Here is a 230,686-nt window from a genome sequence, read left to right on the forward strand (position 1 = left end):
AAGATTTGCTTCGTTCCAACAATGTCACTCAACTAATCCTGAGTATTCAGAATATTTCTACTTTACGTAAGCAGCAGATTATCGAAAAATGTTTGCCTTACGATGTAAATATTCTGAATGTACCACCGGTGAACAGCTGGATCAACGGAGAACTGAGTTTTAAGCAAATCAAAAATATCAAGATCGAAGACCTGCTGGAGCGTGATCCGATCCGACTCGATCTGGATTCGATCCGAAATCAGTTATCAGGAAAGACAGTGCTCATTACAGGAGGAGCCGGTTCAATAGGAAGTGAAATTGTCAGACAAATACTTCCATTTAAACCAAAATACCTCGTCGTTCTCGATCAGGCGGAATCCCCGCTGTATGAACTCGAACTGGAGATCCGTGAGAAATTTAACTGGACCGATTTCGAAACGGTCATCGCCGATATTCGTCAGAGCGATCGCATGCGAAGGGTTTTCGATGTATTCAAACCTCAGGTTGTTTTCCACGCTGCCGCTTATAAACATGTTCCGATCATGGAGCACAATCCATCCGAAGCAATCCTCACCAATGTGAATGGTACTAGCATTCTCGCGGATATGGCGAATGAATTCGGGGTGGAAAAATTCGTGATGGTAAGCACCGACAAAGCCGTGAACCCAACAAATATCATGGGCGCGACGAAACGAATCGCGGAGATTTATTGTCAGTCGCTGAGTAAAGTTAGCAAGACAAAATTCATCACCACCCGTTTCGGAAATGTACTTGATTCCAACGGCTCGGTCATTCCCCGATTTAAAAAGCAAATCGAAGAAGGGGGACCGATCACTGTCACCCATCCCGATGTTACCCGTTACTTCATGACCATCCCGGAGGCTTGTCAATTGGTACTCGAAGCCGGAGCCATGGGAAATGGTGGTGAAATTTTCATCTTCGACATGGGACAAAGCATCCGCATCATTGACCTGGCGAGAAAGATGGTGAAACTTTCAGGGCTAACACTCGGAAAAGACATTCAGGTTGTATTTACAGGTTTGCGTCCGGGTGAAAAGATTTTCGAAGAACTTCTTGCCGATAAAGAAACGACCCTTCCCACCCATCACGAAAAGATCATGATCGCGAGAGTTCGAGAGTATGACTTTGAAGTGATCAGCAAGGAAATCAACAGTCTCATCACACTATTTAAATCACAGGACAACGAATCCATCGTAAGAAAAATGAAGGAAATTGTTCCGGAGTTTGTTTCGGCGAATTCGGTTTTTTCGGAGCTTGACAGGAAGTAGTTGTTAGTGGTTAGTGGTTAGTGGTTAGTGGTTAGTGGTTGGTGCTTAGTGGTTAGTGGTTGGTGGTTATTTTTTTGAGAATTTTTTGTTTTAAATACGTTTTCCAGTTGTTTGCCTAAGGTTTTGTAGTACTGACAAAAATCATGAATAATTTATTGGAGAATAAAGGGTAATTTAACTTCAAAATTTTGTTGGATTAAATGCACAGATTTCATCTTTGAATATCAATCATACTTAAATTCATTCAATGCAAAACAGCCAATGAACTAAAAATTGATATATACAGAAATCAATTGTAAAAATAAATTGATGGCTTTGTTGACATACAAAAAATAACTGAAATGAAAAATCATCTATTTGCAATCATCTTATTGTTTGCATTTAACTCTGGCTACTGCCAGGCAACATACTTAAAAAGACTAAATTTTAATTCCGAATCAAGTTCATACTATGTAGCTCCCGAAGATTCAAACTTAAAATTCATTGATGCTTCAATTAGCCCAGATGGAAATACATTTTTCCATTGTGGTTTGCAAAGAGGCACAACATCTATTTTCAAAGTAGACTTACAGGGAAATATATTATCCGGAGCTGGTGGAGGTTATATTTCACATTTGAGTCAATCGACAACAACTGCCTTACACGCTACTCCGGATGGAGGATGTATTTATGCCAATAATTCTGAAGCCTGGTCAATGTACTACTTTTCATATTCTGAAATAACTAAAATTGATGGCTCCGGTCACTTGAGTTGGAACATCCTACTTCCGTGTGATTCAACATCTTCAATTTCACCTGTTCAAGAAGTTTATGACATTGCAATACTTCCGAATGGAAATTATGCATGTCTGGCTTTAGATTCAACATATATTCTTGATTCACTTGGCAATTTGATCAGGACATTGAATTTTCAAGGTCCGGGAAAAATCTTAGGCTTCTCTAATGGTGATATGTATCTGGAATGTTCTTCTTTTAGAGGCAGGATGGACACCAATGGAAATCCAATTTGGAACAATAACAGTTCATTGCTTCATCATGATACAACATTGTATAAATTATCCGGAACTACCATGAATAAACTTGATGGTATGACAGGGGCCATCATCTCCTCTGCTCCTTATACACCCTCAAGTCTGGGCAATATATTGATGATGTCAGATGGTGGTTGGTGCAACTATAATTCTACTTCTATCAAGCGATTTGATTCAAACGGCGTATTAAAATGGCATTCGGTAATAACTTTACCAAGATTTGGAATGAATTACATAGCTGAGCAATCAGATCATACGATAATTACCGGAGGAACTTATTTGAGTAAAAGGGTTACTGCAAATGAATATGATTTTTCAGCCTTCATTGCAACTATTGACTCTACCGGTCATAGTGTAATGGACAGCACTACTCAAACCTGGCCAGGAGATGCTAATGATGATGGGATCGTTGAATTTTCCGATGTGATTTATATTGCCCTAGCACAAGGCGCCACCGGTCCAAACAGAGTGGATTCTTCATTATATAATTTTAACGACTTGCAATATCATGGAGGTTTTGAAATCGGAGATATTGCAATAGATTTCCCGGGTCATTTTCAAAATGGTGTGAATCTTAAGCAATGTGATGTTTATGCAGATGGAAAAATTGACTCCCTTGATATTAATGATTTAGCAAGTAATATAAGTATCTATACTTACTATCCATTTTGGAGAAGAAAGTCGCCATCGTCGGAAAATTCATCTTTACCATATTTCAGCGTTGTACCAGATCGGGATTCAGCATTTTCAGGTGATACTGTCAGAATTTACTTCATCCTGGGTGATAATGGCATTTCAGTGGACTCTATTTTTGGATTAGCATTTACCCTTCATTCGTCCCCCTCTCAATTTTGGAGGCAAGGTATAGTAGTCAACAGCAATGTACTGAACAGTGATCTTGGCACCATAAGTGAATTGAGATTTGGAGGTTATTCACAAGTTGGCTTGTATTTTGCAAGGCGTGATTTACAAAATGCATACAATGTTCAGGATACGATTGGTTATATTGATTATAAAATCTTTGATACTTTAAGTTATCATAGCATAATCAATTTTCCCGTTGGCTCTTTCCAGGCTATCACAGCAAGTGGTTTTCCAGTTGACTTCCAATACAATTCTATTCCAATATGTGCACGTTCTATTATTGCTTCTTCTCCGGAAGTTCAGCTGAATAAGATCTCCCTTTCTCCTAACCCGGCATCCGATCAACTTACTTTGGATCATTTGCCTGAAGGCGATCTGTCAATACAAATCTTCAATACCGAAGGAAAACTCTGTTATTCTGAAAAAATTTCGGATACCCCTTCATACCAAATCAACCTGAGTAATTTCATTCCGGGATTGTACCAGCTACTACTGAGAAATGGAAACAGTTTGAGTGTAAGTAGGAAATTTGTGAAAGAGTAATTGGTTTATGGTTCCGAGTTCCGGGTTCCGAGTTCCGAGTTTTCTAACAACTAACAACTAACAACTACTGCACCAGCACATCCGCTCCCTCATACGCCTTTAATGCTTCACGCCAGGCGTCGGGGACTTCGATTGATTTTTTTGTGGTGTAATCAAAAGCGACCATGACCGTAACTGCGTCGGCCATGATGATTTCTTTGCCTTCCCAGAAACGTGTCAGCTGATATTCCAGGTCGAAACTTTTATTACCGATGCGGGAACATCGTGTGTACACATACAATTCATCCTTGAAATGAATCGGCAGAATAAAATCTATTTCCGCTTTCGCCAGGATAATGCCTTTTGTTGACCAGTCGTAAGACCAGTCCACCACCTCATCAAAATATTTGACTCTTGCTTCTTCGATGTAAGTAAGATAACAGGCATTGTTCACATGTCCGAATGCATCTACATCAGAAAAACGGATGTGCAGAGGAGATTTGTGTTTGAACATGACGATCGGAGATTAGCAGGAATGAATATGTAACAAGATATAACAAGGTACTAAATATTCACCACATAAACAAATTCAAAAGTCAAAAGTCAAAATTCAGAAGTCAAAAAAAATCACCAACCTCGAACCATGGACATCGAACCCCTAACTTCAAACCCGGAACCCGGAACCAAAAAAAACTATCCATGAATCGTCTCTTTCTTCCCGTACTTTGCAATAATCCCTGCCTCGTATTCTAGATATTCTTTCCAGCGCTGATCTACATCTACTCCATCGGCATATTTTTTCGCGAAGCCAAGAAAAAGGGTGTAATGATTCGCTTCACTGATCATCAAGTCGCGGTAAAATTCTTTCAGGTCAGGATCGTTGATATTGTCGCTAAGAACCTTGAAACGCTCACAACTCCTCGCTTCTACAAGTGCAGAAAAAAGAAGCTTGTCAACAAGAACAATATTTTTTGTATGTCCTTTCCGGATGAAATTATTCAACTCAAATACATATTCATCCCTGCGCTCTTTGCCTAAAGAATAGCCTCTTTCGATGATCTTTTTATGTACCTGCTGAAAATGTTGCAGCTCCTCCCGGGCAAGCTCAAGCAGTGCGTCCACCAGGTCAGGATACTCCGGAAACTGAATGACAATATTGATCGCATTGGTCGCAGCCTTCTGCTCACAATAAGCATGATCCGTAAGAATTTCGCTGATATTTGTTTCCACAATATTCACCCAACGTGGATCTGTGGGCAATTTTAATCCTAGCATGTCCGTTTTATTAAAAATCGAGCCCTCTAAAATAGAGAGAAAATGTAAGATTAAGAATGACGAATAAATAATATTGGGTTTGTTCCGGGTAACAAATTGATCGTATTTTTGTATACCTCTGCAATTCCGGTTCCTAAAAAGAATACATTACAACCGGATATGGATTTTGATCTTCTGCAGTTCAATTTCCTATCCTGTCCAAAAGCTAAGATTTTAAAGAATTATGCCTCCCATCGTTTTATATGGAGATAAAGTAAGTGTGAAAATCACACGGGAATTCAAGCAGCTGGTAAACATCTCCATTGCGGCCGGGAAATTCATTTTGCTTCACCCTGATTATGACCTGATTCGGGAAGCGATGCGTTTGGAAATGTTCGAAGACGAACGACTCGAAGATTTTGAAGTCCATAACTGGCAATTTGAAGTAGACGAGATTATAACATACGATCAGGACGAAATCCTCTTTTTTTATGCACTCCTTGAACTAAGCTGCCGGATTTTTCTTTGTGAAATTGGTGACGATCTTAAAAAAATGGCCATCGACAGCGGTGAAACAGATGCGGAAGAATTCGTTCGCGTCAGAAGCTTTTTCCTTCGCCAGGCCCAGGATTTTCTCCAGAATATTCGCGGCTGCTATGAAAATGATGAAGAATTTCAATCTCTTCTTGCGAAGATCGGACAGTTGAATTCGCTGGCGTAGGCGGTGGTTGGTGCTTAGTGGTTGGTGCTTAGTGGTTGGTGCTTAGTGGTTGGTGCTTAGTGGTTAGTGCTTAGAGGTTAGTGCTTAGAGGTTAGTGCTTAGTTTTTTGTGCTATTTTCCAATCAACAATCAGCAATCCAAAATCAGCAATCCAAAATCAGCAATCCAAAGTCCCAACGTCCCTCGTCCCTTGTATTCAGTTTTCCACTTCATCCGTATCCGTCGGAATCGTATCCGTCGGAACAACCATTTCTCTCGCAGGCCCTTTGAGTTCTACCAATGGAACCAAAGCATCGTGTTCTTCCTGGGTGATTAAATTTTTTCGCAAAAGAAAATTTGAAACTACACGATAGTAATCAGCAAAGTATGGCTTGAGTTGTCCTGTGCTGTCAAAGCTATAGCGAAACCATTTCGGATGCGGCAGCAGACTGGCAAGAAAAATACTTTCCTGTAAAGTAAGTTCCGCCGGTCTTTTCGAAAAATAAAATGGAGCCGCTTCTCCGATACCATAAATTCCCGGTCCAAGTTCGATGATGTTGAGGTATACTTCATACATCCGGTCTTTGGAGCATAAACGATTGTTCTCAATCAACCAGACAATCAATGCTTCTTCCGCTTTTCTGGCAATTGTTTTCTTTCGTGTGAGGTAAATATTTTTTACCAATTGCATGCTGATCGTGCTTCCACCACGTACAAATTTTCCCGCTTTAAAATTTGTCGCGATTGATTTTCTGAAAGCATCTTCATTAAATCCATTGTGATAAAAGAAACTGCCGTCTTCCGAAGTAAGTACCGCATTTCTGAAATTGATGGAGATCTGATCCAAAGGTGTGAAGGCCGGATTGGAAGGTCCTACCGGAAAGGATCTCACAAAACGATCGTGTTCGTATACCGAGTGAATAAACTCTCCGTTTATCTTCAATAAATTGCTGTCGCCAAATTTACGGATCCGGAATTTTTCCTTTTTCAATGAAGATTCAAAAATAACACTATCCGGTTCCGCGGAATCCAGTTCAAACTGAAGTGAATATTGCAGACTGCCTTCCGCTTCAATGCTCCGCACTACATCAAACATTCCTTCGGGTAAAGAGCGAAAGAAATCCGTTGCCGTTGTTTTCTCGGTTCGTACCTGAATTGTATATTTTTTAGAGTGCTCATTTTTCAATCTTGCATAAGGCACAATGGTCATCTTGTCAAGCTCAACTCTGGAAGTGCTATCCAAAGAAAGAGAATTCTTATCTACAGTTACATGGTAATTGAAAACAGCATGGGGAATCCTTACCGTATCATCCGCTATTTTTTTGTGTTGCAGACAAAAATTCTCCATTGAAAAATGTCCTGCTATTTCCAGCAATCCATTTCCATAATGCATATCGTACAAAGCAAGATGCAGCGTATCGAAACTACAGGAAGCTCCTGCCAATGGCAACAGAAAAGGTAATGACTGTGTTTGTTCCGAAAGCGGAAATACAGCCAGATCAAATGTTTCATTTCTCTGAGAAAAATGTCCGGTGCATTTCCATTCAAAATGCGTCGAATCATCGATGATTGTTCCATCCAATTGCTTGGTGGACGAAATAAAGGAAGGAACGCTCACAGATTGTTGTATGGTATCATTTTGGAATGACAAACGAATGTTTTTCAATTCAGCTTGCTGTGGAGCAAGATTGAATGCCTGTCGAAGCATGCGATTCAAAAAGGAGGAATAATTTGTCTCGGTATGCAGTGTATCTGTTTCCTCTTTTTTGTGCTTTAAAAAATTGGAATAATTACAGGTTCCATCCTGGCAATGTATTCTCAATTCGGCATTCTGTGCATAAATGGATTTGATCCTGACGTTTCCGGTGATGAGTGAAGAAAAGGATGGTTCCGCCCATACTGAATCAAGATGCAAGAGTGTATCCCCGCCTTCCGGGACAATGTTCACACCGCGCATCATAACACCTGTAAATCCCCTGAAACCGGATTCATCCACAGTAAGTGCAACTTTGTAATCATTCTTGAGCTTCAGTGAAATTTTCGAGAGCAACTGATGCAAAACCAAATTGCGGGCCGCAAAATAGCCAATCAGCAGTACCAGCAGGATACCGGAAAGAACATAAGCTGCTTTTATCAGGAATTTACGGTTCATGAGATCAATCTGGCGCCTAAAATGAGGAAAGTTTATTAACTATTCAAGAGAATCTTCATACACATACCTTCGTTAATAATTATTTCTTCCCTAAGATGAAGTAAAAGACTCACTTCCTAATTTGTAACACTCTTTGAATGTCACTATGCAATTCCTAAATACTCTCCGACCCCGTAATTTCCGGGTTTGGGTTTTTCTGCTACTTCTCGTGCCAGTGCTGGTTTGCAGCCAGACACCGGAGCCTTCATCTCCTGTATTGAGTGATCCTCAGGATCAGGCGGAACTGGATGCCTATCGCCAGAAAGCTGAGTCCTATGTGTTAAAAAACCTCAACCGTTTTGGTCTCGATCAACTCCAGTATTACGACCGTACCCTGGATACACTTTTTGAACGGGAGAAAAGGGACACTCTGTACAAAATGGAATTGAATTTCCAGAAAGAATCCGCAGAACGTAAAAATATTCTTGCCGCCGAGAAAAAACACATCACTGAACTCACGGAAAGCAAGCAAATTTCTCTTGACCGTTATCATGGTCTTCTGCGCAAAGCAGCCATCGCCTTTTCAACGTGGATTGTTCTGGTGTTGATTTTACTTCAGTTCAGAAAAAGAAAACTTGGTAACGCGAATTCCAAATTACAGGATACACTGGTTCAATTGCAAAATAGTGAGAAAAGAGCCCAGGCAGGAACTGCCATGATTAAATGGGCTCAACAGCGTGAAGAAAAAGTAAAGGGACTGGAATCACTAGGAACAGATTTATTATCCGCAATGAAACAAGCGGATGATCAGCTTCCGGCCGGACATCCATTTGTTGAACACATGACCTCCTGGGTAAAACGTACGGACGGCTTTCAATCTCTGACAACAAAAGAATCGCGTTTCAACCAGGCTATTTTGAGCCAGGAAAATAAAACAGGCGAAGAAAAAGTTGCGACCAATATCAATCAGCTGTGTGAACAATATCTGGAACTAGCGGCACGTGGATATCAGCCTGCGGATGGCTCCTACTCCATTCAGGTGACAAAAGATCTTGAAAAAAATCTTCCTTCCATCAAAGTAATTCCCGAAGCTGTTGGAAGCTTGCTCTTAAACGCACTGAACAACGCATTCCAGGCTGTTGTTGAAAAACAGGAAAAAGGAATTAAAGGATATCAACCCAAAGTTTCCATCAGTACCAGGATTCTTCCTCGTTTTCTGCAGATACGAGTTAAAGACAATGGTGAAGGGATGAATGATGTCACACTCAATCAGGCGACAGAAGAATATTTCAGCATGAAACCGCTGGAACAGGGCGTTGGACTCGGATTGAGTGAAAGTCAACACATCATGACCACTCTGCACAAAGGGGAATTGAAACTGGAAAGTCAGACAGGTAACGGTACGGATGTTTACATTAAATTTTATCTCTCCTGAACTAATGAATAACCGACTCCACATATTTTTTTCTTTCTTGCTTTTGCTCATCATCAACCCGGTTGCCGGTCAAAGCGCTGATGAACTGCAGCAAATCAATACCGCGGCTAAAGTTATTTATGTGAAAGCTGAAACGCTTGATCAATTGATGATTCGTTTGCGTCCATTGGAAGCTAACCTTCCTGCCGGACAGGAAATGCTGATGATGGATACCTATCGTACTATTGCATCCGGTTATGCATCCAACAATCATTTCAAACAGGCTTACCAGGTTTACAACAGATATATTGCTTTCAAAGAAAATTTTTATACAAAAGAAAAAGCAAATACACTACAGGCCGCTAACAATTCTATTCAACAGAGAAAAAGCGCCGATGAATCCTCTGTTATGGAATTGCAAAACCAGGTTTCCCAATTGCAAATTGAAAATGACCAGTTGATCAGCCGACGTTCGAATTTCAAAAAATATTTCTCGGCGGCATTGATTGCATTAACCGCATTATTCGCTTCCCTTCTCGTTGGCTCCGGTATAAAGTTGAATAACATCCGTGTGAAACTCAAACAAAGCCGTGAACGCATGAAGGAAATTCATCGCATTGCCACAGTCGGTGCCTTTTCTAAAAATATCTATCCCGGAACAGAAAATGTCCTGAATCAAATGGACAAAGATGTTGAGGACATCCGGACGGCTGTAAAAGACCTTCAACCAGCAGGAACCGGCATCGGTACTATTGCCAAAAAGGTCAAAGATGCAATTGATCAAATTCGTAAATCCGACAAACAGTCTTAGTTTTGTCGCATGAAGGATTCCGAAACCGGAAAAATCGATGTCGTTTGTGTAGGCGCTTCCCTTGTCGACCTGACTTTTCACTGCAAAGCGAACCCTATTCAGCATACTTCCAATCCTGCCCGACTAAGTCGTAGTCCGGGCGGCGTGATGCGAAATATCGCGCACCATCTCGCATTACTCAATTGTTCGGTTGAATTAATTACTGTCGTAGGAAAAGATCCTGATGGAGAATGGCTGGAACAGGTTTCAAAGCAAGCCGGCATTCAACTGAACCACATCCACCGTACTGATACTGCGACTGGAACGTATGCCTCCGTTGTCAATCCCGATGGCGATCTTTTTGTTGGAGTTGCCGCTTCCGATACAGAAGATCTGCTCAACATTGAGATTCTCGCGAAACGTATTCCTGTCCTCAAACAGGCAAGGTTGTTAATCGCTGATTGCAACCTCAGCTCTGAAACTTTACGCTGGCTTCTCTCCTTTTGCGAGACAGAATCTATACCGGTGATTATCGAAACCGTTTCCGTACCAAAAGCAATTCGCCTCGACAAAGCATTGCCCGGAAAAGTTCTGATGATGAAACCCAACAAGGAAGAACTGGAAGTATTCGGCGGAGAGAGCAATGCATATTATTCATCTGAAGAAAGAATCACCTGGTTACATTCAAAAGGCGTAAAGTATGTTTGGATGAGTGCGTTTGATGAAGGATCTGTACTTTCAGACGGAAATAAACAGGTTCAGATTCCCGCGTCAAAAGTAACAGTGAAAGATTCAACCGGAGCAGGCGATGCCGCGATCGCCGGATGGGTCTGGGCCTATTTGCAACAATTACCACCATTGATTTGTGTACAATACGGACATGCAGCTGCAGCAGCAATCCTCGAAAGTGAAGGAGCCATTCGCAATGACCTGAGTATTTCACTTCTGAAAAAATATCTTGTTCCATGAAATTGAATTACCCGCTTCTATTCTCCTCCGAAGTAAAACATGCTTTGGAAAATAATTTACCTATTGTCGCTTTGGAATCCACGATCATCGCTCATGGAATGCCTTTCCCGAAAAATGTTGAAACAGCAAAAGAAGTGGAAGCAATTATTCGCAACGAAGGAGCAGTTCCAGCGACCATTGCAATCCTCGACGGAAATTTGTGCGTAGGCCTGAACGAAAATCAACTGAACGATCTCGGAAGTAAATCCGGAATATGGAAAGTCAGTTTGCGTGACATGCCTTATGTTGTTTCTAAAAAATTAGACGGCGCTACGACTGTCGCTTCTACAATGCGAATTGCAGCCATGGCCGGAATCAAAATTTTTGTCACCGGAGGAATCGGTGGAGTTCATCGCGGAGCGGAAAACACATTTGACATATCCGCTGACCTGACCGAGATGGCACAAACCAATGTTGCCGTCATCAGTGCAGGAGTAAAATCCATTTTGGACATCGCGTTGACACTGGAAAAACTGGAAACGCTGGGTGTACCTGTTCTCACTTATGGCAGTGATGATTTTCCGAGTTTTTATTCGCGCGCTAGTGGACACAAGACACCATTGCGATTGGATACGCCGGAAGAAATTGCAACAATGCTCAACAGTAAATGGCAAATGGGTATTCAGGGATCAGTACTCATCGCGAATCCTATTCCGGCTGATCAGGAAGTTCCGTTTCATGTAATGGAAAAATACATTCTTGATGCTCTTGACAAAGCTTCTCAAAAAGGAATCAGTGGAAAAGACACTACTCCTTTTCTGCTGAAAAGTATCGCGGAAGCCACCGGCGGTGAAAGCCTCGCGGCCAACATCAGCCTGGTAAAAAATAACGCGAAGTTGGGAGCAAAAATTTCAAAGGCGCTTTCTAATTACTCCCATTAGAATTTTTCAATTGTTGATTTGATAATATCAACACACTCCCTCAATTGCTTTTCATTAATAATCAAAGGTGGAGCAAAACGGATGATGTCACCGTGTGTTGGCTTGGCAAGCAGTCCATTCTCTTTTAACGCGAGGCAAACATCCCAGGCATCTTTTCCCTTGTATGGTTTAATCACCATGGCACAAAATAAACCTTTGCCTCTTACCAGTTGTATCATTTCATGACGAATTGATTTCAATTCATCCAACAAAATTTTTCCGAGTCGGTTTGCATTCTCCGCGAGCTTTTCATCGCGCAATACTTCAAGAGAGGCAATGGCAACTTTTGCAGCTAGCGGATTTCCGCCATAGGTGCTGCCATGTTGTCCGGGCTTAATGCAAAGCATAATATCATCATTGGCGAGAATGGCTGAAACAGGAAGCAAACCACCAGACAATGCTTTTCCAAGAATTAGAATATCCGGGTGAACACCTTCGTGATCACAGGCGAGCATTTTTCCGGTACGACACAATCCCGTTTGAATTTCATCCGCAATAAACAGCACATTGTTTTGTTTACAAGCTTCGTAAGCTTGTCGGATATAACCTTCATTTGGAATTACAACTCCGGCTTCGCCCTGAATAGGCTCTACCAGGAATCCAGCGACATCGGGATCTTTAAGTGCATCCTGTAATGCTTTGATATCGTTATAAGGAATTTTAATAAAGCCGGGAGTAAAAGGTCCAAATTTTCCATAAGAATCAGGATCCGTTGAAGCGGAAATAATACTGATTGTTCTTCCATGAAAATTTCCTTCGCAAACGATAATTTTTGCTCTGTTCTCCGCAAGACCTTTCTTCTCATATGCCCAGCGACGAGCCAGCTTAATGGCCGTTTCAACTCCTTCTGCTCCGGTATTCATCGGGAGCACTTTATCAAAACCGAAAAAACGTGTGATGAATTCCTCGTATTCTCCAAGTACATTGTTGTAAAAAGCACGGGAGGTCAGGCTCAACGTTTGCACCTGGTCGATCAATGCTTTTACAATTTTTGGATGATTGTGACCCTGGTTCAGGGCAGAATAAGCACTTAGAAAATCAAAATACTGCCGTCCTTCCACATCCCATACATGCACACCTTCTCCCCGTTCCAAAACAACAGGCAAAGGATGATAATTGTGTGCTCCAAACTGATCTTCACGTTCCATCGCCTGTTCACTCAGGCTCTTTGTGGCAAGTACTGTTTTCATAAAAACTGATTAGAATGCAAATGTAATGAATTGGCCTGCTGAAAGCCAGTGAAATGGGGTTAAAACTTGCGATTTTAGCCTTATAAATCAATTTTCAATGTTAATTTCGCAGCCATATGGATGAACCTATAAATAAAGGCAGCAGACTTGAAAATCTTCGTGTAATCGATGCTTCTTCCGATGGACAATCGGTAGCACGAATGGACAATGCAGTGGTATTCATTGAAGGCGGAGTTCCTGGGGATCTTGTAGATGTTGAAGTCTACAGAAAAAAGAAGAAGTTTTTTGAAGCCAGAATTGTAGCCTTTAAAGAAACCTCACCTGACCGACGGGATCCTATATGCACACATTTTGGAATTTGTGGTGGTTGCAAATGGCAACACATGAGTTATGAAAAGCAATTGTTCTTTAAACAAGAACAGGTGGAACAGGCGCTTGTCAGAATTGGTAAAATAGAAATACCGGAGATTCGTCCGATTTTGGGTTCAAAGAAAACGGAGTTTTACAGAAACCGACTCGAATTTACCTTTTCCAACAAACGCTGGCTGACAAGGGAAGAAATTGGAACAGATGCTTCCGCTACTCAGGATGTTTTGGGATTCCATGTACCCGGACGATTTGATAAAATTCTTGATGTGCAAAAATGTTATCTGCAGGATGATTTATCCAATCAGATTCGAAATGCCGTGAAACAATTTTGTATTGATCATCAATTTGAATTCTTTGACGTGATCAATCTCCATGGCTTCATGCGCAACCTGATCATCCGCTCTACTTCTACCGGGGAATGGATGGTGAATGTCGTATTTCATGAAGACAAAAAGGAAGAGAGAAATTTGTTAATGAATTTTCTGAAAGATAAATTTCCTCAAATAACTTCCCTTCAATACATCATCAATCCTAAAAGAAACGATACCGTATTCGATTTACCTGTGCACCTATTTTCAGGAAGGGATTATATTCTGGAAGAAATGGAAGGATTGAAATTTAAAATAAGTGCCAAGTCCTTTTACCAGACGAATTCTGAACAAGCATACGAATTGTATAAAATAACCAGGGATTTTGCGGGATTAAACGGTAAGGAATTGGTTTATGATTTATACACAGGTACCGGAACAATCGCTAATTTTATAGCCAGAAATGCCCGGCATGTGGTCGGTATTGAAAATGTTCCCGTTGCCATTGAAGACGCTAAGGAAAACGCGAAAGAAAACGGATTGTCCAATACAACATTCATTGCCGGGGATATAAAAGATACACTCACCTCCGCATTCGTTCTGGAACACGGACGACCGGACGTGATCATTACTGATCCTCCACGGGCCGGTATGCACCCGGATGTTGTTCGAAAAATGCTCGAATTATTTCCGGAAAAAATCGTTTATGTAAGTTGTAATCCGGGTACACAGGCAAGAGATCTGGCCATGCTGGATGAAAAATACAAAGTAGAAGCAATTCAACCGGTAGACATGTTTCCGCACACGACACATGTTGAAAATGTGGTCTTGCTCAAAAGAAAAGAAATAGCTGATCAATCGATTTAAATGAAAACATTGCGATTGTTATTTTTCTTTTTTCTGATTTCCAGTCTTGCCGGCGCGCAGGATGGACATCCTATGGAAATGGAAGACAGTCAGGACAGGGAGCAACAACAGCTCGAATGGTGTTTCGTTTATTCCAACATGTTTGGCTACGAAATTGAATACATCAACAACCCGCGACTATTTCAATCGATCGGAGAATGGATGGGAACTCCGTATAAATATTCCGGCGAGTCAGAAAAGGGAATCGACTGTTCAGGTTTTGTATGCCGGATGATGCAAGACTCTTATCACATTCTTCTCACAGGCAGCGCGCGGGATATTTATAAAAAAGTTAATCCAATAAAAAAAGGAGAGCTGCGTGAAGGCGACCTTGTTTTTTTTAAAATTAAAAAAGGCAGGATCTCCCATGTTGGAATTTATCTCGGTCAGAATAAATTCGCGCATGCCAGCACTCAACTCGGAGTGACCATCAGTGATTTAACCGAACCCTATTATCAGAAATATTTCTATCAGGCCGGACGTATTAAGTCCTGAAATATAATCCCACGCAACCATGGAAAGTACAAACACCATTCTTCTCAGTTCAAAACAGATTCAACAGCGCATTGACCGAATTGCTTATCAGGTGTATGAAGACAATACCGAAGAAAAAGAAATCATAGTTGCCGGGATTCGTTCTACCGGATACCAGGTTGCAGAAATGCTCTCCGCCGTTTTGAAAAAAATAGCGCCTTTTAATATTCAGCTTATCGATGTTCAGCTCGACAAGCATTCTCAGACCATGAGTGAAATCCGAATACCATTAACGGGTGCACAATTGCAGGGTAAAGTGATTATACTTGTAGATGATGTTCTGAACTCAGGTAAAACGATGATGTACGCTTTAAAACCTTTCCTGGCCGCGGATATCAAAAAAATAAGAACAGCAGTTTTGGTTGACCGGAACCACCGTCGTTACCCGATCGCTGCAGATTATGTCGGGCATTCATTGGCCACAACATTACAGGAACATGTAACGGTGGAAATCGAAAATGGTAAAGCCTCCGCGATTTTAAGTTGATTCCTTTTCCAGAATTTTCTGGACTTCACTTGTCAGCATTTTTACATCCAGACTGGCAGCGCTGACTTTCAGCTGTGCCTGATCATATACAGGAACCCGATCAATCAGGTGATTCTGGATTTGTTCCATGAGATCAACATCTGAAATATTTTCGATCAAAGGTCTCCCCTTTCTGTTTCTCACAAGGCGGTGAAAAAGTAATCCTGCATTGGCTTCCAGATAAATGGTCAATCCATGATCATTCATCCATTCCATGTTGTCAAAATAACACGGCAAACCTCCACCTGTAGAAATCACCTGATTTGTTTCTTCTGACAAATTCCGGATGAGTTTTTTTTCCATCAGACGAAATTCTTCCGGTCCGGGTGCAAAGAAAAGTTCCGCGATGGTTTTCCCGGTTTGTTTTTCGATCAATTGATCGGTATCCACAAAAGAATAGTTCAGTGTTTTAGCAAGCGCGTCACCGGTTTTGGATTTGCCACTGCCCATGTAACCTATCAGAAAGATATTCATACAGAATTGATCAGCGTGCTAAGATGCGACGAATGGAAGGACCACTCGCAAGACTGGTTACAAGTGCCATGACCACCAATGCGACAAACAATTCTACCTGGATAATTCCTGCCCTGAATGCCAGCGTTCCGAGGATGATTTCCATGGCACCACGTGCGTTCATGCCCATTCCTACCGCGGCGGAATCGCGGAAATTCAATCCTCCGGCCATAGCACCACCAGTGGCACCAACAATTTTTCCCAAACAGGCAAGGAATAGAACCATGAGAATTAATCCCAGATTAAAATGTTCAATAAAGTTTACATACAATCCAATGCTCACCATAAACAACGGAGCGAAGATGTTCGTGACGAACTGGTGGATAATTTCCCTTGCTCTTTCATGAAGATGAACACTGTCACCCAATGCAATGCCCATGATAAAGGCGCCCAGAATGGCATGAATCCCGATACTTTCCGTGAAGGAAGCCGCGAGAAAACACAAACCCAATCCAATCGACAACACACCACCCGGCCAGCTGAATTTCTGTTGTATGAACGGAAGAATACGGTTTAATATTTTCCTCCCGATCGTTAACATGAAAATTCCGAAAATACAGATGTAAAGTATCGTCAACCCGATATCGGTTCCGACACCTTTATTCTCAACAAGAGCGAGTACTACCGAAAAGATGAGCCAGCCAAGAAGATCATTAAACATGGCGGATGCCATGATGAGCATTCCGATTTTGGTTTTGTACATATTCAGATCCATCAGAATCCTTGCAATTACCGGCAATGCTGTGATGGATAATGCTGTTCCAAAAAACAAAGAAAAAACAAGAGGAGAAACATGGGGATCACGGAGAAAAAATTCCGGCCATTGCCAGGAAATCCAAAAACCAAGACTGAATGGAACAATCATGCTTGTCAGGCTTGTGGAAAGGGCCAGTCTGCCTTGTTTCAGCATAACAGGGAGCTGCACTTCCATTCCCGCGACAAAGAGCAGCATCACCACGCTAAGCTTTACAATCGCTTTCAGTGATATTGCAACCGGTCCGGTGGATGGGAACAATTCACTATAAGCTTCCGGAAAAAATGTCCCGAATAATGTTGGTCCAAGAAGGATGCCTACAATCATTTCACCCATGACCACCGGTAAACCAAAACGGCGTCCCAGTTCAGCGAGCAAACGCGAAGACAATAATAATATACCAATGGAAAGGAAAAGCACCACCACTTCATGGTGCGAAAGATCATTCATATTACTCAACGTTCCGTGTATGCACAATCAACATATTGCAAGGCATATCGGCCAGCATGTATTCAATATCGTGTGTAAAAATGCGGTCGAAAATACTGAGCGAATGATCGGGAGAATTTACAACAAGCAAATCCGCCTCTTGTTCGGATGCAAATTTTGAAATGGTATGCCCCGCTCTACCGCTGATAATTTTATGATGCACACGTATTGACCCTGGGGATATTTTGCTCAACATTCCTGACATCCTTGAGTTTTCTTCGCTGATCACTTCGTTTCGGATCTGGTTGCCTTCAGGTTCTGTACTGTCTTCCGCCATACTCATTGACATGGCAGGAATATCCACTTCATCAACAATCGTCATTTCGCTGGCTCCTTCCCTGTTTGCGAAGTAGATTGCTGTATTCAGAGTATTTAAAGTTTTTTGATGTTCGTGTCCGTTGACCACAATTTTTCTGAAAGGACGAGGTTGCACGGAAGGCCTGATGAGCATTAATACACAACATTTCGCCTTTCTGCTGATCTCGCGTGAAATGGAGCCCATGTAGTATTTAAGTACATTTTCCTTTTCGAGAGCACCGATAATCAGGAGGTCTACTATCTCACGTTTGCAAACAGTAAGAATGGAATCAACAGGATTTCCCTGTTCCCAGGCGATCAAAGAATTGGTATCATTAAAACCATATTGATTGAGCAAACCCGTCAGCTGACGCTGCTTATCCGAAGTTTTCTTCCCTACATGAATGAACACAGCCCTTGCCTGATGCGTCTCAGTAAGCCTTTTGGTCTCTGCTATCAATTGCTCCAGCCTTGGTGAAAAAGCAATCGCGAGTGCAATCGTATCAAACGGGTATGAAGGTCTTCCTTTGATCATAGAATGCAGGATTAAGTACTCCTACAAATCTAACTTTATTCGGTTAAATACCAAATAAAAAAAGGGAGAATCTTGATGAAAAATGAGGCCAAAATTACATTTTCAAAAGGCAATGGATCAGATCTTCAATCTTCTCCAAACTTTGAACATCGAACTTTGAACATTGAACAAATTCTACAAGGATTGATGATTCAATCTCCTCATCCGGATATTTAACAACTCAACGATGAGCGAGAATGCCATGGCAACATACATGTAACTCTTGTCGACATGAACATGCACTCCTTCAAGAATCAGCAGTACACCAATGCAAACAAGAAACACAAGTGCCAGCATCTTTAAAGTTGGAAACTTGTTGATGAAATTGCTCACATACGGAGCAAAGAGAAGCATCACAAACATAGAAATGACAACGGCTGTAATCATTACTACAATATCCCTGCTCAATCCAACTGCTGTAAGGATACTGTCGAAGGAGAAAATGATATCAATAATTGTAATCTGAAGAATCGCCTGGCTTACGGTCATCTTTCGCTCCTTCTCTGCTTCAGGACCATGATCCTTTCCTTTGAGTTTGTGATAGATTTCCTTAACTGTTTTATAAACAAGGAATACACCCCCGCTAAACAAAATCAGATCACGACCACTCGGACCAAAGCTACCGATGTAAAATAAAGGATCAACAAGATGAACCAACCAGGAAATTCCCAACAAAAGCAAGACACGAAAAACCATGGCCAGCATCAATCCGATGGTCCGGGCTTTCTGCTGATCTTTTTTAGGGAGGTAACTACAAAGTATCGCGATGAAAATAATATTGTCGATACCAAGTATGATTTCCAGTAAAACCAGAGTTACCAGGCCAATCATTCCATCCACCGAAAACAAGGTAAGCAGCATAGGAGCTTTTTAATCGTTTGAGAATTTCTTTTTAATAAAAATCAAAGGTTTGAGCATGGATGGAATTCGTTTGAAAATAAGCCATGCAAGCGTACACAACAAACAATTACACCGAAACTCAAACCTTCCTGTAGTCGGGGTGGCGGGATTCGAACCCACGGCCTCCAGCACCCCATGCTGGCGCGCTACCAGGCTACGCTACACCCCGATTCAACCGAAATTTTAATCAAAATTCCGTGTCTGTTAAACCAGTTTTTCCTGAATAAACCAATTCCGTTAAAACTCCCCGGATCGCGTTTATTTCAAAATTTCGAGGTGCAAATGTATCAAATTATTGAACTAAAAATGGAATGGCAAAGTGTAATTAAATCACTTAATGCAGGTTCCAGAAAAGGATTCTATTGTCCCTGAAAAATAAGCGGGTTTTTCTTACAAGTATTTTTTACTCAAAGACGATCCATTTTTTTCCGCTGTCCGCATTCCTGAATTGATTTCAAACATTGGATATGCAGGAATTAATTCAATTCACCAAATTCTTACAAGAGGCTGTTGATGAGGCCATTCGATTACTTCTCCTAAAGCATTAGGGTAGTTTTAGTGTGTAGAAAAAGTGGTGTGTCGACGTGCCGTGCTCCCAGGCATTTTTCCACCACATAATTCGAAGAGCATGAAACGAAATTTACACAGAAAATTCCTGGTAATCATCGTACTGGTACTTGGCCTGATTTCTTCAATTAATGTTCGCGCAAGTCATACGATGGGCGCCGACCTTACTTATGAATGTCTGGGCGGCAACACCTACAAGATCACCTTGTCATTTTACCGGGATTGCATCGGTATCGCGGCACCCGCGAATCCGTTTGTAACAATAAATTCCGCTACATGCGGTCAAAGCCTCGGCGTGACTTGTTACCCTCGCCCTGGTACCGGTCAGGAAGTAACTCCCGCATGTTCAAGTTCGGTTACTACCTGCAATGGCGGATCATTTACGGGAATCCAGGAATGGGTATATGACGGAATCATCACCCTTCCTATGCAATGCTCCGATTGGATCTTCTCTTATTCCCTGTGTTGCAGAAATGCGGCGATTACCACGATTACAACTCCGGGTTCCAGCACATTCTATATATATGCTACCCTGAACAACCTGATCACCCCTTGCAACAGTTCCCCTACATTTTCCAATAAACCTGTTCCTTTCATTTGTCGTGGTCAGCAATATTGTTTTAACCATGGAGCTTACGATACAGATGGTGACTCCCTGGTTTACCAATTGATTACTCCGAAACAAACTGCAGGTACCAATGTGAATTACATTGCTCCTTACAACGCCAGCAACCCATTAAATTCGCTTCCTGCCACAAGTTTCAATGCTGCGACAGGAGATATCTGCATGACACCGCAAGCGTTGGAAGTAACTGTGATGGCAGTAAATGTCCTTGAATACAGAAATGGTGTTTTAATCGGTAGTGTTGAACGTGACCTTCAGATTACAGTGATGAACTGTATGAATACACTTCCGACACTTACCGGTATTAACGGTACCAATAATTTCTCTATCACTATATGCGCGAATCAGCAGACCTGCTTCAACATCTTTTCCAATGATGTGGATCCGGGTCAGCAACTTTCTGTTACCTGGGACTATGGTATCCCGGGAGCGACTTTCTCTACCGATACCACTCTTCATCCAACAGGAACATTCTGCTGGACACCAACTTCTGCGGACATCGGAAACTCTTATTCATTTACAGTTCGGGTTGCTGACGATGCCTGTCCTTATATTGGTAGTCAGATCTATTCTTATACAGTTAATGTTGTCGGAATCCAGGTCAACGCCGGACCCGATCAGCAAATTGCTTGTAGTGACCTTGCCACACTAACGGCCAATGCGACCGGTGGTAGTGGTACATATACTTATTTATGGAACAACGGATCAACAATGCAATCCATCACAGTCGGTTCAGGAACCTGGGTTGTAACAGCAAGCGACGGTAGTTGTACAGCAACTGATACAGTTGTGGTAACCATGCCATTTATCCCTACTGCTGCATTCACCTACACTCCTACTTCCTGTGTGAACAGTCCGATCCATTTTACTGATCAGTCCACTACTCCCGGAGGTATCATCTGGTCATGGCATTGGGACTTTGGCGATGGTTTCACTTCAACCATCCAAAACCCAATCCACCAATACGGTTCTCCGGGTACTTATGATGTAGCCTTGATTATAGAAAATACACTCGGCTGTCTGGATACACTTGTTCAGCAAGTTGTAATTGTAGCCCCTCCTGTCGCGGATTTTGCAGCTTCCAATTCTTGTATCAATACAGCTGTCGCGTTTACTGATCAAACCAGTCCCGCATCCAATACATGGAACTGGGATTTTGGTGATGGTAACACTTCGACTTTACAGAATCCAAGCAATGTATATGATACTGCAGGTACATATATAGTAACGCTTATCTCCGGTGATGCAGCAGGTTGTATGGATACAGTTCAACATCCGGTTACAATTTATCCATTACCGGTAGCAAATGCAGGTGCCGATCAAACAATCTGTGCCGGAACTTCCGCTACTTTGAATGCAACAGGTGGTGGTACTTACACATGGCAACCTGGTGGTGGCAGCGGTTCAACTGTTGTTGTCAATCCGGGAGGTTCTGGTTCATACGTAGTCACAGTTACTGATGCAAATGGTTGTCAGGCTCGTGATACAGTGAATGTAAATGTGAACCCTGTCCCTTCTGTTTCTGCAGGTGCCGACCGATTCCTTTGCGCAGGTGGAACTGTGAATCTCTCAGCCAGTGGTGCACTCAATTACACCTGGATGCCAGGCGGATATACTACTCAGACAATCACCGTTGACCCGGCAGTTACTACACAATATACAGTAGTAGGAACTGATGGCAACGGATGTACTTACTCAGATATAGTTGCAGTAAACGTTGGCCAGCTTCCTACAGTCAGCATCGGTCCTGATGTTGACATCTGTAGCGGGGCGAGCGCGACACTGAATGCAAGTGGTGGTGTAACATATACATGGAGCCCTTCCGGTGATACCAGTTCTGTCATAACCGTGAATCCTTCCGGATCTGCTACTTATACTGTTACCGCATCCGATGCAGCCGGCTGTACCGCTTCTGCAACAGTAAACGTGAATGTGCATACTCCTCCTCCTGTAAATCTGCAATCCTTCTTCCTTTGCGCGGGTTCCGTTGCAACATTGGATGCAGGTCCTGGCGGAGTTTCATATCAATGGACACCCAATGGTCAAACCACACAGGTCATTAATATTTCAGGTGGCGGAACTTACGGTGTTGTTGTTACAGACGCCTTTGGTTGCAGTGCAAGTGCTTCCTGTAATGTAAATACAGGCTCCTCCATTTCCATCAATCTGGGAAATGTGGCCTTCTGTCAGGGCGACAGTGCAACACTTGATGCAGGTTATTCGGGTATGACTTATTCCTGGACTAACGGTGCAACTACTCAAACAATCGTTGTAAATACGGCCGGTACATATGGTGTTACAGTAACGGACACATCAGGTTGTAGCGGAGCGATTACTGTGACAGCTCAGGTAAATCAATTACCGGTTGTAAACTTCAGTTCAACCTCCGTTTGTATTGGTGGTACAACGCAATTTACGGATGCATCTTCAGTGGCTGGTGGTTCAATTACATCATGGAATTGGGATTTCGGTGATACCACCGGATCCAATCAACAAAACCCTTCACATGCATATTCAGCAGCCGGAAGTTATACGGCTACACTCACCACAACCAGCTCCAATGGTTGTTCAAATTCAATCAGTCAGCTTGTCAATGTAAATCCATTGCCGGTTGCTGATTTCAGTGCTGGTAATGCGTGCGCAAATTCGGCGATCGCGTTTACAGACCTTTCATCTGTAAGCACAGGAAATATTACCGTTTTCAATTGGGATTTTGGAGATGGAAATTCCTCTACTCTCCAAAATCCGGCACATGCATATTCAACAGCCGGCAACTATACTGTTTCTTTACAGGTAACTACAGCAGGAGGATGCAGTGGTACAATCTCACATCCGGTGACAATACACCCATCACCTGTAGCTGCCTTCACTACTACCCCAGTTTGTCTTGGAAGTCCAACCAGCTTCCTAAACAATTCAACCATTTCAACCGGTTCAATTGCATCTTACTTCTGGGATTTTAGCGATACCTATACTTCAACACAATCTTCTCCGTCTCACAGTTTTGCTGCGGCAGGATCATATAATGTTAACCTGATCATTTCATCAAATCATGGTTGTACGGATACGGTAACACAGGCGGTGACTGTCAACGCGCTTCCAGTCGCGAATGCAGGAACAGATCAATCTATTTGTACAGGTTCTTCAGCAACGCTGACTGCAAATGGAGGCTCCTCTTATGTATGGACACCGGGTGGACAAAACAACAGTTCAATCACCGTTTCTCCGGTTACGAATTCATCTTATACTGTAACAGTGACAGACGCAAATGGATGTACTTCCAGCGATGCCGTCAATGTTCAAGTGAATACTCTTCCATCAGTAGTTGCAAATCCGGATCCGAGTATTTGCCAGGGTGGTTCGACTACTCTTATAGCTGCCAGTACCGCAACTTGTGTATGGACACCCGGCAATTTTACCGGTTTGTCTTATAGCGTAAATCCGACTGCAAGTACAAATTATATCGTCACCGGTACAGATGCAAATGGCTGTGTCAGCCGCGACACTGTGCACGTGAATGTAAATCCATTGCCTACAGTTTCAGCAGGACCTGATCTCAGCATTTGTATTGGTTCAACAATATCATTTACCGCAACAGGCGCATCCGGCTACCAATGGAATCCAATTGGAAATAATACAGCAACAGTATTGATTACACCATCAGCCAACAGTACTTACACAGTAATCGGTACTGATGCAAATGGTTGTGTAAGCAGAGATACAGTTTCTGTGGTGGTCAATCCAATTCCTGTAGTGAATTTATACCCAGCCTTTATTTGCCCCGGCTTCAGTACTACACTTGATGCAGGAAACCCGGGATCAACTTTCGCCTGGTCAACAGGAGAGTTTACTCAATCCATCTCTGTTTCTGACTCAGGAAGTTATACTGTAGTTGTAACAAGTGCGAATGGTTGTTCTGCCCTTGGTTCCACAAACGTGAGTGTGGGTGGATCCCTGAATGCGGTTCCAACACAAACTGCGGTTTGTGCGGGACAATCAGCTACATTGAATGCCGGAAATCCGGGTTGTACATATCTCTGGTCAACCAATGAAACCACTCAATCAATTACAACAACAATCGGTGGAACATATTTCGTCACCATCACGGATCCTAACGGTTGCAGCGGATCGGTTGTACACAATGTCACGATCAATCCGCTTCCGGTTGCTGCATTTACTGCTACAGCAGGATGTCTTGGAACTGGTACATTGTTTACAAACCAGTCATCTATCACTTCCGGTTCGATTGCAAATTACAACTGGACATTTGGTGATGGAAATTCATCCGCTTCTTCAAATACAACACATAGCTATGGATCCGATGGATCTTACACAGCCACTCTGAATATTACCTCAGCTGCGGGTTGTTCTGCAAGCATCTCTCAGGCGGTTCAGGTGTATCCTTTACCTGTTGCGAATTTCAGTGCTCCAACTGTTTGTCGTACCAATGCAACAGCATTTACCAATTTGTCCAATATTTCTTCCGGTTCAATCACCGGATGGTCCTGGAACTTTGGTGACAACGGAACATCATTGGCTGCATCTCCTTCGCATACATACATCATTACAGGAGCTTACAATACTACCCTGGTGGTAACATCGGATCATGGTTGCAGAGATACAATCACACAAACTGTCGCGATCAACGGATTGCCTACAGCTTCCTTCTCAGCTCCTGCAGTTTGTGCTCAATCCGCGACACAATTTGTCAACGCTTCTTATTCATCCACAGCTGGTATTGCTTCTTACCAATGGAATTTTGGTGATGGTAACACTTCTGTACTGAATAACCCTTCACACAGTTATCCGTCTGAAGGACAATATACCGTTGAATTAATCGCGACTACAACCCAGGGTTGTACAGACACAGCTACCGGAACAGTTACCATTCATCCATTACCGGAGGCAAGTTTCGTAACAACTCCGGCTTGTGCGAATACTCCAATCGGAATTACGAATACAAGCACAGTGGTGAGTGGGACAATAACAAATACTTACTGGTCATTTGGTGACAACTCCACTTCCAGTCAATTGACACCATCACATGCATATGCCAATGATGGTAATTACATCATTACCATGATCAGCACAACCAATTTCGGTTGCAGAGATACCGTTCAGGATGCAGTAGATGTTTATCCGCTTCCTGTAGCGAACTTCGTAGCACAGAGTGTTTGTGAAGGTATTGAAGTGGAATTCCTTGACGGTTCAACAGTATCTTCAGGTAGCATCGCGAGCTGGAATTGGGACTTCGCTGACCAAACAGCATCCAACCTCGACGAGCCTGTACATATTTATACCAATTCAGGAACCTATCCGGTTCAGTTGACAGTTACTACAAACAATGGATGTACAAGTGTATATTCTAACAATGTCAATATCTTCCCGAATCCTGTTGCCGCATTTGCAACAAACAACGTTTGTTTTGGAAATGCGAATCAATTCGTGAATCAAAGTTCAGTCAGCGGTGGTATCGCTTATACCAGCTACTGGGATTTCAGTGATGGCGTTACTTCCGCACTTGCGAATCCTTCCCACAGCTTTGGTAACCCCGGTAATTTTAATATAGACCTGGTTGTTACAACAGCAAATGGTTGTACCGATCAGATCACTCAGAGCATTGCTGTGTATATCGGACCAACAGCTTACTGGACAGCTAACGATGTGTGTATAGGATTACCTACACATTTTACAGATCAGACTGTTTCTCAGGACGGATCAATTGCTTCCTGGAACTGGAATTTTGGTGATGGATCAACTTCAACTGAAAGAGAACCGGATCACCAGTATGCAGCGGCAGGTAATTATTCTGTAATGCTCACAACAACCACTACATATGGATGTTATGATGATCTCCAGGGAGATGTGGAAATATTCCGAAACAGTGCCCCTGCAATTCAAACATCCAATGCCTGTGAAGGTGCTCCCGTTCAGTTTGTGAACGCCAGCCAGAATACAACAGGTGAAACAGTGTCTTATCTCTGGGATTTGGGCAATGGAACAAGTTCTACTGACTCAACATTTAGCTATGTCTTCAATACTCCGGGTACTTATGATGTAACTCTTGTGTCCACAACCGGACACGGTTGTTCATCCAGCGACTTGCGCAGATTGACAATCTATGAAAAACCGGATGTTGATCTTGCAGGTGAAGATGTTTGTCAGGGTACTGCTACATCATTCCAAAACCTCACTACAATAAATTCCGGTAATATCAGCAGCTATGCCTGGAATTTTGGTGACGCACAAGCCTCAGCACAAGCTCGCCCGACACATACGTATGCGGCACCCGGACAATACTATGTTTATCTCACAGCAGTATCGAATCAGGGTTGTACAAATACAGATTCTACTCTCGTGAAAGTCAATCCGAATCCTTCAGTAACATTTGCAGGTGGGTTCCAGGGTTGTGCACCATTGAATGCAATCTTTCATGATAATTCAGTTATCACAACAGGAAACATCGCAGGATGGCTTTGGAACTTTGGTGATGGCGCAGTTTCTACTGATCAACATCCTACACATGTCTTCGAAGACGGCGGTCAGTATGATGTTTCTCTCACAGTTGTTTCCGATTTAGGTTGTCAGTCTTCTTACACACAACCGGCTGCAATCCGCGTGTTCGGTAGTCCGCTTGCTGATTTCACAGCAGATCCAATTGTAGCTGACATACTTTCTCCTACAGTTCATTTCACGAATTTGTCACAGGGATTTACTTCTTACCAGTGGCAGTTCGGCGACGGAAGCTTCACAAGCACCACTCTGAACCCTGTACATACATTCCAGGATACAGGTGTTTATTCAGCTTTATTAATTACGGTAAACTCTTATGGTTGTCGTGATACTATCCTCAAAACAATTGAAGTACGTCCGCATTCTACATTGTATGTACCGAATTGTTTTACACCAAACGGTGATGGAAAAAATGACGACTTCCGTCCATACCATACCCAAATGAAAGACATCCAGGTCTGGATCTTCGACCGTTGGGGATTACTCCTCACCAGTTGGGAAGGTCTCAACGGATCCTGGGATGGTTATTACCAGGGTAAAAAATGTCAGTCCGACACTTATGTATACAAAATCAAAGGTTGGGGAGTTGACGGAAAATACTCAGAATGGGTTGGTCATGTTAGCATCGTATATTAAAAGATAGTGCGTTTGGTTTTTCATGGTGTGTTTGAAAGGCCCTCGGCATCGCAACCGGGGGTCCTTTCTTTTTCCCCCATTCCCGGAGCATCAACTCAATTTGATTGAGCTAATCACCGGAGCGATTTCTTTCCACCCTTCCCCGGTTTCGCAGGAACCGGAGAAGGGTTTTTATTTTACCGGTATTGCCATCCCGGAGGATACACGGTGCGGGTAAACTTCCTTGTTCGCGCAAGTGAACGCAGATAGGCAAATTTATGTGGTGTCCCAAAAATGCTTCGCAGTCGTTTGAAGTCTTCGAATAAGCTGATTTGCTTTTCGTCCTTAGGCAAAAATCCCTGTGTGTAAAATTCGTTGTATCCCATTCTGTTTTTATTGTGTAAACAAAACTAAGCCTGAAGCAAGCCGAACTCAATTTAATTTGGCTTTTTGGTTAGTATATCGGGTGAATCCAAATAGATTCAGGGTGAATGAAGAGGGTCACACAATTTCATTCTGAGTGTGAGTGTGAGTGTGAGTGTGAAATGACACCCCCTGTAAGCCCAAAACCCTCCCGCAAGCGGAAGGGTCGTGGACATATTCACCTAAACAAAACTAACATTTCATAAAGGCAGGTTTGGGGTAACGATTGATGAAAAGACAAGTTGGAAACACGAGGACTTGTGCATCAACCGTTACCAAAAAACTCCCCGGGTCGAATTAAGGGATGAGGGATCAAATTCACCCGGGAAAAATTCCTGCATTATTATCGGCAGAATTAAAACGTTTAAGACTGCTTCAATGAACGATATTGATGGCTCAAAAGTACAGTGATACAGACATGCGAAAGGGTGTTTTTTTGTCAATATGGGCTTTTACAAGGTAAATGGAAGATTTTTGAAGGTGAACATGTTAAGAATTGCCCCGAAAAGAGGGAATTTCCTAATTTCGGCCATCCTTATCCAAAAAATCGCATTCAAGATTCTTAATCGAACATTCCATTGTGGAATAATTACGATCTCTATGAAGAAACAATTTATCATTACCGCTCTTTTGCTGACTTCCATTCAGTGGGCCAATAGTCAGTCATTAAACTATCCTGCAACGCGTAAAACAGATCAGACCGATGATTACTTCGGAACAAAAGTAGCGGACCCATATCGCTGGCTTGAAGATGACAAGTCTGCGGAAACAGCTGAATGGGTAAAAAAACAAAATGCCGTGACTTTTGATTATCTGGAAAAGATTCCTTTCCGTCCAAAACTAAAACAACGCCTTACCCAGCTCTGGAATTATCCAAAACAGGCTGCACCATTTAAAGGTGGAAATAATTATTTCATGTACATGAATGATGGGCTCCAGAATCAATACGTGCTGAATATTCTGAAAGGAAAATGGAGCGCGAAACCGGAACCATTTCTTGATCCAAACAGCATGAGTGCTGATGGAACAGTGAATATCGGAAGTGTTTCCGTCAGCAAGGATGGAAAATGGGTAGCTTATGAAATATCCAAAGGAGGATCAGACTGGAGCGAAATTCTGATCCGCAATACCTGGGTAAACAAAGATGCACCGGAAAAACTTGAATGGGTAAAATTCTCAGGAATCGCATGGGAAGGAAATGGTTTCTACTATTCCCGCTATGACGCTCCGGATTCAGCAAACGTTCTGAAAGGTAAAAATGAACATCACAAAGTTTATTATCACTCCATGAATTCTCCTCAGAAAGCTGATCGTTTGGTGTATGAAGATAAAGCCCATCCGCTCAGAAATTTTGGAGCCGGTACTACTGAAGATGAACGCTATTTAATTCTTGCAGCATCAGAAGGAACAAGCGGCAACAGCCTCATGATAAAAAATCTGAAAAAGCCCAAAGCAGAATGGAAAACAATTGTTGCTGATTTTACAAACGACTACAACGTGGTGGATAACGACAGCAATACTATCTACATTCTCACCAACAAAGGCGCGTCGAATTACAAGCTGGTTGCAGTGAATGCTGAAAATCCGACTTTGCCCTGGAAAGATATTCTTCCTGAAACAACTGAAGTACTGGAAGAAGTTGCTGTTGGTAACAATATGTTCATTGCAAAATACATGAAAGACGCGCACAGTCTTTTAAAGATTTATGATAAAAAAAGGAAAATTCCTTTACGATATTCCCATGGAGACTGTGGGTACTGTCGATCAACTCAGCGCTTCCAGAAAAGACGAAACATTTTTCTATTCCCTGAATACTTTCACCGCCCCGTCAACCATCTATCGGTTTAATCTGAAGACAAAAGAAAACGCGATTTTCTTCAGACCAAGACTGGGTTATAATCCTTCTGATTACGAGACCAAACAAATTTTCTATACCAGTAAAGACGGCACCAAAGTACCAATGTTTATTGTCCACAAGAAAGGAGTTGTCCTCAATGGCGCTAACCCTACTCTATTATTTGGTTACGGCGGATTCAGTCTCCCGCAAACACCGATTTTCAAACTGGAGAGACTTGTCTTCATGGAAAATGGCGGAGTATTCGCTCTGGCTAATATCCGAGGAGGAAGTGAATATGGAGAAAACTGGCATGAAGCCGGAACGAAATTGAAAAAGCAAAATGTTTTTGATGACTTTATCGCCGCAGCGGAATATCTCATCAAAGAAAAATACACCAATCCGGAGAAACTCGGAATCAATGGACGTTCTAATGGTGGTTTGCTGGTTGGAGCAGTCATGACCCAAAGACCAGAACTTTTCAAAGTAGCGATTCCGACAGTGGGCGTTATGGACATGCTTCGTTACCATACCTTCACCATTGGTTGGGCCTGGAAAGGCGATTATGGCTCCAGTGAAGACGAAAGCAATTTCAAAAACCTGCTCTCCTATTCCCCACTCCACAATATCCGTGAAAATGTCAACTATCCGGCTACTTTGGTAACCACCGGCGACCACGACGACCGTGTGGTTCCGGCGCATTCCTTTAAATTTATTTCTACCCTCCAGGAAAAATATAAAGGCAGCAACCCCGTTCTAATTCGTATTGATGTAAACGCGGGACATGCAGGAACAACTGTGCTGGGATCCAGCAAACCCATCTCCAAACAAATCGAGGAACAAACCGATATATTCTCCTTCCTCATGTACAATCTGGGCATGACTGTCAACTGATACTTTTGAACACGTGAACGTGAAAAGTCGGGGTGTCGGTGAAAACCTTCACCCCGACTTTTATTAACTTTGTCAACCCGGAGCATAGACCGGGATCATTCATGAAATTAAAAGTCGGAATTGTATTTGGAGGCTTCTCAAGAGAACGTGAAATTTCTTTTGCCGGTGGCCGCACAGTATATGACAACCTCAACAAATCCCTTTTTGAGGCTGTACCTCTCTTTGTCGATAGTTTCGGGAATTTCATCCAGCTCAACTGGGAGTATATTTACAAAGGAAGTATTCGCGACTTCTATCCTCCAGTGGATCATCTGCCTGCGTCTGCTCACGACTTCCAGGTATACGCTGAAAGTCTTGGCAATCTGAATTCCGCGGAACAGGAAAAATTAACATCCCTTCTCGGCAAACGAATCGCAGCCGACAAACTTTCTGAAATTATCGACTTCGCGTTTCTTTGTTTGCATGGACCCTACGGTGAGGACGGCAGAATCCAGGGTTTACTGGAATACTTCGGTATACCTTATTCCGGATCCGGAATATTTTCATCTTCCATCGGCATCAATAAAGCCACACAAAAACACCTGATGAAAGAGGCGGGCTTCAACAGTCCTGCTTTTTTCACCCTCAACCGATCCGAATGGACCGGCAAGAAAATCAAGGATGTCATTTACCAAAAAGTCAGGGCAGAAATAGGCTTTCCCTGCGTAGTAAAATCCGCAAACCAGGGCTCTTCAATTGGCGTAAGCATCCTCATGGATGACAATGCGGAAAAATTAGCACAAGCCATCGACCAGTCTTTTTTCATCCGAAAAATATCTCTTACTGACTGGAAGAAATTAAACAATGTAAAACAGGTTGATTTCATTCGCACACTAACAGATATCCGTGAAGGAATCGGAATTCCTGTACTCGTCACGACTCCATCCGGCAGGGATGTTATTTATCATCCCGAACATTTACTCGAAAAAATAAATTCACTTTTCGGGAACGGAATAAACGAGCTCGAAATCCAAAGTCTGGATGCGGAAAGCGAAATCATCATTGAAGGATTTATCGAAGGAAAAGAATTTTCCTGCATCGTCATCCGCAATGAAGACGGATTGCCTGTTGCCTTACCTCCTACCGAAATCCGCAAAGGAAAAGAACTGTTCGACTACCGCTCAAAATATCTACCCGGACTTTCGCGCAAAATTACTCCCATCAATCTTCCTTACGAACACATTCAGAATATCCGTAAAGATTGTGAACGATTATTCCTCTCTCTTGGCTTCAATGTGTATGCACGTATCGATGGTTTTATCAACGATGAAGGAAAAGTATTCCTGAATGACCCCAATACCACTTCCGGGATGATGCCTTCTTCATTCTTTTTCCATCAGGCCGCGGAAATCGGACTTAACCCTTCGCAGTTTCTCACTTATATCCTGCGTACTTCACTCTGGGAACGTCAGAAGGATATGAAAAACATTCATTCCTTACCTGCTGTTCTAGATCGTCTGGATCAGGATATCCTCACTCTAAAATCCGCAGGAAAAAATAAAGTCCGTGCTGCAGTCATCATGGGTGGTTTCTCATCGGAACGACACATTTCTGTTGAAAGCGGAAGAAATATTTACGAGAAGTTATCTTCTTCCGAAAAATACGAAGCGATTCCGGTATTCCTTACCGGCAACAGCGAAGATCACCAGTTGTTCCAGATTCCGGTGAACCTGATGTTGAAAGACAACGCTGATGATATCCGAGAAAAGATCATGCATTTCAATGTGCATGAAGTGATCCGCGAAATCATGGATGTCTGCGAACCGATTACCAACAAATACACCGATGATGACAATGTTCTTCAGCCCAGAAGGATCAGCTATTCCGAATTGTCAGGCTTGTGTGATGTTGTTTTTATCGCGCTGCATGGAAGACCGGGAGAAGACGGAGAAGTACAACGTCACCTGGAATCAGTCGGGCTTCCTTACAATGGATCCGGGGTGAATTCCTCCAAGGTGACCATCAACAAATACGAGACCAACGAAATCCTTCACAAACATGGATTCTCCATCGCCAGACATGCATTGGTGAATATCGGTGACTGGAATCTCGATAAAAAAGCATTTGTAAAAAATATTCTCGAACGCTTCAGTTTCCCATTCATCGCAAAACCGGTGGATGACGGTTGCAGCAGCGCGGTGAAAAAAATCCGGAACGAAGAAGAACTTCTCGCCTTTTCAGATCTCATTTTCCGTCAGCAGGAAGAACTGATTGCAGCTGACGCGAAAGTACTTGCTTTGAAAATGAAAGAAGAATTTCCGAGAAAACAACAGTTCCTCATCGAAGAACTGATCGAACGAAAAGACGCTGTACATTTTCTCGAAATCACCGGTGGTATGCTCACCCACCTCACCAATTCCGGTGAACTTGTGTATGAAGTCTTCGAAGCATCGGAAGCATTATCAGAAGGTGATGTACTTTCATTGGAAGAAAAATTTCTTGCCGGTGAAGGTCAGAACATCACTCCTGCTCGTTATGCAAAAGATCCGAAAGAACGTGCTCGCATTTCCGCCATTGTTTGTGATGAACTGAAGCGTGCCGCTGAAATTCTCAATATCGAAGGCTATGCACGCATCGATGCCTTTGTACGTATATTTGCTGACGGAAAAGTGGAAGTGATTTTCATCGAAGTAAATTCACTTCCGGGAATGACTCCTGCGACCTGTATCTTCCACCAAAGCGCCATTGCCGGATATAAGCCTTATGAATTCATTGATGGTATCCTGGAATATGGATTGAAAAAGAAAAATCTCCCCGTCCGTATCGCCTGATCATAAAAATATGCTTTCCAATCTCTTTAAATTTCTCCGTAGCAGAACGTTCTTCGTGAATCTCATCGCGGCTTTTTCGGTGATGGGAATTATGTTCCTGGGACTTTACTTCTGGCTTGGGAATTTCACCCATCATGGTGAAAGTATTACGGTGCCCGATCTCCGTGGGTTGAAAATGGGAAAACTGGAAAGTTTCCTTGCTGACAAACACCTTCGCTTTAAAGTTGTGGATTCTCTTTTTGAAGTAGGAAAAACACCCGGCACGATACTCGAACAGGATCCTGCTCCCGAGTCAAAAGTAAAAGAAGACCGGACGATTTATCTCACGGTAAATTCTTCTCAGCCGCCAAAAGTAAAAATGCCCAACCTGATCGATGTATCCTACCGGCAGGCAGAAGCTATTCTTGAATCGTTTGGATTGAAAGTAGGACAATTGATTTACAGACCGGATCTGGCACGAAATGCAGTGCTTGATCAAATCTATAAAGGTTCTTCCATTCATCCCGGAAAGGAAATATTCAAAGGCTCGGTCATCGACCTGGTGCTTGGTGATGGAATGGGAAATACGGAAGTTCCTGTTCCGGATCTGAACGGACTCACCCGTGGTGAGGCCTTGTTTGTGCTCAAAGGTTCATCACTTACAATCGGAACAGTACACGTGGATCCTGGAGTGAAGGATTCCACTACTGCAAAGGTTTATAAACAAATTCCCGAAGCATCCGAAAATTCAATGATCAACCAGGGCGAAGCGGTGGACATTTTTATCAGGTAAAAGCCCCTTTCAGGTCAATTTTAAGGATTCCTAAACCCATTCTTTATTCGTATTTTCGTGACCAGTTTTCCTGCCTAAAACAGGAACATAATTCGATCCTATGCCGATTCCAAAATACCTGAAATTTTCCCTATCGCGTTTCTGCCTTGTATTGCTCTTTCCATTCTCCTGCTTTGCTCAGGAAGTATTTGTTCCATTGGGTTCCAACCCGGCAATCAACGCATACCGACTCCAACACAATGAATCCATCAACCGCTTGTCGGCAATAGATGATACTTTACTGCTTCCTTTTGTCGATGATTTTTCCAGACAGGGTATTTATCCTTTTGACAGTCTCTGGTTAGATCAGGACGCATTCATCAATACTTCTTTCGCTGTCAATCCACCAACAATTGGTGTCGCGACTCTCGATGGACTGGATGCTTTGGGAAGACCACACGATAGTCTTAGCGGATCCGAAGCGATTGCTGATCATCTGACCTCACGCCCGATTGACCTTGGAAATCTTGGGCCGGATACGGGTACAGTTTGGTTAAGCTTCTTTTACCAGCCACAAGGTTTGGGCGACATTCCTGAAACGGATGATTCTCTGGTCGTACAATTTAGAAAGAGAAACAATGATTGGGTGAATGTCTGGTCTGTTGCCGGACAAAGCGATACAGCATTTCAACGCGCCAACATTCACATCAATGATACAGCATATCATTACAAAGGATTCCAGTTGCGCTTTTACAACATCGCGACAGTGAATGGAAACAGAGATCACTGGAACCTCGACTATGTAATTCTTGCCAAGCAAACTGTGGCGAATGATTCTATTCGTGACAATGCACTGGTTACACCACATGTTTCCCTGCTTTCGGAATTTTCCGCGATGCCGTATACACATTACAAATCCCTGTCGACACCACTCAATGCGATGGTGACCGACATCCTCGATACGATTCATGATCTCAATTACGGACAGACATCTTTTATTCCATCTGTGTCCGTGTTCAATAGCGGAGGCCTGCAAATTTTCACCAACAACAGCGGATCCATTTCTTCTCCTTCATCGAACAGTTATATTCCATTCGCTGTACCTTTGAATAGTTTTGCTTTCCCGATTGTACCTCAGGACAGCACGGATTTCACGATGAAAGTTTACTTTACACAAACCGGTGGTATTACTAATGCGCACAACGATACCAGCTATTTAAAGCAAAAGTTTTACAATTACTACGCATATGATGATGGCAGCGCTGAAATCGGTTACGGACTTTCCGGTAATACCGATCTCAAACTCGCTTATCAGTTCAATGTAAAAAAACAGGATACGCTACGTGGTGTTCAGATTTATTTCAATCCGGTTGGACTCAACGTACACAACAAATTGTTCCAGCTCGCTTATTGGAGCGATGTGAATGTCGGAGCGAATTCAGATCAACTGGTGTATAAAATGATCAACCAGAAACCGGCAAACGTGGATGCGATTAACGGTTTCGCGACTTATCTGTTCGACACTCTGCTGATTGCTCCCGCGGGAAATATTTATGTGGGTGTGATTCAGAATGAGCCACAGACCTTGTATGGCTTTGGTCTGGACAGAAACACCGATGCTCACACAAAGATGTTCTATCATTTGGACGGATACTGGTACAATTCACAAGTGAAAGGATCTCTGATGATCCGCCCTTTGTTTGGAGACACAATTACACGCGGAAATTTGATTTCCGTGACTGAACTGGAAACTCCTGAGCTTCCATTTACACTCTATCCGAATCCGGTAGAAAATGATTTTGTTCTCGATTTCAAACAGGAGCCGGGAGAAAAATACAGCTATACCATTTGTGACCTTACAGGCAAACAAATTCAAACCGCGGAAGCAATTCCCGGAAATCAAATACATACGGCACATCTTTCTTCCGGATTTTATTTTCTGCGTCTGACCGCGAAAAAAGCCGCTGTTTCTTCCACAATGAAATTTATGGTGTACTGATTCATTCAATATCCTGAATTTCATCCAAATTTTTATCGCTCATCACATCACGACATGCAAAACGAAGAGGCCGAGGCCATTGAACAGGATGAATTGTATGAGCATTACCGCTTCACGGTTGACAAAGGACAGTCGCTGCTGCGTATCGACAAATTTCTGATGAATCGCCTGGAACATAGTTCCAGAAATAAAATTCAGCAAGCCTGTGATGCCGATTGCATCCTGGTAAATGGCAAGCCGGTCAAATCAAGTTACAAAGTAAAACCACAGGATGATATCCAGGTAGTACTTCCGGAACCGGTTCGTGAAATCGAACTTATTCCGCAGGACATTCCTATTGATATCGTGTACGAAGATGCCGATCTGGTAGTTATTAATAAACCTGCAGGCATGGTTGTTCATCCCGCATACGGAAACTATACCGGAACCCTGATGAACGCGCTGGTATTTCATTTTCAGAATCTACCTCAGAATGAAAACAACCGGAGTCGTCCGGGGCTTGTGCATCGTATTGATAAAAACACATCCGGTTTACTCGTGATCGCGAAAAGCGAAATCGCGATGGCCGCGCTCGCAAAAGAGTTTTTTGAACGCACCATCGACAGAAAATATCTGGCGCTTGTCTGGGGTGATTTTAAAGAAGACGAAGGAACAATCACCGGTCATGTAGGCAGAAGTCTGAAAGACCGCAAGATCATGGATGTGTTTCCATCCGGCGAACATGGAAAACATGCTGTGACTCATTTCAAAGTTGTGGAACGTTTTGGTTATGTAACTTTGGTAGAATGTAAACTGGAAACCGGTCGTACGCACCAGATCCGTGTACACATGAAATTTGCCGGACATCCACTCTTCAATGATGAAACCTACGGTGGTAACAGAATTTTAAAAGGAACAACTTTTACCCGCTACAAACAATTCATCGACAATTGTTTTGAGTTGATCCCACGACAAGCGCTTCACGCGCAGACCTTGGGTTTCATCCACCCTACTACAAAAGAGAAATTGTTTTTCGAATGTCCCCTGCCCAATGATTTTTCATCTGTGCTTGACAAATGGAGACATTATGTGAAGTATGTGAAAGAGTAGATATTTTTGCAACTTGTTTAATTATTTACGGAAAAGGAATTGCCGAACCTTCTTCAATTTATTTTGACCAATTGCTGAACAGGATAATGCACCGACCCTTCGACCCGAAGAAAATAAACACCATTTTCAATTTTCGAAAGATCAAGGTCATTATCCATAGAATTTGTTTCTACCTGTAAGATCAGGCTACCGCGCAAATCCAAAAGTTTTATAAAAACTTTTCCTTTTAATGGTGATGAAAATTTTACAGAAACCTTGTTGTATGCAGGGTTTGGATATAGAGTAATGAATTTTTCAGCAAATTGTTCATCAATTTGTACAGATAAAGAATCACATATACTTCCAGACACAGGCCCCAGATCATAATTCGGGTTATTTGGCAAGCCCCAATAAGTTCGTTTACCACCGAGATAAAAACTGTACGGCCTGAAGTCGCAGGCAATTGCACCACCTCTTCGATTGGGCTCGTGGATGACGGACAAATGCATGGTCTCGACCGAATAATTAGAGCTATCATATGGGTAGCCGCCGGGACCACTTGCAATATAAATTTTATTATCTGGTGCTAATCGAATACCTAAAATGTAATTTGGTGCTGTTTGATTCCAAATCAAAGTTTTGGAAGCATAAGGATTAAATGAAGTAAGAGGAATCTGATATAAAAAAATGTGAGTTGTATCAAAATCACTTATGTAAGGAGCACAACTTAAATATAAAAGAGAGTCGTTGGGTGAAAAACAGCAATCAAAAAAATAGGGGTAATTACCATTAGGATCTTCCGCTCTGATCGTCTTATTCAAAGCAATTGTACCGGTACAACGGTCAAAATTATAAAGCGTTAACAAGCCTTTCAAATTGCAAAAAGCAAATTGGGAGCCGTTGGAATTAAATCTTAAATCACCACCATTGGAATCTCCGTTGAGCCCGACCGAGTCAACATGATCCAAAGCAACACCATTGGTTGTAACAGAATACAGATAAAATTTATTGTTGGGTGTTTGATCCTGCTTAAAAATTACCCACGAATCTCTTCCATTAACGTTTTTTACCGCCTGAATACAATCTACAGCAAACTCTGTTCGCAATTGGTTGTTTTTAGAGACTACTGCGCCCTTGCCGCTGTCTAGTGTCATATCAATTATTGAATAATATAAGCCAGATAATGAAGTAACTCCTGTATGAAATATGTAATAAAAATTGGTATCCCCAGGACTTGGCACTATTACCATTTCGTGATACCAACCCCTGCTAACTAAAGAATCCGAATTTTGCATTTTTTGGTGAAAGCGATTATAAACAATTCCAGTGGGAAGTATACCATTCCTATAGGCGTCTACGTCCGGTGCCGCACAATAAAATTTCAAATTTCCCCCTGCATCCGAAATACTTGCACAGGTGCCCCTTGAATTCACACTTGAAATGATCGGAACCGGATTTAAGAGGTCATTAAAATTGATACCGGCTTCATCTCCAAAGCACCAAATAGCATTACGATTCTGACAATAAATGCAACAAGGAAATAAAAAAATCAAAAGGAAGACGTGAATTAACTTCATTCGAAGACATCGTTAAAAAAACATCACAAGCAGAGCATTATCTTAAATATTAATCATTGTTAAAAATAACATTTTATTCAATGCAAAAAAACTTCCTGACAAATCCAGGAAGTAAAACACTAAATCCAAATACTAAAATTCAATTCATCATCATCCCACTCTCCGTCGCGAAATCAAAATCGGTATAATCACGCACGACATTGTAAAGTGTATCGCGTTCAACCGGAGTTCTTGAACTCTGACGAATGAGATCTACAAGCTGGCCTGTACTGAGTGAAGGATTCTGTTCTTCCGCTCCGGCCATGGAATAAATACGGGTTGTGTCATCGATGGTTCCGTCGAGATCATCCACTCCAAAAGCCTGTGACAATTGCGCTGTATTTCTTCCAATCATCGGCCAGTAGGCTTTGATGTGTTTGAAATTATCCATGAAAATCCGGGAGACAGCGTAGTTCTTCAAATCTTCGACAACACTTACTTCGGGAACCGCTGACATATCGTTGTCTTTGTTTCTGAACTTAAGCGGAATAAATGTATTGAAACCTCCCGTACGATCCTGCAACTGACGAAGACGATCCATGTGATCCACACGATGACGATAGGTTTCGATATGTCCGTACAACATAGTCGCATTACTGTGCATGCCGAGACGATGCGCGGTTTCATGAATGTTCAGCCATTCTTCGGAAGTACATTTATCGCCACAGATTTCAGCACGTACTTTTTCGTCAAAAATTTCCGCTCCGCCACCGGGAATGGAATCGAGTCCGGCTTCTTTCATTTTCTTCAAGCCTTCTTCCACACTTACTTTTGCTTTACGGAACATGTAATCCAGTTCTACTGCCGTAAATCCTTTGATGTGTAAATCCGGACGATGTTGTTTTATTTGTCTGAGCAGATCATTGAAAAAATCAAGATTCATTTTCGGATGCACACCACCAACGATGTGAACTTCTGTGACCGCTTGTCCGTCATATTTTCTGACAATGTCCATCATCTGCTCCATGCTCAGCTCCCATCCTTCTTCCTTCTCCTTAAGCAGACGTGAATAGGAACAGAAATTACAGGCGAAGACACAAATATTCGTGGGTTCAATGTGAAAATTGCGATTGAAAAATGTGGCGTTGCCGTTTTTCTCTTCTCGCACATAATTTGCCAGCGCACCCAGAAAACCGAGCTCACCATGCTCATACAAATAAACGCCTTCATCAACAGAAATTCGTTGTTGATTCAATACCTTTTTCGCGATGGCTTTTAATTCATCCGACAATGCCTGATTGTCGAGATAAGACAGGATACTTTTGTTTTGCATAAACAGAATAAAGGTCAAAAATACACATTTGATCTTTGAACCCTCTTATTTTCATCATAGAATGAACTGATAAAAATCACAGTATATTTCTAACAAACACTCATACAAATGGTTCAGGCTATTCCAATCATTCCGGATTTATACGTGCAATATTCTTTGATATGCACTTCCATTTAGTGGTGCCCTTTAGTCGTACAGAGATATCTCTTTGAAAATCTTGCGAAAATCTGACAATTACAAAATACTATTCATGTAGTTTGGACATAATTTGACGGATTCCTGACAGGCTGCAGGACCATTGAGTTAAGCTCACCTTTAGTATATTTAACATCTAAATCCTGAACATATGATTCGTATACTTTTAGTGGAAGATGAAGAACACCTCCAGGAAGCCATCAAGCTGAATCTTGAACTGGAAGGATATAAAGTAGTTGCAGCCGGTACAGGAACCGAAGCTGTCAAGATTTTTAAAGCGGAGCGTTTTAATCTGGTTGTTCTGGATGTCATGCTCCCTGAAATGGATGGATTTGCCGTCTGCGAAGCCATTCGTTTGCACAACGGTACCGTTCCCATTCTCTTCCTTTCTGCCAAGAATGCCAGTGAGGATAAGATCCTGGGGCTTAAAAGAGGTGCGGATGATTACATGACCAAGCCATTTAACCTGGAGGAGTTCCTCTTACGTGTGAATGTGCTTGTGAAACGCAGTCTGAGTCAGGAAGAAAAGAAAGAAATGAGCGACATCTATCGCTTTGACGGGAACGAAGTCAATTTCAAGACCTATGAAATCAGTGGTAAGGGAAGTGAAAAGATTCGTCTGACCAAAAAAGAAATTGCCCTCCTGAAACTATTGATCGAACGTAGAAATGAAGTTGTATCAAGAGAGCAAATACTGGAAACAGTGTGGGGCTATGACATTTACCCTTCAACCCGTACGGTCGATAATTTCATTTTAGCCTTCCGGAAATACTTCGAAAAAGACCCCAAAGAACCACGGTATTTTCACTCTGTTCGGGGCGTTGGCTACAAATTCGTTACAGAATGAAGGATAATCGGTGAAATTCAACAATCTTCAGGTGAATTTCGCCATATTTTCGTGAAAATTCATCTTCAGTACCCACATCAGCCCCTATAATTGGGCCTTCTTAACTAAAACTCTAAAGATCGAATGAAAAAACAACTATTAACCTTGTTTTCGGCTATTCTATTGGCCGTTTCAACGTTTGCCGGCACACCCGGACATCGTAACTGCGCGACGATGGAAAATCTGGACCGACTGAAAATGGAAGATCCGGCGTTGGAAAGCAGAATGCAACAAATTGAGCAACAAAGTGCCGCATATGTACAAGCACGTAAAAATGCAGGTCAAAATGCAACAGACATGGTGATTACTATCCCTGTTGTGTTCCACATTGTTTACAGCTCCGCTACTTATAATATTTCCGATGCACAATGTCTTGCTCAGCTGGATCAGCTGAATAAAGACTATGCACGTTTGAATACTGACGCAGGCAATACTCCTTCTGTATGGCAAGGTATTTCTGCCAATACAAACATTCAGTTCTGTCTGGCTTCACGCACTCCTGCAGGAGCAGCAACAACAGGTATTGAGCGTCGTCAAACTACTGTAACTTCATTCAGCACCAATGACAACGTGAAGCGTTACGCAAATGGAGGATTGGATGCATGGTCTTCTTCCAGCTACCTCAACATCTGGGTTTGTAACCTGAGTGGTGGTGTATTGGGTTATGCACAATTTCCGGGCGGCGCAGCTGCAACTGATGGTGTTGTATTGACATACTATTCCGTTGGAAGTATGCTCTCTCCTACTTCAAGCGCTCCATACAATCTGGGGCGTACTGCCACTCACGAAGTCGGTCACTGGCTAAACCTTAGACATATCTGGGGTGATGATGGTACTGCATGCTCCGGTACTGACAATGTTTCTGATACTCCAAACCAGGCTGGTGAAAATTATGGTGCTCCGGCATTCCCACGTACAGATGGTTGTTCTACAACTTCACCTGGTGTAATGTTCATGAACTATATGGATTACACTGATGACAACGCGATGAACATGTTCACCAATGGACAGTCTACACGAATGGCTGCTTTGTTCGCTACAGGGGGTTCCCGTGCGGCGATGCTTTCATCTACCGGTTGCCAGTCAGGTAGTACAACTTGTAATGTTCCAACAGGAATGTCAACATCAGGTGTCACTTCTACAACTGCAACTTTAAACTGGACTGCAGTTTCAGGTGCTACCTCTTATAATGTTCAATACCGAATCGTAGGAGCCGCTACATGGACTTCAACAACATCTGCCACCAATTCTAAAGCAATCAGCAGTTTGGTTGCTTCTTCAAATTACGAATGGCAAGTGGCAACTGTTTGTGCTTCTGGTACCAGTGCATTTACAGCATCAACTAACTTCAGTACTCCTGCGGTGGCAACTTGTGGTGTTCCAACAGGAATGTCAACCACCAACATTACTTCTACCAGCGCTACTTTGAACTGGACAGCGGTTTCAGGTGCGACCTCCTATAATGTTCAGTATCGAATCATTGGTTCTCCTTCATGGATTGCTACAACTTCCGCTACAAATACACTGGCACTTTCCGTTCTGGTATCTTTTTCAAATTACGAATGGCAAGTTGCTACTGTTTGTTCAGGTGGAAGCAGCGCATTTACAAGCTCAACAAATTTCAGTACTACAGTAGCAGCTTGCGGAGTTGCAACAGGTATGGCAACTTCAACCATCACCAGCTCAGGAGCAACACTTAGCTGGACCGCAGTAAGCGGTGCAACAAGTTACAATGTTCAATACCGTATTGTTGGTGCTGCTTCATGGACGTCTACTACCAGTGCTACAAATTCAAAGGCAATTGCCGGTCTGGTTGCATCATCCAATTACGAGTGGCAGGTGCAGACAGTTTGTTCAGGTGGTTCAAGTGGATTTACTGCTTCTACAAACTTCACTACAACTGCCGCTTCTGCTTGTTCTGATGTTTACGAATCAAACAATACTTCCGGAACAGCAAAAACAATCACTACAAATACTGATATCACAGCGATGATCGGTACTTCTACGGATGCTGATTGGTTTAAATTTACAACCACTTCTCCAAACACTTATATCAAAATCAATTTGACAAATCTGCCATTTGATTACGATATCCGTTTGTACAATTCATCTGTTTCTCAGCTTGCAATTTCACAGGCTGGAGGAACTACGAGTGAGCAAATCATTCGTAATACTACAACTGCTGCGATTTACTATATCAAAGTTTATGGATACAACAGTGCTTACAGCGCGACTTCATGTTATAAACTGCGGGTAAGCGTAGGTTCTACCGCCTTCCGTACAGTACAAGACATCGTTGCTGAGCCTGTTGATGAACCCGCAATTAACGACTTCAACCTGTTCCCGAATCCTGCGAAGGAAGAAGTGAATGTAGCATTCTCAGCTTCTCAAAATGAATCCATCCAGGTACGTGTATTTGACATGGTTGGAAAAACAATCCTGAATCAGAATTTCAATGTTGAATCAGGTTACAATAAATTGAGCCTTGATCTCACGTTGATGAACAAAGGAATCTACTTTGTAGAATTAACGAATTCATCCGAAAGAATCGTTAAGAAACTGATTCTTGAAAAATAATCTGTGATGATTGAAATAAAAAATCCGGTAATGAAAATTACCGGATTTTTTATTTTATAAAGGATTGTTGTTGTTTTTTTCAGAGAGAAGATTGTCTATCCTGTACCCTGGCAGGAACTTCCAGATTTAATTCTGCGTTTTAGGCAGCATGAAATCAATCGGAAGGATATATTGAACATCTACCGCGGCCCCTCCGGCACTGCCCGGTTTCCAGTCAGGCATCATACCCATCACACGCAGCGCTTCATTATCCAGTTCTTCGTTCACACCACTGAGAATTTTTACGTCTTTGATTTTCCCTGATCTATCAACCATAAAACCGATATACACTCTCCCCTGCAAATGATTCAGTTTTGCCTGAGCAGGATAAGTCAGATTCGTTTTTAGAAAACTTTGGAGACTATCCGGTCCTCCGGGAAACTCCGGTTGCACCTGTACAACACTAACACCAAATCCTGATTTTACTTTTTCGCTTTCCTTCACAGTCGGTTTCTGTGACATTGCCAATAAAGGAAACAACAACAGAATCGGAATTACAATTTTTTTCATTTTGTCGAAATTTATCCCTTTCCGGATACCCGGAAAATCCAATCAAACCTAAGATATTCAAAACAAAATACCAAAAGTATACCTGATGTATAGTCTTCTCTTTTTGCTTCCTTCAGAAAACTGTATCTTGTTTTTTTATTTATAAAACTGCGAAAATCAATGAAAAAAAGAAGTTTGTTACTATTTCTTTTAACAATCCCCGGGATCCTTGCCCTGATCTATTTGTTAAAAACACCTGCGGAGGGAATTTCTGAGCAACGCAAAGAATCCGACGGAACACATGCAGCCTGGGATGCCCTACAGTTTCTAAGCATAAGTCAGGCCTACCCTTTTTCGGATATTCCGGCTGATGCCTATCAAAAAGCAAATGAATTTTACCGGACTCATTTTGGAAATCATTCCGCTTCACAAGCAAGACTTGCTGTTTCTCCATGGGTAAATATTGGTCCTAATAATATCGGGGGCAGAACTCTTGGAATGGCAATTAATCCGAATGATACAGCTATCATCTGGCTGGGCTCCGCTTCCGGAGGACTCTGGAAATCTACCACAGGTGGAATTGGAACAAATGCATGGACCTATGTACCCACCGGATTCCCGGTACGTGGCGTTAGCTCCATTCTCATCAATCCGGTCAATCCAGATATCATGTACATAGGAACAGGTGAATCCTACAGCCATGGCAGTACTGTGAATGGATTGATCACAAGACCTACCAGAGGTTCTGTTGGTATTGGCATTCTGAAGTCGATGGATGGTGGTTTGACATGGCAACCCAGTCTTGACTGGCAATACAATCAGGCCAGAGGAATCTGGGATTTGCAATTCAATCCACAAAATCCGGATGTCATTTACGCTGCAACAACGGAAGGAATTTACAAAACAACAGATGCTGGTTCTACCTGGAATCTTGTGTTGAACCAACTCATGGTGATGGATCTTTTAGTGGATCCTGTGGATACAAATACCATCTATGCCGGTATCGGAAATGTAGATTCAACCGGAAGCGGAATTTATCGCTCCACCAATAGCGGAGCTCAGTGGTCGAGACTTACAACAGGACTTCCAGGCCCAATGACCGGAAGAATTACTTTGGCCATGAATCCGCAAAACCATCGCTCCGTACTTGCATTGATCGCTGATCTTTATAGCACTACCGGTATTTACCGAACATTTGACAAAGGAAATACATGGAACTCCATCACCGGCTTGATGGAAATTGTTTCTTATCAGGGTTGGTATGCGAAAGGACTTTGTTTTAAAAATGATGATAGTACAAAAGTAATGTTAGGTGGTGTCGATGTTTTCAGATCTGATCAAAGCGGTGATTTTCCTTACCAATTACCAAATTACTTTATGGTCCATCCGGATGTTCACGATATCGTTTGTAGTAATGTTGATCCCAATAAAACATATATCCTGACAGATGGAGGCTTGTATCGGACGGATGACTTCGGCGATAATTTTTATGAATGTACAGATGGATATGTCACTTCACAGGCCTACATCGGTTCTGTCTCCGCACAAAACGGAGATTTGATGCTGACCGGCTTGCAGGACAATAATACACTTCGGTATGATGGAAGTGTTTACTGGACACCTGTAGTTGGCGGCGATGGATCTTTCAATGCAATTGATCCGATTACCGATCAGTTCCAATATGCTTCGTTACAATATCTCAACGTAGCCAAATCTATAGACGGAGGAATGTCGTTCAACACTTTTATTCTTCAGAATTCATCGAGTCCCTTTGGAGGAAATTCATCCGCGTTCATAGCTCCTTTTGTGCTGGCTGCCTCCAACTCCAGTGTCATCTATGCCGGAGGTGATTCCTTGTACAGAAGTGACGATGCCGGGAATTCGTTCTACACAACCAGCTCACAACAAATCGATAGCGGAAATTTTGCGTTGAGTATTGCTACTTCCGCACTGAATGAAGATTCTGTTTACGTGTGTACGGCTCCCGGCGATACTCGCCCGATGCATATCCTGCTCAGCACTGACGGAGGCCAATCTTTCCTCGACAGATCATCAGGATTGCCCAACCGATATCCGCGTGACCTTGCCGTAGATCCACTGGATAGCAGAAAAGTTTATGTAGCATTTTCAGGCTTCGGTGCCGGACATTTATTCAAATCAACAGATGCAGGAGTTTCATGGACAGATATCAGCTCTTCCCTACCAGATGTTCCCTTTCATTGTATCACGATTGACACCGATCATCCTGACACACTTTACGCCGGTGGGGATCTGGGAGTTTTTGTTTCCGTTGATGGAGGAAATTCCTGGGATGCTTTCAATAACGGAATGCCGGATGGTGTGATGGTTTTTGATATTCAGTTATCAAAAGCGGATAATTCCATCGTTGCATTTACACATGGAAATGGTACTTACAAAGCGGAACTTACAAGTTTGCCTGTAGGTATAAGCACTGCTGCTTCAGCAATTTCAGATTTCACCATCCTTGGAAATCCGGTGAAGGACCAATTACGATTCAGGATAAAAGCGAGCAATGCTGAAAACGGATCGCTGAAAATTTATTCTTCAGATGGGAAATTAGTGAAGAGTAATACTAACTCTCAAATCAAAAGTGGAACCTCAACCCTGGAAATGAATACCTCTGATTTTCTTCCGGGAATATATTTCCTGACACTGGAAATTAAAGGCAACCGTTATACAAGGAAATTTCTGAAAACAGAATAAACTGAATTTAAAAAAATGATGAAGAAATTGTAGGAAAGATCTCTTTCCTACAATTTCGCATCCTGAGCCGAAACGGTACGTTTCTTCCCTTTATCAAGAAGAATCTGATGCATCCGCTCCACCACATACAATGTGGCCGGACAATATTCAATATTCTGTTTGTGCGTGCCGGCAACGAATAATTTGAAATCGTTGTTTTGTGTATGAGGAAAACCACTGCAATCCTTCGGGCGAACTGAGTATATAGAACACTTGTTATCTTTTTTCAAAAACTGGCAGGGAACACTTTTGTTCATGATGTCGCCTGTCTCATCAAAATAAAGGTATTTGTCAAAATACTCCTGATAACTCATTTTCAGGTGCTTCGAAATCCGCTGTACATCAGCCTTTTTATAGGTCGGTGACATCGTTTTACAACAATTGGCGCAATCCAGACAATCAATCTTCTGAAAGGCCTGTTTGTGCAAAGCTTTAGCCAGACTATCCAATCCGCGAACTTTACGATGTGTTACGCCCCGAAGAAAGGTGATATAGGTTTTCTTCTTCTTCTTCAGAGTAGTCTTCATGTACTCAATGGGTCGGCGAATGGGCTCTATTTTGGCCATATAATTTGATGGATGTTTGTTTTAAATGGAATGAATCGACGGGATTCTTAAGGCTTTGTTTTATCAGGTGGCAAAAATATCATTTCCCTCCTTATGGCAATCAGATATTTCTTTTAATTCCTAACAGGAACCCGATATTCCCTCGGTGTCCCTGAGCTATGGAAGTGAACATTTCAGCTCTGAATGAACCGAATTTTTCGATTCCGAAAGAGAGTTCAAAGTAGTTCTTCAGGACATTGGTATTTAAATAGTGAATTCCGGCAACTTCAGTCAGTTTAAGCTTACGGACAAGAGGAATTTTATTCAGAATAAAACCGCCCATATTCAAATCACCATGTGCTTCAAGAGATGCTTCTGTGGTGCTATAGGCGTAATAATCCAGATTCCGGAATTCATTCAATCCAAATCCGGATAAAAATGTTTTGTTACCCAGGAAATGCCTGTAGTCCATGAAATATAATTTGCCTTTCGTAAGGAAGTCTCCTCCTGTAACCTGATATTTCAATTTGCCCAAAAGACCCAGCCGCATTTCATCTTCAATACCAATCGATACAAAATCGAAATCGACATCCGAACCCATGAGGGGAATTCCCTTTTTATAATTTATTCGTAAGGCGGGATATTTGGATCCGATAATAAATTTACCCTCGGGCCTGTCTACATATTTTTGTCCAAATCTTATCCTGAAACCAAGCTCAGCGATGAAGGACTGGTTTTTCTCAAAATGCAAACTATCAGAAACCGGATACAGCGGATCATTGGAGGTATACTCCCTCCTACTACCTTTGTATATGGAAAAATCTTCTGAGTTCTGCAAAGGCAATCGGTTTGCATACTCCAACTGTATTGAGTTTGATAATCCGTTCACGATTTCAAAACGATGTGATGCACGGATAAATTGTTGTTCATAAACTTTGAGAAAGTTTTTTCTCGCAGCTAAAGAATAGATCGAATTAATAAATGGAGTGATCGGTTTGCCTGAATTAAATTGAACCACATCTGTACCAATACTTCCGGAAACTGTGGACAGCCGGAACATATTGTACCGATACGTTGCTTCCACATTTCCATTCCAGTGATGATTGGAGAAACCGTATCGAACCTCCGGACGGATTGAATATTCCCGCCTGTCTTCATCTCCAAAGCCTTTTTTATAGTTTACAGACATTTGTCCAACCCAACCTTCTACTGTATTGAACTGAACAGCTTCAGGCAAAGAAGAAAATCCATAACTTCTGTGGAAATAACTTTGTTCATGCGAATATCCACTGATCAGGTTTCCCAATTTGAATTTATTATCGACCCTGTCGATTGAATCGCGGTATGGTTTAGACTCGTACACGATCCGTGTACTATCTTTACGATGATAATCTGTTTCTTCCGTTTTTGTGAGTGGAACAGGTCGGACAGATTCCCAATACGAGGAATCCTTTTTATTCGCTTCCTTCTCCACCTTCATCACTTGTCCGCTGAAAAACCCATCCGTAAATTCAGGATTCACATTGTATTTTGAATATACACCCAATACCGAACCGGTTCCATGAAAACCCAACGCTCTGAATTCAAAAGCATATTCGGTACTGAATGGCATCCAGGTCTCCGGATTCACAGAGACAAAATTTTGTCGAATACGAAATGTATCTATAAACTGGACTTGCTGGTTTTTTGTTATGTATAAATCAGCACTGTGTATCCGCCACGAATCTTCAAGAATATAAATATCTCCTGTAAAAACAGGATCATTTTTCCGCTTTGGAATGACATTGATTTTGTTGACCAGTTGATTGTTTTCAACAAAGCTTCCTTCGAGTTTATAGTTGTAATAAAACAATGCATTGGCAGAAATTGGAGATACAAATCCGCGTGGTGCCAGGTTTTCAATTTCTACAAGGTTTTTGTAAAAACTAACCATGAGATCTGAAGCCTGGTTAAAACTGTATGTCCGTGGATTGCCACTAACCTTTGAAGAAATCATTTCCTCTCTGATTTTCTCCGGCCTCCGGATAGACAGATTGGAAACTGATTCACTCAGGTAAAAGATCTTGGTGCTTGTGTCCATGATCTCTTCAATTTGCACATCCTGTCCAAGAAATTTCTTTGGATAGGATAATAACTTTTGTGTTGATTTAACATAGGCCTGACATTGGTATGCAGTAACCTGATCATCGTAATAATTTCTTTTCTTTTGCGCCTTACGAATAATTGCGTAAGCCGGATCTTCCGCGTCGGCTTTGATTTTGATTTCTTTCAACTGGTAAGATTCAGCCTGCAAGTGAATATTTTTTACAATCGGTCCGGAAACAATCTGAATGCGTTCTTTCACTTGCTTGTATCCGATCATCCTGTAGATGACAGAATATTCACCGGGATTCAATTCCAGGAAATAAGCTCCTTCCGCATTTGAAGTCGTACCGTTTGTTGTTCCTTCGATAAAGATGGTCACATACGGAAGAGGTTGCTGGTGCTCGTCATAAACAATTCCGCTGACTCTATATAAGGTAGCATAAGTACTTTCTGAAAATGAAAGCAGGACCGTAATAAGAATTATTAAATGAAAGAAAAGTCTATTTAATTTTTTCATAAAGTTGAAGAATTCCCTTTACAAATGAGGGCCAGGAAAATTTACTTTTTTCAATCTTTACATTGTTGACAAATTCTAATTCACGATTTCCAGAATAAAAATCCAACAACGCATCCGCGATTGCACCTGCCGAAATATCGGTAACATAGCCGACTTTTCCATTCGGAACAATTTCTGACAGTCCACCAACATTGGTCACCAGCATTGGTCTGTCAAAATGATAAGCGATCTGCGTAATCCCGCTTTGAGTCGCGCTTTTGTATGGTTGAACGACAATATCCGCGGCACAGAAATAATTTTTCACCTGATCCTTGGAAATAAAGGAAGTATGCAACAAGACATCCTTTTTGATACCAAGCTTGTCTATCATGGATGAATAATTTTTTTCATCTTCATAAAATTCACCGGCAACAAGCAATTTCAAACCAAGATTCTTAATTCGTGGATCTGACATCGCTTCAAAAAGAAGGTCGAGTCCTTTGTATGGACGAATAAAACCAAAAAATAAAATTATTTTATCAGAAGCATTTAATTTCAATGCAGTTCTGGCTGCGTCCTTACTGACCGCATTTCCAAATATGGAATAAATCGGATGCGGAAGAAAGGATTTATTTGGATTGGAAGTGAATGAAGACAAATCATCCAGTACCGATCTTGAAAGGGTAATAAATCCATCACAGCTTTTCACAAAATATTTTGTCAGGGACTTGTCTCCGATGCGATGTTCATGCGGAATAACATTATCCGTGATCGCGATCACCGGTATTGATTTCTTTCGAAGTCGTCTCGCTATAGTACCGAGAGAAGGTGCCATAAAAGGCAACCAATAACGGATCAATACAAGATCAGGTTTTTGTGAAATGATTTGTTTAGCCGTCTTGAACCAGGACAAAGGATTAATCGAACTGATCGTAGAAGATATTTTCAAACCTGCGGGAGCAGGACCATCCGAAAACTGGGATGTACCCGGAAAAAGAATTCCGGGATATTGATAGTAATATGAAAATAATTCACAATCCATCCCTTCATCGATGAAGGCTTTTGCAAGCGCTTCATTCAAATCAGCAATTCCACCGCGCAATGGGTAGGCCGGACCAATGATGATTATTTTCAACGGATTCAGATTATTCAGGAGAACTCAAAGATTACAGGTCTTCTCCACAAGATATGAATTTCTGTCGCTCGAACTTCGTGAGATCAGTTCACCGAGGAATCCTGCGAGGAACATCTGTGTACCCAGAATCATGGACGTAAGTGCTATATAAAAAGAAGGTCTTTCAGTAAGCAGACGCGCCGGGAGATTGTAATAAACATTGTACAATTTACTCAATCCAAGATACAAGGCGGTGATGAACCCGATAGCGAACATGATCGAACCCAGCAAACCGAAAATATGCATCGGACGTTTGCCGAATCTTGAAACAAAAGTGATCGACAATAAATCCAGAAATCCGTTTACAAATCTTTCAAGACCAAATTTTGTCACACCATATTTACGAGCTCTGTGTTCAACAACCTTCTCTCCTATTTTGCGAAAACCCGCCCACTTGGCAAGGACTGGAATATAGCGGTGCATTTCCCCGTATACTTCAATACTCTTGACCACATCTTTGCGATATGATTTTAGTCCGCAATTAAAATCATGCAGGTTATTGATACCGGACATTTTTCGAGTCGCCCAGTTAAAAAATTTACTTGGAATTGTTTTTGAAATCGGATCGTACCTTTTTTTCTTCCATCCTGAAATCAAATCGAATCCTCCGTGTTTGATCAGACGGAACAGTTCCGGAATTTCATCCGGGCTATCCTGCAAATCAGCATCCATGGTGATCACCACGTCACCCATTGTTGCAGCGAAACCCTGATTCAGAGCGGCCGATTTGCCATAATTACGACGGAAACGAATGCCTTTTACAGCAGGGTTATCTTTGCCTAGTTCTTCGATCAGGCTCCAGGAATTGTCCTTGCTACCATCGTCTACAAAAATAATTTCATAGGTATACGCATTAGCTTGCATGACCCTGACAATCCAATCGTGCAGTTCACGAAGCGATTCGTCTTCGTTGAATAAAGGAATAACAACAGAAATATCCACCGTATCTTATTTATCCGAGATTGTTACTGGTAAATGGATTTTCCTCTTTCTTCAAAAAGATAGAAATCAACAGAGAAAATACAAATCCCATGAAAGTGATCCCAAGCACTGAGAAGATAAACAACCAGGTTGGTGTCATAAATCTTTTGGTGTAATCCATGGCAATGGCAATCTGTTCCTCGCTCATTCCCTGCTCCGTAAGTTGCTGTTGTGACATGTCCATGATTTTCTGGATCATCTCAGGAGCAATTACAGTGAAGAATAATAATGTGAAGATCCCGGAAATGATTCCTCCAAAAATGGAAATAAGCGTGCCCGTTCCCAGAGCCTTTCCATAACCAATCTGACCGGCTAAATCCTGATCACGATGACTCTTGATACCCAGAACGATGAACAATATCAATAAAACCCAACCCACATATTGAGGAGCTTTGGATTTAACATCAGTTCCGAGAAAATAAAAAATCAGCATAACAGCGGCACTCGCCAGGCCATACATTACACCATAGGTGATCGCGACTGTCGTTTGAGAACGGGGATTTTCCATTTGAATAAAATTGAGATGCTTGCAAACCTACGTGAAATCCGCTAATAGGCAAAAGAAAATACACCTTCTCCGCTCCTACTTTTTAACAGCAATTCCCTGCATTTCACAGCCTTGACTTCGATCAAAAAAAATGCAGAAAAGATGCAAAGGAATCTCTAAAAATTGCTTTTTATTCTCGCTGATTGTTTACTTTTGCGTACGGGTAAGTCCTATACGACCAGCTCCTGCTAACCTCCCCAGGCCGGGAACGGAGCAAGGATACGCGGTTGAGCGGTGCGATATAGTCAGCTTACCCGTTTTTTATTTTCTTTACTTTTTATTTTTCATATATTTACCTTATAATCAATTAGTTACGATTAGCATTTCAGGCAATTATATTCCCTTTTTTTATACTCTTTAGGAATCAAACTTAAATGATCTGCATTCATTCAAGCATTGGAATTTCCCTGAATCAGCTAAAATTTATTCCAAAAAAATCAGAAACATTTCCCTGCTCTGGAAGAAAATAAACTAATTTTAGGTGCTCATAAAAGCAGCATTAAAAACCACTCACATGAAATTCTTTATTGATACAGCCAATCTTTCTCAAATAAAAGAAGCCCAGGATTTGGGTGTATTGGATGGCGTTACTACCAATCCTTCTCTGATGGCAAAAGAAGGAATTACCGGACAGGATAATATCCTGAAACATTATGTAGATATCTGCAAAATTGTAACCGGTGATGTCAGCGCTGAAGTTATATCAACGGATTTCAAAGGTATTGTGGAAGAAGGTGAAATGCTTGCTTCCCTGCACAAACAAATTGTAGTGAAAGTACCGATGATCAAAGACGGCGTAAAAGCCCTCAGATATTTTTCAAATAAAGGAATCAAAACCAATTGCACACTGGTATTTTCTGCCGGTCAGGCATTGCTGGCTGCCAAAGCAGGAGCTACTTATGTTTCTCCATTTCTTGGTCGCCTTGACGATATCAATCTCGACGGTATGGATCTCATTCACCAGATCGTTCATATTTACCGTACCTACGATTTCGGAACACAGGTATTAGCCGCATCAATCCGCAGCCCATTGCACATTGTAAAATGCGCTGAAGCTGGCGCGGATGTCGCTACCTGCCCTCTCTCCGCGATTCTTGATCTCCTGAAACATCCACTGACTGATATTGGACTGGCAAAATTCCTTGCCGATGCCAAAAAGTTCAGCGATGTAGCGGTGAAATAATTTCTGAATTGAGATTCTATCGGTTTGTTTTTAAACTGACAACAACACAAAAATGCTGCTCAAGATCTTTCCTGATAATATGAATGATCGCTACATCGACAGAGCTGTAAAGCTGCTTCGTGACGGCGGAGTTGTGGTTGTTCCCACCGATACAATTTATGCCCTTGCCTGTGATATCAAAAGAAGTGATGCCTTTGAACGGATTTGTCAGATCAAGCAGGTAAAAATTGACAAAGCCAATTTTTCATTTATCTGTTATGACCTGAGCAATATCTCGGATTTTACCAAACCTTTCAGTACTACCGTTTTTCGTTTGATGAAGAATTCTCTACCCGGTCCATTCACGTTTATCCTGAATGCGAACAGTAATGTGCCGACCATTTTCAAATCGAATAAAAAAACTATCGGGATCCGGGTACCGGATAACAATATCACACGTCGCCTCGTGAAAGAGCTTGGCAATCCGATTATGGTTACTACTGTGCCCGGCGGAAATGATATCGAAGGATATTCATCCGACCCTCTCGAAATCGATGCAAGAATCGGCGAACAGGTTGACCTGGTTATTGATGGCGGTTACAGTGAACTTGAGCCTTCTACTATCATCGATTGTACTGACAATGATCCTGTGATCATTCGTCAGGGTAAGGGGATTGTTGAATTGATGTAAGTTTTTTTGTTCCTGTCACCCTTGAATTTGTCGGAAAGCAATGGGAAGATATTTGATCAGATCCGTGGGCAACATTCCGATTTCCGTTTTAATTTTTGCTGCGGCATCTCCTGCCAACCCATGAATATAAACTCCTAATCTTGTTGCGTCATGGGATGAATAACCCTGTGCCAGCAAGGAAAGAATAATACCTGTCAATACATCTCCGCTTCCACCCCTTGCCATTCCGGGATTGCCTGTTGAATTAAACCATGCATTGCCATCAGGCCCAACTGTGCAGGTGTGCGCTCCTTTGAGCACAACAAAAACTTTATATTTTTTAGCGAACTCCATTTGTATTTCCATGCGCTCAAAATCATTTTTGGTCTCCTTCGTGAGCCTCGAAAACTCTTTGATATGAGGTGTCAGAATTGAATTCTCAGGAATGTATTCCATCCAGTCAGGATGTTGTGATAAAATATTGATTGCATCTGCATCTAACAAAACCGGTTTCCTGAAGCTGTAAAGCAAATGTCGCAAGGTTTCCCAGGTTAGTGGATCAGTTCCAATACCCGGACCAATTCCAACAGCTGAAAAATTGGAAAAATCAGGTAAGTCCGAAATGCAATTTTCATTCATATCAATGCGCAACATCGCCTCAGGAACAGTTGTTTGCAAAATACTTGTACCGCATCCAGGGACATGCACAGTCAGCAACCCAACTCCGGTTCTTAAACATCCCTTTGACGCAAGTACAGCAGCTCCCATTTTCCCCTTACTTCCACTGATAAGTAAGGCATGACCATAATTTCCTTTGTGGGAAAATTTTAATCGCTTGCTTAATAATGGAACTGCGTCCTGATGCGTAAAGTAATTCCATTTTGTCTCCAGCTGACGAATAAATTGTGGATGTAATCGAATATCCAAAACCTCAAACTTTCCACAAAATTTTCCGCCTGATGGGAACATGAACGAAAGTTTCGGAAATTGAAAAGTAAGTGTAACACTTGCCTGCACAACAACAGCTTTATCCACAACAGGATTCTCGGCATGTAACCCTGAAGGAATATCTATAGAAATCACAAATGCATTTGAACCATTCATTTCTTCAATCACTTTTGCAACAATTCCATTGACAGGTCGATTCAATCCACTCCCGAAAATTGTATCCACCACAAGCTCGTCACCGGAAATAAATGGAATATCTTTCTCCACTTTAATTTCCCGAATAACATTGGTATCCATTCCCAGCAATCGCTGTTCATTTTCCTTAAAGTCTTCGGAAGTCTTTTGCCCGGTCCGAATCGTATAAACTTCGACATTATAACCGGAATGAATCAACATACGACCAATAGCCAAACCATCTCCACCATTATTTCCGGGTCCGCAGAAAATTTTGATGCTTCTGTCCTTCGCAAAGTGATTTTCAATCCAACGGCAACAGGCACTTGCAGCTCTTTCCATCAAATCAATGGACAAAACCGGTTCATGCGCAATCGTGTATTGATCTGCTTCACGAATCTGTTGAAGGTTCAGAATTTTCATACAAGGGCGGTTTTATTTTCCAAATAAAAACTCATGATTAACATCAAAAACCAGATAATAAGCTACTCAGTAAAAAAGTCAGTCTAGTTCAGCAATGTTACTTCAATTCCAATCGAATTCAAATGACCTTTGAGGTGTGTTCCATCCCCATGCAAAGTATAAACCTTTTTCGCGCCGGATTTTCGAACCAAAGTCAAAACATCGTCCCAGTCAGCATGATCACTAATCGATAAAATCCGGTCACAACGGTGAAAAGACCGTTTCCAGCCTGTAGCAAAATACCGGATGACGGATTTATTTCTGGAATATCTGGAAAACTGGTTGGGAGGCAATATACAGACACCATTCTTTTGCTTCATAAACTCCTGCTTTGAATAAGGTTGCCAGGATCCAAGCGATTTACCATATCGTTCATAAATCTGGTGATAGGAATTCAGATCCGGATGAACATAAATTTTCTTCTCGGGACAATGATTAGAAATAAGTCGTGTTAGTCGTTGTGCTTTCCCGATCGCATAAGCGCCCAGAAGAATGTTCTCCGTAGTTTCACACAAACTTCTCACCTCTTCAACCGGATCAGGATGAATGTAATTGGGATCCGCAAACGTAGTTTCTGTAATGAGATGATCACATTCTACAAACTCGAATGGCTCACAACTGTCGTCTGCCTGCAGTTTAAAATCTCCTGTATACAAATACTTCTCCCCCGCATATTCCAATAAAATTTGCGCGCTGCCAAGCATGTGGCCTGCGGGATAAAAAGTGACTCTGACTTTATTGATTTCAAATGTTTCACCATAAGCTACATCAACAAATTGTGACTTCAGTGCTTTTTGAAAACGCCTCAACATCAGGGAGCATGTTGCTGAAGTGGTATAAATAGTTCCACTGTTGGGAACTGCATGATCGCCGTGCGCGTGAGAAATCAATGCTCTGTAAACGGGTCGTTTTGGATCAAGGTAAAAATCCCCTGCCGGACAATACAATCCATTCGAAGTTACCTGTATAAATTCGTTTACAGAAATCATTCTAAAACCTTAAGCTAATAAAATATCATCCGGTTTACTTCCCCGGCTTTTCGTCTTTGATTAAAGATTCATGAATAGCCAAAACCTGAGGAAGGATTAACTCCTTTTCATCATTCTGAATCACGAAATCACTTCGTTTTATTTTTTCTTCATCACCCGACTGTCTGTCCATAATTGCTTCAATCTCTGCTTTTGTCTTTCTGTCGCGTTCACGAACTCTCTGCACCCGCAAGTCTCGGGGAGCAACTACAGTAATTACTTTATCACAATCAGAATATGCTCCACTCTCGAATAAAATAGCTGCTTCCTTTACAAGGTATGCTGCTTCCTGGTTCTTTTGCACCCAATCCTGAAAATCCTTTTTGACCAGTGGATGAACCAACTGATTCAGGATTTCCAGCTTTTCCGGAAATTGAAAAACAATTTCCGCGAGTTTCTTTCGATCCAATTTTCCGTTGGCATCAAATGCATCCTCCGAGATCTGTGCCCGAACAGCGTTTCTTAATTCCGGAAATTTATCGTAAAGAAGTTTTGCTTCGGCATCAGAATCATAAACAGGAATTCCAAGCTGACGAAAAATCATGGAAACAACACTCTTTCCACTTCCTATACCACCGGTTATCCCAACAACTTTCATTTTTTCCGAAGGATATAATCCACTTTTTCAGGCTCTATAAATATTGCTCTTACAAATGGTGGAACGGTGATCAACTGAACCGGTAATTTGTCAAGTGTTTGCTCCTCCAGTTTACCTGCATCAACAACCGCGTCAAACTGTCCGGGATGTACATCATTATAACGGCTCAAGGCAACCTGATACCGTATGGTGATTTTGTCTGGAAATGTTTTAAGTGAAAAACCATTAGCCACATTCATCGGGTGAATCATCACTTCGGTTCTTCCTTCCGTGAATTTTTCAACCGGAATTTTAACAGTGACACTTTCCGCACTAAAAGTTAAGAGCTTGCTGGAAGGTATTTTTACAGATTGCTGTATGGTACTCTTTAAACTTTCAATCCTCACTTTTTCAGTTTGAACATAATCCATTTTCCCCAGCACAGAAGGAGGACCTGATACAATGATACTATCCGGAATGATTGTCACGCTCGCAGAGGTATCATATTGTTTTTCAAAAGATATGTTCGCATCAAGTTTAACAGGAAGCTTCTTCTGAATCCGGTCACTGAAATTAAATACAATGGAATCTGGTTCATACGAAAGAATATCAATCTCATTGCCTAACTGACGGGCAAAATCCGGTGTGAATGAAGACATGGGAATTGCCAATACATCACCGAGAAATTGTTCATTTAATTTCAATTTACCCGCGACATCAACTTCAATGGCTTTTTTCTGTTTCTGAAAATCATAGGACAGAATTTTAAATCCGGAAGTTTTCACCTGCACAGTGATGGTTTCAGGAAGATCATTCACGACAACTTTCTTCCCGGGCAAATTCCGGTAAGTAATCGGGAATGTCAATGCTGTAGGATAATCGTGAGACAGAGAAATCAATAACCAAAATACCGTCGCGATAAAAAAACAAATCATGATCACCGTCAGGCGCCTTTTTAATTTCAGGCGTCCTGCAGGATCATGATGTATCGGATTTTGCGGAGATTCGATCACGAATTCAGTCTTTGAATGTCAAGTATACAAAAAAGATTGCCCCGCTCGGATCCTGACTGAAAATCAAGATTGTTTCGCCGGAGTACCGGCATCCAATGCGCGGGTAGCGTCAGCGGATACAGCGGATTTTTCAACTCTGACTTTTACATTGTTGTCGATTTCGACCATGAATGTTTTGTCGTTTACTTCGACAATTCTGCCGTGGATTCCGCCAATAGTAACAACCTTTGCACCTTTGGTAAGTGTTTCACGAAATTCCTTTTCTGCCTTTTGCTTTTTCACCTGAGGGCGAATCATGAAAAGATAGAATACAACGATAATCGAAACCAGGAATACAATTTGCATAATGCCACCGCCCTGACCGCTAGCCTGTAGAAGTATTGAAAGCATGTTCGTTTGTTTGTTTAGTTTTGGTTAGAATATATTATATTACTGATTACCCTCCGGTTTGACAACTTCACCGGTAATGGTTAACATGTAGGTATTCGGCATCGTATTTCCAATGAGTGTTATTGTCTTGTGTTGCATTCCTTCCCTGCCCTCACTGTTAAAGGTGACATTGATAATTCCACTTCCGCCGGGTTTGATTGGATCCTTCGGCCATTCCGGAACTGTACAACCACAACTTCCTTGCGCAGCACGGATGACAAGATCACCTGTACCCGAATTTTTAAAGCGGAAAGCAAATGAAACCTTCTCTCCCTGTACAATTTTTCCGAAATCGTGAATAGTGTCGGCAAATTCATAAGCCGGGACAAGACCTTTCTGATTTCCGGACGCGGAAACCGGATTTTGTACAACATCCGGATTAATAGTCTGCTCCTGTGAAGACGCATCACCTGAATTTCCCGACTGACATCCAGTGTTTATCCATGCAAGACATGAGATATACAGGGAGATTATCAATGATTTCATTTTCATTTTGCAAAAATACTTTTTTGAGTGATTTATTTTAGCCTGATTTTATAAATTTTAATTGAGGTCATTCAATCAATGAACAGAGACAAAATGTCAACAACCTTTACCCTATCAATCCTCTGCCGGTTTTGACAATTTTTCCTTGCTCCTTATAATCAAGTGCCAGTTTATCGATTACTCCATTGACAAATTGCTTACTCTTTGGTGTACTGTATTCTTTTGAGATATCGATGTATTCATTAATGGATACTTTAACCGGAATGCCGGGAAAGTTCACGAGCTCCGACAAGGCCATTTTCAAAATAAGGATGTCCATCAGGGCGATACGGTCAACTTCCCAGTTTTTGGTTCGTTCACTGATTGCCTGCTCATATTCCTGATTATTCAGAATAGTTTTGGTAAAGAGTGTTCTCACAAACAAACGATCGTCTTCTTCGTCTTTGTACAAAGGAGTGAGCTCCATTTTTCCCGTATCATAAAATGAACGGATGTTCCGAATGATGATGTGACAGATAAAATCAAAATCATCCAGCCAGAAGATGTTTTCCTCCTCTATTTCATGTTGCAAAGCTTCAGATGAAAGAATAAATTTCTTGATCACCTCGCAGAGAAAGTCTTTTTCGCTGGAATCAGCGATAGTCAGTAACCCTCTGTATTCTTCTGATTTTTTAATTTCAAGATAAAGTTTACGGACAAGGTCCTGCTTGTTCTGCCATGACAATTTACTTTTGGTCAGAGCATTATTAAAAAATTTATCCTCGTTAAGCTCCTGAACAAACTTCAATTCATGCAATCGGATAATGGCGTTTAATTCTTCCTCTTTCGGGAAAAATTTCAGATGCAAATCATCCGCGTCGGTCTGATCAACAAACGCAAGCTCCTTTAATAAAAGTAAAATGTAAATATACAATTCGTGTACCTTGTCAATGGAACGAAACAATTCCCGTTCCGCCATTGCCAAATCGGTTTTCTCCGCCTGGAAAAATGCATAAAGAGCCTGAAGCACTTTGATTCGTAATTGTCTTCTGCTTAGCATAATGAATTCCTGGTTTAATTTCCGGTGAAGGGTAAGAACGTAAAATAAAAACCGGCCAGGCATAACCCGACCGGTTTCGTGATATCAAAGATTTATACTGAGCGTGCAATCGCGATGCGCTCTTCTGCAATTTTCTTTGCTGCAGCAATAGTTGTAATATTCTCAGCTTTCGCTTTCTTGAAGATCTCAAGTGTTGTATGGTAGATTTGCTCGGTATGCTCCATTGCTGATTTGCGGTCATAGCCTTTCAGCTCAGAGTATACATTGATCAAACCACCTGCATTGATCAGGAAATCCGGTGCATACAGAATTCCTTTTTCAGAAAGCATCTTTCCATGGATGTTTTCATCTGCCAGCTGATTGTTAGCTGCACCTGCAACGACTGCGCATTTCAAACGATTGATGTTCTCGGTATTCAAGGTCGCTCCTAAAGCGCATGGAGAATAAATATCTACATCCATGTCGTAAACCGCATCCGAGGATACAATTTCAGAGCCGTATTTTTTAGCAGTCGCGTTAAGTTGCTCCTGGTTGATGTCAGTAATAAAGACCTTTGCGCCCTGTTCTGTTACATGCTTCACGAGGTTCTCCCCTACGTGTCCAACACCCTGAACCATCACTCGTTTACCTTTCAGATCATCACTACCAAAGCTTTCTTTCACGGCTGCTTTCAACCCCATGAAAACACCATAAGCAGTAACCGGTGAAGGATCTCCACCACCACCCATGTTTTCAGGCAAGCCGGTAACGTGTTTGGTCATCTCACGGATGTATACCATATCGGAAGTATTCGTACCAACATCTTCAGCGGTTATGTACCTTCCATTCAATGACTCTATAAACTTTCCGTATTTACGGAACATATCAGGAGTTTTATCCTTTTTTGAATCTCCAAAAATGACAGCTTTTCCACCGCCAAGTCCAAGTCCGCTGATTGCAGCTTTGTAAGTCATCCCACGCGAAAGGCGCAATACATCATTCAAAGCTTCCGCTTCCGATTTGTAATCCCACATACGGGTCCCTCCTAAGGCCGGCCCTAATGTTGTATCGTGGATAGCAATGATTGCTTTTAATCCGGTAGCTTTGTCGTAACAGAATAGGATCTGCTCGTGATCTGCAAAAGAAGGGTTACCAAAAACGAAATCGGTCCCTGCTTTTGTTTCCTTTGCGTCTTTCACTTCAATCATGAGATAGTACAGGTTGGATGATTAATTTTGTGCCAGCTTTGAATCGGCGCGGCAAAGGTAGGTTTATTTTTTGAGGCGACAAACGATTCCTTTAATATTCAAAATGAAGTCATTACGACATTTAAACAAGTACTTCCTGAAGTACAAATGGCACCTCTTCCTGGGCATCCTTTTTGTCATCGCTCAGAATTTTGGAGCAATTTACCCCGCCCAGGTCGTCCGAAAGTCTCTGGATGAGGTCATTAGCACCATGAAGCAGATGGATCAGGGGACTTCCCTGCTTACAAAAAACGATCTGGTCTCTGCGATTACACAACAGGTATTTCTCTTTCTCATGATCATGATTGGTGTGGCTCTGTTACGCGGAATACTCATGTTCCTGATGCGTCAGACCCTTATTGTCATGTCCAGAAAAATTGAATTTGATTTGAAAAATGAAATTTACGCGCATTATCAGAAACTCAACCTTTCATTTTACAGAAGAAATAATACAGGAGATCTGATGAACCGGATCAGCGAAGATGTAAGCCGTGTGCGAATGTATATTGGCCCGGCGGTGATGTACACCATTAACCTCGCTGTATTGTTTATCCTGATTGTAATAATTATGATGAAGGTGAATGCGCATCTGACATTGTATGTGCTCGCCCCGCTCCCGCTGCTTTCTGTTTCGATATATTATGTGAGTGATTTAATGAACAGAAAAAGTGAAGAAGTCCAGGAACAACAGAGCGCCCTTTCTACTTACGTACAGGAAGCCTTTTCAGGTATCCGCATATTGAAATCATTTGTTCGTGAAGAAGCTTCCACAAAAGAATTCGCGAAAGAAAGTGTCGACTATCAGAATAAAAACATGAGCCTGGTAAAAGTCAATGCATTCTTTTACCCCTTGATGCTGCTCCTTGTCGGACTGAGCACTTTACTCACCGTCTATATAGGAGGAAAAGAAGTGATCGCCGGAAGAGCAACAACTGGAAATATCGCCGAGTTCATCATTTATGTAAACATTCTTACCTGGCCTGTAGCATCCCTGGGCTGGGTCACATCAATCATCCAGCGTGCAGCCGCATCTCAGGAACGTATCAATGAATTTTTACAAATCGTTCCGGAAATTTTATCTGAAGAACAAAAGGAAACAGAAATCTCAGGTAGAATTGAATTCACAGATGTTAGTTTCATTTATCCCGATTCCGGTATCAAGGCACTTGACAAAGTTTCCTTTACAGTCGAACCGGGAAAATCTCTTGCAGTACTTGGGAAAACCGGTTCCGGGAAATCAACCATTGCCAATTTGATTTGCAGAATGTACGATGCTTCTTCAGGAACAATTCGAATTGATGACACTGACATACAAAAACAATCCTTGTCTTCACTGCGAAAACAAATAGGCTATGTACCCCAGGATGTATTCCTTTTCAGTGATACTATCGCCAACAACATTGCATTTGGACTGACGGATAACATACCAGATACAGAACGTAAATCTCTTATCACGAAAGCAGCTGAAGACGCGGTCATTCATCAAAATATTTCATCCTTCCCGAAAGGATATGAAACATTTATCGGCGAACGTGGGATCACATTGTCAGGCGGACAAAAACAAAGAGTTTCGATAGCAAGAGCCATTATCAAACGTCCAAAAATTCTCCTGTTTGATGATTGCCTGAGTGCTGTGGATACGCACACAGAAGAAGAAATCCTGAACAACCTGAAAAAAATTATGTTTGGCAGATCATCCGTGATCATCTCACATCGTGTATCGAGTGTAAGGCATGCCGATCAAATCATCGTACTGGATAATGGACGTGTCATTGAGAACGGCGATCACCAGAGTCTTTTGGATAAAAAAGGTGTGTATGCAGAAATGTACGAGAAACAATTACTCGAAGAAGAAGAAAGTCGCTTTTGAATTATGTGCGTACTTTATATTTTAACTTATATAGCAAAGCTAAAATAACAACATGCTGCGGACCAGAAAAATTGGAATCATCGGCGCGATGCCGGAAGAAATAAATGGCATCATCGATTTGTTATCTGACCGCACTGAAGAAACTATTGGATTAAGAAAATATTATTCCGGTACAATCGGAAGCATACCGACAGTCGTCGCATTTTCCAGGTGGGGAAAAGTTGCAGCTTCGACTACAGCAACTACTCTGGTCCTCAAATATGGGATCACAGAATTGTTATTTACCGGGGTAGCCGGTGGAATTAGTCCTGAATTAAAAATTGGCGATATTGTTATTGCGAAACGTTTGATTCAGCACGATATGGATGCCAGGCCATTGATGCAACAGTATGAAATCCCATTACTTGGAAAAACATTTATTGAATGCAACACAGATTTGGTAAAGATTGCAGAAAAATCGATTCTTCAACTTTTGGGAAATAAGTTGTTACAGAAAAATATCGGATCTGAAATCTTGAATTTATTCAATATCTCTGATCCACATTTTTTCAAAGGAGACATTGCAAGCGGCGACTGCTTTTTTTCAAACAATAACCAAAAGGAAAAACTTCGAGTGAATCTCCCTTCCGTTCTTAGTGTTGAAATGGAAGGTGCAGCCGTTGCTCAGGTATGCTTCGAGTATGAAATTCCTTTCCTGATCCTTCGAACCATATCCGACTCTGCAAATGAAAATTCATTGATCGATTTTCCTTTATTTATTAAAGATATAGCAAGCAAGTACTCAAAAGAAATTATAAAGGCTATTTACGCTAACATTAACATTACCTGATTTCTTTCGTCGAAAACAGAAGATCAATTCAACCAATCCCTGATCTCTTCAACCTTTAAAAATAATGTATTAAAAGGGAGTATCCTCAGGCATGTCATTCATCCTGGATCCGACAATAATTCTGTTGTTCGGATAATCCGTTACACTTCCACCCGGAGCTGAATCAAAATCATTTGATTCCAGATCGGTGAATTTCGCGAGGTGATTGATGAATTTCAGTTTCACTGTGTCCAGAGCTCCGTTACGGTGTTTCGCGATGATGATCTCAGCTGTTCCTTTGGTAGGATTGTTATCTTCATCGTATTCGATACCGTAATATTCCGGACGATAGATAAAAGTAACCATATCCGCATCCTGCTCAATCGCTCCGGATTCACGAAGATCGCTCAACTGAGGACGCTTGCTTCCTCCCCTGTTTTCCACCATACGACTCAACTGAGACAAGGCGATGATCGGTACATTCAATTCCTTTGCAATCGCTTTCAGAGACCGGGAGATCGTACTGATTTCCTGTTCACGGTTTCCGCTCTTGGTATCCACTTCAGCGCGCATCAATTGAAGGTAATCGACAATGATCAGATCAATATTGTGCATCGCTTTTAAACGACGGCATTTTGAACGAAGATCAAATACAGAAAGTGCCGGTGTATCATCAATGTAAATCGGAGATTCGGACAATTTACCCGTCATACTCACGAGCTTCTGCCATTCAGTATTGTCAAGTGATCCTTTTCGCAATTTGTCGGAAGCAATACCTGTTTCTGAAGAAATCATACGCTGTACCAATTGTACAGAGGACATTTCAAGGGAAAATACTGCTACAGGACGATTGAATGATATAGCCGCGTTTCTCGCCAGTGATAATACGAATGCGGTTTTACCCATACCCGGACGGGCAGCGACAATGATCAGGTCACTTCTTTGCCAGCCTGAAGTAATTCGATCCAGATCCGTAAACCCGGATTGCACACCGGTAACACCGGTACCATGCATCCGTGCAGCTTCTATCTGCTTGTAGGCTTCGCTGACCATCGTACTCATGTCCTGGAAATTCCTTCGGATATTTCCCTGAGCGATATCAAACAAGTTCTTTTCCGCACGATCCAATAATTGGAATACATCACTGGAATCTTCAAAAGCATCTTTGATCGTTTCCGAGGAAATACGAATCAATTCGCGTTGAATGTGTTTCTGAAGAATGATCCGTGAATGGAATTCAATATTCGCAGCGGAAGCAACACGATTGGTTAATTGAGTGATGTAAAAAGGTCCGCCTACCAGATCCAGTTCCCCGGTCTTTTTCAGGTCATTGGTTACGGTCAGAATATCAATCGGCTCCGAACGTTCAAACAAACGACGGATGGCCTGGAATATCAAACGATGGGCATCCTTGTAGAACGACTCCGGATTGAGAATATCAATCACAGATGTAAGAGCATCCTTTTCGAGCATGAGAGCCCCAAGAACAGCTTCTTCCAGATCCACCGCCTGCGGTGGCATCTTTCCAAAATGCTGTGCCTGGAATGTAGCGTAAGCCGATTTGTTCCCCTGCGCGGTTCGTTTCCGTGCCGTGGATTCACCGGTATTTACTGTTTCTCCAAATTCTGCCATGACTAATCAAATATACTGAATCGAATGCTCCCCTATTCTGAAGACTAAAAATTTTCCCAAAAGGGTTGCGAAGCTAATTAAAACGCAACCTTTGAAAAACATTGTTGATAACTAAATATCTTTGAAAATATTTTAACCGATGTTCGATTAACAATGTTTTGGTTTTCAAGCAAAAAAAATTTTTTTTCGAAATAATTTCAGCATCCTTATTTCTCCCTATATTCTTCGTCAAATAATCAATAGCCCTCAATTTTCATCCTAAAGAAACTCCTGAAAAAAATGCGAATTGGTACTGAACACTTTAGGAAAATGTCGCTGATTTGTCTGACTGTTCTGTTAGCCGGAGTTTTCATGTTCGGAATTTCTTGCAAAAAAGAGGATGAAGTCTACCCGGTTATTATTCTGGAAAATCCTGCTTCACAAATTACAATAGGTCCAACGGATACAGTGCTGGTTGAAGCCAGGATTACCGACAACAATACCGTTGAAAAAGTGACTGTCCAGTTACTCACTATCAATTTCGCACCGGTGAGCAGTGCTCTAATCCTTGAACCCAATTCATCCGAATACCACCTTTCAGTTAATTATATCCTTCAAAATCCACAACTCAGTTCCGGCACCTATCTCATTGCAGTAACTGCATCGGATGGAAAAAATACAGCTTATGCTTATAGGGAAGTATATGTTCTCGCTTTGCCACAATTGAGAAAAGCCGTGTTTGTACTCAGTAAGAACAATACAGGAATCGTGAACATCAGCCGGGCTGATACATTACATCAGTTGCAATCCTTCCTGAACCTGCCTTCCGATTATCTGGGAAGTAGTGTAGATTCAAAAAATCAGGTACTCTATGTGCTTGGACAAACTACCGGAGGACTAACTTTTATTGACGCGAATTCAGCGGCCCTGATTAATTCAATTCCTCCCAATACTCCTATGGGCCCGCCTACTTTTCAATTCCTGCATTTCAAAGACAACCTCAATTTTATTTCATTTTACGACGGAAATGTCCGCGCATATGATCAGAATGGAACACGGAATTTTGAAGCCATTCAGTCAGGATATGCAAGACCAAATGCGATACTTAAAACGGAAGACTATGTTTATGTTGAGAATTTTTACCTGAATGCTCAACAAAACAAACTGGAACAATATTTTTATCCAAGCGGAATATCGAACCAGATTATTTTCCTGGATATGGATATCGTCAGTTTGTATGAAAAATCATCCGATGAATTATTCCTTTTCGGAGATAAAAACGGGCAAGCGGTTCTTGAAAAATATGACCGCTTGAACAACAGCATTCAACTCATCAGAACATTTGGAAATTATACTATTCATGATGTTTTTCAATATAGAAACACTCAATACTACCTGGCAACATCCAACGGACTTTTTCGATACGATTATGACATGAATTCACTTTCTCCATTGACTTCCATTGCTTCCCAGGGAATCAAATACGATCCTCTGATGAATGAATTTTTCCTCAGTGAAAACTCCGTCGTCCATGTCATTGACGGTGCATCCTTTACAGAAAAGTACACCCTCAGCTGCCCCGATTCCGTCCTCAACGTATTGTTTCTTTACGATCGGTAAACTACGATTACATATTGATAATAAACTGTTTATGAATTTAAAGATAAACTGAATTTATTAGCCCTGAAATTTCAATACTCATCCAAGTGTTTTCATTGTCAACATCTTGTTTGTTCCCCTGATCCGAACCCGCTTGAATTTTGACCAGCTTTACTATCTTGCAGCCAATCCACAAAAAGAATCGAAATGAATTTTCTAGACTTTGAAAAACCGGTTGCCGATTTGATCGATCAGATCGAAAAACAAAAGCAGATCGGCGAAAAAAGCAAAGTTGATGTGAGTGTTGCCGTCCGCCAGTTGGAAATTAAGCTCGAGGAGACACGCAAAACGCTCTACTCGGATCTTACGCCATGGCAGAGAGTACAACTATCCAGACATCCCGACCGTCCATATACTCTGGCCTATATTGACGCTATCACTGATAAAAATTTCGTGGAACTCTTTGGCGACAGAACAGTCAAAGACGACAAAGCGATTATTGGTGGTTTTGGTTTTATTGATGATCAGTCGGTGATGATTATTGGTCAGCAAAAAGGATCAACCACCAAGCAACGACAGTACAGAAATTTTGGCATGGCTAATCCGGAAGGCTATAGAAAAGCCCTTCGTCTCATGAAACTTGCCGAAAAATTCAATAAACCGGTCGTTACACTTATCGATACTCCCGGAGCATATCCCGGACTGGAAGCTGAAGAACGCGGGCAAGGTGAAGCTATCGCCAGGAATTTATTTGAAATGTCAAAACTAAAAGTCCCTGTTATTTGCATCATCATCGGTGAAGGTGCATCGGGCGGAGCACTTGGAATTGGTATCGGTGACCGTGTGCTGATGCTGGAAAATACCTGGTACTCGGTCATTTCTCCTGAATCCTGCTCTTCCATTCTTTGGAGAAGCTGGGACTTCAAAGAAAAAGCCGCTGAGGTATTAAAACTAACTGCTGAAGATATGCTCAGTCAGAAATTAATTGATGGCATCATCCGTGAACCCATTGGAGCGGCACATACCCAACCCGAGAAAATGTTCGCGATTGTAAAATCTGAAATCAAAAAACACCTCGCGCAATTACTCAAAGAAGACAGAACAGAACTCGTAAAAAAACGTATTGAAAAATTCTGTTCCATGGGTGTTGTTGTGGAGAAATAAAAAATCTGTCCTGATCCAAATCAGCGGCAGAATACACTCGTACGAACTTCATATTCTTATGCCCTGGAAACAATACATTCAATACCATCTTAAATGGCAATCAGGTTTTTTTATCACCTGGCCTGTACTCATGATTTGTACAAATTACTTTCACCTTCCTTTGTGGACCAGTACTATTATATTCCAGTTTGTTGGAGCAATCGTATTCTGGTATGTCGACAAATGGATTTTCCGTCAGAAGAACAATAAAGCCAAAGCCGCCTGAGATAAATTCCGGGTCTAACCACTAGCCTAGCATCCTTTGCATGATCTCCTTTCCAAATTGCAAAATCAATGTAGGACTTCACATTGTAGGAAAGCGATCTGATGGTTTCCACGATATTGAAACCATTTTTTATCCCGTTCAATGGACCGATATCCTTGAAATTGTCAGGAACGAGGAAATTAACCCATCTGTAGAATTCAAATCAACAGGCATTCGTGTTTACGGTCCGCGTGAGAAAAATCTTTGTCTCAAAGCATACCAGCTTCTGGCCGAAAAATACAGCCTGCCACCTGTAAAAATGCATTTGCATAAAATCATTCCCATCGGAGCAGGATTGGGCGGAGGATCCTCTGACGCGGCCAATACACTGATATCTTTAAATAAATTATTTCGCCTGAATCTCAGCGATCAGGAACTGGAAAGCTTTGCCATTGAACTCGGAAGTGACTGTCCATTCTTTATTCGCAACAAAGCTATGTATGCGACTGAAAAAGGAAACATCATGGAGCCAATCAGTCTGAAATTAAAAAATTTTTACATAGTCATTGTAAAGCCGCGTGTACACGTCAGTACAGCGGAAGCGTATGCAGGAGTTAGTCCGCAAAAAAAATCAACCAGCCTCAAAGAACTTGTCCGGCTTCCGATAGAGAGTTGGAAAGATTGCATTGAAAATGATTTCGAAAAAAGTATTTTCGAAAATTACCAGGGAATACGAAATATCAAAAACAAACTCTACAAGTTTGGCGCTGTTTATGCATCCATGAGCGGCAGCGGGTCAGCTGTGTATGGACTTTTCAAAGAAGAAAAAAATCTCCGCGCCTATTTTCGCAGTTGTACAGTCTGGCAAGGCAAACTTTCTTAGTGGTTCGAGGTTCGAAGTTCAAGCTTCGAAGTTTGAAGTTCAACACTTAGTAATAGCAACCACCTACCAAGCACTAAGCACCACGCACTAAGCACTAAGCACCAACAACCAACAACCATCAACCATCAACCAAAGGTTACTCCTCCCCCTGCCTGAACACAGAACTGAAAAGATCCTTAAACTTAAGTCCCTTAGTGAGATTGTTTTTGCTCAGTAAAGAAAATTCAGCAAGACCATGTAGCAGGAATTCCATAAAAAGAAGTTTCTCTTCTCCTTTGATTTTCGGATGATACTTTTTTACCGTTTCATCCAGACCCGGGACAGAGAATAAAAGTTCCTTGTAATTCTTTTCGCTGAGATCATTCAGCAAATCTATTTCATTACCGGCAGCAAACCAGTCGATGATTTCCTGGTAAGGGTTGGCTTCCTTTTTCTTTTTTAATTTCTCGGGATTCGGAAAATAATGTGTGAATTGCGCGCGGACTGCTTTGCCAATGAGATTCTGAGCAACAATCATTGTTCCCTCCTGTTCTCCTTCGTATACCAACTCAATTTTACCTGTGATGGATGGAATGACACCCCAGAAATCCGATATCCTGATCCCGGCCTTTTCTTCTCCATTGATAAACATTCTGCGCTCCGCGGAACTAAACAGATTTTCATAACCCGAAATCGTCAGTCGCGCGGAAACACCACTTTTAGGATCCACAAATTCACTTTGTCTGGCTTCAAAAGCGATTTGTTCCAGCAGATTTTCCGCCAGTTCAGAAGAAGAAATATTTTGCTTCTGATTAGTTGTGATCGATGCCTCCTGCAGAGTGATCTGGCGGGATGTCTGAATATCTTTTGGATAATGTGTCAGGATCTGACTTTCAATTCTGTCCTTTAATGGTGTTACAATGGAACCACGGTTCGTGTAATCTTCCGGATTCGCTGTAAACACAAACTGAATATCCAATGGCAAACGCAATTTAAAACCACGGATCTGAATATCTCCTTCCTGGAGAATATTAAACAAAGCAACCTGGATTCTTGCCTGCAAATCCGGCAATTCATTAATCACAAAAATTCCACGATGTGATCGCGGAATCAAACCGAAATGAATGACACGTTCATCAGAATATGGTAACTTTAAATTAGCGGCTTTGATCGGATCAACATCACCTATCAAATCAGCAACAGATACATCCGGTGTCGCCAGTTTCTCTGTATAACGCTCATCGCGATGCAACCATCCGATCTCCAGATAATCGCCATGCACAGCGATCAGATCCTTTGAAACCCTGCTGATCGGATGAAAAGGATCATCATTAATCTCAGAGCCTTTGATGTATGGAATATACTCATCCATCAATCCTGTCATGAGTCGGGCGATTTTCGTTTTCGCCTGACCACGCAATCCCAGAAGCAATATATTATGACGGGAAAGAATCGCACGTTCTATATCGGGTATGACTGTTTCATCGTAAGATTGGATGCTATCAAAGATCTTCTCACGCTTCTTCAGCTTTAAAATCAGGTTATCCCTCAACTCTTCATGTATCGGCTTGCTTACATAACCCGAAGCCTTTAATTCACCCAATGTTTTAATTTTCAATAATGGATTTGTCATATGTCCTTTTATAAATAAATATTTTTAACAATCCTCTTTTCAGTGCAGTTTATTTTATCCCATCAAAATCAAAACAATCAATTTTCACCATCTCATTAATCATTTTAATCAGAGTCTCTTTTTCCTGTTCTTCTCAAAATCCTCAAGCACAAATTCACCAAGTCCTTTTAATGAAGTATAATACGCTTTCCCGCCATTGGCTTCTGAAAATTCATGGATGAAGGTCCGCAAGTAAGGATCCTCGGCCACCATGAAAGTGGTAATGGGAATTTTTAGCTTTCTGCAGGAACTGGCAAGATTCAGACAACGATTCACAATTCTGCGGTCCAAACCAAAACTGTTTTTATACAATTGTCCGCGTTCCAGCATGCAACTCGGTTTACCATCCGTAATCATAAAAATCTGTTTGTTCGGATTTTTACGACGACGGAGTAAATTCATCGCGAGTTCAATACCTGCAGGTGTATTGGTATGATAAGGTCCTACCTGTAAATACGGAAGGTCTTTCACTTCAATTTGCCAGGCATCATCACCAAATACCAAAACATCCAGTGTGTCTTTGGGGTAACGGGTTTTGATGAGTTCGGCCAATGCCATAGCCACTTTTTTAGCCGGTGTAATTCGGTCTTCACCGTACAAAATCATGGAATGCGAAATGTCAATCATCAAAACGGTGGAGGTTTGAGCTTTATGCTCTTTTTCCATCACTTCAAGATCATCTTCCCTCAGCGTAAATTCTGAGATACCATGATTGATCTGCGCATTACGAATGGAATCCGTCATGGAGATCTGGTCCGGAGAATCTCCGAAACGAAACTCCCGATGATCACTGGTGAGCTCATCGCCTACTCCGGTAAATCGTGTAGTATGATTTCCGGCCCGGGATTTCTTCATCTTCCCGAAAATCTCATCCAAAGCACTCTTTCGAATAGCCTGTTCGGTCTTTGGTGTAATGTGAAATTGTCCTGAGTTTTCATCCTCCCGGATAAATCCACGATCTTTCAGATCCTTGATGAAATCTGCCATCGTGTATTTGTCATTGGTTAGCTTGTACTCCCTGTCAAGTTCATTGAGCCAATTCAAAGCCTCAGGGACATCACCAGCAGTATAATTTAACAACTGCATGAAAATCTCGAACAAGCGCTCAAAAGGAGTCTTTTCTTCCCCGCTTTCAGTAAACTGTGTAAATCGATATCCTAACATGTTTCGCGCTTATTCAAAGATACAAAATATCATCCCCCATTCAGTAAAAATCAATTCTCTTCATCGAATGCTCAAGAATTAATTAGCGGGCAAATTCTCTGCGCTTTCATTCTTTGTATATTCGTACAAATTCTTGCTTTGATTACACAACAATTCTCCTACTCAAAAAGTTCCCCTTCCGACCTTGAATTCTTTAAAAATATATAAATCTTCAGCCGGCTCCGGGAAAACCTTCACACTCGTGAAAGAATACCTTCGTTTGGTACTGCAGAATCCTGATGAATTCAGGCATATTCTTGCTATTACCTTCACCAACAAGGCGGCAGGAGAAATGAAAGAAAGAATCATTTCGTCCCTTGTCGAATTAAGCCAGGGCAAAGGCGGTAACATGCGCGAACTCATGGAGGATGAATTGCCTGGCAGAAATCTTTCTGCACAGGCAGATAAGGCCCTGAAAAATATCCTCCACGATTACAGCTCATTTGCTGTCAGTACCATCGACAGCTTTTTCCAACGATTGCTTCGTTCACTTGCAAGAGAAATGCACCTGCCACTTCGGCTCGAAGTTGAAATCAACCTCGATGACGCGATCGCTGAAGTTACGGATCGGTTATTAAAAGATGTCGGTACCGACAAGGATCTTAAGGAATGGCTCAGCGATTTGCTGATTCAGAAAATGGATGAAGCGAAAGGCTGGAATATTGAAAACGATATCGCCCAGGTAGCAAAAGAACTTTTCAGAGATCGTCAGGAAGAATCAAAGGTCCTTACACGTGAAGAGATCAGGAAAATTTATAAAGAACTGGTGCTGATTCGAACATCCTTCGAATCGAAAATGAGTGCTCTGGGAACCCAGGCAGCACAGCACATCCGGAATGCGGGTCTGGAAATCGCCGATTTCGCTTATGGCAAAAGTGGCGTTATTTCCTATTTCGAAAAACTGAAAGCAAAAAACAGTCCGGATGACTATGTAATGAAACAACGTGCTCTGGACGCGTTGGAATCATCCGAGAAATGGGTAACGAAAAAATCAGCCCGACGGGATGAGGTTCTTTCTGTTGTTGAAAATCATCTGCTTTCCCTGCTCCATTCAGCTGCTTCTCTTGTTGAACAGGAATACAAAATATATCTGAGTGCATTTGAGGCTTTGCGAAGAATCTATGTGTTCGGAATCTACAACGATCTTTTGAAAAAATTCAGCGAATACAGGAATGAAAACAATGTAATTCTTCTCGCTGACACTACACGACTGCTTTCAGAGGTTATCACCGGACAGGATGCGCCATTCATCTATGAAAAAATTGGTAACCGTTACAAACATTTGCTGATCGATGAATTCCAGGATACATCTGTTCTGCAATGGAAAAACCTCCTGCCCTTGGTGATTAATTCACTGGGAAGCGGAAACATGGCTTTGGTTGTAGGCGATGCGAAACAATCCATTTATCGGTGGCGCGGTGGAAATATGCAATTGCTTGTAAAAAATATTTTCGAAGACCTCAAACAGTTCAAATCAATTTTTAAAGAGGAAGTACTTGCGACCAATTTCAGAAGTAAAAAAAATATAGTTGAGTTCAATAATAAGCTCTTTCTTTCAGCTCCCGACATTCTTGGGAAAAATCTGGGTATGGATTCCCATCCATTGCTCAAAATGGCCTATGCCGAAGATCTTGCACAGCATGTCGCGTATAAAAACAACTCGGGAGGTTACGTTAGTATCAAATTTATAGATAATGAGGAAGAAAGTTCCTTTTCAGAAGAAGTAAGTACACGTAAATGGAAAGAAATAGCCCGGGACCTAACTCGTGATAAAATCCGGGAACTCCTGGATTCAGGCTATCGATTCAGGGATATTGCTATTCTGGTACGTGGTAACCAGGACGGAAATGAAATGGCCAATTATCTTTTTGATAACGATATTAAAAATGTCATTTCCCCTGACTCTCTACTCATTCAGAAAGCTCCTCAAATCCGCTTTATCATCAGTATCTTCCGTTTCCTTGCCGATCCGACAGATGCAGTTTCGAGAAGCGAAATTCTGTTCTATTACCTCCAAAGACAAAAGGATAAATCAGGAATTCATCTGCACACAATTTTTGCCGATCATTTTAGTTCAGGGACAAAGAAGAAACAGAGCGCGACAGGTCTGTTTGACACACTCGCTTTTACCGATAACCTTTTCAATAAAACTCTTCCCGCGGATTTTATTGATCATGTACTTTTTCTCAGTAAACTTCCGGTTTATGAACTTTCCGAACAACTGATCCGGATTTTTGAATTGAATAAATCTCCGGACGCATACATCCAGCGTTTCCAGGATCTGATTCTTGAATACAATACGAAATTCATCACCAGTTTACACGGGTTCCTTGAGTGGTGGAATGAAAGTCCTTCCGTGAAAAATTGCTCCGTAATTATTCCTGAAAATGAAAATGCCATTCGCATCATGACCATTCATGGATCTAAAGGATTGCAATTCCCTGTAGTATTGATGCCTTTCTGTGAATGGAAATTGACTCCCAAAAGCAATGAACTCCTTTGGGCTGAATCGGATGTCCAACCTTACGCTGAAATGGGACACGTCGCTGTACTCACTTCCAATCGCTTGAAAGAAACTGTTTTCAAAGACTCTTACGAAGAGGAACTGAATCAAACCATTATCGATAATTTGAATCTTCTCTATGTCGCATTCACACGCGCTGAAGAACAATTGCTTGTTTATCTTCCGGAAACCGGCGAAGGAGAAATGAACAGCGTCTCACGTTTGATTAAACAACTCATCCCTGTTCTTGACCTTGAGCAGGGTGAAACAAACCATTACCAAACAAAAGATTCCCAAACTATTCTCAAGACTACCCGGAAAAAGGAATCCGAATCCGGTAAGGTAATTTCAGAAAAATTAAAACATTACCCATCCAACCGCTGGCAGGAAAAAATATCCGTTTCCTCCAAAGCTAAAAATCTCAGCGATATCACTGAAGACAAGCAATTAAAAAAGAAGAACTATGGTATTCTGGTACATGACATCCTGAGTAGAATTCGTAAACCAGAGGAAGTAGAGAAAGCTGTGCAAGCAGTAATCTACGAAGGCATCATTTCAGAAAAAGAAAAGGAAATCCTTGTAAAGCAAATTGAAGAATTACTGGAGATGAAAGAAATTGCGGGATTCTTTGACTCCTCATGGGAATTCATGAATGAACGGGAAATCATTCTCCCCGATGGTCGTTTGCTGCGACCTGACCGGGTAATCTATAACAAGACAGAAACGAAAATTATTGATTTCAAAACCGGTAAAAAACAAAAATCCCATGCGGATCAGGTAAACGAATACGGTAACACCTTGTCGCAAATGTCTTATCCCGGAATTCGTAAGTTCCTTGTATATATCGCCGAAAAAGAAGTAGTTGAAGTAACATAATCAGCCAGGTGATTCATTGAAGCATTTGCAGATTCCCGCCTAAACATGTAAGTTTGAATTCTCATCCTTCCGGAAATGCTTAATTCCAATAAACTGAAACTGACACTCGTCGACGACGACGCCCAAATGAGTGAAATGCTGAAAGATTTCTTTTCCGGCAGATTTCCTGCTTCTGTCATTTCAAGCTATCCTACCGGTGAACTGGCCTTACAAGGCATGTTCGAAGCACCGGACCTTATTGTACTCGATTATCATCTTGATTCAGCCGACCCTACTGCCATGAATGGCCTGCAGGTTTTGAAAAAAATAAAAGAACAGTTTCCGGATGTTCCCGTGATTTTTCTTTCGGGTCAGGAAAAAGCCGAGATCGCTGCGAATACCATGAAATATGGAGCCTATGACTATGTGGTGAAAAATGAAAGTGCTTTTCACCGACTTGAAATTCTGACCAATAACATTCTTGGACATGCGCACCTCAAAAAAAATCTGGGTGCACAAAAATTTTTCAATCGATTACTTGCTTTGTTAGTATTGGCCCTGATAGTCGGAATGATTGTCAATAAATTTTTGGGCTGATCCATATTCCCAAAATTTCACTTTAAACATTCTGCTGTTTCTAAGAGTTCGTATTCCACGAAAACTTAAAATTATAGCAATAAAAAAACCGGCAAGAATAATTCATCTTGCCGGTTAATTCCAATCTGTCTTCGGGCGATCGAGGTTACCCTTTTTCATTAAATTAACGCTGCGACCCGTTAATTTAACTATGACATTCCGTCCGTTGTGTTCACGAGAAAAGTTTTATATTGGATGACGATGATGATTGGTGAACCAAAGTAACATCGACTTTTCCCGCTTTAGTATATGAAATTTGCAACTGGCAGATTATATGGATAACTGGAAGGAATGGGTTTACAGGTGGCAGGATTTTCCTCAGGCTTTTGCCAGCTGCTCAAGGAAATCATCCTTTTTGCGACGGGAAACGTCTACTGTACTGCCGTCAATCATTACAACATAACCACCCTCACCTTTAACATATCTCACAATGTGATTTATATTAATCATGTGGCTGTGATGAATGCGAACAAATCCATAAGGACCGAGCAAGGATTCGTATTCTTTCAGTGATTTCGTGACCAGAATTTTACGTTTAGTGGTGAGATGGAAATCCGTGTAATTCCGGTCACTCTGAATCCGGATTATTTCTTCAATAGGTATAAAAGACAAACCATCAGAAGTTGGGACTGCAAGTTTATTGAGCAGTTTCGCTTCCCTCTTGTCTTCATTTTTATAACCCTTTCTCTCAAGACGTTTTTCAACTTTCTTAAGAGAAGATTTTAAATCAGAAAGGCGAATAGGTTTTACCAGGTAATCCAGTGCACTGTGACGGATTGCCTCTAAAGCATATTTGTCGTGGGATGTGATAAAAATAACTTCAAATTCTATTGTTCCAAGCTTCTTAAGCAAATCAAATCCACTGCCATCTGGCAATTCGACATCAAGGAAAACAAGATCGGGATCTAATTTGCTGATCTTTTTAAGCGCCTGCTTGACGGTTCCACAACTATCAGAGATCTTAACAGATGAATTACATTCCAGAACAAGATCTTTCAGAATTTCTTCGCTGATCGGGTCATCTTCAACAATCAGAGTTTTTATCATACCCTGCTAATATAAACTTTTTCTTATAATTCAATGTAATATTCCGATTTTCGAAATTGTCTATGACCAAGATCATTTAGTCAATTAATTCAATTTTATTTAGTTAACTATAGATCTATGAAGAAGAATATTCCTGTCTTCAGATACAGGAACCAGATTGCTTTTTCACTAATTTGATCCCGGATACTAATCCTATACAACTTTAAAAAAAATTGAATGAATCAGGATCGCCTCCATTTCCTTGATAGCTCGAGAGGACTAGCGGCTCTGGTAGTTTTTATTTCTCACTTCATCCTGTTTTTTTACCCCGGGTTAAATTCGACCTGGCTGGCATCTACCCCGTTTCATATTTTTTGGGATGGATCCACAGCGGTAATCTACTTCTTTATTCATAGTGGTTTCATACTCACTTATCGACTTCAACAACGCAATTTTAATCTCACATCAAGTTCCTATCTGGCATTTGTATGGAGAAGGATTTTCAGGATTTATCCGGTTTTCCTTTTCGTATTATCCGGCATGTTTCTGCTTTTAAAATCAGGCTATTTCTCATTCAATCCGGCTGGGTCAGCTTCTACCCCACTAAACCTTTATTGGAAATTCGAATCCGGAATTATGGATGTTCTGAAGCAGGCATTATTGGTTATTCGAATTCCAAATGATCCGGTTATGAGATTACTTCCTCAGGACTGGAGCTTATCAATAGAAATTGCAGTTTCGCTCCTGCTGCCTGCGCTTTTCGTGTTGCATTCAAAGCATTCTGCAATGCTATTGTGTTTGATCTACATTTCAGTTCAACTATTATCACTTGATCCATTTGTCTTTGACTTTGCACTCGGTATAAGTATCGTAAAATTCTATCCCTTCTTCCGTTCCTGGTGGCAAAATCAAAAAACAATTTTTACAAAATCATTGGTGCTCATTTCAGCCATATTACTTTGTACCTCATCGCATTTTCTGAATCCAACAATTTCCAATTTCCTTGATCTGATCCTGATTCATACAAATGCCTGGGGTTGCTCTTTCTTTCTTCTGATGTTGCTCTCATCCTCCCGAATTCAAAAGTTGCTCAATATCCGCTTACTTGTCCTGCAAGGGAAAAGCTCTTACAGTATTTACCTTGTCCACCTGACATTACTTTTTCTTTGTTACCCGATCTCCACAAGTAATTTTATGTCACTTCCTGTTTTAGGTGTTCTCATTTATTTCCTTGTATTAGCCATTTCCATTCTCCTTTATTTTGGAATTGAATTACCGGCCATACGCCTTGGCAGAAAATGGGAGCAAAAAATCTTTAAAAATTAATCAAAAAAGGCTATTTTTATTAGAAATGGAACATCCCTCACAGAAGATGAGGAAGGGAATTTTGTACCTTTGCTGCAAATCACAAAAGCTATGTCAAATTCAATATATAATGTTCCGGCTGCTGTAAATGAACCGGTTCTGAATTACGCTCCCGGAAGTCCCGAACGTGAAACCCTTAAAGCCGCAATCCTCAAAATGCGTAGTGAAGTACGTGATGTCCCGATGTACATCAACGGAAAAGAAGTGAGAAGCGAAAAGAAAGTTGCCATTACCCCTCCTCACGATAACAAGACTGTTGTTGCGCATTTTCATCAGGGTGATAAAACCCATATTAAACTTGCCATTGATGCAGCTTTACAGGCTCGTTCAGCTTGGGCGGCACTGGATTGGGAACAACGTGCCTCAATCTTTTTGAAAGCCGCCGATCTGCTTGCCGGTCCCTACCGGGCTATCATCAATGCTGCAACTATGATTGGGCAAAGCAAAAGCGTTTACCAGGCTGAAATTGATGCTGCATGCGAACTGATCGACTTCCTCCGTTTCAATGTTCAGTACATGCGGGAGATCTATACCCAGCAACCGATTTCATCAAAAGGTGTATACAACCGTGTGGAACAAAGACCACTCGAGGGTTTTGTCTTCGCATTGACTCCGTTCAACTTCACGGCAATCGCGGGAAATCTTCCTACATCAGCAGCTCTGATGGGAAATGTGGTTGTCTGGAAACCGGCAAACACCCAGATCTATTCCGCCAGTATCCTGATGAAAATTTTCCTCGAAGCCGGTGTTCCTCCGGGAGTTATTAACCTGGTCTATGTTTCAGGACCGGATGCAGGGGAAGTGATCTTTAATCATCCTGATTTCGCCGGCATTCATTTTACAGGTTCTACAGGTGTATTCCAGGATATCTGGAAAACAATCGGTAACAATATCCACAAGTATAAATCCTATCCACGGATTGTAGGTGAAACCGGTGGTAAAGATTTCATCATGGCTCATTCCTCTTCTGATCCTGTCGCATTATCGACAGCACTTTCAAGAGGAGCTTTTGAATATCAGGGACAAAAATGTTCTGCAGCTTCCAGAGCTTATATTCCCAAAAGTCTTTGGCCAAAAGTAAAAGAAGGTCTGATTGCCGATTTGAAATCATTTAAAATGGGTCCGACAGAAGATATGAGTAATTTCATCAATGCTGTTATTGATGAGAAGTCCTTTGATAAACTCGCCAAGTATATCGATGCAGCCAAAAATGATCCTTCTGTAGAAGTCATTGCCGGTGGTACCTATGATAAATCCAAAGGATATTTTATCGCGCCAACCGTCCTGCTTGCAAAAGATCCGAAATACACCACCATGTGCGAAGAGCTCTTCGGTCCGGTGCTCACAATTTATGTTTATGAAGATGAAAAATTCGAAGAAACACTTGACCTGGTAGATACAACCGGCGTCTATGCTTTAACAGGTTCCATCTTCGCTCAGGATCGTTATGCTGTCAACACAGCCACAAAAAAACTGGTGAACGCGGCCGGAAATTTTTACATCAATGATAAATGCACCGGCGCCGTCGTCGGACAACAACCTTTCGGTGGCGGACGGGCTTCAGGAACCAATGACAAAGCCGGATCCATGCTCAATCTCCTGCGCTGGGTTTCTCCGCGTACTATTAAAGAAACGTTTGTTCCCGCTACAGATTATCGCTATCCTTTCCTGAATGAAGAAAATCAAAACGGAACCTCTCAGAAGGAAAGTGTTAAAGGGAAAATGAACGTCAATTAATCTTCCCAAAAACATAAAAAGCCCCTCGAAAAGGGGCTTTTTTCTTTTATATCGATTCCATTTCGTATTAACATCGTTTTGTTATAATCTGACAACATTTCCGGGTGCTATTGCGTTAGAATACCTATACTTTTAGAACATGAAAAAGAAACAGAGCTGGTTCATGGAAGACCTTTTTCCATACCTCAGAAATAAATACACGCTTACATTTCTGGGCTTTTTGATCTGGCTTAGTTTTTTTGACCGGAATGATTTTATTACTACTTCTTCCTACCGACAAAAACTGAATGAGCTAAAAACTCAAAAGGAATACTTTGAAGAAGAAATTGAAAAAAACAAAGCCTATCTCCTCGATCTTCAAACCAATCGCGAAAATCTCGAAAAGTACGGTCGCGAAAAGTATTTCATGAAAAGAGATAACGAGGATGTTTTTGTGATCGTAGACAAACGAAAAAAGAAATGAACTTAGGTGTTAGATGTTAGGTGTTAGATGAAATCAACGGAATAAATCGTATTCAACATAAACCTAAAACTTTTTCCCAAAAACAACCCGGAACCCGAAACCCGGAACCCGGAACTCTGAACCCTACTCATAAACCCCAAACACCCTCCTCATCGCGTCCGAGATTTCTCCGAGGGTGGCCAGATTTTCAACAGCATCAATAATAACAGGCATCAGATTGGTTCCGTCTTTTGCGGCACTTTCAACAGCGGCAATACACTGATTTACTTTCAAGGAATCTCTTTCAGATTTTAATTGATTGATTTTCTTTATCTGAACTTCCCGGATTGAGTCATCAATTGAAAAGTGTTTATCAAATGGCGGTTCCTGCATTTCAAACTGATTCACTCCAACAATAATTCTCTCCTTACTTTCTATTGACTGTTGATATTCATAAGAAGCATTCGCGATTTCGTTTTGAATATATCCGGCTTCAATAGCGTTCACTGCCCCACCCATCGCGTCAATTTTACGGATATACTCCCAGGCAAGCCTCTCTACCTCATCAGTCATGGTTTCAACAAAATAAGATCCGGCCAATGGATCCACAGTTTCTGTGGAACCACTTTCGAAAGCTATAATTTGCTGTGTCCTTAACGCGATTCTGGCAGCTTCTTCAGTCGGAAGACTTAATGCCTCGTCATAACCATTGGTATGAAGAGATTGTGTTCCTCCAAGTACAGCAGACAAAGCCTGCAAGGTTACCCGGATAATATTGTTCATGGGTTGCTGCGCGGTAAGTGTGGAGCCACCGGTTTGCGTATGAAACCTCAGCATCATCGCACGCGGATCTTTCGCGCCCATTTCTTTCATGATACTAGCCCACATTCTTCTGGCAGCCCGAAACTTCGCGACTTCCTGGAAGACATTGTTATGAGCATTAAAAAAGAAAGACAAGCGCTTGCCGAAAACATCGATGTCCAGCCCTTTTTCAAGAGCTGCTTTCACATAGGCTTTACCATTTGATAAAGTAAAGGCCAATTCCTGAACAGCGGTAGATCCGGCTTCCCGAATATGATATCCTGATATCGAAATCGTATTCCACTTGGGAACCTCTTTACTGCAGTATTCAAAAATATCCGTGATGATCCGCATCGATGGCTTCGGAGGATAAATATAAGTTCCTCTGGCAGCATATTCTTTCAGCAAATCATTCTGAATCGTTCCGGATATTTTTTTCAAATCCGCACCTTGCTTTTTTGCCAACGCGATATAAAATGCAAGCAAAATGGAGGCAGTAGAATTAATTGTCATGGAAGTGGTAATACCTTCCAGACGAATTTTATCAAACAGTATTTCGAGATCACGAATTGAATCAATGGCAACACCGGCTTTACCAACTTCACCTTCCGACAAGGCATGATCTGAATCGTATCCGATTTGCGTTGGTAAGTCAAAGGCGACAGACAAACCTGTAGTCCCCTGCCCTAACAAATAATGATAGCGTTTATTACTTTCTTCAGCCGTAGAAAATCCGGCGTACTGACGCATGGTCCAAAGCTTACTGCGATACATGTCGGCCTGAACTCCGCGGGTAAAAGGAAACTCTCCGGGCTTTTCCGCCTTTGTATCATGATTGGAATAAACCTGTTTAATTTCTATTCCGCTTTCAGTAACAAATTTCTTTCCGGCAACTTCTTCAGTTTTCATGGTCTTCAAATTAATGCTCAATAAAATTCAGCGCAGCAATCTTAATTACCCAGCAATTTCCGGGCTTCCGACTTTAAGAAATCAATCGCCTTTTGTGTGGGAAGCATTTCGGTCTTTAAGACCTGCTCGAAAATCTGTGTACTCATTTGAATACCCGTACCATTCATCCCCACCTGGTTGAATGCATTATTGACAATACGAATCATGTCTTCTTTCGCGCTCTTCACTTCCTCCCAGCTTTGTTCTGAAACATAAATCTGTTGAGATAAATTATGTTCGAATTCCGCTCGTATCGTGGCTACCAGATCCGATTGCAATTGTCCTGCCGTCATGCCACCACGATGAACACGAACGAGAATGCTGTTCGGATTGATTCTTTCCAGAAAAAGCACAAGTCTTTCATAAGCCTGTAACTTCAGAGGAGTCCCGTCTTTCTGGCGAACAGCCTTTTCATCCATAGACCGGATTTGCATGTCCCTGTCAAGAAATTTTCTGACGGTCAGCAAATAAGTGTCAAGAGATCTTTTTACAACAAGAAACATGGCCATCAGTACCAGGAAAGCCGGTACAAAATACAGGAGAATGTCGGTGTAATCTTTGGTTTGATTCATGGATAGTTTATTTACCAGGCTCGGTATTTTGTTGTGAAATCAAATAAGTGTTTCAGTATTTTTTGTTCAGCAGCGTTGAATTCCATCTTTCTTCTTTCATACACTCGTTGCGCTACTTCTACGGCTTCTTCTATTCTGTAGGTTTTAAATCCTTCCGAACCGCCCCAGGAAAAGGAAGGTACAAATTTTGGCGGAAATCCATTGCCATAAATATTGGCACTTACTCCAACGACAGTTCCGGTATTGAACATGGTATTGATACTGCATTTCGAATGATCTCCCATGATCAGCCCACAGAACTGCAAACCGGTATTTATAAATTGCTCTTCTTTGTAACTCCAGACTTTTACTTTCGAATAATTATTTTTCAGATTTGAATTATTGCTATCAGCTCCAAGATTGCACCACTCACCCAATACTGAATTTCCAAGGAAGCCGTCATGTCCTTTGTTGGAATAACCAAGAATCACAGAATTACTAATTTCTCCACCAACTCTGCATTCAGGTCCGATGGTGGTGGCACCATAAATTTTAGCACCCATTTTCACCTGCGCGTGTTCTCCAAGGGAGAATGGCCCCCGAATCATGGCGCCTTCCATCACTTCAGAATCTTTTGCGAGATAGATCGGTCCTGTAGAGGCATTCAATATCGCGCATTCCACTTTAACGCCTTCTTCCAGGAAAATATTTTCCGGCTGAATGCACTTGTTCGAAACCGGAATAGGTTGTGATTTACGGCCGGCCGTAAGAAATGCGAAATCATCAGCAATAGCTTGCTCATTCCGTGCAAACAAATCCCAGCTGTATTCAATTTTATTGACCTTCTCAGGATAATTGATTGTCTCAGCTGCGGGAAGCTTAGCGCTCTTTTCAAATCCTTCCAATGCAGTTCCAGCAACCCTTTGTGCAAGGATAATTTCCCCCGACATGAGCCTGCTGCCTGTTTTCAGGTCGCGTATGCCGGCCACCAAATTTTTATCCGGTAGTATAGAGCCGTTGATAAAGAGATTATCCTCTCCAAGATTCATTGGAAACTTTTCACGGAGATAATCTTGGGTTACAAAAGAACCTTTCAGGTTCAATTGCTTTTCCCATTTATCCCGAATAGTCAGAATTCCAACACGCAGTTCGCAAACCGGTCTTGTATAGGTTAATGGTAATAAATTTTCTCTGGTCTGGTCGTCAAAAAAGATAAGGTTCATTCCGTCTGGCTTGATTGAGCGATCAAAATTAAAAATAAGCAGGGTATGAAAAAGAAAAAGTCCTCCGGGTTTTGGAGGACTTTTCAATCTTTATCAAGGTTCTTTATTTCGTTACTTCTTTCTTCTTAGCGTAACGTGTACGGAACTTATCTACACGACCGGCAGTATCCAGAAGTTTCATCTTGCCTGTATAGAAAGGATGAGACATATGGCTGATTTCGAGCTTCACAAGTGGATATTCTTTGCCATCGGTCCATTTTACTGTATCTTTCGTTTCGATGGTTGAACGGGTCATAAAGGAATAATCGCAGGAGATATCCTTAAATACGACCATTCTATAGTTCTGGGGATGAATGTCTTTCTTCATTATCTTCAAAATTGAGGCTGCAAATTTAAGCTTTTTCTATAAATAATCAAATCTTCTGTGAAAAAAATTGGAAAAACTTGTTAAAAAGAGAAAAATATGAGCTTTTTCTCTATTTCGATCAATCCATATGTGGATCCGATTCCAATGGGACTCCGGATTGCTCCCGCTACCATGTTTTTAGGCACAATCACCATTTAGAGTCAACTGCCTGCTTCCAGTGCTTGACAACCATCAAATATGGAACTATCTTGTCGGCTCATCAGAAACGTTATTAAGGGCTGCAAAGGTTCTCCCCCTGAAAAACATTTCTTAAATTTGGGATTCAAAGCGAATTCTATTTGGTACTTCTCCTAACCACATCGGTTTGGTTGTGCTGATGTATTTTGCCAGAACAGGCCTCACCTGAAGACCAACCTCTAATCTGAAAAAGAAGAAGTAAAAATTAGCTCAGACTATTACTGAATTGAAATCCTAAACTCTCACCTACCCTCCTGTTCACCGGAGGTGTTTATTATGCATCCTGTATCCATGAAGGAAGAATTGATTATCAAGCTGGAAGAACTCACCAAAGAAACAGTTTCGGAAGAAACTTTTTCAAAGGCAGAGGAAATTAAAAATGATTATTTGCGCGAATGCGATCGCTTACACCAGGAACTGCAACAGCAATTCATCGCGGATGGCGGACTGGCAGATGATTTCGAACCGCCAAAAGACCCACTTGATAATCGCTTCAGTGAGTTGATGCATATTTTGAGCGACCGCCAATCCAAATTCAGAAAAATGAAAGCGGATGAGGTGGATTCAAAATACAAAGAAAAAGAAGCTGTGATTGCCGAACTGGAAAAACTGATTTCCGAAGAAACCAATATCGGCAAAGCTTTCAATACATTCAAGGATCTGCAGAACCGCTGGAACGAAATTGGCAATGTCCCTACCCGGGATTACAAAAATCTGCAGAGCATTTATCATCGTCACGTGCACAACTTCTATTACAACATGAAGTTGAGCAAGGATCTGCGCGAACTTGATTTCAAAAGAAACTTCGAACACCGCACACAACTGCTATCAAAAATTGAGTCTCTCCTGCCGATGGATTCCATCAAAGGAATAGAACGAATGATTAACCTCTACCGGATGGAATGGTCAGAACTCGGGCCTACTTCTCCGGAAACAATTGAACCTCTCAGAAATAAATACCGTGAGCTCATTGGCCAGGTGTTTCAAAAAATCAGAGACTTCTACCAGGAACGCCAAAAAGAAGAACTCACCAATATTGAAGCGAAAAAAGCGCTGCTGATCAGAGCCCAGGGAATTGCCGAGGAGAATTTCGATACTCCAAAACAATGGCAAACCATGACCGATACCTTCAATGGTATTTTTGAAGAATGGAAAAAACTTGGTTATGGTCCAAAAAAAGAAAACGAACAGGTCTGGAACGAATTTCGCGCCGCTCTCAATAAGTTCTATGGAAAGAAACGTGAATTCTTTGGCGACCTGAAGAAAACTCACAAAACAAATAAAGACAAAAAAGTTGCTATCATCGAAAAAGCTGAAGCGATCGCGAATGGTACACATGAAAGCTGGGATGAAGTGACAAAACAAGTCCTGCAACTTCAAAAAGACTGGAAAGAAGCTGGTCATATCGAACAATGGGAAGAAAATAAACTCTGGAAAAAGTTCAGGGAAGCCTGCGATAAATTCTTCAATAATAAAAGAGAACATTTCAGTTCAAGGGATACTGAACAGGCAGAAAATCTTGCCAAAAAAGAGGATCTGATCAAACGTATCGAAGCCTTCACTCCATCCGGAAAAACAGATGAGGATCTTCGACAGTTGCGTGACTTCGCCGCTGAATTCAAAAGTATCGAACATGTTCCAATCCGTGATAAAAACCGGATCTGGGACCGTTATAAAAAAGCTCTGGATTCAAAATACGACGCGATGAAACTGGAATCCTCCAATTTGCATCTGGAAAAATTCAGAAGCAATGTGGAAATGCTTTCTCAGTCAGAAGAAGCCGGAAATCTCCTGCGCAAAGAAAAGAGTATGATCAAAGAAAAGATCAACAAACTCCAGGCAACCATCAGTCAATACGAAAACAATCTTGGCTTCTTCCGCAATTCGAAAAATATGGGTGGACTACTCCAGGAAGTAGAACAAAATCTGACCCGCGCGAAAGAAGAAATAGAAATGCTCAAGAAAAAATTAAAATTATTTTCAGACGCTAACCAGGGATAAACTTCCTTGTTTGCCGATGAATACTTACGGGTTGAATGAAAAAATACCCCGGGGAAATTTCCCGGGGTATTTTTTTTATTGGAAAACAAACACAACTATGGGAGGAAAAATATTTTCTGAGTTTTGACAAAACCATTTACGTCCAGACGAACAAAATAGATTCCGGGTGAAAGTGTTCTTGATCCTACTGTGTACGCATGATCACCGCTTTGCAAACTGCCCTTGTAAACTTTCTCAACAATATTTCCAAGAAGATCAACAACACTTAGATCCACTTCAGCCTGTTGAGAAATATCAAATTTAACCTGGGTATTTTCCTGGAACGGATTTGGAGAAGCTGTCATACTTCTGACTGGTGAATTGAGTTCTCCGATTCCATTGCTCAAACGATACGCATAAACCGGTTCGCAATTACAGAATGTATCGATGCCGATTACTATGCAGGCACATACATTGTATGTTCCTGTATCTGCATATTGATGGATCGGGTTTAACGCACCCGTTGAATCATACGTACCATCACCAAAATCCCAGAAGATCGCGGAAGGGTTGCCACAATTGGATTGCACCCAGAAATTCATATTCACACCAGTCTGATTCAACGAATCCGGATATGCACCGAATGAAGGGGCACATGGTGAAAGAGCAGTCACATTGTTGCAATAGGTACTGGTACATTGGTTAACAGAATCAACAATGGTCAGACATACACGGTAAGTTCCGGGAGCAGCATAAGTATAAACAGGATATTGAACATTAGAAGTACCGCCATCACCGAAATCCCAGAACCATGCGTTTACATTTCCCGGAGATTGATCAAAGAAGTATACGGTCTGGAAATTAATTGAATCAGTGATGCTGGTAAATTGTGCTGAACAACCCGCCTGAGTAACAACCACTGTATCACAAACTGAACTGGTACACATAGAATCTGTGATGGAAAGACATACTAAATACATACCTGGAACCGTATACTGATGCATAACTGACTGGCCAGGATAACTGGTTGTAGTATTTCCATCACCGAAATCCCATGATCCGATATGGTTATACGGAATACTGTTGTCCTGGAAGTAAACATCTGCTCCTACAATCTGAGCGGTAAAGGATGCCTGGCAACTGGTAGTATTACCAACATAAACAGAATCGCAATAAGTAGCATTACAACCGGAAGAAGTTGAAATAGTCAGACAAATTGCATACACACCCACATTCGCGTAGGTATGTGTCGGATTTTGAAGGTTGGATGTTCCTCCGTCTCCAAAATCCCATGCCCAGGCGGTAATGGTGTTTGAAGAAGATGAATTATCCACAAAAATCATCTGCAATGGATTTCCGGTACTTGCATAGAAATCTGCAGAACAGAAAGGACTGCGGATATCCACGCTGTAACAATATGTGTCAGTACATCCTGTTGAACTGGTAATGGTCAGACAAACCTGGTAAATTCCAACTCCCGGGAATGTATGATTCGGGTTCTGCAAAGTGGATGTTGTACTGTCTCCAAAATCCCAGAACCAGGAAGTGATGTTTCCGGAACTTGTATAAGAAGAATCAGAAAAAACTGCATTCAACTGCCCTGGTATGTTATTGAAACCAAATCCTGCAATACAGAACTGTCCGGTTTGTACCTGAACATAGGTACAAGTGGTATTAGAACACATTCCTCCGGTAGTAGTAATGTTCAGACACACGTAATAAGTGCCCGTATTTGAATAGGTATGTGAAGGGTTCTGTGAAGTTGAAGACCCACCATCACCAAAATCCCAGGCCCATGAAGCAATTGCTGCGCTCCCGCCATTACTCAGATCCGTGAAATTAACCGTTCCACCACTAACTGAATAAGTAAAATTGGCTGAACATGGAACAACCGGCGGTCCGGCATAAACAGAATCACAATATGTTGCCGTGCAAGCAGGATTAAATGTTACTGTAAGACAAACCAGATAGTAGCCTGTGGCAGTATAGGAATGCGATGGCGCTTGCAAATTCGAAGTTCCACCATCACCAAAATCCCAGGCCCAGCTCACCGCAGTTCCGCCGGAACTTGAATCAAAAAACTGAATAGAGTACCCGCTTGAATCAGGAAATCCAAAAAATGTTGTTCTGCATTGCGCATTAACCTTACTGAGATTACCAGCAAGAGTCAACAGCAGTAACAAAAGCCCAAAGTAAAGAACCCTTGGTCTGCTCGCTGTTGTGGGAGGTTGAATTGTTTTCATAGAAATTGGTTTTAATGATTATTTGATACCAAAAGTATGGTCAAGGTTAATTCTCTGAAACACCAAATACAGGATTTCTTACGTATATAAACGGTCATATAATTGTAATTTTGGTCATTTTTTAAGCAATTAATATGAATTTAGCATTACTTTTCTTACCTAAATTAATTGAATTCAAATAAGACTACAAATAGCTCGTTTCAAACGAAAATCTATCTTTGTGACCCTATGAAAATTATCCTGCGACAAGTCCTCCATTTTGCATTAATACCCATCGCTGTATTTTTTATCCTCACTATGGATTCTTGCAAAAAAGAAGAATTCAGCACTGACTCATCAGCCAAACTGGAATTTTCACAGGATACCGTAATCTTTGATACCGTATTCACACAGGTTGGCAGCGCAACTGAAGTCTTCACTGTCTACAATAGAAAAAATTCGCCGCTCAAAATCTCTTCCATCCGACTGGCGACCGGAATGAACTCTCCATACAGATTGAATGTGGATGGAGTTCCCGGCAAGTCATTTTCTGATGTTGAAATTGGCGCTGAAGACAGTCTGTTTATTTTTGTAGAAGTAACAATCGATCCAAATAATCAGAACACTCCACTGATTGTTACTGACTCAATCCTTTTTGAAACCAATGGGAATCTACAAGATATTGATCTTGTCGCATGGGGACAAGACGCCTACTTTCATCGCTCTCCCTCGAATAGTGGTTCATTATTTTTTCTTCCCTGCAATGATGTCTGGAATAACGACAAGCCTCATGTAATCTATGGATATGCCCTTGTTGATTCAGGCTGTGCGCTTACGATTAATGCCGGCACCAGAGTACACAGCCATCCCGGCTCAGGGATTATCGTGCTATCGGCAGGCACACTTAAGGTAAACGGTACACTCACTGATCCTGTTACTTTTCAGGGCGACAGGCTTGGTGAAGAATTCAAAGATGTCCCCGGACAATGGGACCGGATTTATTTATCCAACATCACACGTTCCAATCTTTTAAATGGCACTTCAGAAATTGGACCCGGAAGCAGAAATTCTGAGATCAAATACGCCATCATCAAGAATGGAAACATCGGTTTGCATGTTGATACTGTCTTCGCCTCAACAGGCGAAACGACCTTGCGTATAGAAAATACAATTGTGAAAAATATGGCCGGAAACGGTTTGTATTTCCGTGGCGCCGTGATCAAAGCATTCAATTGTGTGTTCGCGAACTGTGGTTATCAGACTGCGGCGATTTTGTATGGAGGAAATTATGATTTCTACCATTGCACATTCGCAAATTTCTGGACAGGCAGCAATCGTCAGGATCCGGCCGTTTTGCTCAACAATTATTTCGGAGTGAATGTGCGTCAACTGAATGCGACATTTTACAATTCGATTATCTATGGAAATCTCGACAATGAAATCGGGCTTGACTCCTTTCCGAACGCTGCTCCGGGCCGATTCAACTTTCGCTTTGATCATGTTATGTTGAAAGTTGAAAATAGTTTCCCGATCGGAAACCCCGCGAATTACAATGCAATCCTCGCAGGATCTTCAATAGATCCAAAATTCAAAGACATCGATAACAATATCTATGAAATCGATTCAACATCTGTCGCTGTTGACGCCGGTAATGCGGCTTTTGTGAATGCTGATCCGGTACTGAATTTTGATCTCAAAGGAAATCCAAGACCGGTAAGCATCATTCCTCCCCCACTTCCTGACCTGGGAGCATACGAGAGAAGATAAAATTTCATGTCCGCACGTTCTGTTTTTTCCACCGCCTACTTCCCTCCTGTTTCTTATGTATTGCAATGCATTTCTGCAGGAGAGATACGGATTGATCACAATGAACATTTCATAAAACAAACGTACAGGAACCGTTGTCATATTTACAATTCGAACGGATTGCTGCCCCTCATCATTCCTGTTGAACATGCCGATCTTCACAAGAAACCTATCCGGGATGTGAAAATTTCATTCGGGGCCGACTGGAAAAAAAATCATTGGAGAGCGATTTGCTCAGCATATCGAAATGCGCCATTTTTCGAATTCCTGGAAGATGAATTTTCAAATGCATTTCATGCCGAAAAAACTTTTCTTGTCGACTTTAATACACATCTGCTCGAAAAATTATTTTCTATTTCCAAATTGCAATTGAAAATTGAATTCAGTGATTTCTATGAGAAAAAAATAACTGACTGTCAGGATCTGAGAAACACTTTTCATCCTAAAAAACATAGTCAATTTTCAACACCCGTTTACCACCAGGTCTTTGCCGACAAACACGGCTTCCTTCCTGACCTTAGTTGCATTGACTTTCTTGCTAACGAAGGTTCATTCAGAATCTAGTACTTTTTTTGTTTTCATTCACAGCACCCGGCTCTGTCAATGTGTGAAGGAACAATCTTTTGACACAAAGGTTAAAAGATTGTTTATGCAAAATTCAGGAAAATTCTTTTTGAGCAATTTCTGCTACTCACAATGAAAGTATCTCAGCAATCCGCATCAGATCCATCGGGAATTCTTTTTTGGAATTGACAACCACCGGAAAAGGAGTATGTACCAACTGGTTGTTTACAATCCCAACCATTTCGTTACTTCTTCCTTCGATCAATGCTTCTACCGCCGCAACCCCAAGTCTGCTTGCCAATACTCTGTCGGCACAACTGGGACTACCACCTCTTTGCATATGACCGAGCACACTCACACGAGTATCAAAATGCTGGAACCGCAGCTTCACTTCCTGTGCGATTTTGTAGGCACCGCCTGCATCATCACCTTCCGCGACGATCACAATCATAGAAGTTTTTTTCCGGTTCCATCCGCGTTTTAAAATCTGAATGATTTGCTCCATTCGTGTTTTTGTCTCCGGAATTAAAATCGCTTCCGCTCCGGAACCTATACCTGAGAGCAATGCAATCATCCCTGCATCCCTGCCCATCACTTCCACGAAAAACAAACGATCATGCGAATCAGCAGTATCCCGGATTTTATCGATGGCCTGAACGACTGTGTTTAATGCAGTATCATAACCAATCGCAGTATCCGTTCCGAAAATATCGTTATCAATCGTTTTTGGAATACCGACGACAGGAATCGGATGCTCCCGTGTGAAAGTCTCAATACCTCTGAAGGAACCATCACCACCAATTACCACCAACGCATCCAAAGTATGTGCTTTCAAATTATCCGCGGCCATTTGACGGCCCTCAACAGTTTTAAAACGCTCGCTTCTGGCTGTTTTGAGAATCGTTCCACCCCGTTGCAGAATATTACTGACAGAATGTGAATTCATCAGTATGAACTGATTTTCAATTAGTCCTTCATAACCCCGTAAAAAACCAATGACTTCATGTCCATAATAAATGCTTGTGCGTGTTACAGCACGGATGGCTGCATTCAAACCCGGACAATCACCTCCGGTCGTAAGCAAACCAATTCGCAATTTCTTTTTTGGCTTTGTCATTGTGCTCAATTTTCTTTTGCCTGTTCAGTTTGAATTCCTGTTTTTTTACTTCCGGAATACATTACATATCTCAAAAAGCGACATTCTATCGCGCCATTGTACAAGGGAATCCTTCTTGTAGGATGCAAACCGATTTTATGAGATGCTTCCTTGTTGGCTGTTAAAACCCATGCAGTACATCCCGGATATTTTTTCTTAAAGGTATCGCCAAGATTTTTGTAGAGAAGAAATAAATCATCGTCCGTAATCCTGCCACCATATGGAGGATTAGTAACAATCATGGAAGGCACCACCTCCGGAGTATAATCTTCAAATGGAATTGCATATAAATCAATGTCCTTTTCCAAACCTGCAAACCGTATATTTTCTTTTGCAAACCCTACCACCTGAAAAGATTTTTCGACTCCGGAAATCCTGAAGTCAAGCGATGGCAATTGATTGCTTTTAGCATCGGCTACCAGACCATCCCAAAGATCCTGGTCAAAATCATTCCAGCGTTCGAATCCGAATTCTGTACGAAAAATTCCCGGTGCAATATTTCTCGCCATCAAGGCCGCTTCAATTGGAATCGTAGCGCTACCACACATCAGATCGAGAAATCCTGAACGTTTGTCCCATCCACTCAACAATATCATTCCTGCAGCAAGGGTTTCATTCAGCGGTGCATCGCCCTGCTGCTGTCGGTATCCTCGTTTGTGAAGAGATTCTCCAGAACTATCAAGTGAAACTGAAGCGACATCCTGGTTCAGATGAATGTGTATTCTGAGCTTGGGCCGTGACAATTCCACATTGGGTCTTTGTCCGGCGCGATTGCGGAACTGATCCACAATTCCATCCTTGGCTTTTTGAGAAACATACAGCGAGTGTGTCAACTTTGATTTTGTGACTACAGAATCAACAGCAAGCGTCTCGTCTGCTTCCAGATAATTGTTCCATTGTATTGTACGTATTCCGTCATACAATTCCTGTTCGCTTCCACAAGGAAATGAACCGATAGGCTTGAGAATTCTCAAAGCTGTGCGACACCATAAATTAGCTTTGTACATAATCTGCTGGTCCCCTTCAAACAAAACAGCACGAGTAGCTTTGCGAATGTTCCTTGCTCCCAACTGACTCAATTCCTCTGATAATATATCTTCGAATCCAAAAGAAGTCTTTGCAATTAATTCAAAGGAATCGGTATTTTTTTTTGACACGATATTCAGATTTACACTATTAAATATTCAATTAACCTTTGGTCAGCCAGCCCTTTTTGTAAAAGAAATAAATCTGGCCGATAACAATCACCACCATCAAGAGACATACTGTCAAATAGCCGTAAGGAGAATACAATTCAGGCATATTTAAAGGCATGGCTTCTCCTGTCTTTGGATTGGTATGGGCAAAATTCATCCCGTATAATCCTACAATAAATGTCAACGGAATGAAAATGGTGGATATGATGGTGAGCACTTTCATCACCTGGTTCAGCCGGTTGCTTACGGATGAATGATAAACATCCATCAGTGACGCGGTGACCTCCTTATAACTCTCTACCAGGTCCAGAATCTGGATGCAATGATCATAAGAATCACGGAAAAACACTTTCGTTGTATCTGTTACATTGGGAAATGTACTTCGCAATACATCATTGATTTTATCTCTTTCACTCCAGATGGAACGACGAAGCAAAATGAGTTCACGTTTGATCTGAAGTACTCTGTTCAGCAGATCTCTGGTTGGGTTAATAATGAGCTGATCCTGCAACTCATCCATTCTTTCGCCTATTTGTTCGAGAATTGGATAATAATTATCAAGAACAACATCCATCAATGCATAGCCGAGATAATCTGATCCGTACCTTCTGACGAATCCTTTTCCATGTCGAATACGGTCGCGGACAGGATCCAATTGATCCTCATATTTATCCTGGATGGTTATCACAAAATTCTTTCCCACAAAAAGGCTGAGCTGATCATTCAGTAACTGTCCTTCTTTCTCCCACATCACCCTGGAAATAAGAAACAAATGATCCTTATAATCCTCGACTTTAGGACGTTGATAAACATTCACAACATCCTCCATTTGAAGCCGGTGAATGTTAAAACAATCAGCCAGTTGTTCCAGAAAATGCCGGTCACCAATTCCTTTGATGTCTATCCAGTGGATTTTGTCCGGGAAAGAAGCCAACTGTCCCCTGATTTCAGATATAGAATGCAGGTCGGTTTCGGTAAAATCATCCAGATTGTAAATGAAGGACTTAATGGTTGGTTTCAAAGCATCTTCAGGCACGTTGATTGCCCCGGGAGCTGTCCCTGGAGGAGAATGCTTATACCTTCTTGCTTTTTGCGGATTCCTGGAAGTATTTTTACTCATGACTATGTTCAGGTAAATCAGCCTATCCAATTGACACCCTGATTTCGTGTTAAAAATAAAGACAATTCCCGGATTTTTAGTCAATCATTGAAATTGTTTGGCATTTGAAAAATATCACCAAATCACCTTACCCTCAGGAATAATATGAAAAAACAGAAAAGAACTTAACTTCGCAGAGATTATGGAGCAGAGACAGGAAAATTGTACACCCCTATCACAACAAGGGAAAGAATGGTTTGAGACCTGGTTTGATTCACCGTATTACCATATTCTGTATCAACACCGTGATGACAAGGAAGCGGAACATTTCCTGGACAGTCTGAATGAAAAGCTGGATATCCCGATCCATTCGAGGGTACTTGATGTAGCTTGTGGAAAGGGACGGCACAGTATTTACCTGAATAAAAAAGGACTGGATGTTACCGGCTTCGATTTATCAGCAGAGAGCATTGCGCACAACAAGCAATTTGAAAACGACAGTCTGGAGTTTTACCGGCATGACATGCGCCATGTTTTCAGAGTCAATTATTTCGATTATGTATTGAATCTCTTCAGCAGCTTTGGTTATTTTGATTCGGAACATGATAACCTGAGATGTATGCAGGCCAATGCTACTGCCTTGAAAAAGAATGGCATTTTCGTAATGGATTATTTCAATGCAGCAAAAATCAGATTAATCGGAAATCAACAACATCAGGTCCTTGTGAATGGAATCACATTCCTGATTACCAAAACAATTATTGGCTCACAGGTGATTAAAAAAATATCCTTTGAAGATAAAGGAAAAAAATTCCAATTCGAAGAACATGTCTGGCTGTTTAGCGCACAAACATTTCAGGAATATTTCAGAAAAGCCGGATTAAAAGTTAGAGGAATGTATGGAAACTATTCACTTGATCCCTATGATGAAAATACATCTGACCGACTGATACTTATTGGCACCAAACTATAAACAACTGAAAATTCTATTCAATATTGAACGAATCATTTAAGGTTTGAACTATTCGGACGTATGAAATGAGCAGTATGTTCTCTGTGAACGGACACCAATTTCAAAACAATAAATAATAACTCAGGAAAAGTACAGAAATTGTAATTTTATAAATACGAATCAGGAATGCCATTGCTCTATTACTTTCTTCTTTTCATTACCATCGTCCTGAGCGGGATATCAATTTTTGCATTCAAGAAAATTCAACCACGTGCCTTAAAACTGATGCTTTCATTCAGCGGAGCATACTTATTCGCTCTTACTGTATTGCATCTAATTCCCGAAGTTTACACAGCAGGAAAAGGTACTGCAGGTGCCTTTATACTTCTTGGTTTTTTTATTCAGATCCTTTTGGAAATATTTTCTGAAGGAATTGAACACGGACACATTCATATCCATAAAAAACAAAATGCGGCCTTTCCATATGGAATGATCATGGGTCTTTGTTTGCATAGCTTTCTGGAAGGAATGCCATTGGTACAACGTTTTGGAGAAAGTAGTACGCAAAATTCTTTGCTTACCGGAATAATCCTTCACCACATCCCTGTTGCGGTTGCTTTGATGAGCATGTTGCTCGATTCCGGAATTAAAAAATCTTCTGCGATCTTCTTCCTGGTGATGTTCGCCATCATGGCTCCTCTGGGAGCATTTACCAGCAGCATCTTTGGAGAATCGGGCAATGATCTTTCTGTTTACTTTAACGCGATGATGGCCATTGTGATTGGAATTTTCCTACACATATCAACCACCATTCTTTTTGAATCCTCCGAACATCATCGTTTCAATTACCTGAAGTTTTTTATCATCCTGCTTGGTGCAGGACTGGCAATGCTTTCATGATCCGGAGCATTTTGCAGAATTTACAGACTCGTAATTATTTATAAAATACGCTTTTAAAGTCTGATACCATTGCAGGATAAAACATGCAAGGATATAAGCATATGCTTGTTTTTCAATCTTTTACATACATCAAAAAAAGCAATATTTACATGATAAAGATCAAGTAGAATCAAATAAAATTTTCCCTTTTCAAGCGTTTCGATTTTGTATTTTTGCACCCGAATTAACATTGATAATTAACTAAAAAAACAAACAAAATGTCATTAGTAGGAAAGAAAGCCCCATTGTTCAAAGCAAAAGCAGTGGTCATGGGAGAACAAATTGTCGACGATTTTAGTCTGGAGCAATTTATCGGAAAAAAGGAAGTAGTTTTTTTCTTTTATCCAAAAGATTTCACATTCGTATGCCCTACGGAATTACACGCATTCCAGGACAAGCTGAATGAATTTGAAAAACGCAAAGTAGCCCTGATAGCCTGTTCAACCGATACTGAACAGTCACATTGGGGATGGTTACAAATGGAGAAAAAATTAGGAGGTATTAAAGGAATCACTTATCCGATCGTTGCCGATACGAGCAAAACAATCGCGATGAATTTTGGTGTTTTAGCCGGTGAATACGACACGAATGAAAACGGAGAAGTCTTCGCAACGGGTCAAATGGTTGCATACCGTGGGTTGTTCCTTATTGATAAAAAAGGAAATGTTCGCCACGAGCTCATTAACGATCTGCCATTGGGTAGAAATGTAGATGAAGCACTTCGTATGGTGGATGCTCTTCAATTCAATGAACAAAATGGAGAAGTTTGTCCTGCCAACTGGTCAAAAGGTAATGAAGGACTGAAAGCTACTCATGAAGGCGTGGCTACTTACCTCGCAAAAGCGTAATTTTTTATTAGTCAAGAGTGAATGGTGAAAAGATTAATATTTTTTTAAAAATTTATTTCACCATTCACTCTTTATTCTTCACTTTTTTTTGCCTGATTCCAATACACATCCATTTCTTCAAGAGTCATACTGGTCAGCTCTCTTCCGCTTTTCTTCGCTCCTTCTTCAATGAATTGAAAGCGCTTGAAGAATTTTTTATTGGTACGTTCAAGAGCTTCTTCCGGGTTTATATTTTTAAATCTGGCATAGTTAACAAGGGCAAATAAAAGATCCCCAAATTCCGCTTCCGCTTTTTTCATATTGCCGGCTTCCGCTTCGTGTAAAAATTCTTTCATCTCTTCTTCCACTTTCTCCCAGACCTGTTCCGGTTTGTCCCAGTCAAATCCAACTCCCCTAGCCTTCTCCTGCATGCGCATGGCCTTGATCATGGCAGGTAATCCTTTAGGTACGCCACTAAGAACAGAACTGTTTCCTTCTTTGAGCTTCAACATCTCCCAGTTCTGCTTGACCTCTTCTTCATTCTGAACTTTTACATCACCATATACATGCGGGTGCCGACTAATTAGTTTTTCGCATTGCGCGTGAATCACATCAGAAATATTAAATTGATTTTGTTCTTCCGCGATCTTCGCATAAAAGACAATATGAAGCATGATGTCCCCTAGTTCTTTCTTGATAGAATTCAGATCATTTTCGATGATGGAATCCGCAAGCTCATAGGTTTCTTCAATGGTGAGGTGACGAAGTGATTCCATAGTTTGCTTATTATCCCATGGACATTTCAGACGTAATTCATCCATAATTGTCGCCAATCGTTCAAATGCTTCAGCTCTTGGGGTCATAAAGTGGTTTTGTTTGTAAAAATACACATAATACCTCCTTAGACGGATTGAATCACACAGAGGTTTCAACATTCCAAATACCTTAAAAAACCTATCTGTTTATGGTTTTCCCGAAAATGAATAAAGTCGGCCTTTTTTCTATCCATTGAATCCATTTTCTCACCCATGATTTTCCTGCACTGGCCAAATCAATGCATACATTCGAATTAATCCGGATTTCTCTATAAAAATTATCGCTAGCTTTAAAGATCAATATTTTCTATACCCATAAAAATTATGCGGGTCCTTGCTTATTTCTTCTTTACATGGATTATTTCTATCACTCTCAATGTGTTCAATTGTGGTGGTCAGCCGACAACATTTATAAAATCCTTCAATACAGGAAACAGCGGCTATGCCGTTAGAGAAACAAGAAGCAGTAATTACATTGTAGCTGGTGGCACCGATTTCTATTACAATTTCCACTGGTTCACCATGTCTGGTATTCCTTCAACAAACATTCATTTACTAAAAACAAACCAGGATGGATCCTTGATTTGGGAAAAAGTTTTTGGAAAACCCGGAGCACGTACTATTGGGATGTGGATGGAAATTACAAATGATAGCGGTACGATCATCACAGGTCATATGAACAGGGATCTTGTTTGGCCACCAGATAGCAACGATATAGTATTGATGAAAACAGATGAAAACGGGAATCTGTCCTGGGCAAAACAATTTGATACAGGGAAGGATGAACTTGGTTTTTGTGTAAGGCAGACCTTTGACAGTGGATATATTCTAGCTGGATTCCATGACGACCTTCCCATGAGCCTTGTTGGAAATACATATGCGCTGCTGATTAAAACAGATGCCATCGGAAATATTCAATGGGAGAAAAAATACCAGCTTGCCGTGCGTGATCTGGATACTGGTGAAGGACTACCATGGTATGTGCGACAAACTTCCGACAGTGGTTATGTACTCGTTGGAACTACCGCTGATCTGCATGCCGCGGATGTGTATGTCATTCGAACGAATTCAAGTGGAGATGTGCTTTGGGCGAATTCTTATGATCATGACAATAGCGCTTTACGTTTTTCACTTGGCTTGGACATTATTGAAAGCTTATCAGGTGACTTGATCATTGCCGGATCTATGGATAAGGACCAGACACTAAATCAATACAACTACCCCTACATTCTCAAACTGAATTCTTCCGGTCAAATACTGGATTACAGATTCTATGATTCCGCTCCTGCACAAATGTTTCAGAGCGGATTTTCTTCTGTTGAACAAACTCCGGATGGTGGATTCTTTTTTACAGGAATGGGAGGCTATGGTGGATTCGGAATGCAGGCTCAGCTCTTAAAGACAGACCAGAATTTCAATATGCAGTGGTCAAGAGCATATACCAATGACATCAACGCGACGGTTGGTTCCAGAAGCGGAAGAATGACAAATGATGGCTGTTATATTTTTACAGGTAAAAAACTTAACCAGGGTACTATACTTTGGAAAGCGGACATGTTTGGTCTTGTTCCTTGCAAAAATCCTGGTATCCTGGTAGAAATGTCGCCCTCTGTCATTCGGCATAACCTGTCCCCGCTTGCTTTTACAGGAATCAACTCTTCCAATCTTGCTTTTTCAGTATTACCAACACTTTCTGATACTGAAACTGTATGCCCGGTTACAACAGCTGTGTTACCTGTTGAATTACTCTCATTTACTGCTGAATTAATACCAGAGAACAAAATCAGAATTGATTGGCAAACTGCGTCCGAAATAGATTGTGACTATTTTATTGTATATAGAAGTACGGATGGAATTGAATTTAGTGAACTCCAAAAAATACAAGGAGCAGGAAATTCAACTAAACTCTCCTCCTATTCCATTGTAGATGAAAACATATACAATTCCAAAATTATTTATTACCGCTTGGATCAGGTAGATTACAATGGTAATAATCATTCTTCCAAGGTAATCCCGGTTGCCCTAAAGCCTGAAGATCTATCCATTATTTCGGTCTATGCTGATTACAATTTGGATCAGATTAAAATATTACTCCAATCAAATTGCCGGAATATGTTGCATTTCACGATCACTGACGCGGTAGGGAAAGTGATCCTTCGGCAAAACAATCCTTCCGGAATTGGTTTTAATGCAACATGTCTTTCTTCTTACGGCTTGTCAAAAGGTATTTATTTTCTGGAGGTAAATGATGGAGAGAAATCTCAGATCAGAAAATTCATTTACTAAGGCCACAATTTCCCGTTTAAGCAGGTTTATAATCAATGTTAATTGATTTTAAACAATTTTTATTGTCAGCTGTTAAGACTTCAGAATAATCTGAAAAATGGGAATTCATCAACTGTACTTTTCCTGCAAACTACCCATTGATCAAAAAAGTGCCTGGAAATTCTTCTCTGATCCGAAAAATCTATCCAAAATTACTCCGCCGGGAATGAATTTCAGAATTCGTTCAAAGATTGAAAAGGAAGAAACTTACGAGGGCCAGATGATCGCCTATACAGTTTCGCCTGTTTTTGGAATTCCCATGACCTGGCTAACGGAAATAACCCATGTGAAGGCTCCTAATTATTTTGTAGATGAACAGCGAAAAGGTCCATACCGGATCTGGCATCATGAGCATGAATTCATTTCCATTCCCGGTGGAGTTGAAATGCACGACAGACTTACTTATGAGATACCCTTTGGTCCATTCGGAGAAATTCTCAATTCACTATTTATTGAAAATAAAATACAGGAAATTTTTACATATAGAAAAGTAGTATTAGAAAAGATGTTTGGCACATTTAAATAAATGACATTAAGATTTATCTTCTGATGATAAATTTCTCTTTACTCAAACGATCATTTTGCCGAATCATCAAATAGTAATTTCCCGCCGGGTAAGCGGAAATATCAATTTCATGAATTCCTTTCCCCGAAAATAATTTCTTTCCGCTTGAATCGAAGATTTCCATTTGCTGAATGGTATTCGATCCCGAATTCAATAAGGTAATGAAATCAGATGCAGGATTCGGATAAATTTTTATCTCAGAATTCTCATTCCTGTCATTTTTCACTATTGTAGGAAGTAAACTGGCAACTTTTATTCCATTTCCAAAACTAGTGACCCACATTTCATCCTGCTGATATGGATTGAAAATTACTTTCCATGGGAAATAAAAAGGATAATTCAGTACCGGTTGAAAGGTAGGCGTTGTAGCGTGTATATCTGTACTTGTCCACAATCCATCTCCTTCTGTACAAATAAAAACCTGATCCGGATTGTTTGGATTAAAAGTACATGAAGCGACACGATCAAGATTGGAGATCTTAGTCCAGGTATTCCCGCGATCGGTAGTTCTGTACAAACCACCCTTTCCATTAGGTGCGCCTCCCCAACCGCTGAAAACACTGACCAGCCAGGTATTTTGATTCGGGTCGGTCGGATCAATCGTTAAATCTCTTGTCCAGTAAAACATCCCAACATCAGATTTATCACTCCAGACCTGTAAACCCGGATTGTAAATGAAAACGCCGGAGCTTTGTGTGAAAGCCCCGGATGAATTTCTTCTACCGGTATAGGTACACACCAATGTTCCGTCATTCAGAATAAAAATACTATGCGGGTGTCCTTCAGTTCTACCCGGAGCTGATAGTTGAGTCCAGGTTGATCCTGCACCCAGATTTATATTCTGACTCACCCATATTCCTCCTGCATTCTGACTATGATTGACTACTGCAGCATACAAACGGTTTACATTGTTGGGATCTATTGTGACCGTAAATACCGGATGAGCAAAATCATGAAGGGTTTGCCAGGTGGCACCCTCATCATTAGAATAAATTACTTTTCCACCTGCATTGCTTGCATCCAATGTCGCATCTTGCAAATGAGTGCTTTGGTAAATATCATGTACTGTTGATGTCGCAGCATACAGGGTTGGCCCGGCGATGTTCTTCACGATTTTATACATCGAATTTTGAGAATGTCCGGTATAATTGAAGGACCATGAATTTCCCCCATCAACACTTTTGACACCACGAATATCCGAGTACCCGGCAAACAAATGATTCGCACTGGTCCATCGAATATCCCAACAGGAAGTATTTTCAATACCACAGCTGTGATAGGATTGGTTTGCAGGTGTATTTGCACCTGCAGCATGTTGATCAGCTGAAGAGACATAAGCTTGTATCCAATTGTTCCCCGCATCTGATGATTTGTGTACAAATCCGTAATCCGTCATCAGGATGCGCTTTGCATCATTGGGAGCAACGGTAAACCCGAATGGACATTCCGCGTAACCCCAGCCCCTGTCTCCACCCGATCCACACCATCCGGTGGCAATATTTTGATTGGAAGATGTGAGAAAAACATGTTGCCAGGTTTGGCCGCCATTCGTTGTGCGCATCACATTGGGTTCAGAAAGATATGTGCTTCCGGCAAGGTAGGCTGTATCAACGTTGTTGAGTGCAGTACCAACAAACATCAGCCAATCCTGTGAAGGAACAATACCTGACATGCTGCTGATCCATGAAGACCCACTGGCGGAATAATCCATCCTGTAAACACCACGAATAAAACTCCAGTAATCACTACCGGCAAGTCCTACATAGATATTGAGAGAGTCACCTGTAAGCGCGAAAAAACGAATCGTTGAACCACTCTTTGCTCCTCCGAAAGAATAAATCGATTGTCCTGCAGGTATACCGGGTGAAGAATCTCTGGTAAAACTTGAACCGGAATTGTGAGAAACAAGCAATCCTTCATTCGTCCCGATGAAAATATCTGACCCGTCAAAAAACACACCACCTACAAGCACGCCTGCCGACATGTTCAACGTGGAATAAACATTTGTAAATGAATTTCCACCATCCTGTGAATACCAGATTGAACCATAATAAGACAGCACAATTCTTCCTGTGCTTTGATGATCTGTCCATATCCCAAACGCTTCCTCCGATGGATCAGGATTTCCCGGAAGAATATTCCAGGTACTTCCTCCATCAGTAGTTTTCATGGGAACAACTGCATTGTTAGCATAGCTTATACAATAACGAATCTGAGGATTGGATGTAAATGCTACTTTGGAATTATGACCACCCTGCACTTGTCTGAAATCTGTCTCAGAATAATTCATACCGAAATCTGTTGAGTGAAAAAGTTCACCCATATCACAGGAGATATAACAGTTATCGGATTGATGCGGATCTATAGACGGCGAAAACAATGCACCACCACCTCCAGGTCCTCTGGACTGAAAAGATGCGGGCACTTGTGCATCCATCCATTTCATCATGAAAATGCAGACAAGAAACAGAAATGTACCTTTCATTTGCTTTCCAGATAAGCAATGAAATTACGATAAAAAACAAAGTGATGTGGTTAAATCAAAAGCAATCCTTACAGATCAGGATTACGTACGTATTATTCTTGTATAATTTACAATACAGAATACATTGATTAATGCCGCTACTGCGCTATTAACATATTTCGGACCTGTTGAACAGATCCGTTCTGCAGCCTTGCGTAATAAATTCCCGGAGCATAATTTTCATTCTCAAACCAGATTTTATATTCACCTGCCGCATATTCGCTATCCACCGGTGTATTAATCAGATGACCTTCACCGTCAAATATCTGAATGAGTGTATGTCCCCCTCCTGTTTTAAAGGAAATATAGGTACTGTCTGTAAATGGATTCGGATAGTTGGAAATTAAATTTTCACCTGCTGATTGGTTCAATTCATGCACTCCAATTCCTGAACAAGCTGATTGCTGAACAATTGGCAACACCTGGTAATTGTTAAGGAGTATTGAATTCAGATCAGCCGGAGGTACGCATAACCAGTCCTGCAAGAGAGACGCATAAACTGAACGATAATCGTACTGCATGGCTACATTATCATTCACACTGATGGAAGAAGGAATGACAGGATTCGATCCAATAATTCCACCCTGCGCTGCTTTTCCAAAAACAAACATCGGTGCAGCTGCTCCATGATCTGTTCCATCACTTGAATTGGATTTAATCCTTCTGCCGAATTCTGAGAATGTCATGCCCACTACCCTGTCTTCTACATTTAAAAATGACAAATCATCCATGAAGGCTGAAATCGCTGTCGACAATTTATCCAATAAATCAGCATGTGTACCTGTCAGCGGATTTCCTGAATCAACCTGTGAAGAATGCGTATCAAAGCCAAGCAGGTTCACCATGTAAATTTTTGTTTTCAATCCACCTGCAATGAGTCGGGCAACAATCTTCAGCTGATCGGCAAGGGAATTGGTGCCTGCAGTCGGATAGGAAGAGGATTGCTGGGTAATATTACCGGCAGCGGTCATTATCACGCTGGAATATTGTTGAGACAATTGGGCTACACTGCGAATGTAAGTCAGCTCATGACCAGCAGGTGTGTTGGGTGCCGGATCCTGAATGCCGGAAATCAAATTGTAAAATGATGTTGGATCAGATATAGCCATACCCAAACTGCCTCCGGGCCCCTGTAGCGCAAGAGAAACTGTAGAACCTACCTGAATGGCCAGCGGATCAGGCATAGTAGCATTCGGATATCCGACAGGAAAATTTGGATACTCATAATTCAAATACCTCCCTGCCCATCCTGAAGATAAAACCTGATTTGCATCGGAACCTGTTAACCAGATATCGGTTGCCCGGAAGTGAGAAAAATTAGGTGACGGATATCCTACCCCCTGAATGATCGATAGTTTTCCATTATCAAACAGGTTTCGCATTCCATTCATGGAAGGATGCAATCCGGTTCCGCTGTACCCACTCAAAGGCAGAACCTGAGTATCCGGAATAAGGATATTCGGTCTCGCATTTGACAAATTGGAATATTGATCCAGAGGAATTAAAGTATTTATTCCATCATTCCCTCCATTCAATTGAATCAGGACTAATACATGATCCGTCATGGTAGAAGCAGTCAATGCCTGCATCAAAGGCGAACCGGCATAGGCTTTGAAAGAAAACCCGTTCAACAATCCGGGAAGGAATGCAGCGGGAATTGCTCTTTGTATAAATTTTCTTCTTTTCATCACTGCCGGATTAGCTTAGTTGATATTCTGAAAGATCCATCAGATAGGTATAAAATTGTTGCAGTCTTGATTTAACAATATTGTAATAACCAGTATTTGTAGGATCACCAATATAATCATCCCAGGCATTCGTCCAATAAGCATTTGTGGCTTGTCCTGACAGCAGTATTGACAACAAGTAATTCCTGACATTCTGAGAAACATCTATGCAATAGTGCAATGCAAGAACTTCCTCAATGAGCGTCAGAGGATCCGAAGGATTTGTCAGAGTTTCTGTATAGCCCACAACATCCATTGATATACTGCCACCATAGCTTGTGTATCCATTGGATGCCATACGATCAGAAAATTGATTTCGTTTTGGAAGGCTGTCAGAATTTATCCACATCTCATGATAAGAGGGTTCCTGATAATAGGAAGCCCAACCTGCGACATTCGGAGGATCACCGAGATCCTGTTGCATCGCTGAACTTGAAGTTCTGACTTTATCCCAACAACCATATTGCCCGGAAAGATTGGAAGCATCCGGGAAAACTACTCCAAACTCCCTGCAAAATCCAACGGAAAAATCCAGTGGATTTTTTATGAGACAACCCTGATTCAATACATCAAAAAAATGTTCACTACTGAACAAAGCCTGCAGTACAGGAACAATTTCAAAGTTGTTCGACCGGAATATTGCTGCCAGTGGAACAATCACATTTTGTTCAGTACTTGCATCAATTTCATAATAGATAAAATATCGATAGAGTTTTCTGCAAATGAATAATGATAATTCATCTTTTGAGAAAATCATATCTAACAAGTCATCCAATTCAGATATCGCACCGGCACCGGATTGTCCGGTGATAACAGTATTATTATAAAAAGACGAGAATTGTTTGTCAATAATATCGTGGCGGCTGGGATCAAAATAGGAATTGAAACCATTTGCAGATGTTGTACCGCTAACCAAATCATTTCTCCATCCGGTCAGTACTCTGGCCGCGGCTTTGACATCATCCTCGGTGTAAAAAGGGTTTCCGTTGGCATCTTTACCAATGGTAAAAAGTTCCTGCAATTCTCTCCCATAATTTTCATTAGGAGCTGTCGCTGTATTTTTTTCACCATTCAGATATTTCAGCATCGCGCTGTTAATCGTAATCTGCTTTACAAATTCTTTGAAATTCCCCAAAGCGTATTCTCTGAGTAATTCATTGTATTTATAGACATAAGTGGATACAGTAACGGAATCGAATTCAATCACAAAATGATTACTCCAGAAAAGCACCATTTTCTCGCGGATACTTCTTGGTTGATTGAGCATTTGAGAAACCCACCAGGATTTCATACTCCTTTTTCTCGAGCTGTACGTATATACACTTGTATTGCTTGTGTCGGCTGTACCCGGCCAGGGCTGACCCGCGCTGCAATTCGGATCTGTGATGAGGTTGCTATAATTGTTTACAGGTGGTGCCGGAGCAGTGTATACAGGATGATTGATCAATTCAAGTAATTCCGAAACGGAATTTTGCATTCCCTGATTGAGAAAATAATTGACGTCCGCACGGGTTGCACCAAACATAGTTCTCTTTAACAAATGCCTTGTTTCTGCATTCGTCCAGGGTCCTGAATAGGGATTGAGTCCTGATTGGGTTCTTTCAACATGGCTGAAATCCTGCTTAAGTTTTGCAGGTGGCATTTCCAGGGATAAAAACTGGCGACGATCCATAGGAGGAATTTTGGAATAAAAACACTCTGACAAGGAATTCTACTCAGGGTTTAATCATGTGGATAAACCCCGCTTTATTAAATTTTTAAAGGATGAAAGTGCATAAAGAATACTGGAACATTCATGAAAATTGTAATTACTGTCAGAAATTTATAAACAATCATGTAATTCAGGCGCGTAGATCATTTTGAAAATATTCAAGATCATTCATTCCGATAAAGAAAAAAATCACAGACTTGCATTATATAAAAGAAAAAGCCCCTGTACTATGGCAGACAGGGGCTTTCATTTATGAATTGTTGAAGTTAGTTCAGTTTGTAGGGAACGATCAGTTGAAATTCAGGAATCCTAACATAGAATTGCTTTTTATCAATCAATCGTTCCATGAGGTAGGTACCATACATTTTACCTACTTCCGAATCCAGGTTACAGCCCGACACATACTGGTAGCTTTCCCCTGTTCCAATGATCGGAGATTCACCGATAACTCCTTCTCCTTCTACTTCACGATTGGTAGCGGATGAATCAATGATAAACCAATGTCGTCTTTTTAATTGTACCGAATAATCACTGTTGTTGGTAATGGTGATTCGATAAGCAAAAACATGTTGGCCCATCACAGGGTTGCTTTGATCGGGACGATAGAAGGTCTCTACGCTTACTTTGACTCCGGAGGTTACTTGTGTGATCATTGTTAAGTCTTTCTGCTTTTTATATACCAAATGTATTAAAGCAGTCAGTAAATCAAAAAATATTTTGACGAAACAAATCGATCAGAAGGCGAACGTATGGAATCAGGGGTTAAGTGGTGCTTAAGCCTTCAAAAAATTCAGAAAAACAGGTTTTTTAGTGCGAAATAAGCCTCTAAAATCGATTCCCAATCAAATAAAGCGGGTACAAACAAAAACCAGTACGATGAAAAAAATGAGAAGCTCCAAAAAGGCTGCCCATCGTGTGTTCCTCAAAACTCTCTTTTTATGAGAATTTTGAGCTATTAAGCTATCTGAAGGGCGACCGGTGAGCACCATGGACTGGCAAGGTAGAAATTATTCCATCGCAGACAATTCTTCGAAAGATTTCTCCCATTCTGAATTGACGAGCTTCATCTTCTCTTCCAATTCATTGAATTTTTGGAGATTCTCCTGGAATGTCTTTGGATCACCGTATACTTCCGGTTTTGATAAATGTTTCTCCAAAGCCTCTCTTTCCTTCTTCAATTTACTCAACTCATCTTCGAGTTGCTGAACCCTGTTGCTCAGTTTTTTCTTTTTCTTTTTTTCTTCTTCCGAAGGATCCTTTTGTTTTTGATCAACTGCTTCCGCCTTTTTCGCTTTTGCCTTTGCTACCGCGGCTTTCTGAACTGCCTGATCAGCCGCTTTCTGCTGACTTCTGGAATATTCATATTCTTCGTAGTCACCGGGATATTCCTTGACTTGCAGGTCCTCAATCCACCATATTTTATTCGCTACCTGGGAAAGAAAATAACGATCGTGAGAAACGATGATAAAACTTCCTTCATACTCCTGCAGCACATTGATCAGAATGGCGACAGATTGCATATCGAGGTGATTCGTAGGTTCGTCAAGAATCAGGAAATTCGCTTTGCTCAACATCGTTTTTGCTAAAGCAACCCTTGATTTTTCTCCTCCGGAAAGCACTTTAATTTTTTTGAATACATCATCTCCTGTAAAAAGAAATGCACCCAATACGGTTCGAAGTTCAACATCCTTTTTATCGGGAGCGAATTCCGCCAGTTCAGTAATGAGATCGTTGTTCAGATTCAATGCTTCCAGTTGGTGCTGGGCGTAAAAAGCAGTAACAACCTGATGAACATTTTCTGATTTTCCTTCATAGGGCTCACTCCCATTGATCATTCTCAGCAGGGTGGATTTACCCCGACCATTGGCGCCAATGAGCGCGATTTTATCTCCACGGTTGATTTTGATCTCTGTGTTTTCAAGAATCTTAAGGTCACCGTACGCTTTCTTTTTTATTTGCAAATGAGAAATGACCTTTCCCGGTTGCCGGTCGATTACAAAACGGATATTAATATCGGGAGTTCCGCTTTCTACATCTTCTATCTTATCCATCTTATCGAGCATTTTCATTCTCGATTGAGCCATTTTAGCTTTGGAAGCTTTAGCACGAAAACGGTCGATCAACTTTTCCTGCTCTTTTATATACTGTTGCTGGTTTTTGAATTGGGATCGCTGCAACTCTTCTCTGCCTTGTTTTTCTTCAAGATAAAAGGAATAATTTCCGTTGTACAAGGTGATTTTTTGATTCGCGATTTCAGCAGTTTTTGTAACCACCTTATCAAGAAAATATCTGTCGTGAGACACCACCACAACTGCTCCACGGTAATCCTGAAGATATTTTTCAACCCACTGAATGGAAGGCAAATCAAGGTGGTTGGTAGGTTCATCCAACAGAAGTAAATCAGGTTGTTGCAACATCATTTTAGCCAACATCACCCGCATACGCCAGCCACCGGAAAACTGATTTAGCGAACGATTGAGATCATCGGTAGAAAAACCCAGACCTTCCAGCAAGGCTTCCGCTTTGTGTTGAATATTATATCCGTCAGCCGCTTCGTAGGCAACCTGCTTGTCATGAAGTTCATGTAGAATAGCCTCGGAATGATCATGTTCCATTCTCTCAAGCAAAGCATGGATTTCCTTTTCAAGACGTAAAGGTTCTCCAAAAGCCTGCATAGCCACTTCCAGAATTGTATCACTACTGGAATAACTGAGCAAATCCTGGTTGAGGAAACCAAGAGTCATATTCCTCAATTTGGAAACTTCCCCTTTTTCAAGTTGATACTCACCGTTAATAATCCTCAGGAGGGTGGATTTACCGGTTCCATTGAGGCCAACCAGGCCTATTTTCTCACCCGGATTAATCTGCCAGGTAGCGTCGCGGTACAAATACCGGCCACCAAATTCGAAACTTATATTGTTTAATGATAACACGGCGCGAAAGTCGGAATTTTTTACCGCTTTGCCGCATTTTAACGCACACAAATGCGAATTCCTGATCTAATAGAATGAGAGGCTCAAAATAAAGTTCAGCTCATTTTTTACTATGAAAAGTTGAAACGGTATTCCACATAATTCACTGATTCTCTATGATCAGGAATTCAATATCTCCGGAATCCTGAAATAAAAAAAACAAAATTATACCCGCTTATCAGGATGTATTTATCTGAATTTATCACTAAAAATTAGCTATCTTTGTCAAAAATTAACAAAAATCATGGGACTCACTTCAGAATTTAAAGATTTCATCAACAAGGGAAATGTTGTTGACCTGGCAGTAGGTGTTGTAATTGGAGGGGCATTTGGAAAAATCGTAAACTCTGTTGTGAACGATATCATTATGCCACCGATTGGAATGCTCATCAGTGGTGTAAATTTCACGGATATTAAAATCAAAATAAAAGATGCTGCATTGGATGCCGCCGGAAAACAAATTCCCGCAGTAACATTAAACATCGGCAGCTTTCTTCAGATTTTATTAGAGTTCATGATTGTTGCATTTGCCATCTTCATGGTAGTCAAAGCAGTGAACAGGATGAGGGCCAAAGAGGAAGCAGCGCCTTCAGCACCACCGGCTCCGACTAAAGAAGAATTATTACTTAGAGAAATCAGGGATCTTCTCAAAAAATAAAATTCAAGACCTATATATTAATCAATTAATCCATTAACGACCAAAACCAGAAAAATGAAAAGAATTATTACTCTGCTTCTCCCCCTTTTTACTACGTTCTCCGCCTTTGCGCAACCTGCAAATGTCGATAAGATTGCCGGAATTTCCGGTGATACATTGACCGGTGCGAAAGCGGATACTTCCTGGAAGACCGGAGGCTTTTTGGGAATCAATTTTAGCCAGGTCAGTCTGAATAACTGGGCACAGGGAGGGGAAAATTCTATTGCAATTGGTGCTAACGCTACTGTGTTTGCCAATTATGCAAAAGGTAAAACCCAATGGGACAATAGCCTTACTCTTGCTTATGCCATGTTACAAACCGGAAGCGCTCCACTTAGAAAAAGTGATGACCAGATTGATCTTACTTCAAAATTTGGTTACCGGATTGGCGATAGCAAATGGTTTTACAGCGCACTGTTCAATTTCAAAAGTCAGTTTGCAGATGGATACAGCTATCCGAATGATTCTGTTGTTGTTTCTCACTTTATGGCACCTGGCTATCTGACAATTGCACTCGGTGTGAATTACAAACCTGTCGAATATTTTGAAATGTTCTTCTCTCCGGCAACTGGAAAAATCACTGTGGTGAATGATCAGGACCTTGCTGATCTTGGCGCTTATGGTGTTGACCCAGCCACCTTTGACGCGAATGGCACAGTGATAACATCCGGAAAAAAAACCAGAAATGAATTCGGGGCCTATATCAATTTCAAATTCAAAAAAGACATTTTCACCAATGTTACGCTCGCATCTAAACTTGAATTGTTCAACAATTACACCGACAAGGACAAAGACAATGCAAAAAATATTGATGTGAATTGGGAAACCGGTCTGTTAATGAAAGTCAACAAATTCATGACAGCATCTGTACTTACACAATTGATTTACGATGCAAATACTATTGCAAGAACTCAATTTAAAGAAGTAATCGGTGTTGGCGTAGGATTTAAGTTCTAACACTTTCATCATTGAATTTTTAAAAACCCGTGCGATGAGCTCGGGTTTTTCTATTTTTACAGCACTCTAACCCTATAAGCAATGCTCAATTATTTTGTATTGGCAACAGGTGGCGCTATTGGAACAATCCTCCGATATTACATAAGTACCACTTTGTATCAAAGCCTGAAAAATCCGGCATTTCCATGGGGAACTGTTGCAATAAATCTTGCTGGTTCTCTGATCATCGGATTGTTGGCAGGTTGGAATGATGCAACACCCTTTCAACCGAATCTGAGACTATTTTTGTTCGTAGGATTACTTGGCGGGTTCACCACTTTTTCCGCCTACTCACTTGAAACAATCAATTTGTTTCGAAATTCAATGCCGGTTTATGCTATGTTAAATATTCTTGTTAGTAATGTCGGCGGAATCATTTTCGCTTACTCAGGTTTTGCCCTGATGAAAACATTCCATTCCTTTGCTAATTGATTGAACTATTATTTTACAACAAATAACCTGATAAGGCAATACCTATGGAAAGAATACTAAAAATCGGTTCTTCGGAAGACATCCTCCCGCAATTCAGGAACTCACCTATCAGTTTGTTGCTTGAATACCACAACCTCGACAAACCTTATGACAATTACAGTTCAGCCCAGCTGCTGATAGGAATGTGTATGGATAATCGTAAACACCTGCACATCCCGGAAAACTTCGCTTACATTATCCGATCCGGAGGAGCAAATCTCCGCTATAGTGAGTTTCGGGTTTCTTATGCCATCGCTGTCGGTGGTGTAAAAGCTATTGCCCTGATTGGTCACAACAATTGCGGAATGGTAAACCTGATGGCGAGAAGAAAAATGTTTATTGACGGCCTTGTGGAAAATGCCGGGTGGCCAAAAGAAGAAGCAGAAGATCACTTCTATCATTTTGAACCCATGCATGAAATAGGGAATGAAGTTGATTTCGTTGCAAGCGAAGCCAAGCGCATGCGTCTTCGTTATCCAAAAATTCTGGTTGCGCCCATGATCTACAACGTGGATGACAACAAACTTTATCTTGTAAGGGAAGATTAGAATTATACTGCTATGAATGTTATTTAATGATTCAATGATTATCCCCATTTGGTGTAATTGATTTTATTGTATTAACAAAAGTTAAAATCAATTCTCTTCATCAAATCATCATTCATCTTTTCATCACATCAACCAAAGTAACATTGCAGTATTAATTCAATTTTAACCCCAAAAAAATAAACCATGAAAAAAGTAATTGTAGCTGCATTTGCAGTATGTTATTCTGTAGCGATGATCGCACAAACTCCGGCACCGGCAACTACTCCAAAAGCCGACATGAAAACTGAAGTTAAAAAAGACGCGAAAGCGGTGAAGTCAGACGCAAAAGAAATGAAGCATAATGTAAAAGCGAACGACAAAGCTGCAGTAAAAACCACCGCGAAAGAAACACACAAGGATGCAAAAGCAATGCATCACGATGCCAAAGCGGTAACTCAGGGTGACAAGAAATAATCAACCTTTGATCTTCAAAAAGGCCTTCCCTTCGGATGGCCTTTTTTTGTATTAACAGTGTCATTGAATAAAATTGATTTTCTCCCAATTTATACGCATGTCGAATACCTAAATTTACAGTGTACTTCGTCAGCGAATGAATCATCCAAGAACACTCCATTTCTTTATATTTACTCTGGTCATCATGCATGGCAGTTGCTCAAGCATTTTTGGCCAGCTGTTCAAACAGGTCAGCCGGCTCACGGATGCTGAAGCAGGTATTTGTAGTATGACAGTTGATGATGGTCGGACCCAACTCATTGCCGGTGACGTAAAAGGAAATCTTTACTTCCGTGCTCTCTCAACTGGATTACTTCTCAAAAAGATCAAAGCACACAATGCAGGCATAAATACCCTTGCTTTCAATTCAAACGGCAAACTACTTATCTCTTCCACCATCGATGGTGAAATAAAAATTTTTGATTTCGCAAAAGATCAAATCATACAAAGTATTTATTCACCGGATTACTCAGGAATGCGCTTTGTACTTTTTTCCATTGCTGATGGATTTATATATTTCAACGGCAATGGCAGGTTGTATAAAACCCGTTCCGACCTGACACAGAAAGTAGATAAAATTATGGAAGAAGCGGATACTATCTACGCTGCTGTGATTACCAAAGACAGAAGTTCATTGATTTACGCTACAGGAAATCTTCTGAAAGTAATGAATACACGGACTGATATGATTCGACAGGAATTTACTGCCGGTACTTCAGCCATCGACAGATTGTGTCTGCTGCGAGATTCTTTATTGGTGAGCTGGAGCAAAGACGGAACGATTTCATTCTGGACCTATAAATTCGGACAACTGCTAACCACTCCATCTTTTTGGTTTAAAGCAGGCTTCCCATCAGCCATGAATTTCACAGAAGAAGGTTCTTTCATGGTGAGTGGTAATATTGGAAATTGGGCAAGACTCTGGAAACCTTTTGATCGCAAAATTGAACAGGAATTATTCGGGCATCAGGGAGTTGTGACCTGCTCTGAATTTGGAAGCGATGAACATACCCTTTATACAGGTAGTATGGATGGTACTATCATTGTGTGGAAGAACAATGCTCCTGAGATTCTCAATGAAACTCCAAAACCGATCGTTAAAATTGAACCTTCACCGGTACCTCATGATTCAACACCTCCCCATCCACCAACTGTGCCGGTGCCAAATGTGGTCATGACAGAAACGAACATTCCGAAAATCATCAATGGCCGTAAAGTAATTCAGTCAGAAACAATCGAAGTGAACGATCCCGATTTAACAATTTATGTCTTCGACAATTCCAGCATTGATGGTGATACAATGTCGCTATTTTTCAATGGTGAATGGCTGTTGGATCATTACGGTGTCACGAAAGCAAAAAAAGCCATAAAGCTCAATTTCAAGCCAAATACAAATAATTTCCTTGTCCTTTTTGCAAATAACCTGGGCAAAAGTCCTCCAAACACTGCAGCAATATTATTTTCAAATGGCAAAACCAATCGTTTTGTCAAATTATCATCTGATCTCAAAACCTGCAGTGCATTGAATTTTGTCTATAAAAAATAGGTTTTGCACAGCTATATCGGAAGTTCAATTCACAATTAATTCCTATTTTCACCCCCAAAATCGCTCTAAGCCTATGAAAAAATTACAATTACTCATTCTTACCCTCCTTTTCGCCCTGACCAATTCAGGAATTGCTACCGCTCAATGGTCAGCACTTGGAAATGGATTAAATGGACAGGTGAATGCAATTCTTGAATTTCAAAATGAATTGTATGTCGGTGGAAAATTTACAGCTAATGGTACCGGAACTTCAGCCCTGAATCATATTGCCAAATGGAATGGTACTTCCTGGCAGGCAGTTGGAAGTGGCTTCGATGAAGAAGTAAAATCACTGGTTATTTTCAACAACGAACTTTATGCCGGAGGTGTTTTCACTCATTCCGGTGCAGTGAGCACAGACCACGTAGCTAAACTCTCCGGCGGAACCTGGGTTGAAGTTGGTGAAGGATTTAATGCCACTGTGAATTGTATGATTGTATTCCAGGATGTATTGTATGCCGGAGGTGCTTTCTCTGCTTCCGGGCCAAATTCAGTTACAAAAATAGCAAAGCTTGCTTCGAACACATGGGTGAATCCCAATAATACCATCATAACAGGCCCTGTATATGCTATGGCTGAGCACTTGGGTACATTGTACATCGGTGGTTATTTTAGTCCAATCAGTGTGATGAAACTGAATGGTTCAACATGGACAAGTATTGGTACTTTGAGTGGACCGGTTTATGCACTGGGTTCTTTCCAATATCAATCCAATACCACAAAGTATTTGTACATCGGTGGTGATTTTACAGTTGCCCCTTCTTTCGGACTGTGTGTTTATAATGGATCCAGCTATTCCACTCCATTCAATCAATACACACAACCATCAAAGGTTTACGCGATTCTTCCAACATATTCCAAATTATTTACCGGTGGTGAATTTACAGTGAGTGCTACCTGGGGAGCAGGACAAACACGCGTAGCCACAAACATTGCTCAAAAAGCTTATAACACACCATGGGATACTCTTTCAGCAACGTTTTCTGCAGCAGCAAAGGTATATGCATTAGGCACCTATACTAACCGTCTCGTTGCAGGTGGCACATTTACAAGTATCAACGGTGTAACTTGTACCAATATTGCAATTCGTTCTACAACTGTTGGAATAGATGAAGTATCCGAAAATGTTACAGACTTCACTTTCTTCCCAAGCCCAATGATGGAGAACGCAACACTGAGAATCATTACTAAAACACCATTACAGCATCCTACACTGGGAATTTATGATGCTCAATCACGTCTGATCAGAAATTATTCTTCAAATGGGATGTTATTAAACAACGAGACCGAATTCGAAATTAAACGTGACGGCCTTTCAAGTGGCATTTACTATTACCTTGTCACAGATGAAAATGGAAACGGAGTGCTGTCTAACAAATTCATTGTTCAATAATTTATTCAGCCATAATAAAAAAAGCGTAGCCTTTGGTTACGCTTTTTTTATGCTTTGTCTCAAGATCCAAGGAAAATTCTTTATCTATTTGTATCTTCGTATACATGAACACCGATAAAAATCTCTACGCAATTCTGGATGTGGAAACTACCGGTGGCAATGCTTTTCAGGATAAGATCACAGAAATAGCGATCTATCTTCATGATGGAGAGAAAGTCGTAGATGAATTTACTTCACTCATTAATCCGGAATGCTCCATTCCTCCTTTTATTTCAAGGCTGACCGGGATATATGATGAAATGGTCGAGAATGCTCCAAAATTTTATGAGGTTGCAAAAGACATCATACAATTCACCGAAGGAGCAACAATAGTTGCGCACAATGCTCAGTTCGACTACGGCTTCATAAGACAGGAATACAAAACTCTTGGTTATTCCTTTTCAAGAGATTATTTGTGTACAGTTAAACTAAGCAGAAAGCTTATCCCGGGATATCGCTCATATAGCTTAGGAAATTTGTGTGAACAATTGGGAATTGTACTCGAGAACAGACACCGTGCGCATGGAGATGCACAGGCAACAGTAAAATTATTCGAGCTTCTTCTTGAAAAGGATGCCGGACGAAATGTGATGGATAACCAGGTTAAAAATGATTACCTGAATCTACGTTTCCCTCCTGAATTTGACAGAACCATTCTTGATAAATTGCCGGAACACCCCGGAGTTTATTATCTCTACAATGTGGATGGAACCCTTATCTATATTGGAAAAAGCAATAATATTCGTAAACGAATTCTAAGCCACTTCAGTAACAAACAATCGCGTAAAGCTATTGAACTTCGCAATGCAATTCGCGATATTTCCTTTGAATCAACAGGAAGTGAACTTATAGCTTTGCTGCTTGAATCCGATGAAATAAAAAAGAAACAGCCCTTATTTAACCGGGCTCAAAGACATACTTTTTTCAATTTCGGAATCTTTTTAGAGACGGATGAAAATGGCTACATCACACTGAAGGCATCCAAAGTTAAAAATGGCGAACAACCCATATTCACTTTTCATTCGCATGAGGAGGCAAAGGAAATGCTGGAGAAATGGGTTCAGAAATATAAACTGTGTCAGAAACTTTGCGGATTGTATGATATCGCGCATGCCTGTTTTCATTATAGTATTCACCAATGTAATGGCGCATGCATTGGAAAAGAAAAGCCTGAAAAGTACAATCTGAGAGTTGAACAGGCATTAGAGAATCTTCAATTTACGAATTCCAATTTCATGATACTCGGCCCGGGTCGAAATACAGCTGAAAAATCAGTGGTGATGATTGAAAACGGTAAATACCAGGGCTATGGATATTTCGAACCCGAATTTATATCTACGGATCCGGATCAGATCAGGGATCTGATACAATTCAAGCAAGACAACAGGGATATTCACAGAATCCTGAAATCACACATTGACAGAATTCCAAAAAATCTAATTCTACCCTATTGATAAAACTCCTGCTTCGTCACGTGAATAGCAAATACATTTTTATTTCTCTGATCATTTTGATTTCCATCAGCGGAATTCAGAAAACATTTGCACAAGCAGTATTCAATACACAACTTGAAACGCTGGATGATAAGACCATTAAATTGTCGGATTGGAAAAACAATAAATTTACTGTTGTACTCATCTTACTTGCCGATTGTCCCGCATGCCAGAGTTACTCCTTAACGCTCAATAACCTTGCAAAGCAATTTTCCTCCTGTGGTGTGAAATTCTATGGAGTTTTTCCCGGCCATTATGGAACGACTCAGGAAGATCTGGAATTCAAAAAAACATATAAGATATCCTTCCCATTACTAAGAGATCCGGAAAAAAAATTAACTTCTCTGTTACATGCAAAGGTCGCCCCTGAAGCCTTTCTCATCGATAGCAATGGAAAAGTTCTGTATCGGGGAAGAATTGATGACTGGATGTATGCAGTCGGAAAAAAAAGGATTAAAATAAATTCGAATGATTTGAAAAACGCGATTTCAGAAAGCTGCGTCGGAAAATCTGTCAGCAAACCGGCCACACAAGCCATTGGTTGCATAATTGAATAAAGGATTTATCATTCATGATTTTTTCAAAATTGTTTTCATGGCAAAATCAACACAAAGCTGGTATCCGGTTTTACATGGTTTTGCTTTTATTTTGCTCCGGTGAGATCTTATCTTCCTGTAATTCTACTAATCAGAAATCAAATAACGCAGAACATCCCAATTTTTCAGAACACATCGCACCTTTGATGTTTAAAAACTGTAGTCCGTGCCATCGTCCGGGCTCTGCAGCACCATTTAACCTGCTTACCTATGAAGACGCGAAACGGCATGCACGTACAATCGCGCTTACAGTCAGTAATCAATCAATGCCACCCTGGCCGGCAGATCCGGAATATGTGCATTTTCGTGATGAAAAGGTTTTGAATAAAAATGAAATTGACTTGTTTAAAAAATGGGTTGAAGATGATTGTCCTGAGGGTGATCCTGATAAAAAACCTGAAACTCCTGTGTTTTCATCCGGAAGTCTTTTGGGTATACCCGATCTGGTTTTAAAGATCGACAAACCTTATTTTCTTCCGGGTGATAACAAGGATAAATTTATCATGATGAAGATCCCATATGATCTGGGAAAGGACACTTTTATCCGTGCCATCGAGATAATTCCGGGAAATAAAAAATTGGTTCATCATATAAATGCCCACCTTGTCCAATATGAAAAAGGAGCAAAAACAAATCTGAACAATGGAGAAACTTCCGTCAATACCGAATGGATGGACAAGAAAGAAGCCTTTAGCAAACTGGACTTACAAAATGACGACGGCACTTATCCAATGTTGACACCTTCGGTTACGAATTTTCTTCCGGGTGTTGAAACAGCTATGTATCCAAACGGAATTGGAGGATACAAAGTGAAAAAATCCGGGATCCTGCTTTTGGACAATATTCATTATGGGCCCAGTCCGGTTGACACATCCGACCAGACTACCTTCAATGTGTTTTTTAGCCCTTCCCCTCCGAAACGGCCACTTCGTGAATTCATTCTGGGTACTTCCGGAATTTCAAAAATCCAACCTCCGCTGGTGATTGCTCCTGGAACTATACAAACATTCACAACTTCTTACCTTGTACCGGAAGACATTTCTATCGTTACCGTTAATCCGCACATGCATTTACTTGGAAAGAGTTTTCTTGCCTATGCAGTTACCCCTTCCGGGGATACCATCAGGCTTATCAATATTCCAAGATGGGATTTTCGCTGGCAATATTTTTACACATACAAAAAAATACAGAAAATTCCGGCCGGGAGTACTATGGTTGCAGTAGGCACTTACGATAACACAGAAAACAATCCTTTAAATCCATTTCATCCACCGCAATTAGTTTCGGAAAGAGACGGAAGTATGCGCACTACTGATGAAATGTTTCAGTTGATCGTGACGTGGATGCCCTATCAGAATGGTGACGAATTAATTTCGCTTGAGAATAAAACTGAATGACATACGGCACTCTTAAACAGTTCTGATACTATTAATAATCTGGAGAATTCGGCAATAAGAATTAATCAAGTTCAAGAAAAATCTTAAACATGTCAGTCTACGTCATTATTGAACCCGAATCAACTGAAGATATGGCTGCATATTATCAGTTGCGCTATGAGGTCCTTCGCAAACCCTGGAACCAACCGGAATTCAGCACAAGGGATCAAACAGAAGATAAATCCATTCATGTAATGATGAAAGATGAAAATGGAAAAACTGTAGCGGCCGGTCGTTTGTTATTACTGAATTCTTCTGAAGGGCAATTAAGATCTATGGCTGTCCATGAAAATTACAGAGGCCAGGGACTTGGAAGTAAAATACTACGTTACATCGAAACAAAAGCAAAAGAAAATAATCTATCTTCAATTATTTTGGATGCGCGTGCCCCAGCGGTACATTTTTATGAAAAACACGGATATACTGTATATGCTGACTCCTATGTCCTTTTTGGAGTAATTCCTCATTTCAAAATGAAAAAAAATCTTTTCGGTGGGTCGATTTAAGTAGATTTCAGAAGTGTAAAAGTAAATGTCGTACCGATGCCATAAGTACTTCTGACCTTTATACTTTGTTTGTGTGCCTCCAGAATATGCTTAACAATAGACAATCCAAGTCCTGTGCCACCCTGATCTCTTGATCTGCTTTTATCAACTCTGTAAAAGCGTTCAAACAACCTGGGTAAATGAACAGCGTCTATCCCAATTCCATTGTCAGTCACTTCTACAAGAATGTGTTCATCCATATCGTAAAAACCTACAAGAGTACTCCCTCCTGTTTTCCCGTATTTGATGGAATTAACAACCAGATTTACCAACACCTGCCGGATCCTTTCTTTATCAGCGTATACAAAGAAAGACCGGTCACTTCCTTCTTTGAAACCCAATTTGATGTTCTTTTCCCTGGCTCGTAATTCCAGTGAATCTAATACATCATGGACCAAATCACGAACGTCAAAAGTTCTTTGATCCAATACCATCTCACCACTTTCCAGTTTGGAAATAGCTTCCAGGTCATCCACAATCAAACACAATCTTTCTACCGCAGCGGCAGCTCTCTGGAGGTAATTGACATTCACTTCCGGATCATCGATAGCTCCTTCCAATAATGTGTGCAAGTAACCCTGAATGCTAAAAATCGGAGTCTTCAATTCATGGGATACATTTCCCAGAAATTCTTTCCTGAAAACTTCCGTCTTTTTAAGCTCAGTGATTTCATCCGTTCTGTTTTTTTGCCATTCTTCAACTTCTTTCCCAACATTTCCAATGATATCCGCATTGAGATCAACTTTCTCCAGCGTTTTCTCCTTTGAATCCTTGTAAGTATTGATGGTCTTGTAAATGAGCTTTATTTTTCTGTAAATAAAATGCTCAAGAAGATAGTTGAAGATGAGAAATGTCGCGATGAAAGTGATGATAAAAACCGCTACATACGACAACCAGCCCTTTTGAAAGAATGTAGAAATACTTGTAACGTATTCAGCAAGGACAACGATTCCTGCAGCAATAATTGCCGCAAAGAGTGATAAAAGCCGGGGAGTCGGGTTTTTCAATGGATGATTTCTTCAGGAACTGCCACAAAGAAAAAAAAATCGCTGATATCCACCATTAAAAATCAAATTTATATCCAATTCCCTTTACTGTTTTAATGAGGTCCTCACCTAATTTCTCCCTGAGTTTACGAATATGTACATCGATGGTTCTGTCACCAACGATGACTTCATTTCCCCATACCCTTTCGAGAATTTCATCTCTGGTGAAGACCTTACCCGGTTTTGAAGCAAGCAACGCGAGAAGTTCAAATTCCTTTCTCGGGAGTTCAACTTTCTCCTCACCTTTCATCACGTGGTATTGTTCGCGATCTATCATCAAATCGCCTACACTCAATACATTTTTGTTCGCTTCGTGATTGGGATCTGAATTCCTATACCTGCGGAACAAAGCATTGATCCGGCTGATCAGAACCCTTGGTTTAATTGGCTTCGTAATGTAATCGTCAGCACCGACATCAAATCCTGCAACCTGGGAATAATCTTCATTCCTTGCAGTCAGAAATGCGATAAGAGTGTTCTTGAAATCCGGCATTTCACGGAGAGCTCTGCAGGTTTCAATCCCATCCATTTCGGGCATCATGATGTCCAGGATAATCAGATCCGGCTTTTCACGTTTTGCTACCTGCAATGCCTCTTTTCCGTTATTTGCAGTAAATACAGAATACTTCTCCTTTTTGAGGTTATATTCCATGAATTCCAGAATATCCGGCTCATCATCCACCAGTAATATTTTGTACGCTTTACTGCTCATTATAAAATTTTTGTGAAAGTAATCCTATTTCAACGCTCCAATGTTAAGTAAAAGTAAAGAAATGATTAGCTGGCCTTGAATTCCTGGTAATTTGTCAGAAACGTGAGAATAACCAAAACCTCGAAATTAATTTTTCTTCTTCTTAACCCCGTCATTCAGCTTATTTTTTAAAATCTTCGCTGTCTCATTTGCCGGATTGATGATTAGTAACCTGTCAAGTAGTTTCCCTGCTTCACCTTTCTTGCCAAGGAAATATTTTGTCCCGGCCATGTTCAACAATGCCTGTTCGTTATCCGGATCCAAAGCCAGTGCTTTTGCATACATTTCATCCGCTGATTTGACGTCATTTTTTGCTGTCAACAACAGGTAACCATAATTGATCCATGCGGACACAAACCTGGGGTTCTCCTTTAAAATGAATTGATAGGTTTGTATTGCATCATCTACTTTCCAGATTTCCTGTTGTACAGATCCAAGTTTATTTCTGAATTCAAGATTGTACGGTTCAAGTTCTACTGATAAAGCGAGGAATTTTTCAGCCTGATTTTTTTCATTGGTATAACTGTAAGATTCACCAATGCGATAAGCAGTCCATGCATCCTCATTCGCTATTGTTTTTCGGTGCAGAAAATTATAAGACTGATCAATTCTGGATACATAGTTTAGAACTTTTGTGTAATCACCTTTTAAGAAAGCCCAGCGAATAAGTTGATGAAAGTTGGTCTTAATAGAATCTGTTCCTGAATCATCGAGGTACTTTTTTGCTGAATCCAGAAATGCGGGGTTAGGTACAAATTTTTCAAAATAATTCAGATAAGCCTTTCCAAGAGTTCTTCTGTCAATAGCGGGATTATTAATACAGGCGAGTCTTACAAACTCCCGAATTTGGTTTAATTTTTTTTCAGATATTTTTCTACGGATATAGTGGTCTGTATTCGTGACATGCGGAATATCTGTTGTACCATTTTTGGGCATATGGCATGCAACACAGTTATCTGAATTAGACTTCTTCATCTCAGGACTGGCTGAGCATTCCTTTTCGTTTATTTTCGCGGAAACACTTCCAGAAGAAGATGATGTTGTATGACAATTTCTACAAACCTGATTAAAATGATCAGTTGAAGTTGACTTCACACTTACATGAGGGTTGTGACAGGTAACACAAGTGAGAGCGTTCTTATAAGGCCTGAGATTTCCGTTTGTCGTTTGATTTTTTTCCGCTATTTCCAAACTAACCTGAAAGCACTTACTCATTTTCAGACGTTCGGCATGAGAAGCCATGATGTGCGCATCATCATCCCCTTTGTAAACAGGCATAAAAACATTCATCACATCCGACAATTTCATTCCCGGCCGAAAATCATAAAAGGATTTGCTATCATTTAAAACTGCGTTTCCCTGTATATGACACCTCTGACAGACATCCAATTGCAATGCAATCGGGAGTTTCGCCGGATTCACGATACTATAGTCGATGTATTTGGAAGTATCGATAAGCTCACGTTGTTGCTTGAGGGCTACATGAATACTGCCTGGTCCATGGCACCTTTCACAATCAATACCTCCCGGGATGGCTTTATACTTATTTTCAGAGCCGGGAACAATTTCAGGATATGCATTGTGACAGGACATGCATTCCAGTTCAATTTTTCTGGAAAACCTGCTATTATGGCCTCCTTCAAAACCGGGAGGCAGATCCCAGGTTCCTTTTTGGGTAAAAAATGTTGCAGGGATCTGATATACATAACCGTTGACGCTCCACATATGGGAATTGGTGTGTTGACCGGATCCAACAATGTATTCTATCCTTTCGGTTCTCTTGTGAATGGTATCCCTTCCTTGCAATCTGAATTCATCAATCATCAGTGAATCACCTGACCAATAAGGATGATAAAAAAGATTTTTAAATGAATCCCTGATCACTGCATGTTTTGAAAAAACCGCGGATGATTTTGTATGTTTTGCCAGATCAAAAGACTGGCCCATCCCGGTTTGAATGTAAGAGTCATAAATGGTTGTATGACATTGGCGACAAGTGCTCATTCCAACATAGCGCGCGCTATCCCGGAGACCTGCATATTGAAGTGTATTTACAGAAGACTTATCCTGAAATAAATTGCATCCTGCTAAAAAAGAAAAGATCAAGCAGTACAGGATACTTTTAAATCCAGACAAACTCCGGAAGGGTAAAAAATAGAATTTGGTTCTGGAAAGCATTCCGGGGATCTTTACTTCCGGATCAATTGCATCGTGTATTCATCATAGTATCGACTATGATCATAAATCCAATCCTGTTTCAAACCGCTAACTTCAAATCCAAGTTTTTTGAAAAGGGCAACACTGCTTTCATTATCCACTCTTACATTTGAATAAATCTGATGCAGGTCGAGCATATCAAATCCATATTCGATAATCAATCGCAAAGCTTCCGTCGCGTAGCCCTTTCCCCTGTCATTGCGATCAGCGATGAGAATTCCGATTCCGGCGCGTTTGTTTTTGGGATCAAAATCAAATAAATCCACACAACCGATACAATTCGTTTCAAAAGCCGGTTCTCCATCCGCGTCTTCATAGCGAATGTCAATCATCAAACGAAGTTGTTTGTTTGTGTAAATATCCTGGTGTGCCTGAGTAACAAATTCTTCAAGAATAAAGCGTGAAAATGGAACCAGAGTACCACTGACACTCCATACTGTTGAATCGTTTTCCCAGCGATAAAGCAGGTTAAGATCAGTAGGTTCCAGAGCACGAAGATGAATTAATTGTCCAACAAGCTGCATATTCTTCCGGTTAAATTTGAATGCACTAATTTACGAATAGGAATTGGATTGGGCGGGTGGGACCACTGTGGAGATTATGAACAACAAAGGCCTGATAAATCTGAGCACTTAGATGTCCTGATTGCTTATAACTTCACTGTACCGGCAAATACAAATTGTGCAGGACCCTGGAGATACACCTGATTAAATCCCGTTTCTGTTGAGTTAAAATGGACCCGGAGCAAACCTCCCGGTGTTCTGACGTTACAACTTTCTGAGCCTGGTTTCAGTATCCCCTTCATCGCTGCGGCTAATGCGGATGCAGTCACTCCGGTTCCACAGGAAAGTGTCTCATCCTCTACTCCACGCTCATAGGTACGAACGAAAATTTCAGCTCCTTTATCTTCCAGAAAATTTACGTTGGTTCCCTTTTCACGGAAGCGATCATTGTTACGAACTTTCCTTCCTTCAGCAACCACATCCAACTTATCAATGTCTTGTAGGAATTTAACCACATGGGGTGACCCGGTGTCCAGAAAGTAGAAGTCGGGACTTTTTTCAATGAAGCTAACATCACTCATTTGCAACCGAACTTCCATTGGATCTGATGAAATGATTTCAGCCTCATGTGGACCGTCAGCTGCAAGGAATCGCATATTACTTTTTACAATTCCATTTTTAAAAGCGTAAGCGGCGATGCATCTTCCACCATTTCCACACATGGAACCGGGCAGACCATCGGAATTGTAATAAACCATTTCAAAATCGTAAGAATCATTGGTTCGTAACAAAAGCAAACCATCCGCTCCTATTCCAAATCGGCGGTGACAGAGAAATTCAATCTGCTCTCTTGAAAGTTGTAATTTATTCTCACGATCGTCCATAAGGATAAAATCGTTACCTGTACCATGATATTTTTCAAAAACCAGATTCATCATTGTTTGATCGTAAGTGGCAGATCCATGTCGCGAACTCTTTTATAAGCCATAAATTCAGTTCCGGGCCATAATCTATAGTAGTCATTTCCATATCGCATAAAAAGATCACCGTCGATTCTGAACAATTTGACTGCGTCAGGTTCTTCAATACCGAAAAGAATTAATTTGTTGTTGATCAGTTTGTAGCCACGGTAATTAATCGGTGAAATCCAGAATTCAACCTCATAATTGGCGGTCGGGATTTCCTTTTCAACTAACCCGGCAGCGGGATTTAATTTTTCAACTGCAGACTGACTAAGACTTGAACCTGATGCAGGATGCGTGTCAGATTTATCAGGGGTTCCCCCTTTTTCAATAGCTGCAATTTGATAACTGATTAAAAGCTGATCCTTTTTAATTACGAATTCAGATTGTTCCTTTGAAGCAAGACTCATTGAATCCGTATCCAGTTGAAGTGTCTGTTCTGTCGATTTTTCAGGGTTTACCAGGTCAGGTTGCGTGGTGATTTCTTCTTCTGAACTTGTCGCTTCCGGAAGCACTTGTTTTTCTTCTTTCTTCCTCGTTGACTGCTTATCCGATTTTATTTCTTCCGGAGCGCTTTCCTTTTTTTTAAAAAAAGAAAAAGAAAAATAACGCTTCGGGGAATGATTGGAATTAGTTCCTACATAATCCCACAATATGATACCAAGGAGTGTGACGAGTAAAAATGTCGCGATCAGTTTTAAACCAAAAGGGACTTTTGATTTTTTATAACCGGTGGCGGAAACAAGGGCTTGCTTGATACGATCATCATCAGCCTTCAGAATACCTTCCTGAAGCAGGTTTTGAAAACTCACCTTACGACGGAAATCATCATCCGCTTCAAGCCTGTCCATGAATTGTTGCAATTCCAATCCACTGAGCGAACCGTCAAGATAACGTTCAATTAATATTCTTTCCTCCTGATTTTCTTGCATGTTAGTTAGAGGAAATATTTAGACGGGCACGGGCGATTCCCTCCAGTTGGGTCATTGCCTTATTGACTTCAAACTGAGCAATAACAGGGTTGCTATATTCATAGCGCGCTGCTATTTGCTCATAACTGAGTTTTTCAGCGTATCGTGCAGCGAGAAGCCGACGACTATCCGGATCCATGATGCTGACGCAGTCGGAAACAATTTCTTTCTGGTTGTCAGTATACACTGGGTTGAGCAATAATTTATTTTCTTTCCTGAGAATTTTCTCTTCACGCAATTGCTCTTTCAATGCATTAAAAAGATACGGTTCAAAAGGCATATTTGCAGAAATCCTGCTTTGCTGGATTTCACGATAAACACGTACAAGAATAGCTGAGAATATTTCAGGTGTTTTTGAATCCTGAATGCCTTTTCGCCGCAACCAGCGACGGGCGGTTTCAAAGTATTTTCGGTTCAGGTAAAACAAAACGTCTTCCTGTCCGTTGATGATTGCAGAGATGATTTCCTCGTTAGAATACTTCGCCATTGCCTGAAATGATAGCAAAGGTAAGTTATTTTCATGGACGGGGAAGGCAGACTGCGTCAGGTTTTCAAGGCGAAATCAACAGTGACAAAGTGTAAGTATCACTGACAGGATTGATATCGGAAATGGAAAAATGGCAGTTTCCTTAACCCACGTTAATATTAGTTTAACGGTTCTTAACCCGGTCTTTCATTTCTGCTTCATAGAAAAGGTAAGAAATTTGATGGCATAAATTTTGTCAAAAACCGAAAAAAATCCGAAAGCATATGATTCGTCAATTCAAAAAAGCAATCAGTTTCCTGTTGATAGCAGGTTTGGGTGGAGCCGCAGGCGCATATATCTACTCCTCGTCCTCTTCCACCGGTTTTTCTATCTCTCAAAAGAACAATTCATCCAATGCCGGTGTCCAATATGTAAATATGCCGAATGCAGTGGATGCTGCCTTACCTGATTTTACAAAGGCAGCAGATATGACTGTACATGCAGTAGTGCACGTCAAAACTTTTTATGCAAATAAAAATATGGGTTTTAGCCCTTTTGGGTACAATCCTTTTGATTTCTGGGGAAGACCACAACAAGCACCACAACAAGAATCATCCGGTTCAGGCGTTATCATCACTGATGATGGATATATTGTCACCAATAACCATGTTGTTGAAAATGCTGAAAAGGTGGAAGTCACAATGAATGACAACCGCACTTTTAATGCTAAAGTTGTCGGAACAGATCCTTCAACTGACCTCGCTTTATTGAAAATTGATGAGAAAGGTCTACCCTATGTACCCTATGGAAATTCTGACATTCTGAAAGTTGGAGAATGGGTAATGGCTGTAGGCAATCCGTTCAATCTCACATCAACTGTTACTGCGGGTATTGTGAGTGCAAAAGCCAGAAATATCGGAATCCTTCCGGACCAATTTAAAATTGAATCATTCATTCAAACAGATGCCGCGGTAAATCCCGGAAACAGTGGTGGAGCCCTGGTTAACACACGAGGCGAATTAGTAGGCATTAACTCTGCGATTGCCTCCAATACCGGTTCCTATACGGGTTATTCGTTCGCAATCCCGGTAAACCTCGTTAAAAAAGTCATGGATGATTTGGTTGAATTCGGTAATGTACAAAGAGGTTTTATAGGTGTGAGCATTCGTGATGTGGACAGCAAACTCGCCGATGAAAAAGGGCTGAAAGAAACGCAGGGTATCTATGTCGCCGGATTAAGCGAAGGCGGTGCAGCTTCTGAAGCCGGACTCAAAGAAGGAGATATCATCACAAAGGTTGGAGAAGTGAGTGTAAACTCAACTCCTCAGCTTCAGGAACAAATAGGTCGTTTCCGTCCGGGTGACAAAGTGAATGTTACAGTCATCAGAGATGGATCAGAAAAAACTTTTGCTGTAGTCCTGAGAAACAAAGACGGCGACACAAAAGTCGTTAAAAACGACCAGGTCTTAAATTTACTTGGAGGGACATTCGAAAACATCAGCAAAGATGACCAGGCAAAACTGGGAATTCAGGGTGGGGTAAAAATATCCAAACTGATGCCAGGGAAGCTCAGAAGTGCAGGCATCCGTGAAGGCTTTATCATTACCTCCATTGATAAAAAGCCAGTGCGAACCATGGAAGATATTGACAATGCCTTAAAAACTAAACAAGGCGGTGTTTTGGTTGAAGGAATTTATCCAAACGGATTAAGAGCCTACTACGGGTTTGGAATTTGATTCAAATTGTTGATTGTTACCTTTAAAAGGAGGTCATTTCAGACCTCCTTTTTTATCAACAATTTAGCAGACTTATTAACCGGATGTTGACAAAAACTTGCTTCGCCTTTCTTAAAATGGTACATTTGCTTTTATAGAAAAAGTACTTTTTTCTTCATTATTTATTAATTTTTCAAGGAATTAACAGAGAAACCGAGCTATGCGTCAGCTAAAAATAACCAAATCCATCACCAACCGGGAAAGCCAATCTCTGGAAAAATATCTCCAGGAGATCGGTCGGGAAGAATTGATCACAGCGGAAGAAGAAGTTCGTCTTGCGCGTAAAATCAAGGAAGGTGACCAGAATGCACTTGATCGTCTTACCAAAGCCAACCTTCGTTTCGTTGTTTCGGTAGCGAAGCAATACCAGAATCAGGGTTTGAGTCTGCCGGATTTGATCAATGAAGGCAACCTTGGACTCATTAAAGCGGCTAAACGTTTTGATGAAACCCGTGGATTTAAATTTATCTCCTACGCTGTATGGTGGATTCGTCAGAGTATTCTCCAGGCATTGGCCGAACAAAGCCGTATTGTACGTTTACCATTGAACCAGGTTGGTTCATTGAATAAAATTTCAAAAGCATACTCCAAACTTGAACAGGAATTTGAGCGTGAGCCTTCTCCGGAAGAACTTGCCAAGATTCTGGACATCCCGACTGAAAAAATTGCGGACACGATGCGTGTGAGTGGTAAACACGTTTCGATGGATGCTCCTTTTGTTCAGGGAGAAGACAATAGTCTGATCGACGTATTAGAAAATCACGATTCTCCACGTGCTGATAATCTGTTGATGAATGAATCGCTTCAAAAAGAAATTGAGCGTTCACTCAGTACACTTACAGAGCGTGAAAGAGAAGTAATAAAATTATTTTTTGGAATCGGAATGCAACACGGATTAACACTGGAAGAAATCGGAGCGAAATTCGATCTTACCCGTGAACGTGTACGTCAAATTAAAGAAAAAGCAATACGTCGCCTGCGTCACAAATCCCGCAGCCGTCTATTGAAAGCTTATCTGGGATAATCTACACCTTCCCTATCCCGCCGGCTTGCCGGCAATTGCGATCAGCTTTCATCTTCGGTGAAAGCTGATCTTATTTAAAACCATTCCTCATTCATCAACATAAAACTTAGCAAACATGGCACTTGATAGTGTAAAAGATGATCCGAAAGTAAATCACAAAGACAAATACGAATCCGAATTAGCGGATTGGATTCAACTGGAAAAAGCGGCAATTGCCCTGATACATGTGGCAGGTGCTCTTTGGTTTGACAAATCAGTGGAACTTGTTCTTTTCCGAAATCAATTGGTTGATCGCAGTGCAAGTGAAATTCTGAATCTGCACCAGTATTCAAAAGAAGTTGTGAAAAAGCCAATCAATGTCCTGGAAACTTTGACTCTTGCCAAAGAAATGAACAAACTTGAACTGGCTCCATCCAGAATCGACATTGGCCGTCTCACTGCAGAGTGGCTTCAGGAGCGCAAGAATTACAAATCAGCAACTGAATTTATCGGAGATAAACTCAACACATTTATTGGAAAAGAGAAAAGAGTAATGATTCCAAGAGATGTTGTGCTCTACGGATTTGGTCGTATCGGCCGTTTGCTGATGCGTGAACTTATATCCCAGGCCGGAAAAGGAGAACAACTCCGTTTACGTGCAGTCGTTACCCGTAACAATAGTGATGAAGATATAACCAAGCGTGGGGATCTTCTCCGTAATGATTCGGTTCACGGATCTTTTCCCGGTACCGTGATTGAAGATTATGAAAACAAAGCGTTGATTGTGAATGGACATACCGTTCATATGATTGCCGCTAACGATCCTGCTACAATAGATTATACGAAATACGGAATCCACGATGCATTGATCATTGATAATACAGGTGTGGTCAGGGATCGTGAAGGCCTCAGTAAACATCTGAGCTCTAAGGGAGTCTCCAAAGTCCTTCTTACCGCTCCCGGAAAAGGTGACGTTCCGAATGTTGTGTATGGTGTGAATGAAGGGAATTTTGATCACCACAAAGAAACGGTGTTCTCCGCAGCTTCATGTACAACCAACGCTATTGTACCGGTGCTGGCGGTTATTGAAAAAACACTTGGAATTGAAAGAGGACATATTGAAACTATCCACTCTTATACCAACGACCAGAACCTTCTTGACAATTACCACGCGAAATACCGACGTGGCCGCTCAGCTGCTCTCAACATGGTGATTACTGAAACCGGAGCGGATAAAGCCGTAGCAAAAGTACTTCCTCCGCTTGCCGGCAAATTGACCGGTAACGCGGTGCGTGTACCAACCCCTGACGTCTCACTTGCCATTTTGAATCTCACTGTACGAAAAGAAACATCGAAAGATGGAGTGAATGAAATTCTGCGCGATGCCGCTTTGAGCGGTGAGCTGGTGGAACAAATTCAATACTCCGTTTCAAATGAATTGGTTTCTTCAGACCTTGTCGGAAACCCTTGCGCTTCAATTGTAGACAGTCCGGCGACTATTGTTTCGAAAGATAACAAGAGCATGGTTTTGTATGTATGGTACGATAACGAATACGGTTACAGCCGTCAGGTAATCCGTTATGCCAAATATCTTGCGGATGTTATACGCCTCCGCTATTATTAATTAAAAAACAGTCAAAAAAAAATCCGGCTTATAATAAGCCGGATTTTTTTTTGACTAAGTAATTTATCGTGGACCAAAATCACGAAGAGTCATTTTGTACTCAAGTCCTTTTACGACGATTCCATTTCTTTTTCCGAGATCATCACGTTCTTTGAATACCATACCTACACCGGTTGCATAAATTTCCTGTCCGTAAATCCTTTCAACAAAATTGTCTTCATCTCTCTGTAAAACGGAAAGTGTAGAATCAAAATCAAAACTACCGAAAGATCTCTCAATGTGAAAGTCTTCATATTCGTACATTTCCTCTTCATTCGTATTGGCATCATTGCCATCCCAGGTCGTAGAACCATTTATAGGAAATGCCAGCTTGTGATAAGGGATATTGTCTTCTGTTCTGTATGCGCTGGACAGCGATAAGTTTTGTGTCCAGACTGAAACAAGTACCCAGTCTTCGCCATCCGAATTTCTTTTGTAACGAAGAAGCACCTGGGTAGGTCTCCCCTGACCATCACTATAAGTTGTATCTAATTCTTCCCGTATCTGAAAATGATAGGCATAGACAGAATCGTCATTGTTGTTATCGTTCTCGGCATGGTAGATTGAATCTACATCGTACTCCACCCATTTCCCTTTTTCTGTTGGAAAATAATTGAAGGAAGGAGAAGGAGGTTTAATGGATTCCTTTTTACATGCCTGCATCATCCCCAGAGCAAACAGGAAAAAAAGTACTCTGAAAGAAATAAAATTAATTGAGTTCATGTGGAACCTGCTTCTCAATGAAGCCTCCTCCAATCACATCGTCTCCGTCGTAAAATACAGCGCTTTGACCCGGTGTTACCGCGGAAACCGGAGCGTGAAAAGTTACCTTCACCCGATCACCGTCTTGCACCAAAGTACTGTGCGCTCCTTTGTCCTTGTAACGAATCCTGGTAAGAGCTTCAGTAGGTTGGTCTAACGCAGGTAATTTTATAAAGTTCAGGCTTTTTACCCACATATCTTGCGTTTGAAGATCCTCAAAGGAACCCAGCACAACAGTGTTCGTATCAGGCTTAATATCAATTACATAAACAGGGTCACCTAAAGCGATCTCAAGACCTTTTCTTTGTCCGATTGTATAAAATGGATACCCTCTGTGATGACCAAGTTTTTCGCCTTTTGTATTCACAAATAAGCCATTAGCGAGCTTTTCTTCTATGCCTTCTACCCTTCTTTTCAAGAAAGCACGGTAATCATTATCGGGAATAAAACAGATTTCATAAGACTCGGGTTTTTGTGCAAGTTCATGGAATCCCATTTCTTCCGCCATTTTACGGATTTCCGGTTTGTGGAAATTTCCAACAGGAAATATAGTTCGGGAAAGGCACTCTTGAGAAACACCCCAGAGTACATAGCTTTGGTCTTTCCATTCATCCTTCCCCTTACTCACGACATATCTTCCATTCAATTCACGAACATTGGCATAATGGCCGGTAGCGATAAATTCGCAATCGAGCATGTCGGCTCTTTTCAGCAAAGCATCCCATTTGATGTGTGTATTGCATTTAACACAAGGATTGGGAGTTCGACCTGCCAGGTATTCATCAACAAAGTTATCGATTACATGATTTCCGAATTCTTCACGGATATCAATGATATAGTGTGGAAATCCCTTTTCTACAGCAATTGATCTGGCATCATTGATTGAGTCCAGTGAACAACAGCCTGTTTCTTTTTTCCCTCCACCGGATGAGTTATAATCCCAGGTTTTCATGGTCATTCCCACCACCTCATAACCCTGTTCATGCAAAAGCATTGCAGAAACAGAACTATCTATGCCTCCACTCATGGCCATTAAAACCCTGCCTTTTTTACTCATTTGGCGAATGCTGAATTGTTAAAATAAAATCGAGGAAAAGCCTGTTATTCAGGCCTTAAGTTTGGCAAAGATACGCTTTCAAAACGTAAAAAAAATTACTTTACCTCAGGAATGGGAACTTCCTTTTCTTCAGGAACAGGGTTAAGTAAAATACCGGCTTTGTATAGATCTTCCCTAATCTTCTCTCCATCTTCCTTATAGATCAACCAGGAACCTTCTCGAAGTCCATTTACATACTTGCCTTTTTGAGATATTTTCCCATTTTCGAAAAACATTGTCAGAGTCCCTTCAAATTCGCCTTTCTTCATCAATCCGTCTACCTTAATATTTCCACTTTCATAAAACTCTTTGTAAGGCCCATGCTTTACATCCGACTTATAGGTAGTTAAATGTGAAATTTTACCATTCGGAAAAAACACTTTCCATGCATTTTCTTTCTTCCCTTTTACATAAAATTCAGTCGCAGAAATACCTCCGCTTTCACCAAAATATGTCCAAAGACTGTCTTTGTTTTTATCAATGTATTTTCCTTTCGCCTTGAGCTTACCGGCATCACTATAAATTTCAGCAAGACATACATCTGACATTCCACGATAAATCATTTTTGCCTGAAGCACTCCATTCTTGTGATACGAATTGAAAGTTCCAATATGAATGTTGTTTTTGTATTTGCCTTCAGAAAATAACGTATCCGTCGGGTAATATTTCCTCCAGAGCCCCTGTTTCTGTCCTTTGTCATCAAGCCTGTTGATAGTATCTCCTTTAAAAACCTGGAAAGTTTGTCCTGACAAATTGAATGTCAACATCAACAGGTAAAATACAACAGCGTTAATACGGATGAATTTCATGAAGGCAAAGATATAGTTCTTAAGACAATAGAATGAACAATTCAAACGAAAAATCGGCCTTCCTATTGTCGTGTTCTTTGGTTTCCGGAACCTTTTGTCTTTGGAAAATTTAATTACATTGCGTCCTGCAAAATCCAATCTACTATGAATACAAACAGTTCCAATTCTGGTCATCCACGTGGGTTATACCTGTTGTTCTTTACAGAAATGTGGGAACGCTTCAGTTACTATGGGATGCGGGCGATTTTCATTCTGTTCATGACGAAGGCTTTGTTCATGGACAAAGCACTTGCCTCAAACATCTACGGCAGTTTTACCGGGCTTGTTTATTTGACACCACTTTTAGGTGGTTACATTTCCGATAAATTCTGGGGAAACCGCAGGAGTATTCTTGTAGGCGGACTTTTAATGGCTGCAGGACAGTTCCTGATGTACCTGAGTGGAAGTCTGGTGACGGATGGCGCGCAAAGTGTGAGCGCTGTTTCCTTTATGTGGATTGGTTTGACACTTCTGATTGTCGGAAACGGATTCTTCAAACCGAATATCTCGACAATGGTTGGACAATTGTATCCAAAGAATGATTCCCGGATTGACGGTGCTTTTACCATCTTCTACATGGGAATTAATATGGGGGCGTTCTTCTCCCCTTTGGTATGTGGTACGCTTGGAGATACGGGAAACATTGCTGATTTTAAATACGGTTTTCTTGCAGCTGCGATTGGAATGTTGGTCAGCACCTTGTCCTTTGAAGTTCTGAAAAACAAACACCTGAAAGATCCTGATGGAAATCCATTGGGTATGCCTAAGGCTAAAATGGATCTTAAAACTTACGCGGTAATCATCGGATCTATTGGTTTGATTTATTTCCTCCTGAATTTTCAGACAATCATGGCTGCCATCTTTGGTGCCGGTGCCGTTGCTGATCCAAATACGTTTGCTCACACCCTTGCGAACATGGACCTGGTGGCCTATCTGATCTACGCATCCATCATTCTTATGCCGATAATCATTCTTTCAGATAAGAGCCTTACAAAAGATGAACGCGAAAGGATTATAGTAGTTTTCATTCTTGCTTTCTTCGTGGTATTCTTCTGGGCTTGTTTCGAACAGGCAGGAGCTTCTCTCACTTTGTTCGCGGATCAACAGGTAGACCGGGCCGTAAGCATCAATATCAGCAAATTTGTAATTCTCGGTTTTACTGTACTTCTCTCCTACTATCTGGCCAAAGCATTTGGTTGGTTTTTTGAATGGAGTAAGAAAAATATCCTTCTGATCCAGGTTATCGCTGCAGGAATTCTTGTAGCGCTCACATTTACCGGTTACATCAACGATTTTCATCAGTCAGAATTCCCGGCATCATGGTTCCAGTCCATTAATCCATTAGCGATTATTGTTCTTGCGCCTGTGTTTACGATGCTTTGGGGTAAGCTGGCAAAAGTCAACATGGAGCCCTCCTCTCCTTTGAAAATGGCAATGGGTTTAGGACTTGTTGCCTTGGGTTATGTGATCATTGCTTATGCAGTACATGGTATTGATCCATCCACCAAGATCGCGATGTTCTGGCTCTTCGCATTGTATATTGTGCATACCATGGGTGAACTTTGTTTATCACCTATCGGATTGAGTATGGTGAGTAAACTTGCGCCATTAAGACTTTCATCACTTATGATGGGTACATGGTTTCTTGCGAATGCCGCTGCGAACAAGTTCGCAGGAACATTGAGCGCTCTGATTCCTCCAGGCGCAGGAGAAGCACCAGCTGAAGCAGCCAAGATCCCAAGTTTCCTTGGCATTGAAATTTCCAATTTGTTTATCTTCTTCTGCGTATTTATCGTCCTCAGTGGCACTGCTGCCTTAATCCTGCTCGGATTGTATAAGAAGCTGATTAAAATGATGCATGGAGTAAATTAATTTCAAATGCAGGAAAAAAATAATTTCAGTGCCGGAGACGAATTCGACTTCGGCACTGTTGTTTTTACAGAAGAAGATATCATTCGTTTTGCGACAGCATATGATCCACTTGATTTTCATCTGAGCAAAGAAGCAGCACGTCAACATTTTTTCAAGGATATCGTTGCGAGTGGACCACATCCATTTCATCATTTTTATAAAAATGTGTGGATACCCAGGTTTGGTAAATCAGTGCTTGCAGGACTTGCTGTGGATAACTGGAGATTTCTAAAACCTGTTTATGCGGGTGAGACTGTTCGTTGTAAAGTTGTGATAACAGAATACACACTTCATCCTGAACACAATTCTGCTTCAGTAAGATGGAACTTCAATTTTTTGAATAAAAAAGATGAATTATTTCAACATTTGGAAATGCTTGTTTTGCATCTTGTGAATACTTAAATTCGTGTAAATCAAAAGAATTTTAAATAAGTTTTCACGTTATCCATCAAAACCGGTACTATGTCTGTTATTCAAAAAATACTTCTGAGTCTTTTCGTTTCATGCTTTCTTATTTCTCCTGTTCATTCTCAGGAATCAGGGAAGAAAAAAGCAGGTATAGAATGGATGGATTTTAAATCTGCTTTGACCAAGTCTTCATCCCAACCCAAAAAAATATTTATTGACGTATATACCGGTTGGTGCGGATGGTGCAAGCGAATGGATGCAACAACTTTTGAAGATCCGGAAGTAGTAGCATATATGAACCAACATTATTACGCGGTAAAACTGGATGCTGAAACCAAAGACACCATTGTTTTCAAGGACAAGTCGTATGTATTCAAACCTGAATACAGGGCGAATGAAATTGCAGCAATCTTCCTGAATGGACAAATGAGTTATCCCACATCCGTCTATTTGGATGAAAAATCTGATCCAATTGGTCCTGTAGCAGGTTATATGACTGAAAAGCAACTTTTACCAGTTTTAAAATATTTCGCTGAAGACCTCTATAAGACAACAAAATGGGACGATTATGTGAGGGAGAATATTAAATAGCTCTTGATTAACTACGTATAATACTGGCATTCATATAATTATACATTTTCTCAAATTCGGATCCATAAGTAATCACATTATCCGTTTTTCAAAGTTGATGTAAACAAGGTTAAAAAACACCAAAAAAAAACGCTGATAGTTGACTATCAGCGTTTCGGGTGAAAGATGGGGCTCGAACCCACGACCTCTAGATCCACAATCTAGCGCTCTAACCAGCTGAGCTACAATCACCGTATTTGTCCGGTTATCCCGAACAGGGCTGCAAAAATATTCATTTATTCTTTTCACACAAGAAAGAAAGTGATTTCGATGTAATTCATGTTAAACAGAAAACATGGAGAAAAGGAAATCAAGGGAGAACAGTACCTTTGCAAAAGCTAATGGAGAAAGAAATTCAGTTGAATGTGGAGGGAATGGATTGCGCAAATTGTGCTCAAACCATCACCCGTACATTACAAAAACGTGGCTTCAAAGATGTACGTGTTGATTTTCTTGCCGGGGAAGTAAAATTTGAGGAAGTTGGCGGAGATCAGATTATGCAGGCTATTGCCGATATCAATGGACTTGGTTACAGGGTAACCGGCAGATCGGATGCAAGCACTGAAAACCACACGGAAGAAATTGATCAACATGATCACTCAAATATCAATTGGAAATTCTATGTCTCTCTGCTTTTTACCATCCCTCTGCTGCTGAACATGGTATTGCCCCATTCCATTCTTGGCAATGGAATGATCCAGTTATTTTTATGTCTGCCGGTGATAAGTATTGGCATCTGGCATTTCGGAGTCAGCGCCTGGAAATCTATCCGTGCGGGTGTTCCAAATATGGACGTTTTAATCGCGATCGGATCCACTTCAGCATTTGTATACAGCTGCGCGGGGATGTTCCTCTATTATGGAAAGCCGGAATTGCATAATTATTTATTCTTTGAAACATCCGCTACGATAATCACCCTTGTGTTTTTAGGTAATGTGATCGAACACAAATCCATCCAACGAACCACTTCCGCTCTGAGGGATTTGAACCAACTCCAGGTTTCTTCTGCAAAAAAAATTGTGATTGAAAACGGGCTTGAAACTCAAATTGACACTCCTATTCATTTGATCAAAAAAGGAGATTTATTACAAGTGAATAGTGGTGATAAAGTTCCTGTTGACGGTGAAATTACCTGGGGAAACGGACTCATCGATGAATCCATGATTACGGGCGAAAGTTTGCCTTTGAGCAGAGAAAAGGGTGAAAAAGTTACCGGGAGCACATTGGTAGAAAAGGGAAATTTCAGGATGATTGCCGAACATGTGGGAAGAGAAACCACACTTGCGCATATCATTGAAATGGTCAAAACCGCACAGCATAGCAAACCACCGATTCAAAAGTTAGGTGATCAGATCAGCGCGATCTTTGTTCCTGCTGTAGTTGGCATTAGTGTTCTGACATTTTTTATCAGTCACTTTATGTTTGACCTGATTATCCAAAATGCTTTGATGAACGCAATTGCAGTGCTGGTAATTTCATGTCCCTGCGCGATGGGATTAGCAACGCCAACGGCTGTGATGGTCGGCCTCGGACGTGCGGCGAAAAATGGCATTCTCATCAAAGGGGGACAAACGCTGGAATCATTTTCAAAAATTAAAACAATAGTTTTTGATAAAACCGGCACTCTGACTACAGGGAAATTTAAAATTTCAAAAATCAATGTACTACAGGGAAAAGAAGAAGATATCCGGGCGATCGCATACTCTCTTGAAAAACACTCCTCTCATCCTATTGCATTGTCACTGACAAAGGAATTGAAACCGACGGGAGACAATCAGGTTAAAATCGAATGGAAAGAAATTAAGGAGGACAAAGGGATTGGAATTAACGCGACAGATTTAAATGGCGATTTGTATAGCATTGGTTCCTACCAGATGGTGAGGCATTTTCACAATGATTTGACTCACAACATTTATATTTTGAAAAATAATGAGCTCATCGCGACGATTGATCTTGAAGATGAAATTAAAAAAGGCGCTGCAGAGACTATTGCAGCTCTAAAGTCAAAAGGTATTGAAGTTATTCTGGTAAGTGGAGATCGAAAATCCGCATGTGAAAATCTTGCGGCTCATCTGGGAATTGAACGGGTATACAGTGAGCAATTACCAAAGCAAAAGCTTGATCTGATTGAATCCTTCACAAAATCAGGACCTACAGCAATGGTCGGAGACGGAATCAACGATGCCCCTGCATTGACCAAAGCAACCATTGGAATTTCACTAAGCAACGCGACAGATGTGGCGATTCAATCAGCTCAGGTTATTTTGTTACATCAGGAAGATCTGCGTATTCTATTGCAAGCATTAAATATTGGAAAAGCGACTTATCAAACTATCCGGCAAAACTTATTCTGGGCTTTCTTTTACAATGTAGTCGCAATACCTTTTGCAGCTTTTGGTTACCTGAGTCCGATGATCGGAGCTTTGTCGATGGCTTTTTCAGATGTAGTCGTTATCGGAAACTCCGTCCGCCTGCGTGCAAAAAAAATCGATTCCTGAAGCTTGATTCATCCAAAATATTTTTCCTGAAAAATCATTCTATCTTTGGATCTTCAGCCGGACATGAATAGCGAAAAAAGAAAAACCGTTTTTCTGATTACCAAATGGTATCCTAACCGATACGATCCACAGCTGGGTGTTTTTATTCAAAAACAGGTTAAGGCAATTTCAGGGTTCGCAGATGTAGTTGTATTTTATGCTCAGTCATTTGAAAATGGCTCCGTCACAAAGACAGAAACGGTTGTGCAACGCGAGGAGGGTATTACCGAATATCTTGTATATTATCCAAAAAGTAAATCGCTGTTTTCACCGGTGGTGAATGCCATTCGTTATTATAAGGCATGGAAAAATACAATGCATTCCATCACAAAAGAAGGAATTCATCCTGACCTCATCCATGCCTATATCTTGTTACGTCCGGTTATTCTTGGCTGGTATCTCTCCAAAAAATTCAGGATTCCTTATATCGTGAGTGAGCAATGGTCGGGTTATGCAACCGGTCGATATCAGCATCAGTCATGGCTTAGAAAAACACTGAGTACTTTTTTCACTAACAGAGCTCAGGGCGGGACAGTTGTTTCAGAATTTTTAAAAAAGAAAATGAATGCTTCGGGATTCCGGAATCCATTTGTTGTTATTCCTAATATTATTGATACTGAAGCTGCGGCCTCTCCTGTAAAACGTATTTGGGAAGGAACAAAAACCAAAATACTGATCGTTGCGGATCTGGTTGATGAGATAAAAAATATCAGGGGAGTGTTGGAAGTTTTCAAGGATATTCAAAGCATTCATAAAAATGTTGAGTTGAAAATTGTTGGAGGCGGAAAAGATGAGGAGGACTTAATAAAATATTCGAAGCAACTAGGATTATTCGGGAACACAGTTTTTTTTGAGGGTCAAAAAAATAATTCAGAAGTATATGATTATCTCAAGCAATGTGATTTTCTTGTGGTGAATAGCCGGTATGAAACATTTTCATTGATTTGTGCTGAAGCAATGAGTTGTGGAAAGCCCGTTATCGCAACGCGGTGTGGAGGTCCTGAAGAATTTGTTACGGAACAAACCGGAATTTTAATTCCGGTTGATGATCCTGAAAAATTAAGGGAAGCAATTTTAAACTTACTTTCTGAACCCGGCAAATTTCAGCAGCAGTTAATTCGTAACTATGCTGAAGAGCATTTTAGTTCCAAAAACGCTGCTTCACTTTTCAAAAAAGTTTATACGAAAGCAATAGAATCATTTTCTTAAAAAACTCAGGATTTTAGAGGCTGAATGAAGGATTTTCTTTGGCTTTAGCCGGGAAAGTCTTAAAGTGACATTCCAATGACAGAAAGGCTTGATTATGACAGTAAAAACATGGTTTCTTTTGTTTGGAATAGCGAAACTTTCATCTAAATTTGTCGGAGAAAACAACAAACCAATTTATTGTCTAACTAAAACCAAGAATCAAATGAAAAAAGGTTTACTCGTCTGCTTATCCCTGGCCATCGGTCTCGGTGCTATGGCGCAGCAGCAAGTACAACGGCGCCTGCCCCAGGGTTTCCACACAGCACCGATGCCGGCTTCTGTGAAGAAACTTCATCATCCAATTGAGCACAAAAGTGTGTTGATGGATAATGGCGTTCCGGTGAACAACAACGCAAGTCGCCAACTTGTAACATCACGTCCTGCACATCGTCTTTCTACGACAAGTGTACAAGAGGAAGTGATTGGTTATACGTATTACGATTTGCAAACGAATGCATCTGCATCACGTCGTCTGAATTACAACGATGACGGATCGTTTTCAGCTGCATGGACATTTTCTCCAAATGCAAATGCCAATTTCCCTGATCGTGGAACCGGTTATAACTATTATGACCCGAATGCTTCTACAGTATCAAAATGGTATTTCACTCCGGATGGAGGAAATGGTGATTACCCTAATCTTCGTACAGAAGGCAGTTACCGTACCGGTTTCGTAAACATCGGTGTTACAGCCAGTGGTAAAGAAATGAGTGTTGGTCACTCTCCTGCTCCTCCCTCAGGTGTTGGACACATGTTATTGAACTGGCGCGCTACCAAAGGTACCGGAGCCTGGACTGCACAAACAACAGCTCTTGGAACAGGTACTAATGATGACACATGGTCTAAAATGGCTGTTTCCGGTGAAGATGTTCATCTCATCTGGCAAGGAACAGGTACTACAGGAAGTACTCTCTATGGTCAGGATGGCCCTATGCTTTATTCACATTCCACTGATGGTGGTCAAACTTGGCCTACTCTCCGTCAGCGTTTGCCGTTAATCGATTCAGCTTTTTATGCTGGATTTGGTGGTGATGATTATGCTATTGATGCAAGTGGAAACGTTGTTGCAATTGTATTCGGTGGTTCTTCTACTGACCTTGGAATTTTGAAATCTATTGATGGTGGACAGACCTGGACAAAGACAATCATCCTGAACTTCCCAATTCCATTCTTCAGCTTTGATTCCATGTTCACTTACCTTGATGGTGATGCAGTTGTGGATACAATGAATTCAACTCCTGGTGATGCTGCAGTAATTATTGACAGTCAGGGTATGGTTCACGTGGTATACAGCGAATTCCGCTGGTTCCGTGACTCTACAACTGCTGCCGGTTTCTATTCTCCACTTTGGGGAACTGATGGTTTGAGATACTGGAATGAAACAATGGGTGCCGGCAATCCTGGAATCCATTTCGCAGAAACTCAGGATCTGGATCACGATAACAACCTGGCTATTTCTGAAGATACAACATGTTCGCTTCCATGGGGTAACTACCGTGGTGGTGTAACAGCTATGCCTTCTCTTGGTATCACTTCTTCCGATGTAATTTTCTGTTCTTACCAGGCATTGGTTGAAGCACCTTTCGCTGATACAGCAGTTTGGAAACAAACCCATCACCACATGTTCATGACAGCAACTGCTGACATGGGTGGTTCATGGGCATTCCCAAATGATATTGTTCCTAACCAGGCATCTGGTGGTGATGGTGAATTTCAGGAAGGCGTTTTTGGAGCTATGGCACGTACTGTTGATGATTACGCTTACGTAGTTTATCAGCGTGACAACGCTCCGGGACATTCTCTTGCAACTGCAGGAACTTGTGACCAGGTGAATAATAACCTCTCTTCAAGCGATATCGTTTTTGCAAAAGTTGACGCTCTTGCATTGGTGGGTATGTCAAAAGTTAATTCAACAGAAATTTTTGTTGGACAAAACTATCCTAACCCATCCAACGGTACTACTTCATTCACTGTAACATTGAAGAAAGCGGCTCCAATTAGTGTTGAAGTGACTGATGTTGTTGGTAAGACTATTCACACCGAAGAAATCTCTTCTGCTGTAAGTGGCACACAAACTGTTACCTTAAACACAAGCAACTGGCAGTCTGGTGTATACTTCTACACTATAACTTCCGGTGCTCAGAAAGTAACAAAACAATTGATCGTGAATTAATTCTTTCTGATCAAAAAAAAACCTCCCGGAATCCGGGAGGTTTTTTTTTGCTTATATTTTTCTTCAGGAATCAGAGCAGGTCACTAAGAGTTGATACACCTAAGATTCTTTCAACGGTAAAACCCTCAGCGTAAGTTACTCCGATTTGTCGTCCAAATTCCCTGGCTCTGGATCCTAGAAATTCCAGAAATTCTTTTGTCGAAATAGCAGTTTCCGGTTCTTTGGAATCGGGATTGTAAAACTGTGATCGAAAAGCCTTGACGCTATCCATTTTTTTCTCCCAAACCCTGGTAACATCCACTACAAAATCGGGTTTGATGTATCGATCCTGAATATAATGGTATAAAACGCGTGTTTTCCAGGGTGCCTGGGGTTTCCCATCAAAAGATGTTTCAACCTTTGCCAAACCGGCTAAAAACATGCTTGTGGACACCATAGAAGCCGCCCGTCCATGATCAGGATGACGGTCTGAAACAGCGTTACAAAGAATGATATCGGGCTGGTATCTTCGAATAGCAGAAACAATGGATAATTGGTGTTCTTTATCATTGGAAAAAAAACCATCTGCAAAATCCAGGTTTATTCTTTCGGAAATTCCCAGAACATTTGCTGAGTCCATAGCTTCCTGAGCACGAATTTCAGGTGTTCCACGAGTTCCTAATTCCCCCTTTGTAAGGTCAACTATGCCAATCCGTTTGCCCTCCTCTCTGAGAAGCAAAAGAGTCCCTGAGCAGGATAACTCAATATCATCAGGATGGGCCCCAAAGGCAAGGACATCTAATTTCATTACAGGATAAGACATAAACAGGCTTTGAATTGGTCAATTTTGTAAAATTATAAAATCAGGTAATATAGAGCACTGTTGGGCATCTTTTTCTAATTTCGAAGAATTAATAAACTCCTTCCGATATGAAAATTTCTTTTCATGGAGCTGCCCGGACCGTAACCGGGAGCAAACACCTGATAACATTGGATAATGGCCGAAACTTGCTTTTGGATTGTGGTTTTTTTCAAGGTCATGGCGCGGATACGGATCCCATGAACCGGCACTTTGGATTTGATCCGGCATCAATTGATTACCTCATATTATCACATGCACACATTGATCATTCCGGAAACATCCCAAATCTTGTCAAGCAAGGGTTTAACGGAAAGATTTATTGCACTGCCGCCACACGGGATATTGCAGCCATCATGCTTGTGGACACTGCTCATATTCAGGAAAACGATATTAAGTACATTAATAAAAAGAGAGGAAAGAAAAATCTGGCTCCACTCTCACCCATTTATTCAATTGAAGATGTTCAAAATGCATTGGAGAATTTTTTCACAATTCCTTATCGCAAGAAATTTACACTTGAAGACGGAATTGAATTGATGTTTACTGATTCCGGACACATTCTTGGAGCAGCTGCCATCAATTTGAATATCCGGGAAAATGGAATAACACACAGAATTTGTTTTACGGGCGACATCGGTAGAGCATCCGATAAAATATTGAAATCACCGGAGCCTTTTCCTCAGTGCGATTATCTCATTTGTGAATCCACGTATGGAAACAGGTTACACGAAACTGCTGAAAAAACGGAAAGCAGATTGCTTGAAATCGTACAGGAAACCTGCATCGAAAAGAAATCAAAACTGATTATTCCGGCATTCAGTCTGGGCCGAACGCAGGAAGTTGTTTATGCATTGAATAATCTGAGAAATTCAAAGAGCCTGCCTTCGATTCCTGTATATGTTGACAGTCCTTTGTCTACCAATGCTACAGCGATCATGCGCGCGCATCCTGAATGTTTCAATGGGGATATGTTGAAAGCGCTGCAAAATGATCCGGACCCATTCGGTTTTGACAATCTGCATTATATTCAACGCGCGGAAGATTCGATAAAACTCAATGATGACAAACGACCAATGATTATCATCAGCGCATCCGGTATGGCTGAAGCCGGACGGATCAAACATCACATCAAAAATAATATCCAAAATCCTGATGCTACAATTCTTCTTGTGGGTTATTGCACACCGGAAAGCCTTGGCGGCAGGCTGGGAAATGGAAACAGTGAAGTATTCATCTTTGGCAAGGAATACAAAGTAAATGCAAGAGTTGAATTAATGAATTCTTACAGTGCTCATGCGGATTACAATGAAATGCAGGAGTATTTATCCTGTATTACTCCCGCAGAAGTAAAAAAGACATTCCTCGTTCATGGAGATTATGATGTCCAGGTCGATTGGAGGGAGAATTTAATTTCCAAAGGTTTCCAGAATATCGAAATACCGGAAAAAGGAAGTTCATGGGAATTGAAATAACTCATCATTTGAATTCTTTCAGGTAATTTCACGAAACAAAACCTTCATAAAAGATTGCTATAAAAAATGAAAAAGGAATTTAGTTGATATGATTAATCAGGTTAAATTTTTGATCCTAAAAGAAATCCGGCTTGAATGGAAGCAAAAATATGCTTTCCAGGGATTGTTACTTTATGTAGTATCAACTGTATTTGTTTGTTACTTGTCATTTCGTCAGATTATTGATCTGCCAACATGGAACGCGTTGTTCTGGATCATCCAGGTTTTTGCAGCTGTCAATGCTGTTGCCAAAAGCTTTATGCAGGAAAGCAGGGGCCGGATGTTGTATTATTATACTCTGGCCAATTCCCGATCGCTCATTTTGGCAAAGACAATTTATAGTTTGCTCCTGATGCTGGTACTTTCAGCCTGCAATTTGTTTTTCTATTCATTATTCATCGGAAATCCTGTCCAGGATTTTCCCATGTTTATTCTGGCAGTGATTCTCGGAAGCTCGGGTTTCGCATCAGTCCTGTCGATGGTAAGTGCAATTGCATCAAAAGCAGGGAACAATGCTACGCTAATGTCAATATTAAGCTTTCCAATCCTGATTCCATTGCTGATGACCACGATACGATTTTCGAAAAATGCAATGGATGGCCTCGCATGGTCTGTCAGCTGGCAATACATCATTATCCTTTGCGCTTTAAATGCACTTGTTTTTGCATTGTCTTACCTCCTATTTCCTTATCTTTGGAGAGACTAAATAGAACATTAGTTCACACCTGAAAATCGGGAACAGATTTTATTTCAAGAGAATGAAATTTTAAAACTGAATTATTCCAATGAGCTCAAAAATTGAATTTGCAGGAATTACATGGTGGAAATGGGTATGTATTTTGTTGCTATTTTATTCACTGATTCAGGGCTTACTGATTCCCGTTCCTCGTCTTCCTATTCTTCACGAAACAATCCGGAATTTATTTTTCCATGTCACCATGTGGTTCGCGATGATCATCATGATGCTGGCTTCTCTCGTTTATGCAATTCGTTTTTTAGGCAGTAATGATCTGGACCTTGATATAAAATCCGAGCAGTGTGCATACACCGGAATTTTCCTGGGAATCCTGGGCCTGGTGACAGGCAGTATCTGGGCAAAAAATACATGGGGAGCATGGTGGGTGAATGATGCGAAGCTCAATGGCGCTGCCGCAACCATGCTGGTTTATCTTGCCTATCTTATCTTGCGTGGATCACTTGATGACGAACACAAACGCGCAAGACTTTCCGCGGTGTATAGCATATTCGCTTTTACATTAATGCTGGTATTTATCATGATCCTTCCGCGTCTGACCGATTCACTTCATCCCGGCAACGGTGGTAATCCCGGTTTCAGTTCTTACGATCTTGACAACAGAATGCGTACAGTTTTTTATCCTTCCGTGATTGCCTGGTCTTTACTTGCCGCCTGGGTCACAGAAATCCGCGTGAGAATGAAAAGGCTGAAACTGAAAAATGAAAATTGATGCGCTTTTTTCTTTGCACTTTACTCACATCATTATTTTTCCCATTTGGAAATGCGAATTGTCAGCAACAATTTCAGGTTACTTATGGAAATACTTCTGAAACAAATTGTGTTGCGATTGATTACTCCCTCAATGGGGGTTATGTGGTGTTGAATGGTTCAGGCACAAGCGGAAATTCATCCGTACATATTCACAAATTAACCGGTTCATTTCAAACAGACTGGTCCATCGCAATTTCAACAGCAGATTCCATTCTCGTACCTGTAATGAGTTCTGAAACTGATGATGGTTCAATCATTATTGCATCAAACGCAGGCAGTCAGAATCAAAATTCCATTCTATTGGTAAAAATTGACAGCTCCGGTTCACTTCTATGGAACCATAAGGTTGACCGAACCCAATATGAAGAGCCCAAAAAATTATTGCCACTTCCCGATGGTTCCTTTTACGTTTGTGGAGTTTCCAATTACAACTCCGGCAGTACACAGAAAGATATTTTATTATCCAAATTTTCAGATTCAGGTCAGCCATTGTGGACGCAGATAATTGGTGGAACGAGAGAAGAAGATCCAACTGCGATCATTCGCACTACTGATGACCAGCTTGCTGTCGCAGGGACAAGCAATAGTTTCAGTAATGGAACAAATTTTTTCCTTTCAAAACTCGACACTGCCGGAAATTATTATTGGTTCAATACCTACCCGCTTGGATTGAACGATACATGCCGGTCTCTTCTTCAAACAAATGATGGAGGATATTTACTTGTAGGTACAGGCGGTAATTCAGGACAAGATATTCTGATTATGAAAACGGATGCAAATGGCTATCTTCAATTTGCACGCACCTTTGATCTTGGTTTTTCTTCAAATTCATTACTTGATGACGGATTTAAAATATTAAGTACTTCCGACGGAGGAATAGCAATTGCAGGAACAACCTGTCTGAGTACAAATCAGTCCAGATTTTTATTCCTCATCAAAATGAGTCAGAACCTGGTGACTGAATGGTTTACAAGTTTTGGATTTCAGTATTCAAATAAATTTTCCGGCATCCTTCAGACACCTGATAATGGCTATTTGATTTCAGGGAGCAGGAAAAATAACTTGACCAACAAAATGGAAGGATTGCTGATCAAAACAGATTCATTGGGAGTGAGCAGATGTTTTGAAACTTCATTGAATAAAACGGACATGGTTGTAAACCCGCTTCAATTTTCAGTAGCACCATCCAGTGTTCCGGTAAGTCTTGCTCTTCACACCGATTCGGTCTATCTCAGCGTTTCTACTCTTGATGTTGATACATCCTGTTATTTAGTAACCGCTACCATGGAAGAAATATCCTCAAGAGTTCCGGAAATTGAAGTCTATCCAAATCCTGTCTTATCATCAACACAATTGTTCATCTCCCCTTCACCTGAGATTCACGGAATTTGTCGCTGGGAAATGACTGATTTTTCCGGCAGCATAATAGCAAGCGGTTTGTGGAACTCATCCGAAGCAGGTCAAAATTTAACAATTGAGACCATCGGGATGAAACCCGGAATTTATTGTATTTCCTTAACTTGCGCTGAGAACGAAGTTCTCGTGCGGAAAAAAGTACTTGTTCTTAAATAAAACACGATATGTTAAAAACAGCCTGGTTCCCAAAGACAATTTTTCTGCTTTTCCTTCTTGTGATATCACTATCTTCCTCAGCACAGACTTCCGATGTTGATATGGCAGATCTGATGAGGGAAAATGGTAAAATTTACGTGGTCATCACAGTTCTGTCTGTAATTCTTGCCGGATTTATCATCAATTTGATCCTAGTAGACCGTCGCTTAAGAAAGCTTGAAAAGCAATCCGGCAAGTAAGGAGAAAGCTTTTTTATTTCAAGTCAGAGGTACGGAATTACTCCAGTTTTTAATGCTAAATTTGCATTCGAAACCGGAAAACCAGATGAAAAAATCACACATCATTGCCATAGTAATCATCGCATTAGCCGTTGCGGCAATCCTGAGTACCGTGGCTGATTCAAGTACTTATGCTTCCTTTAGGGTTGCTGCAGAACATCCATCCAAAACTTATCATGTTGTAGGAAAACTGAACAAAGAAAAGCCGCAGGACTATAACCCGCATGCCGACGCAAATCTCTTCTCTTTCTACCTTGTAGATAACGAAGGCGCTGAAAAAAAAGTGGTACTTCAAAAAGCGAAACCACAGGATTTTGATAAATCAGAACAGATTGTAGTCGTGGGAAAAGTTCAGGATGATTCCTTTGTCGCTTCCGATGTTTTGATGAAATGTCCTTCCAAGTATAACAATCCAAAGGAAGACATGAAAGCAACCACTTCTTTGCGTTAAGCTTTGTCTTTCTAAAACAATCTTATGGACATAAACTATTTGGGAGAACAGTTGATCTGGGGAAAAGCAGGTCATCTGTTGATTGTGCTTTCTTTTACGGCTTCATTATTATCTTCTATCAGTTATTTCTTTGCACTGCGTACAGGAGAAGATTCATGGAAAAATATTGCCCGTAAATCGTTTGCTTTACATTCCTTTTCTATCGTAGGAATTTTTGCTCTCCTCTTTTACCTCATCTTCAATCATCGGTTTGAATATTATTATGTCTGGGAACATAGCAATACTGCCATGCCTTTGCGTTACATTCTTTCCTGCTTTTGGGAAGGACAGGAAGGCAGTTTTCTCTTGTGGATGTTCTGGCATGTTGTATTATCATGGATAGTTATTTATACAGCCAAAGAATGGGAAAATGGTGTGATGTTAATCATTACCATGGTTCAGGTATTTCTCGCTTCAATGGTCCTTGGTATCGTTGTGCTTGGTTATAAAATCGGAACAAACCCATTCGTATTGCTCCGTGAACATCCGGATTTTGCGAATCTTCCATTCATTAAGATGCCCGATTATCTTTCCAAGATAAAAGATGGAAGAGGTTTGAATCCGTTGCTTCAGAATTACTGGATGACCATTCATCCTCCAACTTTATTTCTGGGATTTGCTTCAACTGTTGTTCCATTTGCATTCGCGATGGCAGGTCTGATGAGAAAAAAATTCAAAGAGTGGATCATCCCTGCTCTGCCATGGACCTTTTTCGGGATCATGATACTTGGTACCGGTATTCTTATGGGAGCAGCATGGGCATATGAAGCATTGAGTTTTGGTGGCTTCTGGGCATGGGATCCTGTTGAAAACGCGTCTCTTGTTCCCTGGATGACCCTGGTTGGTCTGGGACATGTGATGTTGATTTATAAACACCGGAATCGCTCCTTACTCTCCTCCTTTATACTCGCGGTCATTACTTTTTTCTTTGTCCTCTACTCAACCTTTCTTACCCGCAGTGGAATTCTCGGAGATTCATCGGTACATGCCTTTACCGATCTGGGAATGTCAGGACATCTGGTTCTGTACATGTTGTTCTTTCTTGTTTTAGCTGCTATTTTAATTATCCGGAACTGGAAATCCATTGTAGAAAAAGAAACTGAAGAACATATTTCATCAAGGGAATTCTGGATGTTTATCGGAATGCTGGTATTGGTCATTGGTGCAATTCAGATCACCTTCACTACCTCTACTCCGGTTATTAATAAAATTTTCGGCAGCAAAATAGCTCCGCCTGCTGATCCTCTGGACCATTACAACCGCTGGCAGATTCCTGTTGCTATTCTGATTTGTTTGCTGATCGGTATTGCTCAGTTTTTAAAATATAAAAAATCGGATTCGAAAGATCTCTTCAAAAAAATCACCGTAAGTATTGTAGTTTCTATCCTGATTACAGGAGTGTGCGCCCTTTTCCTGGGAACTTCGTACCGGATTCATTACTACGGCTTGTTGTTGGCTTCCATTTTTGCAGTGGTTGCCAATGCTGATTATTTGTTCCGCGTAATCAAAGGGAAATGGAGCCATGCAGGAGCTTCAGTCGCTCACATCGGTATCGGATTGATCCTATGTGGGGCTCTCATCTCCAATACTAAAAAGGAGATCATTTCACAGAATGTAAAAAATATTGATCTGGGCAAAGAAATGCCGAATAAGGAAAATATCATGATTGAACAAAAATCTGATACACTTCCTATGGGTAATTACTATGTCACTTATCAGAAATCCGAAAAGGAAGGCGTTCATGTGTATTACACTATTGAATATTTCCAGGTCAATTCTCAAACAGGAAAAAAAGAAAAAGCCTTTGAGCTTCGTCCATTTATTCAATTGAATGAACGTATGGGAAATGTCGCCGAACCCGCGACCAAACATTTTCTCACGAAAGATATTTACACACACATCACTTACGCGGAGCTTGAGAATACCAAGAAACCTGACGGAGAGAGCGATTATCAGGCACCAAAGGAACAGCAATTAGCGATTGGCGATACGTTTGTAACCAGCAACAGCTTTGTAATCCTGGAAGGATTGAACAAGGATCTGGACAAGGAAAAATATCATTTAGAGGCTAATGACCTTGCAGTAGCCGCTCAACTGCGCATTGAAGATGTAAACCGAAAAATTTATCGCAGCGAACCGGTTTTCCTCATCAGAGACATGGCGATTTATACTCAGGATGCTTTTCTGGATGAAATGGGATTGAAATTTACATTCGATAAAATCGATCCTAATACAGGGAAGATCACTTTAAGTGTGAGCGAAAAGAAAGCCAACAAGAAAGATTTTGTCATCATGAAAGCCATTATTTTCCCGGGCATAAACATTCTTTGGCTGGGATGCTTCCTGATGATTATCGGTTCACTCATGGCTTTAAGAAAAAGAATCCGGAAAAATAAAACAGAGCAACCTGTGAAAATCTGATTCCATGAAAGTCGTTTTGATTGGCTCCGGCAATGTCGCTACTCACCTGGGAACTGCATTATACAAGTCCGGTCACACCATTCTCCAGGTGTACAGCCCCACTACTCTGCATGCAAAAAGGCTTGCAAAATCACTGAAAGCGGAATTCACAACAGAACCATCCGGACTACATCCGAAAGCGGATTTGTATTTGATTGCCCTGAGGGATGAAGCCATTGGAGAAATTCTACCTTTTATCCCCGATAAAACCGCCCTGATTGCGCATACCTCCGGCAGTGTCCCGCTGTCAATTTTTCCGAAATCGTTTACCAATTGCGGTGTGATTTATCCTCTACAAACATTCTCACGCGATCGTAAAATCAATATCCGCAGTGTTCCGTTTTGCCTCGAGAGCAGGAACTCTTCAGTCAACAACAGGTTAGCGAAATTCGTAAGTACATTGAGTGACAACATCCATTGGATCAATTCAACGGAGCGCCGTTCCTTGCATCTTGCAGCCGTATTTGCAAATAATTTCAGTAATCATATGTTTGTAATTGCAGAAGAAATCCTTCGCAAGAGTAAACTGGACTTTGATTTATTAAGGCCGCTGATTGCAGAAACTGCAAAAAAAGTTCAGAAACATTCTCCCGGAGAAATGCAAACTGGACCAGCGCGGAGAGGTGACAGTGAGACAATTGAAAAACACCTGAAAGAGCTGACCAATCATCCGGAATACGCAAAAATTTACAAATTGATCAGTCAAAGTATTGAGGACCATAACGGCCCTCTTCTTTAATAAAGGGCACCTCTAAAAACCTCTTTCGGGTGCTGTTAATATAATCCACTGTTTCAATCAAGAAATTTCAATGCTTGATCTTTTTTTGCAATACTTCGTTGTTCGTCAGTCTGATACTTGGTTTCAGTATCATCCTTCCTCACGCCTCATATTGCAAAAAAATCTCAGCGCACATCACCCAAAATAGGTTTTTAGAGGTGCCCTAAATTTAGTATACTTGTTGGCATGAATACAAATTTCAAACAAAGACTAGCCAAAGTAAAATGCTTCATTTTTGATGTGGACGGTGTACTCACCAACGGCTCCTTATTTGTGATGCCTGCGGAATTAATCCGTGTCATGAATATCCGCGATGGTTATGCTTTGCATGAAGCAGTGAAAGCAAGATATAAAGTTTGTATCATTTCCGGAGGTAAATCAGAATCCGTCAGAAGTCGTCTGAACAATCTCGGGGTCACCGATATTTACCTTGGAGTAGATAACAAAAAAGAGAAGCTCGATGAAATCCTCGATGCTTATGATTTACAATTGGACGAAATTCTTTACATGGGCGATGATCTTCCGGATTATCAGGTGATGCAATTGATTGGTGTTCCTACTTGTCCTCAGGATGCTGCGCCGGAGATCCGGGAACTGAGTGTTTATATTTCTCCATATAAAGGTGGTGACGGGTGCGTACGGGATGTGGTTGAGCAAGTTATGCGCTTGCATGGTAACTGGCCATTTCAAAACATTCCTGACAACAATTCTTCCGCTGGATAAAAGAAATTGTCTGTACTATTCGTTCCGATACAAAGCATCCATCCCTTTATTCCGGTATTCAATTTAGTGAACACATAATGTATCTATTCAGATTAGTTCGTTTCCCGAATCTTTTAATGATTGCACTGACTCAATTCCTGGTGAGGTACTGCATCATTATTCCGGCTTTTCAAACTGAATTTAATATCACCGATGAATTCCCTCAGCATTTGTCGAAGTTAGATTTTTCCCTGCTTGTCATTTCAACTTTACTTATTGCAGCTGCCGGCAATATCATCAATGATGTATTTGATATCACAGCTGATGAGGTCAACAAGCCCGGAAAAATTATCGTTGGAAAAAAAATCAGTGCCCAAAGCGCCCAATTACTTTACTTTATACTAAGCGGTTTTGGAATCGTCATTGGTGCTTATCTCGCATGCAAAATTGATCATCCGATGATGGCATTGGTACAGGTCTTTGCTGCAGCTTCACTGTGGATGTATTCTGCCTATTACAAACGCAGAATTCTATCAGGGAACCTGCTGATCTCCTTTTTAAGTGCACTTTCCTTATTGATAGTAGGTTTATATGAACCTGAATTTTACAGGAACTTCGTCTACCTTTTGTTCTATTCTGGTTTCGCATTCACAGTCTCTTTGACGCGTGAATTAATTAAAGACATGGAGGATGTGGATGGTGATGAAATTGCACAGTATAAAACACTTCCGGTTCGATTCGGTGTAAAAAAGACGAAAGGGGTAATTTATTTGAGCATCCTTTTCAATGCCGCAATAATCTATCTCGTATTCAGTACATTTTTTAGGAATAATAATGTCATCAATTTCTGGTGGCTGTTAACGATGTTCCTCGTCCCATTTCTTGCCTTATCCTATCTGATTTATTCTGCGGAAGAAAAAAAGGATTTTTACTATGCCAGCTTGTTTACCAAATTTATTATGCTTGCCGGTATCCTTACAATGATTCCATTTTACGTATACTTTTTGGCCTGAAAAATTGTACACAATACCTCTTTGGTAAAGAATTTGGTTCGGTTGAAAAATTCAGAATTTCTTTCCGTTCTTTAAGCATGATTTAATTCGGACCTGCTGTGGTCTATAAACAAACAACACCTTCAAGCTTAATATGCATTTAATTTTAGGCTCCGGATCGCCCAGACGAAAACAACTGTTGGAAGGCATGGGATTCTCACCTGAGATTAGGGTGAAAGACATCGCGGAAGATTTTCCTGCAGGACTCACCAAAGAGAATATCGCTATCTACCTTTCAAAACATAAAGCCACTGCTTATGTAAATGAATTGAAAGATCAGGATGTATTGCTTACAGCGGATACTATTGTCTGGTGTGAAAATGAATTATTGGGTAAACCGGTGAACAGAACAGATGCTATTCGCATGCTGAGTAAACTGCAGGGACGTGACCACCAGGTGTATACTGGTGTGAGTATTCTCTCAAAGAACTCCTCTGTTGATTTCTTTGATGAAACTACTGTATGGTTCAAATCCCTTTCAGAATCCGAAATCTCCTCTTATGTGGATCATTACCAGCCCTTTGATAAGGCAGGAGCATATGGTGCACAGGATTGTTTGCCACACGGAATGAACCCTTGTTCGGAAGAAGAATTAAAATTTTTAGAACAGATTGGACAAGCTGATTTATTTGAACGTTCTCTTGCAATAGACCCTTCAAAATCGATTGCCATCATAGATCGGATTTCAGGCAGTTATTTCAATGTGATGGGTTTGCCAATAGTTAAGGTATGGAAAGAATTACAAAAATTCATTCCAAAATCTTAGACACATTTGGTGATTAATAAAGATCTTCAAACGAAGAAAAAAGATGATGAATCCCAAAGCCCAGATGCGAACAGCATATTTAAAAATGCATGCAGCGATTTTCCTTTGGGGATTCACCGGGCTTCTTGGTAAACTGATTAACCTGAACGAAGGACTTCTGGTCTGGTACAGGATGCTGATCAGCAGTATTGCGATAGCGCTATTGATGTTGTACAGGAGAAATTTTCCCTCATTAAAAAGAAAAGAACTCATTCGTATTGGAAGCATCGGATTTTTAGTAATGCTTCATTGGGTTGCATTTTACGGATCGATAAAACTTTCGAGTATCAGTGTCGCGATGGTCTGTCTGTCATCGATTGCGCTTTTTGCTTCCATCATTGAACCGCTGGTAAACAAAACAAGATTTGATTATGTAGATATCATTTTTAGTCTTTTCGCCCTGGTTGGAATCGCTACCATCTACAATTCGGACCTGAGTGCTTCGGCAGGAATTATTGTCGGTATCATCAGTGCATTGCTTAGTGCGACATTTTCCACCCTGAATAAACGTATTGCCGGACATTACGAGGCATTAACCATTAGTCTGATCGAATTAACAAGCGGGTTTCTGCTACTTACTCTACTGCTTCCCCTCTACCTTGCTATTCAACCGACAACACATTATCTCCCCGATTTTTCAGATTCTATTTATCTGCTGATACTTTCTCTTTTCTGTACCGTTCTCACCTGGATATTATCATTGGATGCGCTCAGAAAAGTTTCTGCATTCACCATGGGATTGGCCTTGAACCTTGAACCGGTGTATGGGATTATACTCGCTGTTTTGTTTGCCGGTGAAGGAAAAATTCTCAACAGTGGCTTTTACCTTGGTGCGGTTATTATCATGATCACAGTGATTCTGCATACGATTTACAAATTCAGAAAAGCGTCAAAAATAAAAATTGAAGACTCCAATCCCCTCTTACCATGAAAGAGTATAAAAAATCACTTGACCTTCGTTGGTCGGATCTTGACCCCAATTATCATTTGAGACATTCTGTTTACTATGATTTAGCAGCCCAGATCCGAACTTCATTTTTAGAAGAACATGGATTGACAATTCGTCAACTGCAGGAATTGTATCTCGGGCCGGTACTGTTCAGGGAAGAAGGTGTCTTTCGCAGGGAAATTCGTTTCGGAGAAAAAACAAGTATCAATCTTCAATTGCTAAAACTCAACAAAGATTACTCACGGTTTTCATTCCGACATGAAATCGTAAAAGAAGACGGCACTCATTGTGCTTTCATCACAGTGGATGGTGCATGGATAAATACCAAAACCAGAAAACTCACTGCACCACCTGATCTTGGAAAGGATATGATTAATGATGTTCCGAAAGCGGAGGGGTTTGAGTGGATTGACTAGCGGTTTTTAGTGGTTAGTGCTGAGTGCTTAGTGCTTAGTGGTTGGTGGTTGGTGCCTGTTGGAATTTTTCGTCCCTCGTCCCTTTCGTCCCTCGTCCCTATAAATAAAAGAGGCTGCCCTTTTATAAGGACAGCCTCTTTTATTTTAATTCGGTGATTGATTAGAATTTCACCAGTTTATTTACGGCTTTGATACCATTAGATTCAACATGAATCAGGTAAGTACCAGCACTCAGTTTTTGAGCATTCACCATTTCGTGGTTAACGCCTTTGCTTACATAAGTTGTATTGGAATAAACCTGGCGTCCCATCATGTCAATGATTTGGATTGAAGTTTTTCCATAAACTGCTGCATTGATCTGGATGTCGATCGTAGATGCATCTTTTTGGTAGCTGTAAACCGCCAATTGAGAAGCATTGATTTCTGCGATACCTACACCGGTACAGTTTGGATCTGATGGATCCAATACGTTAACAGCAACTGAAGTTCCGCTGTAAGTACAGTTAGGATCAAGATTCAAATCCTGAAGGAATGTCGGAGGATTAGTGTTTGCAACCGCATTACCGAACACAACAGGAGTCCAGTAGTATACTCCGTATGGAATCAGGGAACCAATGAACTGACCATCGTTGATGATAGAACGTGTAGAAGTTCCGTTGGAATAATTGAACACATAAGAAGTAACGATACTTGGATCATTGAGAGGATCAGTTGATCCGGAGATATCAGCAGTAGTAATTACCCAGCTTTCACCGGCATAATCACCTTCTGTAGGAGCAACCATACCTGTAGCTGTGAAAATAGCTGTATCGCCATCACAAATAGCTGTGTCGCTTACTGAAGTAGCTCCAGGAGTGATTGAAGGATCACTGCAAGTTACATTGAGACCGGTACAAGTCGGAGACAGTGGATCATAAACATGCAAAGGAACTGAAGTTCCAACATAAGTACAGTTTGGATCAAGTGTAAGGTCACCCAGGAATACAGGAGTACCTGCACTCGCCTGAACTGCGTTACCGAATACTACAGGAGTCCAGTAGTACAAACCGTAAGGAACCTGGCCGCCAATGAGTGCAGCATCGTTAGTGAAAGTACGAGTTGCAGTTGCCGGTGCAGGGAAAGTAAAGCGGTAAGAAGCGATCAATGAAGGATCATTGAGAGGATCAGTTGTACCGGAAATGTCAGCAGAAGAAATTACCCAGCTCACACCGGAGAAGTCACCTGTAGTAGGAGCAACAACACCTGTAGCGGTGAATGTAGCTGTCTCATTATCACAAACTGAAGTATCAGAACCTACTACAGTTACACCCGGAGAAATGGAAGGATCGCTGCAGGCAATTGTTGGGATGTTTACCCATTTGTAAATACCATCCGTTACAGGATCAGCAGTAAAACCACCTGTCCACATGTGGATAGAATCTGAAATACCAAGAGCAGTACGCTGATCAGCAACTTCAATATCAGTCCAGGTTAAACCACCATCAGCACTGTAAGAAGAACCGATGAAGCCGGTAGCAGCACCTGTAGAAACCAAAGTTGATTGAGTTCCAGGAACCCATTTAACATCAGATCCAAAGAAATTTCCTACAGGAGTAGCTGCAGTCCATGTTGAACCACCATCGTGAGTAACTTTCATGGTGTTAACACCGGTTGTGCTGTTGTACAAACGTGCAATACCATCAAGATTTGTATAGAAGCAAAGGTCAATCGCGCTGCTTGCAGGAACAGTAATTCCTGTAGAAGCTACAGTCCAGTTCTGACCTCTGTCTACTGAACGGAAAACACGACCTTGGTTTGTGTCAAACCAGATGGTATCGCCCATTACAACATAATGTCCAACGATAGCATATTCACCGTTCTGTGCAGGAGCAATATTCGCTCCCGGTACAGGAATCCAGGTCGCACCACCATCAGAGGTTGTGTAAATTTCAAAATCAGAAGGATTAGGGTCTCCTATTGCAAAACCATTGTCTGCATCGTAGAAGTGAACGATGTCAGGGAAAGAGTTCGCATCGAAAATAGCGCCACCACCTTGTTGAGTCCAGTTAGCACCACCATCAGTAGTTTTCCAGATACCACCACCTGCACCGGCAGTTGCATCATAGAACATTGCCCAGGCTGTATCTGCATTGAGACCGAAAATCATGGACCAATCATAATCCGTTGAAAGTGGAACGTTTCCAGCTGTCCATGTACTTCCATCAGTAGTTCTGGAAAAATCAGTGCGGTTCGCGCCACCACCTGAACCATCGTAAGTGGAAATCCAGGCGATGTTTGAATCCACTACGCTGATGTAACGCACTCCGGATGAAACCGGAATCAAGCCAGTAGATTGGCTAAGCCAAGTGTACTGGGCAGAAGCACCGAGGCTTACCAAAAATAAGGCAGCAATCAGTAATTGTCTTTTCATGCTAATTTTAGTTTAAATGAGTTGAGAATTTGGTGCAAAATTAAGAGATTTTCTGGTATTTGGAAGGCGAAATACTTTAATTACAGAATGCTGACAATGAAATTTTCAGATGAATTTTTATCAGTTCATAAAAAGTTAAATGGCCTGATTTTATGAGAAAAACACAAGATTTTTTAAAGAAGAATTCAAATTGATAAAAAAAATCAAAATTGACCAGATAAAGTCCTTCCATCGGGACTCAAATTCAATCCGGCAAACCCAGAATTTAGACAAGTTTGTAATGCACTCTGCTATGTTGCAATACAATCCAATCAGCTATGTTCCAATAGCGGATATAAAATTCCCGGAAAAGCAACATTACTCTTAATCCTTTCTAAATCAATTTAGAAATTGAAAAGAATTTTTGAAAACAGAGATGACATAATTGGTTTTGTTGAATGATATTCATCACATTCAGAAAATACTTTCATGTCTAAATTTACAGGAATAAATATTCTATAGTCCTCCTATGAAATCCAAATCTGATCTAACAAAAGAACTCAACAGAAATTATAACCTTAAGGAAAAAATCCTTCTTGAAATCGGCAGCCATTATTATAATCACATGGCTATAAAGGATGGCTCATCTCTTAATTTTGCCAATGAGAAATCTGAATTACTGAAAAAACTGAATGAGAAGATTTCAGAACTGGAGAAGGATTTCATCAACGCGAGTCATTGAATCCTGTCATCCATAACGATTAGTGGTTCTTATCGATGCGGAAAACTATACTTCCCGCCATTTCCTTTTAAATTGCTTTTAATTGCTGTTTACTCAACGTTGATTCCGGAATGGATTTCTTTACAATCACTCGGTAATCAAACTTGATTTCTATTTCAGGTTTTTCTGTTTCTTGCCCAGTCTCTTCTTTCTGCCAAAACATGCATAAGATTTGATCGATTTCTTAAATTTTCTTAAGGAAATCGGATCAAATGTTATTTACCCTAATTTCCCCCGATAAACAAAAACCTATGAGCAAAACAAAATTCCCGCTGATGCTGCTTGGATGGCTGTTGGTTTCAAATTTTACCAAAGCACAAAGCGAAAAATTACCATCAAATTTTTTCATGTCAAAATTAGACAATGGACTAGAAATGCTGGTGATTGAAGACCGGACTGTACCTCTCGCGACAATTGAGATTTGTACGCGAAACGGTAGTTACACAGAACCACCTGAATACAATGGCCTGTCACATCTTTACGAGCACATGTTCTTTAAAGCAAACAAAGATTATCCTTCCCAGGAAAAATTCCTTGAGCGAATTAAAGAACTTGGAATTGTATTTAACGGGACAACTTCCAACGAACGTGTAAATTACTTTATCACTCTTGGAAATTACAACCTGAAACCCGGACTTGAATTCATCAACTCCGCGATTCGTTACCCTCTGTTTGATCAGGAGGAAATGAAAAAAGAAAATGTTGTAGTAGACGGAGAATTTCAACGCAATGAATCCAACCCGGTTTTCTTCCTGGTGGATGAACTAAATTATAAAATGTGGGGAGACCACTACTGCAGGAAGAACCCGATTGGAGACCATGCGATCATCCGTTCAGCAACTCCGGAGAAAATGAAAGTGATCCAGAACAAATTTTATCATCCTAATAATTCCATTCTGTGTGTTGCAGGAGATGTGGATCACGTAGAAGTTTTTAACCAGATAAAAGAAATATTCGGCAGCTGGCCTGCATCCGCTGTTGATCCGTTCAAAAGATGGCCTATTCCTGAATTCTATCCAATGGTTGATCAAAACAACTTTGTTGTGATCAATGAAAATGCAAAGTCACCATTCATCATCGGAGGTTACCAGGGACCTGATACTCGTAACGACGTAGCCGCTACCTATGCAGCTGATGTATTCTCCACAATATTAAATCTCAAAACATCCGCATTACAAAAAGCCCTTGTCGAAAGCGGACTTGCATTTAATGTTAGTCTGAATTATCAGACGTGCAAATTCACAGGACCTATCCAGATTTTCATGGTTCCAAATCCGGCACGTATTAAAGAAGCTGTAAAAGTATTGCAGGATGAAATAAAAAAATGGGATACTGACGCATATTTTACCGATGAACAGCTGAACACCGCGAAATCGCAATTGGAAATTTCTGACGCATTCGGCAAAGAAAAGACTTCCGATTTTGTTCACACTGTTACCTATTGGTGGGCCTCCGCCAGCATTGGTTATTATACCAATTACAATGAAAATGTCAGGAAAGTCACCCGGGAAGATATCAAATCCTATGTGCGTAAGTACATTCAGAAACAACCATCAGCCTGGGGCGTTTTAGTTGACCCGAAAACAAAATCGGCTATGAACATTGATGAAACCATTTTTGAACAAAAATGATCTAAAACAAAAACAGAAAATGAAAAAACTACAGATAACCTCGCTCCTGCTTTTATTTTCCTGTTGGTTCGCGTTTACAGCAAGTGCTCAACAACAGGAAATTAAAAAGCGCACACTTAAAAAGCAAGACTTCGGTGTGAAAGAATACATGGTAGATGGTATAAAAGTGATTAGCAAACCTTCTACAAAGGACATCATCAGTGTGGCTCTCTATGTTCGTGGCGGCACAGCCAATTATTCCAAAGAACAGGAAGGCATTGAACAATTGACCATGAATGTTCTTGCAGAATCCGGAACCGCGAAATATCCAAAGGATAAATTCAATTCATTACTCGATTCCTATGGAAGTTCCATCACGACAGGAAGCAATGAGGATGAAAGCTCCGTTGCTCTCAATTGCCTTAAAAGTCATTGGAACGAAAGTTGGGACATTTTTTCCGACATGCTCCTCCACCCTGCATTTGACGAAACCACTTTCAACAACAAAAAGGAAGAAGCACTGAGCAATATCAAACAAATAGAAAGTGATCCGGATGGATACTTAAACCTGCTCGTTTATCGTGAAGTGTTCAAATCAACACGTTACAACACGATGGTACAAGGCAGCGAAGCTTCCATTAAAAAGATGACACTTGATGGCATCAAGAAATATTATGCGAGCCTTGTTGAAAAGAACAAGCTTTATATCGTTGTGGTCGGGAATGTAACAGAGGAAGACCTCCGGACAAAAATCGGACAACTGAAAGGGATCCAGTCAGGGCCGGCTCCTGTCGCGAAAACAGAAAGTAAACCCGACTTCAGTAAATCCACATTATACAAGGAGGATAGAAAACTTGCGACAAACTACATCCAGGGAATTCTCAATGCACCGGATCCGGGCTCACCGGATTGGACAGCCATGAAAATCGCGACTCGTATTCTGAGTGATCGACTGTTTGTAGAAATCAGAACAAAGAGAAATTTATCCTATGCTCCCTATGCATTCCTTGCAGCGAATAAAAACGCGTACACAGGCATTTATGTTTCCACCACTGATCCGGTGACAGCTGTGCAAGTGATGACAGATGAGTTGAAAAAAATCCGGAAAGAAGGTTTTACTGAATCTGAACTGAAGAACAAAAAAGAAGGATATCTCACAGGTTTCTACATGAATCTCGAAACGAATAGCGCTTTAACGGGTATGCTTGGAAACAATGAAAACCTCAGCAGCTGGAAAGAAGCCATGAGTGTTCTGGATAAAGTTAACAATCTGACATTAGATGATATCAACTCTGCATTCAGAAAATACTCAACAAGCATCCAGTGGATTTATCTTGGAGATACATCTCTTGCCGATGAAAAATTATTTTTAGCACCATTGAATTAAATAAAGTCATTAAATGACAAAAAAAACGGCACCTGAAGAGGTGCCGTTTTTTTTTGAAATATTTGTAAAAATTAAACCAATCCCTGAGCAATCATTGCGTCAGCAACTTTTACAAATCCGCCGATATTTGCTCCTTTTACGTAATTGATATGACCACCTTTTTCTACACCATATTTGGCGCAGGTTTCATGGATGGTTTTCATAATTCCATGCAAACGCAGATCCACTTCTTCGCGTGTCCAGGAAAGTCGGAGTGAGTTCTGACTCATCTCCAATCCTGATACTGCTACTCCACCCGCATTGGATGCTTTTCCCGGAGCGAACATGATGCCTTTTTTCTGCATCACTTCAACAGCTTCAGGTGTGGAAGGCATATTGGCTCCTTCCGCAACTGCCATGCATCCGTTTGCAGCGAGCATTTTAGCATCTTCTCCACCCAGTTCATTTTGTGTGGCGCAAGGAAGAGCGATATCGCACTTTACACCCCAAGGAGTTTTTCCGCTCACATAGGATCCGCTTTTGAATTTCTTCGTATAATCTTTGATACGTCCGCGCTTCACGTTTTTCAGATCCATGATCCATTCGAGTTTTTTCAAATCGATGCCATCTTTGTCAAAGATGTATCCATCAGAATCGCTCATTGTAAGCACTTTCCCGCCGAGTTGAATCACTTTCTCAGCCGCATATTGAGCTACGTTTCCTGAGCCACTGATTACAACTTTCTTTCCTTTCAAACTGCTTTTCTTGGTGGATAGCATTTCCTGTACAAAATAAACACAACCGTATCCGGTTGCTTCAGGGCGGATCAAACTACCTCCGAATTGAATGCCTTTACCCGTGAGGACACCGGTAAACTGTGAACTCAATCGTTTGTATTGTCCGAAAAGGAAACCAACTTCTCTTCCACCTACTCCGATATCACCTGCGGGTACATCCACATCCGCACCGATGTGACGATAAAGTTCAGTCATGAAGCTTTGACAAAAACTCATCACTTCATTATCTGATTTTCCTTTCGGATCAAAGTCACTGCCACCCTTACCTCCACCCATTGGCAGAGATGTAAGTGAATTTTTAAATACCTGCTCGAACGCAAGAAATTTCAGGATTCCTAAATACACAGATGGGTGAAATCTCAAACCACCTTTGTATGGACCAATTGCACTGTTCATCTGAATCCGGAAACCACGGTTTATCTGGAATTCTCCTTTATCATCGACCCAGGGAACACGGAACATCACCACACGTTCAGGCTCAGCAATACGTTCGAGTATTTTTGCTGATTTGTATTGGGGATGATCTTCAATAAATGGAATAACTGATTCTGCTACTTCGTGAACTGCCTGATGAAATTCAGTTTCACCCGGATTCTTTGTTTTCACCTTCTGCATGAAGGCATCAATTTCTTTTTGAAACTTGCTCATAGTTTTAGATTATAATTTAAAAGAGGGTGAAAAATAGAAAAAAATACATCGTATGTATATGACCAAAGCCCTGCACTTATGAGGCTTTCCGCTTACTATTGACTATCAGCAGATTAAAGCTCAAAAAAAATGAATGAACTTCATTTGAAAAGCCGTGTATAAGCCTGAATTACTAATCTTTATTCTTGAGAAAACGACACATGATAAGGCAAAAAAAAGCGGAGAACAATTACTTGTTCTCCGCTCACATACATCAGAAGAAAATTACTTCTTGTCTTCTTTTACTTCTTCAAAATCCACATCGGTTACTTCCCCATCGCCTTTAGCCTGGGCATTTCCATCCTGGTTTGTGCCAGATTGTTCAGCGGCACCGCCGGCATTCTGAGTGGCTTTATACATTTCTTCAGAAGCAGCCTGCCATGCGGCATTCAGTGAAGCCAGCGCTGTATCTACTTTCAGAAGATCCTTTTCTTTGTGCGCGTCTTTAAGCTCGCTCAAAGCTTTCTGGATGGTTTCCTTTTTATCAGCGGAAAGTTTATCGCCATAATCCTTCAATTGTTTTTCCGTTTGGAAAATCAATGTATCGGCCTGGTTGAGTTTTTCAACTTCCTCTTTTGCTTTTCTGTCGGTCTCAGCATTCGCTTCCGCTTCCGCTTTCATTTTCTTGATTTCTTCATCACTCAAACCGGAAGAAGCTTCAATACGAATGTTCTGAGATTTACCTGTTGCCTTGTCTTTTGCAGTTACATGAAGGATACCATTGGCATCGATATCAAAGATGACTTCGATTTGCGGAATACCGCGAGGTGCCGGTGGAATTCCATCGAGGTGAAAACGGCCGATGGTACGATTGTCTTTCGCCATTGGGCGCTCGCCTTGAAGGACGTGTATTTCAACGGACGGCTGGTTATCAGACGCTGTTGAGAATACTTCGCTCTTCTTTGTTGGAATGGTTGTATTGGATTCGATCAGGCGTGTCATTACTCCACCCATGGTTTCGATACCAAGAGAAAGAGGAGTTACGTCCAACAGCAATACATCTTTCACTTCACCGGTAAGTACCGCGCCCTGAATCGCCGCACCGATAGCAACCACTTCATCCGGATTCACTCCTTTGTGAGGAGCTTTCCCAAAGAATTTCTCTACCAATTGTTGAATTGCAGGGATACGTGTAGAACCACCGACAAGAATCACTTCGTCAATTTCTGAAGGGTTCATTCCGGCATCTTTCAGCGCTTTCTTACATGGCTCAAGGGTACGTTGAATCAGGTCATCACACAGTTGTTCAAATTTTGAACGCGAAAGTGATTTAACAAGGTGTTTTGGAATTCCATCAACCGGCATGATGTACGGAAGATTGATTTCTGTCTGAGTCGAACTTGACAATTCGATTTTTGCTTTCTCAGCAGCTTCTTTCAAACGTTGCAATGCCATTGGATCGCGACGCAGATCGATTCCTTCATCTTTCTTGAATTCATCAGCAAGCCAATCGATAATTTTCTGATCGAAATCATCACCACCAAGGTGGGTGTCACCATTTGTGGATTTCACCTCGAATACTCCGTCACCCAATTCGAGTACTGAGATATCAAATGTTCCTCCACCCAAATCGAACACAGCGATTTTTTCGTCCTTATTCTTTTTATCGAGACCATAAGCCAATGAAGCAGCTGTTGGTTCATTGATGATTCGCAGCACTTTTAAGCCTGCTACTTCACCTGCTTCTTTTGTTGCCTGACGCTGGCTGTCATTGAAATAAGCAGGAACTGTGATAACAGCTTCCGATACTTCATAACCCAGATAGTCTTCAGCAGTCTTCTTCATTTTCTGAAGAATGATGGCTGATATTTCCTGTGGTGTGTATAAACGATCTGTAATTTTTACACGGGGAGTATTGTTGTCGCCTTTTACGACTTCATAAGGAACTCTGTCTTTTTCCTTCTGCGTACGGTCAAAAGTTTCTCCCATAAAGCGCTTGATGGAAAAAACAGTATTCCTCGGATTTGTGATGGCCTGACGTTTTGCAGGATCACCCACTTTTCTTTCACCGTTATCCAGGAAAGCCACGATGGACGGAGTAGTTCTTCTTCCTTCACTGTTTGGAATTACAACCGGTTCGTTACCTTCCATCACTGCTACGCAGGAGTTTGTAGTTCCCAGGTCAATGCCTATTACTTTTCTCATTTTATTATTGTTTTTGTTGATTTTGCGTTTGGTTAACCGCGGTGGTCAATCATTATGCCACTGACAATAATGAAGTAAAAATGTCAGGTCTGGAGAAAAGGCCTAATTTATGCAAAAAACCAATGACAAAGAGGCATTTCCAGTCTACTGAAAATTCAGATCCCGGGTGAATTCGCTCGTGTCTAAAGCGCTAATTGTGTTCACTGAAAGGTTCCTGAATTCAGAGTGTATCAGGCGGCTGGTGAAAAGTCCAACCCCATTTTCAACGGTCGTAAATAAAGGCCTGTCCTGAACGACGCCGCTTCCCGGGTTCGTCAATTGTTCATAGGTGTAAAGATCCTCAGAGCCTACAATAAAACGGAATTCGATAGGTAAATAGCCTGGAGGCAAATTATCTATTCTTCTCACAACACCAGGAGTATGAGGAATCTTATTTCCGAGAAGCTCAAAAAAGTCGGGACGGAAGTATTTGAATTCTACCTCTGTAGCTGCGGCATTGGAATAGGATTGCTCAGGGAAATTCCAATCCACAAAATGTTGACTCGTATTACCAAGAGTATCCGTTTCTGTGTAATGGAAACGAATGACCATATCAGAAACCTTTGAATTATCTCCGGGTGTGAATCGGACAGTGATGTAAAAACGGGTGGAGAAGTCCACATTGGTTGCAATGGGAGAATCCTGAAATACGTCACCGACTATACGGGTTAATGAAGTGGCTGTATTGCCTGTATTGTTGTTTTTAACGATCAACCGATATTGACTGCCATCATCGGCTATCGGATGATTTGTCCGGTAATATACCTGATATGGAGCCGCGAAAATGCCATCATCCTTGGGAATTGTATCTGTACGATTCAAGGGAAAAGTCTCCAACAAAACTCCGTCTAATATTCTTTCCATTTTCACATCCAGAATATCGGCATAATTGATTGAATCAGGTTCTTGAGCCATGATCAATGCATTTCCTTCTCCAAGATAGGCTTTGCTGATACGGATGTATTGCGCTGTATCCAGGGTGTTCAATAATCCATAAATAACCATAGTCTCCTTATAAGGAGCATTGATTTCGAAATCTGTTGAACAGGAAGTGAATATCCCACTGAGGGTGAGAATGAAAATTATCAGTTTTTTCATGCGCCACAAAGCTAATTTTTTTTCCCTCAACTTTACAGGAATTTGTAGCTTTGATGCTTCTGAATAAGTATCATTTGACAAAAAAATGACCCGGACCTATCTCTCTTCATTCCTCCTTGGACTATTGCTCTTTGTGCATCCGGTCAGGGCACAATTTGTTAAGGAAACCTATAATGAGGCAGTCTATTCTGATAATTTTTCTTCAGATGCCGGGAATTGGAAAATACAATCCAATGCCGACAACCTTTTCCTGATACAGGATGGAGAATATCTTCTCAAAAGAAAGAATATAGAATCCGCATATTCTGTTTTTAGTAATTATAAAATCACCATCCCTTCCTTTGAAATCGCCGTGAGGATGACACTCGAAAAATCCGATCTGAAAGAATCCGCAGCAGGTGTAATTTTTATGGCTCAGGAAGACGGAACGGGTGCTTTTGTTTTTGAATTCAACAGTCAGCAACAATACCGCTTAAAACAACTGGTCGGAGTGAATTACAGATTGCTCACAGGGGATAACAAAAACAGTGGCTGGGTAAGTTCGACTTCTATTTCTCCAAAAAACGAATCGAACCTGATTCAAATCAGATGCTCCAACCGGAATTATGATATTTACATCAATCAACACTACCTGTTTTCATTTACTGAACTGGCTTACAAATCCGGAAAAGTCGGAATCAATGTCGGACCAGCTTCAAATATCCGGGTTACAAATTTTACAGTGTTTGGGCCGGGAAACTCAGTGGATAAGATCCCGAATGAGAATTCCTCCTGCGAAGAAGTGAAAAGCCGTCTCAGAGAAGAACTAAGTACTGTACGTTCCGAAAATCAAATGCTAAAAGACTCTCTGACTCAGATCAAAAAAGAAATGAAAATACTGAAGGAGAAAAACGCGACAAAATCCAAACATCTCGAATAAACTTTTTCGAAGATCCTATATTATTTCATTCACCTCTTAAAAAGCAAATCATATGTCAACTGCCAAAGGAGAAGATCGTAAAGTAACGACGCATACGCTTCAGGAAATGAAGAAAAGAGGTGAGAAAATCAGCATGCTCACAGCATATGATTATTCCCTTGCCAGAATTCTTGATGATGCCGGGATTGACGTTTTGCTGGTTGGTGATTCTGCATCCAATGTGATGGCCGGTCACGAAACCACGCTTCCGATTACACTCGATCAAATGATTTATCATGCTTCTTCCGTAGTGAGAGCCGTAAAACGGGCACTTGTTGTTGTGGATTTGCCCTTTGGAAGTTATCAGGGAAACTCAAAAGAAGCTTTGAATTCATCGATTCGTATCATGAAAGAATCCGGAGCACATGCCGTGAAACTTGAAGGCGGACGTGAAGTAAAGGATTCCATTGAAAGGATTTTATCCGCCGGAGTACCTGTGATGGGACATCTAGGTCTTACGCCACAATCAATTTATAAATTCGGCACTTACGTAGTTCGCGCTAAAGAAGAAGCTGAGGCGCAACGTTTGATGGAAGACGCGCACCTGCTTGCAGAATCAGGATGTTTCGCGATTGTACTTGAAAAAATTCCCGCGCAGCTGGCCACCAAAGTCGCACAGGAAGTAAAAATCCCTATCATTGGAATAGGCGCCGGAGGAGGTGTTGACGGACAAGTACTCGTGCTTCATGATATGTTGGGTATCAATCATGAATTTCACCCGAGATTTCTCAGAAGATATGCCAGTTTGTATGAAGAAATAAAAGCGGCGACTCAAAATTACATCGCCGATGTGAAGAGCAGGGATTTCCCAAATGAAAAGGAACAATACTAATTAATGCAAAAACTCGAAGTCTTATTTGAAGACAATCATCTTATTGTTGTCAATAAATTACCGGGCCAATTGGTTCAGGGTGATAAAACCGGAGACGCCCCTTTGGGGGATCTGGTGAAAGAATACATCAAAGTCAAGTATGAAAAACCCGGAGAAGTTTTCCTGGGAGTAGTGCATCGTATCGACAGACCTGTAAGTGGAATTGTGATCTTTGCCCGTACGAGTAAGGCGCTTGCACGAATGAATGAACTTTTCAGGGAAAAGAAAATTCAAAAAACCTATTGGGCAGTTGTCAAGAACAAACCACCCTCAGATCAGGGCAGTTTGATTCATTACCTGATAAAAGACGAAGCCCGAAACAAAAGCAAGGCCTACGATAAAGAAATAAAAAATTCCCAACGCTCCTGGCTGGATTATAAAGTCCTTGGCAAATCTGATAATTATTTTTTGCTTGAAATCAATCCGCATACAGGGCGGCATCACCAGATCAGGGTTCAGTTATCCACGATGGGCTGTCCTATTAAAAGGTGATATCAAATACGGTTTTGACAGAACGAATGAGGATGGCAGCATTCATTTGCATGCACGGTCCATACAGTTTATTCATCCTGTCAAAGGAGAAGAAATCCGTTTAACAGCGTCTGTTCCGGATGAAGTGATCTGGAATTTTTTCGAAAAATCTATCGGGCCTGAAAGTGCAAAATAATCCGTCTCCCCTCCTTCTTCCCGGATTATTTACTGAGATACTTTGATTTTACCAGATCATAAGTTGGGAAATCATTGTAGTGCCACATGGCTTCCACCTTACCATTTTTCAGTAGCATGATTCCGGGATTTGAACGAATCATTGTTTTAAGAGTAGTCGCGTCCGTGAAATAATATTCGAACATGGAATTATGTTCGTGACGGAAAGCATCCACTTCTTTTGGTGCAGAAGCGGTAAGTCCGATAAATTCAACACCGTCTTTCTGACAGAGTGCCACAAAATCATTCACTTTACCCTGGACGGATTTATCCGTGTGATTGATTTCATAGGCAACAAGCAAAAACACTTGTTTCATCTGCAAAACATCCGCAGTGACATCAGTACCATCGGTGGATGTAATAGTAAAATCATGGATCGGAGGTTTATCTCCTTCACGAATGACTTTATCTTTTCTGTCGATAAATTTATAAGTGCTGTCAATTTCTTTCAATTGATCCATGGAAAGTTCCATTTGTTTACCGTCTTTTTCATAAACGAACAACATGACAACACTGTCTGTTTTCGCATTCGGCGGAAGTTTCATTCCGTCAGGAATACTTTTTCCAACAGCGTAAGGTCTGAAATCAATAATCGGTAAATGCCAGTAGCAATACATCGAAAAAGAGAAGGACGCGATAAATCCAAAATATGCGAGGTAAGTAGAACTCTTATCACCGAAGAGTGGTTTGATTTCTTTTCGTTTAAGAAAAATAAACATAATCAGGATGAACAAGATGATATCCTTCATGAAAGATTGGAAAGGTGTGAGGTGCAAAGCGTCACCAAAACAACCGCAATCTTTTACCACATCAAAGTACCAGGAATAAAAGGTGAGGAATGTGAAAAAGATGATCATGAGCAGCATGGACCATGCTGTAAGAATCATTCGTGCACCAAGTAATAATGCAATTCCCAATCCAATTTCAAATGCGCAAATGCCGATTGCAAGCCACAAAGAAATGGTGGACAACCATGGCATATGAAAGACTTCAAAATATTCATTCAGCTTGTAGGAGAATCCAAGCGGATCGTTGGCTTTAATAAACCCCGAAATAATGAACAGGATACCTACAAAAATACGGGAAATCTGAGCGATGATTTTCATATCTGATTCAATGAATAAGTATTAAACAATCTTGATCGGTTACAGTCGGCTTATAGATGAATGATGCAAAAAAAATCAATTCATATGATGGTTTTGTGAAAGAAGTCTTTTCCGGAAATTAATTACGCTTCGCCCAGTTTAATAAGAGCAAAGACTGCATAATTAATAATGTCATAATAATTAGCCCCTACCCCTTCACTGATCAGTGTTTCCCCCTGATTATCTTCAATCTGTTTAATTCGCAATAATTTCATGAGGATCAGATCGGTCATGGAGCTGGTACGCATTCCCCTCCAGGCTTCACCATAATCGTGATTTTTGTCCTCCATCAGTCGCTTGGATTCAAGGACGTGTTTTTCAAAATGGCTGACAACTTCGGATTCAGGCATCTCGAGATTGCTTTCACTCCCCATCTCTATCTGGATCAGGGCGATTACACAATAATTAATGATTCCCACAAACTCGGAGTCGACACCTTCATCAACTTTTTGTGTACCTTTCTCTTCAATACTCCTGATGCGCTGGGCCTTAATAAATATTTGGTCAGTAATGGAACTAACCCGGAGAATACGCCAGGCTGTACCGTAATCTTTCATTTTTTTAAGAAAGATATCTTTACAGCGGTTTATGACTGAATCGTATTGTGATGAAGTATGCGAAGCCATAGGAATTTCCGGAAATGATGTCTGGTTTTCAAAAGACATGTAAGAATGATTATCTGTATACAAATTCTCTTCCGAGCCTTTGTATCAATGAATTAAATGAATGGAAATACAAAATAAATTCGCTGGCGAAGATACACACTTTCAGGTTCACAACAGTTTGAACTGCTCTGGAAGCCTCTTCGATTTATCAACACCAAAGATCATGGGGATCCTCAATGTCACCCCTGATTCTTTTCATGATGGAGGGCGCTATCTTACTGAAAAAGAATCGATCACAAGGGCCTCAGAAATGCTCAAAGAAGGTGCTGACATCCTTGATATTGGCGGACAATCAACCCGTCCAGGGGCTGCAAGAATCAGCTCAGCCGATGAATGGGGACGTGTTGGCAATGCTGTAAAAGCGATTGTAAAAGAATTTCCCTCCGCTATCCTTTCAATTGATACTTTCTATGCTGATGTTGCTGACAAAGCGCTCTCTGAAGGCGTTTCCATTGTCAATGATATTTCAGCCGGATCTTTTGACGAAAAAATAATGGGAGTTGCGGCACGCCACAATGCTCCTTATATCCTGATGCACATGCAGGGCAATCCGGCAACAATGCAATTGGAACCGGCTTATACCAATGTAGTGAATGAAGTAATGGATTTTTTTGTAACAAAAATTGCTCAGCTGAAATCAGCCGGTGTTCGTGACATTGTTTTGGATCCGGGTTTTGGATTTGGGAAAACAACAGAGCACAATTATTCTCTCCTGTCGAATCTTTCCCTTTTTCGTATGACAGGCTATCCTGTCATGGCCGGACTATCCAGGAAATCAATGATCACGAAGGTTCTTAAAGTTCCTAATGAGGCCGCGCTGAACGGGACTACTGTACTCAATACAATTGCATTGTTACAGGGCGCATCCATCCTGCGGGTTCATGATATAAAAGAAGCTGCTGAAACAAGAGCATTAATTACTGAATACAAGCGTGTGCAAAAGTCCTGAGAAGGGCTTATCAATTTTAATATTTTTTGGCGAACTTCGTAGTTCTTCATTACACAACACTAATGGATTTATTTCACATAGGATTTTTGTCTGTCAGATTAATCGATCTGATTGATATCGCTATTGTGACTTTTTTGTTGTACAAACTTTACAACCTCCTTCGGGGTGGTGTGGCAATAAATATTTTTATCGGTTTACTGACTGTGTATGCTCTGTATTGGATCTGTGTGAAAATCCTTAATATGGATTTATTGGGTACTATTCTGGGTCAGTTTATCAGTCTTGGATTCATTGCCCTGATCATTGTGTTTCAGCAGGAAGTCAGACGATTTTTAATTGTTTTGGGAACCAATAATATTTTATCCAAAAACACCTTTACACGGCAAATTCTTCCCTGGAACTGGCAGATGACCAAGAATCCTCCGCTGGATATCTCCGCTATTCTGAAGGCATGCAGACAAATGTCGAAGGACAAAACAGGTGCTATTATTGTACTTGCAAAGTCATCAGAGTTGAAATATTACTCCAACACAGGGGACATCATGGATGCTGAAATATCCCAGCGGCTGATAGAAAGTATTTTTTTTAAAAATTCGCCGATGCACGATGGTGCAATTATTATTGTAAATAATAAAATCAAAGCTGCCCGCTGTGTTTTACCTGTCACTGAAAACGTAGAATTACCTGCACATCTGGGAATGCGCCACAGAGCAGCTGTTGGAATTACAGAACAAAGTGACGCGATCGCTATTACAGTCTCTGAGGAGACCGGAGAAATTTCTATCGCTAAAGAAGGACAGATCCAGGTGAATATTTCTCTTGATGAGCTTGAAAAATCGCTTCGAGAAGATTTCGGAGATTAAAAAGAAACCGATTTCAGGAATCACATCCCTTTGTTTGCACTATCCTGTTTTTGCTCAAACATTTTAATGAGTTGTTCATCCGACATACCCGAATTGATCTGATCAAATGAAGCTTTTGCAGAACTTACGAGGGGATGCTCAGGATAGGATCTAATAAACTCTTCGTATTTTGCTTTTGCTTTTTCTTTTTCATCTAACACTGTTTCATACAGGAATGCCTGCATAAAAACTGCAGCTGCTACTTTCGGGTTCTTAGGATATTTGCTGATAAATTCACCGTACAATTCAATTGCTTTTTGTGGTTGTTGCAATCCATTACTCAGATCAGCCGCTTTAAAAAGCAGTTCAGGAGCGATGGTATCGTCCGGAAACTTTTTTGTAAAATCAAGATAATTTGTCAGGACAGTTCTTGCTACTGAATCATTCAACTGTAAAGTGGAATCAGAAAATAGTTTCTCTTCGCCTGATTTGATTTTATCAACCAGGTCCTGCTTTCCTGATTTGCAGGAATCGAAAAATATCATTGTACAGCATGCTGCTATAATGATACAAATGAATTTGTATTTCATACTTATCCTCTTTAAGCCCCCCCCCCGATGGTTACTGAGAACAAGTCATTTCTGACTGGCATGAATATAAGAAAATTGTTTTATTCCATAAAAATTATTTTTCTGTCTTTTATTTTCTCAGGGGAAATTTCATTTTGTAATCTACTTCGACATCTCCCCTTGTGATGTCATTTAGTTTATTTTTCAGCAGTCTCCTTCTAAGAGGTGAGATTCTGTCGGTGAACAATACTCCTTCCAAATGGTCGTATTCATGTTGAATAATCCTTGCTGAAAGGCCTGAAAAAGTTGTTTTTTTCAATTTCCAGTCGGCATTATAGTATTCAATGTGCACTATCGGTTTGCGCTGGACATCTTCCCTGATGTGCGGAATGCTCAAACAGCCTTCGTTAAATTTCCATAAATGACCTTCTTCCTCGTGTATGACAGGATTTATAAAAACTTCTTTAAAATCCTCTACTTCTTCCTCTTCAAAGGGAGCTCCGTCGGTTATAAAGAGCCGGATGGAAAGCCCGATTTGCGGAGCGGCGAGCCCTACTCCCCGACTGTCATACATCGTTTCATACATGTTTGCGATCAATTCTTTGAGGCCGGGATAATCTTTGGTGATTTCCTTGGCTCTGGTTTTCAGAATCGGGTCGCCATATGCAATAATTGGGAAAATCATATTCCTGAATATACGTTTTAATTTAGTGGTTTCTTGATTCCATGTAGGATTGGAGGATAATAACCGCGCTGGTGCGATCCACCAAACCTTTATCCTGTCGGTCTTTTTTCTTCAAACCGCTCATAAGAAGCGCCTGACTGGCCATTTTGGATGTGAATCTTTCATCCATACGATACACAGGAATATCAGGAAATTCTTTTTTCAACATACGGATAAACTGTTCGACCTGAGGAGTAATTTCAGATGCTGAATTGTTCATTTGCCGCGGTTCTCCAACAACAAAACTTTCCACCTGTTCCCGGGAAAGATAAGCTTTCAAATAGGTGATTATGTCTTTAGAATGTACAGTATCCAGAGCAGTCGCTATGATCTGACCGGGATCTGTAACCGCCAGTCCAACTCTTTTAGTACCATAATCAATCGCTAAAATCCTTGCCATCCTTTGCAAATATAATTGAAGTTTGAAGTTGGTAGTTTGAGCCGGGTAGTTTTTCTTTGTCCTGTAATTCATTCACTATGCGAGAAATCATTGAAAATGCCTGGCAAAACAGGGAACTCCTTAAGGATCAGAGTACCCAACAAGCTATTCGGGATGTTATTGAGCAGCTTGACAAGGGTACAATTCGGGTTGCTCAGAAAGAAGGTGAATCCTGGAAAGTGAATGATTGGGTAAAAAAGGCAGTAATCCTCTATTTCCCGATTCAGGGTATGGAAACTCTTCATGCCGGGCCGATGGAGTTTCACGATAAAATGAAGCTTAAATCAGGTTATTCCCAGCTTGGAGTGCGTGTTGTTCCTCATGGTATTGCCCGTTATGGCTCCTTTTTGGCCAAAGGAGTAATTCTTATGCCTTCCTATGTGAATATTGGGGCTTATGTGGATGAAAATACAATGGTAGACACCTGGGCAACAGTAGGTTCTTGTGCCCAGATAGGAAAACATGTTCATTTATCCGGAGGTGTTGGTATTGGAGGTGTTCTGGAACCGGTTCAGGCAGCTCCTGTCATTATTGAAGACAACTGTTTCATCGGGTCAAGATGTATTGTGGTTGAAGGCGTCAGGGTTGAAAAGGAAGCTGTACTTGGTGCTAATGTGGTGCTTACCATGTCCACTAAAATTATTGATGTCAGCGGTGCATCTCCCATAGAACATAAGGGATTTGTTCCCTCCAGATCGGTAGTTATTCCCGGTTCTTATACCAAAAAATTTCCTGCGGGAGAATTTCAGGTTCCCTGTGCTTTAATCATCGGGAAAAGAAAAGAAAGTACCGATACCAAAACCTCATTGAATGATGCATTGAGAGAATACAATGTAGCCGTTTAATTCTGCCAATGCGAAAATTTTTGGTCATACAAACCGCTTTTACCGGTGATGTTATTTTAGCGACAGCACTGGTCGAAAAAATTCATTCGATTTTTCCTGAATCTGAAATTGATGTATTGGTAAGAAAGGGAAATGAATCCCTGCTAAACAACAATAATTGTATCAATAAAATTCTTGTTTGGAACAAGAAGGAAAATAAGTTCAGGAATCTGATCGGGATGATGAGATTGATTCGAAAAGAAAAATATTCCGATGTTATCAATCTGCAACGCTTCGCCAGTTCCGGTTTGCTCACTATAGGCAGCGGAGCAGCAATTACCAGTGGTTTCGACAAAAATCCCTTATCGTTTTTCTTCACTCACAAGGCTCCGCATAAAATCGGAAACGGAAAACATGAAATTGAAAGGAATCAGGAACTGATCCGGTATTTCAACTCTACAGCAGCCGTTAAACCAAAGTTATATCCTTCTCCTGAAGATTACGGAAGCGTAAAAAAATATCAGGGAACAGATTACATCTGTATTGCTCCCGGCTCGGTTTGGTTTACAAAAACATTTCCAAAGTCAAAATGGATAGAATTTATTCAATCCTTCCATTCAAAATTTCCTGATAAAAATATCTTCCTGCTGGGATCTCCTGCCGAAGTTGAATTGTGCAACGAAATTATTGCCGGTTCCGGGATACAAGGCATCAATAATCTCGCGGGTCAATTGAGCTTTCTTCAATCCGCTGCATTGATCCGGGGAGCAAGCATGAACTATGTGAATGACTCTGCCCCGCTGCATATGGCCAGCGCGATGAATGCTCCTGTTACAGCAATTTACTGTTCTACCATTCCTGCATTTGGCTTTGGTCCTTTATCGGATAATTCAACAGTAGTCGAAACTAGAGTTAATTTATCGTGCAGACCCTGTGGATTGCATGGTTTTAAAAAATGTCCGCAAGGCCATTTTCAATGCGCCACAACCATCGAAATTGAACAACTGAGATAAACCATGTCTGATATACACACAGAGGTTAAAAACGCTTTGGCCATTCTGAAACAAGGAGGCATTATACTTTATCCAACAGATACCATCTGGGGAATCGGGTGTGATGCCACCAATGCTGAAGCGGTTGAAAAAATTTACAAATTGAAAAAACGTTCCGAATCCAAATCCATGATTCTATTGGTTGACAACGAAAATCGACTTGACAGGTACATTGAAAGGGTTCCGGAGCAAGCCTGGTCTCTCATAGAATATGCGGAGAATCCCCTGACAATCGTTTATGAAAAGGCAAAAAACCTTCCGGACAACCTGATTGCAGAGGATGGAAGCATTGCGTTTCGGGTAACACGGGATGAATTCTGTAAAATGCTCACTGAGCGCCTCAGAAAGCCGATCGTTTCAACTTCGGCTAATTTCAGCGGGGAAGCATACCCGACAACATTTGACGAAATCAACGAAAGTATTCTCAACGGTGTTGACTATGTAGTTGACTGGAAAAGACAGGAAAAGAACCGGAACAAACCATCTTCCATCATTCGTCTGAGAAATAACGGGCAATTCGAATTCCTCAGGAAGTAAGCTTCCCTCCTGCCTTACAGCAGAAAATCCCTTTCGCGTGTGCTTTCAAAGAGCTATTTTTGCAGCCTTTAATTTTGCTCCCTGACAGGCTTCAAGGAATAAATCCTCACCTGCCTTCGGTCGCATTCAGCATGAAAAAACACCTCCAACACCCCATTTTTTCCATCCTTGCGGAAGAAGCATCTCAACTTGGAGTTGAGGCTTTTGTTGTTGGCGGCTATGTAAGAGATATTTTTTTAAAAAGAGAATCCAAGGATATTGATATTGTCGTTTTAGGCAGCGGTATTGATCTTGCCAAGTCAGTGGCAAAGAGACTCGGCGATCATGTTCATGTAAATTATTTCAAAAACTTTGGTACAGCCATGATTCGTTTCGAAGATCTGGAACTGGAGTTTGTCGGTGCCCGAAAAGAATCTTACAGGCTCGATTCACGCAAGCCGATTGTTGAAACCGGATCGCTCGAAGATGATCAGAAGCGACGTGATTTCACGATCAATGCAATGGCTATTCACCTGACGGAATCTAATTTTGGTGAATTGGTGGATCCATTTAATGGTGTACAGGATTTACATGATCATATCATCCGTACACCACTTGATCCTGACCTTACATTTTCGGATGATCCCCTGCGCATGATGCGCGCGATTCGTTTTGCCAGTCAGCTCAACTTCACCATTAATCCACGCGAACTGAGGGCGATCAAACGGAATCAGGAACGTATTAAAATCGTTTCTTCAGAGAGAATCACAGAGGAATTGAATAAAATTATTCTATCCGCCAAACCGTCCAAAGGATTTGATCTTCTCTTCAAGACAGGTCTCCTGGAAATCATCTTCCCGCAATTTTGTCTCCTTCATGGCGTTGAATACGTGAATGGGAAAGGTCACAAGGATAATTTTTACCACACATTAGAAGTACTCGATAATGTAGCAAAGGTTTCCGATGATCTTTGGCTTCGTTGGGCAGCTATATTACATGACATTGCTAAACCGGCAACCAAACGTTTTGAGCCGGAACACGGATGGACTTTCCATGGTCATGAAGACAAAGGCGCCAGAATGGTTAAACATATCTTTCGTCAATTCAAATTGCCGCTGAATGAAAAAATGAAATTTGTTGAGAAGATGGTACAATTACATCTTCGTCCTATCGTTCTTGCTCAGGAACACGTTACCGACTCAGCCATCCGTCGTTTGCTTTTCGACGCCGGTGACGACATTGATTCCCTGATGCAATTGTGTAAAGCTGATGTTACTACCAAGAACGAATACAAAATCAGAAAATACAAAGACAACTTTCAGGTGGTTCAGGATAAGTTGAAGGAGGTGGAAGAAAAGGACAGGATCAGGAACTGGCAACCGCCGGTGATGGGAGAACACATCATGGAAACATTTAATCTGAAGCCGGGAAAAGAAGTTGGGATAATAAAAAACGCCATTCGTGAAGCCATTCTGGAAGGAGAAATCAGGAATGATTACGAAGAAGCATATACATTCATGCTTAAAAAAGGCCAGGAACTGGGCCTGAAATGCATAAACAATTTACTAATTTCTTCAAATAATAAAAAGTAATATAATTTGGCCGGAGCTGGCTTATGAATTATTTTTCTTTCTATTTTTGAATTCGGAATCATTATCCATCATGGCACTCTATCGCTTTCGCGTTACATTCGAAGATCACGACGATGTCTCCAGAGACATTGAAATTCGTCCTACGCAGACATTTGCTGACTTTCATCATGCAATTCATCAATCCATTGGATTTGATGCTTCAAAACCGGCATCCTTCTATATGAGTGATGACAACTGGAAAAAAGGCAAAGAAATCACTTCCAGAGAACTCAGCGAAGAAGAAACACCTGTTCCTTTGATGAACAGTTCACGTTTGTGTGATTTCATTGCGGATCCTCACCAAAAGATTTATTATGTTTTTGATCTGCTGGGAAACTGGACTTTTCACATTGAATTGATTAAGATCGTACCTCAGGCGGATCCGCTGGTTTCATATCCTGCCTGCGTACGCACCCATGGTGAAGCTCCGAAACAATATGGTGGCACCGGAATAGGAGTGCTTCCTGTGCCTGAAGATTTTGATCCTGAATCCGACATCCTTGATCTGGATGATGAAGAAGTTGATGACGATCGCGAAGAAGAAGTTCTTGGTACAGATGAAGCTGATTTACCGGAAGGTGAAGAAAACACCAATACATTCACCGCTTCCGCGGATGTAGATGTGGAAGGAGATGAATTTGAAACAGCTGATGAAGACCTGATTGACGATGAAGGCTCCACTGAGAATGACGATTTCTAATTCAAAAAATATATGAAAGTCAAACCCTCCTCATCCGGAGGGTTTCTTATTTTTATCCGGTTTATGAAAACACTCATTGTCATACTCGGTCCTACAGCTTCCGGAAAAACAGCGCTTTCAATAAAAATAGCCAGGTTCCTCGGGACAGAAATAGTCAATGCTGATTCAAGACAGTTCTACAAAACAATGGATATCGGTACGGCTAAACCCGGTCCTTATGAACTGAATGCAGTGAAACACCATTTTATCAATACACTTTCACCGGAAGATGATTATACCGTTGGTAAATTTGAAAATGAAGCTCTGATCACACTTGAGTCGATTTTTCAAAAACATGATCAGGCTCTGCTTGTAGGTGGAAGTGGATTGTATATCCGTGCTGTATGCGAAGGTTTGGATGAATTACCGGAAAGCGATCCTGAAATCCGTTCGCGCCTGAATCAAAAATTCCAGGAACAAGGAATTGCTGCATTGCAAAAAGAACTGCAGGCACTTGATCCTGAATATTACATGGAAGTTGATCGCATGAACCCGCACAGACTGATCCGGGCTATCGAAGTATGTTTACTTAGCGGCGAAAAATATTCTGTACTGAGAAAATCAGCTCCTAAAAACAGATCCTTTCAACTACTTAAAATTGGTTTGCTTCCTGAGAGAGAGGTTATGTATGAGCGAATCAATTTGCGCGTTGAACAAATGATCAATGATGGACTTGTTGAAGAAGTGAGAAAATTGCAGGCTTATAAGAACTGCAACGCATTGCATACAGTCGGTTATCAGGAATTATTCCCCTATCTGGAAAATCAAACTACACTGGAACAGGCAGTTGATGAGATAAAAAAGAACTCCCGGCGTTATGCCAAACGACAGGTCACCTGGTTCAAAAAAGATACATCCATTCACTGGTTCCAGCCGGAAATGGAAGATGAGATTTTTGAATTGATAAAACCATTTCAACAAAAAAGTTAAATTTCAACCGAAATAAAAAAAGGGTCCTTTACAAAAATGCAAAGGACCCATTCCTTGTTTCTGTTTTGATTACTTTTCAGGATTCAATATAAACTTTGCATAATTTGTTGTCTGCAGGTATTTATTCGCGAATGTTTTCAGATCAGCACCTGTCAGCTTGTTCACCCAATCGGTGTAACCATTGATCTCCGTCAGATCCTCATTGTTCTGATAGTTAGAAGAAATTGTATTCAGCCAGAATTGATTTTCCTTCAATCCGGTTTCGCGCTCCCGAAGAGCTGTTTCCTTGATCTTGACGAGATTCTTTTCATCACAATCTTTGCTTTTGACTTCAGCAAGAACATCCTCCGCGGCTTTAATCAGCATGTCCACATTTCCCGGGGCACAACCAAAGCTAATTGTTACTTCCAGACCTGCTACCGGGTAATGTTTCGGAGAAGCATTGCAGCTTACACCATACACCCCACTCTTATCTTCTCGGAGGACTTCACGCAGACGTATGTTGACCAGTTTCATCAGTGCATTTACTTCACTGCGATGCTGGCGTGTGTATTCAAATGGCATTGCAAAGCGCAGGCTGACAGATGATTTTGGTTCTACACCTTTCTTTACTGTTTTTTCAAACTGTCCTTTCGGAGAACGAATTCCCAGATCCTTCCATGTTTCAGATTTGTTTGAAGAAGGAAGACTGCCAAGGTATTTTTCACATAAGGTCTTCATTTCATCTACCTTAAAATTACCCACAAATACAAAAGTAAATCCTGATGCGTCCTTAAATCGCTCTTTGTAAATTTCCATTGCACGTGGCAATGAAATCTCCTTGAGAGTCTCTACCGTCATTGGTTTGTATCTGAAATTGTACCCTGACATAACGTAAGAAACAGTATCTCTGAAAATCGATTGAGGGTCAGAATTTTTATTTTGTAAATATCCCTTGCGGGTTTCAATATAGGACTGGAATGCGTCTTTATCTTCACGAGGATCCGTAAAGTATTTATATATCAATTGCATTAAAGTTTCCAGATCTTTTGGAGCACAACTACCGTTCATTCCTTGTTGCAATTCCGAAACGTAAGGTGATCCACCTACAATTTTCCCGCTGAGTAATTTTTCAAGGGCTGTCATATCGAATTCCCCAATTCCACTCTGATCGATAATTTCATCGCAGGTAACGGCGGAATGAAAATCAGCTTCGGGATAGAGAGACCAACCACCCCATGAGTAAGAAGTAAACAGGATTTCATCATTTTTAAAATCTGTAGGTTTAAGTGCAACCCGTATTCCATTTGAGAGCTTGAATTCGGTAATTCCAAATGGATCAATTGTCTTTATTGATTCAGTCTTCGCTCCAGGGAGGTTTCCTTCCACCAATGGCTTATTCACTATCTTGTCTTCGTATGGTTTCAAATCCAATTGTCTCATACCTTTCATGACCGATCGTATCTTTTCATCATCGGGCATTTTTGTTGTTTCTTTTTCAGGCGCGGTGATTAATACCACACAATTTTCTCCGTCCGTGATCCACTTTTCAGCAAAGGCGTTTACTTCCGCAAGGGTTATTCCTTCGAGATACGTTTTGTAAATGTTGTATTCAAATTCGATTCCGGGCATAGGTTCCTGGGTAAGAAAATTGCTTACATATTCACGTGCAAAATTTCTTGATTCAGTTTTATCACGTTCATTGTAGGACTCTGTCATGCCACTCATCATTTCAGCTTTCTGACGTTGCAATTCCGTTTCGGTGAACCCAAATCTTCTGACTCTTTCATTTTCTGTTACCAGTGTCTGAAGTGCTCTGAGAATGCCGTCTTCTTTACAACCTGCCGCGGAAGTATAAGCAAATTTATTTCTTACCAGGTCGCCATAACCGCTGTAGGAAAACATGAATGGCGGATCCGCCTGTCTTTGCAATTCAGACATCCTTGCATTCAGCATTCCGGAAAATAAACTTTGTGCAATCGTTCTGCGGTAATCCTCAACCGTTCTTGTGATTTGAGGAGGTTGTTTGTAAAACAAATCTACCATACTGAACCGGGCTTCTTTATCCGTAGCAATTGCAATTTGAATTTCCTTATTGTCAGGAACAGTATATGCTTTTACAGCTCTGGGATTAGCTTTGGAAGGTACATCATTGAATTGTTTTTTGATTTTATTTTCCATTTCATTCAAATCAAAATCACCTACAGCGATAACAGCCATGATATCCGGACGGTACCAGTCTGCATAAAAACTTCTCAAAGTCGCCTGAGGACATTTTTCTATGATTTCCTTTTTCCCGATCGGCAGACGTTCTGCATAACGTGAATCTTTGAAGAGAATCGGCCAGTATTTTCTACGCATACGTTCATCAGCTCCCTGTCCTAAACGCCATTCTTCGACAACCACTCCCCGTTCCTTCTCTACTTCGGCTGAATCAAACAACAAACTATGAGACCATTCTTCGAGGATTTGTAATCCTTTATTTACGATTGATTCACTATCAGTAGGGAGCTGAATCATGTAAACAGTTTCATCGAAACTGGTATATGCATTCAGGTGGGCGCCAAATTTGGTTCCTACACTTTCCAGATAATCGACCAGTTCGTTTTTCTTAAAATTCTTTGTGCCGTTAAATGCCATGTGTTCAACAAGGTGAGCAAGCCCCTGCTGGTCGTCATTTTCAGAAGTTGAACCGGCATTCACTGCCAGGCGAAACTCCGCCCGTTTTTCCGGCTTGGAATTCTGACGGATGTAATATTTCATACCATTGTTAAGCGTACCCATACGCACCTTTGGATCCAATGGCAGGGCACTTTTCAATTCAGGTTGAGCCTGCGCAATTTGCAGAAGCAGCAGAAATGCACAGTAAGAGAGCAACTTTTTCATAAACAAATTTTAAGATTTGAGGATACAAGGTATAAAATCATAAAAAAACAGCCAGAAAAAGATGTTAACAAAACCTAACCATTAGATAAGAGAAGTTTTAATATGTTTGAAACATGAAATACAAATCAAAATGCCTCTTCCTGATCGTCTTTTTAAACCTGATTTCTACAGGGGCTTTTTGTGATGAGCCTGTTTCGGTTGATTCCCTTTATACAATAAACCCTTCCTATGAGGAAATAATTGCAGGTTACCGCCACCTCGATTCACTTTATAGTAAGGCCCGATTAATTCCATATGGGAAGACTGATATTGGTCTTCCACTACATCTCTTTATCATTGATAAAAAAGGTGTTTTTGAGCCACATCGTTTGCATGAACTTGGCAATATTATTCTATTCATCAACAACGGCATTCACCCTGGAGAACCCGATGGAATTAACGCAAGTCTGATCTGGGCCACTGAATTGTTGAAAAACATGGATATGAATCCCATGATGGACAATGTAACCATTTGTATGATTCCTGTCTTCAATATTGACGGAGCATTGAATCGGAGTTGTTGCAGCCGGGCAAATCAGGACGGACCTCCGGAATATGGCTTTCGTGGAAATGCACAAAATCTTGATCTGAACAGAGACTTCATCAAATGCGACAGCAGAAATGTTCAGTCACTTATTGCCATATTAAGACAATGGGATCCCGATGTATTTCTTGATACGCATGTAAGTGATGGGGCCGACTACCAATATACGATGACACTGATCAGCAGTCAGACTGATAAATTGTATCCAATACTAGGCAAGACAATGAAAGAAACACTGACTCCATTTCTTTTCAAAAAAATGAAACAGAAAGGGGAAGAAATGACTCCTTATGTGGATACAAAGGATTATGACGATATTCCGGAGAGTGGGATCAGATCATTTCTGGAGCTGCCCAGATTTGCTTCCGGTTATTGTAGTTTGTTCAATACTTTCCCTTTTATAGCAGAAACGCACATGCTAAAACCTTTTTCGGAAAGGGTGATCTCCACAGTAAAACTGATGGAGTCTATCCTGGAAATGAGTAGTTCTGAATCTGAAAAAATTTATGAAGCAAGAAAACTTGCGAAGCAGGAAGACATCTCTAGAAAATTATTTCCTACCAATTGGGAATTGGATACTAATTATTCTGAACTGATCAATTTTAAAGGATATGAAGCGGAGACAAAAATCAGTACGGTAACCGGGCTACCTCAGACATACTATAATCATAACAAACCTTTTGATAAGAAAATAAAATTTCAACCAAAGTACATTGCCGCAGATACGATTTCAGCTCCGATGTATTATTTGATACCTCAAGCCTGGTATAAAGTAGCCAACAACCTTGAGCAAAGTAAAATCCGACTGATCACTGTTAAGGCAGATTCTACAACGATGGCTGAAGTTATCTATATCGAATCCTACGAAACAACAGATAGTCCTTATGAAGGACATTACCTTCACCACAACACCAAAGTGTCAAAGAAGCTTGAGAAAGTGCAGGTTATGAAAGGCGATTATCTTGTTCCTATGTTCCAGGAAAACAGTCGTTTTTTGGTGGAGACTCTTGAGCCTGTGGCTGCCGACAGCTATTTTAACTGGGGATTTTTTGATGCTGTACTTCAACAAAAAGAATGGTTCTCAGGTTATGTATTCGAACCGGTAGCTGAAAAATTACTTCAGGAAAATCCGGGGTTGAAAAAAGAATTTGAAGACAAGAAACTGAAGGAACCTGAATTCGCGAAAGACTCATTTTCCCAACTTTATTTTATTTACCGGCATTCCCCCTATTTTGAAAAGAGTTTCCAGAGATATCCGGTGATTCGCATTGGTACTCGGTGATTTGCTCTGTATTTATCCGAAAAATCAGAATTAATTTAAACGAAGATTTGATCAAAAAAAAAGAAACGCGGTGATTTCTCACCGCGCTCTTTTTTTACACTTCATGTATGGGTTATTTTATTCAGGATCGAATCCGCTGACTCGATATAAATGTTCCATTTGCTGTGACAATTCACGAATCAACTGAAGATCATTTTCAGAAAGATTGCTATAATCATGTTCAACGGCATTTTTCTTTTGCGAATGTACTACCAACGGAACCTGTACAGGTTCAGAGAGCATATAAGAAAGCAATCCATTGTAATATTTTTGTCTTTCCGAAGGTACCAGTTTCTGTATCAGAGACTGAATACTTTTTACGTGACGGTCGATTTCAAATTCTATCTGCGCACGGTTATTTTGAAGACTAACCACCTTCATTTCAGGTGATCCTTTTACCTCTTGGGATGTTTTGATTTTTTGCATGTTCCTTTCTGGATTATCTTCATGCAATTTAACTTCATCCCGTGCGAAGTGTTTTTGAATTCACATGCATTCCTTACACCATGATTGTAGCGGCAATAAGTACGGAATCCTTCTGTTTTTTAACGCGAGGCCACATGAACTTGAAATCAGAACCTGAACCCGGTGACGATTCTACCCAAATCTTACCACCCTGGTCTTCGATAATTTTTTTAACTATCGCTAATCCGACACCGGTACTCTCTACATCGTCACGTCGGTTGAGGGTTTGGAAGATGATAAATATCTTTTCGTGGTATTGAGCTTCAATTCCGGGCCCATTATCCTTTACAGAAAAGACCCAACCTTCCGGTTGCTCATGTACTGATATATTAATATGGATTTGTTCTTTATCGTTATACCTGATTGCATTTCCGATGAGGTTAGAGAAAACCTGGCTTAAACGGGTTTTGTCAGTAACCATTTCGGGCATTCCGGGACCAATATCAATTCTCACGTTCTCCGGTTTCCCAATAAAATCTACTGTCTCGTCAATCAGATCCTTGCTATTTACTTTCACATCATCACCCGTGCGACGGTCAGCCTTAGAATAATCGAGAATAGCATTGATAAGGTCTTCCATTCTTTTCACACGTTGTTTGATCATATCAAAATTGGTGCGCACTTCAGGAATAAGGGTATCACCGGCATCTTCTTCGATCCAGCCTGTGAGGTTTCCAATTGCACGTAATGGTGCTTTGAGATCATGTGATACGATGGATGCGAATTTGTCCAATTCCCTGTTTGTACGTTCCAGGTGGGTAGTATATTCCTGAAGTTTCTGGTTACTGATTTCCAATTGATTCTTTTGATCTGTAATCCGTTCAATGATTACGTTTTTACCACTGTGGAGGTAATTACTCTGTGCCGCAACCAAAAACAAGGCGAGAATAAATGTTGTTAAAGCATCCTGGTGTATGAGATGAATGTCGTTCTTGAACAAATCATAAGTTGTCCAGGCAGTATATTCCGAAGCGTAAAACAAAAAGATCACGCTGCTGATTCCGAGAGCTGTAAACCACTTCCCTCCTTTTGTACCCAACAACATGAAAGCGGTCATGATGATCGCACAGATGTACATGGTACCGGTATTCAACAATCCACCGGCATTGTAAGCCTGAATGTGTACAACAGAGAAACCTGTTATCAGTGATACAATATAAGCCGTTGTCAATTTTTCATGGCTTCGGACCGCGAAGAAGGTTCCGAGAATTACCGCTGCAAGACCCAACAGGATAAAACTAAGGATATTCGTTTCCTCGAAGGCAGTCAGAATCTGGATCGCTGTAGAAACGCTGGCAATAAAAGCAGTGTAGGTGTAGATTCGAAATAATGTAAAACGCTGACGTGACATCAGGTCATCGTACGGGATACTTTCGTACAAATCTTTTCTGAACAATACCCTTAGCAAATTTTTCATCACTTTATTTGTAGTTTGATATCATTAATACCGCTAAAATACTTCAATGGATACCGAACTGTAAGAAATTGTAAGAAATTTTGAACAGTTTTGAAACGATTATCCTTAAACAGAACGCCAAAAAATGCTGAATTGCTTGTTCGTAACAACCATGTTTAACTGCATTTCAGTGTTTTATAGTGAATTCAGTTAAAATTTCGGGTATTTCAATAATTTATGTACTTTGGACCTCAGCATTCCAGAATAGATGCAACCCGATAATTTGGGGTCTCGTATTAATATTAACAAGTAATGGAAAAAATCGTGAACATACTGCTGGTTGACGACGATGAAGTGGATTGTATGAATGTCCAGAGGGCGTTCAAAAAAAGTAACATTTCTAATCCACTGTTTATTGCGCATAATGGTGTTGAGGCATTGGATCGCCTTCGTGGAACGAATGGAGTGGAAAAAATTCTGCCCGTTCCCAGGATTATCCTGCTGGACATAAATATGCCAAAAATGAATGGTCTTGAATTCCTAAAGGAACTCAGGGCTGACAAAGACCTCCATAACATTAGTGTTTTTGTAATGACCACTTCAAACGATGACAAAGACCGTTTTGAAGCTTACAACTATAATGTTGCTGGTTATATCATCAAGCCTATCTCCTTTGAAAACTTCGTTGCTGCCGTTTCCATTCTGAATAATTTCTGGCAGCTCTGTGAACAGCCTTAAATGATTCAGCATATAGATATAAAAAAAAAGGTCCGGAATCCCGGACCTTTTTTTTATGAATAGCTCATCTTAAGCAACGAGTTTGAAGTGCTTATAAATTTCAGACATACTCGATTTTGAATCCTCAAGTGCCTGAGGCAATTGTTTAGCGATTTCATTCAGGATATTGTCAATATCCTCGTAAGTATGCAAGCGATTCATTGGGATGCGTAAACCTGTATTATTATAGGATACACTTGGAAAAACGCTCAGATTAAAATAATAACCCTGGTTCATCATGCGTTTCACCATATTGTAACCTACATCTGGCTTCCCTACTCCAATGAACCCGATTGGCGAATTGGTCTCATTAATCAAAGGCAATCCTAGTTTTTTTGCGGTACTATTGAAATACTCCATTTTCAATCGAAGCTCATCCTGGAAAGTGTAAATCTCATCGCTCAGGTGAATTTTAGCAGATTCAACTGTCGCACCCAAAACCATTGGAGGCATCTGAATTGAAAAGATAAATGCCTTGCTTGTATTTTTAATCAGATTAAAACTTGCTTCCTCAGGATAAATCAGGAGCCCGCCGGAAGTACCAAATGCTTTGGTGAGTCCTGTTGTGAGATACAGACGCGGATGGTAATCCCCCTGACTGAGAACATAACCTGTTCCATTCGGACCTGCCCAGCTCATGCCATGGATATCGTCCAGATACAAATTGAGTTGTTCGTATTGATCAGCCAGTTTGTACAGATCTTTAACCGGAGCATAATCGCCCTGCATAGAATATACACCATCGGCCATGTACCAGATTTTGCGATAATCATCTTTCAAAGCCTTGATCCGGCTTTCCAGCATGTCGACTCTGTTGTGGCGAATTAATTCAATATGTATATCCCTGTTTCTTAATAATTGAACCGCTGTTTGAACACTGTCATGAACCTGCGAATCCATGATAACCGCATCATCATTGCCTACCAGAATCGGGATGTTCGACATGTGTCCGACTGTAAGTGATTGCAACAACAAAAGTGGTTTTCCAAAAAACATTTTTTTCAACAATTCTTCTGATTGCTGATAATAACTCGAAGAAACATATGCACGTGAAGATGAAAATTGAGTTCCGTATTTATTGACTGCTTCAATTGCTCCCGCTTTTATTCTTGGATCATGTTCCAGACCAAGATATCCGCAAGAACCAAAATAGAGCATTTTCTTTCCACGAATAGTAATATGACGACCATCTAAAATTTCATCATCAGTACTGTTATGGACAATACCCAATTTAGCGGCAATTGAGGCAACCTGGTTGACAATCTCAATTACCATGTCGTGCTTACTCTTAAGATCTGACATAACTAAGGTTTTGGATCCGGCTAAATCGCAGTTCAACCCAGATCAACGTTGGGGTGATCAAAACGCGTATACAAATCTAAAGAAAGTATAAAATGATCATATTTCCAAAAAAATCTATTTATAAGCAATGTTTTCAACAGTAATAAAAAAGCCCGGTTGAAAGAACCGGGCTTAAAATTGTGAATAAATGCTATCTATCGGACAACGCTTACATGGCCTATGAGCACATCCCGCTTGTTGTTCACATCAACCGTAGAAACACGGTATACGTAGGTGTCTGACTGAACCGGATTACCATCCACTTTTCCATCCCATCCTCCGCTAACATTATCCCACTCGTAGATTTTTAAGCCCCAACGGTCATAAATGGCAGCTTTCATCTCTACAATATTATAAGAATAAACATGGAAAACATCGTTTTTGGTGTCATTATTTGGTGTAAAGGCAGTCGGAATGTAAATCGTAGAACTAGGTCTGATTTCAAGTCTGCTCACAGTAGTATCCACACAACCATTATAATCAACGGTAACCAGTTGAATATCGTACACTCCGATGTCAGGATATTGGTGGGCAGGAGAATATTCAGTTGATGTTTCACCATCTCCGAAACTCCAGTAATAGAAGCCCGGACTGGTTGTTTCATTTACAAAATTAACAAGCGGATAAATATCGCTTGCATGTGATGCATCTGAAATGAAAGTAGAAACAGGACCCTGATAAATATTCACCGCATTCGGGCGAACAAGGGTGGTGCTGCAACCGCTATCAGTAGTAGCCGTCAGGGATACCTGATACCATCCCGGGGCTCCATACAGATGCTCAGGGTTTTGATCTGTTGTTGCCTGACCATCACCAAATGCCCATTGATACTGTGTAATATTACCGGTTATTGGGAAGGATAAATCAGTCATTTGTGTTGTAACGCCAAAGCATACATTCAAGGTCTGGAAATCTACAACCGGTTTAGGAATTACCCTTATCACGCCATCAGTACTATCCTGGCAACCATGATTAGAAGTGATCAACATGTGAATCGGATAAACTCCGGCATCAACATAAGTGTGATTGGGAGAGGGATCAGCGCCGGTATTACCGTCACCAAAGGTCCAATACCATGAACTGATGTTTCCATCCGGAATACTGCTTCCGTCAGTGAAATTCGCCGCATTGTCTTCACATACAGCAGATGTACTGAATGCCGCATCTGGAAGAGCAAAAACATTTACCGTTCTGCTCAGGGAATCAACACAGCCATGCACAGAGGTGACAAGTAAACTTGCCTGGTAGCTGCCATAGGATGAATATTGATGTGTAGGAGTTGCATTTGATGAAAGGGTATTGTCTCCAAGATTCCAGCTGTATGCCAGTGGAGTCGCATCACTGATTGAAGAAGCATTTGTAAAAGAAATCGGGTTTCCGAAGCAAACATCCGTTTGTGAATAGGATGCAACCGGTTTAGCCCAAATGTTGAGCGGTTGTGTAACAGTATCTTTACATCCTGCTGCAGAAGTAACAATCATACTCACGGTATAATTGCCCGGGGTATTGTATGGAACAACAGGATTTTGAGCTGAGGAACTTACATTGTTACCAAAATCCCAAGCCCAGGAAGTGACTGTACCTGTGCCGGCGGTAGAATGATCAGTGAATGTTACATTGTTGAATTGGCAAACAGCTCCAGTACTGGTGAACGAAGCTACAGGCAATGGATTTACATTTACTATAACCTGGTCGTTATCCTGACATCCGAAAGAATTCGTCACCAAAACATTATAGGTGACGGCGGCATTCGGATTCACATTCATACTGGATGAATTTACATTACCGGGCGTCCACAAATATGAAGAGCCTCCGGATGCAAACAAGGTTGTTGATTCACCGATACAAATGTCCTGATCTGTACCTGCGTAGGCAACCGGAACAGGATTAACCACCACATCTACCACATCCGTACTACGGCAACCATTTGCATCAGTCACTTCTAGAGTATAGGTCGTTGTTGCAGCAGGTGAAACAGTGATGTTCTGTGAAAGCAAATTACCGGGGTTCCACACATATTGTGACCCACCGGCTCCGGAAAGTGTGGTGTTGAATCCGGGACAAATGCTCGCATTGTTACCTGCATTAGCCACTGGTAATGGATTCACACGTACGACATTTAAGGTAGTATCCTTGCAACCGGCATCAGAAGCAACAATCAATTGAACACTGAAATTGCCTGAACCGGCATAAGTCACGGAAGGATTCTGTTGAGCAGAGTTCTGTCCATTATCAAACGACCAGTTCCAGGAAGAAATAGCTCCTGTTGTAACAGCTGAACCATCTGTAAAATTGATCACGTTACCCAAACAAACAGGACCTGAATTAATGAAGGAAGCAACAGGGATCGGATTCACAACCACTGTAACAGTATCATTGCCGGAACATCCGATAGCATCACTCACAGTGACAGTATAGGTAGTGGTTAGGGATGGAGTTACAGAGATGGAAGACGTATTAAAGTTGCCGGGAACCCAAAGGTAATTTCCTGCACCTGTGCTGGCAGCAAGAGTTACTGATCCGCCTTTACATACACTCAAACCATTGCCGGCATCAACAGTAGGCATTGGATTTACAGTAATGACAACCTGATCAGCATCGGTACATCCACCGGCACTGGTAACGGTAAGCGTATAGGTGGTAGTAGACGCCGGAGTTACATTGGCATTTTGTGTACTAATATTGCCTGGATTCCAGACATAAGAAGCACCTCCTGAACCAGTGAGTGTAACAGCAGTACCCTGACAAACAGTTTGCGCGGCACCGGCGTTTGCAACCGGAAGCGGATCTACAATCACCTGTACAGTATTACTACCCTGACAACTATGGTTATCGGTAACTGTAATTGTATAAGTTGTTGTTGTCGCCGGACTCACATTTATTGATTGAGATGCTCCACCCGGTGTCCAGTTGTATGAACTGAAACCATTCGGAGCTGTCAGTGTTGCCTGTGCTCCAACACAAATTTGTTGATTGGCAACAGAAACAGTTGGATTTGCATAGACTGTTACATCGTGCTGAATCTGATTTTGACAACCTGCTGAATTTGTTACATCAAGAGTAACAGTGAATGTACCCGGTGCGGAAAAAGAGTGGGATGGGTTTTGAGTTGCAGCAGTGTTACTGCCACTGGCAGGATCACCGAAGTTCCATGACCATGCTGAGAATGGACCACCGGAAGAAGCATCCGTAAAACTCATAGCAGTGCCCTGACACACATTCACTGAGTTGAATGCAGCGGATGGAATGTTTGTATTGACTGTAAGTTGCTGAGTGATTGTATCGCTGCAACCTGTAGCAGTATTCACAATCAAGGTCACAGTGTAAGTACCATTCGCTGCATATTGATGCGTAGGGTTCTGAGTATTGGCAGTTGCATTGTCGCCAAAATTCCAGTTCCACTGGGAAATGACTGCTCCCCCACCCACTGCCGATTGATCTGTAAATTGTATAGGTGTTCCACTGCAATTATTGGAGAAAGTGAAGGCAGCCGCAGGAACTCCTGCACCCGGAAGAACTCTTACTGTATCAGTATTTTCACAGTTGTTTACATTGTCTTTAACATGCAGATAATAGGTACCAACACCGACATTTGTGAGTTGCTGGCCAACAGTATTACTCGGCAACCATGTATAGGTGTAATTTCCACTTCCACCTGTTGCTGTTCCGTTCAAAGTCGTTGTTGTATTACAGGATATGGTTTGATCGACTCCCGCATCCGGTGCCACACCAATTACTGTGAAACAATACGAGAAAATCTGAATGCCCTGGTACGGGCATCTGTCATCACTTACAGTAGCTGTAAAGCAATGCGCAGATGGACTAATATCCGACGAAGCAGGAGTCCATGAAAAGAATGCTGAGTCTCTCTTTGAACCTGTTACGGTAAATGTTGCTCCTGCTATAGATTGATCCCAGGTGATGGATGTTGTATCTGCACGATTAGTATCAATTGAAGCAACGTAAAATGAAAATGGTTGTCCGGCACAAATGGTTCTTGAGAAGGAAGGTGCTCCATTAATACCGGTAAGGAATGGTAGATAATTGTTACAGTTATTCACCGTCAATTGAATGTCACGTTCTACCTGTCCGATCAAAACACCATTTCTGTATTCATTCACGAGCACCGCGAAAACTGTTACATCAGTTTGTGTTGGTGTCATACAAATATCACCGGTAGAGGTATTGAATTGAACAGCAGGACTTGAAAGAATCGGTTGTGTATTTGAATATCCCGGCAAATATGTTACAGTTGTATTCTGAGCTGTAAGCGGAGTGATCAATTGATATGCGATAGAATCTCCATCCAGGTCAAAGGCACCATGATTAAAACAAAAACGTTGACCTACACAAGCGAATGGAACAGGGCGGTTACTAAAGATCGGTGAGTTGTTTGTAAGTCCGTTTGTGTTGTTGAGCTGAGTATAAACATAGAGAATATCACTTCCTGCTCCGGTTATCGTGGTAATTGCGGCATTACGTGCACTTTCGCCATGACTGAATGACCAGTCGGCACATGGCCCGGGCAAAGTAACCAGACCCTGGTAAATCCATTCCTCAATCCCGGTATACGATCCACCATTGCAAGTCGACAATTCAGTCGGACATACAGGTGAAATTTGTGTAGGACTAGATGGAAGCGGATTCAAATTGATTGTTTGAGCAGGGTATGCACAGGAGCTGTTTATTCCAAGATCGATAAATGTGGGAGCAGGAATACCACTACAATCCCGGTAAAAAGAAAAAGTCACCAGGTATTGATTCGGACCAACATATTCGTAAGTGATGTCCGCACCCATAGCGTGACTTGCTTTTGCTTCCGGACTGCAAAAAAGCATACACATCATGAACGAAAAAATGACGGCTAAGCTGTGAAGTTGTGTTCTGTTCATAGAGCTTAAATTAAATAAGGATTGATTGATAATAATGACAATTAATCCGGGTACCCCCCTTTATCCGGTACTGGGGTAAAAATAACGAAAAAAGCTTCTAATTACCAATGTTTTAACACTCCGGCGAAGCCATAGTTTTCAACAATTTCAAATAATTGGACGAACACCACTATTTGATGGGTGAATGAAGTTTGTCAACTGGTATAAATACCAGGAAATACAGAATAATCAGGACCGTTCCAACCGCTGAATAAAGAATTGAAAATGAAGGAGAAATATACATCCAGAGAAACCCGGTCAGGAGACTTGATCCCAGGGAAATAATACTGGATAAACTTTTATAAAATCCTAGTGCTGTACCCCTGTCGGCCTTGAGACATTCACGCGATAGCCATGCTTTCGTAACCCCATCGGTCAAGGCTCCAAACAAACCATAAATTGCGAACATCACATACAACATCCAGGATTCAGTCATCTGACTAAAGCCAAAATATGCGATTGAAAAGAAGGCCAAACCAAGAACTACAGTATTACGCATTCCAAACTTATCAGCAAAAAGTCCAGCGGGATAAGCAAGCAAAGCAAATACAAGATTGTACAAAACATATGCGAGAATCAAATCCTCATCACCAATTCCTTTGAGATGTGATATGAGAAAAAGAAAAGAATCAGAACTGTTCAACACTGCGAAAGCGAGTAATCCCAAAACAATTTTTCGATATCCGGAAGATGAAATTTTCCAATACTTGAAATATGAAAAAAATCCGGGACGTGGACTATCAGAAATTTTCTGTTTCTTTTTTTCATGAATAAAAAGAGTTGCCCCTGCTCCAATTATTCCCGGAATGAAAGCAAGCCAGAAAAGAAATCTGTAATCACCAGGATGTACAGCCAGGTAAGCGATCGCGATCAAAGGACCAATAGCAGCCCCAAGGGTATCCATGGCCCTGTGGAAACCAAATATTTTTCCTCTGTCCTTTTCTTCCGATTCATCTGCCAGTAATGCATCCCGTGCACTTGTCCTGATACCCTTTCCCAATCGCTCTGAGACTCTGGAAAAGAAAATCCATCCAATTGAATTCCATAAGATCATCATCGGTTTTGCAAAGGCACTGAGAAAATATCCTATTCTCACAAAAGGCATCCGGGCTCCTGTTCTGTCTGATAATTTCCCGAAATAACCAGTCGACAATCCAATCATCAGTTGCGCGAAGCCTTCCAGAAAACCAATCCACACTGCAGAAAAACCAACCGATTGCAAATACAATGGCATTACCGGGTACAACATTTCACTGGAGATGTCAGTGAATAAACTGACAAATGAAAGCAACAAAACAACCCGTGAAAATGCGCGTAGTTTCATAATCAGGAATTGTTATTTCAACACTTCCAGAATAGGATGACCGGTGCAACCACTCGGAGATTCAATATTCAGCATCGTGCAAATTGTAGGCGCGATGTCAACAATATTCACTTCACGTGCTGTGGATCCGGCAGTAATTCCCGTGCCATAAAATATCACCGGTACATGAGTATCGTAGTGATAAAATGAACCATGTGAAGTTCCTGTTTTGGTGTACCAATCCAACCAGCCCGGTTTCAATTGTATACTCACATCGGAAGAACGCTGTTGATTGAATCCATTTTGAACCAGCATTTTTAAGCCTTCTCGACAAAGTCCTTTTGACAGTTCACTTGCAGTTAAACTCTCAGAAACACCATCAAAATGCAACACAAAATCCGCGCACTTTTGTTGAATTTCTTCAAGGTTGAATTTTCTTTTTTCAATTTGTTCTCTGTTCAAATAAATATTGTGAGATGAAGCTGAAAGTACAAGATTAGTATCCTTGTAAAGCGTATTCAGATACAGTTTGAGTGAATCGGAAATACTGTTATCCTGAATATTACCTGCAGGAATTCTGGAGTCCTGGTTAAATTCAGGATTGTTCACGGCTCCATGATCCGCAGTGAGAAACAAAATGTAGTTGCCATTTCCAATCCTTGTATCCAAAGTTTTCAGGAATGCTGCAATTTCCAGATCAAGACGCAAATAAGTGTCTTCCATTTCAATCGCGTTAATTCCATACATGTGTCCGATATAATCCGTAGAAGAAAAGCTTACGGCAAGAAAATCTGTAGTACCGTTTTTTCCCAACTGCTCCCCTTCCAAAGCTGCTTCAGCGAACAATCGTGTATACGTATTTCCGGAAGGAACCTTGCGGATCAATTCAGATTCTGCAGCTTTTAATGCAGGAAGATTATGAGGGAAAACAGGTTTTGTTTCCCCTTTGTACAATCCTTCGTATTCATTATCATCAGCCGAACTTTCAGTGTATTCAGTAATTGGCAAGAGTGTTGTCCATGGATTTGTGAGAAGAGAGTCCACCACTTTTCGATTGTTGAAGCGAACTGCCCATTCAGGAAGTTCCTTCATGTAATACGTGCTGCTCACCCAATTATTTGAATACGGATCATGCCAGTACGCAGCATTGGCAGTATGGCCTGCAGGTAAAATCGCGCCTCTGTCCTTTAGCGAAATCCCAATCACTTTTGATTTGAAATTGGTGGCCAGACGGAGTTCGTCAGTCATTGTTGTACTCAATAATTGTTTTGGTGACATTTTTCCGGAAATAGATGTTGTTCCAACCGGCTTCATAGTCGTATCACTTACGCAATAAACACTACTCTGTGCAGAACGATCATACCATTCATTGGAAATAATTCCGTTTACAGATGGCGTTGCTCCTGTATAAATGCATGCATGTCCTGGTGCCGTGTAGGTTGGTACATAATTGAAATTGGCATTCTTGCAGAGAAAACCATCGTTGAGCAAACGTTTGAATCCATTATCGTCATAATGCTTCCAATAACGAAACAAATAATCATAACGCATCTGATCTACGACAATTCCGACAACCAGTGCAGGCCGCTGTGCAAAAACTTTATAGGTATTTTCAGTCGTCTTGTTTCTTTGTGCTATGGTAATTAATGTGAAACACATCAAAACCATTGTTAATTTTAGCTTTAACTTCATATGATCAATTCAATTAAGGACGATGACGATGATTGGTTGAGTGCTTTTTGGAAGGAAGGTAATTTAAATCAATATACCTGTACGTTTTTGCTGTCGCAACTCCAAGGATGACTCCCAGCAAAGCACCGCAAATGATATCACCCGGATAATGGACACCCAGATAAATTCGGCTGAAAGATACTACGGAAGCCCAGATAATCATCACTCTCTGTAAGCGCTGATGTCTTCCCCGGAAGAAATAGATCAGAAAGGCTGTTAAGCCAAATACATTCGCGGCATGAGAGGAAACGAAACCATACATCCCACCGCAGTATCCATTTACAAGGTGAACTTCACTCCCGATCATCGGATCATGACAAGGCCTGAGGCGCATGACGGTATTTTTTATTAGAGAAGAAGAAATCTGATCGCTCAGCACGATCAGGACGCCAATAGCAATCAAGACAGAAAAAAAACGGTGAGGATACCTTTTATAAATAAACCAGGCCAGGAAAACATAGAATGGTACCCAAAGCCACTTGTAACTGATCCAGAAAAAAATGAAATCCAGCACCGGATTGTTCAGGTGATTGAAGAAAAGCAACAATGCCGCATCAATGCTTTGCAGTTTTTCAAACATGTCAGGATCATTTATTCAGTTCAGCCCACAACATATCTTTCAATTCCTCTATTCCCATTTGCGCGACTGATGAAATGAACACAGTTTTGATATCCTTCGGAAGATCCTTTTGCATTTCTTTGATCAGTTCAGCATCGAGCATATCACATTTTGTGATTGCAAGGACTCTGGATTTATCAAGCAATTCCGGATTGTATTGCTTCAATTCATTCAGCAAAATTGCATAATCTGCTTTGATGTCTTTGCTATCACAGGGGATCATGAAAAGCAGAATACTGTTCCTCTCGATGTGTCTGAGAAACCTTAAACCGATTCCTTTTCCCAAATGTGCGCCTTCAATAATTCCGGGAATGTCAGCCATCACAAAAGACTTTCCATTCCGATAAGAAACAATACCAAGATTGGGAACAAGAGTAGTAAAAGGATAATCCGCTATTTCAGGTTTAGCCGCGCTCACGACTGATAACAAAGTGGACTTACCAGCATTTGGAAACCCGACCAGACCAACATCCGCAAGAATTTTTAATTCAAGAACTTTCCATTCTTCGAGTCCGGATTCTCCGGGCTGAGCAAAACGTGGTGCTTGTAAAGTAGCAGATTTAAAATGATTATTTCCCTTTCCTCCTCTTCCACCCGGAACGATGATCTTTTCTTCACCGTCTTCCGTAATTTCAAATATCACCTCCCCGCTTTCCGCGTCGCGGGCAACAGTACCGACAGGAACTTCCAGTATTTCATCTTTGCCATCTTTGCCTGTACGCAAAGCACCTTCTCCATTTCCACCCGGTTCCGCGATCACATGTTTGCGGTATTTCAGGTGAAGCAATGTCCACAGTTGCTTGTTACCTTTCAGAATAATATGACCGCCTCTTCCACCATCTCCTCCATCCGGTCCGCCTTTGGCGGTATAGCGGTCACGGTGAAAATGCGCTGAACCCGCACCACCTGCGCCACTGCGACAACAAATTTTTACATAATCGACAAAATTGGACGAGGCCATTTTTCTTCTTCCTTCAATTTTACTAATGATAAAAGAGTTCCACTTTAATCAAAGTGGATCGTACTAATTAAGTATTCAATAAAAACCGAAGCCGGAAAATTATTTATCGATTTCAGAACACAATTTTGAAAAAATCTCATCGATACTTCCCACTCCGGGAATGCCTCGGTATTTATTCTGATTGGTATAATAGTCTTTCAGAGGAGCAGTTTTAGAATTGTATTCATTAATCCGTTTACGAATGACTTCTTCATTCTGATCATCCGGCCGGCCTGAATCTTTCCCTCTGTTCAATAATCGTTTGATCAATTCTTCATCTTCCACTTCCAGCGACAACATCATGTTGATGGATGTATTTTTTGAAGCAAGCATTTTATCGAGCGCTTGAGCTTGCGCAGTAGTTCTTGGAAAACCGTCAAAGATGAAGCCTTTCGCCGAAGCATTGGAATCAATCTTTCCTTCAATCATTCCGATGACCACAGCATCCGGAACAAGTAAACCCTGATCCATCAATTTTTTCGCTTCCAGTCCAAGCGTGGTTTGACCCGCTACTTCGCTTCGAAGGATATCACCTGTTGAAAGGTGAACAAGACTATAACGGGAAATCAGTTTTTCACTCTGTGTACCTTTTCCGGCGCCGGGAGGGCCGAAGAGAACGATATTCAGCATTTCAGGTCAGGATTATATTTCATTTTATACCGCTCATACATCAATTTTCGAAATTGGTTAAGCGGCATAACCAATTCTAATGCAGGTTATTCGTCTATATTATCGGAAACCTGCATAAGATTTGGTATACCTGCTTGTAAACTTCTGCAAACGGATGCAGCCGCAACTTGCTATTCAGATAACTTATAAATATCTACATAATTTCTTCCCAATCCATCGTAATCCAATCCATACCCTACAAGGAAATCATTCGGAACTTCAAAACCACAATAATCCACCTTAACATCGTGTTTCAATGCTTTGGGCTTTAATAACAAACTCGCGAAGCGCACATCTGCAGGAGCGTGTTTTCTTAATTCTTCGTATAAATATACTGCAGTATCTCCGGTATCTACGATATCTTCAAGCACCACAACATGACGATTTTTTAAATCTGTTGAAATGCCGACAACACTCTTTACTGTTCCTGTAGATTGTGTTCCTGAATAAGATGAAACGCGAATAAAACTGACTTCACAATCAATTGTGAGTCGTTTGAATAAATCCGCTGCAAAGAGAAATGCACCACTTAAAACGCAAACAAACACCGGGACTTTGTCCTTGTAATCAGAATTCATTTGGTTGGCCAACTCTTCAATTCTCTTCTGGATCTTCTCTGAAGGAATGTTAACCGTGAAATTCTTGTCTTTTATGGTGATTTTTTGCATAAATTGAGGAACCAGCCGCAAAAGTAAGATTAATATGGGAGGAGTCAATTGAAATTCATGGATTTTTAAGGTTTTAGCAGGTGGCGGGGAATGAGTAATTTGCACCGAAATTATGAGTAAAGCATTCTACGATACATTGCGTTTTGGCATACTTGGAGGCGGACAACTGGGTCGTATGCTCATCCAGAAAGCGACAGATTTCAATGTCACTAATGTGGTATTGGACCCTGATCCTGAGGCTCCTTGCCGCTATCTGGCTGATGAATTTGTTTGCGGTTCTTTCCAGGATTATGAAACCGTTCTTGCTTTCGGCCGAACAGTTGACCTGCTAACCATCGAAATCGAACATGTGAATGTGGAAGCCCTGGAGCAACTCGAAAAAGAAGGAATTGTAGTTTATCCACAATCCAGAGTAATCCGGTTGGTACAGGACAAAGGACTTCAGAAGATATTTTACCGGACTCATGGAATCCCGACAGCTGAATTTCATCTCCTCGATTCAATTGAGCACATCGCGAAATATGCATCGCAATTCCCCTTTATTCAGAAATTGAGAAAGGGAGGATATGATGGAAAGGGTGTCGTGAAACTCGAGAATAGCGGAGAAATTATAAAAGGTTTTGACGCACCGAGTATTCTCGAAAAATTAATCGATTTCGAAAAAGAAATTTCTGTGCTTGTCGCCAGGAATGCGCAAGGTGAATGCAAAGCTTTTCCGGTTGTAGAAATGGAATTTAACCCGGAAGCAAATCTCGTTGAATATCTTTTTTCTCCTGCTTCTATTTCTCCTCAACACGAACAAAAAGCGGAGGCAATCGCTCTGGAAGTTGCGCGATCCATACAACTTGTAGGATTGCTGGCCGTAGAAATGTTCCTGACCAAAAGCGGAGAAATTCTTGTCAACGAAATCGCTCCACGTCCACACAACAGTGGCCATCAAACCATAGAAGGCAATACTACCTCTCAATACGAACAACATTTGCGGGCTATCCTCGGTTTACCTCTTGGTTCCACCAACATCACCAAACCAAGTGTAATGGTCAACCTGCTCGGAGAAAAAGGATTCAACGGACATGCAGTGTATGAAGGCTTAAAGGAAGCTCTCTCGATTGAAGGCGTGCATCTTCATTTGTATGGAAAAAAGATTACAAAACCATTTCGCAAAATGGGACATGTAACTGTTACCGCGGATACACTGGAAGAAGCAAAATCAAAAGCGAAAAAAGTCAAAGACCTGATTCGCGTTATTGCCTGATGAATTCAATCAACATTTAATACAACCATTGACAAACAACCTCAACGCCATGCCAAAATCTATTCTTGTCGGAATTATCATGGGCAGTCAGTCTGATCTGCAAATCATGAATGAAGCAGCTCAGATTTTATCCAAATTAAACATAGGTTATGAAATATCCATCGTTTCCGCTCACCGTACACCGGAGAGAATGTTTGATTACGCGAAAGAAGCGGCTGGCAGAGGTCTGAAAGTTATCATCGCCGGAGCCGGTGGCGCCGCGCATTTACCGGGAATGGTAGCATCGCTTACTCCCCTTCCCGTCATTGGTGTTCCTATTCGTTCCAGCAATTCTATTGATGGTTGGGATTCTGTTCTTTCCATTCTCCAAATGCCCAATGGTGTTCCCGTCGCGACTGTCGCTCTCAACGCAGCACAAAATGCAGGAATTCTCGCCGCACAAATTATCGGATCTTCAAATGCCGAAGTACTCGAGAGAGTTTCAAAATTCAAAGAAGAATTGAAAGAAAAAGTCATCAAAAGCAACAACGAAATTTCTCCTTCCTGATCAATAGTTTTTTTTTCATCACATATTATCCATCCTGAAAGTTCCACCTCTTGAGGGGTTATTCCTGAATCAAATGCATTTTATTTTCGTCGGCACAATCAGTCGACACAATGCATTTGAAATATATTTGCGGATTTATTCTCTACTACAGCCTTGCATCAGGCTCCTCCTCCGTTCCGATGAATGCTCACCAGGCGGGACTGGCAGGGCTCGGCACAACAGTGAAGAATTCGTTTTCAGCTTTTCAAAACCCTTCGCTCTCTGCACTATCAGAGCATCCCTCTTTTTGTCTTGGCGCGGAAAATAAATATTTCATTTCTGAACTTCAGTCTTACCTGTTCCAGGGAACTATTCCAATAAAATCAGGGTCAGCTATTGGTGTATCCGGATACAGAACCGGGACAAAGGATTTTTTTGAAAGAAGACTTGGAGTTCATTATGCAAGAAAGCTTTCTGGAAAATTATACGGAGGAATAGAAATTTTCCATCAGCTATACAAAGTGAACGAAGGGAATTACTCGCCATTAGGAAACTGGTCGGGCATCATCGGAGTGTATTCCAAACCGCTTCCTTTTCTTGAAGTGGGTGCAACACTTCACAATCCCGCAAATTTTCACAGAAAGAAAAATCAAACTGAATTGCTTTCTCCGGCATTAAACTTAGGTGTATCCTGGATGCTGTCGTCTAAATTATTCATGAGAATGGAGCTTTCTCAAAATGCCGGTAACGGGACAATTTTGATGAATGCACTGGAATACAAACCCGGCGAACGTCTCATTGTTCGCGCCGGGTACAAAACAAATCCATCGCAACCGGCATTTGGATTTGGCTTACTCGTGAACAAAATGAAACTGGATGCTGCTTGCATGTATCATCCTGTTCTTGGTTTTTATCCTTCGGTTTCAATTAGCCAGGAACTATGAAGTATTTACTTGCTTTCCTGCTCAGTTTTTTCTGGTTTCAAAATTTCTGTTTTTCTCAAAACAAACAAACAGAAGAATTGCCTTTATCCATTCGTAACGATTTTGAAACGATGGCAGCGAATGGAAGCAATCCTGAAAATATTCAGGAATATCAAGAGCAGATAGCGGAATACAGAAAACATCCATTGCAGCTAAACAAAAGTTCATTGGAAGAACTGGAACAATTTCCATTCTTTACAAATCAACAAGCAAAAGCGATTATTGAACATCGGGAAAAATTCGGACCGATCAGAGCAATAGAGGAATTGCAGGTGATCTCAGAATTTTCTTTAGACGAAATCCGCAGACTGTCAGGAACCGTGAGTTTGGGAAATATAAACGAGGGAATGAAAGCCAATGCGAAAAACTTATTGCTGAAAGCGGATCAGTCGCTGACATTAAGGTTTCAGCAAAGTTTATCAGGCAATGCATCTTCCGAAGAATATTCCGGTCCTCCCTATAAGTTGTATGCTCGCTATAAATACCGCTTTGAAAACAGATTTCGTTTTAGCATCACAGGAGAAAAAGATCCGGGAGAAAGTTTTTTCAATGCGAATCAGAAAAAAGGATTTGACTTTACAAGCGCTTATTTTGAATACCAGTCAAAAGGAATGATAAAAAAAATCATTGTTGGTGATTACGCTGTTCAATTTGGACAAGGGTTGGTGATGTGGTCGGGTTTTGGTTTTGGAAAAAGCTCTGAAACGGTTTTGATCAAGAAAAATGCGAGAGGCATTATCCCCTATTCTTCCACTGATGAAAACAGTTATTTCCGGGGAATTGCAGCCCGGGTCGCGATCAGGAAATTTTACTCTGAACTATTTTATTCGAAACACAATTTAGATGGAAATCTTCAACAAAGCGTTTCGGGAAACTATATCACTTCCTTGCAAACCACGGGTTATCATCGAACATCGGGAGAACTGGCAGACAAACATTCTCAAACAGAAGAAATTTACGGAACTAGTTTGACTTATTCCTCCAGGCGCTTCAACACAGGAATAATTGGATATTTTACCCGTTTTGAACTTCCTTTTACAAAAAACACAACCACTTACAGTCGTTTCGATTTTAATGAAAAGGAAAATCTGAATGCAGGATTCCATTACAATTATCTTTACCGGAATATCAACTTATTCGGCGAAGCTGGTATGAGCAAATCCGGAGGAATGGCACTGCTCCAGGGAGTGATCACACAACTCAGTCAAAACCTTGGTGCATCATTGATGGTACGTCATTACGAAAGAAATTACCAGGCATTGAAGGCGCATGGTTTCAGTGAAAACTCTTATACAGGAAATGAATCCGGTTGGTATATGGGACTGAACTGGAAAATCAATCGAATGATTGCTTTGTCGGGATATGCGGATATTTTTCAATTTCCATGGTTAAAATATCAGGTTGATCTTCCATCACAAGGTTCTGAAAACCTGGTGCAGGTTTCCTGGATTCCCAGGAAAACAATAGAGATGTACGGACGATACCGGATTCAACAAAAAGAAGAAAACGAAATTGCTCCGGATGGAAAATTGCATTCTCTGACAAACAGTGTTCAACAAAACATCCGATGGAATCTGCGGATGGATCTGGATGAAACCTGGGAATGGAGCAGCCGCTTTGAATATATCCAGACAAGAAAAGGAGTTTCAAAACCCATGAAAGGCTTTGCACTTTATCAGGAAATCTTTTACCATCCTTTGAAAAGTAAAATTTCAGGATCAGTACGTTATGCTTTGTTCAATTGTCCGGATTATGATGCCAGAATATACTCTTATGAAAATGATGTTTTATACTCCTACTCTATCCCGGCTTCCTATGGAACCGGAAACAGGTTTTATATAAACCTCAGGTATCGTGTATTTCGAGGAATGAATCTCTGGTTCAAGTATGCATCAACAAGTTTTTCAAAACTACCGGCAACAGCAGATCCGGACGAATCAAACAATCTGAAATCAGAATATAAAATGCAGATGATTTTTCAGTTTTAGCTGATCTTTTGTACACTAAAACCGGAAGAACTCAGTTGGTTCCAAAACTCAGGATATGATTTTTGCACGACCGAGATATCGTCCAATTTCACTGTACCGAAAATTTGCGATAGTGGTGCCAATGCCATGGCAATGCGATGATCCTGGTGTGTGTGAAAAGTTCTGTCAGGCGGACTCAGTTTCTGATTGGGAAGCAACAATTCATCCTGAGCATCATTGAGCTGATATTTCAATCCGCATTTCCCGAGTTCTCCAAGTAAAACCGACAAGCGATCAGACTCTTTATGCTTCAGATTTGACAAAGAAGAAAATCTTGCTTCAGCACTAAGAGCGGCACAAGCTACAAGCATCGGAGGGAACAAATCCGGACAATTTTTAAAATCAAAATGAAAAGGAGCGGTCTGCGACCAGGAAGAAAAACCCTGAGAAACAATTTTGGCTCCATCTTTTTCAAAAACAGTCTCAACTCCGAGTGATTTCATCCAATCTGCAACCTGTGAATCTCCCTGCAACGTATCAGCCTGCAATCCTTCAAGAAAAAAAACTCTGCCCGGTGAGAGCGCGGAAATCAGATACCAAAATGAAGCGGAACTCCAATCTGTTTCCACGATCATTTCCTTTCCCTGATACGATTGATGAGGAACATGAATCTCATTTCCTTTTCGTTGTGCCTGTACTCCAAAGCGGGACATGAGATCCAAAGTCATTTGAATATAAGGCCTGGAAACAATTTCACCTTCCAAACGAATCTGCAATCCTTCCTCAAGCAAGGGAGCAATCATCAAGAGAGCGGAAATAAATTGGGAACTGATTCCCGCATCGATACTGACGATGCCTCCTGCAATATCTTTTCCTTCGATTTGAAGCGGAGGAAATCCGGGAACTCCCAGATAAGTGATATTCGCTCCCAGCTGATTCAAGGCATTTACAAGCGGACCGACCGGGCGTTCATTCATTCTTTTGCTTCCTTTCAACACATGAATTCCTGGTTGAATGGCGAGGTAGGCAACAAGAAACCGAAAAACAGTTCCCGCATCGCGGGCATCCAGTTCTTTATGATCTCCTTTTAATAGTGAATTGAGCAGTACTGTATCTTCCGCTGTGGCAAGATTATGAAGTGTAATAGGCTCTTTGCTTAAAGCCTGTATCATCATCAAGCGATTGGAAATACTTTTTGAGCTTGTCAGTTTTATATGGCAAGTCTCCTGGATTTGTGATCCGGAAATTAAAAATGGCATTCAGGAAGAATAAGTAGTTTGGTGAAAACGATCCAGCATAAATTTCAGTGCCTCGAGGATGTCCTTTTCTTCCGGTTGCTGATGGATCACTGGTGATCCGATATCTTTTAAGAGTACAAAATGAGTATCCTTTCCGACACTTTTTTTATCATGAGAAATAAGGGAAAGAATCTGGTTCATTTCCGCTTGAATCCTTGATAATTTAAAATGGGAAATAATAAAATCAACGATTTCATCCAGCTTCTGCTGAGGGAAACCCATGATTTTGTGTGAAAGGTAAAGTTCGCCGACCATACCTGCCGCCACTGCTTCACCGTGTTTTAATGGATCAGCATAATGGCGCATGGAATAACTTTCCAAAGCATGACCAATGGTATGACCGAAATTCAACGTCTTGCGCAGATTTTTTTCTTTGAAATCAGCAGCGACAATTTGCCTTTTGATCTGAACAGAAGTCGCGATCAAAGGATTCCAGTCGACATTGTCGAGTGAAGCGATTTTCTTTATTTCATTCCAGTGACGCGGATCAGCGATCAGAGAATGTTTGATCAGTTCCGCAAAACCCGCGCAAATGTCACGGTGTGGAAGTGTTTTGAGAAACAAAGGCGAGATGCAAACAGCCAGTGGTTGTGTAAATGTGCCGACCTGGTTTTTCAAGCCGGACAAATTGATTCCGTTCTTCCCTCCTGCCGATGCATCGACCATGGCAAGCAAAGTCGTTGGGATATTGACAAAGGAAATTCCACGCATATACGTAGCCGCGACAAACCCGCCAAGATCGCCGATCATTCCACCACCCAGGTTAATCAGGAGTGAATGTCTGTCAGCATTGCATTGAGTGAGTTGGTTCCATAGATTTTCGCAACTGGCTAGATTCTTATTATGTTCACCTGAATGCACTCTCAGGATGTGAGAGGATTGAAGCGAAGGAGTATTCTCAAGAAATGTTGGCAGACACAATCTCTCTGTGATCTCATCTACCAGAATAAAAGTACTGTAGGTACGATGTTGTCTTTTTAAAAACTGATCCAATGCCGAAAAAACATCATTGCCAAGAATGATTTCAGATGTTGTGGATGAATGAATGACTTGCATACAATGTTAATGTTTCGAATCGCCGGATTCAATTTTATTCATCACTTCAGTCTGATGTTGTATGGATTCCTGGTGAATCAATTCGTAAAACTTGAAAATAAAATCCTTGCTCAGATCTTTCGTGAGTCCGGATTGCTGACGTGTTCTCAGAATTTCACTCCAACGCTCAACCTGAAGGATCGTCATGTTGTTTTCTTTCTTGTATTGCCCGATCTCACGTGCTACACGCATGCGTTCCGCCATCAGCACAAGAATCTCTTCGTCAATTTTATCGATGCGGTTGCGCAATTCCTCGAGCAGACTCAGGAAAATAACATCCTGAACAACAGGTTGACGCACCACCAATGAATCGAGCAATTCAAAAAACAATGCAGGAGTCAGTTGTTGTTCTTTATCACTCAACGCTTTTTCGGGATCAGGATGTACTTCAATCATGAGTCCGTCGAAATTCAAATCCAGAGCGATCTGCGCGACAGACTGGATGAGATCACGATTGCCCGAAATGTGGCTGGGATCATTGATCAACGGTAATTCCGGAAATCTTCTTTTTAATTCGATAGGTATCTGCCAGCTTGGTACATTTCTGTAACGTGATTTATCGAAGGATGAAAAGCCACGGTGAATAGCAGCTAGTTTTTGTATTCCAGCTCTTGACAACCGTTCCAATGCACCGATCCACAGTTCCAGATCAGGGTTGATTGGATTTTTTACCATCACAGGAACTTTTGCTCCTTTCAATGCATCGGCGATTTCCTGCACGAGGAAAGGATTAACAGTTGTTCTGGCACCAATCCACAATACATCTATGCCAACCGTTAGTGCATCTTCAACATGACGGGGATGCGCAACTTCAACAGTAACCGGAATTCCATTTGCCTTACCTGCTTCTTTCAACCAGCTAAGTCCATCCTTACCAATTCCCTGAAAAGAATCCGGACGTGTTCTCGGTTTCCAGATTCCACCACGTAATAAATGAACTCTGCCTCCTTTTAATGCACCGGCTACCTGATGAATCTGTTCCTCTGATTCAACTCCACAAGGACCCGCGATAATCAGGGGATGCGAAAAGTTAAGATTCCAGTCTGCCAAAGGCAAAGTCTGAATTTGTGCTTTTTTCATATTTTGACAAAGATAAGATTCTGTGGGAGTACTGCAGATGACATTTGCAATAATTTGATTATCCGCAGCTTAGACGCCATTTTTCACGCATTAGCCCTACATGATTTTTGACCTTTGCCATTCCGGCGGAATCATTTAGGTTTGTCTCCCAGAAATTATGAAGAATCAACATATCTCCTTCGATGATACAGAAACCGCATTCATTTCCAAATCGAATGCTGATCTAAACCGGGCAGTAGTCCTTTTTAAAATGATCAGTTACAACTGGCTGGTCAGGATGAGTCCGCCATTTGTAAACTTCGCGATCTGGGCGCATCTCCCCATCAAAGGCCTGATCAAGGCTACGATTTTCCGGCATTTCTGTGGTGGAGAATCGATTGATGATTGTCAGCGCACCATCGAAAATCTTTCAAAATACCACATCGGTACCATTCTCGATTATTCCGTTGAAGGAAAAGAATCTGAAGCCGATTTTGATTTGGGTCTGAAACAAACTCTTGCAACAGTACAGCGAGCAAAAGGTGATTCAGGCATTCCTTTCTCTGTTTTCAAACCATCCGGATTTGTGCGTTTTGCTTTGCTTGAAAAGAAAAATGCCGGAAAAGAATTGACCAAAGACGAGCAGGAAGAATTTGAACGTTTCAAAAATCGTGTCAACACCATTTGTAAAACCGGTTTTGAAAACAATGTGCCGATTTATGTTGATGCAGAGGAAACCTGGATTCAGGATGCGGTGGATGATGTGGTTCGGGAAATGATGATGAAGTACAACAAAGAAAAGGTGATGGTTTACAACACCATTCAGATGTACCGTACCGATCGTCTTGATTTCCTGAAAGCGGAATACCAGCATGCTGTCGCGAATAATTATCATACCGGTTTCAAAATTGTTCGCGGTGCTTACATGGAAAAAGAACGTGAACGCGCGAAAAAAATGGGCTACCCTTCCCCTATCCAACCGGATAAAGTGGCGTCCGACAGAGATTATGATGCGGCGGTAAAATTCTGCGTGGATCACATTGATCGCATGGCCGTGTGCGCGGGAACACACAACGAACAAAGCTGTTTGAATCTCGTCGCTTTGATGGAAGAAAAAAAATTACCACACAATCATCCGAATATCTGGTTCTCTCAATTGTATGGCATGAGTGATCACATTTCATACAATCTTTCCAAGAAAGGATACAATGTGAGCAAATACGTTCCCTATGGTCCTGTAACTTCTGTTCTTCCTTATCTCATTCGCAGAGCCCAGGAAAATACTTCCGCTGCCGGACAAATGGGACGCGAGCTTTCTTTGTTGATGATGGAGAAGAAAAGGAGAAGTGGGAAGTGAGAAGAATCAATTCAAAAGGCAAAATTGAGTGAATAAGTAGGACGGTGCTTTTCTTTGCATCGAAGTGAATCAATATTTTAAATTTAACTAACTCTAGTTTAAAGTCGAGACTAAAATTCTCTTTCAATTACGTGAAAGAAATTTTCGGAGGAAATGGGATTTTTCAAGCGTTTAGTTTTGTGGTTGCATCGAAATCAATAAATATGTATTTATTTTCGCTATTCATCCAACGAGAATTGTAAATTCACAATTATCCTACATTGTATTCACAATACATATATTAATACTTCACTATTTTCTGAACTCTTCCATCCGTTGTTTTCAAAATGTAAACACCTGTCGAAAGGTCCGAAATATTTAATCTATCATTATTAGCTTTCACAGAAAAATCCTTGAGTTTTTTACCAGAAATAGAAAATATACTTACTCTTTGAGGCAAGATTAAATTTTCAAATGAAATATATTCATGAGCAGGGATAGGAAATAATCTTATATTATTTTTATCCGACTCTTTGATTGAGGTAATTATCGGTCCAAGTTTTAAAACCCAAAAATCTGTATGCCCACCATGAAAACTTGAGACATCAAATCCAGGTCCATATGTATTACAACTCAATGCAAACCCATTATCAAAAGTTTGAATAATTTTTTGAGATTCATCACTGTATGGTCCACCAAAACATTTTTGTGACTCGATTATACCCTGCTCAGAAAACTGGACCAACCAAACATCCTCACGTGTACTGTGATTTCCACTTACATCATCATCATTAGATATTGTAAATCCCGATGTAACGTAAGAACTATCCTCCTTACGAATAATGGAATAAAATTCATCCTGAAGTGTACCACCCATCGCATGTTGCCATACAATATTCCCCACGTTATCTGTTTTAACTACCCATCCATCATCCATTAACACATCGTGTCTGTTTGTAACGTCGTAATTTGTTGATAGTGCCAAACCCGTTAGCATAAATCCACCATCGTTGGTTTCAACAACATCTGTGCACCAATCATCCAGACTTCCACCGTAATTATTATTCCAAAGCATACTTCCCATGCTATCTGTTTTTAAGAGCCAGTACTGTCTGTCTCTCCCAAATGGAATGCTTGGTTGACCATCTGTACTATTGGTAAAACCACATAAAATAAATCCTTGATCTGATGTTTGCTTCATTGAAAAAGAAAGTTCCTCGCCACCCCCACCATAGCAACTTTGCCAAATAATATTTGCAGCAGAATCCATTTTCACTAACCAAAAATCCTGACCCCCATGATTTCCCTGTACCCAGCTATCATTTGAAAACGTTGAACCAAAGGCAATGATTGAATGGTCAGGTAATCCTATTATTGATTGAAACAAATCATTGTCAATGCCGCCAATACACTTCTGCCAAAGAATTCCACCGGAACTATCTAATTTTACAATCCAAGCATCACTACCTCCATGATTACCTGAAACATCACCATCATTCGAAGAACTACTTCCTGCAATTAAATATCCTGATCCAGATAGTGCAGCACACCGACCAATGTCAATCATGGATCCTCCTAAAGATTTCGACCATTCAATAATACCAAACTTATTTAATTTAACTACCCACATGTCATAACAATTAGTAGATGTACAATTCCCAGGATGAAATCCCACAACATCACCATCATTTGAAGAAGTGTATCCAACAACTAAAAATCCAGAATCGAGGGTTTGACAAGTGAAATTATTAAGATCATCTCCACTTCCTCCCAAACTTACTTCCCATTCTATATTCTGTGCACAAGCTTCTGAATAAAACAACAATATGAATAATAATCTCACAATATTTCTATTATGCATTTTTCGAGCTATTTTGAATATTTTCATTAGGAGAAATTAGTAATGAAAATGAAAATAACTGGCGTAAAAAATGAAATAGTGAGGTAGGAGTTATTTTTCATGGTAATTAATTTTTTAGAAAATTTAAATTGAAAAAATAAACTACTATCAAATGTATACAAAATAATTCCGGAATTCACAACTGAAAATCGGACATTGACCAAAAAAATCTACATTCAAAAAAACAAATTCATGTGAAATTAACCATTTCCACCAATGTGATGGTTTTTCCTGGCAATTTCAAAAAAAATAATTAGAATATAATTTATAAAATCACGAAATCCTCGCAGCTGTCAGCAAATCCAGATCCTTATATGGCAATTTGCATGCTTCGGCGACAAAGCGATTTGTAATTGCTCCGCGATACATGTAGACGCCTTTGCGGACAGCTTTATTTTTCCAAAGCATTTCATCAATTCCTCCCTGGTTGCCTGCATCGAGAAGTATCGGTGTGAAAATATTGCTGAGTGCTGTTGATGCTGTACGACTGACACGTGAAGCGATGTTTGGAACACAATAGTGTACCACACCGTATTTCCGGAATACCGGCTGAGAATGATTGGTAACTTCTGATGTTTCGAAACATCCGCCCTGGTCGATACTCACGTCTACTATCACAGAACCAACGCGCATTTCACTGACCATTTCTTCTGTAACCACAACCGGTGTGCGTCCTTCATTGCTGCGGAGAGCGCCAATGGCTACGTCAGCATTTTTCAATTCCTTCAATAAAATATTCGGAACAAGTGTAGAAGTAAAAATCCTTCTACCCAGTCTGTTTTGCAAACGACGTAAACGGTGAACAGAATTATCAAACACTTTAATATTTGCTCCTAATCCCATCGCTGTTCTTGCCGCATACTCTCCTACTGAACCCGCGCCGATGATGACCACTTCTGTTGGCGGAATTCCGGCAACTCCTCCGAGGAGTTCGCCTTTTCCATTAAATGCATTGCTGAGATATTCCGCAGCGATGAGGATGCAGGTACTGCCAACAATTTCACTCATGGCCTGAATGATGGGATACACTCCAGATTCATCGTGAATGAATTCATAACCGATGGCACTCACTTTTTTCGCGGAAAGCTGACGAATAAAATCATTCGACTGCATACTCATTTGCAAAATAGAAATGAGGTATTGCTTCTGCTGGATCATGTCGAGCTCAGCCTGTGAAGGAGGAGCGACTTTTAAAATGATATCCGCTTTATAAACTTCTTCGGCAGTGTACACGATACGCGCTCCCGCTTCACTGAAATCAGAATCCTGAATATTCGAAGCGGCTCCCGCTCCCGCTTCGATAATGATTTCATGTCCGTTATTAACGAGCAAAGAAATGGACTCCGGAATCAAGGGAATTCTGTTTTCCTGAAAAGAGGTCTCTTTGGGAATGCCGATGAATAACTGCTTCTCCTGTTTTTTTATCTCCAGCATGGCCTCCTGAGTCTGCATGGCAGCGGAAGCGGCGAGCGAAGAAATGCCTGAAGGTAATTTCTCAATCATGTGAAAAAGTAATGATCCTGGTCTCAGACTGAGGTATAATCCTGACCAAAGTGTGTGGTTGCGGCAATAAATTTAGAATTTTTTCCGGCCATTCCACTAAACAATAGGCTCCACTGTTAAAATAATCATGAACACCTATTTCAATGGCTTCATTCTCGGAATTAATCCTGTAAAAATCGAAATGATAGATGACTCCTGCTTTTTCCGACCAGTATTCGTTAACAATGGAAAAGGTCGGACTGCTGACATTTTCTTCAACCCCCAGAGCTTTACACAAATACCTGATAAAAGTCGTCTTTCCGGCACCCATTTCCCCGTAAAAACAGATGATTCTTTCCTTTCCATTAAATTTCAACAGTTCCAAAGCGGCGTTCTCCAGATCGGATTCCCGGCTGACAATCAACTCCATGCTGCTTTGCAATTTCATTTTATAATTAAATACAGGGTTTGAGATGCATCAGTTCAGTCCGTTCACCACAGGCTTCCAATCCATCACATTCAACTCACGTTTACAAAAACTGTATTCTTCAGTTTGGCTGTTGGAACACACAATTATGGTTTTCTCTCCGGCATATTTGCTGACCAGATCCTGGTACCATTGTATTGATTTTTTATCGAGGTTTGAACAGGGTTCATCCAACAGCACCATATCTACATCACTCAATATCGCCAGGATCAATTTCACTCTTTGTTTCATCCCTGAAGAATAATATTTCATCATCTTCTTCCTGGAAGAAGCTAATCCAGAAAGCTCAATCATCGTTTCCGCGTTCATCCCGTTGACCGGCTTCTTGAATTGGAAATGGAATTCGATCAGTTCTTCCAGATTGTATTCTTCGATTAGCTCCAGATATGGAGCAGAAATGGATACTCTTTCAAAAACAAGTTCGGGATCGAGCAGCTTATCGCCACTGCTATAGGAAATTTTCCCTTCTGTCGGAATGGATGCTCCGGCAAGCAATTGTAACAAAGTAGATTTACCCGAACCGTTTGGTCCGAGGATCGCAATTTTCTCTGCAGGCTGAACAACAAGATCGAGTTCACGAAAGATCCATTCACGAAAGAACTTCTTGCCTGCCTTTTCTAATACGATCTTCACGGATAAAATTATTGGATGAAAAAAATCAATCCTCGTCTTTGGAATAACCTTTCATGATTCCGCGTGTAGATTGGCGGATGAAAGCAAGGATCTGATCGCGTTCAGGCGTTGCTGCCATTTCATTTTGCACAACATCGAGCGCATGTGAATTGCTGAATCCTTTTACAAAAATCGTCCTGTAAATCTGCTGGATTTCCGCGATCTTTTCATTGCTGAATCCACGGCGACGAAGTCCGACGGAATTTATTCCGACATAAGACAAAGGCTCATGCGCGGCTTTAACGAATGGAGGAACATCTTTTCGTACGAGTGAACCACCGGAAATCATCACATGCGCGCCAATCTGAACAAACTGATGAATCGCTGACAGACCGCCGATGATGGCGAAATCGTCGATAGTGATGTGTCCTGCAAGTGTAGCACCGTTGGCAAGGATACAATGATTCCCCACGACACAATCGTGAGCTACGTGTACATAAGCCATCAGCAAATTGTGACTTCCCACTTCCGTTTTTCCGAGTGCCTGTGTACCGCGGTTGATGGTTACATATTCCCGGATCGTTGTATGATCACCGATAACGGCAGTAGTTTCTTCTCCATGAAATTTCAGATCCTGTGGAACAGCGGAGATCACTGCTCCCGGGAAAATATTGCAATTCTTACCAATCCTTGCGCCCGGAAAAATGGTGACATTGCTTCCGATCCAGGTGTCGTCACCAATCTCCACATTATCATGGATCATGGTGAAGGGATCTATCTTCACATTCTTACCAATGCGGGCGTTCGGATGTATAACGACGAGGTTGTTGTTCATGGATGGAATTTCTGATTCGGATTCAGCCTTGAATCAGCTGGCTTCATTACTTTTCTTCTTGTCGCGTCGCACGATTTGCGCCATCATTTCTGACTCCATGACAATTTTATCTCCTACATAAGCTTTGCCTCTCATGTGACAAATACCTCTGCGAATAGGAGTAATCAATTCAAGATGGAAAACAATGGTATCACCGGGAACAACCATATCACGGAAGCGTGTGTTGTCAACTTTCATGAAATAGGTCAGGTAATTTTCCGGATCAGGTACGGTATTCAGAACAAGGATCCCTCCTACCTGTGCCATGGCTTCGATCTGGATCACACCTGGAAATACAGGTGCTCCGGGGAAGTGTCCGGGGAAGAACCATTCGTTCATGGTTACATTCTTCACACCTACTACATGGCGATCAGAGAGTTCAAGAATTTTATCTACAAATAAGAACGGAGCACGGTGTGGAAGGAATTTCATGATTCCGTTCACATCAAACAATGGCTTCGCGTTCAGATCAACACGAGGAGATTTTTCACGGAAACGATCACGTTTCATCAGCTCCTTAATCTTTCTCGCAAATTCCACATTCGCTACGTGACCCGGACGAGCTGCAAGGATATGCCCTTTCAAAGGAGCCCCAACGAGTGCAAGATCTCCGACGATGTCAAGTAGTTTGTGACGTGCAGGTTCATTCTGAAAATGCAATTTCACATTGTTCAGAAATCCTCTTTCCGCAGTAACTCTTTCTTTATTGAAAACTTTCGCGAGGTGATCGAGTCTTTCCTGTGAAACAGGTTTATCGACAACAACAATCGCGTTATTGATATCACCACCTTTGATCAGGTTATTATCGAGTAACATTTCAAGTTCATGAAGGAAACAAAAGGTCCTACAATCACTGATTTCGTTTTTAAACTCCCCGATATTATAAAGTGTCGCGTGTTGTGTACCCAGTAAATCACTGTTGTAATCAACCATTACAGTGATCCGGAAATCTTCGCTCGGCACAGCCAGCATCTCCGTCTTTCTCTTAGGATCTTCGTAAGTGATATTTTCACTCAACATATAATAGCGACGCTCTTCCTTTTGTTCCTGGATGCCTGCCTTTTCAAGGATGTCGATGAAAGGCTTTGAACTGCCATCCATAATCGGAACTTCCGGGCCGTCAATTTCCATCAGCACATTGTCGATCTCCATCCCGGCCAAAGCGGCCAGAACGTGTTCTATGGTACTGATACGGGCTCCATTCTTACTGATCGTGGTTCCACGGTCGGTGTCGGTTACATTGTCCACATCGGCTTCCACAATCGGCTGACCGGGAAGGTCAATACGCTGGAATTTATAACCGTGATTTTCAGGAGCCGGTTTGAAAGTAAGGTTCACACTCGCGCCGGTGTGCAATCCAACTCCCGATGCGGTGACCGGGTGCAGAATTGTCGTCTGACGAATGATTTCTGGGGTAGTAGATGGTGCCGGACTTCCTTTCTGAACTACGGAAGCCTCTACAACTGTCTGATTTTCAGCCATTTTATAAAATTTCAGAAAACAAGACCGGAACGAAATGCCGGGGTTTTGGCCAAAAATAAAAATAAATATTAAATATCCCCTAAGAAGCTGAACAGATCGCTAACAATACATGCAATAATCATCTTCAGACTTCTAAATTGGAGCCTGTTAGTTTAACAGTCCGGAACACATTCTGTGAGAAATATTCTCCTGAAAAAATGAGAATCCCACTATTCAATCTAATTCCAACTTCATGAGGTAGATTATCTTCAAGCTTTCAATTTAAGAAAGCGCTACTTTCTTTTGACTTAAGATAATAATTAATAATATTGCCTAAAATGAAAGATTCCCATGAAATTTAAGACAGTCGCACCACTCACCTTTTTCTCAGCTCTGTTTCTTTTACTGTTTTTTGGTCAATTTGCTCAGGCTCAGGAAGCGCCAACATGTTCAACGGAAGAAATGGATGATTTCATCAACCAGGATCCGAATGATGACTACTATTTCTGTTTGAGAAGGGTTTGCAACGATCTAAAGAACCAGGAATACGATTCTGTTCGCTATTACCTTGAAAGAGCAATGTTTGGCAACGAGAATAAATTCACCATGTCGTTTCCCAATAAAAAGCTCAGGGATTTAAAGACCTTTTTAGGAAATGATGTTTTCTCAGTTAAACCGCGATATGATATATCCGTGGATTATACAGTTGCCTCTGAACCTGCGGCAAATAGTTCGGCCGGGACTGATAATTCTTCCACTTCATCAAACACTGCTCCTCCTGTTGAGAATACTACTGTCAATACTGAAACTCCGGCTGCAAGTTCAGGTGCTGGAGAAGTAAAAGAAGACTTAATGAGCAAGCCTGCTGATAACTCAGCCTTTGAATTGGACGAAACTACAAAAGCGGAACTCAAAGATAAAGCGCTCTCCAAATCAAAATCATTCGGTCAGCTCATTGGTATCATTGCGGACAAGACAACTCTTGAAGACATCGCACAAACAAGCATCCTGAATGCACTTGATTTATTTCTGAATGAAAATTCAACGGTAGGTGTTACATCTGTTCGTCAGCCCGAAGCACAAAAACCTTTGAAAGTTCGTAAATACCTGAATCGTCTGCGCATGCTACAGTATGAAAAAGTTGAGATCCAAACTTCGGATTATTATATGGTGAAAGACCTCAAAAAAGGACCTGATGGAAATTATTACGGTTGGGTATCATTTAAACAGAGATTCAAAGGTTACGTGAAAGATCTTCCGGCTTACGAAGACCTCACTACGAAAAGCATCAAGGTTATTGTTCGTAAAATGCAAAAATTTGAGAATGGAATTCCTCAGGACTATTGGGATGTGTTCCTGGTAGATGTTCTTGTACAGGAAACTAGCGCTAATTAGTGAATGATTAAAATTAAATTACTTCTTCTTTACTCTTTTCTCTTACTTCCTTTCTCGATTCGGTCTCAAGGTCTTTACGAAGATACACGCTGGAAAGAAAACCATGCACTGGAAGTTAAAGTGCTCGATGAGTTTATTGACAGGTTCAATAAAGATACGAGCTCTGAATTCTTGTCGAATCTCAGAAATATTTATCGTGGCAAACTCCCACCCCGCTCCACGATGGTAAAATCCCTTTTTGATCGCAATCAGAAATGGGATACAAGCCTTGTAAAAAATTTCGCCTTAACAGTCACAAAAAAGGGTGCTCCAAGATTTATTCATTTCAATGACAATGACTGGTATGCTCATGTTCGATGCAAAGTCACTTATCAGGGAAAATCAAAACAGCTTGACCTGATATTAAAAGTTGAAGAAGGGATCAACCATTCTGAAAAATGGGTCATCGTAAGTGCAATGGCGGATTTTCTGAAATTCAAATATCCAAAATCAGGGTCAAATGTACCGGTACCGCGACTTTGCGGATCGGACCTGAGAGATCCGAATAACCAAACCACTGTTTTCCTGGATCCGATGAGTCATGGTACAAATTTCATAAACCTTTACCAGGCTTTTGAAGATCCACCTAAGTTTAAAGACTATCTTTATGAAGGACCGCTGACCGAACAAATTCAATTGTTGATGAAGTTGGTCAATGAAAAATCAATTCGTTTTGATTATGTCCAGCATATCTCCTACCACTTCCTTCAATTACCGGGCTATATTATGGTTGTTGAATATTTCAACCGTAATTCCAAAAATTCAGGCTGGCTGATCAGCAATTTGTTAAAAGTCAATTACCGTTCTAAACCTGTTTACAAAAATCAATTTCTAAATGTTCTGCAAGATGAATAAGACTACCTACTTTCTAATCATCTTATTTTTTAGCGCAGTCAGTACTTTTGGCCAGGGAGTTTTGATTACCTGTGAAGACACGGTCACCATTCGTTATCGTGCTGAAAACAGAATTCAGGATTTACAAAGACGAATGAATTTTATCACCGATGCGAGTACATCCAAACTGGATTTTGATGAATCCTATGCAACAGCTGTCAAAGGACAATCGAGATTATTTTACAATGACTCCGTTATCATTTCGAATGACCTCGACCCTCAATTGATCACCGGTGGTAAATGGAATGATAATTTATATGTAAAAAACTATCTGAATCAACTCTACTCAACTTACATCAGAAATGAAGAGGGAGACAACACGATTTTCTTTTCCAACATTCGAACAACACATCTCAAACAAACGAGTTATTATTACGTAAATGTATATTTTGATTGCGAATACAAGAGCAAATACAAACCAACCGGACAAAGCTATCCTAAATTTTCCCGGGTCGCGGAATTAAAAGTTGAACCGACCGGAAAAACGGGGAATGGAAAAAATGAATGGACTGTCACCATTAACTCAATCAGCTTTGCTAAACCTGGAGCTTTTGAAAGTGATTTACAAAATGAGGTCACAGATATTACCGGGGCCATGGATTGTGACTCAAAACAGGTACTCGGTGAATTTATCAAAAGTGATCTTGAATTGAGAAAAAGCAAAGCTTCCGATCTTGCAATCAAAGCGGATCTGGCTGCAAGTCGGGGCTACTTTGAAGACGCGAAAATTAATATCAGCAGAGCGATCAGTCTGGACACCTCCAACATTGCTTACAAACTCAAACTAAAAGATTTTCAGAAGGAAATTGACCGTCGTGAAGGTGACGCGAAGAAATCAAATCTCTGGGCACAACAAGCTGATTACGCTTTCAAATTTAGAAGATATCATGTCGCTGACAGTTTGTATTCCCAACTATCTCTACTGGAAGCTAAATACAGAGCACCGGAAGGTGAGGCAAGAAAAAAACAAATCAGTCCCGTCATTGCTAAAACAGATGGCCTGCAGGGATTGTACAGCAGGAATCAAATGGAGCAGGTCATCAATCAATGTACGATGTATCTGCAGTCTGACAACAACTCCACTCCCGAATATTTTTACTGGAGAGCAAAAGCCTATGCCGCTTCGAACAATTACAAAAGAGCGATTGCAGATCTCAACCAGGCAATTCAGTTAGATGAAAATTATCTGGATGCATACGAACTCAGGGCTAATATTAAATTGCAGAATGAAGACCGTTCCGGAGCCTTGAGTGATTTTTCAATCCTCAAATCCAAAGACCCCAAAAACGATTTCTATTTTATCTTAAGTGCAAGAGCACAAAAAGAAGTCAAAGATTATGATAAGGCGGTTCGGGATTATGAATCAGCTCTTCAGATTAATCCTGAAAATGCCACTACCTATTTCGAATTGGGTGAAGTGGAATACCTGGTAAATGAATACGATATCGCTCAAAAGAATCTGGGTCGCGCTATTGAGAAAAGAAAAAACTATCCGGAAGCCAACTACTACCTTGGTCAGATTGCCATGAAGGATAGCAAATCAGACAGGTATCTCAGGGCTGGCAATTATTTTAAATTGGCAATCACGCAAGGTCTTAGTCCTGAACTGAAAAATGTGATCATCCAAAAAGCGGATGAATTTTACATTGGAGCAAAAGAAAACACGAACCCACAGAATTCATTAGCCCCTTTAAATTGCGCCATTCAGATTTACGATAACAAACCCGACTACTTTATCGCCAGAGGGAATGCATATTTAAAATTGGGCGATTTGAGAAAAGCAATTGCCGATTATCGTGCCTCTACCATTCTCGAAAATACAGATTATAAAAACTTCTATCTGCTGGGAATTGCGTATTACGAAAATGAACAACTGGATAGCGCGAAAATTGCATTCTTTAAATCATTGGATATAAAAGACAATTATTATCCCGCTAAAATTTATCTGGGTCACACTTATTACAAAGAAAAAGAATATGCAAAATCGATCAGTTATTTTTCGGAAGCTCTGACTTTCAAAAAGGACTCAGCCAGAATTTACTTTTATATAGGCAATGCTTACTCCCAACTGCATCAACCGCAACAGGCATTGGATTATTATGCAAAAGCAATTGATCGCGATGAAGAAGATCCTGATTTTAATGTCGGCAGAGGGAATGTTTATTTTGACCTCAACGAATACAAGCAGGCCATCAAAGATTACAATCACGCTCTTGGCCACAATCCGGAGCTGGCTGAAGCATTGTTTCACCGTGCTCAATGCCTTGTAAGGATGGAAGATTACGACCCTGCCCTCACAGATCTGAATAAATATCTTCAAAAGAACAGCATGGATGCTGAAGCTCTTCGCTTAAGAGGAATGTGTCTGGTACACAAGGAAAATTACCCGATGGCAATTGAAGATTTTAAAAGCGCTAAAAAAATTGACAAAGCATATGTATCAGAACCTTTGTTGAATAAAAATCTTGCCTATTCTTATTTGAAATTGAATGACCCTGTCCATGCTCTGGACTGCTCCAATCAAATTCTTCAGATGGATCAGAAAAATCCGGATGCATTGTTGTATAAAGGGATCGCATTATACCAGCAGAACAAAATGAGCGACGCGATGGACGCTTTCAAAGAAGCTTTTCTGACAGGATCATTTTCAAAAAAAGCAATTAAAAACAATACTCTGCTTGGTTCATTGCTAAAGAACAATGAATTCAATACAATCTGCAACCAATACCTGCACTGAGTTACGGATGTTTCATCGATTGTAAATCAGATCACCCGGGGATTTCATCAGAATTTTTCTGGCTACCAATCCTGTTACCAGCATGGACACAAGGAAAATAACAAGGATCACAACCAGGATTAACCCATCTGTGATCTGAAAATAATTGTAATTTTTATCCATGCCCAGATACACTCCGATAAAGCTGTCAATTATCTTACCTGCCAGGAATGCAATTATGAAACCCGGGACCATTACAAGTGTGACAAACAGCATCATGATGCTGGAGTACAAACGATTTGTTTCATAATTATTTAAACCGAACGCCTTCAATGTCCCAAGATTCATTTTGACTTTCAATAAATGCAGCCTTAAAACATTCATTATAAAAAGGGCAATACAGAACACCGCGAAAAAAAGTAATCCAACGCTAATGATCATGGTTACTTTACTCATGAAATTAAAATTCTCCTTTTCCCGAATCGCGGAATCATCCAGTTCAATTACTTCCTTTTCTCCTTCCTTCTTAAGTTCTGCCAAAAACTGTTTAAAGGAACGGATGCTGTCAAGACTTCCATTAAAATTAATGCATAAAATATCGTCAGATAAAATTTGAAAATTTTCATTGAATTGTGCCAAATCATAAAAAGGCACAACTTTGTCAGACCACTTCTTTAAAACCGGAGTATTCATAAGCTTACCGGTAAATTGCGCGACAAGTACTTCATTATCCGGCTCAGGCGAAAAACGGATTTCAGCAACTTTGCTCTGACCCGTATCGACCAGATGGTCCGAAACAATATCCATTTCGGGACTCCAGTCTGAAAAGTCGGTCAGTCCGGCAATCGCCGCTTTTGCATCTTTCGTAAATTCCGGAATACTATTTTCAGGAATAGATAAATAGAGACAGACTTTATTCTTATGGACAAAAGGATCAAAAGTGTTTTCTTCCGCCTGATCCATTGCCTGTTTGAAATAATTAGTAGTCAAGAAAAGATTCTTCCCCGGAATTGAACGGACAACTGCACGGATTGGAACAGGAACCCTTTCGAAAATATCTTGCTCTCCATTGTATTTTTTAAATCCAATATAAATAAATCTGTCATTTATGGAATAGTGATAGGCAGAAAGAAACTGACTTGTCACAATAATCCCAAAATCAGCAACGCCGGTAAAATTATTCCCGGTTACCAAATTATCATTGGACAGTATGTCCTTCAACATTGGATCAGGAGGAATATCGTTTTCGATGGTTCTCCCCTTCTCTGAAAATACTCTTACTTTATCAAATGAATTTTTATCAAATACAGGTAGAAAATATTCCGGATAGCTAGTCGCGGACGCATATTGAAATCTTTTTTTATTGGCCGGCTCATTCAGTATATCCTTTATTTCCAGGAATCGTTCCCCGGATTGAGCATATGGAATTTTCAGTGTGACCCAATTCACAAAGGCATCCTTCAACTTGATGTCAATATAGTTTAAGGTCCCGTTGGCAAACCCCAAAACAAGCAAAGAAAAAATTGTTAAGAATAAAAGAATAAAATAATTTATATAATTTTTCCCGTACAGACTTTTTAATTCATTCCGGATAAATAATCTTGAAAATCCTCTATCAGACAACTTGGTTTTCGCCGGTGAAATTTCTGATTCAGATTCCTTCCGTTCTATGGAGTACAAATTCCTTATCTTTTCCCGGAAAGCACTTCTTTCCGATTCAGAATGTTTCTCCCATTGCCCGCGTTGAAATACATTTTCAGGATGAATTACCCCGTAGTTTTCACCCGGATCTTTTGTTATCACCGCGATCTGATCAGCGTATTTCAATGCAAGATTGATGTCATGTGATACGACAATAGCTGACTTGTCATTCGCGCAAGCTCCCTTTACAATTTCCATCAGCTCATGCGCATTCACTTCATCCAGATTTCCGGTCGGCTCGTCACAGAACAAAACACTGGAATTCACATTGAGTGCTCTCACAAAAGACAAACGTTGACGCTGACCTCCAGACAAATTTGTAGCCAGAGTAAACTGATTGACCTGTTTTGAACTTAACCCGACGCGGTTCAGGATCAGTTCAGCCGGCTTCACAACTTCCGAAAAACTTCTTTCCGCTTTTACCATTTGAGATAAACAGATATTCTCAAAAGCGGTAAAATTTTCCATCAGGTTATTTTCCTGGAAAATAAAGCTGTAATGATTTTTGCGAATGTTGTTCAGCAATGCGGAATTTTCCGGCTTCCAAACTGATTCCAGTGCATTGGGCTCATGACCGATTCGCGGATTAAATACCACTTTGCCGCCTGCAAAAGTGTTATTCATCAGACCAAGCGTTTCCAGCAGCGTACTCTTCCCTGAACCGGAAGGCCCTAATAAAAAAGTAAGCTTCCCTCTTGGTATACCAAACTCACGAATATACAATACACGATTCAGGGTAGTCCTGTCGTAGGAACAGGAAAGATCCGTGATATAAAAAACAAAATCCTCCATGACAAAATCCGGATCAATAAATCAGCTGTTCAATGCAAAGCTTCAGCAGGAATCCAATAATAGGTCTGATCATAACTGGTGAAAGAATAAGAATGACGGGATCGTATTCTCTCCAAATCAGTTTTAATATCATTGATTTCTCCTGCAATATCCTTAAGAATCTGAACAGTTACAGTTCTGGAACTCTCAAGATCAGAAATTGTATACTTCGTAAACAATTCACTCCGCGAAGGCAAGCCGGTAATCAATCCCATGATTTCAGCCAGGGATTTTTTGTTGATGGCTGACTTTGACTCTCTGGAACCGTAGTAAGAAATCGCCAATTGTTTATATGAATCTACCAGATTCTTTCTCAGCTCCTGTTCAGTTGTAGCATTTCCGAGTTTCCGAAACTGGATGATCAGGTCATACAAATCATCATCATCCATAAACAGAACAAAATTAAACAGTTGTTTCTTTAGTTTGTTCTGCTTTACGGAAGCATACGCTTCAACAAAAATCTGGAAATTGGTATTCACATCCAGCTTTTGAAATGCAGAAGGATCAATTTTGGAGTTCTTGAGCAAGAGGTACAATTCTTCATCCATCTTGATGGCGGTCGCCCCTATTCCCTTCACTTTGGCGTCCCATTTACTCAGGATCATTTCATTGTCCTGATTTCGATTTGTGATAATATCTTCAATCTGTTCCTGAATATAGGACGGAGAATTTGGTCGGTTTGGGGAAGCTGCTGTCAGTTTGCCCGGTACAGGACTATCTCCTCCGGGGAATACCAGAGAAAACTCATTTTGTAAGCGCTTGTCAGTGCTCTCAAATTTGATTCCGGTAACTTTAGAAACTTTTGTAAGCTTCACATCGTCCAGACGATCACGAATTTTCTTAGCGGATTGTTTAATCAGTTCTTTTGACTGACTAACGAAGCGTTGCTCATCTTCACCATTATACTGTACCTGGAACGACACCAGGCTGCATTGCATGTCTGCAAGTGCCGTACTCACATTTGTTTCATCAAAATTGTATTTATCAACCAGGTAATTTCCACCTGAACCAATCACCATCACAATATTATTTTGTTCTTTTTTGCGGAACAGTTTTACAGCTTTTGAAATACCATAATACATGGCAGTACCATCCGATTTCACTTTGGAACAAGGAAGAGCTGTAGAAGTTTGTTTTTGAAGAAAGTTCGTTACAGTGCTGATGTTGGAAGAAAGATCCTGAAGCGAAACGATCTGCTCATTTTCACAAGAGTAATTTCGATAAACAACAGCTCCATAATTAAATTTATTTCTTGAATCGGATTTCAATAAACTCATGCTGTTTTGGATCGAACTGATCACACTCTGCATGTAAGGCTGAACTTTTTCAGATCCATCAATCACAAACACTACATTGATAACCCGGTAATCATCACGAGCCTGGTTGTACTTCTTTTCTATGTCTGCCTGTTGATCCGTTGTGATAATAGCTTTTCCATTCTTATCCAATACGTCGGTAATGAACCCTGTTTTGAGAATTCCATTCTTCTGATCAGCAATTACCGGGAATCTTTTTTCAGACAGCTGCATCCCTTTTTCATATGGATCCTGGTATTTTAAAGGATTTACTTTTTCTCCGTTTTGATATTTACGAGCCTTTTCTTCCGACTCGAACAAACCTGCCTGAACTCCTGCGGCTTTCCGTTCAGTAACAGCCTCGGTTTTTGAATTTGGCTCCAGACATAACCGTTGTCCCCAGGGTCTCAGATTTACTTCGGGCACCCATCCCAAGACATCTGTCTTTGCACTGATCACAGAAATATCTTCACGTTTGCCAATGAGATAGGCTCCGTTTTCGTATTTGTAAATAAACAGGAAATCAAAAAGATTGATATCGTTTTGTGTTCTTGTCTTCAAAGCCGGTGAAGCATACAGAGGAAATTTTTCCTGAGAAATTCTTTTGAGCTCTTCCAGATTTTCAAAAACTTTATAATTCCGGATAACAAGTCCTTTAAGATTAAAATTTGTTTTCACAGTATCAATCAGGCATTTTTTCCAAAGCAGCAATCGACTTTTTTCAATCCAACCATAATCCAGGGAATCATGCTGAATGGTATACTTGTCTCCTAAAGTACCATCGTATCGAGCAATACGTACAGCATTCCAGCGTTCCTGGATGACAAAAAAAGCATCCATAAACTGCAATGTCTTAAAAGGTGTTTTCAGATATGGATCTTTATAGGTCTGGTTATTATCTCGGTCAGAATAAACACGCCAGTAACTATACTCACCCTCTGCAGTTTTTGCATTTTCCGGCACTAATTTCCCGGTTGGCTCAAGATAATCTTTAGGCATGCGCTTCACTTTCATTCCCTTTACATGGTCCTGAGCCAGCGCAAAAAATGGAATTCCAAGCAAAAGAATGAGGAAGGCACTTATAACTTTCCGGTTTTGCAAACCAGACATCCTGTATATTGAATTATTCTGATTCAAGTGTTTAACTTTTAACAATTGTAAAATTGATTCTCCGTTCTGCATAGGTCGATCCATTGAAGAAATTTAAATACTGAGACAGCAAGGCTTCATTCAGGGAGGTAATTTCTTTATTGTAATATAAGTAAACATTAATTTCCGCATTCTTCTGTGCAAAAAGCGCGGAAAATTCGCGCGCAAAATTTGTGAGAATAGAATTGGGATCGGTTTGCAAACTTCTGAGTGCATTTTCAGAAAGTAAAAAGTGGAAATTCACTTTATCCTGAATTACACCAACAGAATCATACAGTACCTCACGAATTCGTTTTTTATCCTCCAGAAAGTTGGGGATAGCTGTATTTTGTTCAAAGATTCCATCACGAAATTCAAAAGTGAATACATCCTCTTTTCGGAAAGTTACCTGCGGCCGATCACCATTGCTGCGAAACAATATAAATCCGCGATCAGATTGCTTCAGTAACTTCCGTATATCCATTGCCATCCTTTCAATCAAAGAATCGTTAAGACCAATGGCATCCGGTCCATGGTTATTATCCATGTAATAGAAATCAAAAGAATTGTAGGTTCTCTTACCGGCAGTATTCACTTGTGCAAATGAATTCACCGACAACACCAAAAACAATATTCCGAAAATTCTTAAAAATTTTTTCATGGTTATTTTCTTGAACTGATCATAAAATAAATATCATCCATACATCGATCGCCAGACTCTATTTTCCATTTAATAAATACACTGTCTACAACCCAGTTGCTCTGCTCATCATTGATTAACTTTGTTTTAAAGTCATAAAATGAATAAGACTGCGGATCAAGAACAGCAACATTCAATTTAACATGGGTAGTAAGATTATTACAAAACAATTTAACTAGCGGTCGGAAAGCGTTTTCGCGATTATTACTATTTGCAGCATCTTTAAGTTTTTGGGACCAAATCGGGTCGTATTTATAACTCACAGATGGTCTGACCGGAGCCGGTGGTGGTGCCGGTAATCCAGGTTTAGGGCGCACCGTAATTACTGAACTTCCTGATCCAAAGATTCCATCACCTTTCACTGTAAGCGAAATCTCTTTTTTGCCTGGAGTTGCATATGCAATAGAAACCCTTTGACTAACAGATTCCTGGTCATTCTCGCCAAGGTTCCAATTCCAGGAATTCGAACCCGGAGTTTGGTCTTCGATTAAAACACGATCACCAACATAAACTGTAGAAGAAGAAATTTTAATCACAGGAAATACGGATCTTGCTTCCGGTTCTTTTGGAGGAATAGTAACCACCTTTGCAGCCATACATCCCTGAGCTGTCTTTGCCATCACCGTATATTTTCCCGGTTTGTCATAACTGTGAGAAGATATAATTCCATCCTTCCCCTCTGTTCCATCTCCGAAGTCCCAATGAACTCCACTGCTGTCAGTGCCTGTTGATTTGAAAACAACCGCATCACCCAGCTTCGGAAATTCCGGGCTGTAAACTATTCCTGGCTCGACACATGGTTTTGGCGCATTCATCTTCATACCCAACAATACCAGGGCCAAAAGACAAGTAATCGCGAAAGTAAAATGTACACTTCTATCCACAGCTATCAGTATTTACTATTAATTATTTCCCAAAACCATATTTAAGTCCCAACATGGCGCCAAAATTCTGCCCGTCATATTTACTAATACCATTCAATACAGATTGATAATCGTTGTCTTTCCCTACAGGTGAATAATTTGCCTCCTGTTTCTTGGAAGAGAAATGTATCGAATACACAGCTCCTGCAAAAACGCTGAACGACTGATCAATCATGTAAAAAGCACCAACTCTGGCAATACCGCTAAACCCAATTCTTGAAACCTTTTCTGAAGTCCCGGACAGTGCTTTATCCAATGCAACATCATAACCACTTCGTTGTAACATGTCGAAATAAGTTGCCGCACCCGAATTACTATACGAATTCACAACATCACGGGTAATGATCCAATCCGATTGGGAATACTGATAATTTTTCGAATAAGTCCAGGGTTCATTCGCGATCGTCCCTGCGACATAAATTGCTTCTTTATCAGCAATTGAACTGGAGGTGGTTGAAATACTGATCAGATCAAATGCAGGACCGAGCTCATAATAAATTCCGATCTTTTCCTGTAATCGTTTTCTGAATTTCAGCATCACGGGAATGGAAAGATATGTTGATTCCCAATGTTCTTTTGTGTCCTTTAGAGAAAGGAGTCTTCTGAAAGGATAATGAACCGG

At 41.0% G+C, this 230,686-nt stretch carries 183 protein-coding genes, 2 tRNA genes, 1 other RNA gene and 2 pseudogenes (2 of these 188 cut by a window edge); 98 read left to right on the forward strand and 90 right to left on the reverse strand.

Features of this window, described 5'->3' with window-relative positions; translation table 11 throughout:
- Positions 1-1,268, forward strand: the 3' portion of a protein-coding gene (locus tag IPP86_14990) for a polysaccharide biosynthesis protein (GenBank protein MBL0139810.1). 610 nt of this gene lie to the left of the window's left edge; only the last 1,268 of its 1,878 coding nucleotides appear in the window; its start codon lies beyond the left edge, outside the window; its stop codon occupies positions 1,266-1,268.
- Between the two features lie 341 nt (positions 1,269-1,609).
- Positions 1,610-3,706, forward strand: a complete 2,097-nt coding sequence (locus IPP86_14995; protein MBL0139811.1) for a T9SS type A sorting domain-containing protein — start codon at positions 1,610-1,612, stop codon at positions 3,704-3,706.
- Between the two features lie 64 nt (positions 3,707-3,770).
- Here IPP86_14995 and IPP86_15000 read toward each other — a convergent pair whose 3' ends face one another.
- Both IPP86_15000 and IPP86_15005 read right to left on the reverse strand, forming a co-directional pair.
- Positions 3,771-4,199, reverse strand: coding sequence for an acyl-CoA thioesterase (locus tag IPP86_15000; protein MBL0139812.1), 429 nt, complete (start codon positions 4,197-4,199; stop codon positions 3,771-3,773).
- 179 nt (positions 4,200-4,378) lie between these two features.
- Entirely contained in the window at positions 4,379-4,960 is a 582-nt protein-coding gene (locus tag IPP86_15005) for a tRNA-(ms[2]io[6]A)-hydroxylase (protein ID MBL0139813.1), read from the reverse strand.
- A 223-nt stretch (positions 4,961-5,183) separates the two neighbouring features.
- Between IPP86_15005 and IPP86_15010 the strand changes: the two genes are divergently transcribed.
- Complete coding sequence (locus tag IPP86_15010) at positions 5,184-5,660, forward strand: hypothetical protein (GenBank protein ID MBL0139814.1); 477 nt, start codon at positions 5,184-5,186, stop codon at positions 5,658-5,660.
- Positions 5,661-5,856: 196 nt separating this feature from the next.
- On the opposite strand, the gene IPP86_15015 is transcribed toward IPP86_15010, so the two are convergent.
- Positions 5,857-7,791, reverse strand: coding sequence for a transglycosylase domain-containing protein (locus IPP86_15015; protein ID MBL0139815.1), 1,935 nt, complete (start codon positions 7,789-7,791; stop codon positions 5,857-5,859).
- Between the two features lie 208 nt (positions 7,792-7,999).
- Here IPP86_15015 and IPP86_15020 point away from each other — a divergent pair, with 208 nt between their 5' ends.
- The 4 genes from IPP86_15020 to IPP86_15035 are packed head-to-tail and all read left to right on the forward strand — an operon-like array spanning position 8,000 to position 11,863.
- Complete coding sequence (locus IPP86_15020) at positions 8,000-9,205, forward strand: hypothetical protein (GenBank protein ID MBL0139816.1); 1,206 nt, start codon at positions 8,000-8,002, stop codon at positions 9,203-9,205.
- A gap of 4 nt (positions 9,206-9,209) precedes the next feature.
- On the forward strand, positions 9,210-9,995 hold the full coding sequence (locus IPP86_15025; protein ID MBL0139817.1) for a hypothetical protein: 786 nt from the start codon (positions 9,210-9,212) through the stop codon (positions 9,993-9,995).
- 9 nt (positions 9,996-10,004) lie between these two features.
- A complete protein-coding gene (locus tag IPP86_15030; protein ID MBL0139818.1) occupies positions 10,005-10,943 on the forward strand; it encodes a carbohydrate kinase family protein in 939 nt (312 codons plus the stop codon).
- Positions 10,940-11,863: a pseudouridine-5'-phosphate glycosidase gene (locus IPP86_15035; GenBank protein ID MBL0139819.1), complete on the forward strand. Its 924-nt coding sequence runs from the start codon at positions 10,940-10,942 to the stop codon at positions 11,861-11,863. Before IPP86_15030 ends, IPP86_15035 begins: the two co-directional genes overlap by 4 nt.
- Here the strand turns inward: IPP86_15035 and rocD are convergent.
- Positions 11,860-13,092, reverse strand: a complete 1,233-nt coding sequence (gene rocD / locus IPP86_15040; GenBank protein ID MBL0139820.1) for an ornithine--oxo-acid transaminase — start codon at positions 13,090-13,092, stop codon at positions 11,860-11,862. The two genes, IPP86_15035 and rocD, sit on opposite strands and share 4 nt — an antisense overlap.
- Before the next feature lie 116 nt (positions 13,093-13,208).
- Here rocD and rlmD point away from each other — a divergent pair, with 116 nt between their 5' ends.
- Genes rlmD through IPP86_15055 form a run of 3 tightly spaced genes read left to right on the forward strand, consistent with a single transcriptional unit; the run spans position 13,209 to position 15,696 of the window.
- Positions 13,209-14,636, forward strand: coding sequence for a 23S rRNA (uracil(1939)-C(5))-methyltransferase RlmD (gene rlmD, locus IPP86_15045; GenBank protein ID MBL0139821.1), 1,428 nt, complete (start codon positions 13,209-13,211; stop codon positions 14,634-14,636).
- A complete protein-coding gene (locus tag IPP86_15050) occupies positions 14,637-15,170 on the forward strand; it encodes a C40 family peptidase (protein ID MBL0139822.1) in 534 nt (177 codons plus the stop codon).
- A gap of 19 nt (positions 15,171-15,189) precedes the next feature.
- A complete protein-coding gene (locus IPP86_15055) occupies positions 15,190-15,696 on the forward strand; it encodes a phosphoribosyltransferase (GenBank protein ID MBL0139823.1) in 507 nt (168 codons plus the stop codon).
- Here the strand turns inward: IPP86_15055 and IPP86_15060 are convergent.
- The 5 genes from IPP86_15060 to IPP86_15080 form a co-directional block, all read right to left on the reverse strand.
- Positions 15,688-16,209 carry an AAA family ATPase gene (locus IPP86_15060; GenBank protein MBL0139824.1) on the reverse strand — a complete coding sequence of 174 codons (522 nt, stop codon included), beginning with the start codon at positions 16,207-16,209 and terminating at the stop codon, positions 15,688-15,690. The two genes, IPP86_15055 and IPP86_15060, sit on opposite strands and share 9 nt — an antisense overlap.
- Before the next feature lie 10 nt (positions 16,210-16,219).
- Positions 16,220-17,452 carry a cation:proton antiporter gene (locus tag IPP86_15065; GenBank protein ID MBL0139825.1) on the reverse strand — a complete coding sequence of 411 codons (1,233 nt, stop codon included), beginning with the start codon at positions 17,450-17,452 and terminating at the stop codon, positions 16,220-16,222.
- Position 17,453: 1 nt separating this feature from the next.
- On the reverse strand, positions 17,454-18,323 hold the full coding sequence (locus IPP86_15070) for a universal stress protein (protein MBL0139826.1): 870 nt from the start codon (positions 18,321-18,323) through the stop codon (positions 17,454-17,456).
- A gap of 174 nt (positions 18,324-18,497) precedes the next feature.
- Positions 18,498-19,223, reverse strand: a complete 726-nt coding sequence (locus IPP86_15075) for a TerC family protein (protein MBL0139827.1) — start codon at positions 19,221-19,223, stop codon at positions 18,498-18,500.
- A gap of 134 nt (positions 19,224-19,357) precedes the next feature.
- Positions 19,358-19,431, reverse strand: a tRNA-Pro gene (locus IPP86_15080).
- Positions 19,432-19,890: 459 nt separating this feature from the next.
- On the opposite strand from IPP86_15080, the gene IPP86_15085 reads away from it, so the two are divergent.
- A complete protein-coding gene (locus IPP86_15085; protein ID MBL0139828.1) occupies positions 19,891-27,603 on the forward strand; it encodes a PKD domain-containing protein in 7,713 nt (2,570 codons plus the stop codon).
- Between the two features lie 176 nt (positions 27,604-27,779).
- Here IPP86_15085 and IPP86_15090 read toward each other — a convergent pair whose 3' ends face one another.
- Positions 27,780-27,968, reverse strand: coding sequence for a hypothetical protein (locus IPP86_15090; protein MBL0139829.1), 189 nt, complete (start codon positions 27,966-27,968; stop codon positions 27,780-27,782).
- A 637-nt stretch (positions 27,969-28,605) separates the two neighbouring features.
- Here IPP86_15090 and IPP86_15095 point away from each other — a divergent pair.
- From IPP86_15095 to IPP86_15115, 5 genes and pseudogenes are all read left to right on the forward strand, one after another.
- Positions 28,606-30,733: pseudogene (locus IPP86_15095) on the forward strand (S9 family peptidase).
- A 101-nt stretch (positions 30,734-30,834) separates the two neighbouring features.
- Positions 30,835-33,543, forward strand: a complete 2,709-nt coding sequence (locus IPP86_15100; GenBank protein MBL0139830.1) for a D-alanine--D-alanine ligase — start codon at positions 30,835-30,837, stop codon at positions 33,541-33,543.
- A 10-nt stretch (positions 33,544-33,553) separates the two neighbouring features.
- The gene (locus IPP86_15105) at positions 33,554-34,315 is read left to right on the forward strand and encodes a PASTA domain-containing protein (protein MBL0139831.1); all 762 of its coding nucleotides are present in this window, start codon (positions 33,554-33,556) and stop codon (positions 34,313-34,315) included.
- Between the two features lie 100 nt (positions 34,316-34,415).
- The gene (locus tag IPP86_15110) at positions 34,416-36,293 is read left to right on the forward strand and encodes a T9SS type A sorting domain-containing protein (GenBank protein ID MBL0139832.1); all 1,878 of its coding nucleotides are present in this window, start codon (positions 34,416-34,418) and stop codon (positions 36,291-36,293) included.
- 54 nt (positions 36,294-36,347) lie between these two features.
- Positions 36,348-37,382, forward strand: a complete 1,035-nt coding sequence (locus IPP86_15115) for an RluA family pseudouridine synthase (GenBank protein MBL0139833.1) — start codon at positions 36,348-36,350, stop codon at positions 37,380-37,382.
- A gap of 53 nt (positions 37,383-37,435) precedes the next feature.
- Here IPP86_15115 and IPP86_15120 read toward each other — a convergent pair whose 3' ends face one another.
- Both IPP86_15120 and mqnE read right to left on the reverse strand, forming a co-directional pair.
- Positions 37,436-38,656 carry a T9SS type A sorting domain-containing protein gene (locus IPP86_15120; protein ID MBL0139834.1) on the reverse strand — a complete coding sequence of 407 codons (1,221 nt, stop codon included), beginning with the start codon at positions 38,654-38,656 and terminating at the stop codon, positions 37,436-37,438.
- 421 nt (positions 38,657-39,077) lie between these two features.
- A complete protein-coding gene (gene mqnE / locus IPP86_15125; protein ID MBL0139835.1) occupies positions 39,078-40,250 on the reverse strand; it encodes an aminofutalosine synthase MqnE in 1,173 nt (390 codons plus the stop codon).
- Positions 40,251-40,596: 346 nt separating this feature from the next.
- On the opposite strand from mqnE, the gene IPP86_15130 reads away from it, so the two are divergent.
- Together IPP86_15130 and IPP86_15135 are read left to right on the forward strand one after the other, a co-directional pair.
- Entirely contained in the window at positions 40,597-41,292 is a 696-nt protein-coding gene (locus tag IPP86_15130) for a response regulator transcription factor (GenBank protein MBL0139836.1), read from the forward strand.
- 123 nt (positions 41,293-41,415) lie between these two features.
- The gene (locus IPP86_15135) at positions 41,416-43,908 is read left to right on the forward strand and encodes a fibronectin type III domain-containing protein (GenBank protein ID MBL0139837.1); all 2,493 of its coding nucleotides are present in this window, start codon (positions 41,416-41,418) and stop codon (positions 43,906-43,908) included.
- A 126-nt stretch (positions 43,909-44,034) separates the two neighbouring features.
- Here the strand turns inward: IPP86_15135 and IPP86_15140 are convergent, their stop codons facing one another.
- Positions 44,035-44,457, reverse strand: coding sequence for a TonB family protein (locus IPP86_15140; GenBank protein MBL0139838.1), 423 nt, complete (start codon positions 44,455-44,457; stop codon positions 44,035-44,037).
- A 159-nt stretch (positions 44,458-44,616) separates the two neighbouring features.
- On the opposite strand from IPP86_15140, the gene IPP86_15145 reads away from it, so the two are divergent.
- Positions 44,617-47,160, forward strand: a complete 2,544-nt coding sequence (locus IPP86_15145) for a T9SS type A sorting domain-containing protein (protein ID MBL0139839.1) — start codon at positions 44,617-44,619, stop codon at positions 47,158-47,160.
- A gap of 47 nt (positions 47,161-47,207) precedes the next feature.
- Here IPP86_15145 and IPP86_15150 read toward each other — a convergent pair whose 3' ends face one another.
- The 5 genes from IPP86_15150 to IPP86_15170 all read right to left on the reverse strand — a co-directional run bounded on the left by IPP86_15150 (position 47,208) and on the right by IPP86_15170 (position 52,988).
- Positions 47,208-47,765, reverse strand: coding sequence for a YkgJ family cysteine cluster protein (locus tag IPP86_15150; GenBank protein MBL0139840.1), 558 nt, complete (start codon positions 47,763-47,765; stop codon positions 47,208-47,210).
- A 100-nt stretch (positions 47,766-47,865) separates the two neighbouring features.
- On the reverse strand, positions 47,866-50,346 hold the full coding sequence (locus tag IPP86_15155) for a carboxypeptidase-like regulatory domain-containing protein (GenBank protein ID MBL0139841.1): 2,481 nt from the start codon (positions 50,344-50,346) through the stop codon (positions 47,866-47,868).
- Positions 50,330-51,427 (reverse strand): glycosyltransferase, encoded by a 1,098-nt coding sequence (locus IPP86_15160; protein ID MBL0139842.1) that lies wholly within the window; start codon positions 51,425-51,427, stop codon positions 50,330-50,332. The genes IPP86_15155 and IPP86_15160 overlap by 17 nt, the downstream gene beginning before the upstream one ends.
- Positions 51,428-51,484: 57 nt before the next feature.
- Entirely contained in the window at positions 51,485-52,441 is a 957-nt protein-coding gene (locus IPP86_15165) for a glycosyltransferase family 2 protein (GenBank protein ID MBL0139843.1), read from the reverse strand.
- A 10-nt stretch (positions 52,442-52,451) separates the two neighbouring features.
- Positions 52,452-52,988, reverse strand: a complete 537-nt coding sequence (locus IPP86_15170) for a DUF4199 domain-containing protein (protein MBL0139844.1) — start codon at positions 52,986-52,988, stop codon at positions 52,452-52,454.
- A 200-nt stretch (positions 52,989-53,188) separates the two neighbouring features.
- Between IPP86_15170 and ffs the strand changes: the two genes are divergently transcribed.
- From ffs to IPP86_15185, 3 genes are all read left to right on the forward strand, one after another.
- Positions 53,189-53,286, forward strand: an RNA gene (gene ffs / locus IPP86_15175) — signal recognition particle sRNA small type.
- 255 nt (positions 53,287-53,541) lie between these two features.
- Positions 53,542-54,210, forward strand: coding sequence for a fructose-6-phosphate aldolase (gene fsa / locus IPP86_15180; GenBank protein MBL0139845.1), 669 nt, complete (start codon positions 53,542-53,544; stop codon positions 54,208-54,210).
- Positions 54,211-54,262: 52 nt separating this feature from the next.
- Positions 54,263-54,880 (forward strand): threonylcarbamoyl-AMP synthase, encoded by a 618-nt coding sequence (locus IPP86_15185; protein MBL0139846.1) that lies wholly within the window; start codon positions 54,263-54,265, stop codon positions 54,878-54,880.
- A 15-nt stretch (positions 54,881-54,895) separates the two neighbouring features.
- Here IPP86_15185 and IPP86_15190 read toward each other — a convergent pair whose 3' ends face one another.
- The 8 genes from IPP86_15190 to IPP86_15225 form a co-directional block, all read right to left on the reverse strand.
- Positions 54,896-56,404 carry an NAD(P)H-hydrate dehydratase gene (locus IPP86_15190; protein MBL0139847.1) on the reverse strand — a complete coding sequence of 503 codons (1,509 nt, stop codon included), beginning with the start codon at positions 56,402-56,404 and terminating at the stop codon, positions 54,896-54,898.
- An 83-nt stretch (positions 56,405-56,487) separates the two neighbouring features.
- The gene (locus IPP86_15195; protein ID MBL0139848.1) at positions 56,488-57,429 is read right to left on the reverse strand and encodes an exonuclease; all 942 of its coding nucleotides are present in this window, start codon (positions 57,427-57,429) and stop codon (positions 56,488-56,490) included.
- Between the two features lie 37 nt (positions 57,430-57,466).
- On the reverse strand, positions 57,467-58,069 hold the full coding sequence (locus IPP86_15200) for a dephospho-CoA kinase (GenBank protein MBL0139849.1): 603 nt from the start codon (positions 58,067-58,069) through the stop codon (positions 57,467-57,469).
- Positions 58,066-59,061: a hypothetical protein gene (locus IPP86_15205; GenBank protein MBL0139850.1), complete on the reverse strand. Its 996-nt coding sequence runs from the start codon at positions 59,059-59,061 to the stop codon at positions 58,066-58,068. Before IPP86_15205 ends, IPP86_15200 begins: the two co-directional genes overlap by 4 nt.
- A 63-nt stretch (positions 59,062-59,124) precedes the next feature.
- Positions 59,125-59,451 carry a preprotein translocase subunit YajC gene (gene yajC, locus IPP86_15210; protein ID MBL0139851.1) on the reverse strand — a complete coding sequence of 109 codons (327 nt, stop codon included), beginning with the start codon at positions 59,449-59,451 and terminating at the stop codon, positions 59,125-59,127.
- Between the two features lie 39 nt (positions 59,452-59,490).
- Positions 59,491-59,976 carry a DUF1573 domain-containing protein gene (locus tag IPP86_15215; GenBank protein MBL0139852.1) on the reverse strand — a complete coding sequence of 162 codons (486 nt, stop codon included), beginning with the start codon at positions 59,974-59,976 and terminating at the stop codon, positions 59,491-59,493.
- 106 nt (positions 59,977-60,082) lie between these two features.
- Entirely contained in the window at positions 60,083-61,015 is a 933-nt protein-coding gene (gene nusB / locus IPP86_15220) for a transcription antitermination factor NusB (protein MBL0139853.1), read from the reverse strand.
- Positions 61,016-61,107: 92 nt separating this feature from the next.
- Positions 61,108-62,202, reverse strand: a complete 1,095-nt coding sequence (locus IPP86_15225; protein ID MBL0139854.1) for a Glu/Leu/Phe/Val dehydrogenase — start codon at positions 62,200-62,202, stop codon at positions 61,108-61,110.
- Between the two features lie 103 nt (positions 62,203-62,305).
- Between IPP86_15225 and IPP86_15230 the strand changes: the two genes are divergently transcribed.
- Together IPP86_15230 and IPP86_15235 are read left to right on the forward strand one after the other, a co-directional pair.
- Positions 62,306-64,111, forward strand: a complete 1,806-nt coding sequence (locus tag IPP86_15230) for an ABC transporter ATP-binding protein (protein MBL0139855.1) — start codon at positions 62,306-62,308, stop codon at positions 64,109-64,111.
- Between the two features lie 52 nt (positions 64,112-64,163).
- Positions 64,164-64,940, forward strand: coding sequence for a 5'-methylthioadenosine/adenosylhomocysteine nucleosidase (locus IPP86_15235; GenBank protein MBL0139856.1), 777 nt, complete (start codon positions 64,164-64,166; stop codon positions 64,938-64,940).
- Between the two features lie 69 nt (positions 64,941-65,009).
- On the opposite strand, the gene dnaB is transcribed toward IPP86_15235, so the two are convergent.
- Positions 65,010-66,551, reverse strand: a complete 1,542-nt coding sequence (dnaB, locus tag IPP86_15240; GenBank protein MBL0139857.1) for a replicative DNA helicase — start codon at positions 66,549-66,551, stop codon at positions 65,010-65,012.
- A 309-nt stretch (positions 66,552-66,860) separates the two neighbouring features.
- Here dnaB and IPP86_15245 point away from each other — a divergent pair, with 309 nt between their 5' ends.
- The 4 genes from IPP86_15245 to IPP86_15260 all read left to right on the forward strand — a co-directional run bounded on the left by IPP86_15245 (position 66,861) and on the right by IPP86_15260 (position 70,420).
- Positions 66,861-68,150 carry a hypothetical protein gene (locus IPP86_15245; GenBank protein MBL0139858.1) on the forward strand — a complete coding sequence of 430 codons (1,290 nt, stop codon included), beginning with the start codon at positions 66,861-66,863 and terminating at the stop codon, positions 68,148-68,150.
- Between the two features lie 186 nt (positions 68,151-68,336).
- Positions 68,337-69,293, forward strand: coding sequence for an acetyl-CoA carboxylase carboxyltransferase subunit alpha (locus IPP86_15250; GenBank protein MBL0139859.1), 957 nt, complete (start codon positions 68,337-68,339; stop codon positions 69,291-69,293).
- Positions 69,253-69,558 carry a hypothetical protein gene (locus tag IPP86_15255; protein ID MBL0139860.1) on the forward strand — a complete coding sequence of 102 codons (306 nt, stop codon included), beginning with the start codon at positions 69,253-69,255 and terminating at the stop codon, positions 69,556-69,558. The genes IPP86_15250 and IPP86_15255 overlap by 41 nt, the downstream gene beginning before the upstream one ends.
- Positions 69,559-69,598: 40 nt before the next feature.
- Complete coding sequence (locus IPP86_15260) at positions 69,599-70,420, forward strand: 4-(cytidine 5'-diphospho)-2-C-methyl-D-erythritol kinase (GenBank protein ID MBL0139861.1); 822 nt, start codon at positions 69,599-69,601, stop codon at positions 70,418-70,420.
- 136 nt (positions 70,421-70,556) lie between these two features.
- Here the strand turns inward: IPP86_15260 and IPP86_15265 are convergent, their stop codons facing one another.
- Together IPP86_15265 and IPP86_15270 are read right to left on the reverse strand one after the other, a co-directional pair.
- A complete protein-coding gene (locus IPP86_15265) occupies positions 70,557-72,032 on the reverse strand; it encodes a sigma 54-interacting transcriptional regulator (protein MBL0139862.1) in 1,476 nt (491 codons plus the stop codon).
- Positions 72,033-72,140: 108 nt separating this feature from the next.
- Positions 72,141-73,235 carry a VWA domain-containing protein gene (locus IPP86_15270; protein MBL0139863.1) on the reverse strand — a complete coding sequence of 365 codons (1,095 nt, stop codon included), beginning with the start codon at positions 73,233-73,235 and terminating at the stop codon, positions 72,141-72,143.
- Between the two features lie 241 nt (positions 73,236-73,476).
- Between IPP86_15270 and IPP86_15275 the strand changes: the two genes are divergently transcribed.
- Positions 73,477-76,653 carry a UvrD-helicase domain-containing protein gene (locus tag IPP86_15275; protein ID MBL0139864.1) on the forward strand — a complete coding sequence of 1,059 codons (3,177 nt, stop codon included), beginning with the start codon at positions 73,477-73,479 and terminating at the stop codon, positions 76,651-76,653.
- 75 nt (positions 76,654-76,728) lie between these two features.
- Positions 76,729-77,229, forward strand: a complete 501-nt coding sequence (locus IPP86_15280) for a response regulator (protein ID MBL0139865.1) — start codon at positions 76,729-76,731, stop codon at positions 77,227-77,229.
- 357 nt (positions 77,230-77,586) lie between these two features.
- Here the strand turns inward: IPP86_15280 and IPP86_15285 are convergent, their stop codons facing one another.
- A complete protein-coding gene (locus IPP86_15285) occupies positions 77,587-78,315 on the reverse strand; it encodes a response regulator transcription factor (GenBank protein ID MBL0139866.1) in 729 nt (242 codons plus the stop codon).
- Between the two features lie 216 nt (positions 78,316-78,531).
- Here IPP86_15285 and IPP86_15290 point away from each other — a divergent pair, with 216 nt between their 5' ends.
- The 3 genes from IPP86_15290 to IPP86_15300 all read left to right on the forward strand — a co-directional run bounded on the left by IPP86_15290 (position 78,532) and on the right by IPP86_15300 (position 81,859).
- The gene (locus tag IPP86_15290) at positions 78,532-79,620 is read left to right on the forward strand and encodes an acyltransferase (protein MBL0139867.1); all 1,089 of its coding nucleotides are present in this window, start codon (positions 78,532-78,534) and stop codon (positions 79,618-79,620) included.
- Between the two features lie 90 nt (positions 79,621-79,710).
- Positions 79,711-81,396, forward strand: a complete 1,686-nt coding sequence (pruA, locus tag IPP86_15295; GenBank protein ID MBL0139868.1) for an L-glutamate gamma-semialdehyde dehydrogenase — start codon at positions 79,711-79,713, stop codon at positions 81,394-81,396.
- Positions 81,397-81,559: 163 nt separating this feature from the next.
- Positions 81,560-81,859 carry a septum formation initiator family protein gene (locus tag IPP86_15300; protein MBL0139869.1) on the forward strand — a complete coding sequence of 100 codons (300 nt, stop codon included), beginning with the start codon at positions 81,560-81,562 and terminating at the stop codon, positions 81,857-81,859.
- 123 nt (positions 81,860-81,982) lie between these two features.
- Here IPP86_15300 and IPP86_15305 read toward each other — a convergent pair whose 3' ends face one another.
- The 4 genes from IPP86_15305 to IPP86_15320 all read right to left on the reverse strand — a co-directional run bounded on the left by IPP86_15305 (position 81,983) and on the right by IPP86_15320 (position 85,728).
- Entirely contained in the window at positions 81,983-83,548 is a 1,566-nt protein-coding gene (locus IPP86_15305; GenBank protein ID MBL0139870.1) for a methylmalonyl-CoA mutase, read from the reverse strand.
- A gap of 41 nt (positions 83,549-83,589) precedes the next feature.
- The gene (locus IPP86_15310) at positions 83,590-84,159 is read right to left on the reverse strand and encodes a hypothetical protein (protein ID MBL0139871.1); all 570 of its coding nucleotides are present in this window, start codon (positions 84,157-84,159) and stop codon (positions 83,590-83,592) included.
- A gap of 11 nt (positions 84,160-84,170) precedes the next feature.
- A complete protein-coding gene (locus IPP86_15315; GenBank protein ID MBL0139872.1) occupies positions 84,171-85,361 on the reverse strand; it encodes a GlmU family protein in 1,191 nt (396 codons plus the stop codon).
- Between the two features lie 103 nt (positions 85,362-85,464).
- Positions 85,465-85,728, reverse strand: a complete 264-nt coding sequence (locus tag IPP86_15320) for a type B 50S ribosomal protein L31 (GenBank protein MBL0139873.1) — start codon at positions 85,726-85,728, stop codon at positions 85,465-85,467.
- 528 nt (positions 85,729-86,256) lie between these two features.
- Between IPP86_15320 and IPP86_15325 the strand changes: the two genes are divergently transcribed.
- Complete coding sequence (locus tag IPP86_15325; protein ID MBL0139874.1) at positions 86,257-87,966, forward strand: DUF349 domain-containing protein; 1,710 nt, start codon at positions 86,257-86,259, stop codon at positions 87,964-87,966.
- Between the two features lie 95 nt (positions 87,967-88,061).
- On the opposite strand, the gene IPP86_15330 is transcribed toward IPP86_15325, so the two are convergent.
- Positions 88,062-90,188, reverse strand: a complete 2,127-nt coding sequence (locus IPP86_15330) for a PKD domain-containing protein (protein ID MBL0139875.1) — start codon at positions 90,186-90,188, stop codon at positions 88,062-88,064.
- Between the two features lie 228 nt (positions 90,189-90,416).
- On the opposite strand from IPP86_15330, the gene IPP86_15335 reads away from it, so the two are divergent.
- On the forward strand, positions 90,417-91,934 hold the full coding sequence (locus IPP86_15335; GenBank protein MBL0139876.1) for a hypothetical protein: 1,518 nt from the start codon (positions 90,417-90,419) through the stop codon (positions 91,932-91,934).
- Between the two features lie 6 nt (positions 91,935-91,940).
- Positions 91,941-92,537 carry a WbqC family protein gene (locus tag IPP86_15340; GenBank protein ID MBL0139877.1) on the forward strand — a complete coding sequence of 199 codons (597 nt, stop codon included), beginning with the start codon at positions 91,941-91,943 and terminating at the stop codon, positions 92,535-92,537.
- Between the two features lie 127 nt (positions 92,538-92,664).
- Here IPP86_15340 and pfkA read toward each other — a convergent pair whose 3' ends face one another.
- From pfkA to corA, 3 genes are read right to left on the reverse strand one after another with little or no spacing between them, the layout of a single operon-like run.
- Positions 92,665-93,654 (reverse strand): 6-phosphofructokinase, encoded by a 990-nt coding sequence (gene pfkA, locus IPP86_15345; GenBank protein MBL0139878.1) that lies wholly within the window; start codon positions 93,652-93,654, stop codon positions 92,665-92,667.
- A gap of 5 nt (positions 93,655-93,659) precedes the next feature.
- On the reverse strand, positions 93,660-94,850 hold the full coding sequence (locus tag IPP86_15350; protein MBL0139879.1) for an RNA methyltransferase: 1,191 nt from the start codon (positions 94,848-94,850) through the stop codon (positions 93,660-93,662).
- Between the two features lie 31 nt (positions 94,851-94,881).
- Positions 94,882-96,039 carry a magnesium/cobalt transporter CorA gene (gene corA / locus IPP86_15355; protein MBL0139880.1) on the reverse strand — a complete coding sequence of 386 codons (1,158 nt, stop codon included), beginning with the start codon at positions 96,037-96,039 and terminating at the stop codon, positions 94,882-94,884.
- A gap of 151 nt (positions 96,040-96,190) precedes the next feature.
- On the opposite strand from corA, the gene IPP86_15360 reads away from it, so the two are divergent.
- The 3 genes from IPP86_15360 (at position 96,191) to IPP86_15370 (ending at position 98,727) form a co-directional block, all read left to right on the forward strand.
- Positions 96,191-96,961, forward strand: coding sequence for a methyltransferase domain-containing protein (locus tag IPP86_15360; protein ID MBL0139881.1), 771 nt, complete (start codon positions 96,191-96,193; stop codon positions 96,959-96,961).
- Positions 96,962-97,126: 165 nt separating this feature from the next.
- Positions 97,127-97,840 (forward strand): ZIP family metal transporter, encoded by a 714-nt coding sequence (locus IPP86_15365; GenBank protein ID MBL0139882.1) that lies wholly within the window; start codon positions 97,127-97,129, stop codon positions 97,838-97,840.
- 257 nt (positions 97,841-98,097) lie between these two features.
- Positions 98,098-98,727 carry a peroxiredoxin gene (locus IPP86_15370; GenBank protein MBL0139883.1) on the forward strand — a complete coding sequence of 210 codons (630 nt, stop codon included), beginning with the start codon at positions 98,098-98,100 and terminating at the stop codon, positions 98,725-98,727.
- Between the two features lie 71 nt (positions 98,728-98,798).
- Here the strand turns inward: IPP86_15370 and mazG are convergent, their stop codons facing one another.
- A complete protein-coding gene (gene mazG / locus IPP86_15375) occupies positions 98,799-99,569 on the reverse strand; it encodes a nucleoside triphosphate pyrophosphohydrolase (GenBank protein ID MBL0139884.1) in 771 nt (256 codons plus the stop codon).
- A gap of 276 nt (positions 99,570-99,845) precedes the next feature.
- On the opposite strand from mazG, the gene IPP86_15380 reads away from it, so the two are divergent.
- Positions 99,846-101,807 (forward strand): T9SS type A sorting domain-containing protein, encoded by a 1,962-nt coding sequence (locus IPP86_15380; protein ID MBL0139885.1) that lies wholly within the window; start codon positions 99,846-99,848, stop codon positions 101,805-101,807.
- Positions 101,808-101,904: 97 nt separating this feature from the next.
- Positions 101,905-102,372: an SRPBCC family protein gene (locus IPP86_15385; GenBank protein ID MBL0139886.1), complete on the forward strand. Its 468-nt coding sequence runs from the start codon at positions 101,905-101,907 to the stop codon at positions 102,370-102,372.
- 13 nt (positions 102,373-102,385) lie between these two features.
- Here IPP86_15385 and IPP86_15390 read toward each other — a convergent pair whose 3' ends face one another.
- The 5 genes from IPP86_15390 to IPP86_15410 all read right to left on the reverse strand — a co-directional run bounded on the left by IPP86_15390 (position 102,386) and on the right by IPP86_15410 (position 111,306).
- Complete coding sequence (locus tag IPP86_15390) at positions 102,386-104,896, reverse strand: T9SS type A sorting domain-containing protein (protein MBL0139887.1); 2,511 nt, start codon at positions 104,894-104,896, stop codon at positions 102,386-102,388.
- Positions 104,897-105,033: 137 nt separating this feature from the next.
- Positions 105,034-106,623, reverse strand: a complete 1,590-nt coding sequence (locus IPP86_15395; protein ID MBL0139888.1) for a DUF1501 domain-containing protein — start codon at positions 106,621-106,623, stop codon at positions 105,034-105,036.
- A 10-nt stretch (positions 106,624-106,633) separates the two neighbouring features.
- On the reverse strand, positions 106,634-108,334 hold the full coding sequence (locus IPP86_15400) for a DUF1800 domain-containing protein (GenBank protein MBL0139889.1): 1,701 nt from the start codon (positions 108,332-108,334) through the stop codon (positions 106,634-106,636).
- A gap of 305 nt (positions 108,335-108,639) precedes the next feature.
- A complete protein-coding gene (gene apaG, locus IPP86_15405; protein MBL0139890.1) occupies positions 108,640-109,026 on the reverse strand; it encodes a Co2+/Mg2+ efflux protein ApaG in 387 nt (128 codons plus the stop codon).
- 354 nt (positions 109,027-109,380) lie between these two features.
- The gene (locus tag IPP86_15410) at positions 109,381-111,306 is read right to left on the reverse strand and encodes an ATP-binding cassette domain-containing protein (protein MBL0139891.1); all 1,926 of its coding nucleotides are present in this window, start codon (positions 111,304-111,306) and stop codon (positions 109,381-109,383) included.
- A gap of 283 nt (positions 111,307-111,589) precedes the next feature.
- Here IPP86_15410 and mscL point away from each other — a divergent pair, with 283 nt between their 5' ends.
- The 11 genes from mscL (at position 111,590) to IPP86_15465 (ending at position 121,597) form a co-directional block, all read left to right on the forward strand.
- Positions 111,590-112,003 carry a large-conductance mechanosensitive channel protein MscL gene (gene mscL, locus IPP86_15415; protein ID MBL0139892.1) on the forward strand — a complete coding sequence of 138 codons (414 nt, stop codon included), beginning with the start codon at positions 111,590-111,592 and terminating at the stop codon, positions 112,001-112,003.
- 54 nt (positions 112,004-112,057) lie between these two features.
- Complete coding sequence (locus tag IPP86_15420) at positions 112,058-112,999, forward strand: DUF3078 domain-containing protein (GenBank protein MBL0139893.1); 942 nt, start codon at positions 112,058-112,060, stop codon at positions 112,997-112,999.
- 81 nt (positions 113,000-113,080) lie between these two features.
- On the forward strand, positions 113,081-113,470 hold the full coding sequence (gene crcB, locus IPP86_15425; GenBank protein MBL0139894.1) for a fluoride efflux transporter CrcB: 390 nt from the start codon (positions 113,081-113,083) through the stop codon (positions 113,468-113,470).
- 44 nt (positions 113,471-113,514) lie between these two features.
- On the forward strand, positions 113,515-114,057 hold the full coding sequence (locus tag IPP86_15430) for a carbonic anhydrase (GenBank protein MBL0139895.1): 543 nt from the start codon (positions 113,515-113,517) through the stop codon (positions 114,055-114,057).
- A 183-nt stretch (positions 114,058-114,240) separates the two neighbouring features.
- Positions 114,241-114,510 carry a hypothetical protein gene (locus IPP86_15435; protein ID MBL0139896.1) on the forward strand — a complete coding sequence of 90 codons (270 nt, stop codon included), beginning with the start codon at positions 114,241-114,243 and terminating at the stop codon, positions 114,508-114,510.
- Positions 114,511-114,646: 136 nt separating this feature from the next.
- Entirely contained in the window at positions 114,647-116,095 is a 1,449-nt protein-coding gene (locus tag IPP86_15440) for a hypothetical protein (protein MBL0139897.1), read from the forward strand.
- A gap of 73 nt (positions 116,096-116,168) precedes the next feature.
- A complete protein-coding gene (locus IPP86_15445) occupies positions 116,169-117,527 on the forward strand; it encodes a hypothetical protein (protein ID MBL0139898.1) in 1,359 nt (452 codons plus the stop codon).
- Positions 117,528-117,631: 104 nt separating this feature from the next.
- Complete coding sequence (locus IPP86_15450) at positions 117,632-119,020, forward strand: GIY-YIG nuclease family protein (GenBank protein MBL0139899.1); 1,389 nt, start codon at positions 117,632-117,634, stop codon at positions 119,018-119,020.
- Positions 119,017-119,616 (forward strand): redoxin domain-containing protein, encoded by a 600-nt coding sequence (locus IPP86_15455; protein ID MBL0139900.1) that lies wholly within the window; start codon positions 119,017-119,019, stop codon positions 119,614-119,616. The genes IPP86_15450 and IPP86_15455 overlap by 4 nt, the downstream gene beginning before the upstream one ends.
- A 14-nt stretch (positions 119,617-119,630) precedes the next feature.
- The gene (locus IPP86_15460; GenBank protein MBL0139901.1) at positions 119,631-121,052 is read left to right on the forward strand and encodes a hypothetical protein; all 1,422 of its coding nucleotides are present in this window, start codon (positions 119,631-119,633) and stop codon (positions 121,050-121,052) included.
- Between the two features lie 89 nt (positions 121,053-121,141).
- Positions 121,142-121,597: a GNAT family N-acetyltransferase gene (locus IPP86_15465; GenBank protein MBL0139902.1), complete on the forward strand. Its 456-nt coding sequence runs from the start codon at positions 121,142-121,144 to the stop codon at positions 121,595-121,597.
- On the opposite strand, the gene IPP86_15470 is transcribed toward IPP86_15465, so the two are convergent.
- From IPP86_15470 to IPP86_15500, 7 genes are all read right to left on the reverse strand, one after another.
- The gene (locus tag IPP86_15470) at positions 121,594-122,643 is read right to left on the reverse strand and encodes a sensor histidine kinase (GenBank protein MBL0139903.1); all 1,050 of its coding nucleotides are present in this window, start codon (positions 122,641-122,643) and stop codon (positions 121,594-121,596) included. The genes IPP86_15465 and IPP86_15470 overlap by 4 nt on opposite strands.
- Before the next feature lie 55 nt (positions 122,644-122,698).
- Positions 122,699-123,394, reverse strand: coding sequence for a response regulator transcription factor (locus tag IPP86_15475; protein MBL0139904.1), 696 nt, complete (start codon positions 123,392-123,394; stop codon positions 122,699-122,701).
- Positions 123,395-123,520: 126 nt separating this feature from the next.
- Positions 123,521-125,611 carry a pilus assembly protein TadD gene (locus IPP86_15480; GenBank protein MBL0139905.1) on the reverse strand — a complete coding sequence of 697 codons (2,091 nt, stop codon included), beginning with the start codon at positions 125,609-125,611 and terminating at the stop codon, positions 123,521-123,523.
- An 11-nt stretch (positions 125,612-125,622) separates the two neighbouring features.
- Positions 125,623-126,174 (reverse strand): GNAT family N-acetyltransferase, encoded by a 552-nt coding sequence (locus tag IPP86_15485; GenBank protein MBL0139906.1) that lies wholly within the window; start codon positions 126,172-126,174, stop codon positions 125,623-125,625.
- A 125-nt stretch (positions 126,175-126,299) separates the two neighbouring features.
- Positions 126,300-127,088 carry a diaminopimelate epimerase gene (locus tag IPP86_15490; GenBank protein MBL0139907.1) on the reverse strand — a complete coding sequence of 263 codons (789 nt, stop codon included), beginning with the start codon at positions 127,086-127,088 and terminating at the stop codon, positions 126,300-126,302.
- Positions 127,088-128,047 (reverse strand): hypothetical protein, encoded by a 960-nt coding sequence (locus tag IPP86_15495; GenBank protein MBL0139908.1) that lies wholly within the window; start codon positions 128,045-128,047, stop codon positions 127,088-127,090. Before IPP86_15495 ends, IPP86_15490 begins: the two co-directional genes overlap by 1 nt.
- A 1-nt stretch (position 128,048) precedes the next feature.
- Entirely contained in the window at positions 128,049-128,573 is a 525-nt protein-coding gene (locus tag IPP86_15500; GenBank protein ID MBL0139909.1) for a sigma-70 family RNA polymerase sigma factor, read from the reverse strand.
- 263 nt (positions 128,574-128,836) lie between these two features.
- Between IPP86_15500 and IPP86_15505 the strand changes: the two genes are divergently transcribed.
- From IPP86_15505 to IPP86_15515, 3 genes are all read left to right on the forward strand, one after another.
- Positions 128,837-130,288 (forward strand): Do family serine endopeptidase, encoded by a 1,452-nt coding sequence (locus IPP86_15505; protein ID MBL0139910.1) that lies wholly within the window; start codon positions 128,837-128,839, stop codon positions 130,286-130,288.
- A gap of 199 nt (positions 130,289-130,487) precedes the next feature.
- A complete protein-coding gene (locus IPP86_15510) occupies positions 130,488-131,351 on the forward strand; it encodes an RNA polymerase sigma factor RpoD/SigA (protein ID MBL0139911.1) in 864 nt (287 codons plus the stop codon).
- A 115-nt stretch (positions 131,352-131,466) separates the two neighbouring features.
- A complete protein-coding gene (locus IPP86_15515) occupies positions 131,467-132,954 on the forward strand; it encodes a glyceraldehyde-3-phosphate dehydrogenase (GenBank protein MBL0139912.1) in 1,488 nt (495 codons plus the stop codon).
- 63 nt (positions 132,955-133,017) lie between these two features.
- Here IPP86_15515 and IPP86_15520 read toward each other — a convergent pair whose 3' ends face one another.
- The 3 genes from IPP86_15520 to IPP86_15530 form a co-directional block, all read right to left on the reverse strand.
- Positions 133,018-133,716 (reverse strand): hypothetical protein, encoded by a 699-nt coding sequence (locus IPP86_15520; protein ID MBL0139913.1) that lies wholly within the window; start codon positions 133,714-133,716, stop codon positions 133,018-133,020.
- Positions 133,703-134,812, reverse strand: coding sequence for a tRNA 2-thiouridine(34) synthase MnmA (mnmA, locus tag IPP86_15525; GenBank protein ID MBL0139914.1), 1,110 nt, complete (start codon positions 134,810-134,812; stop codon positions 133,703-133,705). Before mnmA ends, IPP86_15520 begins: the two co-directional genes overlap by 14 nt.
- Positions 134,813-134,907: 95 nt before the next feature.
- Positions 134,908-135,660 (reverse strand): toxin-antitoxin system YwqK family antitoxin, encoded by a 753-nt coding sequence (locus tag IPP86_15530; GenBank protein MBL0139915.1) that lies wholly within the window; start codon positions 135,658-135,660, stop codon positions 134,908-134,910.
- Positions 135,661-135,804: 144 nt separating this feature from the next.
- On the opposite strand from IPP86_15530, the gene IPP86_15535 reads away from it, so the two are divergent.
- From IPP86_15535 to IPP86_15545, 3 genes are read left to right on the forward strand one after another with little or no spacing between them, the layout of a single operon-like run.
- The gene (locus IPP86_15535) at positions 135,805-137,571 is read left to right on the forward strand and encodes a peptide MFS transporter (GenBank protein ID MBL0139916.1); all 1,767 of its coding nucleotides are present in this window, start codon (positions 135,805-135,807) and stop codon (positions 137,569-137,571) included.
- 6 nt (positions 137,572-137,577) lie between these two features.
- On the forward strand, positions 137,578-138,012 hold the full coding sequence (locus IPP86_15540; protein MBL0139917.1) for a hypothetical protein: 435 nt from the start codon (positions 137,578-137,580) through the stop codon (positions 138,010-138,012).
- A gap of 60 nt (positions 138,013-138,072) precedes the next feature.
- Positions 138,073-138,609, forward strand: coding sequence for a DUF255 domain-containing protein (locus IPP86_15545; protein ID MBL0139918.1), 537 nt, complete (start codon positions 138,073-138,075; stop codon positions 138,607-138,609).
- Between the two features lie 156 nt (positions 138,610-138,765).
- Here IPP86_15545 and IPP86_15550 read toward each other — a convergent pair.
- Positions 138,766-138,841, reverse strand: a tRNA-His gene (locus tag IPP86_15550).
- Positions 138,842-138,989: 148 nt separating this feature from the next.
- On the opposite strand from IPP86_15550, the gene IPP86_15555 reads away from it, so the two are divergent.
- The 3 genes from IPP86_15555 to IPP86_15565 all read left to right on the forward strand — a co-directional run bounded on the left by IPP86_15555 (position 138,990) and on the right by IPP86_15565 (position 144,606).
- Positions 138,990-141,146 (forward strand): cation-translocating P-type ATPase, encoded by a 2,157-nt coding sequence (locus IPP86_15555; GenBank protein MBL0139919.1) that lies wholly within the window; start codon positions 138,990-138,992, stop codon positions 141,144-141,146.
- Between the two features lie 63 nt (positions 141,147-141,209).
- Positions 141,210-142,394, forward strand: coding sequence for a glycosyltransferase (locus IPP86_15560; GenBank protein ID MBL0139920.1), 1,185 nt, complete (start codon positions 141,210-141,212; stop codon positions 142,392-142,394).
- Positions 142,395-142,596: 202 nt separating this feature from the next.
- Positions 142,597-144,606: a T9SS type A sorting domain-containing protein gene (locus IPP86_15565; GenBank protein MBL0139921.1), complete on the forward strand. Its 2,010-nt coding sequence runs from the start codon at positions 142,597-142,599 to the stop codon at positions 144,604-144,606.
- 70 nt (positions 144,607-144,676) lie between these two features.
- On the opposite strand, the gene bshB1 is transcribed toward IPP86_15565, so the two are convergent.
- Positions 144,677-145,393, reverse strand: coding sequence for a bacillithiol biosynthesis deacetylase BshB1 (gene bshB1, locus IPP86_15570; GenBank protein MBL0139922.1), 717 nt, complete (start codon positions 145,391-145,393; stop codon positions 144,677-144,679).
- A 122-nt stretch (positions 145,394-145,515) separates the two neighbouring features.
- Between bshB1 and IPP86_15575 the strand changes: the two genes are divergently transcribed.
- From IPP86_15575 to IPP86_15635, 13 genes are all read left to right on the forward strand, one after another.
- Entirely contained in the window at positions 145,516-146,919 is a 1,404-nt protein-coding gene (locus IPP86_15575; protein MBL0139923.1) for an MBL fold metallo-hydrolase, read from the forward strand.
- A gap of 88 nt (positions 146,920-147,007) precedes the next feature.
- Complete coding sequence (locus IPP86_15580; protein ID MBL0139924.1) at positions 147,008-147,664, forward strand: heme exporter protein CcmB; 657 nt, start codon at positions 147,008-147,010, stop codon at positions 147,662-147,664.
- A gap of 79 nt (positions 147,665-147,743) precedes the next feature.
- Positions 147,744-148,424: a cytochrome c biogenesis protein CcsA gene (gene ccsA, locus IPP86_15585; protein MBL0139925.1), complete on the forward strand. Its 681-nt coding sequence runs from the start codon at positions 147,744-147,746 to the stop codon at positions 148,422-148,424.
- On the forward strand, positions 148,424-150,037 hold the full coding sequence (locus IPP86_15590) for a hypothetical protein (protein MBL0139926.1): 1,614 nt from the start codon (positions 148,424-148,426) through the stop codon (positions 150,035-150,037). The genes ccsA (IPP86_15585) and IPP86_15590 overlap by 1 nt, the downstream gene beginning before the upstream one ends.
- An 8-nt stretch (positions 150,038-150,045) precedes the next feature.
- Positions 150,046-150,276 carry a CcmD family protein gene (locus tag IPP86_15595; GenBank protein ID MBL0139927.1) on the forward strand — a complete coding sequence of 77 codons (231 nt, stop codon included), beginning with the start codon at positions 150,046-150,048 and terminating at the stop codon, positions 150,274-150,276.
- A gap of 85 nt (positions 150,277-150,361) precedes the next feature.
- Complete coding sequence (locus tag IPP86_15600; protein ID MBL0139928.1) at positions 150,362-150,766, forward strand: cytochrome c maturation protein CcmE; 405 nt, start codon at positions 150,362-150,364, stop codon at positions 150,764-150,766.
- 24 nt (positions 150,767-150,790) lie between these two features.
- On the forward strand, positions 150,791-153,226 hold the full coding sequence (gene ccsA / locus IPP86_15605) for a cytochrome c biogenesis protein CcsA (GenBank protein MBL0139929.1): 2,436 nt from the start codon (positions 150,791-150,793) through the stop codon (positions 153,224-153,226).
- Between the two features lie 4 nt (positions 153,227-153,230).
- On the forward strand, positions 153,231-154,004 hold the full coding sequence (locus IPP86_15610; protein ID MBL0139930.1) for a DUF2520 domain-containing protein: 774 nt from the start codon (positions 153,231-153,233) through the stop codon (positions 154,002-154,004).
- A 225-nt stretch (positions 154,005-154,229) separates the two neighbouring features.
- Positions 154,230-154,766, forward strand: a complete 537-nt coding sequence (locus IPP86_15615; GenBank protein MBL0139931.1) for an HAD-IIIA family hydrolase — start codon at positions 154,230-154,232, stop codon at positions 154,764-154,766.
- 116 nt (positions 154,767-154,882) lie between these two features.
- A complete protein-coding gene (locus tag IPP86_15620; protein ID MBL0139932.1) occupies positions 154,883-155,758 on the forward strand; it encodes a geranylgeranylglycerol-phosphate geranylgeranyltransferase in 876 nt (291 codons plus the stop codon).
- A 133-nt stretch (positions 155,759-155,891) separates the two neighbouring features.
- The gene (maf, locus tag IPP86_15625; GenBank protein ID MBL0139933.1) at positions 155,892-156,563 is read left to right on the forward strand and encodes a septum formation protein Maf; all 672 of its coding nucleotides are present in this window, start codon (positions 155,892-155,894) and stop codon (positions 156,561-156,563) included.
- Between the two features lie 43 nt (positions 156,564-156,606).
- On the forward strand, positions 156,607-157,533 hold the full coding sequence (locus tag IPP86_15630) for a DMT family transporter (protein MBL0139934.1): 927 nt from the start codon (positions 156,607-156,609) through the stop codon (positions 157,531-157,533).
- Positions 157,530-157,967, forward strand: coding sequence for a thioesterase family protein (locus IPP86_15635; protein ID MBL0139935.1), 438 nt, complete (start codon positions 157,530-157,532; stop codon positions 157,965-157,967). The genes IPP86_15630 and IPP86_15635 overlap by 4 nt, the downstream gene beginning before the upstream one ends.
- 160 nt (positions 157,968-158,127) lie before the next feature.
- On the opposite strand, the gene IPP86_15640 is transcribed toward IPP86_15635, so the two are convergent.
- The gene (locus IPP86_15640; GenBank protein ID MBL0139936.1) at positions 158,128-160,377 is read right to left on the reverse strand and encodes a T9SS type A sorting domain-containing protein; all 2,250 of its coding nucleotides are present in this window, start codon (positions 160,375-160,377) and stop codon (positions 158,128-158,130) included.
- A gap of 508 nt (positions 160,378-160,885) precedes the next feature.
- Here IPP86_15640 and IPP86_15645 point away from each other — a divergent pair.
- The 3 genes from IPP86_15645 (at position 160,886) to IPP86_15655 (ending at position 164,134) form a co-directional block, all read left to right on the forward strand.
- Positions 160,886-161,098, forward strand: a complete 213-nt coding sequence (locus IPP86_15645) for a hypothetical protein (protein MBL0139937.1) — start codon at positions 160,886-160,888, stop codon at positions 161,096-161,098.
- A 290-nt stretch (positions 161,099-161,388) separates the two neighbouring features.
- Positions 161,389-162,768 (forward strand): insulinase family protein, encoded by a 1,380-nt coding sequence (locus IPP86_15650; protein MBL0139938.1) that lies wholly within the window; start codon positions 161,389-161,391, stop codon positions 162,766-162,768.
- 19 nt (positions 162,769-162,787) lie between these two features.
- Positions 162,788-164,134 (forward strand): insulinase family protein, encoded by a 1,347-nt coding sequence (locus IPP86_15655; protein ID MBL0139939.1) that lies wholly within the window; start codon positions 162,788-162,790, stop codon positions 164,132-164,134.
- A gap of 71 nt (positions 164,135-164,205) precedes the next feature.
- Here the strand turns inward: IPP86_15655 and gdhA are convergent, their stop codons facing one another.
- The 3 genes from gdhA to IPP86_15670 form a co-directional block, all read right to left on the reverse strand.
- Entirely contained in the window at positions 164,206-165,558 is a 1,353-nt protein-coding gene (gene gdhA / locus IPP86_15660) for an NADP-specific glutamate dehydrogenase (protein MBL0139940.1), read from the reverse strand.
- Positions 165,559-165,822: 264 nt separating this feature from the next.
- Positions 165,823-167,742 (reverse strand): molecular chaperone DnaK, encoded by a 1,920-nt coding sequence (gene dnaK, locus IPP86_15665; GenBank protein MBL0139941.1) that lies wholly within the window; start codon positions 167,740-167,742, stop codon positions 165,823-165,825.
- A 144-nt stretch (positions 167,743-167,886) separates the two neighbouring features.
- On the reverse strand, positions 167,887-168,879 hold the full coding sequence (locus tag IPP86_15670) for a DUF4249 family protein (GenBank protein MBL0139942.1): 993 nt from the start codon (positions 168,877-168,879) through the stop codon (positions 167,887-167,889).
- Between the two features lie 85 nt (positions 168,880-168,964).
- On the opposite strand from IPP86_15670, the gene IPP86_15675 reads away from it, so the two are divergent.
- The 3 genes and pseudogenes from IPP86_15675 (at position 168,965) to IPP86_15685 (ending at position 171,375) form a co-directional block, all read left to right on the forward strand.
- The gene (locus IPP86_15675) at positions 168,965-169,798 is read left to right on the forward strand and encodes a hypothetical protein (protein ID MBL0139943.1); all 834 of its coding nucleotides are present in this window, start codon (positions 168,965-168,967) and stop codon (positions 169,796-169,798) included.
- Positions 169,799-169,850: 52 nt separating this feature from the next.
- Positions 169,851-170,669 carry a 3-methyl-2-oxobutanoate hydroxymethyltransferase gene (gene panB, locus IPP86_15680; GenBank protein ID MBL0139944.1) on the forward strand — a complete coding sequence of 273 codons (819 nt, stop codon included), beginning with the start codon at positions 169,851-169,853 and terminating at the stop codon, positions 170,667-170,669.
- 3 nt (positions 170,670-170,672) lie between these two features.
- A pseudogene (locus IPP86_15685) lies at positions 170,673-171,375 on the forward strand (RluA family pseudouridine synthase).
- Positions 171,376-171,400: 25 nt separating this feature from the next.
- Here IPP86_15685 and IPP86_15690 read toward each other — a convergent pair.
- Entirely contained in the window at positions 171,401-172,519 is a 1,119-nt protein-coding gene (locus IPP86_15690; protein MBL0139945.1) for a DoxX family protein, read from the reverse strand.
- Between the two features lie 122 nt (positions 172,520-172,641).
- Entirely contained in the window at positions 172,642-173,184 is a 543-nt protein-coding gene (locus tag IPP86_15695; GenBank protein MBL0139946.1) for a DUF1599 domain-containing protein, read from the reverse strand.
- 100 nt (positions 173,185-173,284) lie between these two features.
- On the opposite strand from IPP86_15695, the gene folP reads away from it, so the two are divergent.
- Together folP and IPP86_15705 are read left to right on the forward strand one after the other, a co-directional pair.
- The gene (folP, locus tag IPP86_15700) at positions 173,285-174,172 is read left to right on the forward strand and encodes a dihydropteroate synthase (protein MBL0139947.1); all 888 of its coding nucleotides are present in this window, start codon (positions 173,285-173,287) and stop codon (positions 174,170-174,172) included.
- Positions 174,173-174,234: 62 nt separating this feature from the next.
- Positions 174,235-175,035: a TIGR00159 family protein gene (locus IPP86_15705; protein ID MBL0139948.1), complete on the forward strand. Its 801-nt coding sequence runs from the start codon at positions 174,235-174,237 to the stop codon at positions 175,033-175,035.
- A gap of 20 nt (positions 175,036-175,055) precedes the next feature.
- On the opposite strand, the gene IPP86_15710 is transcribed toward IPP86_15705, so the two are convergent.
- From IPP86_15710 to ruvX, 3 genes are all read right to left on the reverse strand, one after another.
- Positions 175,056-175,604, reverse strand: a complete 549-nt coding sequence (locus tag IPP86_15710) for a tetratricopeptide repeat protein (GenBank protein ID MBL0139949.1) — start codon at positions 175,602-175,604, stop codon at positions 175,056-175,058.
- A gap of 109 nt (positions 175,605-175,713) precedes the next feature.
- Positions 175,714-176,268, reverse strand: coding sequence for a peptide deformylase (locus IPP86_15715; GenBank protein MBL0139950.1), 555 nt, complete (start codon positions 176,266-176,268; stop codon positions 175,714-175,716).
- 22 nt (positions 176,269-176,290) lie between these two features.
- Positions 176,291-176,707, reverse strand: a complete 417-nt coding sequence (gene ruvX / locus IPP86_15720) for a Holliday junction resolvase RuvX (GenBank protein ID MBL0139951.1) — start codon at positions 176,705-176,707, stop codon at positions 176,291-176,293.
- Positions 176,708-176,784: 77 nt separating this feature from the next.
- On the opposite strand from ruvX, the gene IPP86_15725 reads away from it, so the two are divergent.
- From IPP86_15725 to miaA, 6 genes are all read left to right on the forward strand, one after another.
- On the forward strand, positions 176,785-177,591 hold the full coding sequence (locus IPP86_15725) for a 2,3,4,5-tetrahydropyridine-2,6-dicarboxylate N-succinyltransferase (GenBank protein MBL0139952.1): 807 nt from the start codon (positions 176,785-176,787) through the stop codon (positions 177,589-177,591).
- A gap of 8 nt (positions 177,592-177,599) precedes the next feature.
- Positions 177,600-178,583: a glycosyltransferase family 9 protein gene (locus IPP86_15730; GenBank protein MBL0139953.1), complete on the forward strand. Its 984-nt coding sequence runs from the start codon at positions 177,600-177,602 to the stop codon at positions 178,581-178,583.
- 3 nt (positions 178,584-178,586) lie between these two features.
- Positions 178,587-179,159, forward strand: coding sequence for a threonylcarbamoyl-AMP synthase (locus tag IPP86_15735; protein ID MBL0139954.1), 573 nt, complete (start codon positions 178,587-178,589; stop codon positions 179,157-179,159).
- Positions 179,160-179,290: 131 nt separating this feature from the next.
- A complete protein-coding gene (locus tag IPP86_15740; GenBank protein ID MBL0139955.1) occupies positions 179,291-180,730 on the forward strand; it encodes an HD domain-containing protein in 1,440 nt (479 codons plus the stop codon).
- A gap of 70 nt (positions 180,731-180,800) precedes the next feature.
- Positions 180,801-181,469, forward strand: a complete 669-nt coding sequence (locus tag IPP86_15745; GenBank protein ID MBL0139956.1) for a hypothetical protein — start codon at positions 180,801-180,803, stop codon at positions 181,467-181,469.
- Positions 181,470-181,532: 63 nt separating this feature from the next.
- On the forward strand, positions 181,533-182,438 hold the full coding sequence (miaA, locus tag IPP86_15750) for a tRNA (adenosine(37)-N6)-dimethylallyltransferase MiaA (GenBank protein MBL0139957.1): 906 nt from the start codon (positions 181,533-181,535) through the stop codon (positions 182,436-182,438).
- A 69-nt stretch (positions 182,439-182,507) separates the two neighbouring features.
- Here the strand turns inward: miaA and IPP86_15755 are convergent, their stop codons facing one another.
- The gene (locus IPP86_15755; protein ID MBL0139958.1) at positions 182,508-185,303 is read right to left on the reverse strand and encodes an insulinase family protein; all 2,796 of its coding nucleotides are present in this window, start codon (positions 185,301-185,303) and stop codon (positions 182,508-182,510) included.
- Between the two features lie 113 nt (positions 185,304-185,416).
- Here IPP86_15755 and IPP86_15760 point away from each other — a divergent pair, with 113 nt between their 5' ends.
- Entirely contained in the window at positions 185,417-187,168 is a 1,752-nt protein-coding gene (locus IPP86_15760; GenBank protein ID MBL0139959.1) for a hypothetical protein, read from the forward strand.
- A 117-nt stretch (positions 187,169-187,285) separates the two neighbouring features.
- On the opposite strand, the gene IPP86_15765 is transcribed toward IPP86_15760, so the two are convergent.
- Together IPP86_15765 and IPP86_15770 are read right to left on the reverse strand one after the other, a co-directional pair.
- The gene (locus IPP86_15765; GenBank protein MBL0139960.1) at positions 187,286-187,633 is read right to left on the reverse strand and encodes a hypothetical protein; all 348 of its coding nucleotides are present in this window, start codon (positions 187,631-187,633) and stop codon (positions 187,286-187,288) included.
- 73 nt (positions 187,634-187,706) lie between these two features.
- Positions 187,707-189,089: a GHKL domain-containing protein gene (locus tag IPP86_15770; protein MBL0139961.1), complete on the reverse strand. Its 1,383-nt coding sequence runs from the start codon at positions 189,087-189,089 to the stop codon at positions 187,707-187,709.
- 291 nt (positions 189,090-189,380) lie between these two features.
- On the opposite strand from IPP86_15770, the gene IPP86_15775 reads away from it, so the two are divergent.
- Positions 189,381-189,806, forward strand: a complete 426-nt coding sequence (locus IPP86_15775) for a response regulator (protein MBL0139962.1) — start codon at positions 189,381-189,383, stop codon at positions 189,804-189,806.
- A gap of 69 nt (positions 189,807-189,875) precedes the next feature.
- Here IPP86_15775 and IPP86_15780 read toward each other — a convergent pair whose 3' ends face one another.
- The 8 genes from IPP86_15780 to hpt form a co-directional block, all read right to left on the reverse strand.
- Positions 189,876-191,147, reverse strand: coding sequence for an aminotransferase class I/II-fold pyridoxal phosphate-dependent enzyme (locus tag IPP86_15780; GenBank protein ID MBL0139963.1), 1,272 nt, complete (start codon positions 191,145-191,147; stop codon positions 189,876-189,878).
- Positions 191,148-191,341: 194 nt separating this feature from the next.
- Entirely contained in the window at positions 191,342-196,078 is a 4,737-nt protein-coding gene (locus IPP86_15785) for a PKD domain-containing protein (GenBank protein ID MBL0139964.1), read from the reverse strand.
- Positions 196,079-196,247: 169 nt separating this feature from the next.
- Positions 196,248-197,441 carry an MFS transporter gene (locus IPP86_15790; GenBank protein MBL0139965.1) on the reverse strand — a complete coding sequence of 398 codons (1,194 nt, stop codon included), beginning with the start codon at positions 197,439-197,441 and terminating at the stop codon, positions 196,248-196,250.
- A gap of 12 nt (positions 197,442-197,453) precedes the next feature.
- On the reverse strand, positions 197,454-199,079 hold the full coding sequence (locus tag IPP86_15795) for an alkaline phosphatase family protein (GenBank protein MBL0139966.1): 1,626 nt from the start codon (positions 199,077-199,079) through the stop codon (positions 197,454-197,456).
- 46 nt (positions 199,080-199,125) lie between these two features.
- Entirely contained in the window at positions 199,126-199,731 is a 606-nt protein-coding gene (locus tag IPP86_15800) for a phosphatase PAP2 family protein (GenBank protein MBL0139967.1), read from the reverse strand.
- A 7-nt stretch (positions 199,732-199,738) separates the two neighbouring features.
- Positions 199,739-200,731, reverse strand: coding sequence for a GTPase ObgE (obgE, locus tag IPP86_15805; protein ID MBL0139968.1), 993 nt, complete (start codon positions 200,729-200,731; stop codon positions 199,739-199,741).
- A gap of 99 nt (positions 200,732-200,830) precedes the next feature.
- A complete protein-coding gene (locus IPP86_15810; protein ID MBL0139969.1) occupies positions 200,831-201,400 on the reverse strand; it encodes an adenylate kinase in 570 nt (189 codons plus the stop codon).
- A gap of 170 nt (positions 201,401-201,570) precedes the next feature.
- Positions 201,571-202,107, reverse strand: a complete 537-nt coding sequence (hpt, locus tag IPP86_15815; GenBank protein MBL0139970.1) for a hypoxanthine phosphoribosyltransferase — start codon at positions 202,105-202,107, stop codon at positions 201,571-201,573.
- Between the two features lie 112 nt (positions 202,108-202,219).
- On the opposite strand from hpt, the gene IPP86_15820 reads away from it, so the two are divergent.
- The 4 genes from IPP86_15820 (at position 202,220) to IPP86_15835 (ending at position 206,859) form a co-directional block, all read left to right on the forward strand.
- Positions 202,220-203,362 (forward strand): 5-(carboxyamino)imidazole ribonucleotide synthase, encoded by a 1,143-nt coding sequence (locus IPP86_15820; protein MBL0139971.1) that lies wholly within the window; start codon positions 202,220-202,222, stop codon positions 203,360-203,362.
- A gap of 49 nt (positions 203,363-203,411) precedes the next feature.
- Positions 203,412-203,909 carry a 5-(carboxyamino)imidazole ribonucleotide mutase gene (purE, locus tag IPP86_15825; protein MBL0139972.1) on the forward strand — a complete coding sequence of 166 codons (498 nt, stop codon included), beginning with the start codon at positions 203,412-203,414 and terminating at the stop codon, positions 203,907-203,909.
- Positions 203,910-204,019: 110 nt separating this feature from the next.
- On the forward strand, positions 204,020-204,832 hold the full coding sequence (locus IPP86_15830; GenBank protein ID MBL0139973.1) for a hypothetical protein: 813 nt from the start codon (positions 204,020-204,022) through the stop codon (positions 204,830-204,832).
- Positions 204,829-206,859 carry a helix-hairpin-helix domain-containing protein gene (locus tag IPP86_15835; GenBank protein MBL0139974.1) on the forward strand — a complete coding sequence of 677 codons (2,031 nt, stop codon included), beginning with the start codon at positions 204,829-204,831 and terminating at the stop codon, positions 206,857-206,859. The genes IPP86_15830 and IPP86_15835 overlap by 4 nt, the downstream gene beginning before the upstream one ends.
- On the opposite strand, the gene IPP86_15840 is transcribed toward IPP86_15835, so the two are convergent.
- From IPP86_15840 to IPP86_15850, 3 genes are read right to left on the reverse strand one after another with little or no spacing between them, the layout of a single operon-like run.
- Positions 206,856-208,097 carry a 3-phosphoshikimate 1-carboxyvinyltransferase gene (locus IPP86_15840; protein ID MBL0139975.1) on the reverse strand — a complete coding sequence of 414 codons (1,242 nt, stop codon included), beginning with the start codon at positions 208,095-208,097 and terminating at the stop codon, positions 206,856-206,858. The genes IPP86_15835 and IPP86_15840 overlap by 4 nt on opposite strands.
- Positions 208,098-209,192: a 3-dehydroquinate synthase gene (gene aroB / locus IPP86_15845; protein ID MBL0139976.1), complete on the reverse strand. Its 1,095-nt coding sequence runs from the start codon at positions 209,190-209,192 to the stop codon at positions 208,098-208,100.
- A 6-nt stretch (positions 209,193-209,198) separates the two neighbouring features.
- On the reverse strand, positions 209,199-210,311 hold the full coding sequence (locus IPP86_15850; protein ID MBL0139977.1) for a bifunctional 3-deoxy-7-phosphoheptulonate synthase/chorismate mutase type II: 1,113 nt from the start codon (positions 210,309-210,311) through the stop codon (positions 209,199-209,201).
- Positions 210,312-210,468: 157 nt separating this feature from the next.
- Here IPP86_15850 and IPP86_15855 point away from each other — a divergent pair, with 157 nt between their 5' ends.
- Entirely contained in the window at positions 210,469-211,647 is a 1,179-nt protein-coding gene (locus tag IPP86_15855) for a proline dehydrogenase family protein (GenBank protein ID MBL0139978.1), read from the forward strand.
- Between the two features lie 280 nt (positions 211,648-211,927).
- On the opposite strand, the gene IPP86_15860 is transcribed toward IPP86_15855, so the two are convergent.
- The 6 genes from IPP86_15860 to IPP86_15885 form a co-directional block, all read right to left on the reverse strand.
- Positions 211,928-213,514: a T9SS type A sorting domain-containing protein gene (locus tag IPP86_15860; GenBank protein ID MBL0139979.1), complete on the reverse strand. Its 1,587-nt coding sequence runs from the start codon at positions 213,512-213,514 to the stop codon at positions 211,928-211,930.
- Between the two features lie 285 nt (positions 213,515-213,799).
- Positions 213,800-215,029 (reverse strand): alanine dehydrogenase, encoded by a 1,230-nt coding sequence (locus IPP86_15865; protein MBL0139980.1) that lies wholly within the window; start codon positions 215,027-215,029, stop codon positions 213,800-213,802.
- Entirely contained in the window at positions 215,022-215,438 is a 417-nt protein-coding gene (tsaE, locus tag IPP86_15870) for a tRNA (adenosine(37)-N6)-threonylcarbamoyltransferase complex ATPase subunit type 1 TsaE (GenBank protein ID MBL0139981.1), read from the reverse strand. The genes IPP86_15865 and tsaE overlap by 8 nt, the downstream gene beginning before the upstream one ends.
- Before the next feature lie 48 nt (positions 215,439-215,486).
- A complete protein-coding gene (locus IPP86_15875; GenBank protein ID MBL0139982.1) occupies positions 215,487-216,128 on the reverse strand; it encodes an ATP-binding cassette domain-containing protein in 642 nt (213 codons plus the stop codon).
- 25 nt (positions 216,129-216,153) lie between these two features.
- The gene (gene lpxA, locus IPP86_15880) at positions 216,154-216,942 is read right to left on the reverse strand and encodes an acyl-ACP--UDP-N-acetylglucosamine O-acyltransferase (protein MBL0139983.1); all 789 of its coding nucleotides are present in this window, start codon (positions 216,940-216,942) and stop codon (positions 216,154-216,156) included.
- Between the two features lie 33 nt (positions 216,943-216,975).
- Positions 216,976-218,463, reverse strand: a complete 1,488-nt coding sequence (locus IPP86_15885) for a bifunctional UDP-3-O-[3-hydroxymyristoyl] N-acetylglucosamine deacetylase/3-hydroxyacyl-ACP dehydratase (GenBank protein MBL0139984.1) — start codon at positions 218,461-218,463, stop codon at positions 216,976-216,978.
- 330 nt (positions 218,464-218,793) lie between these two features.
- Between IPP86_15885 and IPP86_15890 the strand changes: the two genes are divergently transcribed.
- From IPP86_15890 to IPP86_15900, 3 genes are read left to right on the forward strand one after another with little or no spacing between them, the layout of a single operon-like run.
- The gene (locus IPP86_15890; protein MBL0139985.1) at positions 218,794-219,837 is read left to right on the forward strand and encodes a hypothetical protein; all 1,044 of its coding nucleotides are present in this window, start codon (positions 218,794-218,796) and stop codon (positions 219,835-219,837) included.
- Between the two features lie 3 nt (positions 219,838-219,840).
- Complete coding sequence (locus tag IPP86_15895; protein MBL0139986.1) at positions 219,841-220,731, forward strand: hypothetical protein; 891 nt, start codon at positions 219,841-219,843, stop codon at positions 220,729-220,731.
- Positions 220,724-223,507 carry a tetratricopeptide repeat protein gene (locus tag IPP86_15900; GenBank protein MBL0139987.1) on the forward strand — a complete coding sequence of 928 codons (2,784 nt, stop codon included), beginning with the start codon at positions 220,724-220,726 and terminating at the stop codon, positions 223,505-223,507. Before IPP86_15895 ends, IPP86_15900 begins: the two co-directional genes overlap by 8 nt.
- 12 nt (positions 223,508-223,519) lie before the next feature.
- Here IPP86_15900 and IPP86_15905 read toward each other — a convergent pair whose 3' ends face one another.
- The 5 genes in view from IPP86_15905 to IPP86_15925 are tightly spaced (at most 31 nt apart) and all read right to left on the reverse strand, a layout consistent with a single transcriptional unit that may run on beyond the window.
- Positions 223,520-225,979 carry an ATP-binding cassette domain-containing protein gene (locus tag IPP86_15905; protein ID MBL0139988.1) on the reverse strand — a complete coding sequence of 820 codons (2,460 nt, stop codon included), beginning with the start codon at positions 225,977-225,979 and terminating at the stop codon, positions 223,520-223,522.
- A 29-nt stretch (positions 225,980-226,008) separates the two neighbouring features.
- Positions 226,009-228,423 carry a VWA domain-containing protein gene (locus IPP86_15910; protein ID MBL0139989.1) on the reverse strand — a complete coding sequence of 805 codons (2,415 nt, stop codon included), beginning with the start codon at positions 228,421-228,423 and terminating at the stop codon, positions 226,009-226,011.
- A gap of 31 nt (positions 228,424-228,454) precedes the next feature.
- Positions 228,455-229,102: a hypothetical protein gene (locus IPP86_15915; protein MBL0139990.1), complete on the reverse strand. Its 648-nt coding sequence runs from the start codon at positions 229,100-229,102 to the stop codon at positions 228,455-228,457.
- Positions 229,103-229,104: 2 nt separating this feature from the next.
- Entirely contained in the window at positions 229,105-230,025 is a 921-nt protein-coding gene (locus IPP86_15920; protein ID MBL0139991.1) for a hypothetical protein, read from the reverse strand.
- A 22-nt stretch (positions 230,026-230,047) separates the two neighbouring features.
- On the reverse strand, positions 230,048-230,686 hold the 3' end of the coding sequence (locus IPP86_15925; protein MBL0139992.1) for a hypothetical protein. Its footprint extends 1,014 nt past the window's final position; the window shows 639 of its 1,653 coding nt (coding positions 1,015-1,653); its start codon lies beyond the right edge, outside the window; it ends in the stop codon at positions 230,048-230,050.

It is taken from the genome of Bacteroidota bacterium (assembly GCA_016720935.1).
In the GTDB taxonomy this organism is placed as follows: domain Bacteria; phylum Bacteroidota; class Bacteroidia; order AKYH767-A; family 2013-40CM-41-45; genus JADKJP01.

Excerpts from the sequence above, each read along its gene's own strand:
- ruvX (MBL0139951.1), bottom strand. The coding sequence starts at position 176,707 with ATGGCAAGGATTTTAGCGATTGATTATGGTACTAAAAGAGTTGGACTG.
- IPP86_15640 (MBL0139936.1), bottom strand. The coding sequence starts at position 160,377 with ATGAAAAGACAATTACTGATTGCTGCCTTATTTTTGGTAAGCCTCGGT.
- IPP86_15730 (MBL0139953.1), top strand. The coding sequence starts at position 177,600 with ATGCGAAAATTTTTGGTCATACAAACCGCTTTTACCGGTGATGTTATT.
- miaA (MBL0139957.1), top strand. The coding sequence starts at position 181,533 with ATGAAAACACTCATTGTCATACTCGGTCCTACAGCTTCCGGAAAAACA.
- IPP86_15760 (MBL0139959.1), top strand. The coding sequence starts at position 185,417 with ATGAAATACAAATCAAAATGCCTCTTCCTGATCGTCTTTTTAAACCTG.
- IPP86_15035 (MBL0139819.1), top strand. The coding sequence starts at position 10,940 with ATGAAATTGAATTACCCGCTTCTATTCTCCTCCGAAGTAAAACATGCT.
- IPP86_15215 (MBL0139852.1), bottom strand. The coding sequence starts at position 59,976 with ATGAAATCATTGATAATCTCCCTGTATATCTCATGTCTTGCATGGATA.
- IPP86_15090 (MBL0139829.1), bottom strand. The coding sequence starts at position 27,968 with ATGGGATACAACGAATTTTACACACAGGGATTTTTGCCTAAGGACGAA.
- IPP86_15155 (MBL0139841.1), bottom strand. The coding sequence starts at position 50,346 with ATGAAAAAATTAAATAGACTTTTCTTTCATTTAATAATTCTTATTACG.
- IPP86_15110 (MBL0139832.1), top strand. The coding sequence starts at position 34,416 with ATGCCGATTCCAAAATACCTGAAATTTTCCCTATCGCGTTTCTGCCTT.
- IPP86_15010 (MBL0139814.1), top strand. The coding sequence starts at position 5,184 with ATGCCTCCCATCGTTTTATATGGAGATAAAGTAAGTGTGAAAATCACA.
- IPP86_15620 (MBL0139932.1), top strand. The coding sequence starts at position 154,883 with ATGATTGCACTGACTCAATTCCTGGTGAGGTACTGCATCATTATTCCG.
- IPP86_15555 (MBL0139919.1), top strand. The coding sequence starts at position 138,990 with ATGGAGAAAGAAATTCAGTTGAATGTGGAGGGAATGGATTGCGCAAAT.
- folP (MBL0139947.1), top strand. The coding sequence starts at position 173,285 with ATGGAAATACAAAATAAATTCGCTGGCGAAGATACACACTTTCAGGTT.
- dnaB (MBL0139857.1), bottom strand. The coding sequence starts at position 66,551 with ATGGCAGAATTTGGAGAAACAGTAAATACCGGTGAATCCACGGCACGG.
- IPP86_15690 (MBL0139945.1), bottom strand. The coding sequence starts at position 172,519 with ATGAAAATCATCGCTCAGATTTCCCGTATTTTTGTAGGTATCCTGTTC.
- IPP86_15745 (MBL0139956.1), top strand. The coding sequence starts at position 180,801 with ATGGCACTCTATCGCTTTCGCGTTACATTCGAAGATCACGACGATGTC.
- IPP86_15515 (MBL0139912.1), top strand. The coding sequence starts at position 131,467 with ATGGCACTTGATAGTGTAAAAGATGATCCGAAAGTAAATCACAAAGAC.
- IPP86_15670 (MBL0139942.1), bottom strand. The coding sequence starts at position 168,879 with ATGAAAAAACTGATAATTTTCATTCTCACCCTCAGTGGGATATTCACT.
- IPP86_15140 (MBL0139838.1), bottom strand. The coding sequence starts at position 44,457 with ATGAAAAAAATTGTAATTCCGATTCTGTTGTTGTTTCCTTTATTGGCA.
- IPP86_15630 (MBL0139934.1), top strand. The coding sequence starts at position 156,607 with ATGATGAATCCCAAAGCCCAGATGCGAACAGCATATTTAAAAATGCAT.
- IPP86_15595 (MBL0139927.1), top strand. The coding sequence starts at position 150,046 with ATGTTAAAAACAGCCTGGTTCCCAAAGACAATTTTTCTGCTTTTCCTT.
- IPP86_15130 (MBL0139836.1), top strand. The coding sequence starts at position 40,597 with ATGATTCGTATACTTTTAGTGGAAGATGAAGAACACCTCCAGGAAGCC.
- IPP86_15250 (MBL0139859.1), top strand. The coding sequence starts at position 68,337 with ATGAATTTTCTAGACTTTGAAAAACCGGTTGCCGATTTGATCGATCAG.
- IPP86_15895 (MBL0139986.1), top strand. The coding sequence starts at position 219,841 with ATGATTAAAATTAAATTACTTCTTCTTTACTCTTTTCTCTTACTTCCT.
- IPP86_15085 (MBL0139828.1), top strand. The coding sequence starts at position 19,891 with ATGAAACGAAATTTACACAGAAAATTCCTGGTAATCATCGTACTGGTA.
- IPP86_15055 (MBL0139823.1), top strand. The coding sequence starts at position 15,190 with ATGGAAAGTACAAACACCATTCTTCTCAGTTCAAAACAGATTCAACAG.
- IPP86_15480 (MBL0139905.1), bottom strand. The coding sequence starts at position 125,611 with ATGCTTTCCAGAACCAAATTCTATTTTTTACCCTTCCGGAGTTTGTCT.
- IPP86_15380 (MBL0139885.1), top strand. The coding sequence starts at position 99,846 with ATGCGGGTCCTTGCTTATTTCTTCTTTACATGGATTATTTCTATCACT.
- IPP86_15325 (MBL0139874.1), top strand. The coding sequence starts at position 86,257 with ATGAAGGAAGAATTGATTATCAAGCTGGAAGAACTCACCAAAGAAACA.
- IPP86_15800 (MBL0139967.1), bottom strand. The coding sequence starts at position 199,731 with ATGTTTGAAAAACTGCAAAGCATTGATGCGGCATTGTTGCTTTTCTTC.
- IPP86_15645 (MBL0139937.1), top strand. The coding sequence starts at position 160,886 with ATGAAATCCAAATCTGATCTAACAAAAGAACTCAACAGAAATTATAAC.
- IPP86_15770 (MBL0139961.1), bottom strand. The coding sequence starts at position 189,089 with ATGAAAAATTTGCTAAGGGTATTGTTCAGAAAAGATTTGTACGAAAGT.
- IPP86_15820 (MBL0139971.1), top strand. The coding sequence starts at position 202,220 with ATGAGTAAAGCATTCTACGATACATTGCGTTTTGGCATACTTGGAGGC.
- IPP86_15435 (MBL0139896.1), top strand. The coding sequence starts at position 114,241 with ATGAAAAAAGTAATTGTAGCTGCATTTGCAGTATGTTATTCTGTAGCG.
- IPP86_15635 (MBL0139935.1), top strand. The coding sequence starts at position 157,530 with ATGAAAGAGTATAAAAAATCACTTGACCTTCGTTGGTCGGATCTTGAC.
- IPP86_15490 (MBL0139907.1), bottom strand. The coding sequence starts at position 127,088 with ATGAATCTGGTTTTTGAAAAATATCATGGTACAGGTAACGATTTTATC.
- IPP86_15135 (MBL0139837.1), top strand. The coding sequence starts at position 41,416 with ATGAAAAAACAACTATTAACCTTGTTTTCGGCTATTCTATTGGCCGTT.
- IPP86_15315 (MBL0139872.1), bottom strand. The coding sequence starts at position 85,361 with ATGAACCTTATCTTTTTTGACGACCAGACCAGAGAAAATTTATTACCA.
- IPP86_15500 (MBL0139909.1), bottom strand. The coding sequence starts at position 128,573 with ATGGCGAAGTATTCTAACGAGGAAATCATCTCTGCAATCATCAACGGA.
- IPP86_15540 (MBL0139917.1), top strand. The coding sequence starts at position 137,578 with ATGCAGGAAAAAAATAATTTCAGTGCCGGAGACGAATTCGACTTCGGC.
- IPP86_15810 (MBL0139969.1), bottom strand. The coding sequence starts at position 201,400 with ATGCTGAATATCGTTCTCTTCGGCCCTCCCGGCGCCGGAAAAGGTACA.
- IPP86_15395 (MBL0139888.1), bottom strand. The coding sequence starts at position 106,623 with ATGAAAAGAAGAAAATTTATACAAAGAGCAATTCCCGCTGCATTCCTT.
- IPP86_15475 (MBL0139904.1), bottom strand. The coding sequence starts at position 123,394 with ATGAGCAGTAAAGCGTACAAAATATTACTGGTGGATGATGAGCCGGAT.
- aroB (MBL0139976.1), bottom strand. The coding sequence starts at position 209,192 with ATGCAAGTCATTCATTCATCCACAACATCTGAAATCATTCTTGGCAAT.
- IPP86_15520 (MBL0139913.1), bottom strand. The coding sequence starts at position 133,716 with ATGAACTCAATTAATTTTATTTCTTTCAGAGTACTTTTTTTCCTGTTT.
- IPP86_15905 (MBL0139988.1), bottom strand. The coding sequence starts at position 225,979 with ATGGAGGATTTTGTTTTTTATATCACGGATCTTTCCTGTTCCTACGAC.
- IPP86_15310 (MBL0139871.1), bottom strand. The coding sequence starts at position 84,159 with ATGAATCAAACCAAAGATTACACCGACATTCTCCTGTATTTTGTACCG.
- IPP86_15840 (MBL0139975.1), bottom strand. The coding sequence starts at position 208,097 with ATGCCATTTTTAATTTCCGGATCACAAATCCAGGAGACTTGCCATATA.
- IPP86_15545 (MBL0139918.1), top strand. The coding sequence starts at position 138,073 with ATGTCTGTTATTCAAAAAATACTTCTGAGTCTTTTCGTTTCATGCTTT.
- IPP86_15120 (MBL0139834.1), bottom strand. The coding sequence starts at position 38,656 with ATGCAAAATTCGGATTCTTTAGTTAGCAGGGGTTGGTATCACGAAATG.
- IPP86_15230 (MBL0139855.1), top strand. The coding sequence starts at position 62,306 with ATGAAGTCATTACGACATTTAAACAAGTACTTCCTGAAGTACAAATGG.
- IPP86_15915 (MBL0139990.1), bottom strand. The coding sequence starts at position 229,102 with ATGAAAAAATTTTTAAGAATTTTCGGAATATTGTTTTTGGTGTTGTCG.
- ccsA (MBL0139929.1), top strand. The coding sequence starts at position 150,791 with ATGGACATAAACTATTTGGGAGAACAGTTGATCTGGGGAAAAGCAGGT.
- apaG (MBL0139890.1), bottom strand. The coding sequence starts at position 109,026 with ATGATCACACAAGTAACCTCCGGAGTCAAAGTAAGCGTAGAGACCTTC.
- IPP86_15300 (MBL0139869.1), top strand. The coding sequence starts at position 81,560 with ATGGAAGACCTTTTTCCATACCTCAGAAATAAATACACGCTTACATTT.
- IPP86_15615 (MBL0139931.1), top strand. The coding sequence starts at position 154,230 with ATGAATACAAATTTCAAACAAAGACTAGCCAAAGTAAAATGCTTCATT.
- ccsA (MBL0139925.1), top strand. The coding sequence starts at position 147,744 with ATGAGCTCAAAAATTGAATTTGCAGGAATTACATGGTGGAAATGGGTA.
- IPP86_15710 (MBL0139949.1), bottom strand. The coding sequence starts at position 175,604 with ATGAAATACAAATTCATTTGTATCATTATAGCAGCATGCTGTACAATG.
- IPP86_15735 (MBL0139954.1), top strand. The coding sequence starts at position 178,587 with ATGTCTGATATACACACAGAGGTTAAAAACGCTTTGGCCATTCTGAAA.
- IPP86_15505 (MBL0139910.1), top strand. The coding sequence starts at position 128,837 with ATGATTCGTCAATTCAAAAAAGCAATCAGTTTCCTGTTGATAGCAGGT.
- IPP86_15450 (MBL0139899.1), top strand. The coding sequence starts at position 117,632 with ATGAACACCGATAAAAATCTCTACGCAATTCTGGATGTGGAAACTACC.
- IPP86_15185 (MBL0139846.1), top strand. The coding sequence starts at position 54,263 with ATGCTGCTCAAGATCTTTCCTGATAATATGAATGATCGCTACATCGAC.
- IPP86_15320 (MBL0139873.1), bottom strand. The coding sequence starts at position 85,728 with ATGAAGAAAGACATTCATCCCCAGAACTATAGAATGGTCGTATTTAAG.
- IPP86_15430 (MBL0139895.1), top strand. The coding sequence starts at position 113,515 with ATGGAAAGAATACTAAAAATCGGTTCTTCGGAAGACATCCTCCCGCAA.
- IPP86_15565 (MBL0139921.1), top strand. The coding sequence starts at position 142,597 with ATGAAAAAAGGTTTACTCGTCTGCTTATCCCTGGCCATCGGTCTCGGT.
- IPP86_15675 (MBL0139943.1), top strand. The coding sequence starts at position 168,965 with ATGACCCGGACCTATCTCTCTTCATTCCTCCTTGGACTATTGCTCTTT.
- IPP86_15795 (MBL0139966.1), bottom strand. The coding sequence starts at position 199,079 with ATGTGTTTCACATTAATTACCATAGCACAAAGAAACAAGACGACTGAA.
- IPP86_15600 (MBL0139928.1), top strand. The coding sequence starts at position 150,362 with ATGAAAAAATCACACATCATTGCCATAGTAATCATCGCATTAGCCGTT.
- IPP86_15030 (MBL0139818.1), top strand. The coding sequence starts at position 10,005 with ATGAAGGATTCCGAAACCGGAAAAATCGATGTCGTTTGTGTAGGCGCT.
- IPP86_15785 (MBL0139964.1), bottom strand. The coding sequence starts at position 196,078 with ATGAACAGAACACAACTTCACAGCTTAGCCGTCATTTTTTCGTTCATG.
- IPP86_15015 (MBL0139815.1), bottom strand. The coding sequence starts at position 7,791 with ATGAACCGTAAATTCCTGATAAAAGCAGCTTATGTTCTTTCCGGTATC.
- IPP86_15715 (MBL0139950.1), bottom strand. The coding sequence starts at position 176,268 with ATGATTTTCCCAATTATTGCATATGGCGACCCGATTCTGAAAACCAGA.
- IPP86_15885 (MBL0139984.1), bottom strand. The coding sequence starts at position 218,463 with ATGGCTGAAAATCAGACAGTTGTAGAGGCTTCCGTAGTTCAGAAAGGA.
- IPP86_15075 (MBL0139827.1), bottom strand. The coding sequence starts at position 19,223 with ATGCTGCTTACCTTGTTTTCGGTGGATGGAATGATTGGCCTGGTAACT.
- IPP86_15890 (MBL0139985.1), top strand. The coding sequence starts at position 218,794 with ATGAAATTTAAGACAGTCGCACCACTCACCTTTTTCTCAGCTCTGTTT.
- IPP86_15190 (MBL0139847.1), bottom strand. The coding sequence starts at position 56,404 with ATGAAAATTCTGAACCTTCAACAGATTCGTGAAGCAGATCAATACACG.
- IPP86_15390 (MBL0139887.1), bottom strand. The coding sequence starts at position 104,896 with ATGAAAGGTACATTTCTGTTTCTTGTCTGCATTTTCATGATGAAATGG.
- IPP86_15340 (MBL0139877.1), top strand. The coding sequence starts at position 91,941 with ATGTCCGCACGTTCTGTTTTTTCCACCGCCTACTTCCCTCCTGTTTCT.
- IPP86_15860 (MBL0139979.1), bottom strand. The coding sequence starts at position 213,514 with ATGAAAATATTCAAAATAGCTCGAAAAATGCATAATAGAAATATTGTG.
- IPP86_14995 (MBL0139811.1), top strand. The coding sequence starts at position 1,610 with ATGAAAAATCATCTATTTGCAATCATCTTATTGTTTGCATTTAACTCT.
- IPP86_15850 (MBL0139977.1), bottom strand. The coding sequence starts at position 210,311 with ATGAAAAAAGCACAAATTCAGACTTTGCCTTTGGCAGACTGGAATCTT.
- panB (MBL0139944.1), top strand. The coding sequence starts at position 169,851 with ATGTCAACTGCCAAAGGAGAAGATCGTAAAGTAACGACGCATACGCTT.
- IPP86_15835 (MBL0139974.1), top strand. The coding sequence starts at position 204,829 with ATGAAGTATTTACTTGCTTTCCTGCTCAGTTTTTTCTGGTTTCAAAAT.
- IPP86_15420 (MBL0139893.1), top strand. The coding sequence starts at position 112,058 with ATGAAAAGAATTATTACTCTGCTTCTCCCCCTTTTTACTACGTTCTCC.
- IPP86_15655 (MBL0139939.1), top strand. The coding sequence starts at position 162,788 with ATGAAAAAACTACAGATAACCTCGCTCCTGCTTTTATTTTCCTGTTGG.
- IPP86_15105 (MBL0139831.1), top strand. The coding sequence starts at position 33,554 with ATGCTTTCCAATCTCTTTAAATTTCTCCGTAGCAGAACGTTCTTCGTG.
- IPP86_15765 (MBL0139960.1), bottom strand. The coding sequence starts at position 187,633 with ATGCAAAAAATCAAAACATCCCAAGAGGTAAAAGGATCACCTGAAATG.
- IPP86_15590 (MBL0139926.1), top strand. The coding sequence starts at position 148,424 with ATGCGCTTTTTTCTTTGCACTTTACTCACATCATTATTTTTCCCATTT.
- IPP86_15610 (MBL0139930.1), top strand. The coding sequence starts at position 153,231 with ATGAAAGTCGTTTTGATTGGCTCCGGCAATGTCGCTACTCACCTGGGA.
- IPP86_15780 (MBL0139963.1), bottom strand. The coding sequence starts at position 191,147 with ATGTCAGATCTTAAGAGTAAGCACGACATGGTAATTGAGATTGTCAAC.
- IPP86_15360 (MBL0139881.1), top strand. The coding sequence starts at position 96,191 with ATGGAGCAGAGACAGGAAAATTGTACACCCCTATCACAACAAGGGAAA.
- hpt (MBL0139970.1), bottom strand. The coding sequence starts at position 202,107 with ATGCAAAAAATCACCATAAAAGACAAGAATTTCACGGTTAACATTCCT.
- IPP86_15530 (MBL0139915.1), bottom strand. The coding sequence starts at position 135,660 with ATGAAATTCATCCGTATTAACGCTGTTGTATTTTACCTGTTGATGTTG.
- IPP86_15910 (MBL0139989.1), bottom strand. The coding sequence starts at position 228,423 with ATGTCTGGTTTGCAAAACCGGAAAGTTATAAGTGCCTTCCTCATTCTT.
- pfkA (MBL0139878.1), bottom strand. The coding sequence starts at position 93,654 with ATGACAAAGCCAAAAAAGAAATTGCGAATTGGTTTGCTTACGACCGGA.
- IPP86_15150 (MBL0139840.1), bottom strand. The coding sequence starts at position 47,765 with ATGGCCAAAATAGAGCCCATTCGCCGACCCATTGAGTACATGAAGACT.
- IPP86_15060 (MBL0139824.1), bottom strand. The coding sequence starts at position 16,209 with ATGAATATCTTTCTGATAGGTTACATGGGCAGTGGCAAATCCAAAACC.
- IPP86_15225 (MBL0139854.1), bottom strand. The coding sequence starts at position 62,202 with ATGATTGAAGTGAAAGACGCAAAGGAAACAAAAGCAGGGACCGATTTC.
- IPP86_15440 (MBL0139897.1), top strand. The coding sequence starts at position 114,647 with ATGAATCATCCAAGAACACTCCATTTCTTTATATTTACTCTGGTCATC.
- IPP86_15695 (MBL0139946.1), bottom strand. The coding sequence starts at position 173,184 with ATGGCTTCGCATACTTCATCACAATACGATTCAGTCATAAACCGCTGT.
- IPP86_15560 (MBL0139920.1), top strand. The coding sequence starts at position 141,210 with ATGAATAGCGAAAAAAGAAAAACCGTTTTTCTGATTACCAAATGGTAT.
- dnaK (MBL0139941.1), bottom strand. The coding sequence starts at position 167,742 with ATGAGAAAAGTAATAGGCATTGACCTGGGAACTACAAACTCCTGCGTA.
- IPP86_15330 (MBL0139875.1), bottom strand. The coding sequence starts at position 90,188 with ATGAAAACAATTCAACCTCCCACAACAGCGAGCAGACCAAGGGTTCTT.
- IPP86_15280 (MBL0139865.1), top strand. The coding sequence starts at position 76,729 with ATGCTTAATTCCAATAAACTGAAACTGACACTCGTCGACGACGACGCC.
- IPP86_15065 (MBL0139825.1), bottom strand. The coding sequence starts at position 17,452 with ATGAATGATCTTTCGCACCATGAAGTGGTGGTGCTTTTCCTTTCCATT.
- IPP86_15145 (MBL0139839.1), top strand. The coding sequence starts at position 44,617 with ATGAAAAAAAGAAGTTTGTTACTATTTCTTTTAACAATCCCCGGGATC.
- IPP86_15575 (MBL0139923.1), top strand. The coding sequence starts at position 145,516 with ATGAAAATTTCTTTTCATGGAGCTGCCCGGACCGTAACCGGGAGCAAA.
- IPP86_15790 (MBL0139965.1), bottom strand. The coding sequence starts at position 197,441 with ATGAAACTACGCGCATTTTCACGGGTTGTTTTGTTGCTTTCATTTGTC.
- purE (MBL0139972.1), top strand. The coding sequence starts at position 203,412 with ATGCCAAAATCTATTCTTGTCGGAATTATCATGGGCAGTCAGTCTGAT.
- IPP86_15365 (MBL0139882.1), top strand. The coding sequence starts at position 97,127 with ATGCCATTGCTCTATTACTTTCTTCTTTTCATTACCATCGTCCTGAGC.
- bshB1 (MBL0139922.1), bottom strand. The coding sequence starts at position 145,393 with ATGAAATTAGATGTCCTTGCCTTTGGGGCCCATCCTGATGATATTGAG.
- IPP86_15465 (MBL0139902.1), top strand. The coding sequence starts at position 121,142 with ATGTCAGTCTACGTCATTATTGAACCCGAATCAACTGAAGATATGGCT.
- IPP86_15100 (MBL0139830.1), top strand. The coding sequence starts at position 30,835 with ATGAAATTAAAAGTCGGAATTGTATTTGGAGGCTTCTCAAGAGAACGT.
- IPP86_15270 (MBL0139863.1), bottom strand. The coding sequence starts at position 73,235 with ATGTTAGGATATCGATTTACACAGTTTACTGAAAGCGGGGAAGAAAAG.
- IPP86_15650 (MBL0139938.1), top strand. The coding sequence starts at position 161,389 with ATGAGCAAAACAAAATTCCCGCTGATGCTGCTTGGATGGCTGTTGGTT.
- IPP86_15115 (MBL0139833.1), top strand. The coding sequence starts at position 36,348 with ATGCAAAACGAAGAGGCCGAGGCCATTGAACAGGATGAATTGTATGAG.
- IPP86_15900 (MBL0139987.1), top strand. The coding sequence starts at position 220,724 with ATGAATAAGACTACCTACTTTCTAATCATCTTATTTTTTAGCGCAGTC.
- IPP86_15855 (MBL0139978.1), top strand. The coding sequence starts at position 210,469 with ATGAAGAATCAACATATCTCCTTCGATGATACAGAAACCGCATTCATT.
- IPP86_15740 (MBL0139955.1), top strand. The coding sequence starts at position 179,291 with ATGAAAAAACACCTCCAACACCCCATTTTTTCCATCCTTGCGGAAGAA.
- IPP86_15005 (MBL0139813.1), bottom strand. The coding sequence starts at position 4,960 with ATGCTAGGATTAAAATTGCCCACAGATCCACGTTGGGTGAATATTGTG.
- yajC (MBL0139851.1), bottom strand. The coding sequence starts at position 59,451 with ATGCTTTCAATACTTCTACAGGCTAGCGGTCAGGGCGGTGGCATTATG.
- IPP86_15830 (MBL0139973.1), top strand. The coding sequence starts at position 204,020 with ATGCATTTGAAATATATTTGCGGATTTATTCTCTACTACAGCCTTGCA.
- IPP86_15705 (MBL0139948.1), top strand. The coding sequence starts at position 174,235 with ATGGATTTATTTCACATAGGATTTTTGTCTGTCAGATTAATCGATCTG.
- nusB (MBL0139853.1), bottom strand. The coding sequence starts at position 61,015 with ATGCTAAGCAGAAGACAATTACGAATCAAAGTGCTTCAGGCTCTTTAT.
- IPP86_15335 (MBL0139876.1), top strand. The coding sequence starts at position 90,417 with ATGAAAATTATCCTGCGACAAGTCCTCCATTTTGCATTAATACCCATC.
- gdhA (MBL0139940.1), bottom strand. The coding sequence starts at position 165,558 with ATGAGCAAGTTTCAAAAAGAAATTGATGCCTTCATGCAGAAGGTGAAA.
- IPP86_15290 (MBL0139867.1), top strand. The coding sequence starts at position 78,532 with ATGAATCAGGATCGCCTCCATTTCCTTGATAGCTCGAGAGGACTAGCG.
- IPP86_15485 (MBL0139906.1), bottom strand. The coding sequence starts at position 126,174 with ATGCAGCTTGTTGGACAATTAATTCATCTTCGTGCTCTGGAACCTACT.
- fsa (MBL0139845.1), top strand. The coding sequence starts at position 53,542 with ATGAAATTCTTTATTGATACAGCCAATCTTTCTCAAATAAAAGAAGCC.
- IPP86_15170 (MBL0139844.1), bottom strand. The coding sequence starts at position 52,988 with ATGGAAAATCCCCGTTCTCAAACGACAGTCGCGATCACCTATGGTGTA.
- IPP86_15000 (MBL0139812.1), bottom strand. The coding sequence starts at position 4,199 with ATGTTCAAACACAAATCTCCTCTGCACATCCGTTTTTCTGATGTAGAT.
- IPP86_15725 (MBL0139952.1), top strand. The coding sequence starts at position 176,785 with ATGCGAGAAATCATTGAAAATGCCTGGCAAAACAGGGAACTCCTTAAG.
- IPP86_15070 (MBL0139826.1), bottom strand. The coding sequence starts at position 18,323 with ATGATCAAAGGAAGACCTTCATACCCGTTTGATACGATTGCACTCGCG.
- IPP86_15445 (MBL0139898.1), top strand. The coding sequence starts at position 116,169 with ATGAAAAAATTACAATTACTCATTCTTACCCTCCTTTTCGCCCTGACC.
- IPP86_15305 (MBL0139870.1), bottom strand. The coding sequence starts at position 83,548 with ATGAAAACTGAAGAAGTTGCCGGAAAGAAATTTGTTACTGAAAGCGGA.
- IPP86_15755 (MBL0139958.1), bottom strand. The coding sequence starts at position 185,303 with ATGAAAAAGTTGCTCTCTTACTGTGCATTTCTGCTGCTTCTGCAAATT.
- IPP86_15370 (MBL0139883.1), top strand. The coding sequence starts at position 98,098 with ATGTCATTAGTAGGAAAGAAAGCCCCATTGTTCAAAGCAAAAGCAGTG.
- mqnE (MBL0139835.1), bottom strand. The coding sequence starts at position 40,250 with ATGCAAAACAAAAGTATCCTGTCTTATCTCGACAATCAGGCATTGTCG.
- mscL (MBL0139892.1), top strand. The coding sequence starts at position 111,590 with ATGGGACTCACTTCAGAATTTAAAGATTTCATCAACAAGGGAAATGTT.
- IPP86_15265 (MBL0139862.1), bottom strand. The coding sequence starts at position 72,032 with ATGACAAATCCATTATTGAAAATTAAAACATTGGGTGAATTAAAGGCT.
- IPP86_15400 (MBL0139889.1), bottom strand. The coding sequence starts at position 108,334 with ATGGATCGTCGCCAGTTTTTATCCCTGGAAATGCCACCTGCAAAACTT.
- IPP86_15260 (MBL0139861.1), top strand. The coding sequence starts at position 69,599 with ATGATCTCCTTTCCAAATTGCAAAATCAATGTAGGACTTCACATTGTA.
- IPP86_15235 (MBL0139856.1), top strand. The coding sequence starts at position 64,164 with ATGCTGCGGACCAGAAAAATTGGAATCATCGGCGCGATGCCGGAAGAA.
- crcB (MBL0139894.1), top strand. The coding sequence starts at position 113,081 with ATGCTCAATTATTTTGTATTGGCAACAGGTGGCGCTATTGGAACAATC.
- mazG (MBL0139884.1), bottom strand. The coding sequence starts at position 99,569 with ATGACCCCAAGAGCTGAAGCATTTGAACGATTGGCGACAATTATGGAT.
- pruA (MBL0139868.1), top strand. The coding sequence starts at position 79,711 with ATGTCAAATTCAATATATAATGTTCCGGCTGCTGTAAATGAACCGGTT.
- mnmA (MBL0139914.1), bottom strand. The coding sequence starts at position 134,812 with ATGAGTAAAAAAGGCAGGGTTTTAATGGCCATGAGTGGAGGCATAGAT.
- IPP86_15025 (MBL0139817.1), top strand. The coding sequence starts at position 9,210 with ATGAATAACCGACTCCACATATTTTTTTCTTTCTTGCTTTTGCTCATC.
- IPP86_15200 (MBL0139849.1), bottom strand. The coding sequence starts at position 58,069 with ATGAAAGTTGTTGGGATAACCGGTGGTATAGGAAGTGGAAAGAGTGTT.
- IPP86_15775 (MBL0139962.1), top strand. The coding sequence starts at position 189,381 with ATGGAAAAAATCGTGAACATACTGCTGGTTGACGACGATGAAGTGGAT.
- IPP86_15580 (MBL0139924.1), top strand. The coding sequence starts at position 147,008 with ATGATTAATCAGGTTAAATTTTTGATCCTAAAAGAAATCCGGCTTGAA.
- maf (MBL0139933.1), top strand. The coding sequence starts at position 155,892 with ATGCATTTAATTTTAGGCTCCGGATCGCCCAGACGAAAACAACTGTTG.
- rocD (MBL0139820.1), bottom strand. The coding sequence starts at position 13,092 with ATGAAAACAGTACTTGCCACAAAGAGCCTGAGTGAACAGGCGATGGAA.
- IPP86_15245 (MBL0139858.1), top strand. The coding sequence starts at position 66,861 with ATGTCGCTGATTTGTCTGACTGTTCTGTTAGCCGGAGTTTTCATGTTC.
- IPP86_15535 (MBL0139916.1), top strand. The coding sequence starts at position 135,805 with ATGAATACAAACAGTTCCAATTCTGGTCATCCACGTGGGTTATACCTG.
- rlmD (MBL0139821.1), top strand. The coding sequence starts at position 13,209 with ATGGATGAACCTATAAATAAAGGCAGCAGACTTGAAAATCTTCGTGTA.
- IPP86_15460 (MBL0139901.1), top strand. The coding sequence starts at position 119,631 with ATGATTTTTTCAAAATTGTTTTCATGGCAAAATCAACACAAAGCTGGT.
- lpxA (MBL0139983.1), bottom strand. The coding sequence starts at position 216,942 with ATGAACAACAACCTCGTCGTTATACATCCGAACGCCCGCATTGGTAAG.
- IPP86_15495 (MBL0139908.1), bottom strand. The coding sequence starts at position 128,047 with ATGCAAGAAAATCAGGAGGAAAGAATATTAATTGAACGTTATCTTGAC.
- IPP86_15050 (MBL0139822.1), top strand. The coding sequence starts at position 14,637 with ATGAAAACATTGCGATTGTTATTTTTCTTTTTTCTGATTTCCAGTCTT.
- IPP86_15510 (MBL0139911.1), top strand. The coding sequence starts at position 130,488 with ATGCGTCAGCTAAAAATAACCAAATCCATCACCAACCGGGAAAGCCAA.
- IPP86_15865 (MBL0139980.1), bottom strand. The coding sequence starts at position 215,029 with ATGATTGAGAAATTACCTTCAGGCATTTCTTCGCTCGCCGCTTCCGCT.
- IPP86_15285 (MBL0139866.1), bottom strand. The coding sequence starts at position 78,315 with ATGATAAAAACTCTGATTGTTGAAGATGACCCGATCAGCGAAGAAATT.
- obgE (MBL0139968.1), bottom strand. The coding sequence starts at position 200,731 with ATGGCCTCGTCCAATTTTGTCGATTATGTAAAAATTTGTTGTCGCAGT.
- IPP86_15385 (MBL0139886.1), top strand. The coding sequence starts at position 101,905 with ATGGGAATTCATCAACTGTACTTTTCCTGCAAACTACCCATTGATCAA.
- tsaE (MBL0139981.1), bottom strand. The coding sequence starts at position 215,438 with ATGGAGTTGATTGTCAGCCGGGAATCCGATCTGGAGAACGCCGCTTTG.